This window comes from Faecalibacter sp. (assembly GCF_057177045.1).
In genome coordinates this window covers 2,652,885-2,883,570 of the sequence record NZ_CM169987.1, presented here as the reverse complement: position 1 = coordinate 2,883,570, position 230,686 = coordinate 2,652,885, and the positions used below count along the sequence as shown (strand labels likewise).

General features: G+C 33.4%; 206 protein-coding genes, 14 tRNA genes, 1 other RNA gene and 1 pseudogene. 100 read left to right on the top strand and 122 right to left on the bottom strand.

The features are described from left to right. Nucleotides 1-1,033: 1,033 nt before the first annotated feature. Nucleotides 1,034-1,663, bottom strand: a complete 630-nt coding sequence (locus AC1QSP_RS13430) for a Crp/Fnr family transcriptional regulator (RefSeq protein ID WP_484079120.1) — start codon at nucleotides 1,661-1,663, stop codon at nucleotides 1,034-1,036. A gap of 688 nt (nucleotides 1,664-2,351) precedes the next feature. Between AC1QSP_RS13430 and lysA the strand changes: the two genes are divergently transcribed. Continuing rightward, nucleotides 2,352-3,563, top strand: coding sequence for a diaminopimelate decarboxylase (gene lysA, locus AC1QSP_RS13425; protein WP_322970731.1), 1,212 nt, complete (start codon nucleotides 2,352-2,354; stop codon nucleotides 3,561-3,563). A 64-nt stretch (nucleotides 3,564-3,627) separates the two neighbouring features. On the opposite strand, the gene AC1QSP_RS13420 is transcribed toward lysA, so the two are convergent. The 5 genes from AC1QSP_RS13420 to AC1QSP_RS13400 form a co-directional block, all read right to left on the bottom strand. Further along, entirely contained in the window at nucleotides 3,628-3,870 is a 243-nt protein-coding gene (locus AC1QSP_RS13420; RefSeq protein ID WP_322970732.1) for a hypothetical protein, read from the bottom strand. A gap of 102 nt (nucleotides 3,871-3,972) precedes the next feature. Then, nucleotides 3,973-4,122, bottom strand: a complete 150-nt coding sequence (locus AC1QSP_RS13415) for a hypothetical protein (protein WP_484079119.1) — start codon at nucleotides 4,120-4,122, stop codon at nucleotides 3,973-3,975. A gap of 1 nt (nucleotide 4,123) precedes the next feature. After that, complete coding sequence (locus AC1QSP_RS13410) at nucleotides 4,124-4,267, bottom strand: hypothetical protein (protein ID WP_484079118.1); 144 nt, start codon at nucleotides 4,265-4,267, stop codon at nucleotides 4,124-4,126. Nucleotides 4,268-4,350: 83 nt separating this feature from the next. Further along, nucleotides 4,351-4,791 carry a hypothetical protein gene (locus AC1QSP_RS13405; RefSeq protein ID WP_484079117.1) on the bottom strand — a complete coding sequence of 147 codons (441 nt, stop codon included), beginning with the start codon at nucleotides 4,789-4,791 and terminating at the stop codon, nucleotides 4,351-4,353. A gap of 5 nt (nucleotides 4,792-4,796) precedes the next feature. Beyond that, entirely contained in the window at nucleotides 4,797-5,960 is a 1,164-nt protein-coding gene (locus AC1QSP_RS13400; protein ID WP_322970735.1) for an MFS transporter, read from the bottom strand. A 192-nt stretch (nucleotides 5,961-6,152) separates the two neighbouring features. Between AC1QSP_RS13400 and AC1QSP_RS13395 the strand changes: the two genes are divergently transcribed. From AC1QSP_RS13395 to AC1QSP_RS13385, 3 genes are all read left to right on the top strand, one after another. After that, nucleotides 6,153-6,237, top strand: a tRNA-Ser gene (locus AC1QSP_RS13395). Between the two features lie 146 nt (nucleotides 6,238-6,383). Next, entirely contained in the window at nucleotides 6,384-9,023 is a 2,640-nt protein-coding gene (locus tag AC1QSP_RS13390; RefSeq protein ID WP_484079116.1) for an RHS repeat domain-containing protein, read from the top strand. Continuing rightward, nucleotides 9,020-9,391: a hypothetical protein gene (locus tag AC1QSP_RS13385; RefSeq protein WP_484079115.1), complete on the top strand. Its 372-nt coding sequence runs from the start codon at nucleotides 9,020-9,022 to the stop codon at nucleotides 9,389-9,391. Before AC1QSP_RS13390 ends, AC1QSP_RS13385 begins: the two co-directional genes overlap by 4 nt. A 104-nt stretch (nucleotides 9,392-9,495) precedes the next feature. On the opposite strand, the gene AC1QSP_RS13380 is transcribed toward AC1QSP_RS13385, so the two are convergent. After that, nucleotides 9,496-9,732: a helix-turn-helix domain-containing protein gene (locus AC1QSP_RS13380; RefSeq protein WP_484079114.1), complete on the bottom strand. Its 237-nt coding sequence runs from the start codon at nucleotides 9,730-9,732 to the stop codon at nucleotides 9,496-9,498. 573 nt (nucleotides 9,733-10,305) lie between these two features. Here AC1QSP_RS13380 and AC1QSP_RS13375 point away from each other — a divergent pair. Further along, nucleotides 10,306-11,136, top strand: a complete 831-nt coding sequence (locus tag AC1QSP_RS13375; protein WP_484079113.1) for an RHS repeat-associated core domain-containing protein — start codon at nucleotides 10,306-10,308, stop codon at nucleotides 11,134-11,136. Then, entirely contained in the window at nucleotides 11,133-11,471 is a 339-nt protein-coding gene (locus AC1QSP_RS13370; protein WP_484079112.1) for a hypothetical protein, read from the top strand. Before AC1QSP_RS13375 ends, AC1QSP_RS13370 begins: the two co-directional genes overlap by 4 nt. Before the next feature lie 306 nt (nucleotides 11,472-11,777). Here the strand turns inward: AC1QSP_RS13370 and AC1QSP_RS13365 are convergent, their stop codons facing one another. Then, nucleotides 11,778-13,229, bottom strand: a complete 1,452-nt coding sequence (locus tag AC1QSP_RS13365; RefSeq protein ID WP_484079111.1) for a helix-turn-helix domain-containing protein — start codon at nucleotides 13,227-13,229, stop codon at nucleotides 11,778-11,780. A gap of 595 nt (nucleotides 13,230-13,824) precedes the next feature. Between AC1QSP_RS13365 and AC1QSP_RS13360 the strand changes: the two genes are divergently transcribed. Both AC1QSP_RS13360 and AC1QSP_RS13355 read left to right on the top strand, forming a co-directional pair. Beyond that, a complete protein-coding gene (locus AC1QSP_RS13360; RefSeq protein WP_484079110.1) occupies nucleotides 13,825-14,163 on the top strand; it encodes a cysteine-rich CWC family protein in 339 nt (112 codons plus the stop codon). A gap of 81 nt (nucleotides 14,164-14,244) precedes the next feature. Further along, complete coding sequence (locus tag AC1QSP_RS13355) at nucleotides 14,245-14,709, top strand: hypothetical protein (protein ID WP_484079109.1); 465 nt, start codon at nucleotides 14,245-14,247, stop codon at nucleotides 14,707-14,709. A gap of 104 nt (nucleotides 14,710-14,813) precedes the next feature. Here AC1QSP_RS13355 and AC1QSP_RS13350 read toward each other — a convergent pair whose 3' ends face one another. Further along, nucleotides 14,814-15,113: a DUF3817 domain-containing protein gene (locus tag AC1QSP_RS13350; RefSeq protein WP_322970762.1), complete on the bottom strand. Its 300-nt coding sequence runs from the start codon at nucleotides 15,111-15,113 to the stop codon at nucleotides 14,814-14,816. A 146-nt stretch (nucleotides 15,114-15,259) separates the two neighbouring features. Here AC1QSP_RS13350 and AC1QSP_RS13345 point away from each other — a divergent pair, with 146 nt between their 5' ends. Continuing rightward, nucleotides 15,260-16,372, top strand: a complete 1,113-nt coding sequence (locus AC1QSP_RS13345) for a calcium:cation antiporter (protein WP_484079108.1) — start codon at nucleotides 15,260-15,262, stop codon at nucleotides 16,370-16,372. A gap of 71 nt (nucleotides 16,373-16,443) precedes the next feature. Here the strand turns inward: AC1QSP_RS13345 and AC1QSP_RS13340 are convergent, their stop codons facing one another. From AC1QSP_RS13340 to truA, 4 genes are all read right to left on the bottom strand, one after another. Next, nucleotides 16,444-17,394, bottom strand: a complete 951-nt coding sequence (locus AC1QSP_RS13340; RefSeq protein ID WP_322970764.1) for a LysR substrate-binding domain-containing protein — start codon at nucleotides 17,392-17,394, stop codon at nucleotides 16,444-16,446. A gap of 136 nt (nucleotides 17,395-17,530) precedes the next feature. Beyond that, on the bottom strand, nucleotides 17,531-17,935 hold the full coding sequence (locus tag AC1QSP_RS13335; RefSeq protein ID WP_484079107.1) for a hypothetical protein: 405 nt from the start codon (nucleotides 17,933-17,935) through the stop codon (nucleotides 17,531-17,533). A gap of 67 nt (nucleotides 17,936-18,002) precedes the next feature. Further along, nucleotides 18,003-19,769 carry an ABC transporter ATP-binding protein gene (locus AC1QSP_RS13330; protein ID WP_484079106.1) on the bottom strand — a complete coding sequence of 589 codons (1,767 nt, stop codon included), beginning with the start codon at nucleotides 19,767-19,769 and terminating at the stop codon, nucleotides 18,003-18,005. Next, complete coding sequence (truA, locus tag AC1QSP_RS13325; RefSeq protein ID WP_484079105.1) at nucleotides 19,756-20,511, bottom strand: tRNA pseudouridine(38-40) synthase TruA; 756 nt, start codon at nucleotides 20,509-20,511, stop codon at nucleotides 19,756-19,758. Before truA ends, AC1QSP_RS13330 begins: the two co-directional genes overlap by 14 nt. A gap of 35 nt (nucleotides 20,512-20,546) precedes the next feature. Between truA and AC1QSP_RS13320 the strand changes: the two genes are divergently transcribed. Next, nucleotides 20,547-21,038 (top strand): metallophosphoesterase family protein, encoded by a 492-nt coding sequence (locus tag AC1QSP_RS13320; protein ID WP_322970768.1) that lies wholly within the window; start codon nucleotides 20,547-20,549, stop codon nucleotides 21,036-21,038. Nucleotides 21,039-21,064: 26 nt separating this feature from the next. Here AC1QSP_RS13320 and AC1QSP_RS13315 read toward each other — a convergent pair whose 3' ends face one another. The 4 genes from AC1QSP_RS13315 to AC1QSP_RS13300 form a co-directional block, all read right to left on the bottom strand. Then, complete coding sequence (locus AC1QSP_RS13315; protein ID WP_484079104.1) at nucleotides 21,065-22,108, bottom strand: alpha/beta hydrolase; 1,044 nt, start codon at nucleotides 22,106-22,108, stop codon at nucleotides 21,065-21,067. An 86-nt stretch (nucleotides 22,109-22,194) separates the two neighbouring features. Further along, nucleotides 22,195-23,388: a tRNA 2-thiouridine(34) synthase MnmA gene (gene mnmA / locus AC1QSP_RS13310; protein ID WP_484079103.1), complete on the bottom strand. Its 1,194-nt coding sequence runs from the start codon at nucleotides 23,386-23,388 to the stop codon at nucleotides 22,195-22,197. 54 nt (nucleotides 23,389-23,442) lie between these two features. Further along, entirely contained in the window at nucleotides 23,443-24,774 is a 1,332-nt protein-coding gene (locus tag AC1QSP_RS13305) for a Na+/H+ antiporter NhaC family protein (protein WP_484079102.1), read from the bottom strand. A gap of 141 nt (nucleotides 24,775-24,915) precedes the next feature. Beyond that, nucleotides 24,916-25,782: a cupin-like domain-containing protein gene (locus AC1QSP_RS13300; RefSeq protein ID WP_484079101.1), complete on the bottom strand. Its 867-nt coding sequence runs from the start codon at nucleotides 25,780-25,782 to the stop codon at nucleotides 24,916-24,918. 105 nt (nucleotides 25,783-25,887) lie between these two features. On the opposite strand from AC1QSP_RS13300, the gene AC1QSP_RS13295 reads away from it, so the two are divergent. Further along, the gene (locus AC1QSP_RS13295; protein WP_484079100.1) at nucleotides 25,888-28,125 is read left to right on the top strand and encodes an OmpA family protein; all 2,238 of its coding nucleotides are present in this window, start codon (nucleotides 25,888-25,890) and stop codon (nucleotides 28,123-28,125) included. Nucleotides 28,126-28,168: 43 nt separating this feature from the next. Here the strand turns inward: AC1QSP_RS13295 and AC1QSP_RS13290 are convergent, their stop codons facing one another. Continuing rightward, nucleotides 28,169-29,374 (bottom strand): RsmB/NOP family class I SAM-dependent RNA methyltransferase, encoded by a 1,206-nt coding sequence (locus tag AC1QSP_RS13290; protein ID WP_484079099.1) that lies wholly within the window; start codon nucleotides 29,372-29,374, stop codon nucleotides 28,169-28,171. Nucleotides 29,375-29,397: 23 nt separating this feature from the next. Next, entirely contained in the window at nucleotides 29,398-29,841 is a 444-nt protein-coding gene (locus tag AC1QSP_RS13285) for an acyl-CoA thioesterase (protein WP_484079098.1), read from the bottom strand. Between the two features lie 337 nt (nucleotides 29,842-30,178). Here AC1QSP_RS13285 and AC1QSP_RS13280 point away from each other — a divergent pair, with 337 nt between their 5' ends. Further along, nucleotides 30,179-32,311, top strand: a complete 2,133-nt coding sequence (locus tag AC1QSP_RS13280; RefSeq protein WP_484079097.1) for a Tex family protein — start codon at nucleotides 30,179-30,181, stop codon at nucleotides 32,309-32,311. A gap of 234 nt (nucleotides 32,312-32,545) precedes the next feature. Next, complete coding sequence (locus AC1QSP_RS13275) at nucleotides 32,546-32,713, top strand: DUF4844 domain-containing protein (protein ID WP_484079096.1); 168 nt, start codon at nucleotides 32,546-32,548, stop codon at nucleotides 32,711-32,713. A 36-nt stretch (nucleotides 32,714-32,749) separates the two neighbouring features. On the opposite strand, the gene AC1QSP_RS13270 is transcribed toward AC1QSP_RS13275, so the two are convergent. Genes AC1QSP_RS13270 through ileS form a run of 3 tightly spaced genes read right to left on the bottom strand, consistent with a single transcriptional unit; the run spans nucleotide 32,750 to nucleotide 37,202 of the window. Next, nucleotides 32,750-33,394: a lipoprotein signal peptidase gene (locus tag AC1QSP_RS13270; protein WP_484079095.1), complete on the bottom strand. Its 645-nt coding sequence runs from the start codon at nucleotides 33,392-33,394 to the stop codon at nucleotides 32,750-32,752. Nucleotides 33,395-33,405: 11 nt separating this feature from the next. Further along, nucleotides 33,406-33,789 (bottom strand): TraR/DksA family transcriptional regulator, encoded by a 384-nt coding sequence (locus AC1QSP_RS13265; RefSeq protein WP_121933593.1) that lies wholly within the window; start codon nucleotides 33,787-33,789, stop codon nucleotides 33,406-33,408. Between the two features lie 5 nt (nucleotides 33,790-33,794). Then, complete coding sequence (gene ileS / locus AC1QSP_RS13260) at nucleotides 33,795-37,202, bottom strand: isoleucine--tRNA ligase (RefSeq protein WP_484079094.1); 3,408 nt, start codon at nucleotides 37,200-37,202, stop codon at nucleotides 33,795-33,797. 213 nt (nucleotides 37,203-37,415) lie between these two features. Between ileS and AC1QSP_RS13255 the strand changes: the two genes are divergently transcribed. From AC1QSP_RS13255 to AC1QSP_RS13245, 3 genes are read left to right on the top strand one after another with little or no spacing between them, the layout of a single operon-like run. After that, a complete protein-coding gene (locus AC1QSP_RS13255; RefSeq protein ID WP_484079093.1) occupies nucleotides 37,416-39,035 on the top strand; it encodes a DUF4836 family protein in 1,620 nt (539 codons plus the stop codon). Further along, nucleotides 39,022-39,666 carry an ATP-binding cassette domain-containing protein gene (locus AC1QSP_RS13250; RefSeq protein WP_484079092.1) on the top strand — a complete coding sequence of 215 codons (645 nt, stop codon included), beginning with the start codon at nucleotides 39,022-39,024 and terminating at the stop codon, nucleotides 39,664-39,666. Before AC1QSP_RS13255 ends, AC1QSP_RS13250 begins: the two co-directional genes overlap by 14 nt. A 46-nt stretch (nucleotides 39,667-39,712) precedes the next feature. Further along, entirely contained in the window at nucleotides 39,713-40,855 is a 1,143-nt protein-coding gene (locus AC1QSP_RS13245) for an FtsX-like permease family protein (RefSeq protein ID WP_484079091.1), read from the top strand. Nucleotides 40,856-40,901: 46 nt separating this feature from the next. On the opposite strand, the gene AC1QSP_RS13240 is transcribed toward AC1QSP_RS13245, so the two are convergent. The 4 genes from AC1QSP_RS13240 to AC1QSP_RS13225 form a co-directional block, all read right to left on the bottom strand. Continuing rightward, nucleotides 40,902-41,549, bottom strand: coding sequence for a porin family protein (locus tag AC1QSP_RS13240; RefSeq protein ID WP_484079090.1), 648 nt, complete (start codon nucleotides 41,547-41,549; stop codon nucleotides 40,902-40,904). 125 nt (nucleotides 41,550-41,674) lie between these two features. Further along, nucleotides 41,675-42,172, bottom strand: a complete 498-nt coding sequence (locus AC1QSP_RS13235) for a hypothetical protein (protein ID WP_484079089.1) — start codon at nucleotides 42,170-42,172, stop codon at nucleotides 41,675-41,677. A gap of 235 nt (nucleotides 42,173-42,407) precedes the next feature. Then, a complete protein-coding gene (locus AC1QSP_RS13230) occupies nucleotides 42,408-42,938 on the bottom strand; it encodes a hypothetical protein (protein WP_484079088.1) in 531 nt (176 codons plus the stop codon). Between the two features lie 219 nt (nucleotides 42,939-43,157). Further along, entirely contained in the window at nucleotides 43,158-46,754 is a 3,597-nt protein-coding gene (locus tag AC1QSP_RS13225; protein WP_484079087.1) for a protein O-mannosyl-transferase family, read from the bottom strand. Between the two features lie 121 nt (nucleotides 46,755-46,875). On the opposite strand from AC1QSP_RS13225, the gene guaB reads away from it, so the two are divergent. Further along, nucleotides 46,876-48,336, top strand: a complete 1,461-nt coding sequence (gene guaB / locus AC1QSP_RS13220) for an IMP dehydrogenase (protein WP_484079086.1) — start codon at nucleotides 46,876-46,878, stop codon at nucleotides 48,334-48,336. A gap of 127 nt (nucleotides 48,337-48,463) precedes the next feature. Here the strand turns inward: guaB and AC1QSP_RS13215 are convergent, their stop codons facing one another. Further along, on the bottom strand, nucleotides 48,464-50,086 hold the full coding sequence (locus AC1QSP_RS13215) for a SusD/RagB family nutrient-binding outer membrane lipoprotein (RefSeq protein WP_484079085.1): 1,623 nt from the start codon (nucleotides 50,084-50,086) through the stop codon (nucleotides 48,464-48,466). An 11-nt stretch (nucleotides 50,087-50,097) separates the two neighbouring features. Further along, nucleotides 50,098-53,277 carry a SusC/RagA family TonB-linked outer membrane protein gene (locus AC1QSP_RS13210; protein WP_484079084.1) on the bottom strand — a complete coding sequence of 1,060 codons (3,180 nt, stop codon included), beginning with the start codon at nucleotides 53,275-53,277 and terminating at the stop codon, nucleotides 50,098-50,100. A 102-nt stretch (nucleotides 53,278-53,379) separates the two neighbouring features. Here AC1QSP_RS13210 and AC1QSP_RS13205 point away from each other — a divergent pair, with 102 nt between their 5' ends. After that, entirely contained in the window at nucleotides 53,380-53,976 is a 597-nt protein-coding gene (locus tag AC1QSP_RS13205; protein WP_484079083.1) for a ribonuclease HII, read from the top strand. A 55-nt stretch (nucleotides 53,977-54,031) separates the two neighbouring features. Here the strand turns inward: AC1QSP_RS13205 and coaD are convergent, their stop codons facing one another. Continuing rightward, nucleotides 54,032-54,499 carry a pantetheine-phosphate adenylyltransferase gene (coaD, locus tag AC1QSP_RS13200; RefSeq protein WP_484079082.1) on the bottom strand — a complete coding sequence of 156 codons (468 nt, stop codon included), beginning with the start codon at nucleotides 54,497-54,499 and terminating at the stop codon, nucleotides 54,032-54,034. Further along, nucleotides 54,487-55,476, bottom strand: coding sequence for a D-alanine--D-alanine ligase (locus AC1QSP_RS13195; protein ID WP_484079081.1), 990 nt, complete (start codon nucleotides 55,474-55,476; stop codon nucleotides 54,487-54,489). Before AC1QSP_RS13195 ends, coaD begins: the two co-directional genes overlap by 13 nt. A 91-nt stretch (nucleotides 55,477-55,567) precedes the next feature. Here AC1QSP_RS13195 and AC1QSP_RS13190 point away from each other — a divergent pair, with 91 nt between their 5' ends. The 3 genes from AC1QSP_RS13190 to AC1QSP_RS13180 all read left to right on the top strand — a co-directional run bounded on the left by AC1QSP_RS13190 (nucleotide 55,568) and on the right by AC1QSP_RS13180 (nucleotide 59,044). Next, on the top strand, nucleotides 55,568-56,515 hold the full coding sequence (locus AC1QSP_RS13190; protein WP_484079080.1) for a PASTA domain-containing protein: 948 nt from the start codon (nucleotides 55,568-55,570) through the stop codon (nucleotides 56,513-56,515). A gap of 10 nt (nucleotides 56,516-56,525) precedes the next feature. Continuing rightward, entirely contained in the window at nucleotides 56,526-57,617 is a 1,092-nt protein-coding gene (locus AC1QSP_RS13185) for an RluA family pseudouridine synthase (RefSeq protein ID WP_484079079.1), read from the top strand. A 197-nt stretch (nucleotides 57,618-57,814) separates the two neighbouring features. Then, nucleotides 57,815-59,044, top strand: a complete 1,230-nt coding sequence (locus AC1QSP_RS13180; protein ID WP_484079078.1) for a DEAD/DEAH box helicase — start codon at nucleotides 57,815-57,817, stop codon at nucleotides 59,042-59,044. Nucleotides 59,045-59,085: 41 nt separating this feature from the next. Here AC1QSP_RS13180 and AC1QSP_RS13175 read toward each other — a convergent pair whose 3' ends face one another. The 6 genes from AC1QSP_RS13175 to lipA form a co-directional block, all read right to left on the bottom strand. Beyond that, entirely contained in the window at nucleotides 59,086-59,709 is a 624-nt protein-coding gene (locus tag AC1QSP_RS13175; protein ID WP_484079077.1) for a porin family protein, read from the bottom strand. A 48-nt stretch (nucleotides 59,710-59,757) separates the two neighbouring features. Further along, a complete protein-coding gene (locus tag AC1QSP_RS13170; protein ID WP_484079076.1) occupies nucleotides 59,758-60,921 on the bottom strand; it encodes a dicarboxylate/amino acid:cation symporter in 1,164 nt (387 codons plus the stop codon). A 187-nt stretch (nucleotides 60,922-61,108) separates the two neighbouring features. Next, nucleotides 61,109-62,368, bottom strand: coding sequence for a CinA family nicotinamide mononucleotide deamidase-related protein (locus tag AC1QSP_RS13165; RefSeq protein ID WP_484079075.1), 1,260 nt, complete (start codon nucleotides 62,366-62,368; stop codon nucleotides 61,109-61,111). 418 nt (nucleotides 62,369-62,786) lie between these two features. Next, nucleotides 62,787-63,587, bottom strand: a complete 801-nt coding sequence (locus AC1QSP_RS13160) for a GLPGLI family protein (RefSeq protein ID WP_484079074.1) — start codon at nucleotides 63,585-63,587, stop codon at nucleotides 62,787-62,789. A 60-nt stretch (nucleotides 63,588-63,647) separates the two neighbouring features. Then, on the bottom strand, nucleotides 63,648-64,100 hold the full coding sequence (locus AC1QSP_RS13155; RefSeq protein WP_484079073.1) for a GNAT family N-acetyltransferase: 453 nt from the start codon (nucleotides 64,098-64,100) through the stop codon (nucleotides 63,648-63,650). 77 nt (nucleotides 64,101-64,177) lie between these two features. After that, a complete protein-coding gene (lipA, locus tag AC1QSP_RS13150; RefSeq protein ID WP_484079072.1) occupies nucleotides 64,178-65,047 on the bottom strand; it encodes a lipoyl synthase in 870 nt (289 codons plus the stop codon). Between the two features lie 147 nt (nucleotides 65,048-65,194). Between lipA and AC1QSP_RS13145 the strand changes: the two genes are divergently transcribed. After that, nucleotides 65,195-65,686: a copper resistance protein NlpE gene (locus AC1QSP_RS13145; protein ID WP_484079071.1), complete on the top strand. Its 492-nt coding sequence runs from the start codon at nucleotides 65,195-65,197 to the stop codon at nucleotides 65,684-65,686. A 41-nt stretch (nucleotides 65,687-65,727) separates the two neighbouring features. Here AC1QSP_RS13145 and AC1QSP_RS13140 read toward each other — a convergent pair whose 3' ends face one another. The 3 genes from AC1QSP_RS13140 to AC1QSP_RS13130 all read right to left on the bottom strand — a co-directional run bounded on the left by AC1QSP_RS13140 (nucleotide 65,728) and on the right by AC1QSP_RS13130 (nucleotide 68,339). After that, a complete protein-coding gene (locus tag AC1QSP_RS13140) occupies nucleotides 65,728-66,123 on the bottom strand; it encodes an NUDIX hydrolase (protein WP_484079070.1) in 396 nt (131 codons plus the stop codon). Beyond that, the gene (galE, locus tag AC1QSP_RS13135) at nucleotides 66,113-67,132 is read right to left on the bottom strand and encodes a UDP-glucose 4-epimerase GalE (RefSeq protein WP_484079069.1); all 1,020 of its coding nucleotides are present in this window, start codon (nucleotides 67,130-67,132) and stop codon (nucleotides 66,113-66,115) included. Before galE ends, AC1QSP_RS13140 begins: the two co-directional genes overlap by 11 nt. A 91-nt stretch (nucleotides 67,133-67,223) precedes the next feature. Next, complete coding sequence (locus tag AC1QSP_RS13130; RefSeq protein WP_484079068.1) at nucleotides 67,224-68,339, bottom strand: DegT/DnrJ/EryC1/StrS family aminotransferase; 1,116 nt, start codon at nucleotides 68,337-68,339, stop codon at nucleotides 67,224-67,226. Nucleotides 68,340-68,440: 101 nt separating this feature from the next. Between AC1QSP_RS13130 and AC1QSP_RS13125 the strand changes: the two are divergent. The 8 genes and pseudogenes from AC1QSP_RS13125 to AC1QSP_RS13090 all read left to right on the top strand — a co-directional run bounded on the left by AC1QSP_RS13125 (nucleotide 68,441) and on the right by AC1QSP_RS13090 (nucleotide 79,591). Further along, nucleotides 68,441-69,693 (top strand): annotated as a pseudogene (locus tag AC1QSP_RS13125) (3-deoxy-D-manno-octulosonic acid transferase). Nucleotides 69,694-70,151: 458 nt separating this feature from the next. Continuing rightward, the gene (locus tag AC1QSP_RS13120) at nucleotides 70,152-70,523 is read left to right on the top strand and encodes a BlaI/MecI/CopY family transcriptional regulator (protein ID WP_484079067.1); all 372 of its coding nucleotides are present in this window, start codon (nucleotides 70,152-70,154) and stop codon (nucleotides 70,521-70,523) included. 165 nt (nucleotides 70,524-70,688) lie between these two features. Further along, nucleotides 70,689-72,377: a M56 family metallopeptidase gene (locus AC1QSP_RS13115; RefSeq protein WP_484079066.1), complete on the top strand. Its 1,689-nt coding sequence runs from the start codon at nucleotides 70,689-70,691 to the stop codon at nucleotides 72,375-72,377. 134 nt (nucleotides 72,378-72,511) lie between these two features. Further along, nucleotides 72,512-73,099: a hypothetical protein gene (locus AC1QSP_RS13110; RefSeq protein WP_484079065.1), complete on the top strand. Its 588-nt coding sequence runs from the start codon at nucleotides 72,512-72,514 to the stop codon at nucleotides 73,097-73,099. A gap of 397 nt (nucleotides 73,100-73,496) precedes the next feature. Then, the gene (locus AC1QSP_RS13105) at nucleotides 73,497-74,120 is read left to right on the top strand and encodes a hypothetical protein (protein ID WP_484079064.1); all 624 of its coding nucleotides are present in this window, start codon (nucleotides 73,497-73,499) and stop codon (nucleotides 74,118-74,120) included. 134 nt (nucleotides 74,121-74,254) lie between these two features. Further along, nucleotides 74,255-77,362 (top strand): UvrD-helicase domain-containing protein, encoded by a 3,108-nt coding sequence (locus AC1QSP_RS13100; RefSeq protein WP_484079063.1) that lies wholly within the window; start codon nucleotides 74,255-74,257, stop codon nucleotides 77,360-77,362. Further along, on the top strand, nucleotides 77,362-79,173 hold the full coding sequence (gene uvrC / locus AC1QSP_RS13095; RefSeq protein WP_484079062.1) for an excinuclease ABC subunit UvrC: 1,812 nt from the start codon (nucleotides 77,362-77,364) through the stop codon (nucleotides 79,171-79,173). Before AC1QSP_RS13100 ends, uvrC begins: the two co-directional genes overlap by 1 nt. Beyond that, nucleotides 79,148-79,591 (top strand): hypothetical protein, encoded by a 444-nt coding sequence (locus AC1QSP_RS13090; protein WP_322970919.1) that lies wholly within the window; start codon nucleotides 79,148-79,150, stop codon nucleotides 79,589-79,591. The genes uvrC and AC1QSP_RS13090 overlap by 26 nt, the downstream gene beginning before the upstream one ends. Nucleotides 79,592-79,886: 295 nt before the next feature. Here the strand turns inward: AC1QSP_RS13090 and gcvT are convergent, their stop codons facing one another. Together gcvT and AC1QSP_RS13080 are read right to left on the bottom strand one after the other, a co-directional pair. Continuing rightward, nucleotides 79,887-80,963: a glycine cleavage system aminomethyltransferase GcvT gene (gcvT, locus tag AC1QSP_RS13085; RefSeq protein ID WP_484079061.1), complete on the bottom strand. Its 1,077-nt coding sequence runs from the start codon at nucleotides 80,961-80,963 to the stop codon at nucleotides 79,887-79,889. Nucleotides 80,964-81,039: 76 nt separating this feature from the next. Next, nucleotides 81,040-81,402 (bottom strand): hypothetical protein, encoded by a 363-nt coding sequence (locus tag AC1QSP_RS13080; RefSeq protein WP_484079060.1) that lies wholly within the window; start codon nucleotides 81,400-81,402, stop codon nucleotides 81,040-81,042. 45 nt (nucleotides 81,403-81,447) lie between these two features. Between AC1QSP_RS13080 and AC1QSP_RS13075 the strand changes: the two genes are divergently transcribed. Further along, on the top strand, nucleotides 81,448-82,137 hold the full coding sequence (locus AC1QSP_RS13075) for a YiiX/YebB-like N1pC/P60 family cysteine hydrolase (RefSeq protein ID WP_484079059.1): 690 nt from the start codon (nucleotides 81,448-81,450) through the stop codon (nucleotides 82,135-82,137). A gap of 195 nt (nucleotides 82,138-82,332) precedes the next feature. Here the strand turns inward: AC1QSP_RS13075 and AC1QSP_RS13070 are convergent, their stop codons facing one another. The 4 genes from AC1QSP_RS13070 to AC1QSP_RS13055 are packed head-to-tail and all read right to left on the bottom strand — an operon-like array spanning nucleotide 82,333 to nucleotide 84,468. Continuing rightward, entirely contained in the window at nucleotides 82,333-82,785 is a 453-nt protein-coding gene (locus tag AC1QSP_RS13070) for a peroxiredoxin (protein WP_484079058.1), read from the bottom strand. A gap of 2 nt (nucleotides 82,786-82,787) precedes the next feature. Beyond that, nucleotides 82,788-83,198 (bottom strand): 6-pyruvoyl trahydropterin synthase family protein, encoded by a 411-nt coding sequence (locus tag AC1QSP_RS13065; RefSeq protein WP_484079057.1) that lies wholly within the window; start codon nucleotides 83,196-83,198, stop codon nucleotides 82,788-82,790. Between the two features lie 13 nt (nucleotides 83,199-83,211). After that, the gene (gene idi, locus AC1QSP_RS13060) at nucleotides 83,212-83,727 is read right to left on the bottom strand and encodes an isopentenyl-diphosphate Delta-isomerase (RefSeq protein ID WP_322970913.1); all 516 of its coding nucleotides are present in this window, start codon (nucleotides 83,725-83,727) and stop codon (nucleotides 83,212-83,214) included. A gap of 27 nt (nucleotides 83,728-83,754) precedes the next feature. Further along, complete coding sequence (locus tag AC1QSP_RS13055; RefSeq protein WP_484079056.1) at nucleotides 83,755-84,468, bottom strand: biotin--[acetyl-CoA-carboxylase] ligase; 714 nt, start codon at nucleotides 84,466-84,468, stop codon at nucleotides 83,755-83,757. 96 nt (nucleotides 84,469-84,564) lie between these two features. On the opposite strand from AC1QSP_RS13055, the gene rsfS reads away from it, so the two are divergent. The 6 genes from rsfS (at nucleotide 84,565) to AC1QSP_RS13025 (ending at nucleotide 89,482) form a co-directional block, all read left to right on the top strand. Next, nucleotides 84,565-84,933, top strand: a complete 369-nt coding sequence (gene rsfS, locus AC1QSP_RS13050; RefSeq protein ID WP_484079055.1) for a ribosome silencing factor — start codon at nucleotides 84,565-84,567, stop codon at nucleotides 84,931-84,933. A 23-nt stretch (nucleotides 84,934-84,956) separates the two neighbouring features. Next, nucleotides 84,957-86,936 carry an ATP-dependent zinc metalloprotease FtsH gene (gene ftsH / locus AC1QSP_RS13045; RefSeq protein ID WP_484079054.1) on the top strand — a complete coding sequence of 660 codons (1,980 nt, stop codon included), beginning with the start codon at nucleotides 84,957-84,959 and terminating at the stop codon, nucleotides 86,934-86,936. Between the two features lie 116 nt (nucleotides 86,937-87,052). Then, nucleotides 87,053-87,661, top strand: a complete 609-nt coding sequence (locus AC1QSP_RS13040; protein ID WP_484079053.1) for a hypothetical protein — start codon at nucleotides 87,053-87,055, stop codon at nucleotides 87,659-87,661. Beyond that, entirely contained in the window at nucleotides 87,658-88,509 is an 852-nt protein-coding gene (locus tag AC1QSP_RS13035; protein WP_484079052.1) for a phosphatidate cytidylyltransferase, read from the top strand. The genes AC1QSP_RS13040 and AC1QSP_RS13035 overlap by 4 nt, the downstream gene beginning before the upstream one ends. Next, complete coding sequence (locus AC1QSP_RS13030; protein WP_484079051.1) at nucleotides 88,506-89,156, top strand: phosphatidylserine decarboxylase family protein; 651 nt, start codon at nucleotides 88,506-88,508, stop codon at nucleotides 89,154-89,156. Before AC1QSP_RS13035 ends, AC1QSP_RS13030 begins: the two co-directional genes overlap by 4 nt. A gap of 83 nt (nucleotides 89,157-89,239) precedes the next feature. Beyond that, the gene (locus AC1QSP_RS13025; RefSeq protein WP_484079050.1) at nucleotides 89,240-89,482 is read left to right on the top strand and encodes a hypothetical protein; all 243 of its coding nucleotides are present in this window, start codon (nucleotides 89,240-89,242) and stop codon (nucleotides 89,480-89,482) included. A 13-nt stretch (nucleotides 89,483-89,495) separates the two neighbouring features. Here the strand turns inward: AC1QSP_RS13025 and AC1QSP_RS13020 are convergent, their stop codons facing one another. Genes AC1QSP_RS13020 through recR form a run of 3 tightly spaced genes read right to left on the bottom strand, consistent with a single transcriptional unit; the run spans nucleotide 89,496 to nucleotide 91,316 of the window. Continuing rightward, a complete protein-coding gene (locus AC1QSP_RS13020) occupies nucleotides 89,496-90,113 on the bottom strand; it encodes a haloacid dehalogenase-like hydrolase (protein ID WP_484079049.1) in 618 nt (205 codons plus the stop codon). Further along, nucleotides 90,103-90,687, bottom strand: a complete 585-nt coding sequence (locus tag AC1QSP_RS13015; protein WP_484079048.1) for a phosphoribosyltransferase family protein — start codon at nucleotides 90,685-90,687, stop codon at nucleotides 90,103-90,105. Before AC1QSP_RS13015 ends, AC1QSP_RS13020 begins: the two co-directional genes overlap by 11 nt. 14 nt (nucleotides 90,688-90,701) lie before the next feature. Then, complete coding sequence (gene recR, locus AC1QSP_RS13010) at nucleotides 90,702-91,316, bottom strand: recombination mediator RecR (protein WP_322970903.1); 615 nt, start codon at nucleotides 91,314-91,316, stop codon at nucleotides 90,702-90,704. A gap of 111 nt (nucleotides 91,317-91,427) precedes the next feature. Between recR and AC1QSP_RS13005 the strand changes: the two genes are divergently transcribed. The 5 genes from AC1QSP_RS13005 to AC1QSP_RS12985 all read left to right on the top strand — a co-directional run bounded on the left by AC1QSP_RS13005 (nucleotide 91,428) and on the right by AC1QSP_RS12985 (nucleotide 96,679). Continuing rightward, nucleotides 91,428-92,966, top strand: a complete 1,539-nt coding sequence (locus tag AC1QSP_RS13005) for a sodium:solute symporter (RefSeq protein WP_484079047.1) — start codon at nucleotides 91,428-91,430, stop codon at nucleotides 92,964-92,966. 1 nt (nucleotide 92,967) lies between these two features. Then, nucleotides 92,968-93,207: a hypothetical protein gene (locus AC1QSP_RS13000; protein ID WP_484079046.1), complete on the top strand. Its 240-nt coding sequence runs from the start codon at nucleotides 92,968-92,970 to the stop codon at nucleotides 93,205-93,207. Between the two features lie 131 nt (nucleotides 93,208-93,338). Beyond that, a complete protein-coding gene (locus AC1QSP_RS12995) occupies nucleotides 93,339-94,184 on the top strand; it encodes a transketolase (protein WP_484079045.1) in 846 nt (281 codons plus the stop codon). A gap of 29 nt (nucleotides 94,185-94,213) precedes the next feature. After that, on the top strand, nucleotides 94,214-95,680 hold the full coding sequence (locus tag AC1QSP_RS12990) for a hypothetical protein (protein ID WP_484079044.1): 1,467 nt from the start codon (nucleotides 94,214-94,216) through the stop codon (nucleotides 95,678-95,680). A gap of 57 nt (nucleotides 95,681-95,737) precedes the next feature. Further along, nucleotides 95,738-96,679, top strand: coding sequence for a transketolase family protein (locus tag AC1QSP_RS12985; RefSeq protein ID WP_323674069.1), 942 nt, complete (start codon nucleotides 95,738-95,740; stop codon nucleotides 96,677-96,679). A 342-nt stretch (nucleotides 96,680-97,021) separates the two neighbouring features. Here AC1QSP_RS12985 and rnpB read toward each other — a convergent pair. From rnpB to AC1QSP_RS12970, 3 genes are all read right to left on the bottom strand, one after another. Next, an RNA gene (gene rnpB, locus AC1QSP_RS12980) (RNase P RNA component class A) lies at nucleotides 97,022-97,336 on the bottom strand. Nucleotides 97,337-97,424: 88 nt separating this feature from the next. Beyond that, nucleotides 97,425-99,953: an ATP-dependent Clp protease ATP-binding subunit gene (locus tag AC1QSP_RS12975; RefSeq protein ID WP_484080408.1), complete on the bottom strand. Its 2,529-nt coding sequence runs from the start codon at nucleotides 99,951-99,953 to the stop codon at nucleotides 97,425-97,427. Nucleotides 99,954-100,068: 115 nt separating this feature from the next. Then, nucleotides 100,069-100,719 carry an NRDE family protein gene (locus AC1QSP_RS12970; protein ID WP_484079043.1) on the bottom strand — a complete coding sequence of 217 codons (651 nt, stop codon included), beginning with the start codon at nucleotides 100,717-100,719 and terminating at the stop codon, nucleotides 100,069-100,071. A gap of 46 nt (nucleotides 100,720-100,765) precedes the next feature. Here AC1QSP_RS12970 and AC1QSP_RS12965 point away from each other — a divergent pair, with 46 nt between their 5' ends. From AC1QSP_RS12965 to AC1QSP_RS12955, 3 genes are all read left to right on the top strand, one after another. Further along, a complete protein-coding gene (locus tag AC1QSP_RS12965; protein WP_484079042.1) occupies nucleotides 100,766-101,254 on the top strand; it encodes a DinB family protein in 489 nt (162 codons plus the stop codon). Continuing rightward, the gene (locus tag AC1QSP_RS12960) at nucleotides 101,251-102,240 is read left to right on the top strand and encodes a D-alanine--D-alanine ligase (RefSeq protein ID WP_484079041.1); all 990 of its coding nucleotides are present in this window, start codon (nucleotides 101,251-101,253) and stop codon (nucleotides 102,238-102,240) included. Before AC1QSP_RS12965 ends, AC1QSP_RS12960 begins: the two co-directional genes overlap by 4 nt. A gap of 65 nt (nucleotides 102,241-102,305) precedes the next feature. After that, nucleotides 102,306-103,085 (top strand): rhomboid family intramembrane serine protease, encoded by a 780-nt coding sequence (locus AC1QSP_RS12955; protein ID WP_484079040.1) that lies wholly within the window; start codon nucleotides 102,306-102,308, stop codon nucleotides 103,083-103,085. A 12-nt stretch (nucleotides 103,086-103,097) separates the two neighbouring features. On the opposite strand, the gene AC1QSP_RS12950 is transcribed toward AC1QSP_RS12955, so the two are convergent. The 3 genes from AC1QSP_RS12950 to obgE all read right to left on the bottom strand — a co-directional run bounded on the left by AC1QSP_RS12950 (nucleotide 103,098) and on the right by obgE (nucleotide 104,974). Further along, the gene (locus tag AC1QSP_RS12950; protein ID WP_484079039.1) at nucleotides 103,098-103,517 is read right to left on the bottom strand and encodes a hypothetical protein; all 420 of its coding nucleotides are present in this window, start codon (nucleotides 103,515-103,517) and stop codon (nucleotides 103,098-103,100) included. Between the two features lie 125 nt (nucleotides 103,518-103,642). Beyond that, complete coding sequence (locus AC1QSP_RS12945) at nucleotides 103,643-103,963, bottom strand: YbaB/EbfC family nucleoid-associated protein (RefSeq protein ID WP_322970890.1); 321 nt, start codon at nucleotides 103,961-103,963, stop codon at nucleotides 103,643-103,645. Nucleotides 103,964-103,987: 24 nt separating this feature from the next. Then, entirely contained in the window at nucleotides 103,988-104,974 is a 987-nt protein-coding gene (obgE, locus tag AC1QSP_RS12940) for a GTPase ObgE (protein WP_484079038.1), read from the bottom strand. Nucleotides 104,975-105,390: 416 nt separating this feature from the next. Here obgE and AC1QSP_RS12935 point away from each other — a divergent pair, with 416 nt between their 5' ends. After that, on the top strand, nucleotides 105,391-106,416 hold the full coding sequence (locus AC1QSP_RS12935; protein WP_484079037.1) for a quinone-dependent dihydroorotate dehydrogenase: 1,026 nt from the start codon (nucleotides 105,391-105,393) through the stop codon (nucleotides 106,414-106,416). 79 nt (nucleotides 106,417-106,495) lie between these two features. On the opposite strand, the gene AC1QSP_RS12930 is transcribed toward AC1QSP_RS12935, so the two are convergent. The 4 genes from AC1QSP_RS12930 to kdsA form a co-directional block, all read right to left on the bottom strand. Next, entirely contained in the window at nucleotides 106,496-107,074 is a 579-nt protein-coding gene (locus tag AC1QSP_RS12930) for an adenylate kinase (RefSeq protein ID WP_484079036.1), read from the bottom strand. Nucleotides 107,075-107,079: 5 nt separating this feature from the next. Further along, the gene (hpt, locus tag AC1QSP_RS12925) at nucleotides 107,080-107,616 is read right to left on the bottom strand and encodes a hypoxanthine phosphoribosyltransferase (RefSeq protein WP_322970886.1); all 537 of its coding nucleotides are present in this window, start codon (nucleotides 107,614-107,616) and stop codon (nucleotides 107,080-107,082) included. Nucleotides 107,617-107,672: 56 nt separating this feature from the next. Next, a complete protein-coding gene (gene hemN, locus AC1QSP_RS12920) occupies nucleotides 107,673-109,034 on the bottom strand; it encodes an oxygen-independent coproporphyrinogen III oxidase (protein WP_484079035.1) in 1,362 nt (453 codons plus the stop codon). Nucleotides 109,035-109,133: 99 nt separating this feature from the next. Beyond that, nucleotides 109,134-109,943: a 3-deoxy-8-phosphooctulonate synthase gene (gene kdsA / locus AC1QSP_RS12915; protein WP_484079034.1), complete on the bottom strand. Its 810-nt coding sequence runs from the start codon at nucleotides 109,941-109,943 to the stop codon at nucleotides 109,134-109,136. 76 nt (nucleotides 109,944-110,019) lie between these two features. Here kdsA and AC1QSP_RS12910 point away from each other — a divergent pair, with 76 nt between their 5' ends. Genes AC1QSP_RS12910 through AC1QSP_RS12900 form a run of 3 tightly spaced genes read left to right on the top strand, consistent with a single transcriptional unit; the run spans nucleotide 110,020 to nucleotide 112,308 of the window. Beyond that, nucleotides 110,020-110,253, top strand: coding sequence for a hypothetical protein (locus AC1QSP_RS12910; protein ID WP_322970883.1), 234 nt, complete (start codon nucleotides 110,020-110,022; stop codon nucleotides 110,251-110,253). Nucleotides 110,254-110,278: 25 nt separating this feature from the next. Next, the gene (locus tag AC1QSP_RS12905) at nucleotides 110,279-111,406 is read left to right on the top strand and encodes a glycosyltransferase (RefSeq protein WP_484079033.1); all 1,128 of its coding nucleotides are present in this window, start codon (nucleotides 110,279-110,281) and stop codon (nucleotides 111,404-111,406) included. Next, entirely contained in the window at nucleotides 111,403-112,308 is a 906-nt protein-coding gene (locus AC1QSP_RS12900; protein WP_484079032.1) for a glycosyltransferase family 2 protein, read from the top strand. The genes AC1QSP_RS12905 and AC1QSP_RS12900 overlap by 4 nt, the downstream gene beginning before the upstream one ends. A gap of 37 nt (nucleotides 112,309-112,345) precedes the next feature. Here the strand turns inward: AC1QSP_RS12900 and AC1QSP_RS12895 are convergent, their stop codons facing one another. Both AC1QSP_RS12895 and rpmH read right to left on the bottom strand, forming a co-directional pair. Next, on the bottom strand, nucleotides 112,346-113,041 hold the full coding sequence (locus AC1QSP_RS12895; RefSeq protein WP_322970880.1) for a cell division ATP-binding protein FtsE: 696 nt from the start codon (nucleotides 113,039-113,041) through the stop codon (nucleotides 112,346-112,348). Nucleotides 113,042-113,123: 82 nt separating this feature from the next. Further along, the gene (rpmH, locus tag AC1QSP_RS12890) at nucleotides 113,124-113,282 is read right to left on the bottom strand and encodes a 50S ribosomal protein L34 (protein WP_322970879.1); all 159 of its coding nucleotides are present in this window, start codon (nucleotides 113,280-113,282) and stop codon (nucleotides 113,124-113,126) included. Between the two features lie 276 nt (nucleotides 113,283-113,558). Between rpmH and gyrA the strand changes: the two genes are divergently transcribed. Continuing rightward, complete coding sequence (gyrA, locus tag AC1QSP_RS12885) at nucleotides 113,559-116,138, top strand: DNA gyrase subunit A (protein WP_484079031.1); 2,580 nt, start codon at nucleotides 113,559-113,561, stop codon at nucleotides 116,136-116,138. Nucleotides 116,139-116,140: 2 nt separating this feature from the next. Next, nucleotides 116,141-117,343 (top strand): tetratricopeptide repeat protein, encoded by a 1,203-nt coding sequence (locus AC1QSP_RS12880; RefSeq protein WP_484079030.1) that lies wholly within the window; start codon nucleotides 116,141-116,143, stop codon nucleotides 117,341-117,343. Between the two features lie 65 nt (nucleotides 117,344-117,408). On the opposite strand, the gene surE is transcribed toward AC1QSP_RS12880, so the two are convergent. Further along, nucleotides 117,409-118,173, bottom strand: a complete 765-nt coding sequence (gene surE / locus AC1QSP_RS12875) for a 5'/3'-nucleotidase SurE (protein ID WP_484079029.1) — start codon at nucleotides 118,171-118,173, stop codon at nucleotides 117,409-117,411. A gap of 159 nt (nucleotides 118,174-118,332) precedes the next feature. Here surE and AC1QSP_RS12870 point away from each other — a divergent pair, with 159 nt between their 5' ends. The 3 genes from AC1QSP_RS12870 (at nucleotide 118,333) to AC1QSP_RS12860 (ending at nucleotide 126,030) form a co-directional block, all read left to right on the top strand. Then, on the top strand, nucleotides 118,333-120,417 hold the full coding sequence (locus tag AC1QSP_RS12870) for a carboxy terminal-processing peptidase (RefSeq protein ID WP_484079028.1): 2,085 nt from the start codon (nucleotides 118,333-118,335) through the stop codon (nucleotides 120,415-120,417). A gap of 1 nt (nucleotide 120,418) precedes the next feature. Then, entirely contained in the window at nucleotides 120,419-121,531 is a 1,113-nt protein-coding gene (locus AC1QSP_RS12865) for an ABC transporter permease (protein ID WP_484079027.1), read from the top strand. A gap of 92 nt (nucleotides 121,532-121,623) precedes the next feature. Next, complete coding sequence (locus tag AC1QSP_RS12860) at nucleotides 121,624-126,030, top strand: T9SS type B sorting domain-containing protein (protein WP_484079026.1); 4,407 nt, start codon at nucleotides 121,624-121,626, stop codon at nucleotides 126,028-126,030. 42 nt (nucleotides 126,031-126,072) lie between these two features. Here AC1QSP_RS12860 and AC1QSP_RS12855 read toward each other — a convergent pair whose 3' ends face one another. Together AC1QSP_RS12855 and AC1QSP_RS12850 are read right to left on the bottom strand one after the other, a co-directional pair. Then, complete coding sequence (locus AC1QSP_RS12855) at nucleotides 126,073-127,275, bottom strand: serine hydrolase domain-containing protein (RefSeq protein ID WP_484079025.1); 1,203 nt, start codon at nucleotides 127,273-127,275, stop codon at nucleotides 126,073-126,075. A 93-nt stretch (nucleotides 127,276-127,368) separates the two neighbouring features. Beyond that, the gene (locus AC1QSP_RS12850) at nucleotides 127,369-128,112 is read right to left on the bottom strand and encodes a TrmH family RNA methyltransferase (protein ID WP_484079024.1); all 744 of its coding nucleotides are present in this window, start codon (nucleotides 128,110-128,112) and stop codon (nucleotides 127,369-127,371) included. Between the two features lie 5 nt (nucleotides 128,113-128,117). On the opposite strand from AC1QSP_RS12850, the gene tamL reads away from it, so the two are divergent. The 11 genes from tamL to AC1QSP_RS12795 all read left to right on the top strand — a co-directional run bounded on the left by tamL (nucleotide 128,118) and on the right by AC1QSP_RS12795 (nucleotide 134,512). Then, on the top strand, nucleotides 128,118-130,796 hold the full coding sequence (gene tamL, locus AC1QSP_RS12845) for a translocation and assembly module lipoprotein TamL (RefSeq protein ID WP_484079023.1): 2,679 nt from the start codon (nucleotides 128,118-128,120) through the stop codon (nucleotides 130,794-130,796). 36 nt (nucleotides 130,797-130,832) lie between these two features. Then, nucleotides 130,833-131,900: a class II fructose-bisphosphate aldolase gene (gene fbaA, locus AC1QSP_RS12840; protein WP_484079022.1), complete on the top strand. Its 1,068-nt coding sequence runs from the start codon at nucleotides 130,833-130,835 to the stop codon at nucleotides 131,898-131,900. A gap of 51 nt (nucleotides 131,901-131,951) precedes the next feature. Beyond that, nucleotides 131,952-132,800, top strand: a complete 849-nt coding sequence (gene accD, locus AC1QSP_RS12835; protein WP_484079021.1) for an acetyl-CoA carboxylase, carboxyltransferase subunit beta — start codon at nucleotides 131,952-131,954, stop codon at nucleotides 132,798-132,800. Nucleotides 132,801-132,888: 88 nt separating this feature from the next. Next, a tRNA-Gly gene (locus tag AC1QSP_RS12830) sits at nucleotides 132,889-132,961 on the top strand. 32 nt (nucleotides 132,962-132,993) lie between these two features. Further along, nucleotides 132,994-133,077, top strand: a tRNA-Leu gene (locus AC1QSP_RS12825). Between the two features lie 27 nt (nucleotides 133,078-133,104). Further along, nucleotides 133,105-133,177: transfer RNA gene (locus tag AC1QSP_RS12820), tRNA-Gly, on the top strand. A 21-nt stretch (nucleotides 133,178-133,198) separates the two neighbouring features. Beyond that, nucleotides 133,199-133,282 (top strand) — tRNA-Leu (locus AC1QSP_RS12815). A gap of 92 nt (nucleotides 133,283-133,374) precedes the next feature. Further along, a complete protein-coding gene (locus tag AC1QSP_RS12810; RefSeq protein WP_484079020.1) occupies nucleotides 133,375-133,977 on the top strand; it encodes a hypothetical protein in 603 nt (200 codons plus the stop codon). A gap of 115 nt (nucleotides 133,978-134,092) precedes the next feature. Beyond that, nucleotides 134,093-134,165 (top strand) — tRNA-Gly (locus tag AC1QSP_RS12805). Nucleotides 134,166-134,191: 26 nt separating this feature from the next. After that, a tRNA-Leu gene (locus AC1QSP_RS12800) sits at nucleotides 134,192-134,275 on the top strand. Nucleotides 134,276-134,439: 164 nt separating this feature from the next. Beyond that, nucleotides 134,440-134,512 (top strand) — tRNA-Gly (locus tag AC1QSP_RS12795). A 44-nt stretch (nucleotides 134,513-134,556) separates the two neighbouring features. Here AC1QSP_RS12795 and AC1QSP_RS12790 read toward each other — a convergent pair. Beyond that, nucleotides 134,557-135,024 (bottom strand): hypothetical protein, encoded by a 468-nt coding sequence (locus AC1QSP_RS12790; RefSeq protein WP_484079019.1) that lies wholly within the window; start codon nucleotides 135,022-135,024, stop codon nucleotides 134,557-134,559. A gap of 74 nt (nucleotides 135,025-135,098) precedes the next feature. After that, on the bottom strand, nucleotides 135,099-135,389 hold the full coding sequence (locus AC1QSP_RS12785; RefSeq protein WP_322970865.1) for a DUF3817 domain-containing protein: 291 nt from the start codon (nucleotides 135,387-135,389) through the stop codon (nucleotides 135,099-135,101). A gap of 102 nt (nucleotides 135,390-135,491) precedes the next feature. Here AC1QSP_RS12785 and AC1QSP_RS12780 point away from each other — a divergent pair, with 102 nt between their 5' ends. Both AC1QSP_RS12780 and AC1QSP_RS12775 read left to right on the top strand, forming a co-directional pair. Beyond that, nucleotides 135,492-137,117, top strand: coding sequence for a BamA/TamA family outer membrane protein (locus AC1QSP_RS12780; protein ID WP_484079018.1), 1,626 nt, complete (start codon nucleotides 135,492-135,494; stop codon nucleotides 137,115-137,117). A gap of 133 nt (nucleotides 137,118-137,250) precedes the next feature. Next, the gene (locus AC1QSP_RS12775; protein WP_484079017.1) at nucleotides 137,251-138,444 is read left to right on the top strand and encodes a C1 family peptidase; all 1,194 of its coding nucleotides are present in this window, start codon (nucleotides 137,251-137,253) and stop codon (nucleotides 138,442-138,444) included. A gap of 39 nt (nucleotides 138,445-138,483) precedes the next feature. Here AC1QSP_RS12775 and AC1QSP_RS12770 read toward each other — a convergent pair whose 3' ends face one another. Next, complete coding sequence (locus AC1QSP_RS12770) at nucleotides 138,484-138,924, bottom strand: hypothetical protein (protein WP_484079016.1); 441 nt, start codon at nucleotides 138,922-138,924, stop codon at nucleotides 138,484-138,486. Then, nucleotides 138,925-139,314 carry a protease inhibitor I42 family protein gene (locus tag AC1QSP_RS12765; RefSeq protein WP_484079015.1) on the bottom strand — a complete coding sequence of 130 codons (390 nt, stop codon included), beginning with the start codon at nucleotides 139,312-139,314 and terminating at the stop codon, nucleotides 138,925-138,927. A 116-nt stretch (nucleotides 139,315-139,430) separates the two neighbouring features. Between AC1QSP_RS12765 and AC1QSP_RS12760 the strand changes: the two genes are divergently transcribed. The 3 genes from AC1QSP_RS12760 to AC1QSP_RS12750 all read left to right on the top strand — a co-directional run bounded on the left by AC1QSP_RS12760 (nucleotide 139,431) and on the right by AC1QSP_RS12750 (nucleotide 144,357). Further along, nucleotides 139,431-140,999 carry an NAD(P)/FAD-dependent oxidoreductase gene (locus AC1QSP_RS12760; RefSeq protein WP_484079014.1) on the top strand — a complete coding sequence of 523 codons (1,569 nt, stop codon included), beginning with the start codon at nucleotides 139,431-139,433 and terminating at the stop codon, nucleotides 140,997-140,999. A 6-nt stretch (nucleotides 141,000-141,005) separates the two neighbouring features. Beyond that, nucleotides 141,006-141,377: a fluoride efflux transporter CrcB gene (gene crcB, locus AC1QSP_RS12755; protein ID WP_484079013.1), complete on the top strand. Its 372-nt coding sequence runs from the start codon at nucleotides 141,006-141,008 to the stop codon at nucleotides 141,375-141,377. 67 nt (nucleotides 141,378-141,444) lie between these two features. Beyond that, nucleotides 141,445-144,357 carry a M16 family metallopeptidase gene (locus AC1QSP_RS12750; RefSeq protein WP_484079012.1) on the top strand — a complete coding sequence of 971 codons (2,913 nt, stop codon included), beginning with the start codon at nucleotides 141,445-141,447 and terminating at the stop codon, nucleotides 144,355-144,357. Between the two features lie 48 nt (nucleotides 144,358-144,405). Here the strand turns inward: AC1QSP_RS12750 and AC1QSP_RS12745 are convergent, their stop codons facing one another. The 3 genes from AC1QSP_RS12745 to AC1QSP_RS12735 all read right to left on the bottom strand — a co-directional run bounded on the left by AC1QSP_RS12745 (nucleotide 144,406) and on the right by AC1QSP_RS12735 (nucleotide 147,011). Beyond that, complete coding sequence (locus AC1QSP_RS12745; protein ID WP_484079011.1) at nucleotides 144,406-145,416, bottom strand: hypothetical protein; 1,011 nt, start codon at nucleotides 145,414-145,416, stop codon at nucleotides 144,406-144,408. A 105-nt stretch (nucleotides 145,417-145,521) separates the two neighbouring features. Then, on the bottom strand, nucleotides 145,522-145,743 hold the full coding sequence (locus AC1QSP_RS12740; RefSeq protein ID WP_322970855.1) for a hypothetical protein: 222 nt from the start codon (nucleotides 145,741-145,743) through the stop codon (nucleotides 145,522-145,524). Continuing rightward, on the bottom strand, nucleotides 145,740-147,011 hold the full coding sequence (locus AC1QSP_RS12735; RefSeq protein ID WP_484079010.1) for a DUF2851 family protein: 1,272 nt from the start codon (nucleotides 147,009-147,011) through the stop codon (nucleotides 145,740-145,742). The genes AC1QSP_RS12740 and AC1QSP_RS12735 overlap by 4 nt, the downstream gene beginning before the upstream one ends. 99 nt (nucleotides 147,012-147,110) lie before the next feature. On the opposite strand from AC1QSP_RS12735, the gene AC1QSP_RS12730 reads away from it, so the two are divergent. The 5 genes from AC1QSP_RS12730 (at nucleotide 147,111) to AC1QSP_RS12710 (ending at nucleotide 152,988) form a co-directional block, all read left to right on the top strand. Further along, nucleotides 147,111-147,746, top strand: coding sequence for a TetR/AcrR family transcriptional regulator (locus AC1QSP_RS12730; protein WP_484079009.1), 636 nt, complete (start codon nucleotides 147,111-147,113; stop codon nucleotides 147,744-147,746). Further along, entirely contained in the window at nucleotides 147,736-149,043 is a 1,308-nt protein-coding gene (locus tag AC1QSP_RS12725; RefSeq protein WP_484079008.1) for a TolC family protein, read from the top strand. The genes AC1QSP_RS12730 and AC1QSP_RS12725 overlap by 11 nt, the downstream gene beginning before the upstream one ends. A gap of 12 nt (nucleotides 149,044-149,055) precedes the next feature. Next, nucleotides 149,056-150,267 (top strand): HlyD family secretion protein, encoded by a 1,212-nt coding sequence (locus tag AC1QSP_RS12720; protein WP_484079007.1) that lies wholly within the window; start codon nucleotides 149,056-149,058, stop codon nucleotides 150,265-150,267. Between the two features lie 23 nt (nucleotides 150,268-150,290). Then, nucleotides 150,291-151,862 (top strand): DHA2 family efflux MFS transporter permease subunit, encoded by a 1,572-nt coding sequence (locus tag AC1QSP_RS12715; RefSeq protein WP_484079006.1) that lies wholly within the window; start codon nucleotides 150,291-150,293, stop codon nucleotides 151,860-151,862. 115 nt (nucleotides 151,863-151,977) lie between these two features. Next, nucleotides 151,978-152,988, top strand: coding sequence for an alpha/beta hydrolase family protein (locus AC1QSP_RS12710; protein ID WP_484079005.1), 1,011 nt, complete (start codon nucleotides 151,978-151,980; stop codon nucleotides 152,986-152,988). A gap of 62 nt (nucleotides 152,989-153,050) precedes the next feature. Here the strand turns inward: AC1QSP_RS12710 and prfA are convergent, their stop codons facing one another. From prfA to AC1QSP_RS12690, 4 genes are all read right to left on the bottom strand, one after another. Continuing rightward, the gene (gene prfA / locus AC1QSP_RS12705; RefSeq protein WP_484079004.1) at nucleotides 153,051-154,139 is read right to left on the bottom strand and encodes a peptide chain release factor 1; all 1,089 of its coding nucleotides are present in this window, start codon (nucleotides 154,137-154,139) and stop codon (nucleotides 153,051-153,053) included. 106 nt (nucleotides 154,140-154,245) lie between these two features. Then, nucleotides 154,246-155,010, bottom strand: a complete 765-nt coding sequence (locus AC1QSP_RS12700) for a GEVED domain-containing protein (protein WP_484079003.1) — start codon at nucleotides 155,008-155,010, stop codon at nucleotides 154,246-154,248. A 173-nt stretch (nucleotides 155,011-155,183) separates the two neighbouring features. Beyond that, nucleotides 155,184-157,367, bottom strand: a complete 2,184-nt coding sequence (locus AC1QSP_RS12695; RefSeq protein ID WP_484079002.1) for a glutamine synthetase III family protein — start codon at nucleotides 157,365-157,367, stop codon at nucleotides 155,184-155,186. A 211-nt stretch (nucleotides 157,368-157,578) separates the two neighbouring features. Next, nucleotides 157,579-157,992 carry a DUF4293 domain-containing protein gene (locus AC1QSP_RS12690; protein WP_484079001.1) on the bottom strand — a complete coding sequence of 138 codons (414 nt, stop codon included), beginning with the start codon at nucleotides 157,990-157,992 and terminating at the stop codon, nucleotides 157,579-157,581. A gap of 172 nt (nucleotides 157,993-158,164) precedes the next feature. On the opposite strand from AC1QSP_RS12690, the gene rho reads away from it, so the two are divergent. Next, on the top strand, nucleotides 158,165-159,841 hold the full coding sequence (rho, locus tag AC1QSP_RS12685) for a transcription termination factor Rho (protein WP_484079000.1): 1,677 nt from the start codon (nucleotides 158,165-158,167) through the stop codon (nucleotides 159,839-159,841). Nucleotides 159,842-159,891: 50 nt separating this feature from the next. Here rho and AC1QSP_RS12680 read toward each other — a convergent pair whose 3' ends face one another. The 11 genes from AC1QSP_RS12680 to AC1QSP_RS12630 form a co-directional block, all read right to left on the bottom strand. Beyond that, entirely contained in the window at nucleotides 159,892-160,416 is a 525-nt protein-coding gene (locus tag AC1QSP_RS12680; RefSeq protein ID WP_484078999.1) for a hypothetical protein, read from the bottom strand. Between the two features lie 88 nt (nucleotides 160,417-160,504). Then, nucleotides 160,505-160,588 (bottom strand) — tRNA-Leu (locus AC1QSP_RS12675). Nucleotides 160,589-160,609: 21 nt separating this feature from the next. Continuing rightward, nucleotides 160,610-160,682 (bottom strand) — tRNA-Gly (locus tag AC1QSP_RS12670). 27 nt (nucleotides 160,683-160,709) lie between these two features. Continuing rightward, a tRNA-Leu gene (locus tag AC1QSP_RS12665) sits at nucleotides 160,710-160,793 on the bottom strand. A gap of 32 nt (nucleotides 160,794-160,825) precedes the next feature. Next, a tRNA-Gly gene (locus tag AC1QSP_RS12660) sits at nucleotides 160,826-160,898 on the bottom strand. Between the two features lie 25 nt (nucleotides 160,899-160,923). After that, nucleotides 160,924-161,007, bottom strand: a tRNA-Leu gene (locus AC1QSP_RS12655). A 31-nt stretch (nucleotides 161,008-161,038) separates the two neighbouring features. Then, nucleotides 161,039-161,111: transfer RNA gene (locus AC1QSP_RS12650), tRNA-Gly, on the bottom strand. 290 nt (nucleotides 161,112-161,401) lie between these two features. Next, on the bottom strand, nucleotides 161,402-161,890 hold the full coding sequence (locus tag AC1QSP_RS12645) for a DNA-deoxyinosine glycosylase (protein ID WP_484078998.1): 489 nt from the start codon (nucleotides 161,888-161,890) through the stop codon (nucleotides 161,402-161,404). A gap of 73 nt (nucleotides 161,891-161,963) precedes the next feature. Then, nucleotides 161,964-163,880 carry an ABC-F family ATP-binding cassette domain-containing protein gene (locus AC1QSP_RS12640; RefSeq protein WP_484078997.1) on the bottom strand — a complete coding sequence of 639 codons (1,917 nt, stop codon included), beginning with the start codon at nucleotides 163,878-163,880 and terminating at the stop codon, nucleotides 161,964-161,966. A 38-nt stretch (nucleotides 163,881-163,918) separates the two neighbouring features. Further along, nucleotides 163,919-164,374 (bottom strand): hypothetical protein, encoded by a 456-nt coding sequence (locus AC1QSP_RS12635; protein WP_484078996.1) that lies wholly within the window; start codon nucleotides 164,372-164,374, stop codon nucleotides 163,919-163,921. After that, on the bottom strand, nucleotides 164,364-165,431 hold the full coding sequence (locus tag AC1QSP_RS12630) for an NAD(P)/FAD-dependent oxidoreductase (RefSeq protein WP_484078995.1): 1,068 nt from the start codon (nucleotides 165,429-165,431) through the stop codon (nucleotides 164,364-164,366). Before AC1QSP_RS12630 ends, AC1QSP_RS12635 begins: the two co-directional genes overlap by 11 nt. A 197-nt stretch (nucleotides 165,432-165,628) precedes the next feature. Between AC1QSP_RS12630 and AC1QSP_RS12625 the strand changes: the two genes are divergently transcribed. Continuing rightward, nucleotides 165,629-166,564 (top strand): endonuclease/exonuclease/phosphatase family protein, encoded by a 936-nt coding sequence (locus tag AC1QSP_RS12625; protein WP_484078994.1) that lies wholly within the window; start codon nucleotides 165,629-165,631, stop codon nucleotides 166,562-166,564. A gap of 56 nt (nucleotides 166,565-166,620) precedes the next feature. Here AC1QSP_RS12625 and AC1QSP_RS12620 read toward each other — a convergent pair whose 3' ends face one another. From AC1QSP_RS12620 to AC1QSP_RS12585, 8 genes are all read right to left on the bottom strand, one after another. Then, nucleotides 166,621-166,908: a hypothetical protein gene (locus AC1QSP_RS12620; RefSeq protein WP_484078993.1), complete on the bottom strand. Its 288-nt coding sequence runs from the start codon at nucleotides 166,906-166,908 to the stop codon at nucleotides 166,621-166,623. A gap of 176 nt (nucleotides 166,909-167,084) precedes the next feature. Beyond that, on the bottom strand, nucleotides 167,085-168,008 hold the full coding sequence (gene porN / locus AC1QSP_RS12615; RefSeq protein WP_322970837.1) for a type IX secretion system ring subunit PorN/GldN: 924 nt from the start codon (nucleotides 168,006-168,008) through the stop codon (nucleotides 167,085-167,087). Nucleotides 168,009-168,023: 15 nt separating this feature from the next. Continuing rightward, nucleotides 168,024-169,574, bottom strand: coding sequence for a type IX secretion system motor protein PorM/GldM (gene porM / locus AC1QSP_RS12610; RefSeq protein ID WP_484078992.1), 1,551 nt, complete (start codon nucleotides 169,572-169,574; stop codon nucleotides 168,024-168,026). A 42-nt stretch (nucleotides 169,575-169,616) separates the two neighbouring features. Further along, entirely contained in the window at nucleotides 169,617-170,291 is a 675-nt protein-coding gene (gene porL, locus AC1QSP_RS12605; RefSeq protein WP_322970835.1) for a type IX secretion system motor protein PorL/GldL, read from the bottom strand. Between the two features lie 34 nt (nucleotides 170,292-170,325). Then, the gene (gene porK, locus AC1QSP_RS12600) at nucleotides 170,326-171,768 is read right to left on the bottom strand and encodes a T9SS ring complex lipoprotein PorK/GldK (protein ID WP_322970834.1); all 1,443 of its coding nucleotides are present in this window, start codon (nucleotides 171,766-171,768) and stop codon (nucleotides 170,326-170,328) included. 119 nt (nucleotides 171,769-171,887) lie between these two features. Beyond that, entirely contained in the window at nucleotides 171,888-173,042 is a 1,155-nt protein-coding gene (locus AC1QSP_RS12595; RefSeq protein ID WP_484078991.1) for an arginase family protein, read from the bottom strand. Further along, nucleotides 173,042-175,564 carry a type I DNA topoisomerase gene (topA, locus tag AC1QSP_RS12590; protein WP_484078990.1) on the bottom strand — a complete coding sequence of 841 codons (2,523 nt, stop codon included), beginning with the start codon at nucleotides 175,562-175,564 and terminating at the stop codon, nucleotides 173,042-173,044. The genes AC1QSP_RS12595 and topA overlap by 1 nt, the downstream gene beginning before the upstream one ends. A gap of 93 nt (nucleotides 175,565-175,657) precedes the next feature. Next, the gene (locus AC1QSP_RS12585; protein ID WP_484078989.1) at nucleotides 175,658-176,503 is read right to left on the bottom strand and encodes a hypothetical protein; all 846 of its coding nucleotides are present in this window, start codon (nucleotides 176,501-176,503) and stop codon (nucleotides 175,658-175,660) included. A gap of 121 nt (nucleotides 176,504-176,624) precedes the next feature. On the opposite strand from AC1QSP_RS12585, the gene miaB reads away from it, so the two are divergent. From miaB to mqo, 10 genes are all read left to right on the top strand, one after another. Beyond that, a complete protein-coding gene (miaB, locus tag AC1QSP_RS12580; protein ID WP_484078988.1) occupies nucleotides 176,625-178,070 on the top strand; it encodes a tRNA (N6-isopentenyl adenosine(37)-C2)-methylthiotransferase MiaB in 1,446 nt (481 codons plus the stop codon). A gap of 74 nt (nucleotides 178,071-178,144) precedes the next feature. After that, the gene (locus AC1QSP_RS12575; RefSeq protein ID WP_484078987.1) at nucleotides 178,145-179,404 is read left to right on the top strand and encodes a sigma-54 interaction domain-containing protein; all 1,260 of its coding nucleotides are present in this window, start codon (nucleotides 178,145-178,147) and stop codon (nucleotides 179,402-179,404) included. A gap of 2 nt (nucleotides 179,405-179,406) precedes the next feature. Further along, nucleotides 179,407-179,928 (top strand): LptE family protein, encoded by a 522-nt coding sequence (locus AC1QSP_RS12570; RefSeq protein WP_322970828.1) that lies wholly within the window; start codon nucleotides 179,407-179,409, stop codon nucleotides 179,926-179,928. A 21-nt stretch (nucleotides 179,929-179,949) separates the two neighbouring features. Beyond that, entirely contained in the window at nucleotides 179,950-181,683 is a 1,734-nt protein-coding gene (locus tag AC1QSP_RS12565) for a tetratricopeptide repeat protein (protein WP_484078986.1), read from the top strand. Nucleotide 181,684: 1 nt separating this feature from the next. Next, complete coding sequence (secG, locus tag AC1QSP_RS12560) at nucleotides 181,685-182,035, top strand: preprotein translocase subunit SecG (protein ID WP_484078985.1); 351 nt, start codon at nucleotides 181,685-181,687, stop codon at nucleotides 182,033-182,035. Nucleotides 182,036-182,152: 117 nt separating this feature from the next. After that, nucleotides 182,153-182,542 carry a hypothetical protein gene (locus AC1QSP_RS12555; protein WP_322970825.1) on the top strand — a complete coding sequence of 130 codons (390 nt, stop codon included), beginning with the start codon at nucleotides 182,153-182,155 and terminating at the stop codon, nucleotides 182,540-182,542. Between the two features lie 5 nt (nucleotides 182,543-182,547). Then, nucleotides 182,548-184,800, top strand: coding sequence for a reprolysin-like metallopeptidase (locus tag AC1QSP_RS12550; RefSeq protein ID WP_484078984.1), 2,253 nt, complete (start codon nucleotides 182,548-182,550; stop codon nucleotides 184,798-184,800). A gap of 161 nt (nucleotides 184,801-184,961) precedes the next feature. Further along, entirely contained in the window at nucleotides 184,962-185,240 is a 279-nt protein-coding gene (locus tag AC1QSP_RS12545) for a co-chaperone GroES (RefSeq protein WP_177709388.1), read from the top strand. A gap of 115 nt (nucleotides 185,241-185,355) precedes the next feature. Beyond that, nucleotides 185,356-186,984 carry a chaperonin GroEL gene (gene groL / locus AC1QSP_RS12540; protein ID WP_322970821.1) on the top strand — a complete coding sequence of 543 codons (1,629 nt, stop codon included), beginning with the start codon at nucleotides 185,356-185,358 and terminating at the stop codon, nucleotides 186,982-186,984. Between the two features lie 505 nt (nucleotides 186,985-187,489). After that, entirely contained in the window at nucleotides 187,490-188,968 is a 1,479-nt protein-coding gene (gene mqo / locus AC1QSP_RS12535) for a malate dehydrogenase (quinone) (protein WP_484080407.1), read from the top strand. Nucleotides 188,969-189,089: 121 nt separating this feature from the next. On the opposite strand, the gene AC1QSP_RS12530 is transcribed toward mqo, so the two are convergent. The 15 genes from AC1QSP_RS12530 to mraZ form a co-directional block, all read right to left on the bottom strand. Further along, entirely contained in the window at nucleotides 189,090-189,593 is a 504-nt protein-coding gene (locus AC1QSP_RS12530; RefSeq protein WP_484078983.1) for a septal ring lytic transglycosylase RlpA family protein, read from the bottom strand. A gap of 350 nt (nucleotides 189,594-189,943) precedes the next feature. Continuing rightward, nucleotides 189,944-190,396, bottom strand: a complete 453-nt coding sequence (locus tag AC1QSP_RS12525) for a GatB/YqeY domain-containing protein (protein ID WP_322970818.1) — start codon at nucleotides 190,394-190,396, stop codon at nucleotides 189,944-189,946. 86 nt (nucleotides 190,397-190,482) lie between these two features. Continuing rightward, on the bottom strand, nucleotides 190,483-192,309 hold the full coding sequence (gene ftsZ, locus AC1QSP_RS12520; RefSeq protein WP_484078982.1) for a cell division protein FtsZ: 1,827 nt from the start codon (nucleotides 192,307-192,309) through the stop codon (nucleotides 190,483-190,485). Between the two features lie 32 nt (nucleotides 192,310-192,341). After that, complete coding sequence (gene ftsA / locus AC1QSP_RS12515; RefSeq protein WP_484078981.1) at nucleotides 192,342-193,826, bottom strand: cell division protein FtsA; 1,485 nt, start codon at nucleotides 193,824-193,826, stop codon at nucleotides 192,342-192,344. Next, nucleotides 193,813-194,532 (bottom strand): cell division protein FtsQ/DivIB, encoded by a 720-nt coding sequence (locus AC1QSP_RS12510; protein ID WP_484078980.1) that lies wholly within the window; start codon nucleotides 194,530-194,532, stop codon nucleotides 193,813-193,815. The genes ftsA and AC1QSP_RS12510 overlap by 14 nt, the downstream gene beginning before the upstream one ends. Nucleotides 194,533-194,545: 13 nt before the next feature. Next, nucleotides 194,546-195,889, bottom strand: a complete 1,344-nt coding sequence (gene murC, locus AC1QSP_RS12505; RefSeq protein WP_484078979.1) for a UDP-N-acetylmuramate--L-alanine ligase — start codon at nucleotides 195,887-195,889, stop codon at nucleotides 194,546-194,548. Next, nucleotides 195,889-196,989: an undecaprenyldiphospho-muramoylpentapeptide beta-N-acetylglucosaminyltransferase gene (murG, locus tag AC1QSP_RS12500; protein ID WP_484078978.1), complete on the bottom strand. Its 1,101-nt coding sequence runs from the start codon at nucleotides 196,987-196,989 to the stop codon at nucleotides 195,889-195,891. Before murG ends, murC begins: the two co-directional genes overlap by 1 nt. Then, a complete protein-coding gene (locus AC1QSP_RS12495) occupies nucleotides 196,967-198,178 on the bottom strand; it encodes an FtsW/RodA/SpoVE family cell cycle protein (protein WP_484078977.1) in 1,212 nt (403 codons plus the stop codon). The genes murG and AC1QSP_RS12495 overlap by 23 nt, the downstream gene beginning before the upstream one ends. 26 nt (nucleotides 198,179-198,204) lie before the next feature. After that, nucleotides 198,205-199,536: a UDP-N-acetylmuramoyl-L-alanine--D-glutamate ligase gene (gene murD, locus AC1QSP_RS12490; protein ID WP_484078976.1), complete on the bottom strand. Its 1,332-nt coding sequence runs from the start codon at nucleotides 199,534-199,536 to the stop codon at nucleotides 198,205-198,207. A 3-nt stretch (nucleotides 199,537-199,539) separates the two neighbouring features. Further along, entirely contained in the window at nucleotides 199,540-200,766 is a 1,227-nt protein-coding gene (gene mraY / locus AC1QSP_RS12485; protein ID WP_322970810.1) for a phospho-N-acetylmuramoyl-pentapeptide-transferase, read from the bottom strand. A 4-nt stretch (nucleotides 200,767-200,770) separates the two neighbouring features. After that, entirely contained in the window at nucleotides 200,771-202,234 is a 1,464-nt protein-coding gene (locus AC1QSP_RS12480) for a UDP-N-acetylmuramoyl-L-alanyl-D-glutamate--2,6-diaminopimelate ligase (RefSeq protein WP_484078975.1), read from the bottom strand. Further along, nucleotides 202,231-204,210: a penicillin-binding protein gene (locus AC1QSP_RS12475; protein WP_484078974.1), complete on the bottom strand. Its 1,980-nt coding sequence runs from the start codon at nucleotides 204,208-204,210 to the stop codon at nucleotides 202,231-202,233. Before AC1QSP_RS12475 ends, AC1QSP_RS12480 begins: the two co-directional genes overlap by 4 nt. Next, the gene (locus tag AC1QSP_RS12470) at nucleotides 204,203-204,577 is read right to left on the bottom strand and encodes an FtsL-like putative cell division protein (RefSeq protein WP_484078973.1); all 375 of its coding nucleotides are present in this window, start codon (nucleotides 204,575-204,577) and stop codon (nucleotides 204,203-204,205) included. Before AC1QSP_RS12470 ends, AC1QSP_RS12475 begins: the two co-directional genes overlap by 8 nt. Further along, complete coding sequence (gene rsmH, locus AC1QSP_RS12465) at nucleotides 204,570-205,478, bottom strand: 16S rRNA (cytosine(1402)-N(4))-methyltransferase RsmH (RefSeq protein ID WP_484078972.1); 909 nt, start codon at nucleotides 205,476-205,478, stop codon at nucleotides 204,570-204,572. The genes AC1QSP_RS12470 and rsmH overlap by 8 nt, the downstream gene beginning before the upstream one ends. Further along, the gene (gene mraZ, locus AC1QSP_RS12460) at nucleotides 205,471-205,935 is read right to left on the bottom strand and encodes a division/cell wall cluster transcriptional repressor MraZ (RefSeq protein WP_484078971.1); all 465 of its coding nucleotides are present in this window, start codon (nucleotides 205,933-205,935) and stop codon (nucleotides 205,471-205,473) included. The genes rsmH and mraZ overlap by 8 nt, the downstream gene beginning before the upstream one ends. Before the next feature lie 273 nt (nucleotides 205,936-206,208). Here mraZ and AC1QSP_RS12455 point away from each other — a divergent pair, with 273 nt between their 5' ends. Together AC1QSP_RS12455 and yihA are read left to right on the top strand one after the other, a co-directional pair. Beyond that, a complete protein-coding gene (locus AC1QSP_RS12455; protein WP_484078970.1) occupies nucleotides 206,209-206,988 on the top strand; it encodes an alpha/beta fold hydrolase in 780 nt (259 codons plus the stop codon). A 6-nt stretch (nucleotides 206,989-206,994) separates the two neighbouring features. Next, the gene (gene yihA, locus AC1QSP_RS12450; protein ID WP_322970803.1) at nucleotides 206,995-207,630 is read left to right on the top strand and encodes a ribosome biogenesis GTP-binding protein YihA/YsxC; all 636 of its coding nucleotides are present in this window, start codon (nucleotides 206,995-206,997) and stop codon (nucleotides 207,628-207,630) included. A gap of 30 nt (nucleotides 207,631-207,660) precedes the next feature. Here the strand turns inward: yihA and AC1QSP_RS12445 are convergent, their stop codons facing one another. Both AC1QSP_RS12445 and AC1QSP_RS12440 read right to left on the bottom strand, forming a co-directional pair. Further along, nucleotides 207,661-208,080, bottom strand: a complete 420-nt coding sequence (locus tag AC1QSP_RS12445; protein ID WP_484078969.1) for a type II 3-dehydroquinate dehydratase — start codon at nucleotides 208,078-208,080, stop codon at nucleotides 207,661-207,663. A 64-nt stretch (nucleotides 208,081-208,144) separates the two neighbouring features. After that, nucleotides 208,145-209,425 (bottom strand): replication-associated recombination protein A, encoded by a 1,281-nt coding sequence (locus tag AC1QSP_RS12440; RefSeq protein ID WP_484078968.1) that lies wholly within the window; start codon nucleotides 209,423-209,425, stop codon nucleotides 208,145-208,147. Between the two features lie 118 nt (nucleotides 209,426-209,543). Here AC1QSP_RS12440 and AC1QSP_RS12435 point away from each other — a divergent pair, with 118 nt between their 5' ends. From AC1QSP_RS12435 to mscL, 5 genes are all read left to right on the top strand, one after another. Then, a complete protein-coding gene (locus AC1QSP_RS12435; protein ID WP_322970799.1) occupies nucleotides 209,544-209,948 on the top strand; it encodes a hypothetical protein in 405 nt (134 codons plus the stop codon). Nucleotides 209,949-210,010: 62 nt separating this feature from the next. Beyond that, nucleotides 210,011-210,517 (top strand): thioredoxin family protein, encoded by a 507-nt coding sequence (locus tag AC1QSP_RS12430; RefSeq protein WP_484078967.1) that lies wholly within the window; start codon nucleotides 210,011-210,013, stop codon nucleotides 210,515-210,517. A gap of 83 nt (nucleotides 210,518-210,600) precedes the next feature. Beyond that, nucleotides 210,601-210,843: a membrane protein insertion efficiency factor YidD gene (yidD, locus tag AC1QSP_RS12425; protein ID WP_323674063.1), complete on the top strand. Its 243-nt coding sequence runs from the start codon at nucleotides 210,601-210,603 to the stop codon at nucleotides 210,841-210,843. Further along, the gene (gene lgt, locus AC1QSP_RS12420) at nucleotides 210,840-211,724 is read left to right on the top strand and encodes a prolipoprotein diacylglyceryl transferase (protein WP_484078966.1); all 885 of its coding nucleotides are present in this window, start codon (nucleotides 210,840-210,842) and stop codon (nucleotides 211,722-211,724) included. Before yidD ends, lgt begins: the two co-directional genes overlap by 4 nt. A gap of 16 nt (nucleotides 211,725-211,740) precedes the next feature. Next, entirely contained in the window at nucleotides 211,741-212,127 is a 387-nt protein-coding gene (gene mscL, locus AC1QSP_RS12415; protein ID WP_322970795.1) for a large-conductance mechanosensitive channel protein MscL, read from the top strand. 139 nt (nucleotides 212,128-212,266) lie between these two features. Here mscL and AC1QSP_RS12410 read toward each other — a convergent pair whose 3' ends face one another. Continuing rightward, complete coding sequence (locus AC1QSP_RS12410; protein WP_484078965.1) at nucleotides 212,267-214,783, bottom strand: TonB-dependent receptor domain-containing protein; 2,517 nt, start codon at nucleotides 214,781-214,783, stop codon at nucleotides 212,267-212,269. Nucleotides 214,784-214,997: 214 nt separating this feature from the next. Between AC1QSP_RS12410 and AC1QSP_RS12405 the strand changes: the two genes are divergently transcribed. Then, complete coding sequence (locus tag AC1QSP_RS12405; protein WP_322970940.1) at nucleotides 214,998-215,306, top strand: hypothetical protein; 309 nt, start codon at nucleotides 214,998-215,000, stop codon at nucleotides 215,304-215,306. Between the two features lie 65 nt (nucleotides 215,307-215,371). On the opposite strand, the gene proS is transcribed toward AC1QSP_RS12405, so the two are convergent. Further along, nucleotides 215,372-216,850, bottom strand: a complete 1,479-nt coding sequence (proS, locus tag AC1QSP_RS12400) for a proline--tRNA ligase (protein WP_484078964.1) — start codon at nucleotides 216,848-216,850, stop codon at nucleotides 215,372-215,374. 114 nt (nucleotides 216,851-216,964) lie between these two features. Here proS and AC1QSP_RS12395 point away from each other — a divergent pair, with 114 nt between their 5' ends. Both AC1QSP_RS12395 and AC1QSP_RS12390 read left to right on the top strand, forming a co-directional pair. Beyond that, nucleotides 216,965-218,179, top strand: a complete 1,215-nt coding sequence (locus AC1QSP_RS12395; protein ID WP_484078963.1) for a hypothetical protein — start codon at nucleotides 216,965-216,967, stop codon at nucleotides 218,177-218,179. Between the two features lie 35 nt (nucleotides 218,180-218,214). Next, a complete protein-coding gene (locus tag AC1QSP_RS12390; protein WP_484078962.1) occupies nucleotides 218,215-219,609 on the top strand; it encodes an OmpP1/FadL family transporter in 1,395 nt (464 codons plus the stop codon). 42 nt (nucleotides 219,610-219,651) lie between these two features. Here AC1QSP_RS12390 and AC1QSP_RS12385 read toward each other — a convergent pair whose 3' ends face one another. Then, nucleotides 219,652-220,404 (bottom strand): head GIN domain-containing protein, encoded by a 753-nt coding sequence (locus tag AC1QSP_RS12385; protein ID WP_484078961.1) that lies wholly within the window; start codon nucleotides 220,402-220,404, stop codon nucleotides 219,652-219,654. Between the two features lie 117 nt (nucleotides 220,405-220,521). Here AC1QSP_RS12385 and AC1QSP_RS12380 point away from each other — a divergent pair, with 117 nt between their 5' ends. The 3 genes from AC1QSP_RS12380 (at nucleotide 220,522) to AC1QSP_RS12370 (ending at nucleotide 222,332) form a co-directional block, all read left to right on the top strand. Then, nucleotides 220,522-221,286, top strand: coding sequence for an exodeoxyribonuclease III (locus AC1QSP_RS12380; protein ID WP_322970945.1), 765 nt, complete (start codon nucleotides 220,522-220,524; stop codon nucleotides 221,284-221,286). Nucleotides 221,287-221,299: 13 nt separating this feature from the next. Then, a complete protein-coding gene (locus AC1QSP_RS12375) occupies nucleotides 221,300-221,770 on the top strand; it encodes a hypothetical protein (protein WP_484078960.1) in 471 nt (156 codons plus the stop codon). 85 nt (nucleotides 221,771-221,855) lie between these two features. Next, complete coding sequence (locus AC1QSP_RS12370) at nucleotides 221,856-222,332, top strand: GNAT family N-acetyltransferase (protein ID WP_322970947.1); 477 nt, start codon at nucleotides 221,856-221,858, stop codon at nucleotides 222,330-222,332. 3 nt (nucleotides 222,333-222,335) lie between these two features. Here the strand turns inward: AC1QSP_RS12370 and AC1QSP_RS12365 are convergent, their stop codons facing one another. The 9 genes from AC1QSP_RS12365 to kdsB all read right to left on the bottom strand — a co-directional run bounded on the left by AC1QSP_RS12365 (nucleotide 222,336) and on the right by kdsB (nucleotide 230,577). Beyond that, a complete protein-coding gene (locus tag AC1QSP_RS12365) occupies nucleotides 222,336-222,860 on the bottom strand; it encodes a DUF4136 domain-containing protein (RefSeq protein WP_484078959.1) in 525 nt (174 codons plus the stop codon). A 3-nt stretch (nucleotides 222,861-222,863) separates the two neighbouring features. Continuing rightward, a complete protein-coding gene (locus AC1QSP_RS12360; RefSeq protein ID WP_484078958.1) occupies nucleotides 222,864-223,379 on the bottom strand; it encodes an NUDIX domain-containing protein in 516 nt (171 codons plus the stop codon). Between the two features lie 7 nt (nucleotides 223,380-223,386). Then, entirely contained in the window at nucleotides 223,387-224,277 is an 891-nt protein-coding gene (gene xerA, locus AC1QSP_RS12355; protein ID WP_484078957.1) for a site-specific tyrosine recombinase/integron integrase, read from the bottom strand. A gap of 1 nt (nucleotide 224,278) precedes the next feature. Then, on the bottom strand, nucleotides 224,279-225,865 hold the full coding sequence (locus AC1QSP_RS12350) for a S41 family peptidase (protein ID WP_322970951.1): 1,587 nt from the start codon (nucleotides 225,863-225,865) through the stop codon (nucleotides 224,279-224,281). Further along, nucleotides 225,865-226,311 carry a deoxycytidylate deaminase gene (locus AC1QSP_RS12345; protein WP_484078956.1) on the bottom strand — a complete coding sequence of 149 codons (447 nt, stop codon included), beginning with the start codon at nucleotides 226,309-226,311 and terminating at the stop codon, nucleotides 225,865-225,867. The genes AC1QSP_RS12350 and AC1QSP_RS12345 overlap by 1 nt, the downstream gene beginning before the upstream one ends. A gap of 2 nt (nucleotides 226,312-226,313) precedes the next feature. Continuing rightward, on the bottom strand, nucleotides 226,314-228,278 hold the full coding sequence (locus AC1QSP_RS12340) for a site-specific recombinase Gcr (protein ID WP_484078955.1): 1,965 nt from the start codon (nucleotides 228,276-228,278) through the stop codon (nucleotides 226,314-226,316). Between the two features lie 96 nt (nucleotides 228,279-228,374). Beyond that, nucleotides 228,375-229,055 carry a LolA family protein gene (locus AC1QSP_RS12335; RefSeq protein WP_484078954.1) on the bottom strand — a complete coding sequence of 227 codons (681 nt, stop codon included), beginning with the start codon at nucleotides 229,053-229,055 and terminating at the stop codon, nucleotides 228,375-228,377. Nucleotides 229,056-229,138: 83 nt separating this feature from the next. Further along, on the bottom strand, nucleotides 229,139-229,684 hold the full coding sequence (locus tag AC1QSP_RS12330; protein ID WP_484078953.1) for an HNH endonuclease signature motif containing protein: 546 nt from the start codon (nucleotides 229,682-229,684) through the stop codon (nucleotides 229,139-229,141). Between the two features lie 164 nt (nucleotides 229,685-229,848). Further along, entirely contained in the window at nucleotides 229,849-230,577 is a 729-nt protein-coding gene (kdsB, locus tag AC1QSP_RS12325) for a 3-deoxy-manno-octulosonate cytidylyltransferase (RefSeq protein WP_322970956.1), read from the bottom strand. Nucleotides 230,578-230,686: the final 109 nt, after the last annotated feature.

Genomic DNA, 230,686 nt, shown 5'->3' with positions numbered 1-230,686 from the left:
ATCCTGCCTTTATCTTGCCTTTATCTTGCCTTTATCCTGCCTTTATCCTGCCTTTATCCTGCCTTTACCCTGCCTTTACCCTGCCTATATCTAGGAAGTATCAATTATAAAGACTGCGAGCTTTTATATTAAATGATTTTATTATCGAAATATTGCAGCTTAGAATTTTTGACAAATTTTATGCGTCTTGCCACTTATCGTCTTACTTCTCGATAAAATTTTATTCATTTCATTTCGAAAATTACTCAAAGTGACGGATAGGTTAGAAGAAAAGTAAATTTTTCAATTTTAACTTTTAGTTATTCACTAATCATTTTCATTTTACAAAAACAAAACTTATAACGTAAAACGTACCACGTATAACGTAAGGCGTAAGACGAAGTTAGAACAAAAGTAAATTTTTCACTTTTAGTTATTCACTAATCTTTTACATTTTACATTTTACATTTTACTTTATACAAAATAACCTAGAACCCATAATAACTTAAATAAGATGTAAGGTTTAAGACTTAAGGCTAATTCGATATACTCCTGACTGCGAAATTGTAGCGAAACTAAATAAGCTTAGAATAACGGATAAACTTCATTTTATTTTCATTTTTGTCTTGACACAAAAACGAAACAAAAAAGTCAAGACGGCGATTCTTGACGGTCAATCGACATCTCGTTTCACTAAAATGATTAAATCACTCGCATTCGCTCGGTAATCATTTTTACGCTACACTTTATGGATTGACGCTCGTCTGCGAATCGTAAGGTCGTTTTCTTTTAAAATATTTCTGCTAATAAATTCCTCGAAAAGCTCAATTTAATTATAAGAATAGAAAGATTATCTCATTCTCTAATTAACTCATTAACAAATTAACTAATTTTCAAATTTTCACATTCACTAAATCACTACCTCATTACAATATTAATGCAAAGACCAAATGAAATTAAAGAATTACTATAGAAGCAGACTTTTACATATGGATTAAATTCGTATCAAATTCATTATACAATTGATTTCTATTATCACCTCATCTGGAGGTTACTATTGAATGGTTATTACATTTCGATTTAAATGTAAAAAATTTTCTTTTTCTAAAGCTTTCAATAAACGGGAGATGACAACTCGAGAAGTATTCAGTTCGTATGCAATTTCTTGATGTGTTTTATTAATCACTTTACCTTTATTAATACTAGCGACATCCAACAAATATTTTTTTAATCGTTGGTTCATATCATTAAATGCCAAATTATCAATTGCAGATAACATTTCTTCCATTCGATTGGTATAACTATCAAATATAAATCTTCGCCACGAAGGATATTTTGCCAACCATTCGTCCATTTTATGAATTGGAATCATAATCAGTTGCCCATCCGTTTCAGCAACAGCTCGAATCTTACTTTGCTTATCTCCTAAACAACAAGCCATCGTCATTGCACAAGTATCACCTTTTTCTAGAAAATACAAAAGCAATTCACCTTCATCATAATCTTCTCGCATAATTTTAAGGGCACCTGATAAAAGTATAGGCATACCTGTGATGGTCTGATTCAGATCAATCAATAAATCATTTGCTTTAAAATCGATTAACCGACCTAAATCTTCAATTTCATCTAATAATTCTTCATCGAATATAGAAGGATATGTACTTATAATTTTCTCTTTAATCATTTAGTATGGTAATTTATGTTTAACACCCCCATAAAGATAAGCTCCTAAAATAGCTCCAACAATAACATTTACGTAGGATTTATCGATATTGTTATCGAAACCAAAATTGGTCCTAAACATTCACCTACTACTGCTCTACTTAAACCGACGAAAATATTTCCGTTTAAATATCGAGCAATCAATTGAATTTTAGGCGTAATCGTAAAGGGTATTCATTTAAAGTTTTCAATTGATTTCTTTTCCTCCATTATATTACAATTAATCCGAAACTGTAATGTATCCATAATTCTCCGCTTGATTAAAAAATGAAAGTATATAGAAAATCAACTATAAAAAAACCGCCGATAAATTTTGACTTCTAGGACAAAGGTCAATTATTTTTAAACATCAAAAGTGACAAATGTTACATTGATCATTCTTTAAAAAATAGAGCTAAAAAATTATTGATTTTCTGATTTCGGATAAAAATCTTTACAAAATACTTCATGTTTCAAAATATAACCAAAGAACAGAAAAAGCTGAACAACCCAAAATTTTGAATAAAATTCAATTTACACCTTATTTACTCTAACAAAATTCAAAACATTGTAATTAATTGATATTTAAACTGAATTATCTTCAAAATTTCCTTTTTAATTCCTAATTTTACAACCGCAAAAATTTAAACTTTAAACAAAAAATTATCAAAATGGAACTGAATAGAGAACGTCTATTGGAATTGGTGCAAAAATATGATGCGCCATTATATGTATATGATGCGAACAAAATCCGTGCGCAATATGAAAAAATGACGAATGCATTTTCTACAGTCAAACGTTTAAAGTTAAATTATGCATGTAAGGCGAATACCAATCTTAATATTTTAAAGTACTTCAAATCCCTTGGTTCAGGATTAGATACGGTTTCTTTACAAGAAGTAGAATTAGGTTTAATGGCTGGTTTCAAACCAAAAGAAATCATCTACACTCCTAATGGTGTTTCATATGAGGAAATCAAACAAGTGATCGCATTAGGGGTTCGAATCAATATTGATAACTTATCGGTTTTAGAAACTTTTGGTCAAGATTTTCCAAATTATCCGGTATGTGTTCGTATTAATCCACACATTATGGCGGGAGGTAATGCAAATATCTCGGTAGGTCATATTGATTCAAAATTTGGAATTTCGATTCATCAATTACCTCATATTAAACGTGTTGTTGAAAATACAGGATTACATTTAGATGGGGTGCATATGCATACTGGTTCTGATATTTTAGATATCGATGTGTTTTTACAAGGTGCTGAGATTCTATTTGAAGTAGCAGCAGAATTTAAAAATTTATCTTATATCGACTTTGGATCTGGATTTAAAGTTCCATATTACCCTGGTGCAGATGAAACAGATATTGAATATTTAGGCGAACGTTTATCGGCACGATTCAATGCTTTTGAAAAAGCTTATGGAAAACCATTAACGTTAATGTTTGAACCTGGAAAATTTATGGTTTCTGAAGCAGGATTATTTTTAGCTTCTGTTAATGTGGTCAAACAGACGACATCTACTGTATTTGCAGGAATCGATACAGGATTTAACCACTTAATTCGTCCCATGTTTTATAATGCGCATCATGAAATTGAAAACATTTCAAATCCTGAAGGAAGAAGTCGTTATTATACTGTCGTAGGGTACATTTGTGAAACGGATACGTTTGGATCAAATCGAAAAATTAATGAAATCAGCGAAGGTGATATTTTATGTTTTCACAATGCTGGAGCCTATTGTTTTTCGATGGCATCGAATTACAATTCGCGTCTAAAACCTGCCGAAGTTTTATTAATCGATGACAAAGATTACTTAATCCGTCGCCGTGAGACATTACAAGATATAATCGCAACTACAGAAGAAATCAAATTCTAGTCATAGAGATTTAATAGTTCCAATTAACTAAAAAGCCCATTGCAAGTCAATGGGCTTTTTTAAATTATTTCGAAACGGTCTTACGCTTTTGTGGAGCTTTTTGTCTTTCTAACGCTTCTACTTCTGCTTTTTTCTGAGCTTTCTTTTGCTCTTCAACTCTTTTAGCTTCTTGGATTTTAGCCGCTTTCGCATCGTTGTTTTTAGCTGCTGACATTTCTGTTTTCAAATCCTTTGTCATTTCTGACTTTTTATCTTGTGCGAATGTTGCAACTGGCAACAAGATTAATAAAAATTTTATCAAATTCATATTCAGTGTTTTAATTGAAATATTAAATTAATCAAAAACTTTTGAATTTCACAATTAAGGGTTATATTTTTTTATAAAAAACATCCGTGATTATAAATTGACTTATAAATTAAGATTTGATTTTCCTTTTTGATTCCCATGTTTCAAAAGTTCATTTCTTAATTGATCTCTTCTAAAAGCTTCATCCGAATTTTGAAATTCTTTTTTACGACGCTCACGCAAAGCTTCAATTTTGTAATTCTCTACATCCATTTTAAAACTCCCCAACGAATCTTTTTGAAAAAATGTTTTTTTTTAACTCTACGTCTAAACTTCGATTAAAAATATCCGATTTCAAGGTGTCTTTTTGTTGAGCAAATGAAAAGACAGGGAGTAAGATTAATAATAACTTCTTCATTGTTTTGATTTTTATAGATCTAAACAATAATTGTGACAAAATGAATCAAATAAAAAAGTTCAAGTAAAAACTTGAACTTTTATCTATAACGTGTTTAAATTCTGATAGTATAATTTAGAAGCTTCCAATAATTCTTCTAATAATTTTGTATCGAAATTAAAGTGAAAAATCTTCCAATCATTTTCCGCTTTATAAAAAGTAAACGTAAAACGGACGGGGTGTAACTCATGCTTTACCAAATAAGAATTAGTAATCAAAGAATTTGCAACATGCTTTTCGGCAATCAATTCATATCCTTTAAATGTACCTACAGATTGATCATCCATTTTATTGATTTCATGGAGTAATTGTCTAAGATTTTCTTCCGGAACTTTACTTACAGCATGATTTGACATCAAATGCCTCACTGCTCCTTCTTTGTTTGATTGATATCGTTGAAAGAATTCATTAATTTGTTCATTAGGCGATTGTGCATATCCCATCATCGATAACAGTACAAAAAATGTAAAAATAAACTTATTCATCTCTTCTATCCTTTAAAAATTTTAGTTGTAGAAACAATTGCGGTTAATATAAATCCAAACATTGCAAATAAAGCATAAGAATACCTTAAATCAAATAATTCGGCAATATAACCGATCAAAGGCGGTCCTAACAAAAATCCCAAAAACGAAATACTTGAAACCAAAGCCAAAGCCACACCTGGATTAATGGTTTTATGTTGTCCTGCGACACTATAGACGGTAGGTACTGTACAAGCAACACCTAAACCGATAAGCATAAATGCTAACGTACAAATCATCATCGAAGGAAAAAATACTGAAATTAACAATCCTGTACCCATTAAAATACCACTCCCTTGTAAGATGCGTTGTTTACCATATTTTTCAATAAATCGGTCACCTACGAAGCGGCCCGAGGCCATGGTAATCATAAATGCGGCATAACCTAATGTTGTCCATTTTTCAGGAGCTTTGACAATTTCATGAAAATAGACCCCACTCCAATCAAACATGGTTCCTTCCGTTGCCATCCCCAGAAATCCTATAATCCCTAATTGAATTAATGTCTTATCCGGTTTCACCATCCCCTTCTTCTGTTCGTCTTCAGTCGGCATATAATCAAAAAGATATTTTCGCTGAAAAAAGAACAATCCTAAAATCATTACCGCAACCAATAGAAAGTGTGGCAAAATAGTAACTTTAAAATGCATTAAAACTAAACCAATTAAGGCACCTACAAACCCTGCTAGACTCCATGCACCATGAAAAGAAGACATAATGGAACGCTGGTATAAATTTTCAACATCAACACCTTGTGTATTAATTGCTATATTGCATGAATTACTGCAGATACCGAATAAGGTCAATACTAACGCTAAAGTCCAGAAATGATCTGCAAAAGGTATCATTAATAACATGAACACATAACCTAAAATTCCGAATTGGAAAACAGTTTTACTTCCATACGTAGCCACTAATTTGCCCACAAGTGCTAACGTAGCCACTTCACCAATAGGCATCACTAAAAGGAGAGAACCCAATTCACCTTCCGAAATGGACAATTTATTTTTGATGGTAGGAATTCGACTGGCCCAAGAAGAGAATACTAAACCTGTGCAGAAATAGAAAAGCGTAACAGCTATTCGAATACTTTTTGCCGAATAGAGTGGCGTAGAGATTGTATTTTTCATGTTTTTTATTGTAGAACAAAGGTAAAAATCTTGTGGAATAAAAAATTTAAAAAATATTTTTTAAAATATCACATTGATTATTAAACAACTAACAAAAAGAGTAGAAAAAAGTTGAGTAAAGGATTTGGTAATTCAAAATTACGCTCTATATTTGCACCAGCAATAACGCAATAGACCGCGTTAAACACAACTGGAGAGTTGGCAGAGTGGTCGAATGCGGCAGTCTTGAAAACTGTTGAGGGTCACACCTCCGGGGGTTCGAATCCCTCACTCTCCGCTGAAAGCCTTGAAGTTTATTCTTCAAGGCTTTTTTTATGCCTTAAAATTACTTCTTTTTATCATCCTCCATTATAAAATCAAAATAAACCATTACCGAAATTAATTTTTTAATAGCTATATTTAGCTCATTGTAAAATGTAAGGATTGAGAATTTTAGCTTTAAATAGTATACTTCCATTCGGTTTAAAACACACAGGGTATCAACCTATACAACAAGTAATTATTTCACCAACAGATCCGCGTGTAGTTTATACGGGTACTTATCCAAAATCAGAACGAAGTAGTTTACAAGGTATTTATAATAATGCAACTAAATTATATGAAGAGAGAGTAGCTTCAGCTGGTTCCAATTTAGGAAATGTAAAGGCTAAATTTTTATATACAAATAATGCGGGCGCACTATTAGAGTTGGATAAAATTTTAACAGTAAATTATTACGACACCTATAATAATTTAGATCCTGATTATAACACCTTAGATGGTCAGTTATTAGTACAAGGAGATAACATTAAATTAAAAGGTTTACCGGTAGCATCATTCGCTCGTGTATTAGGGACTAATAATTGGAATATCAATTACTCTTTTTATGATGCGATCAAAATTCGTCCTGTATATGCAATTAGTTATAATCATTTAGAAGGCTATACCAAGACTTCAACTGAATTAGACTTTGCGGGTAAAGTAACAAAAACCATAACGAAACATCGTCAAAAAACAAATACAGAAGAGGTTACAATTATAGAAGAATTTTCATACGACGAATTTGGACGTGTATTAACGCATACACATCAAATCAATGGAGGTAGAAAAGAATATCTGGCCGATAATACATACAATTCCATTGGGCAGCTAATGACTAAAAAAGTAGGGAATTTAAAAGACGATCCTTACCAAACCATTAGCTATAAATACAACGTACGCGGATGGCTAACGGATATTAATAATGTAGATCAAACCAATAATTTAAACAAAGGAGGACAATTATTTAGTTTTAAATTAAGTTATGATAAAATTAAATATCCTGGTCCAAGATCTCAAACTTCTAAACCTTTATACAATGGGAATATCAGTCAAACATTTTGGAAAACGCCAAACCAATCAGTTAGAAGCTATGATTATAAATACGATGGGCTAAATCGTTTAGAAGATGCTTTTTTCTATAAAGGAACTGGAGCAAATCAAATCAATTACTTTAATGAAGGGTTAACCTACGATAAAAATGGAAACATTCAATCATTAGTTCGTTATGGTAGCAATGAAACACAACCTATTTTAATTGATCAATTAAGCTATGAATACGCCAATAAAGAGAATCAATTAACGGAGTTCTCAAATCGTTTAAATCGAGTAACTGATTCATCCAACAATACCAATGGTTTTTCGGATGGCAATACTAATGGATTAGATTACGATTACGATGTAAATGGGAATTTAACCAAAGATTTAAACAAAGGAATTACCAATATTATTTATAATTACTTAAATTTACCTACAGAAGTTATTTGGAATAGCACAAAGAAGATTAAGTACGATTATGATGCAACAGGAGTTAAACTTCGTAAGATTGTAACGGATGGATCGAATGTAACAACAACAGATTACTTAGGAGGTTTCCAATACGTAAATAACAATTTACAATTCTTCCCAACAGCCGAAGGATATGTAAATGTAGTAACGTGTACAATGTGTATTAATAGCAGAACATACAGTTATGTATACAATTATACTGATCATCTGGGGAATGTAAGAGCATCTTATGCTTGGGACGATATAGAAAATAAATTAAAAATTATTGACGAATCTCACTATTACCCATTCGGTTTAAAACATACAGGATATTCACCACTAAGACAGGTAATTGTTACTCCTGAAATTCCTATAATAGGTGATCTTACAACTATTGTTGCAAAAGATATAAGTAATGAGGATTCTCGTATTATTCATAATGTTCGAGTAACAGGTTCTGCAACGTATAATTACAAATACAATGGGAAAGAGTTGCAAACAGACTTAGACATCAATCTTTACGACTATGGTGCAAGGAATTATGACCCTGCTATTGGTAGATGGATGAATGTTGATCCGTTGGCAGAACAGATGAGACGCTACTCTCCTTACAACTACGCTTTTAATAATCCAATTAGGTTCATCGACCCAGACGGAAGAAGTCCTTGGGATGTAATCATAACAGGAGATAAGGATAAGGAGGTATTTAAACAACTGAGTGCTTCGACTAATCTTAGACTTAAAATGGATGAAAGTGGAAAAGTTACAGCTAAAGGCAATGCAAAAACTGATGCTGACAAAGTTTTATTAGAAGCGATAAACTCCAAGACCGTAGAAGTAAATATAAATGCGACTGGTAGTAATTTTACGGATGAAGGCAATTGGTTTGTGGGTGGTGCTTTTGGAGGTAGCGAAGTAAATGGGGATGGGAAAGTAATCACCAGTCAAACGGTTAACCCTGAAATGACTGGAAAAATTGATGAGTTTTATGGTGTTCAAAATGGGGTGTCCGTTTTGCACGAAGTGATAGAATCCTATATAGGCGGAAAAGAATCGCCCGGTATTGGTTCTCCAACCTTTGATGATGTACAGAAAAAAACGCCAACAGGAGTTGGGTACTTAAACGCTCATAATAAGACTGAAGCTTTAGACCCAAGACACGTTGCTCCAAACATTATTGCTGACCCCAACGGAATCTTTATTAGCAAGTTCCCGTATGACCCAAATATTCCTAAAGCATTAAATCCAGAGATTTTGATAAACGACTTAAAAAAATGAGAATAGTTAAAATAATACTTTTAATGGCTTTTGCTACAAATACCTTGAATGCACAAAATGATACTGTTACTTTAAAAGTAATAAGTATTAAGGAATTAGACAGTAAAGTTTTTGAAATAAGAGGTGTAGATAGTTCAAAAGACACTCTAAGAATATTGTCATTAAAAGACGATATTAAAGATAGCTGTTTGTATGAGAAAATAAGACAAGGGGCAAGTTATCAATTTAATTTAAAGCCCAAACCTGCTTATATAGACAATTATGTGGTTAGAGTTGGAGAAAAGATTTATTGGGAAACAGGGAATCCTTATAGAGAGATGCCTTATTTTGCTGATAATATAAAAAGTAATTACATAAAAAAGGATTAGAAAGGGACATTTTCAAGAGTGTTTCACTTTTGGTGCTAATCGCAAAATCAATAAAATTAAAAAGCTAATATTGAAAAGCCCAAGTGTTCCGCTTGGGCTTTATTTTATAAAATAGATTGTATTTTTCTTTTAGCGATAAACGCATCAATAACAGAGAAGATATGGTTTTTGTCTGTTTCTTCAAACTTAGAAACCTCTAAAATACGACTACTGGTATCTTTATCAATTTGCACATCTTCTTTACCTGTAAGGTAGTCTAAAGACACTTCTAAAATATCAGCAATTTTACGAGCAATATCAATAGAAGGTAAAACCTCGTTACGCTCGTATCTACCCAACACATTTTTATGAATACCCCCGCTACCGCACGATTGAATCGTGTGGTAAGTAACAATAATCTACCCTACAAAGTAAAATCTGTAGGGTTTGTTATTTTATAAAACTAGTATTTTTTAATAGCTTAAACTAAAACCTAAGCTAATGAGCAGAAATCATAAATTTCATAATCTCAACGGATTATATTTTGTCAATTTTGCTGTGGTAGAATGGTTAGATGTCTTTATTTCGAAAGAATATTCTACATCATAATTTTTAACGATTACCTCACCAAATTTTGGCTAAGTAAATCACCATAAAAACTTTAGATTTCGTAACTTTGTATAAGAATTAATAAGTTCAAAACAAGACATTATTTGTTTAGCGACTAAATGACGACTTATTTTTGCTCACCCTTCGGGAAGCTACTAAAATAGAGGAACACGAGATGAGGTTCGAATCCCTCACTCTCCGCTAAAAGCCTTGAAGTTCTACTTCGAGGCTTTTTTATGGATTACTATTTACTTCAATTCATCATCATTTAAATCACCCCTCTCCAAAATTAATTTTTAAAGATCTATATTTATAACATCGTAAATGTGAGGATTGAGAAGCTTAGATTTAAGTTCAACATCAATCTTTTCGTCTACGGCGCGCGAAACTATGACCCTGCGATTGGACGTTGGTTTAATATTGCCCCGCTAGCGGAAAAATCAAGACGCTTTCCTCCTTATACATATGCTCTTAAATACCCTGTATTTTTCATAGACCCTGATGGAATGATGGCTGAACCGCCTAAAGATTTTAATGGAAATTTATGGATTGATACTTCTGGTATTTATACAAAGGCGGATAATCTTGATAATACATATAATAAATATTCTTGGACAGGTAATTCTGAAGGTATATATGATACGTATAATGAAGCTTATGGAGCTAATATAACTGCTAAAAGTGAAAGTGTATTATCATATTATGGAAGTGTCGAAGGAGAATTTACAATAGGTGCTAGAACGAGTTATGAAGTAAAAGGTGTTGGCGGATATGATATTAATTTAGGTTCTGTTACATTGTTATCAGGAAAAATAGAGAAAAATTTAAATAATGATTTCAAAAGTAATGACCTTTATAATGCTGATTTTAATTATCTTTTGAAAGATAATAAATATACTCAATCTTTTGGAGCTAGTGTTTCAGCAGCAGGTTTTGGAGCTGGTGTTTCAAGAAAAGAAGTTGTAGATCAAAAAACATTTAAAACAATTGAAACTGAAAATTCAGGAGGAGTAACTTTTATGGGTATTAATGTAAAAGGAGTTAGTGATAAGAAAGGAGATTATATAAATATAAATTTTTCAAAGTCAGCAACAATAGGACTTATTTTTAATTACAATGCAAGTGTAGAAGGGGGAATTAAAATAAAAGTAAAATGATTTTAAAAAATAAAATTAATCAATTAATCATAATCATAATTGGTATAATCGGAATGTATTTTTTACTTAAAAAGGCAGACAATTTTGCCACTTTGTTTTTTATTGCTATCTATATATCAATTTCATACTTTTGGTTAAGAATTTATGGTTTAACTATAAATAATAATGTTTTTTATTTAGAAAATGTATTTTTTAAAAAGAAATATGTAAAATCTGATATAAAAAAAATATATAGAAAATCTTTTTATTATTATAGATTTACTCTAAATAATGGAAAAATCTATAATGTGATGGCAAAAGAAAAAGATATTAATGACCTTAATAATATTGATTAAGAGATTGTTTTTCAGATGTATACTGTCTCATACGTGTTGTTATTACATAACGTATTAATTCACAATAACATAAAAGGCAAACAAACGTTTACCTTTGTTTATTTAATAAGCTTCATAAATAATGCCCTGACACCGCACGATTGTATCGTGTGGCAAGTAAAAAAATAACAAAGAAGAATGGATATACAACCCTACAAAATAAAATTTGTAATTTTTTATCCATATCTTAAATATGGCTTCTTAACCGATCACGTGAAGAAAATTGGTATAGAATAGCTAAAAACAATAACGCTATTTCAAAATGATTCAATCAACAACATCTTCCTTCAACTGACGAATAAAATCTGATGGAGAAATATGATGTTGCGCTTTAAACATTTGTGTAAATCGACTGTGGGACGAATACCCGGCGAGTGCTGCAATATGTTCAATTTTATATTTTAACAAATCAGGCTCATGATATAATCGTTGAGTAATATATTCTATTCTTTTGTTGTTGATGTAATCTGGAAAATTAGACGAGCGATAATGTTTTAACACATACGACAAATATTTGGTATTGGTTTGTAATTCATCTGCCATACTGCCCAACGTAATTTTCGCATAGGTATATTTGTGATGGAATTCAAATCGTTCCAATTGTTCCAAAATTCGGTTTACATTCTCTTGACTCAATTCAAATGGCAATTTAGAACCGCTTAATTTTGGCTCTTCCTCCTTCACATTCGCCTGATGATTCAAGTGATCTATCACCTGCTGATACTGTAATTTCAATTTTCTTTTTTGATTATAATAGTATCGATAAAGTATAATACCAACACCCACTAAACAAATAAAAGCTGATCCTAGATAGCCATATTTTGTTTGTTGCATATGCTCTAACAGCTTCTCCTCTTCTTTTTTCTTTATCACTTGCGAAAGAGCTAATTTCTCATCGAAATCTTTCACCAAATAATTTTTGTATTTCGTCGTCAATTCCTTTTGATCAATTAAACTGTCTTGATTTTCAATGGAAGACATAATCATTAAGTCGGTTTTAATATGACTCTCTAATCCCAATATTGAATCCTCTGGATATTTTTGGGTGATAATTTCAGCTGCTTTTTGCACTTCTCCCTTTTTTAAAGCCAACCATGAAGCAGTGGATTGAAAAGCGGAATGGTAAATCTTATGATTCAATTTTTGATTGACACGAAACCCTTCCTCCAATTTTTTATTCGCCTTTTCCCAACGTTCTAATTGAATATAAGCCAAAGTGGTTTTATAAATATTTTCAAGCAATACAAATTCAATATCTTTTACTTTATAATTTTTATCATTTTGAATCAAATCATAACATCGTTCAAATACATTCAACGCTTTATCAGCGACTCCTTGCGCAAGAAAGTAAGTTCCTCTTTGGTTTAATAAACTGGCTTTAATTTTATAAAATTCAGGATGACGATGTTCCTTCTTTACGATGATTTCCGCTTCATTCAAATACTTATCCATTAAAGAAAAATCCTTAATATTTCGACTAAAATCAGCCAAATAAATTTTGGATTTAACAGCTTCTACGTCCAAATCAGAATGTTTTGCAATCGAATCTGCTTTTATAATTGTACGATAAGCTTCTTGCATCTGATTATTCCGTTGATAGGCATTCGTCAAAGCAAACAAACTATAAAACCGCTGATAGTCATTCGTAGAAATTTGATACAACGAATCACTTTTCTGTATCATTTGAGGAACCGTAATGGGATCAATACTTTTAATCAAACGATAAGATTGTTGAAAAATTAAGGAGTCTTTAGGTAAGATCTTTTGTTGTGCAAAACCAAAGGAAGACAGGAAGAATAAGAATATGGATAAATTTCGATACACTTGTAAATAACGTATATTCTGTTATGCAACATTAACATTAATATCCCGAGTATAGGAATTAAATCGGTATTCTCTTCCTTATTTCAATTCATTCAATTTTATAAAATCATTTTTTTACAGGAATTCAATTTTATAAATTCGGAAAAATCACATTTTTATTCGCATAATAATTATTCACAAGTTGTCATCGTTAAAAAATTCATGATAAAACAACTTCCTAACCAAAAGCATTTTAAACTTTTTAATTCCGTAAATAAATGGGATACTCTTGTTATTTTTCAAGCATATTTATACTGCAACCATTTCACACTTTGGCAAAATGGATACTTTTGCATCACTAAACTATTGCATCGCTTCATGAACGATGTGGAAAATTGAATCAACCAAAAACTGCTAATTTATTAGCATACTCCCTCACAAGTCTTAGATCAACTAAGGCTTTTTTTCGTTTTAATTGGAAAGAAAATAGTAAATTCCACAAAAATTAACCATGGAAAAACGATGCAAACGATGCGAATTAACATTTGAATGTGTCTCTGAAAACATTTCTGAATGCCATTGTAATACAATACCGCTATCCGAAACAACGCTTCAATATTTAAAAAAGACAACATATGATTGTTTATGTCCAACGTGTTTAGTTGAAATTGAAAAATATTCCGAATTAAAAAAGACTTATCCTTTTCCAAGTAACCCTCATGAATTTGTAGAAGGGATACACTATTACATCGAAGGCAGATACTGGGTTTTTACGAACTATTACCATTATTTGAAAGGTTCCTGCTGCAAGAATAATTGCCGTCATTGTGCCTATGGTTATCGTAATTAACAATTTAGAATTGTTATAAAAAGAAAAACAATACTATTTTTGCATGATTATTGTAAAATTACATTAGCAAAATAGACTGAAATGAAAAAATTATTATTTACTGCAGCATTAGTACTAGGATTAAGCCAAGTCAATGCACAAGATTATAGAAATGCTTTAGGTGTTGTTGTTGATTTGGGAGATGGTCAAACTTTAGTAGGACCTCAATACAAACACTCATTCGATGGACGTAACGCAGGTAATGTACAAGTAATGTTTGGAAACAATATTACGGTATTAGGGGCTGATTATACATATAACCAATCATTTTCTGGAACGAACGGATTAGGATGGTATGTTGGGGTTGGACCACAATTATCATTTGTAGATTATGGAAATCATAATGATACATATTTTGCAATTCGTCCACAATTAGGATTAGAATACAAAATTCCGTCTGCGCCATTGGCTTTACACTTTGATTGGAAACCATGGTGGAACTTATCAAATGAATCGAATTTTGAAGCAGGTCGCTTCTCTTTAGGATTTAAATTTGTATTCAATTAATCAATTGAATTAATTATAACACAAAAAAAGCATCTCTATGAGATGCTTTTTTTGTTCTTATATTTTAAAGAGCAAATGCATTTAAATCAAATAGGTTAATCCCTTTATTTTTCTTTAATCTTCTGATGCAATGATAATGTAGCAAATGGCACAAAAGCAAACATAATGTAGAAGATAAAATCTTCATCATCCCACTTATAATACTTTCGAGTAACAAATAATAAAACCAAATAAGAGGTAAACCAAAATCCATGGAAACATCCTGCAAAAGGCATCGGCAAAATATAACCAAATTGATATTTTAATGGCATTGCAATCAAAAATAATATCGCACAGCTAAATGCTTCCCATGTGCAGGAAAGTCTAAACCATTTTTTTAATTTTTCTTCTGTGAAGTATTCCATATCACAAAAATACAATCTTATCGAGAGACATTTCCAAACATTTATCAGTTGTGTTAAAATTTTATAATTATATATTATAATGATAAAGTCAACAACATATATCAATAAAATTGATTATTTTTGTTCAAATCTAATCTTATAAATTAATGAACGGAAACTACTATTTATCGAAAAAATTAAATTTAGACTTACCCTTATGGACCATTCTTTGTCCGATTTTAGCAGCTATTTCATTAATCACCGTCACTAGTGAAAACATCTTGGTCTCAATTGGACTAGGCGTTGCTTTAATTTCTGCGGTATTGGCAGCCGTACACCATGCCGAAGTTGTTGCTCATAAAGTAGGCGAACCTTTTGGAACCATTATTTTAGCGTTAGCCATTACAGTTATTGAAGTATCACTGATTGTATCACTTATGATTTCAGAAACCGGAAATGCACCTTCTGCCTTAGCACGAGATACAGTGTTTGCAGCCATTATGATTATTTTAACCGGAATCATTGGAATCTGTTTCCTTGTGGGGAGTGTGAGATACCGAGAACAGAACTATATTAAACAAGGAGTATCTACAGCCCTAATCACTTTAATTGCCATTTCTATTTTAACTCTCGTCTTACCTAATTTTACAACATCAGATGTTGTAGGGGTATATTCTGAAAGTCAATTAATATTTGTCGCAATCATTTCGTTGATATTATACGGAGGATTTATTTCGGTTCAAACCATCCGACACCGTGATTATTTCTTACCAAAACAATGTGCCGATGGAATTGCCTCTGAATTGCACGTAGCTCCTCCTAATCTTTTCACTACCATAGGTTCATTGATCCTTTTATTGGTGGCATTAGTAGCCGTGGTATTATTATCAAAAAAACTATCTCCTGTTATTGAGGATATGGTTTTTAGTATAGGCGCTCCAAAATCATTGGTAGGAATTATCATTGCAACAGTCATTTTATTACCAGAAGGTTTAGCAGCTTTTAAAGCAGCGAAAGGAGATCGCTTGCAAACAAGTTTAAACTTAGCCTTAGGATCAGCTTTAGCATCTATTGGCTTAACGATTCCTGCTGTTGCTATCGTATGCTACTTTACAGGAATGCAAGTAACTTTAGGAATTGATGCAAAATCGATTCTTATATTGGTTTTATCACTTTTTACAGTATTCTTATCCTTACAATCAGGACGTACCAATATTCAGCAAGGAATTGTCTTATTAATTCTTTTTGCGACGTATCTTTTTACTACGATCGTTCCTTAAATAAGCAATTGATATCCATAAAAAAAGCCGTGAATCATTCACGGCTTTCGCTTTTAATATCTTTTTAATATTTATTTTTTGGGTAATGAAATTAATGTAGAATCTAATTTTACATCTTTTTCCAAGAAAATTTTCCCTCTTAAAATACTTTGAATGGTATTGACTAATTCTTTTTCAAACGAATCTCTTAATTGGGATTGATGATAAATTAACGATACCTCACGCGTTGGCACAGGAGCTTCAAAATGCTTGATATTTTTACGGTAATCTTCTGGTAAATCATCTGCTACTAATGAAGGCAATAAAGTCATACCATAGCCATCGTTCGCTAATTTGATTAAAGCATCAAAACTTCCACTTTCTAATTTAATCGGACGATGTTTTAATTTAGATGCATCACATAATGCCAGTACATTATTACGGAAACAATGACCTTCCTGTAGAATCAATAAATCAGCAGTATCCAAATCCGATTCTAAAATCTTATCGTTATGCGATAATCGATGCATTGGTGGCACATAAGCCACTAATGGCTCATAGTACAATGGTTTTTCCATGATTTGATCTTCATATAATGGAGAAACCACAATACCAAAATCCAATGAACCATCTTTGATTCCCTTAATAATTTTATCCGTTTGTAATTCTTTGATGATTAGATTTGACTTCGGATTATTTTTTTGGAATGTTTTGTAAAACAATGGCACCAATGAAGGTAAAATGGTTGGAATAACTCCAATCACAAAATCGCCCTCTAATAAACCTTTTTCTTCGTTCACCAAGTGCTTCATTCGATTCGCTTCCATTAAAATTGTTTTCGCTTGCGCTACAATTTTTTCTCCAATTTGAGTAATCTTAATGGGATGAGATGTTCGGTCAAAGATTTCGATGTTTAACTCTTTCTCCAACTTCTGTATTTGCATACTCAATGTAGGCTGAGTAACAAACGATTTGTCAGCTGCAATCGTAAAGTTCTTGAACTCGGCAACTGCTAACACATACTGTAATTGTACTAGTGTCATAGATGATGATGATCTAATATAAAATTTCGTGATAAATATACTACATATTATACTAATATCTTATAATATGTTGTTAAAAGCGAAAGAAATAAAAAAGCCCGGAATCCTCCGAGCTCAGTATCGATGTATTCAATAATTATTGAACAGATTTTTTAATTTCATTCACGAAATCCGTTAATTTTTTAGCATCTTCAGCAGATAGAGTCGATTGAATTTGTTGTAATTCTTTCTCGTATTCTACTGCTTTAGCTGTTAATTCATTTAATTTTGTTTGATCTCCTGAAGCAGCTACTGCTTTTAATTGTGCTGCATAATCGCTATACTTTTGTGCAAAAGCCGCAGCATCTGAACTTGTAAAAGTTGGTAATGCATTAACTAAATCTTGTGCAGATTGTTGAGAGGTTTCCACAGCTTGTTGAGCCGTTTCTTGAATAGAAGTTTGCGCTTCTGTTACATTATCAACAACTTTTTCTTTTTCAGATTTACAAGAACTTAATGATACTACTGTTAAAACTGTAGCGGCTAATAATAATTTTTTCATTGTCAAAGTGTTTTATATAATTCTAAATTTAAGGTTTTTATATTTAATAATGAACAGTTTATCAAAATTAATTATTGACTTTTGAGAATTGGACTTCATACAAATTCGCGTAGTAGCCTTTCTTTTCCAATAAACTTTCATGTGTACCTTGTTCAACAATCATTCCGTTATCCATAACAATGATTTTATCCGCCTTCTGAATAGTCGCTAAACGGTGCGCAATTACAATTGAAGTACGACCTTCTGTTAATTTTTCAGTAGCCATTTGGATTAATTCTTCTGAATGCGTATCAATAGAAGATGTAGCTTCGTCTAAAACCAAAATTTCAGGATTATATATATATGCTCTTAAAAATGAAATCAATTGACGTTGTCCGACAGACAATGTTGCTCCACGTTCGCTTACTTCTGAATCATACCCTTTGGGTAGGGATTCAATAAAATCATGAATACCAATAATTTTTGCAGCTTCTTTTACCTCATCTAGGGTGATATTGGTATTTCCTAACACAATGTTATCATAAATGGTCGTATTGAATAAGAAAACATCTTGTAAAACAACAGCGACATGATGACGTAAATTCACCAAATCCATATCGTAAATATTGATTCCATCAATTTTAATTGCACCCGAATCAATATCATAAAAACGACTTAATAAATTGATAATTGTCGATTTTCCTGCACCCGTTGATCCTACAATCGCTATGGTTTCCCCTGGATTAGTTGTAAAAGAAATTCCCTTCAATACTGGATTATTAGGGACATAAGAAAACACTACATTTTCAAAATCTATTTGACCTTTTACAGTTTCTAATTTTTGTTTTCCAGTATCAGGCAATGTTTCATCGGCATCTAAAATTGTGAATACACGGTCGGCTCCAACTAACCCACGCTGAATGGAATTGAAACGTTCTGCGATCGCACGCATGGGTGTCGTCAGCATTGTAATAAATTGTGTAAAAGCAATCAAGTTTCCTACAGTTACGTCTCCTGCAGTAGCAGTTCGTAATCCGCCAAACCAAATTAAACTTCCTGTTGCCAAAGCCGATACAATATCAACCACAGGAAATAAAAGTGAAAAATATAAAACTGTTTTTAAATAGTTTTTCTTTAAATCACTGTTAATGCTCACAAACTTATTGTATTCCGCTTGTTGTCGGTTAAACACTTGAATGATATTCATTCCCGTTAGTCGCTCTTGAACAAACGTATTTAATTTTGCTACCAATGTACGTTCATCCTGATATACATCTTTAAGTGCTTTCTGGAAATAACGCGTAATGATCATCATAAGAGGTAAAATCACAATGACAATTGTAGCCAATACCCAGTTCATATAATACATCATGGCCACGATAAAGATGATCTTTAAAGCATCACCTAATAGGACCAATATCCCATCATTAAAAACCTCAGCAATGGTTTCCACATCCGATACCGAACGGGTTACCAAAACGCCATTAGGCGTACGATCAAAGTAAGCTAATTTGAATCGGATCAAATGATTATACAAACGCACACGTAATGTTTTAATCACACGTTGAGCCACAACATTGGCAAGATAAACTGTAAAAAAGGCCAAGATACTTTCGAAAACCAAAATCACAATCAACTTGATGATTTCTATTTTTAATCCGGGAAGATCCTTGGACAAAATGTAATGATCGATTACATCTCCAGTTAAATAAGGACGGTAAACTGAAAAACAAGCACTAAATACAGCAATAGCAATTACCGTTAAGAAGAGTCCTTTACTTTGGCTCATTCCTAACGTAATGACACGCTTTAGGCCTGTAAAATCAAATTTATTTTGAGCGTTATTTGTGTTCATTGATAAATAATTCTGTTGGATATTGCACATCCACAAGATATAAACCTTGTGCGGGTGCAGAAGCTCCTGCGGAACCTCGGTTTTGATCTTCAATAATACGCGCTAAATCCTCTTTTGTGATTTTACCTATCCCGACCTCCACTAATGTTCCTACAATGGCACGAACCATATTGCGTAAAAAACGATCCGCTGTAATCTGAAAAACATATTGACCTTGCTCGTTCACAAACCAAAAGGCTTCACGAACATCACAAATATTTGTTTTTACATCTGTATGCAATTTAGCAAAACTTCCGAAATCTCCTTTCTTAATTAACAATTGAGCGGCATCATTCATACGATCCAAGTCCAATTCACGATTAAATACCCAAGAACTCTCAAAAGCAAATGGATTTTTATAAGGTGAAATAAAATAATGATAAGATCGTGAAGTCGCATCAAAGCGGGCATGAGCCTCGGGATGCATCTGATGAATTTTGTATATGGCTATATCTTTGGGTAAAAATGAATTCAAGTGTTTTACCAAATCTTTCTTTAATTCTCCTTCATAATCAAAATGGGCATACATTTTCTTGGCATGTACTCCCGAGTCGGTACGACCAGCCCCCACAATACTTATCGTTTGACCTAAAATTTTAGACAAACGTGTTTCTATGGCTTCTTGTACTGAAATTTGATGAGGCTGAATCTGCCATCCGAAGTAATCTTTTCCGTTATATGCTAATTCTAAAAAGTATCGCAATTGTTGTAAATTTGAGAAAACAAAAATACAACCTTTTGAAGAAAATCCTTTTACTTTCCGATACGCATTCGTATATGGATGATCGAATTTTAGATTATGCACAAAATGCAGACGAAATATGGCATGCGGGTGACATTGGCGATCTAAAAATTATGGATGAATTGGAAAAAATAAAACCTGTACGTGCGGTTTACGGAAATATTGACGATCAAACCATTCGTTCCGTCTATCCGTTAAATAATCGATTCACCATTGAAGGAGTTGATGTTTGGATTACCCACATTGGGGGATATCCAGGGAAGTACAATCCTAAAATCAAAAAGGAAATCATCGCCAATCCTCCAAAAGTTTTTATTTGCGGACATTCGCATATTTTAAAAGTGATGCCCGATAAAGCGTTAGGCTTGATTCATCTCAATCCTGGAGCTGTGGGGAAACATGGCTTTCATCAGGTGCGTACCATGCTTCGTTTTGAAGTCAATCAAGGCAAGTTAGAAAACTTAGAAGTCATCGAATTCAAAAAATAAAAAGAGCGTCTTTTGACGCTCTTCCATTATTTTGCTAATTTAAATTTACGGAGAATTTCTTTAAATTTAGGATTGTTGATGTAATCCTTAAAATCATGGGATTTCTGACCTGTAAAGTCCGTCGCATCACATAAATGATATTGCTCGGCAATCATTTGCTGTGTTTCTGGATTAAAACCAAAATCGGTAGAGGTAAGACGTTTCGATAATATCCCCGTTTTTCCTTTCCCTAATACAAAATCCGTTTGATTAATGGTCGAGTGAATGGTTTTTAATTGAGGTGTAAACGACTTAAATTCCCCATTTTCATCTTTAAAATCATCTGCACCAATAGCTGGCGCTAACATGATACTAAAAATTTTATTTTCATTTTCTTGTAAAGGATCTTCATCTTCTATATCCACATGATGAAATTTTTCAACGATTCGTTTCTCATTGTTTTTCAATACAGGATTTTTTAATGCACTCAGCACTACTGACGCTCCGCGGCTGTGCGAGATGATATACACTTCTTTATTTTTTATGGAATTTAAAATTCGTCTTAATCCAAATTCTCCCGCCAACTGACTATTGGTTGTTGCACTAATCCAAACTTTCGCAGCTCCGAAGATACTTGAGGTTTTAAGTCCATCCCAATAGAAATTGACAATTTCATCTTTTTTCAAATCCACATCCATAAGAGAACGTGCCTTGTTATAATTTACCAAACTTGTCATGTAATCATTGTTGATGCCATGAACAAAAATGATAATGCGTTTTTTATTCTTTATTCGATCAGAAAACCCCTTCAATTGAGTCGTTTCAAATTTTGTCAATTCTTCTTCAAATCCACTTTCCGTTGCAATTTTCATCAATGAATATTCTTTACGTGTAGCATTTTTAGATGGATTACCAAATTTATCCTTCCATTGGTTAGGAAAGAAATTTCCATTCTGATCTACATAAGCACTTGTGATATTCGGATTGATGAAATTATTTGGAACTTGGGAAGTAGGAACATTATGAGACACAGTACATGAAGTTATCATGACAATCATTAGTAGGCTATACAACCAATTATTCAAACTCATTCTTTTCTTTTTTTAGGTGGTTTAAAAATATAAAAAAAGCGCTTAGAAAAAATCCTAAGCGCTTGAATATTATCGTTAATGTTTTACTAATAATTAATTACACCTGAACCAATTAACTCGTCATCGATATACCATGCGCAGAATTGTCCTTCTGTAATCGCGGATTGCGGATTTAAGAATTCGACATAAAGCCCCTCTTTTGCTTTATGTAATGTAGCCATTTGTAACGGTTGACGGTAACGAATACGCGCCATAATTTCTTTAGTTTCTCCTTCTTCTAAAGCTAAATCTTCACGAACCCAGTGAATTTCTTCTTCTTTGATAAATAATGCTTTTTTCAATAATCCCGGATGATTTGCTCCCTGACCAGTGTAAATAACATTTTCTTTCACATCGGTATCAATCACAAATAATGGTTCTACTTTTCCTCCTACACCTAGACCTTTACGTTGTCCTCTTGTGAAGTAATGCGCACCTTGGTGTTGTCCTACCACTTCACCATCTTCTTTTGTATAAGAATATCCACGAGCTTCAAACTCTAAAGCTTCATATTTCGAGTGGAATGTAGGTACTGTTCGTTCAAAACCTTTCCAATCTTTAGCCACTTCAATGATTTCACCTGTTTTTGGTTTTAATTGTTGTTGTAAAAATTCAGGCAAACTAACTTTCCCAATAAAACATAATCCTTGTGAATCCTTTTTATCCGCAGTGACTAACCCTTGTTCTTTGGCTATGCGACGAACCTCTGGTTTTTCAATTCCTCCAATTGGAAATAATGCTTTCGACAATTGTTCTTGTGATAACTGACATAAGAAATACGATTGATCTTTATTGTTATCCAATCCTTTCAACAATTGAAAGACTTCTTTCCCATCTTCATCAATAAAAGATGTTTTACGTGCATAATGTCCCGTTGCGACATAATCTGCACCTAAATCTAATGCCGTTTTTAAGAATAAATCAAATTTAATTTCGCGGTTACATAAAACATCTGGATTCGGAGTACGCCCCTGCTCATATTCATTAAACATATAATCTACAATACGCTCCTTATACGAATCAGACATATCAATTACTTGAAATGGAATTCCCAATTTTTCAGCAATTAATAAAGCGTCAGCGCTATCTTCAATCCACGGACATTCGTCTTCTAACGTTACCGATGCATCGTTCCAATTACGCATAAATAATCCAATAACATCATACCCTTGTTCTTTTAACAAATAGGCTGTTACACTTGAATCAACTCCCCCAGAAAGTCCTACGACAACTCTTTTCATTCTCTTAATTTTCAGATGGCAAAATTACAAAATAATATTTGAAGGAATCTTATCCTACATCAATTCGTTCTTTTTCTTTGTATAAGGTGAAATAAAAACGATAAAAACAAGTAAACTGATACCAGTTAAAAATGGATAATACAAGTTTGATATGACCTCTAAAGAAGATACTGTAGGCAATCCTGTAGAAACGACTTTCGTAACAGCTACAGCCGATAGAACTTGTGCTCCATAGGGAATAACCCCTTGTACAAAACAAGAAACGGTATCGAGAATACTCGCTACTCGCTTAGGAATTAACCCGTGTTGATCCGAAATCTCTTTGGCCACAGGCCCCACAATTAAAATGGCAATGGTATTATTGGCAAGTGCGGCATCAGCTAATGCAATTAATCCCGCGATACTTAGTTCAGCTTGTTTCTTATTTCGAATATTTTTTGTGAGTAGATGAATAATAAACTCTAATCCCCCATTATAGCGAACGATTCCTACAACTCCCCCTATGATTAGACAAAGAATACTCAATTCAAACATACCCGAAAAACCGGTATTAATATTTTTAATCAACTCCAACATCGGAATTTGATTATTAAAGATTCCCAAGCCAATAAATCCTACAATTCCAATTATCAATGACCAAATCACGTTTAATCCTGAAATCGCAAGTCCAAAAACCAATACATATGGAATAATCGAAATTAAATCATACTCTAAATTTTGTTGCTGAATATGAGACACATCCAAATCTTGACTGATAAGATAATACAATACGATGGAAACTATTGCAGCGGGTAATACAATCCTAAAATTGGATTTGAATTTTGATTTCATATCCACATCTTGAGTACGCGTGGCAGCAATAGTTGTATCTGAAATGAAGGATAGGTTATCCCCAAACATAGCACCTCCTACAATAGAACCTAGTAAGATAGCAGTTGAACCCGGAATAATTTTTTCCAACTCAACAGCTATGGGGGACAATGTAACAATTGTTCCTACAGAAGTCCCAAGGGATACCGAAATAAAACAAGCGATCAGAAAGAATCCAGCAACGATAAAGTTTTCAGGCAATAAGGTGACAAATAAATTGACCGTTGACGTCACTGCACCAGTCGCTGAGCCTAAACTTCCAAACGCACCAGCTAATAAGAAGATGAGGATCATTAATACAATGGTCTCTTCCCCTGCTCCTTTACAAAACGCCTCTATTTTCGAATTAAAATTTACTTTAGGAAATTGTAAAAAGGCTAGTACAAGTGCAAACACAAAAATAACAATAGCCGGAACGGAATAAAAGTCGTTTAGTACAATGGATGCCGTAAAATAAATTAGAATAAAGACGATTAAAGGCAACAATGCCCAAAAACTTCCTTGTTTACTTTTCATATGGATATAATTTCGAATTATACCTCAGAATTACATTCGGATAGTATATCATTCGATGGGTTGTTAATTAAGTCAATTAAAACGAAAAAAGGAAGTTGTATTAAAAACTTCCTTTCTTCATATTTTGTTGATCGGTACGATTTATTTGAATATTAATTTGTTGGTCTCTGTAATTGCTCGTTCATTTTTTTCTTCGATCCAAGCTTGGCCTTTTATTTTTCGCATAATATTATCAATATTTCGCATAATGAATATATTATAAACCGCTTCTGTAAAGTTCTTCGGTTTATGAGCTAATGAACGTAAACTCATCGAAAAACCTGGTGTAATGTATTTCATATAATGCCACCAACCTTCAGGCATGTATAACATTTCACCGTGCTTTAAATCAGCCATCATCGGATTGATATGTTTTAATGCAGGCCATTTTTCAAAATCAGGGTTATCAAAATCAATATCTTCACGACAAATCACCGAATACGGAATTTTGTACATATACTTTGAATCCGTTGGTGGAACGATGATACATTTTTTCTCACCTGCAAAATGAAAATGTAAAATATTCGCTAAATCAATATCATAATGCATAAAAACATTAGATCCTGCACCTCCAATAAAAAGCATAGGCATCGATTTAAATAAATTTAAACCCAAATCGGGCATCCGATAATCTTTTTGAAGTTGCGGAACTTGGCTCATCAAATTATATAAGAAAATACGTAAATCGGTTGGTCCTGATTGCAATAAATCCACATATTCGCTCATCTTCATCTTTGCAACAGGCTCGTTTACTTTTTTGGTATAATCTACCGGATCGTTGTTATAAAGCGGCACCACTTTTTCCCCAGCGACTTGCTTTAGATACTCAAAGTTCCATTTTTCATAAGCAGGCCAATCTTCAGTTATACGTTCAACCACAACAGGTTTCTGAGGTTTTACGTAATATTTTTGAAAGTCTTTAGCCGAAATCGACTCAACTCTCTCAACTTCAGTAAATTTAAATCCCATTTAATATAAATTTTACGCAAATTTAATGAACAATTTTGTTAAATTATTAGATTATAATTATTCTTGCTAATGAAAGACTAAAGATTTATCTATTATACTTAAACCATGCGAATTTTTTACCTAACTATTCTATTCATTCTTACCCTATTTCAGCCCAGTTACGGTCAAAATACATTTCCTTACTTAGAAACAAAAAATTTAAAAGATTTTGAAAAAATTTCCGCAGACAGTCTTCGCGTTGATTTTTTATTGAATCATTTTTTAGGGGATGTACAATACCATTATACATACACCAATCGTGCAGACGTACCCATTGATCTTCGATTTGTGGTTCCTCAACATCATGCCCAAAATGTCTATGAATTAAAAGCTGAATTCAATCAAAAGATGGTGCAATTGGAATCAAAGCCCATTTATACCGTTCGTCAAGAAATCAAAAAATTACAATCAAAAAGTGGATATGATAATCAAATCAAAACTCAAAATCTGATCTTAAACTTACATCAAGTAAAACCAGGAGAAAAGATTATTATCGATTTAAAACTTTCTAAAATTATTGATCATCAAGAAATCGAGTATCAACTTACGGTTCCAGAACCTATTGCTCTACGCACAGAGCAATTTACTTCCATTGGTAAAGATGAAAAAACAAAAAAATCCTCCGCAAACGAATTCCATTTTCAAATCACTGGAAACATTCCATTGGATAATACTTTATTGAATAAAGTCGTTCCAACCATCAAAAAAATATCTCCCAAACATTGGTCATTTACGGCCAAAGGGAATCAAAAAATTAATTTGACGTATCAATATGAAGCAAAAAAAATCAATTCTGCGGTTCAACATTTTTCAGAAAACGGGTGTGATTATATTTTAGGAATTATACAACCGCCTAAAGAAATTAAAACTATTGCGCCACGTGAGTTTATATTTGTAATTGATGCTTCAGGTTCCATGAAAGGTAAACCTATTGAAGAATTAAAGAAAATGATGGCTTCAACCCTTCGTCAACTCAAAGCAGAAGAAAAGTTTAACATCGTATTGTACGCTACCAATCAAGAAAATTTTTCGAATCATTCGGTGGATGCCAGCAAAGAAAATATTGAGAAAGCCATTGAATTCATCCATAAAGAATACGGTAAAGGGGCAACGAAACTCAATGAAGCCATTGATAAAATTCAAGCCTTCAAAGTGAATCCCGAATACAACCGAATTATTACCATTATTTCGGATGGCGATTTGGACATCAATCAAAACTTACATTTATCCATTAAATCACACCTTAAATATGCTCAATTTTTTGTGTTAGGCATTGGTCATACGATTGATTATCGTGCCATGAACTTTTTATCCCTAACCACTGGAAATCGACCAATTGTGATTAATAATGAATATGAAATGGGGTATAAAATAAAACAGTTTCAAAAACAGCTTTTAAAACCTTTATTGAGAAATATTCAGGTTCAATCGAAAAGCATTAATTTAAATGAAACTTATCCGAAAAACTTTAACGGCTATTTGTCCAATGAACCTGTGCATTTTGTTTCGAAAGACTGTAAAAAAGTTTATCCAAAACAATTGAACTTAACAGCGAAAAATGGAAATGAAACCTATCAATCTCAATTTGAAATTACAAAAGCCAATCCCTCGCATTTATCCGAAGCTATTAAATTTTATTGGATCAAACAACGAATTGATTTCCTTTTAAAAGATGAAGATCGTTGTGGTGAAATTTGTAAAGCGGATGGTCGCTACCGTAAAGAAATCGAGAAATTAGGGATGGAATTTAATTTATCGACCCCTTATACAGTCTTAATCCAAAATAATGACAACAGTAATTTTAGTCAAGATTACGATACCGATGGCGATGGAATTGCAGATTGGTTTGATGAATGCATCAATGAAAAAGGTCCATTGTTAACAAAAGGTTGTCCTGTAGATCAACTTAAAGGGGATGCGAAAGCCATTTATGTTCAGGATTATTCGAATGAATTAATACGTGTAGTGGAATTTGAATTTGATCAAACGGTAATTCGTCCTGTTGATTATCCCATTTTGGATCGAATTGTAAAGCTAATGAAAACGAATTCAAATTTAAACTTTGTCGTCGAAGGACATACCGACGCCATGGGAAGTAGTGAATACAATAAAACCTTATCCCTTAATCGTGCGAAAGCAGTTGTCCAATATTTGAAAGAGAAAGGAGTGAATGAAAAACGTTTTACGATATCAGGTAAAGGAGATACCGAATTAAAATATACGATGTGTAGACCTGCAGAAAAATGTGAGCCTTGGAAAAACTTACAAAACCGTCGGGTAGAGTTTCAACTAAAAAAGGATTAAGCATGGCTTAATCCTTTATAATTATTTAAAATCTTATTTTTTTTTAAGATACACGCTCAATTAACGCCATGTAAAAACCATCATAACCCGATTCAGAAGGATAATATGTTTTATCGTTAATTAATTTGTAGTTGGGATTATTCGCTAAGAATTTCTCTACTTGTTCTTGATTTTCCGATGGTAAAATCGAACATGTTGCATAGACCATTAATCCACCCACTTTGATAATCTTCGAATAATCATTGATGATCATCGCTTGCGTTTCACGGATACGATCTAAGAATTCAGGATCCAATTTCCATTTGGCATCCGGATTACGACGTAAAACACCAAAACCAGAACAAGGCGCATCAATCAATAAACGATCTGCAGAGTTCGCCATTTTCTTGATTGTTTTAGACTCAATTAAACGAGTCTGAATGTTTTGAACATCATTACGAGAGGCACGACGTTTTAATTCTTTTAACTTCCACTCGTGAATATCCATGGCAATGATTTGTCCTTTGTTATTCATTAATGATGCTAAATGTAATGTTTTACCTCCTGCTCCTGCACATGCATCAACCACACGCATTCCAGGTTCAACACGCAAATATGGCGCAATCATTTGAGAACCGGCATCCTGAACTTCGAAAAATCCATTTTGGAATTCATCGGTTCTGAAGATATTTGTTTTCTCTTCAAGCTCTAATGCATCTTGATATTTTGATAAAACTTTCGTCTTAATCTGACGTTGTTTTAATAATTTCTGTAATGTTTTACGATCCGTTTTTAAAGTATTGACACGTAATACCGTTGGAGCTGGAATATTCATCGCTTGCGCTTCCTCAATCCAACGATCACCTAATTCGGCTTGACCAACTTCAAACATCCAATCAGGATAAGACTCCGCTACCGCTTGATTTTTAGCAGATTTGTGATGTCTTTTTAAAATTTCTTTATGATTGATACGTGAAAATTCTTCCCAAGATGGTAATTTTTCTTCAGGATCTAATGCAAACCACGTCCCTACAAACTCCCATAATGTATCTGGAGCCAAAGGACGAGCCATTGCCCCTTCCACTAATCTTTTCCAACGTACTAAATCATAAACCGTTTCTGCAATGAATGCTCGATCTCGAGCTCCCCATTGCTTATTTGACTTAAGGGTACGTTCAACTTCTTTATCAGCATATTTTCCTTCGAAGAAAATATTATTCAATGTATCGGTAATCCCGACAAACAAATTTTTATACGGTAAAATCTTCATAATTCGGTGCAAATTTACAAAGACTAAATTGTTTTGTGTGTATCAAAATCGTTTTTAAGGATATTTTTCACAATTTCGGGGACTTCAACCACCTTATTTGTAGCATAATCGAACGTGACCATTCCGGTTTTTACTTTTGCTATTAGCTTTTCACCACATGTAATTTGATAAAATAGATCAAAACTAACTCGTGTAAAATCGCCAACGGATATCGAAAATTCTAAAGCATCATGATAGAAGGCTTGATTTTTATATTCCACAGCCACATCCGCCATAATCATTCCCGCACCTCCTATGTTCATTTCGTTCCAACCAAAATGATTTAAAAATTGTACTCTTGCTTCATGAACTAAAGAAAGGACGCGATCATTCGCTAAATGATTGCCATAATTCAGATCAGTAATACGAACAGGAATTGTGGTTTTAAAAATAAAATCTTGAGGGATATTGATTTTGATTCGAGCCATTGTAGTATTTAATTTAAGACTCAAATATAACATAAAATAGAAAGGGTTTTAGTTTTTCAACTAAAACCCAATTGATTTTTAACTTACTTTCGCAAGCATAATTTAACATTAAAAAAAAATCAATCTTACTCTCTACTACCTATTGCTAATTTAGAAAGTAAAAATTAATTTTCCAAACATTCATATAAAGATTTTTACTTTTTATTGAAAAATTAATTGATTTTAAATCAAATTGATACGAATAAAATAATTAATAAATATTACTTACCCTTTATTGCGCCCTATTTCAGAGGGAATCACAAAAAAATTGTAATTTGCATCATTATTTTGACCCATTATGGAATTGACAACATTCATTCAAAAATCATTGCCAAATCTTTCGGAAAAATCGATTTTAAATACCATTAAATGTTTAAACGATGATTTCACTATACCATTTATTGCGAGATATCGTAAAGAAATGACAGGAAACTTAGATGAAGTTGAAATTTCTGCAATTAAAAAACTTAAAAGTGTTTACGATGAAATCGTTAGTCGAAAATCATTTATCATCCAAACATTAAAAGAAACTCATGTTTTAACACCCGATTTAGAAGCTAAAATTTTAAAATCATTTGATCTTAATCAACTCGAAGATATCTATTTGCCTTTTAAGAAAAAGAAAAAAACAAAGGCGACCATCGCCAAAGAAAAAGGCTTAGAACCATTGGCAAAAATCATCATGAAACAAAACATGATTAATGATTTAGACCAATTAATTGCCAATTATCTCAATGATGAAGTCACGACCAATGCAGAAGCGTTAGAAGGTGTTAATTCTATTATTGCAGAATGGATCAATGAAAATGAATACGTTCGTCAACGCTTACGCGAAATGTATCGTCGCCAAGCTACAATTCATTCGAAGGGTGTAAAAGCCAAAATGGATGATGAAAATGCTAAAGTGTATGCCAATTATTTCGATTTTGAGGAACCGTTAAAAAAATGTGCTGCCCATCGTCTTTTGGCTATGCTTCGAGGAGAGCGCGAAGGGTACTTAAAGCTTACCATTGCCATCGATAAAAAAGATGCCTATAAATTCTTGGAATATACGTTGGTAAAATCCTTACAACCTGAAATTTCCTGGATCATTGAAGAAGCAATTAAAGACAGCTACAAACGTTTGTTAGCACCATCTATCGTAACAGAAGTTTTAAAAGAAGCCAAACAAAAAGCCGATCTAAATTCGATAGAAGTCTTCTCAAAAAACTTAAATCAATTGTTACTTGCTCCACCTTTGGGGCAGAAAAGAATCTTAGCCATTGATCCGGGGTACAAATCTGGCTGTAAAATTGTTTGTTTAGATGAACAAGGCGATTTATTGCACAATGAAAACATCTATCCACACGCGCCACAAAACGACAAAGCAGGTGCGATAAAAAAATTAAAATCGTTAGTTAATGCTTATCAAATTGAAGCCATATCGATTGGAAATGGAACCGCCTCACGCGAGACCGAAAACTTGGTCCAAAACATTGCATTTGATCGTCCCCTAAAAGTTTTTATTGTGAATGAAGCCGGTGCCTCTGTTTATTCCGCTTCTAAAATTGCACGAGAAGAATTTCCAGACAAAGATGTTACTGTACGTGGAGCTGTTTCTATAGGTCGACGTTTACAAGATCCTTTAGCTGAATTGGTTAAAATTGATCCTAAATCCATTGGAGTTGGTCAATATCAACATGATGTCGATCAAACCTTATTAAAAAATGAATTGGATGAGGTGGTATCTATCTGTGTGAATAAAGTGGGTGTTCATTTGAATACAGCCAGCAAACATTTATTGAATTATGTTTCAGGAATTGGAGAAAAATTAGCCGAAAACATTGTTCAATATCGTTCTGAAAATGGTCCTTTTTCCAGTCGTGAAGAGCTTAAAAAAGTACCTCGATTGGGTGAAAAAGCATACCAACAAGCTTCAGCCTTTCTACGCATTCCAAATGGAAAAAATCCGTTGGATAATTCAGCGGTTCACCCCGAATCCTATGGAATTGTAAAGCAAATGGCGAAGGACCTTCAAGTAGATGTAAAGGACTTAATCCAAAATTCTGAATTAATTCAGCAAATTGACATAGAAAAATATATAACTCCAACCATCGGTTTACTGACATTACACGATATTATAAAAGAATTAGAAAAACCTGGTTTAGATCCACGAGCATCAGCTACAGTATTTAGTTTTGATTCGCGTTTAAAGAAATTTGAAGATTTAAAATTGGGTATGAAGGTCCCTGGAATTGTTAATAACATCACCAATTTTGGTTGTTTTGTAGATATTGGCTTAAAAGAAAATGGACTTGTTCATATTTCTAAAATTTGTCAAGAATTTATTTCTGATGTTTCGACGAAAGTTCATTTGCAACAACAAGTACAAGTGACAGTAATTGGAATTGATGAGGAAAAACGAAAAATACAACTTTCAATGATTGACTAAATATGAGGTATTGTAGACCATTATCCATGGTTCTTTTATCATATTCTTTTGTAAGTTAGGGACAACAGCCCACCTAAAAAAAATTTGAACCCTTTATTCAGAAAGAAAAATTCAAAACAACTAATACAGTATCTGCTGAGAGTTTAAACTGGTGTAGAAAAGAAAATAAATCACTTAGCGAATGTTTTAGAGCTGAGTAATACCAGTAATCATCCAGATAATCGTTATTATTAGTTGGCTATTAAAAAAACAACTGATGAATTCAAGCTTTATGAATTGGATTTAAGGGTACAAGATAAAACCATAATCGCTCATTATTTCGAAGAATTTATGGGTTTTATTCATTTAGAAAGTTCTGAAGGTATCCTGAATGATTTTGTGTTTGGAATTAAAATACCATAAAAAAACCACTTCATTTTTGAAGTGGTTTTTTTTATTTTAAAACTTAATTTTCTGACCTGAGTCTGTAATAAAAGCTTTGTTTCTAAAAATAAATAAGGCAAAACCTCCGATTGAAATTGCAGTATCAGCAATATTAAATACGGGTTGAAAGAATTTGTAGTGTTGACCTCCAACAAATGGAATCCATGTAGGCCAGTCAAACTCCACTAATGGAAAATATAACATATCCACAACACAACCAGTTAACCATCCGGAATAACCCGAGAAATCAGCTGATGCGACACCTGGATACCCTACCCAACCGCCAAACATTGTATCCCACGTTGTTCCTTTATCAAAAAGAACCCCATAAAAGATACAGTCGATAACATTTCCTATTGCTCCTGCAAGGACTAAACCTACGGGAATGATAAAGTAGTTATTCGAAATACGTTTCGACCATTCGTAGATATAATAAATAATACCTCCAATAAGTATAATTCGTAGTACAGTTAAAATAATTTTTCCTGTTACCCCACCAAACTCCATTCCGTATGCCATTCCAGGATTTTCTACAAAGGCGATTTTGAACCAGCTAAACACTTCGACATCCTCGCCTAAGAAGAAATTAGTTTTGACATATATTTTTGATACTTGGTCTATGAATAGAACCAATAAAGTAATCCAAAATATTTTTTTCAAAAAATTATATTTTAACGTTGTAAATTCTTCGCCTCGATACTTAAAGTAGCGTGAGGAACTAATTTTAATCGCTCGGGATTAATTAATTTTCCTGTCACACGACAAATACCATACGTTTTATTTTCGATGCGAATTAATGCATTTTTTAAATCTCTGATGAATTTTTCTTGGCGCGATGCTAATTGTGCATTTTGCTCTTTACTCATCGTTTCAGAACCTTCTTCGAAGGCTTTGAATGTTGGAGACGTGTCGTCAGTTCCATTGGAACTGTCATTCATGTAAGCCTCTTTCAAAAGTTCATAATCACGAATGGCTTGATCAAGCTTTTCTTGAATTAAAACTCTGAATTCTTCTAATTCCTTATCAGAATACCTTACTCTTTCGTCTGTAGTCATAAGCGTTACATTTTTTGTATCGCAATCACTGTTTCGATTCCATTGATTTCTACTTCTACTCCATTATCAATAGCATCTACTAATTCTAATGCTACAGTTAATGTTTCTGAAGTGATATACTCTTGGTTTCCTTCCACAGCTTTTACGATTGGTTCATCATTTTTTAGTAATAGTTTGATTTTGTCAGTTACTTCTAATCCAGTCTCTTTACGTAAATTTTGTACACGATTGACTAATTCACGCGCAATCCCTTCATTGATTAATTCATCCGTTAACTGTAAATCTAAAGCCACAGTCAAAGTAGCATTAGAAGCTACAGTCCAACCAGGAATATCTTTCGTTGAAATTTCGAAATCTTCTACTTCTAAAGTATAAGTTTTATTGTCGATTACCAAATCAATTTTCCCTTCAGCTTCTAATTTAACAATTTCATCATTCGATAATTGTGCTGTAGCAGCAGAGATTGCCTTCATTTCTTTACCAAATTTTGGTCCTAAAGTTTTGAAGTTAGGCTTAATTGATTTTACCAATAAATTCGAAGCTTCTTCGTTTGTTAAAAGCTGAATTTCTTTTACATTAACCTCCTGTTTTAATAACTCTGTAACAGATTCTAATTTTTGTTTCATCGAATCATTTAATACAGGTATAATAACTTTTTGTAAAGGTTGACGTACTTTATTATCACTTAACTTACGTAAGGATAAAATCATACTTGTAGCCGTTTGCGCTAAGTGTGTTTGTTCCTCTAAATCGGCTTTAATTAACGATTCATCCACTTTAGGGAATAAGGCTAAATGAACAGATTCTGCAGTATTTTTACCTGTTGCATTGTTTAAGTCTTTGTATAAGCGATCCATGAAGAATGGAGCGATTGGAGATCCTAAAATTGCTACAGTTTCTAATACACTATATAATGTTTGATAAGCAGAGATTTTATCTTTTGAGTACTCTCCTTTCCAGAAACGTCTTCTTGATAAACGGATGTGCCAATTCGATAAGTTATCGATTACGAATTCTTGAATTGCACGAGCGGCTTTTGTTGGTTCGTATTCTGCTAAATAGGTATCAACTTTCTTCGTTAATGTATTTAACTCCGATAAAATCCATTGGTCTAATTCCGCACGTTCTTCTACTGGGATTTCTTCTTCCGCATACGTAAATCCATCCACGTTGGCATATAGAGCAAAGAATGAATACGTGTTGTATAAAGTACCGAATAATTTACGACGTACCTCATCTACTCCTGCTAAATCGAATTTTAAGTTTTCCCATGGTTGAGCATTTGCAATCATGTACCAACGCGTTGCATCAGGACCATAAGTCGCTAAAGTTTCGAATGGATCAACGGCATTTCCTAAACGTTTTGACATTTTTTGTCCGTTTTTATCCAACACTAAACCGTTAGACACCACGTTTTTGTATGCTTTTGAATCAAATACTAATGTTCCGATCGCGTGTAAGGTATAGAACCAACCACGGGTTTGGTCTACCCCTTCCGCAATGAAATCGGCTGGGTACATTGTTCCGTTATCGATTAATTCTTTGTTCTCGAATGGATAGTGCACTTGTGCATAAGGCATTGCTCCTGAATCGAACCATACGTCAATTAAGTCCGACTCACGTTTCATTGGCTTACCTGAAGCAGAAACTAATGTGATTTCATCCACTACATTTTTGTGTAAGTCAATTAAATCATAATTTGCATCAGACATATCCCCCACTTTGAAACCATCAAATGGATTCGAAGTCATGAAACCTGCAGCAATTGCTTTTTCAATTTCAGCGACTAATTCTTCAACAGAACCAACAACCGTTACTTCGTCCCCTTCGTCCGTTCTCCAAATTGGTAATGGAATTCCCCAGTAACGAGAACGCGATAAGTTCCAATCGTTCGCATTTTCTAACCAGTTTCCGAAACGTCCTTCTCCAGTAGCTTTTGGTTTCCAGTTAATTTCTTTGTTCAATTCAACCATACGGTCTTTTACCGCAGTAACTTTAATGAACCAAGAATCTAATGGGTAATATAAAATTGGTTTATCCGTTCTCCAACAGTGTGGGTAACTGTGTTTGTATTTCTCTACTTTGAACGCTTGATTACGCTCTTTTAATAAAATCGCGATTTCTACGTCTACCGATTTCTCAGGTGCTTGTCCTTCGTCGTAGTATTCGTTTTTCACGTATTTCCCTCCGAAACCTTCACCTAAAGATTCTACAAAACGACCTTGTAAGTCCACCAATGGAACTGCATTTCCGTTCGCATCTAAAACTAACATGGCAGGAACACCAGCATCTTTTGCAACTTTCGCATCATCTGCACCAAAAGTTGGAGCCGTATGAACGATACCCGTACCATCTTCTGTCGTTACGAAATCACCCGGAATCACTTGGAATGCTTGATCTGCATCTTCAAATGGTAAAGCCCATGGTAATAATTGTTCGTAGCGTGCCCCCACTAAATCAGCTCCTTTGTATTCTGCTAATACACGGTAAGGAATTGTTTTATTTCCTGCCGCATAAATCGTGAAATCTTCTTCGGTTTCAGCTAAGAAATAAGGTTTACCGAATTGTTTTCCTACCAACGGTTTTGCTAAGATTACTTTAATCGGTTCAAATGTATATTGATTGAATGTTTCTACTAAAACATAGTCGATTTTTGGTCCAACCGTTAACGCTGTATTTGATGGTAAAGTCCAAGGTGTCGTTGTCCAGGCTAAGAAATAAACCTCACCTTCAACATCTTTTAATAAAGCTGAAGATTCTTTCTTTGCTTTGAATTGTGCGACAATTGTTGTATCTGTAACATCTTGATAAGTCCCAGGTTGGTTTAATTCGTGAGAAGATAAACCTGTCCCTGCTTTTGGAGAATACGGTTGGATCGTATATCCTTTGTATAATAAATCTTTGTTATAGATTTGTTTTAACAACCACCATACTGATTCCATGTATTTTGGCTTGTACGTGATATAGGGATCATTCATATCCACCCAATATCCCATTTTCTCCGTTAAGTCATTCCACAAATCTGTGTAACGCATAACCGTGTTTTTACAAGCTTCGTTATATTCTGTTACCGAAATTTTACTTCCAATATCTTCTTTTGTAATTCCTAATTCTTTCTCAGTACCTAATTCAACTGGTAAACCGTGTGTATCCCAACCTGCTTTACGGAAAACTTGTTTTCCTTTTAAGGTTTGGTAACGACAAAATATATCTTTGATCGAACGTGCTAATACGTGGTGAATTCCTGGCTTTCCGTTTGCTGAAGGTGGTCCTTCATAGAAAACGTACGAATCATTCCCTTCACGAGACGTAATACTTTTCTCAAAAACATTATTTTCTTTCCAATCTTGTAAAGTATCCTGTGCGACTTGTACTAAGTCTAAGTGTTTATATTCTTTGAATTTATTTGCCATGAATTCTGAGTTTATTTCTTTCTAAATCAAGGTTTGCGAATATAAGTAAAAATGCTAAAATATTGTAATATTTAGCCCACTTATAAAGATTTCCTTAACATATTTTGAATTTAAAGAATAAATCGTTGAAAATGGAGAAAATCTTTAATGAATTGTAAAATAATTTACCAATTTTGTAGAGACCAATTAGTAACGACTTTATAGTGAACACTCATGAAAAAAATAGTATATATCACTTGTTTATTCCTATGCACTTTACAATTTATTAGTTGCAGTAAAGGGAAAAATTATGTTGAGATTATTCCTTCTGATGCTGATTTTGTGATTCAATTAAACCCAAAAACCATTGCTGAAAAAGGGAACTTTAAGGAATTGGAAAAATATCAAATGGCTCAATTTCTGACAAGGGAAGTGAAAAACCAAGACCCTGCATTGGCAAAGTTGTTTGATGAAATCAGACAATCTCCAACCTCATTTGGATTAGACATCATATCTCCCCTCTATATTTTTGGAACCCAATTTCAAAACAAAGTCATTGTAACCTTATCAGTAAACATGGATAATAAAAGTGATTTTGAAGAACAATTGAAAATCATTTATCAAGGCGTCTACAAAAAAGAGATCTCCTTTAAATCTGAACATGGATATACCACTATTGATGGAATAAAGAAACCATTTATGATGTGGGATAAACATAAATTCTTATTTGTTGCTGGGGAATACGGCACTAATGATAAAACCTTAAATGAATATTTCACGAAGCTGAATGCAGCCCAAATCCCTTTGCAAGAAAACAACAGCTTTAAAGATTTTTTGAAGAATTCACAAGACATTAATCTTTGGTATACCGGTAATTTTGTGAAGTATTTTAACCGAGAAATTCAAACGGCGCAAACCAACTTGGATTTAAGTAAAAGTTCATGGGTGACCTATATTTCTTTCAATAACGGGAATATTAGTTTTACCCATAAATTTCATCCTGATGTGGATTCGAAAGTGAAATTAGAAAAACGTCCCATGTGGAAAAACCGAATCAATACGGAATTCTATAAATATTTCCCTGCTGAAAGTTTTATGAACGTTTCATTTGGACTATATCCCAACAATTTAAGAACCCTAACGTATCACAATGACTTTATCAATGATTTAATTGAAACATATCAAATTGATTTGGATCTTTTAAAACAATCATTCGATGGAGACTTATTATACAGTGTTTTTGATTTTGAAGCTGCTCAATCTTATTCCATCAATGATTATTTTAATCAAAAAGAAACTTTTCATCAGACTGTGATTATTCCTCAATTTATCATAGCAGGTAAGATGAAAAATCACTTATTCTATGATCATTTGATTGATAAATTAGGAAAGAATTTGATTCAGAGTGGAAATCATTATCAACTAAAAATAAGGGGGAATTATGGTGTGTATATGACTTTAAAAAATGATATTTTATTTATTACAAACAATTTGATTCAACTCAATAATTTTTCCTTGAATCGCGTCACTAAAAATAATTTTGTCACTTCACCTTACTCGAATAATGCCAACAATCCGATGTTTGGTTATATGAACCTCAACTTAGAAGATTATACGCCTGAAGTTCAACACTATTTTCTAAAAAAAATACCGGTCAGTCATTATCCATCAGTACAATTGGCTTTACAAAATTTAAAGGAAGTTAATGTTAAAACGACTGATGAGTACACTAAAATCGGATCGATTATTTTAAAGAAACAGAGTCCAAATGCTTTGGAGTTTGTCCTTCATTTCTTAGATGATTTTTATCAAGAATTTACCAATACTAATTCATACAGTCGTGAATCAAATTAAATTAAATCATATCATTCCGCATCCCATCAAAGAATTTGGCTTTGACCAATCCATGGTGTGGAATAATGATATTGTATTCGAAAAAGGAAACTATTATCAAATTGTAGCCCCTTCTGGGCTGGGAAAATCAACATTAATCAATATCATTTATGGAGATCGTACAGACTATGTTGGAGAATTAATGTTTGATGATACATCAGCCAAGGCATTAAAACAAAAAGATTGGAATGAAATTCGAAAAACTAAGCTTTCCTACGTCTTTCAAGGATTACATCTGTTTGAAGAATTAACGCTTTTAGAAAATATTCAATTGAAAAATGGATTAACCAAACATGCGACTGAACATCAAATTAAGGTATGGATAGAAGCAGTGGGATTAGAAAAGCATTTGCACCAAAAGGCAGTACATTTGTCTTATGGCCAACGGCAACGTATCGCTGTAATCCGTGCATTTTGTCAACCCTTTGATTTTATGCTCTTAGACGAACCTTTCAGTCACTTGGATGTCATCAATCAAAACCTTTTAATGGATTTAATTGAAATAGAAGCGAAAAAGAAAAAGGCAGGAATAATTTTCACCAGTTTACAACCGATAAAAGACCAAAGAATTCATCATGTCGTACAGCTCTAATCAACTTTTACGTAAAATTGTTCGAAAAGAAATTAGCCTCACTCGAATGATTACATTTTTTATTTTCTCGATTATCGGATTTTATATCCTGATATTAGCCAATATCTTATACTTTGATTATGCTAAGAATTTCACCAAAGACAGTGAAATTTGGAAATCCAACTATATCGTCTTGAATAAAAAAATATCCACCCTTCAAACCATTACTGGTGGCAAACCTACCTTTGACGCCCAAGAGATTGAGGAACTAAAAAATCAATCGTTTGTTACAAATATTGGGAGTTTCCAATCGAGCTTATTTCCCGTAAAACTTCAAATTGGTGGAATTGCTGGTATTCGAGGTTTTTCAACCGATCTATTTTTTGAATCAGTGCCACAAGAGTTTATCGATGTTGAAAATGATGATTGGAATTGGAAACCAGGCGATCGAATAATCCCAATTATTATCCCCAAAAGTTATATTAACCTGTATAATTTTGGATTTGCTTCAAGTCAAGGTTTACCACAAGTTTCTGAAAATTTATTTACACAAATTCCATTTCAATTGGTTTTAGGCAAAGGAGAACATCAACAAATTTACCAAGCTAGGATTGTCGATTTTACCACCAAAATCAACACGATTTTAGTCCCTGAAAATTTTATGCAATGGGCCAATCAGACTTTTGCACCTCAACAAAAATCAGAAGCATCTCGTATCATAATTGAAACAACAAGTGACGGTTCAGTAAATTACACGAATTATTTAGAACAACAGAATTACGATTTGAATAAAGATGAATTAAAAAACAATGAACTAACGGGTTATCTAAAATTAACTTTTAGTTTGGTTGTTTTTATTGGAGGAATTATTGTTTTATCTGCCGTTTGGTTAATGATTATCAACTTCCAGTTGTTGATTGAAAAAAATAAACAGAAAATCAAAGATTTGCATTTAATCGGTTTTTCATCTTCACAGTTGGTAAAGCCTTATTTCATTCTTATGGCGGTGTTTATCATTATTGGTTTTTTAATCAGCGTTCCACTGGTTTGGCAAACGAATCAATATATTCTCGAAAAAATAGGTGGATTTGTACCCATGGAAGAATCCAATGTAGGTTTAATTTTAATGGGGAGCGGATTTGTATTGCTTTTCATTATAGGGTGTAATATGATGATTCTGCAACGCACAATTCAACGAATTATAAAATAAAAAAGGGAGCCATAAAGCTCCCTTTCTACTATTGCATTATTCTGGATTAGAAAGAATATCCTACACCAAATGTAAATCCGTGGTTTTTAGCGTCAAAGTTTGTATCACTTTTGAACGTATCATTTAAACCTAAATAATATCTCGCTCCAACATTGATATGATCGGTAATATTATAACCGATACCCGCTACAGCTCCAAAATCCACTTTTTCTACATTATCTGAGATATCTGTCTTCACTTCTCTTTGAATATTTTGTCCGTTGATATTCGTGTCGTATTTTGCTTTGTTTGAAGCATACACATTAAAACCGACTTGTGGACCAATTTCGAAATTGAAACGAGATCCTCCTGGATAAATTTTTAATACGACAGGAACTTGGATATAATCTAATGTTGTTGTGTTTGAATATGTTGTTGTAATATTTTCCGTATTGACTAATTCATTTTTATATTTGGCACCAATTCGAGAAAAATTAACCTCTGGCTGAATTGCTAACGTTTGATTAATTGGAATGTGATAATATACACCAGCAGACCATCCTAATTTAAAATCATCATCGTTCACATCATCACCTAAAAAAGATGTAACGTTTAAATTTGTTTTAAGACCTAATTGCGGTGTTTCTGTTTTTTCTTGAGCATTCACTCCAGCTAAACCAATTAATCCAACTGCTACAAAAAATAACTTTTTCATTTTTATCATTTTAAAATTTAGATTACACACTAAATTTCAACTTGCGTGCCAAAAAAAGTTAAATATTTTTAATCATTTAATAACCAATGTATTATTTTATTTACACAACAACTCAAATGACAATTTTAGAAATTATAAGCCATACCAAATCCTAAAGATGCCACTTGATATCCAGAAAATCGTACACCTTTGTAATGGGCATACAGATTCACATGATCATTAAAGCGATAACCAATCTTAGGTGTGATGTAATGACTTCCTATTCCTTTTTTTGTCTCCGCAAAAGCATAACCTAAGTCTGCTCCAACATAAAAATTTTGATAAACATCTAGTTCTGCAGTACCTCCAATCATTAAGTATTGGTAACCTTTTTCTTTTGGAATTTTTGAATCTGAATTTAAAATGGAGAAATCATATCCGATTGTCCCCCCCACACGTAAGAAACTTTCAATTTTCCCAAGATATCCAACCGAAACACCTCCGTTAAAAGAAGATTCACTTGCAATAGCTCCTACTGGTATTCCAACATAGACATTGGCTTGAATTGCACCTTTTTTTGAATCCTGTGCAAAAGATAAATTTGCTAATGTGGTAAAACATAAGCATAAAACAAATAACCTCATAACCTAACTAAACTAACCTACGCAAAAATAGATTGATTATGAGGAGGTTATAAAGATTTCGTTATAAATAATTAATAGTCGAAATTTTCTTAAAACTATATAACACTCTATTTTAGAGGGTTATAAATAAATAAAAACTTTCATTTTTATTAAAATTTAACACATCAATAATGCATATAAAAAAAAGGAGACTCCTAAGAGTCTCCTATATTAATGGTTGTTAAATACTTATGTATTAAAATTTGTAAGCAAAACCTACAGATACTGCGTTGAATTTGTAATCAACATAGTCGTTATTTTCAGGACCTGCACTGATTCCTTTGTATCCTACATATAAATCCCAAGTTGGAGCAGCGTATCCTACTTTTGGTTGGTAGAATAATCCACCTTCCATTCCGTCATTTGTAGCGAATGCATACCCTAAATCACCAGCTACGAAAACATTACTTTGACCGAATTCATATTTAATTGTAGCGGCTACTGGAATAAATCCAAAATCTTCACCTTCTACTGTGTAAACATCGTTACCTAATCTATAATCGTAATCTTTTCCAATAAAGTGATCATATCCTGCTTTAATTCCTAATCCTAAATCATTAGCAACTGGCCATAAGTATCCGAAATCAACACCTAAGTTAAAAGAAGAAACATCTGAAGTATCTCCTACTGGAACACCTACGTGCACTGTACCTTCAAAACCAGTTTGTGCATTAACTCCTACTAAACCGATAGCTGCGAAAGCTGCTGCGAAAAATAATTTTTTCATGTCTTTATAATTTTAGTTTCTATTACTTTTTAAAATTTATAATCTAAGTTGCGATTACATTTGACCATATTCCAATTCCCGTGCCAAAATTGACAAAAATGTAAAAAATCATTCGCAATTCCCCTATTTACGAGGGTTTGAAACTTGCATCTTATTGACATAAAAGAAAATAAGACACTTAAAAAAGTGTCTTATCTCCTATTGTATTATTATTTTTGTTTACTGACCTACGATCGAATAAAGGACATCTTGTTGCTTTTTGGCATATATTGTGTCCACTTCTGCAGCTACTCCAATTAAATCATTTAAGAAATTCAATTGATTCATCAATCGGATTTCTTCATTCTTATCGACTTGACCATCGGCAATCACTTCATCATATAATGCTTGAAATTGCTTTTTAAACGGTGCAAAATCCTTTTCGAAAATGGCTAAAGCTTTTTGCTTATCTCCTCTTTCTGAAACGGCAGAAACTTCATTGAATAATGCCATCATTAAATCTTGTTTTGCTGAGGCGATATCACTTGATACAGTTACGCGATATCCTGTAGGTAAACTATCGAAAAATTTAATTTTATCGTTCGCATTTTTACGGACATAATTAAACAATTCTTTCGCTTTTTGATCTTCCCCTGCTTTTAAATATAAACCTGCAATACGGCTTACACCATATCCGATATCGTATTGTGTCCAAGCCGGAATATCTTCCATAATCTTATCTAACACTTGAACTGCTTCTTTTGTTCGTCCTGCTTTTAATAAATCATCTGCTAATCGAACAGCAACATTACGGAACGAAGACGAATAAGCACGTTCTGTCACACTGAAAGAGGCTTTTGGATTATTAAAGCCAGAAGATTTAAATGAGTTGAATACACGTGTTAGCTCATTTAAGTTAGAACCTCCAATAACTCCTCCTTTTCCAAATTCATTATAAATTGGAACGAATTTATATGTTAATCCTGTATTATATAAATAATCATTTAAAAAGAACGTATTTGAAGGGTCTGAAACACCTCCTCCACTAAAGTAAATAGGACGATCCCAATTGTAATTCGCTAACATGGATAACATCATTAAATCACTTTTAAATAAACTTGATTTGGTAATGTTGATCACAATTTCATCCACCATTTTATCTGCATCCTCTTTTGCTACAATTCCATATTTTAAAGCATTCGCTTTATTAACTGGAATTTTGATTTTGCTGACAGGTAAGAAATTTACTGGTCCTACTTGGTATCCAAAATAATCTCCTAAAGCTTTCTTTTCAACGGATTTATTATCTAAAATAAAATCAATGGCTTCTTTAGCAGTCATCGTATCATTCGTGATATAATGCTCTAAAGGAGCTAAACTCGAATAAACTTGAGCGATTTGGTTCATATCCAATTCAGGATCATTTAAAAATTGAGCCGCTTGCTCTGGTGCCATTTGTATTAATTGTGCTAATGGAATTTTTTCTCCATTTGGACCCGTTTTCGTAAATGAATTTAACTGATCAAAAATATTTTTGATCGATCCAGCTACCATAAAAATATTGTCATTCGTTCCGCTCTGGAAATCGGATGGTTTTAGATTCGTAGGAATTCCTTGTGCATTGTATGTACGACGTAACAATTGTTCTAAATTCCATGGTGATGCTGCTAACGTTAAGTTGGCAATTTTTACATCCTCACGGAAATTTTCAGTTTCTTGTAACCCCCATAATGGATAAGTATCATTATCTCCATAGACAAATAAAATAGCGTTTTTATCCAATGGATTGATATAGTTATAAGCTAATGAATAAGCTAATGAACGTTCCGAGCGGTCATGATCATCCCAGTTTTGGAATCCCATTAAAACAGGAATACCTAAGGTGATGACAATAATCCCTCCCGTTAATCCAGTTGTTAATTCTTTTTTCGTCACTTTTTGAATCAAGAAGTAAATTCCTTGAACTCCCAAACCACACCAAATGGCAAAAGCAAAGAACGAACTAACTAACGCATAATCTCGTTCACGAGGTTCGAAAGGTTTTACCGATGTATAGATGATAATACCAATACTTGTTAAGAAAAATAACGACAAAATTGCCCACCAATTCGAAAAATTACGATTCAATTGGAAAAATAATCCGATTAATCCTAAGATTAAAGGCAACATAAAATAAACATTTGTTCCATCATTTACATACTCTGATGGTAATAATGATTGATCACCTAAACGTGGATTATCAATAAAAGGAATTCCAGAAATCCAATTTCCTTTCGTGACTTCAAAGTTTCCTTCTAAATCATTTTGACGCCCTGAGAAGTTCCACATAAAATAGCGTAGGAACATATACCCCACTTGGTAATCCAAGAAATAATTGATTTGTTGAAGTAATGTTGGGGGTTGAATGTCTAAAATTTCATTGTATTTACGAAGATCTGCAACTTTTAATTGTTTTGACTCCTTACGTGCCATCAATTCTGAAAAAGCTTGCTGAGCCCCTTCATCACCAAAATATTCTGCTTTCAATGAGAATTCTGGGAATCCATAAACCGCCGCATAATTTTCCATCACGTTCGGATCTGGATTAAACATTTTAGGGAAAATCTTCGTATACTTTTCGTTATATACATATTCTGAACGATCCGATACTTTAATGTATTTCCCAGTACGGTTATCTTTTACATAATCTGCACCTGTAATCGTTCTTTCATAATTTCCGTTGGCATCACGCTTAATCCCATCATCTGAGATGTGTGCCGTATATACAGGTCCATACATCACAGGCCATGAACCATATTGTTCACGGTTGAAATAATCCAAAACGCCTAAAGCCGTATCAGGATCATTTAAGTTCATATGAGGATTAGCATTGGCACGAATAGGAATTACTAACCAACAAGAAAAACCAACCAACATAAAGGTTACACACCAAGCGATGGTATTCACTAATCCCGAACCATATTTTTTAGATGTTTTAAAAACAGCATATAATAAACCGATTAAAATGACAGAAGCGATAATCGATCCAGAATGGAAAGGCATTCCGAAATTATTCACCACATAAATTTCTGTTTTACCAAAGAAAGTCATCGTCAGAGGGAAGATCACTTTAAAAGTAAAGACTAAGATAAAAAACGTAATGATATTTGCTAGGACAAAACTTTTGACACCAAACTTATATTTGCGGGCATAGTATACATAGCAAACCATAGGCACAGCCAAAATGGCCATTAAATGCACCCCAATGGATAGACCTATAAATAAAGCAATGATGACCAACCATTTGTTTCCTCGCGCTGTATCGGCTACAGGATCCCATTTTGTAATAAGCCAAACAATAACAGCCGTGAAAAATGAGGCCATGGCATACACTTCGCCCTCAGAAGCTGAAAACCAAAAGGTATCACTGAACATAAAAATAGAAGCCCCTACTAATCCACTTCCTAAAGTGATTAATTTTTGATTGCCATTTAAAACAATGTCATCCACTCCTATGGTCATATCATTGGCCTTCGCGAACATTTTACGCGCAAAATAGGTGATGGTCCAAAATAATAACACGATGGTTCCTGCACTAAATAAAGCGGAAGTCGAGTTAATTAAAATTGAATACTTACTACCATCTCCAAATGATAGTCCTGCCCACACTGCTCCAAACAACTGAAACAAAGCTGCTCCCGGTGCATGTGTAATTCCTAACTTTGCTGATGACACAATATACTCACCACAATCCCATAAACTCAGGTGGCGTTCCATGGTCATTAAATATACAATGGCTGCGATGCCGAACATCAACCAACCAAGGATATTATTCCATTTTTTGAAATTTAAATCCATTTTTTCAATAAACTATCTTGCGAAATTAAGGTAAAAATATTGAAAATAATTTTAGATTAATTGTTTTTACTATATTTTGATTAATTAAAGTTTATGCTTTATATTTGCACTGCAAAAAGCAATGCCTTTAACAGACAAAATACTTCAAACGGGCTATACTTTTGACGATGTGTTATTAGTACCTGCCTTCTCAGAGATTTTACCGAACCAAGTATCTCTACAAACACGTTTCACAGACAACATTACTTTAAACATTCCGATTGTATCTGCAGCGATGGATACCGTATCTGAAGCTCGTTTAGCAATTGCCCTAGCGCGTGAGGGAGGATTATCTTTCATTCACAAAAACATGACAATTGAAGAACAAGCCAATGAAATCGATATGGTAAAACGTTCAGAAAATGGAATGATTTCAGATCCTATTACATTATCTAGAAAACATACTTTACGTGATGCAGTTGCATTAATGGAAAAATATAAAATTTCTGGATTACCTGTGATTGAAGAAGATCGTACTTTAGTGGGAATTATTACAAACCGTGATATTCGCTATCAAGTCAACTTCGATCAATTGGTGGAAGAAGTAATGACAAAAGAAAATATCATTACATCAGGTATTGATACGGACTTACATAAAGCAAAATCAATTCTATCACAATATCGTATCGAAAAATTACCAATTGTGGATGAGCACAATAAATTAATTGGATTAATTACGATTAAAGATATCGATAACTTAACAGAGTTCCCAAATGCATGTAAAGATGCTCAAGGTCGTTTACGTGTAGGTGCTGGAGTTGGTGTTGGAGCTGATACGTTAGAACGCGTACAAGCTTTAGTTGCGAAAGGAGTTGATATTGTAGCATTAGATTCTGCACACGGACATTCTGCAGGAGTAATTAATAAAGTTGCTGAAGTACGTCATGCTTTCCCTCATTTAGATATTGTTGGTGGAAATATTGTTACTGCTGAGGCTGCCAAAGCATTGATTGATGCTGGAGCAAATGCATTAAAAGTAGGTGTGGGACCAGGTTCTATTTGTACTACTCGTGTTGTAGCAGGTGTAGGAGTTCCTCAATTATCAGCTATCCATGATGTTTATACATACGCCAAAACAAGAAATGTTTCTGTTATTGGAGACGGTGGAATCAAATTATCCGGAGATATTGTTAAAGCTGTTGCTGCAGGTGCAAACTTAGTCATGTTGGGAAGTTTATTCGCTGGAACAGACGAAGCACCAGGTGAAGAAATTATTTTCCAAGGTCGTAAATTCAAAGCGTATCAAGGAATGGGTTCTTTAGCAGCCATGAAACGTGGATCTAAAGATCGTTACTTCCAATCGGATGCAAAAAAATTAGTTCCAGAAGGAATCGAAGGTCGTGTTCCTCACAAAGGATCTATTGCTGAAGTTGTATACCAATTATGTGGTGGTTTAAGAGCCGGAATGGGATACTGTGGTACGCCAACGATTCAAGACTTAATTGAAAACGGAAAATTCGTTAAAATTACAGGAGCTGGATTAAATGAATCACACCCACATGATGTGGTAATCACAAAAGAAGCACCGAATTATTCAAATTAATTAGAATCATCGATAATACCATTATAAAGCCTGAAGTAATTACTTCAGGCTTTTTTTTTACAAAAACATAAAAAAAACCTCTCCCGAAGGAGAGGTAAAAAATTATAAATTGAGGACTAAATTAAAATTAACGTGCGAAATATAATTTCGAGTTGATTTCATCACCATTCGATAAACGAGATGATGCTTCTAACCAATTCGTTCTATTTAACGTTTGCTGTTTAGTAGGGTATCTTACACGTCCTGGTAAATCTGTTGCAACAACATTACCCGAAATTAATGGCGTGAAAGTATACGTTGTTCCATTTGGACGCGTATTTGTTTCACCTGGCATTAATAAGATTGATGTGTTAGGATATCCCGTTCTTCTGTACTCATTCCAAGCTTCATCAGCATTGTTTAATAATGCAATGTATTTTTGATTCAATACATGCTCTTGAGTAGCTGCTGGTAAATTTGCAATGTAGGCATCAATATCACTTGCTGCTACACCCCAATATTCCATATTAGCACGTACACCTGCTTCATAATTTGCTTGTGACCATCCGTTTAACTCTGATAAAATAAATTCTACTTCAGAATATTCCATTAAAACTTCTGGTTTATTAATTTTCATATAATCATGAGAAAAGAAATTAATATTTGCAGAAGCACCATAGAAAGTATCAACAGAAGGTTGTCCATATGGCATACCTGTATAATCGTCTAAATTACCTTCAACAAGTCCATATCCATTATCATCTATTGGTTTATACCAATTAGTCACATCCTGAAATTGTGTGAAAGTTAAACCTTTAGGAGCTGCAATTTTAAATAGACGTGGGTCTAATCCATACGATCCTGTTTCACCCTTCAATAATTCAATAAAAGTTTGGTTAACGTAAAAATCCGTACGGTTATCCACGTAGAATAATTTCCAGAATGGGTTACCTTCTGCATCGGCTGAACCAAATCTATGAGCTGCCGTATCGGCATTCGAAGTAAATACACCTCCTGCAATTGCTTCGTTGATGTGCGATTGAGCTGCTGGCATTTTTTCTTTTAAACGGTTCGCAATTCTTAAACGTAATGAGTTTGCGAATTTTTTCCATTTAGCAGCATCTCCATTATAAATATTATCTCCGGCAGTAAATACTATTTCCCCTACCACAATTTGATCTGCTGCTTCTTTTAATTCTTTTAATAAATCAGCATAGATTTCTTCTTGTGTTGCATAAGCCGGTACAGTATACGTTTCAATTTGTAATGCCTGAAATCTTGGATTGTCTTTTTGCCCATATGACCAATAAGGAACATCTCCAAAGTGCGTTACTAAATTATCAAATGTATAGGCTAACATAATTCTACTGGCAGCAATTTGATTTTGTAAGTTACCATAAGCAGACATTTGTACAGCTGTTTCTGGATTTTCTACACGATCAATAATATCTTTAAAATTGTTTGCTGAACGATATAAATAGGTCCAACCATTATTGGTTTGTGTATCGCGATATTGATATTTATCTTCTTCTAAGTAATTATTTTGAGAAGAATACTGCATCCATGGAAGTGACATACGAGCTGACCACCATCCATCACGCGTATAATTCATTAAATATCTATTCGCCCCATTAAAGATTGTAGATGTAGGAACAATCTCTGGGTTGTTATTATTTACATTTATAGCTTCTAAATCGTTATCACATGATGTCAGTGTTCCTACTGAAGCACCTAATAACGTGAATAAAACTAATTTATTTAATAATCTCATAACTAATCGAATTAAAATTGTAATTTAAGGTTCATACCATACGTTCTTGTCGATGGTAAAGAACCACCTTCCATACCTTGAATATTTCCACTTCCTCCTGAAGCTTGTTCTGGATCGATGTGTTTATTATCTAATCCCCAAGTTCCTAAGTTTCTACCAAATGCCGAAACAATAACATTTGAGAAAGGCCCTCTTAATTTTTCTGGAAAAGCGTAAGAGATTGTGACTTCTCTTAATTTTACGTAATCTGCATCAAAAACGTTTTGTGCTGTTGGTCCTGCATAATAGTGACCAAAGTAGTTATACGCTGATACATTTGTTGTATTCTCAGCTGTATTCGTTACCGTGTAAGATCCATCTGAATTTCTTACAACTGTACCTGTAACACCTTGTGCAACTACCCCAGTTTCACGTACGTTATTTGCTGCTGTTTCTTCTAACATCCCAGAATAATGACCGAACATGTTTGTTACAGAGAAGTATTTACCACCTTGTTGAATATCTACTAACGCTGATAAAGTAAAGTTTTTATACGTAAACGAGTTACGGATACCCATATTCCAATCGGCAATAATAGACCCTAAGTTTTTCACATCTGATGATAAATATAAACCATTCGCTCCTACTACTTTATTCCCTTCTGAATCATAAATAAAGTCTGTACCACGAATTTGTCCGTATTTTTCACCTACTGCAGCAACTAAAGACGCTTTAAATGGAGCAGATCCAATTTGTAATGTTTCTAAGTCTCCGTATAATTCTACAATTTTATTGTCATTTTTCGAGAAGTTCACGTTAATTCCCCATTCGAAATCATTTGTACGAATTGGAACTACGTTTACCATTGCTTCGATCCCTTTGTTTACAGAACGTCCTGCATTCAAAATTTTAGAAGTTACTCCTGTTTCAGCTCCAAACTCAACACCCATGATTAAGTCTTCCGTTTCTTCGTTGTAGTATGTTACATCAAATCCAAAACGGTTTTTAAAGAATTGCATCTCTAAACCAACCTCCCAAGATGTTTTTGTTTCTGGTTTTAAGAACTGATTTTTCTTTGATAACGACGTTAAGAAATAAGGATATTGATTAAATGATGATCCACTGAATGCTGTATTTTCATACGTATCATAAATTTGATGAGCTGAAGTATCATTACCTGTTTGAGACCAACCTGCTCTTAATTTACCAAATTTCAACCATTGTGCATCAACCAATTGAGAGAACACGAATGATCCCGTAAATGATGGATAGAAATAAGAGTTATTTCCTTTTGGTAATGTTGAAGACCAGTCATTACGTGCAGTTGCTTCTAAGAAGAATGTATCCATAAATCCTAAAGAGGCACTTGCATAAACCGAATTCACACGTCTTTTACTTTTCGAAGTCGTAACAGAAGCTTGTTGATATGAGTTATTGATTGTGTATAACCCTGGAACAATTAATCCACCATTTGTATTGGCATTAAATGCTGAATATGTTTCATGTCTTCTATTTACCCCCGCAAAAGCATTTAAACTAAAGTCACCCCACTTTTTATCTAAGTGTAAACGACCCTCATAGTTCATTTCCGTTCTTTCACGAATATTTTCTGAGTATCCATCTTGCGCTTGAGATCCTACAGCTACACGAGAGTTTATATTTAAAGTGGTATTATCACCATAAACATTCGCTACAGCATAGAATCCAGGTAAGATATCGTATTTTAATTCGAAGTTTCCATAGAAACGATCACGTTGGTCATATGAAGTATTTTCGTATAATAACCAGTATGGGTTATCAGAAAATTTTGGTCTAGCATCATTCCATGCTGTACGGTTCCATGATCTTTGTTCTCCTGACGCTGTTTTATAATTTTTTAAACGATTATAATCCAACTGTACTTGTCCCCATTGATATAATTTTTGTGGAATTGAGTTATCTCCATATCCGAACTCAGGTCGGTTATAACCATTTGTTCTAACATAAGTAATTCCTCCTTTCGCCGTTAATTTATCATTGAATCGTGTTGATAAATTTAAGTTGGCAGTTGTACGCTTTAAACTTGTATTTGGTAAAATCCCTGATTGGTCCACATGAGACAACGACATACGAGCCGAAGTGTTCTCGTATGATTTAGAGAATGACACCGAGTTGGTATACGCTATACCCGTTTGGTATAATGTTTTATAGTTTGCTTGCGCTGGTGACCAAGCTCTTGTTTTTAAATAAGTCGCTGGATCATTGGCGTCAAATGCATCCCAATGTAAAACTTGTTGTCCATCTAAACGAGGTCCCCAAGATTCATCTGCTGCATAGTCAACAATATTATAGTTGATTCCATTAATATTTGCTTGTTGGAATGATTCTTCAAATCCCCCTCCATACAATTGCTGTAATTTTGGTTGAATATTTAAGGACTCGAAAGCAACACCTGTATTAATTATAATTTCATCTCTTCCTTTTTTAGCCGATTTTGTTGTAATCATGATTACCCCATTATTGGCACGAGAACCATATAATGCTGCTGCAGGACCACCTTTTAAAACATTGATCGATTCTACATCATCAGGATTGATGTCAAAAGACCCATCTCCATAATCACGACCTCCAGATCCACCTTGTGTTGAAGTTGAATTGTAGTTTGAGTTATCCATCGGAACTCCATCCACAACAATTAACGGTTTATTTTCACCTGTTACAGATCCAATCCCACGTAAAACAATACGCGCTGAAGTTCCTAAACCAGATGGAGATGTAATTTGCGCTCCGGCAACATTACCCGATAAAGATTGTAAAGCATTTTGTCCACGTCCTTGAGAAATGATATCTCCTTTTACTTCTTGAGAAGCGTATCCTAAAGATTTCTTTTCTCTAGTAATCCCTAATGCAGTAACTACCGCTTCACCTAATTGAATATCTTCTGAAGGAGCAATTGTAACTGAATATGTGTTTTGATCTCCAACCATAAACGTTTGTGTTGGTAATCCAAATGATTCAATTGTTACAACTTCACCTTTATTTGTTTCCACTGAAAACGATCCGTTTTCATCCGTATAAACTTCTTTTCCACCAGAAGTTTTAACTACTGCATCTGCAACTGGAAGACCATCTTGATCTTTTACTGTACCAGTTACAGTCTTTTCTTGTGCGAATAAAGAAGCTCCACAAAGTAAACTTCCTAAGACGAACAAGTTTTTTAAATTTCTCCTCATCTGTTAAAACATTTTTAAAACTTAAATAAACTTAGAAATAAGTTTTGGTTTTTCAAACATAAAATGTCAATTATTTGTTAATTTTGTTAAAAAATTTGATAAATGGATAAATCTTTAACAAATCTTCAATACGAAGTAGGGTGTGATGAAGCAGGAAGAGGATGTTTAGCAGGTCCAGTTGTTGCAGCTGCAGTAATATTAGATTCAGCTTTTAAAAACAGTATCATCAACGATTCTAAAAAGTTATCCGAAAAAAATCGAAAGGAATTAAGACAATATATTGAAGAAAATGCCTTGGCTTGGGCCGTTGGAATTGTTTCACCTCAAGAAATTGATGAGATCAATATTTTGAATGCAAGCTTTCTTGCCATGCATCGCGCCATCGATCAGTTACAAACCCCAATTGATTTAATTGTCGTAGATGGAAACCGATTTAACAAATACCAAGATATTCCTCATGAGTGTATTGTAAAAGGTGATGGAAAATACATGAACATTGCTGCCGCATCGATTTTAGCAAAGACGTATCGGGATGAAATCATGGAGCAATTGGATTTAGAATTTCCGGAATACCAATGGAAGAAAAATAAAGCCTATCCTACAAAAGCTCACCGAGAAGCTATTGCTCAATATGGAACGACGCCACATCATCGTTTAAGTTTTCGATTATTACCCGATCAATTGAGTTTAGATTTATAATAAAAAAAAGGTTGAATGTACATTCAACCTTTTTTATGATTATTCCCTTATTGTATTAAGGTTCGTATCGAACAACATCAGGAACTAAAATCGTATAGTTTCCTCCATTGCGCATTACATCACGTACAATACTTGAGGAAATATATGCTTTTCCTGAAGATGTTAACAAAAATATCGTTTCGATATCATGATTGGTAATGGCACGATTGGTATGTGCAATTGCTTTCTCAAATTCGAAGTCAGCAGGATTTCTTAAACCTCTTAAAATAAATCTAGCATTTTTTTCACGACAGTAATCTACCGTTAATCCTTCATAGACATCAACCTCAACGTTTTCATATTTGGCCACCGATTGTGCAATAAATTCCTTGCGTTGCTCTAGTGAGAACATATAGTTCTTTGAAGAATTGGTTCCAATGGCAACGATAATTTTATCGAATAGCGGAACTGCTCGTTCAATAATATCGATATGTCCAATGGTAATGGGATCAAAAGACCCTGGAAATACTGCTATTCTTGCCATGGTGATTTTCTGTTTAATGCCAATTCAATTTCACTATCCATCAAATCGGATAATTCAATTTTAGAATAAGCGGCTTGTTGGGGAAAGATACTCGCTGGAGAGAAACCTGGTAATGTATTCATTTCTATAAAATGCGGTTCTCCATCAACAATAATATATTCCGAACGAGAGAAACCAGTCATATTTAAAGATGAATAAGCTTTTTTAGCGACCTCTTCTACTCTTTTCGTAACTTCTTCTGGAATACGTGCAGGTGTTATTTCTTGAGATTTCCCTTCGTATTTGGCTTCATAATCAAAGAATTCATTTTCAGAAACAATTTCTGTAATTCCAACCACTTTAATCGCTCCTTGGTAATTCAACACCCCTACAGACACCTCAATTCCATCTAAGAACGATTCGATTAGCACTTCTTTATCCTCTGCAAAAGCTTTAACTAATGCTGCTTCAAAATCTTCAGCAACATTCACACGTGAAATGCCTAAAGACGATCCCGAACGATTTGGTTTCACAAAACATGGAAGACCAACTGTCTGAATAATCTCTTCTACAGAATAATCACCGTCTTTTTGAATATAAACGGATTTAGCATGAGGAATTCCATATTTACTTAAGGCAGCAATACAGTCCTTTTTGTTAAATGTTAAGGCCGATTGATAAAATGGACATCCTGTATAAGGTAAACCAATCAATTCGAAATAGGCTTGTAAATATCCATCTTCACCTGGAGTCCCATGAATGGTATTAAAGACAACGTCGAAAGTATATTTTTCACCATTTTTCATAAAGCTGAAATCTTCTTTCTGAATGGGATATTTTACCCCCTCAATCTCAGCATACCAACCTTCTTTTAAAATACGAACACGCGTTCTTTCGTACTTTTCAGCATTTAAACTTGCGTAGATTAATTCGCAACTTTTCAGTGAGATAACGCTCTCATCTGAATAACCTCCTGCGACTACTGCTACTTTTAACATGATTAGAAATTAAATTTATTCAAATATAGAACTTTGATAATAATCATTAATATTATTTTTAAACTATATTTGTACGTTATTAATAAGATCAATGAATTCAGCGAAATCAATTCTAAAAGTTGTGCTTAACGCAATTATTATCGTTGCACTCTCTTACGGACTGTATCATTTTGTATTTAATATTTGGTTATCAAGTTACACCAACCACAATGAATACGTGGAAGTACCTGATTTATCGAATATGAATATCCAACAAGCTACTCAAATTTTAGATGATTTGGGGCTTACGTATGAAGTCGATTCTGTTCGTTTCGATCCTACTGTAAAACCTTATGCCGTAATGGATTATTACCCTTCATTAAGCGCTAAAGTAAAAGAAGGACGACGAATTTTTATAAAAGCAAATCCTAAAACACATCGTCCGGTAGAATTACCTGATTTAATTGGAAAGTCTAAACGATTGGCTTTAACCCAATTGGATATTTCAGGATTGAAAGTGGGGAATATTATTTATGAACCAGATATTGCTAAAGATGCTGTCCTTAAAATTATCTACAATGGTAAAGTTTTAAAACCTGGAGATATTTTACCTCGCTTTGCAGTGGTTGATTTAGTTTTAGGTCGTGGAATGTTAACTGGAGTTCGTACCCCTCACTTAGTCGGATTAAACTTAACTGATGCAAAGAAAATGATTAAAGATAACTTCTTCGAAGTGGGACAAATCAAATTCTTAGGGGAAAGTAGAGATACTATTGGAGCACGAATTGTTTATCAATTCCCATTCAGTGGAGATGCTTATGATCAAGGACAACCAATTGACATTTGGTTATCCAACAAAACAATGGCTGAGTTAAAAGATCGTATCAAAGAATTAGATCTTCAATACAAGAAATTTGATGAAGATACTATCCAAGGATCGCGCTACTTAGATATGTTAAATAAAAATAATCCTCAACCTAAACAGGAAGAGCAAATTCAAACTACACCAGCTGCGCCTAGTGCACCGACTGTAGTTGAAGAAGAGATTATTATTGAATAAGAAAGAATAAATGACTGAAGATTTTGAAGACTTCTTAGAAGAAGACAACAATAAATTATACGAGCATTTCTCAATAACGGTTGACAAAGGTCAATCGTTATTGCGTATAGACAAGTTCTTAATGGTAAGAATTGAGAATGCGACACGAAATAAAATTCAGCAAGCTGCTGAGAACGGGAACATCTTAGTGAATAATGAACCCGTAAAATCAAACTATAAAGTAAAGCCTGGGGATTTTATTCAGATTATGTTAGAAACTCCTCCCCGTGAGAACGAAGTTTTAGCAGAAGATATTCCATTAAATATCGTTTACGAAGATGATCAAGTTGTAGTTATCGATAAAGCACCTGGGATGGTGGTTCACCCAGGACATGGAAATTACAGAGGAACTTTAGTGAATGCCTTAAAATTCCATTTTGACAATTTACCATCGATGTCGGATCAGATGGAACGTCCAGGATTAGTTCACCGTATCGATAAAGATACTTCTGGATTATTGGTAATTGCAAAGACTGAAGTAGCGATGACTTCTTTAGCTGAGCAATTCGCCAACCACACAACAGATCGTTTATACAACGCGATTGTTTGGGGTGTTTTAGCAGAAGATCATGGTACAATTACAGGACACATTGGTCGTCACTTAAAAGACCGTATGCAAATGGCTGTATTCCCTGATGGAGAGCAAGGGAAACATGCGGTGACACACTACAAAGTGATTGAGAATTTCTCTTATGTAACTTTAGTAGAATGTAAATTAGAAACCGGACGTACGCATCAAATTCGTGCCCACTTTAAACATTTAGGTCATCCGTTATTTAACGATGCCCGCTACGGAGGAGATCGTATTTTAAAAGGAACAACCTTCAACAAATACAAACAATTTGTGGATAACTGTTTTGCTGCTTGTCCACGTCAAGCTTTACACGCCCGTACCCTTGGATTTGATCATCCAACGACAGGGGAAAGAATGTCTTTTGAGTCGCCATTACCAGCAGATATGGTCGATATTATCGAAAGATGGAGAAATTATTCGATTAATTCAGTTCACGCTTCAGAGCCTGATGAACCAATTGATCGAAATGCAAAAGAATTGAAAGATTAATTCAATCTACATATTGAGATAAAGCACTTCATCGAGGAGTGCTTTCCCTCTTTTTTATAATCAATAGCAATTTAGTTTGTTGCGAAAATTCCCTTTGTTCATTGCCTTGGACACAATTATTTTACTTTTACTAAATTTTTTATTGATTAAATCTTTAAAAATTAATGTCCGTTGAGGCATTAGCACAAATCAATAAAATGAAATTTACAGAATTAAATATTATCGCACCTATCCTAAGTGCCATTGAAGATGCAGGTTATACAGAACCTACAGAAATTCAGGAGCAGTCTATTCCTTTGGTTTTAGAAGGCAATGACATTATAGGTTGCGCACAAACGGGAACTGGAAAAACAGCATCATTTGCGATTCCCATTCTACAAAACTTAACGAATACTCCAAGCAAAGGAAAAAAAGTAAGAACATTAATTTTGACGCCGACACGTGAGTTAGCGATTCAGATTAATGACAGCTTTAAATTATACGGAAAAAACTTACCTCTAAAACACCTTGCTATTTTTGGTGGGGTGAATCAAAATCCACAAATTGGAGCGATTAAAAACGGGGTAGATATCTTAATTGCTACACCAGGTCGTTTATTGGATTTGATTGGACAAGGACATTTAAAAATCAATCAAATTGAGATTTTTGTTTTAGATGAAGCCGATCGTATGTTGGATATGGGATTTGTACACGAAATCAAAAAGATTTTAGAAATCATCCCGAAAGAAAGACAATCGTTATTCTTCTCGGCAACGATGCCTAAATCCATTCGTAAATTCTCTCATTCTGTTTTACGTCGTCCAAAAGAAGTAAGCGTAACGCCAGTTTCTTCGACAGCTGAAACGGTGGAACAATTTGTTTACCATGTGGACAAGGATATGAAGGTTAAATTATTGGTGAGTATCTTAAACGATCATCCCGAAGAACGTACTTTAATCTTTACGCGTACAAAACATGGGGCTAATCGATTGGTTCGTCATTTGGAAAAAGCTGGAATTCCATCGGCTGCTATCCACGGGGATAAATCGCAAAATGCACGTCAACGCGCGTTAAATGATTTCAAAGAGGAAAAATTAAAAGTTTTAATTGCGACAGATATTGCTGCGCGTGGAATTGATATTGACCAATTGCCTTATGTGATCAATTATGAATTACCAAATGTACCCGAAACCTATGTACACCGTATTGGTCGTACAGGTCGTGCAGGTCGCGAAGGAAAAGCCATTTCGTTATGTGCAGCAGACGAAAAAGGAGACTTAATGAACATCGAGAAATTGATTGAGGCCTATGTTACGGTCATTAAAACGCCTAAAGAGTTTCATAAAAAACCAGATGCTGAAGTAAAACAAAGCAACTCGAAAACGAAATTCCGTCCAAAGAAAGAATTTTTCAAGACTAAAGGTGATCGTAGAGATCGCAGAAGATAATATCCACTAAAAAAGCACTTCGATTGAAGTGCTTTTTTAGTTTATTTTAAACGGTAATTAATTCCAATACCTACATTGAAATTTTTAATGTAAGTATATTCACTAAATTTTGTAAATCCTAAATCTGCTCTAAGCCCTACATCGAATTTTTTATTCAGATTATAACCTCCACCAAAAACAAATGAAAATTGTAAGTTATTGATATCTTCTAACTTGCCTTCTATTTTAGGAAATTCATTCAATCTATCTTCTGTCGTCCCTTCTATTGAAATTAAATAAGCTATTTGAGGTCCTAATTCAACATAAAATTTTGTAGGTTGATATTTTAGTAGAAGAGGTAACTTCACTAAATTTGTTTTATAATATTCATCAAATCTTGGTTGAGTATTTTCTGGATTTTCTATTCCTCCAAAATATTCTACTGTAGAAATATTTACATTATTAAATCGTTCATACGAATACATTAATTCTGGCTGAAAACTGAATCCATTCTTCATTTGAAGATTATAAAAGCCTCCTATATAAAATCCAAATCTATTTTGATTATCGCCAATTTTAGCATTTGCAATTCCTGTGGTTTGACCTCCACCTTTTACTCCAAATGAGCTCTGTGCAAAGCTCATCGTAGAAGATAAAAGTAAAGCATATAAATAAGTTTTCTTCATATATTTGATTAATATAAAGAAAGTAACGTTTATTCTATTTATATATTGTTAAGCTTTTTCTTCCGCATATTGATCCACAATCATACTCAATGCACCATCGGTTGTAATATTACACGCAGTACCAAAACTATCTTGTAACGCAAAAATCGTTAAGATTAAAGCTACACCGGCTTCATCAAATCCAAGCACATTTGAAATTAATCCTAATGAAGCCACGACTGTTCCCCCTGGAACACCTGGTGCACCCACTGCAAAAATACCTAATAATAATACAAAGGTTAGCATTGTTCCTACATCGGGAATTGTTCCGTATAATACTTGGGAAACCGTCATCACAAAGAATACTTCCGTTAACACCGATCCACACAAATGGGTGTTCGAGAAAAATGGAATTGTGAAGTTCGCAATCGTTGGTTTAATGACTTTACTATCGTCCACTGCTTTTACTGCTACCCCTAACGTTGCTGCTGAAGACATGGTTCCGACTGCCGTTAAATACACGGGCGGATAGTGTTTTAATAATTTGAAGGGATTGGTTTTATGGTACACCCCAGCAATTGTATACATTAGCGTCATCCAAATGAAATGCCCCACAATCACAATTAAAATGACTTTTAAGAAAACGGGCAATTGTTTTTCGATGGAACCTTCATAACTTAAAATCGCAAAGTTTGCGGCGATAAAAAAGGGTAGAATTGGAATCAACACTTTATTGACCAATAGAATCACAATGTCTTTGAATTGATCAAAAATCTTTTCTAATTCTTTGGCTTTGGTGATTAGAATTCCCATACCTAACATCAATGCAATGACCAATGCGGTCATCACCGAAAATAGAGGTGGAATATCCAATTGAAATAAAATTTTCGGGACTTCTTTTAAAGCTTCTACAGAAGTTGGGATGGAAAGATTCGGAATAATCTGGTATCCGGCAAATGTTGAAAATAAACCGGCACCCACCGATGATAAATAAGCGATTAATAACGAGAATCCTACAATTTTACCGGACCCTTGGTTTAATTTGGTGATTGATGAGACAATAAATCCAATGACAATTAAAGGTACTAAGAAGAAAATCAATTGTCCTGTAAAATATTTAAGGGACAATACCACTTGAATGGTACTTTCTGTTAAATAATTTCCTAAGACTAAACCGGCAATTACACCTAATACTAATCGAAATAAGGTGTTATTTACTATTTTTTTTAACATTCATACTAATTTGCCTCAAATATAAAGTCTATTAATTAAATAGACTTTATGTGATTTAAGATTTTTTTAAAGTGAAGAATTGATCAGTACTTTTAAAATATAAAGCGGTTTAATTCTCGTCTTAGTTCTCGATTCATTTCCTTTTATCTGATCCATACAATGAAACACTCAAGCTGAAGAGGTTCAATTAATAATTCTCTCGTACAAATTGAATGGCAAGGTTCAACGCATTATTGGACACGGTTTTGATCAAATCTTCGCGGTCCATGTACGGGTAAAAGTATTTTTTATTTAATGTCGCGGAACCGTTGGTCACCGATACCCAAACTGTCCCTACTTCTTTACCGTCTTCGCCTTTTGAAGGTCCTGCTACACCTGTTGTGGCAATGGCCAAATCGGTATTGAGTACTTTACAAGCCCCTTTCGCCATTTGTTCGGCTACTTGTGCTGAAACTACGGTATATTCTTGAATGATTTTTGGTTCAACTCCTAATACATTTGTTTTTACTGCAGTGGCATAGGACACCACTGTTCCGTAATAATACATGGAACTTCCGGGTACAGATGTGAGTAAAGTTGCTAAATTTCCTCCTGTACAGCTTTCGGCTGTGGATAAGGTTAGCCCTCTGTACTTTAATACTTCGGCTAATATTTTAGCAGGTTTACCCGAAACTTCAGAAAGGATGTATGATCCTGCAATTTGTTTGAATAGCTCAATTTGTTCCTGAATTGCTAATTTCAATTGTTCCTCATCCGTTCCAGTGGCTGTAAAACGTAGATCGATGGATGTTCGATTCGGTAAATACGCTAAACTGATAAAATCTGGAATTTTATTTTCCCACTCCTCTACTAAAATTGCCAAATCACTTTCCGGAATCCCACTGACTAAAATATCACGATGAACAATTACTTCGGCCTTGAATTGTTCTTTTAATCTTGGCATAATTTCTTCGCGCATCAACCCTTTCATTTCAAACGGAACGCCTGGAAGGTTGATGATGATTTTATCTTGAAAAGCGGTCCATAAACACGGTGCTGTTCCGTAACGGTTCTGTATAAAAGTTGATTGTTCAGGAATTAACGCTTGGTCTTGATTCAAGTGATTTAATTCTTTGGTATATCCTCTTGCCGCAAAAAGTTGCACAATATTTTCCAAGACTTTCTCTTCCCGAACGAACCCACAATCCAAAAATTGACACAATGCATTTTTTGTTTTATCGTCTTTTGTTGGTCCTAAACCACCTGTGACGATAATGATATCGGAATGGTCTATTCCGCGTTGAAATGCTTCGATAATATGGAATAATTCGTCTTTGACCGAAAGAATCTCTTCGACTTCAATTCCGATTTGGTTGAGTTGTTGTGCAATAAAAGCCGAATTGGTATCGACAATTTGCCCGATTAAGATTTCGTCTCCAATTGTTATTAAGGTTGCTTTGGTTTTCATAACTAAAAAAACTTGCTCCACTAAAGGTAACAAGTTTAAAGCGTTTCAAATTAATTTTTATTAACAACTTTCTTCATCGGAGGCTATTATAAATCCAAACATTTTCTAAACAATTCTAAAAGCTTAATAGAATGCTTTTTCAAATTATTATTATCGTTAGAAACATGTGAAAACTCATATATAACCTATTAAATTTTTGAATCATTTTAAATTCTTTCAATATTTCATATTTTTATAGAACGCTTTTTGAAATCCCTCATTCTTCTATGCCGCCTCTATGCTACCTTTATGTCGCGTTAATGCTGCCTTAAGACGCTTTAACCCTACTTTATATTGCCCTTTCAATCGGTTCACCAAGGAGGTTGTTCGGTGTTTGTATGATGCTTGTTTGGTTGTCTTCAGTTGTAAGGCATTCGATTTATTTTTTGTCGATTGAACTTTCTTGATTAAACATTTCGTTTCGCTTGCGATTGGCTTCGTCGTAAATATCACTTAATTCTTGTGGCGATATAATTTGTAGTCTAGATTTTTTATCCGCTTTTAAAGGATTTTTGAATTTGTAATTTTTGACATTGGGTTTAATGTTTTGCACACGAATAAAATTATCCATTCTTCCTACTTCTGGAATTTCCATAAATAAATTCATTTCTAAAACAAAACCATCCAAAGGTTGTACTGCAATTGGCATAAATTTAAAATCTATATCTTTTGTAAACCAAGCTTCAACATCATAAACCATTTGACCAGCTTTATACTTTGATTTCGCTTTCTGAACTTTATAACCTAAAATTTCTTTGGTTTCATTCGTCAATTCCCAAGTTAATTTTTCAATAAGATTTTTAACGATATACTTTTTACCATAAACATCTACCTCACGATAATTCTCATTTAACATAAAATCAGAATATGTTAATCCAAAAGGTAAACCTGCTACAGATTTTTTCACTCCTCCTTTTGTATCTTGAGCGTTATCTATTTTCTCTTGTTCGATTGAATTATATTCTTTTTCAGATGAATAAATTAAATAATCTAATGGTTTAGGATTTTCATTTTGTTCGATGTTCCATTTTCTTGCTTCTACATCTTTAATATTTCCAAAAAATTTTTCAATATATTCAGGTGTATATTTGGTATGATGCTGTAATTCGACTTTTACTTCATAAACCTGAGCTTGTACAAAAGAACTAAGTACGAATAGTAAATAAAAAAGTTTTTTCATTTTTAAATTAATTTTATTAAAAATAAAAAAGAGTTACAACAAATTGTAACTCTTTTACTATTAAAATTTTATTTGATAGATTCTTGACTCTTCTCCCCTCGGATGATAACCTTGTCCTACATATTTAAATCCAAATTTTTCATAATACCCGATGTGATCGGTACAAAGATTCAGTTGATGAAATCCAAATCGTTTGGTGTCTCTAATGGCTTGATCTATTAATAATTTGGCGTAATTATTTCCGCGATGTTTTTCTTCAATAAATAAGGCACATAACCACGGATACAAATCCATTCGACTGATAAAATCATTGGTAATTAGACCAGCACAACCGATAAACTCATCGTTCTCATTTGCTAACACATACCATTGTGGTAAATCATTTTCAGCCGTAATACAATGTGAGATGCAATCTTCATAAATAATTGGCGGAGCACCTGTCCAATGTTTCTGAAAATATTGAATGATTCTCTCTTTATATCCTGGTTCTTCTTTTACGGATATGATTCTCATTTTTTCGATTTTGTTTTAAAAATAAAAAAAGAGCTACAATAAATTGTAACTCTTTTAACTATAATAGATAAACTATTTTATAGAATATGTTTTTCTGCATGGTAAGAAGAACGAACCAACGGTCCTGATTCCACGTGACGGAATCCTAATCCACGAGCAAAATCTTCGTATTTCTTGAATTGTTCTGGCGTAATGAATTCTTTTAACGGTAAATGTTGTTTTGTTGGTTGTAAATATTGACCAATTGTAATCACATCTACATTGGCATTCGCTACATCTTGAATTGTTTCGAAAACCTCATCTTCTGTTTCACCTAAACCAAGCATAATTCCTGTCTTTGTACGACGTTGACCTGCCTCTTTTGCATAACGTAAAACTTCTAACGAACGATCGTATTTCGCTTGGATACGAACTTCACGTGTTAAACGACGAACCGTTTCCATATTATGTGATAAAACTTCCGGTCCTGCTTCGATGATACGGTCGATGTGTTTTTCGATGCCTTGGAAATCTGGAATTAATGTTTCCATGGTTGTACCTGGACTGATGCGACGTACTGCACGAATGGTTTCAGCCCAAATGATTGACCCCATATCTTTCAAATCGTCACGATCCACAGATGTTAAAACAGCATGTTTAATTTTCATTAATTTAATCGAACGCGCTACTTTTTCTGGTTCAGCCCAATCCACTTGCTCTGGACGACCTGTTTTTACCCCACAAAAACCACAAGAACGTGTACAAACATTTCCTAAGATCATAAAGGTCGCCGTTCCTTCTCCCCAACATTCTCCCATGTTAGGACAGCTCCCACTTTGACAAATTGTATTTAATTTATATTTATCAACTAAAGTTCTTAATTCTTTATGCTTTTTTCCTGTAGGTAATTTTACACGTAACCACTCAGGTTTTTTCACTCTTCCGTCTGGTCTTAACTCAACACTCATACGTTACTTTTTCTGAAAAGCTAATTTACAATTTATTTTTAGATGTTATTGAATTTATAGTTTATGTCCTATTTTAAATTTAACATTGATTTTTATGAAGTGGAATAGGGATTGATAATCTTCTATTTATTAACAATTTATACAACAATGAAAAAAACATTAATCGCCCTATTAGTAGGGACATTCGTAATGATTAGCTGCGAAAAAAAGACAGAAACGATTGTAACAACTGATGGAAATCAAGATACTATTAAAGTAGAAAATTCTGATACTATAGCTCCTAACGATGATACAGGTTTACGTGTCGACGAACATAATTCTAAAAACTCGTTGGATTGGAATGGTACATATCACGGAACTTTACCTTGTGCGGATTGCGAAGGTATACATACCATAGTAGAATTGCACCAAGATGAAACCTTTAAATTAACGCAAGAATATTTAAATAAAAATACGAAATCTGAAGAAAAAGGTCAATTTGCTTGGTCTGCTGATGGAAGTACAATTACATTAAATACAAAAGATAAAGGAACTGTATATTCATTTAAAGTGGGTGAAGGAAAATTATGGATGTTAGATCAAGAAGGAAAAGAAATCACGGGGTCTTTAGCAGATAAGTATATATTAATCAAGAAATAATTTAAATAAAAACCCGAACAACTAATGTTCGGGTTTTTATTTTATAAAGCAAGTAAATCAAAGGCAATCAAAACTCCTTCTACCTGTACCTTTTCTTTTTTATAATCTTCTCTAGAAAAATATTTTACTGCTTCAATTTCATTGGAAGGTTTAATTTCTTGATGAATTTCTGCTTTAAAACAATCTTGTTCCATTAATAAATTCTGTTCTCCATAGGCCATGGCAGTAATATGAAAGCAGTACTCTAATTGATGAGGTTCTAAAATTAAATTCAATTCTTCCTCTACTTCTCGGATTAATCCTTCTTTAGAACTTTCACCTGCATCAATTTTACCGCCTGGTAAATACCATGCTTTTTTGTTCTTACTATAGGTTAACAATAATTTATTGTTTTCTACTACGATTAATCCCGCGGTTGGTAATTTCTTAAAGTTCATTTCTCAAGCCTTGTTCCCATTTCCATGAATTTCGCAAAGATTCTTCTAAAGTAACTGTTGGTTCCCAGCCTAATTCTGTTTTTGCTAAGGTATTATTCGCATAAGCTTCGATAATATCTCCTTCACGACGTCCTTGAATTTGGTAATTGATTTTTAAATTATTCGCCTCTTGGAATGCATTAACCACTTCTAAAACAGTTGAACCTGTTCCTGTTCCTAAGTTAAAAAATTCTAATGCGGTTTTGTTTTTATTTTCAATTAAACGGGTCATGGCTTTGACATGAGCATCTGCTAAATCATTCACATCAATATAATCACGAATTGCCGTTCCGTCACGTGTTGGATAATCATTCCCCCAAACCGATAAACATTCGCGAATACCAGCTGCAGTTTGTGTGACATAAGGCACTAAATTGTTTGGAATACCTTTAGGCAACTCTCCAATTTTTGCTGTGGGATGCGCTCCCACTGGATTGAAATAACGTAAGCAAATGACATTTTTACCAGAAACAGCTGAAAAATCTTCTAAAATTTCTTCGCCCATTTGTTTCGTTTTTCCGTAAGGTGATTCGGGCTTCTTTAATGGTGTTTGCTCATCAATTGGCATATGGTCAGCCTGACCATAAACCGTACAAGATGAACTAAAAATGATATTATCGACATCAAAATCTTGCATCGATTCTAATACATTTATAAGTCCCACTAAATTATTACGGTAATACATTAAAGGCTTTTGAACCGATTCACCTACGGCTTTATAGGCTGCAAAATGAATAATTCCATCCACATGTTGCGTTTGAAAAAAATCACGAACAGAATTTTCATCCTTCAAATCAATTTTAAAATAAGCAGGTTTTTGATGTGTAATCGAAGTGATACGTTCCAAGAAATTTTCTTCTGCATTTGAACAATCATCAATAATGATGACTTCATATCCAGCATTTTGTAATGCGACAACAGTATGCGATCCGATATACCCCAAACCACCCGTTACCAAGATTTTTTTCATAATATATTTTAGTAGATGTTAGTTCATCAAATTTATAAATAAAAAAAGCCTTTGCAAGGGCAAAGGCTTTAAAAACTTATTTATTATCAGTTTATTTTCCGAAAAATTCTTTAACCGCAGTTGTAATGTATATCAATTGCTCTTCTGATAATTCAGTGTGCATTGGTAAAGACATTACCTCATCGACTAACGTATCTGTATTTGGGAAATCCGCATCATTGTAGTGACCGTTGTCGTACGCTTTTTGTTTGCGTAATGGCACTGGATAATAGATCATTGCTGGAATTTCTTTCTCTGTTAAGAAGGCTTGCAATTCGTTTCTTTTTCCATTTAATACACGTAATGTATATTGGTGGAAAACGTGTGTAGAATCTGGAGAAACAACAGGCGTAATTAATTCCTCGATATCTGCGAATGCATTGTTATAATACGTCGCCGCTGCTAAACGTGCTTCGTTATATGAATTTAAGTAAGGTAATTTGTGGCGTAAAACAGCTGCTTGAATTGAATCTAAACGAGAGTTTACCCCCACTTCGTCGTGGTAGTAACGTTTGTACATTCCGTGGTTTACAATTCCGCGTAAACGGTGAGCGATGTCGTCATTATTCGTGAAGATTGCTCCACCATCTCCGTAACATCCTAAATTTTTAGATGGGAAGAAAGATGTACATCCGATATCTCCGATAGTTCCTGCTTTTTTTCCTTTGTATTCTGCTCCAATGGCTTGAGCCGTATCTTCGATCACATATAAGTTGTGTTCTTTTGCGATGGCCATTACTTCGTCCATGTTTGCACATTGTCCGAATAAATGAACTGGAATAATCGCTTTTGTTTTAGGCGTAATCGCAGCCTTTAATTTTTCAGTATCAATAGTAAATGTATCTAAATTAACATCTACTAAAACTGATTTTAATTTTAATAAATCGATAACCTCCACAGTGGCAGCAAACGTAAAGTCAGCTGTGATGACCTCATCACCTGGTTCTAAACCTAATGCCATTAAAGCGATTTGTAAAGCATCTGTTCCGTTTCCACAAGGAATGACGTGTTTTACATTTAAATATTGCTCTAAATCTGCTTGGAATTGTTTTACCTCAGGCCCATTGATAAATGCAGCCGATTCGATTACGTTTAAGATCGAAGCATCAACTTCTGATTTTATTTTTTGATATTGACTTTGTAAGTCAACCATTTGAATTTTTTTCATAGCCTATGAATTCTATTGATCGATTCAATTGTTTTTCGAATCGAAAACTATAGACAAATGTACAAAAAAACCTTAATCAAAAGTTTTAACTTTGCATCATCGTGCAAGGAATATATAACACATCGATTAAGGCGTACGGATTAGCGCTGAAATTGGCTTCAGGATTTAATGGAAAAGCAAAACTTTGGGTAGAAGGGCGTAAAAATTGGGAGGAACAAATCACCTCTAAAATACAACCGAAGGATCGAGTTTTGTGGGTGCATTGTTCATCTCTGGGTGAGTTTGAACAAGGTCGTCCTGTCATTGAAGCCTTAAAAGTAAAATATCCGAATCATAAGATTGCGGTCTCTTTTTTTCGCCCTCTGGATACGAGATACGTAAAAATTATCCAGGCGCTGATGTGATCTTTTATTTACCACTCGATACAAAAGCTAATGCTAAAAAATTAATCCAAGTTTTACATCCCGAATTGTTGGTTTTGGTGAAATACGAATATTGGTTTAATCTGATTACTGCATTACATCAAAAAAATATTCCAACGATAGTGGTTTCTGCAATTTTTAGAGAAAGTCAAAACTTCTTTAAAAAGAATGGAAACAATTGGTTTGCCCAAAAATTGAATTTGATTTCACATTTCTTTATTCAAAATCAAAAGAGTAAAACCTTATTGGATTCGATTGGCATTCCACAATCGACTTTAGCGGGAGATACCCGATTTGATCGCGTGAAACAAATTGTGCATCAAAACAATCAATTGGATTTTATGGCTCAATTTAAAGGGGATTCTAAATTAATCGTAGTGGGGAGTTCTTGGCCTAAAGATGAGGAACTCTTTCTTCCTTTGATTCATCAACGCTTATCCGAAGGTTGGAAAATCCTTTTTGCTCCACATAATTTACACGACAAAGAAATTGAAGCCTTTACATCAAAATTAAATGTTCCCTTCGTTCAATTTTCGGATTTGGAAAAAACTTCTGTTGCACAACTTGCTCAAGCAAAAGTATTCATCTTAAATACGATTGGTATTCTGTCTAAGGTCTATGCGTATGCAGATATGACGTATATCGGCGGTGGATTTGGGGCAGGTATACATAATACGTTAGAAGCTGTGACTTATGGCAATCCTGTGGTTTTTGGACCGAAATACAAAAAATTCCAAGAAGCGGTAGATTTGATCGAAGTTGGAGGTGGCTTTAGCATCGCGAATCAACACGAATTTGATGCGATCATGGATCGATTAATTACCGATGATTCGTTTAGAACGTCAGCGGGTCAAAAAGCGGGGGATTTTGTACAGCAATCGCCCAATGCTACAGCGATGATTATGGAATATGTGGATGAGTTAATTCGTTAATGTGGGAATTTTTTAATGTGAGAATGTGAGAATTTGGTAATGAGAAAAAGTCAAGTTGAACACATTTTAGCTTTTTGTAAAATATGATGAGATCCTGAAATAAATTCAGGATGACTTGATTTCGCTTTATTTAGATTCTTCACTACTTATTCGTTTCGTTTAAGATAACATCATTTCGACAGTTTGTGTATTTCACTATACTATTTTCTAATTCTACGAGACTACAATCCATCGATTTGTCTTTTCTAGCTGTCAATCTGAGCACATTTCATCTTCTTATAAAATATAATGTGATCCTGAAATAAATTCAGAATGACATTTTTTTTTCCCTCTGAGCTTATCAAAGAAACTGTATTCATTATAAAATTCATCTTGACAATCCTTTATTAATTTTTTCTTAAAAAGTTGGTGATCTCAATTTTTATTCTACATTCGTAGTGTTCTACAACTATAGAAATATGAGTTTATCCAAAAAAGAAGAAGAAGTAATGGAAGTGATTTGGTCGAAAGGAAAAGCCTACGCCAAAGATATTATTGATGCTGCGCCAGAACCAAAGCCTGCTGCAACTACGATTGCGACGTTATTGAAACGTATGTATGATAAAGGATTTATCGATTACGAACAGCATGGAAATTCACGCTTGTATTTTCCTCTAGTGAAAAAGGATGATTATTTCTCGAAAGAAGTGAAAGGAATGATTTCTAATTTCTTTAATAATTCAGTTGCTCAATTTGCTTCATTTTTTGCAAAATCGAACACGATGAGTATCGAAGAATTAGAGAAATTAAGAGATGTTATCGACAACGAAATCGACCGCAAAAAGAAATAGCCTATGATAGCTTATATCATCAAATTTGTTTTATGCTCAGGATTTCTTTTTTCTTTTTATAAAGTTTTCCTAGAGCGAGAAAGTATGTACAAAACCAACCGATTTTACTTACTGTTTTCGCTAGTGTTTTCTTTAGTTGCTCCCATCTACGAAATGGAGTTGCCGATGACTATACAGGAAACTCAAATTTCTCCAGAAATTATAGCCTATATTTTGGCTAATCCTCAACTCTTAGAACAAGAGTCAGGATGGAATTATGGGGAACTTTTGAATTTGATTTATGGAATTATTGGACTAGGATTATTTTTCCGATTTGTATTCAATATTATTTCTATTATATACCGAATAAAACAAGATGAAAAATTTGAAACACAAGACATCACTTTTGTTTTAGACGATAAAACTGATCAACCATTTAGTTTCTTACATTATATCTTTCTGCCACAAGAAAAATATGATACAATTCATCCGAACTTAATTCAGCACGAAAAAGCACATTGCATCCAAAAACACAGTTGGGATATCGTATTCATAGAAATCTTTCAGATTGTATTTTGGTTCAATCCTTTTATCTATTTATATAAAAAATCCATCCAATTAAACCACGAATTTTTGGCTGATGAATATGTTTTACAAAATGACGTCGACGTAAAAATATACCAGCATCAAATATTAGATTGTATTGCAGCTCAATCTCAAAATTCAGTTGCGAGTCATTTCAATTTTATTCTAACCAAAAAAAGATTACTCATGATGACCAAACATACATCAAAAAGAAAAGCTCGTATATTATCTTTTGCTAGTTTTCCATTTATATTATCTGCATTTGTATTATTTAGTCAAAAAACATTTGCACAAGAAGTAAAACAAAATGCTAAAAAAGTAGAAAACGTTTTAGATCAGAAAGTAGAAAATCCGATTATCGAATTAAAAAAAATAGCTAAAGATACTGAAATCATTGCGGCCGATAATATTACGATAACGCTTGATTCTACGAATAAAAGAATGATTTTTCCAAAAGAAATAAAAGATATCTCTAAAGCAGATATTAAAAATTTTACCATCGATTATAGAACTGAAACTGGAAAAGTCGAATTACATTCTGGAGAAACGAAAGAGTTTAAACTTGAAAATTTAGCGGTACAAAAAAACAATATTAAAATCGAAAATGGTGATCAATTAAAAAACATCGATCCAAAAGAAATTAAATCCATTGTCGTTGGAAAAGACCGAAACTTTTTACAAGTTATTAAAAAGAATAATGACACCATCAAATTTAATGTTGAATCAAAATTTAAAGCAAGTAATTCTAAAATTTTAAAACTTGATGAACTATCAACAAATGAGATTTTAACGCCTACAATAAAAGCAAAATTAAAAGATTTGGATATTAAAAACTTTGCGGGTATTGAAATGTTAAATCGAAACGGAACCAAAGTAATCCAAGTTGAAGATAAAATTCTTGTATTCGATTCTAAAGATAAATTAATAAGTCAATCATCCGTTCCATCAAAAATTGAAACCATTGTTATTGATGATAACACTCTAAAAGAATTAAAAAACATTCCTCCTATTCATAATAGACTTTCTGTTGTTACCCCTTCAAAAACAGACTTTGAATCAAAAAATGGATGGAGAATCGATGTACAACCTCATAGTAGTCCTGAACTAACTAAAAATAGTTCGTATCCTATTATCCATGGAAATTCAATTTCAGTGAAAAGTTTATACATCGAAACTGAACCACAAACAAAAGAGCAAATCGCAAAAGAACTAGATCAATTAAAATCGAAAGAAAAAGAAACGAAAAAACGCATCAAAGCATTAGAAAAACAACAAAAGAAATTAAAGTAAATTTTTATAACATTTTAGGAAGTCGAATTGGCTTCCTTTTTTTATGCGAGATATTAAACTAAATAATCATTTAAAAATGTATTTTTGAAATAATTAACACCCCTTAAATAAAAAAAACACTTTTACTGATTGGTTTGTTATCCGTATGTGTTAACGCACAGGAGGAAAATAAAATCGCACTAGAAAATCAATGGTTCGTCGAAGGTGGATTTGGATTTGGAACCTCTAACGAAGGAAATTATAGATATTATTCACTTTCACCCTCGGTGGGAAAATTTGTACGCTCAGACCTTGCCATTGGTATAGGATTAGCTTATGGTGCATATCTGGATACCTATAAAGAATTTGACGACAAAAAATACTTTATTAGCGTAAATCCATTTGTTCAGAAATATTGGAGAATTTCCAATCAATTCTATCTCTTCTTGGATTTTTCGGCTGTCTATGGATATGGTAAAACGACGCATACCTATCATGAGTTAAATGATAAAGCAATCTCTGATTATAGTGGATATGGTCTTGGACTTTCACCTGGATTTGAATATTATTTTACACCCAATTGGTCCATCAATTCGCGTTTAGGAGGGTTTTCTTGGACGGCCTCAAGAGACCAACTAGGAGAAGTTCAACATTCTTTTGATTTAGGATTTTCATCGGAAAGAAATTACGCCCTTAGTGCCAATAATGGAATTATGATCTCATTAAAATATACTTTTGATTAATTTTTTAAACCAGGAAGTTCTAAGAACTTCCTGTTTTTTTTGAGTAGATCAAGAATTTTCTATCTAAGATTTCTCTTAAGATTCTTTTAAGATTCTAAATCCATTAATCATGGAAGTTTTTTGAGTGAAAAAGAATGCTAATCTTCTCGTCTTTATATGCTATTCGCCAAAAACAGGCTTCATAAATTGTTATAACAACGTATAAGAGAAATGAAAAACTACCTGTTTTTTTTATGATAAATTTTAGGATTTTTCACATTTAACATTTCACAATTGAATATCATTCAGCGAAATAACTATTTCACTGAAATATTTTAAACAAACCTTTAAAATTAACTGATATTAATCATTTCTTAAGATTCACACCACCCTCACCTTTACACAAAGTTTTAATGATATGAAAAAATTAATCTTAGTCGCTTCATTATTCGCTTTAGGAGCGAATGTTTTCGCACAAGAGAATGGAGAAGGAAATAAAGTTGAATCTACAAATGGTGTAGAATTAAACGGAAAATGGATGTTAATGGGTCAAGCTGGATATACTTCAACTAACGAAGGAGATACTCAAACTTACACAGCATTACCATCAATTGGAAAATTCATTACGAATGATGTAGCAGTTGGGGCAGCATTTGGATACACAGGATCTAGAGATGAAAAAAGCCCTGAATTTATCCACAAAACAAATACTTACTTAGTACAACCTTTCGTACGTAAATATTGGGATATTGCTGGAGGATTAAAAGTATTCGGACAAGCGTCTGTTCCAGTAGGTATCGGAAACTACAAAGATAAAATTGACGGTGTTGATTACAGACACAGCTACACTACTTACGGTGTTGAAGTAGCTCCAGGTTTAGATTACTTCTTCTCATCTAATTGGTCTGTAGAAGCAACTTTCGGATTATTTGCTTGGAATGCAGTTAACCCAAAACAAGGTGACACAAATAACACTTTCAAATTCGGATTAAACTCTGGTATGATGGACGGTGTTAAAGTAGGTATCAAATATTTATTTTAAATAGATCTTTTTTTTATAACAAAAAGGTGGAAGGAAGCTTTTCAAGAAAGGCTTCCTTTTTTATTACGTCATAGTTTGGCATTTCAATTTCTTAATCTTGTAGAGTTTTATTAACTTTCTAAAAATTTATTGAAGTGCTACAACCAGGCGATTTTAAAATTTACAATGCTTCAGCTGGAGCGGGTAAAACCTATACTCTTGTTAAAGAATTTATTTCGTTGTTACTTAAAGACGAAAGTGTTTATCGTTTTGAACATATCTTAGCGATTACCTTTACCAACAAAGCAGCTAATGAAATGAAGGAACGTATCATCGAAAAGTTAGAAGAATTAGCGGATACTTCTAAAACATTTGATGCATACATCTTAGATTTGTCTCGAGAAATCGCATTAGATCCTACAATAATTCAAGAACGAGCGCGTAAAATTTTAATCGCTATTCTTCACAACTATTCTAAATTTTCAATATCAACCATCGATAAATTTAACTTGAGATTAATGAAATCATTTGCTCAAGACTTAGGTTTATCCATGAATTTTGATGTGGAAATGAATACTCAAGAAATGGTGGAAGAATCCGTAGATTTATTATATTCTAAAATCGGAGAAGATCAAAAATTAACTGAAACCATGATTACCATCGCCTTAGATAATATGGATGATAATAAATCATGGGATATCCGAAAATCCTTATCGGCAGATACTGTTAATATTTCCAATGATCGAAACTTAGAGCAATTGGATGATTTACGCAAAATTCCTTTGGAAGATTTTGTAGCCTATCGTAAAACCATTTTTGATGATATTAAAACATTAAAAGAAGCTTTGACGATGGTAGGACAATCCTTCTTCGAACTTTTGCAACAATATGGACTGACACCGAATGAACTTCCAGGAAAGTCTCGTGGAGTATCTTCCTATTTCAACAAATTAAAGAATTATGATGGGGAAGGTATTATTTTACCTACGGATACGAATACCAAAGAAATTATTGACGGTGTTTACTTAGAAAAAGTAAAAGATGCTACTGCTGAACAAATTTTCCCTGACATCAAAGCTTTATTTCTACAAGCTCAGTTCATCACGGATAAATTGGTTTTGTTGTCATCGATTCAAAAAAATATATCCTCTATTTCTTTGATTAATGAAGTTGAAAAATCATTGGATTCGATCAAAAAAGAAACGAATGTATTATTGATTAACGAGTTTAATACGAGAATTAGTAAACATTTGCGCGATCAACCTGCTAACTTTATTTACGAACGTATAGGGAGCCGTTACCATCATTATTTTATTGATGAATTTCAAGATACGTCTACCCTACAATGGCAAAATTTTGATCCTTTGATTGAGAATGCCCGTGCTCAATCCGATACGATTATGTTGGTTGGTGATGCCAAGCAATCGATTTATCGTTGGCGTGGTGGAAATCCTGCCCAAATGACTGGTTTGATTGAACATCAGGATGAATTGAACATTAAAGTACAAGAATTAGATACCAATTGGCGCAGCCATGAAAATATTATCAAATTCAACAACGAGCTATATACTTTTATCGCCCCTCAATTGAATATGCCTGATTTCAGGGAAATCTATTTAAGCGGAAATCAGCAAAAAACCAATAGCCGAAAAGATGGTTTTGTACACCTTAAATTCATTGAGAACAAAGAACGTTCAAAAGATGAATTCAAAGAACAAAATCTTGAATCTATTTTACAGTATGTCAATCAATGCCGTGATAATGGCTATTCGTTAAGTGATATTGCCATCTTGGTACGTAGCAATGCGCAAGGAATTGCAATCGCTAAACATTTAACGGAAAATGAAATCGTCGTAATTTCGAATGAAGCCTTATTATTAAAGAATTCGTATGAGATTCAGTTGATTGAATATTTGTTTAAAATTGCTGCCAATCCGATGGATGAGCAAAGTAAGATACGCTTTTTAATGGTGGCTTATGAGATTCATTTATTTGAATCTGATGATTTAACCGTTACCATTCAAAAAGGGATAAAAAATAAAATCGATGGATTCTTAGATTTGATGAAAGATATTGGTCTTGATTTGGATTTTATTCGCGATGAGAATTTATCACTTTATGATTTTACCGAAAAAACGATTCGTGCTTTACAATTGGAAGAACGTTCTCCGGCTTATATCCTAAGCTTCTTAGATGTCGTATTAGATTATTCATCCAAAAATGAATCCGACTTAAATTCATTTTTAGAATACTGGCAAACGGCAAAAGACAAATCATCTGTCAAAACACCAAAAGGAGTAGAAGCCGTTCAAATTATGACGATTCACAAATCAAAAGGTTTAGAATTTCCCGTGGTGATTTTACCTTATTTGGATTGGACTCCTAAAAATTCAAACATTTGGATTCCGCTCGAAAAAACAGATGTGAATCCATTTCAGAATTTCTATGTTGGAATTAATAACGATTTAAAGACCATCAAAGATCAATCGATTAAACTGGCGATTGAACAAGAAGAGAATTTGGTCCAAATGGATGCGATTAATACATTGTATGTGGCTACAACGCGTGCCAAAGAGCAGTTGTATATGATTGCTTTAAAACCAAAGGAAAATTCGAAAACCAAAACCATTGCCCATTATCTTCATGAGTTTGCTTTTTCAAAAGGAATGACAGAAGATGAGTTTACGGTTTACGGAGATCCAAAACGTTTATCAGTTCCGAAGAAGCATCAAGACGATTCGATTGAAATCAAACTACATTCTTTGGATTGGAACAATAAATTAACGGTCAACACCAATTCGGAAAAAGCTCAACAAAAATTAGCTTTAACTGAATATGCGAACGCGATGCATAATGTATTGGCTCAGATCAAAACGATTCACGATGTGGATACCATCATCCATTTAGAACATCAACGTGGAACAATATCTAGCGAAAATCTTTTGCGTATAAAAAATGGAATTGAAATTATTCTAAATGATTCCGTTTTAGTTCCGTACTTTGCAGAAGGATTAATCGTGTTGAATGAACGCGATTTTATCGATCAAAGCGGGGAAATTTTCCGTGCAGATCGTGTGGTCATCGATTCTGAAAATAATTGTACAATTATTGATTATAAAACAGGACAACCGGAAACCACACATCATTTCCAAATCAGTCAATATGCACAATTTTTCAGTCAATTGGGATATACCATCAAAGAGAAATTATTAGTATATATTGATGATACACACGAAAAAATAAATATAGTTGCTGTTGATTAATGAACGAGAATGTTAAATTAAAATTAGCCTCATTACCTGAAACGCCTGGCGTTTATCAATATTATAATAAAAATGGGGATTTGTTATACGTCGGAAAAGCGAAGAACTTAAAACGACGGGTCAATTCCTATTTCAATAAAACACATGATTCAAAACGACTTCGTGTGTTGGTTTCTAACATTGATAACATCGAAACCATCAATGTGAACAGTGAATATGATGCCCTTTTATTGGAAAATAATCTGATCAAAGAACATCAACCCCGATACAATATTCTTTTAAAAGATGACAAAACTTATCCGTGGATTTGCATTAAAAATGAACGATTTCCACGCCTATTTTCTACCCGAAATGTCATCAAAGATGGATCCGAATACTATGGTCCCTATTCGAGCGTCAAAATGATGAAGATACTTTTGGGCTTAATTAAAGAATTGTATCAAATTCGTACATGTTCCTATGATTTAAGTGAAAAAAATATTGAAAATGACAAATATAAAGTTTGTCTAGAGTATCATATCGGAAATTGTCAAGGACCATGCGAAGGCTTTCAGTCAGAAGAAGATTATAATGCGCAAATCAATGGTATTCGAAGCATTATAAAAGGAGAATTTTCTGAAGCTAAAAATTATTTAAATGATAAGATGCTTCATTACGCCTCTCAATTGGAGTTTGAGAAAGCCCAAATGATTAAAGACAAACTAGAGACTTTACACAAGTATCAAGCACGAACAACGATTGTTTCACCAACAATTACTAATGTTGATGTCTTTTCTATCACTTCTGACGCGGAATATGCGTATATCAATTTCATGAAAATTCATCATGGAGCAATTGTTCAATCGCATACCGAAGAATGGAAGAAAAAATTAGAAGAAAGTGATGAAGACTTATTGCAAAGAGCCATTGTTGATTTTTCAGAACGTTTTAATTTAAACTCGAAAGAAATTTATGTGCCTTTTGAGATCAGTTTAGAGATCCCGAATCGCAAAATTACCGTTCCTAAAATTGGAGATAAAAAACATATCATTGATTTATCGATTAAAAACACGAAGATTTATCGATTAGAACAATTGAAGCAAACCAAAATTGTAGATCCTGATCGCCATACCAATCGGATTATGAATCAGATGAAAAATGATTTACGCTTACCAGTAGAACCACGTCATATTGAAGGATTCGACAATTCCAATATTCAAGGAACCAATCCTGTATCAGCTTGTGTAGTTTTTAAGGATGGTAAACCGAGTAAAAAAGATTATCGCATTTTTAACGTACAAACGGTAGAAGGGCCCAATGACTTCGCTACGATGGAAGAAGTTATCTATCGACGTTATTCTCGTGTTTTGGCTGAAGGAGAACCATTACCTCAACTGATTTTGATTGATGGTGGTAAAGGTCAGTTAAGCTCAGCATTAAAATCGATTGATCGTTTAGGATTACGTGGTAAAATTTCGATTATTGGTATTGCAAAACGACTGGAGGAAATTTATTATCCCGATGACCCCTATCCATTGTATTTGGACAAAACTTCAGAGACTTTGAAAGTTTTACAACATGTCCGTGATGAATCTCACCGTTTTGGGATCACACGACATCGCAATAGAAGAAGTAAAAATGCGTTTAAATCTGAATTGGATGATATACCTGGTATAGGACCTCAAACAATTAAAGAATTATTAACAATTTTTAAGTCGGTACAAAAAATAAAATCTGCATCTTTGGAAGAACTAACGGATGTTGTGGGGAAATCCAGAGCAGAAAAAATAAAAGTGTATTTTTCTAATGAAAACAATGCCAATATTGGATAGAGATTTAACCTCTCTATTGAATAATACTAAACTACAAGCCATATTAGCGACAGTACCTCTTGCTGTATTTACACTTGCAATGCTAAGCTATTTTATCATCTTTTTTTCGTTATTCGGAACCTTAGATGCACAAATAGGCCATGAAGGTGCTTCTAAATCGATGCTTACTTCCTTATTAGGAAATTTGGTCATCTTTATCTTTCTCGTTTTCATTGGATTTTTTGTCGGTGTGATTTCTTTTATATATTATGTAGTCCATGCTGTAAAAAATCCAAATTTGATCGAAAGTGATGATCGATTGCTTTGGATATTAGCCATTATTTTAGGAAATGGTATCGGTGTTTTTATCTACTGGTTATATCAAATCAAGAAAAAAGATCCTAAGCCAATAATTGATTTATACGACGAAGATTTATAATTCGATTTCGACATAAAAAAGAAAAGCCTTTCAATTCAGAAAGGCTTTTCATTTTCATATTAGTGTCATTAAAAAATAGACTATTTCAGAAATAGTACTACTCAAAAGTACATTTTAGAATTTAACAAAACAAGCTTTTTAGTTAATAAAATACTAAATAATTTTAAAATTTAACAATTTGATAATATTTCAAGTTTTTAAAACAAGATTATTTAATTTTTACCCACTAAAAATTACTATTAAATAAAATAGCCCACTGAAAAAGTGGGCTATTTTTAATTTTTTATCGATTTCATTAAACAAATGGTGTTTTCACCACCTCTGCTAATATGTTTTTATCACGAATTTGGATTCGAATTGTTGTTCCGACTTTTGCAAAATCAACGTGTACATACGCTAAACCAATTCCTTGTTTTAACATTGGTGATTGTGTTCCAGAAGTAACTATTCCAATCGTGTTCGCTGCATCGTCTACAACTTTATAATCATGACGAGGAATTCCACGCTCGATCATTTTAAACCCAACTAATTTCTTCTCTACGCCCGCTTCTTTTTGTGCTTTTAAGATTTCAGAAGAAATGAATCCTGTATCTAATTTGGTAACCCAACTTAATCCTGCTTCTAATGGTGTAGTTTCATCATTAATGTCATTTCCATATAAACAGTATCCTTTCTCTAAACGTAAGGTATCACGAGCAGCTAAACCACAAGGTTCGATTCCAAAATCTTTACCTGCTTCAATTACTTTGTCCCACATTTCGTTGGCTTGTTCATTGGTAAAGTAGATTTCAAATCCTCCTGAACCTGTATACCCTGTCGCTGAAATTATTACATTTTCAAATCCTGCAAATGTACCTACTGCGAAATGATAGAAAGGAATATCAGCTAGATTAACATCAGTCAAAGATTGCATAGCTTCAATTGCTTTAGGACCTTGGATGGCTAATAAAGACATATCATCTGATTTATTAGATAGTTCTACACCAAAAGTATTATGCTTGTTAAACCATTCCCAATCTTTATCAATATTAGAAGCATTCACTACGGCCATAAACTCATCTTCTGCCATTTTGTAGATGATCAAATCATCCACAATTCCACCTTTTTCATTTGGCATGGCATTGTATTGCGCTTGTCCAACTGCAACTTTCGTTACATCATTCGTTAAGATATATTGTAAAAAGTCTGTAGCTTTCTCACCTTTCACAAAAAATTGTCCCATATGAGACACGTCGAATACACCAACTTTTTCACGAACTACAAAATGCTCTTGATTAACACCTGCGTATTGTACTGGCATTTCGTATCCAGCAAAAGGAACCATCTTCGCACCTAAATCTTTGTGCTTTTGGTTTAATGCGGTAATTTTCATGTTTGTTTGCTTTGTAAATTATTTCTCCCAAAAATAAGGAATTTTATGATCAAACAGAACAAACTAAAAATTTCTATTATCTGATTTTATGGACAATTTTTAAATGTCCTGAAGTTGCTTTATAAGGATCAAATTGCATTTTCGAAGTCCCATCCTTGAAATCATGCCTAAATTTTTGGCTAATTTTTCCTTTTAAGACCACTGTTTCACATGTTTCACATGGTTTAATTTTAATGCTATCATTCGTCTCTCCTTTTATTCGAACGATTTGATAGGTATAATTTTTATTCTTTTTAGCAGGAATCGAGTTATTAACAATGGCATCAAAATCATTGATAAAAAATACATCACGACCTTGATTACTCCCCACGATAATCGCAACACCAAGTCCAATTAATAATAGTATTATTGTAATCGTTAATCCCTTTTTAAAATCCATAAACTATACCTTTATTATAGAGTTTAAAAATACAATAAAATATCTATGAAAAAAATATTTAATTCTTTACCGCTTATCGTTACTCATTTGTTGCTTTTTTTCCTTACAAGTTGTACAATACAAAAAACTTCTTCACCTCCCCATCTTATTCGTCCTTCAGTTCTAAAAAATGGTGATCTTATTTTTGTTGGGGCGTTAGATGAGGGGCTTTCGGGTGCGATCAAACGAGCAACGATTTTGGAGGGGAGTTATAATTATGATCATGTAGGAATCGTTGAACGCACCACCCATGGAATTTATGTATTACACGCTGCACCAACAGGTGGATCACAAAGAGAAGAATTAAACCGATTTTATACCCTTCGAAAAACCGAACAAAATTCGATTGTCGTTTATCGATTAAAGAAAAATTATACTTTCGCTATACCTCATGCCATTACTCAAGCGAACACGATGCTTGGTAAACCCTACAATTGGACATATATTTTAAATGAAAATGAATATTATTGTTCTGATTTTGTTGAGCGAGCATTTCGAAAAGATCAAATCTTTGAACACATTCCAATGAATTTTAAAAATAAATCCAGTGGTGAAATCGATACATATTGGATTGAGTTTTATACCAATTTCAATCAATCTGTTCCACAAGGTTATCCAGGAACCAATCCCAATCAGTTATCTCAATCCTCTAAATTAGAAATGGTCGGAAGTCTCGAACTATATCTTACAAAATAGTTACCTTTGACCAATGAAACAAAATTTATTCTTAACAGGAGTATTCTTCATTATTCTATTTACAATGAAGTTTTTATTTGACAAAAGTGATTTCACATCAATGTTAATCTACTCTGTCATTGGTTCGGCCATTTTTTTTATGTATCGTACCTATATCAGAACATGGTTTATAAAAAAAAATAAAAAAGACCAAGATTAGTTTTCTTGGTCTTTTTTTATAGCTTTAATCGCGCGTTCGATGTGTACATCAGCTTGATTCGATTGAATATGTTCAATTAATAGGCCTTTTTTATTAAACACAAAGGTTTCGCGAGGTGTTAGTAATCCAAAAGTTTTTTTGATGCCTAATCGTTTTGTGAGTTCTGCATTTCGATCAGATAACAGAGGATAATTCAATTGGTGTTTTCTTGCAAATTTTTCATGCGATAGAGATGATTGACCATTGATTCCAACTAATACAGCGTCCAATTGATCAAAATCTGCTTTAATGTCCCTAAAATGACAAACTTCTTTAGTACACATTGGTGTAAAATCCATCGGATAAAAGAACAGGACAAAATATTTTTTATACAGAAATTCATCCGAATTGAAATAATTTCCTTTATGATCTAATAAATTAAACGATGGGATATGTTCTCCTAATTTCATCACTAATGTCCTTCGTATTCAACATAATTTCTTGGTGTCTCAAACAAGGTTACTTTTAGTTCAAGACTTTCATTCAGTTTTGCACGTATACGATTCCAAATCACAACTACAATATTTTCAGCCGTTGGTATTAAATGTTTAAAATCTTCAACATCCAAATTTAGGTTTTTGTGATCCAAATAGTCTTCTACTTCAACAGCTATAATTTGACGTAAAACATCCAAGTTCATGACAAAACCAGACTCGGGATCTACTTCTCCTTTTACACTTACAATCAGTTCATAGTTATGACCATGATAATTTGGATTGGAGCATTTTCCATACACTTCACGGTTTTTCTCTTCACTCCATTGGTGATTATGTAAACGATGTGCGGCATTAAAATGAGCCTTACGGTTTATAGTTACTTTCATAGGGATTTTATTTTTATGCTTCGATATGCGAAAGGTACTGATCAAAAATAATTTTAAACCAAGCGGTATAATTTTGTGGATTTTTTTGCATATCTTTTTTTAGGTCATCCATTTCTACCCAGCGATACGCCATTACTTCCTCAGAATTAAGGTTAGGTTCTCCATCAAAAGTACCTATAAAAACATGATCCAATTCGTGCTCCGTTAATCCATTATCCAAAGGTGCTTTATAAATAAAATTGAATTTGTAGGATAAATCACAATCAAAACCCATTTCTTCTACCAATCTTCGTTTGGCTGCATCCCGATATGTTTCATTTTCACGTGGATGACTGCAACAAGTATTGGTCCATAACGTAGGCGAATGGTATTTAGTCGCTGCACGCTGTTGCAACATCAGTTCTCCTTTTGAATTAAAAATAAAAACTGAGAATGCGCGATGTAATAAACCTGCAACATGTGCTTGTTGCTTTTCCATCAATCCTAATTCGCGATCTTCGCGATCTACCAATACAACAAATTCTTCCATAACAACAAATTTACATTTTATCGGGAATTAATACATCAATTCAATTTGTTTATGCAAAAACTCTTGTTCTTCACCATTGATCTCTACGATTAATGTACCACGTTCTGTTGATGCTCGAATTACTCCTTCAATCACTTCTCCATTCCATCGGAATTGGGAACTAATATCCTTACGAAACAATAATTCATTATAGTGCTGATGAATGGTATCAAATTTTTTTTCTTCCAACCAGTGGTATTCGGACTGAAAATTCTGCATTAATTCTGTCAATACCGACACGATGTCATACGTTTTGGCAGTTTCTTTCGATAGAGATGTTGCTTTTGGTAAATGATTAAAATCAGTTTGATTCACATTTATACCAATTCCAATGATGGAATGCATTTGATGATTGGTTTTATGATTTTCAATCAAAACCCCACAAATCTTCTTGTTATTTAAAATGATATCGTTCGGCCATTTTACCTCAATTCCTTTGGTATAAGCGGATAATGACCGATGCAATACCAGTGCTATCCATTCGTTGAGATAAATTAAATCACGATATTCTAAATCACTTTTAATCAAAAAACTAAACGTTAGATTTTGATTTGCGATAACCTCCCATTGATTCCCTGCATAACCTTTTCCTTCAGTTTGCTCTAAAGCATGTATGACGGTCCAAGAGTTGGCACCTTTTTTGGATAAATCCATTAAATAATTATTGGTATTAGGAATGGTTGGGAACGTAATAATTTTCATCCTTTTTTGACTTAATCGAATATGTGGTTAAAGTTATTTTAAAATCGCAAGAATATTCCTAATATTACTTAAATTTGCCATTTATAAATAAAATTGATGATAGACACACAATATACAAAGGATTTATTAGATAGCATTGTTGACGGAATTACAAATGTTAAAGGAGAAGATATTACCATCTTAGATTTACGTGAAATTGAAAATGCATTTTGTCAATATTTTGTTCTTTGTAACGGAAAATCGAATACACAAGTAAGCGCAATCGCAGCATCTGTTGAAAGAACTGTAAAAACAGAAATGCATGAGAGACCTTATAGCGTAGAAGGGACTCAAAACAAACATTGGATTTTAATGGACTATACGAACGTTATTGTTCATATCTTTCAAGAAGAATACAGAGAATTCTATGACATCGAAGGTTTATGGGGAGATGCCAAAGAAACTCGTATCGAAATGAATTATTAATCTTGTAACGAAACCAAAAAAATTTGAAAAAAAATAATTTAAAACCAAAAGGTTTTAATCCTACATGGATATATGCTATCATAGGATTAGTGCTTATTGGCTTCTTTTTATTAACGCCAAATATTGGAAGTCAGTCTAAAAGTTTAGACCGCGGGACATTCAATAGCTATATTACACAAGGCTATGTGGATCAAGTGGATTTAGATTTAGAGAACAATAAAGTAAGTGTTTACTTGACTGATGAAGCCTTAAATAAAGAAGAATTTAAGCAATTCAAAAATCAAGAGCCAGGTATTATGGATTTTGGAGCAAAAGGTCCAAACTATTCATTTACGATTGCTGATGCCGGTAACTTTGAAAAAGAATTCAATGAAATTGTTGCTCAAAGTCCAAACAAAAATGTGAAGCTAAACACTATCACACCTGATGTTTTCAGCAAAATGTTTTTAAACATTTTCTTATGGTTATTGTTCTTCGGTGCAATTTATTTCTTTGTTTTCCGTCGTATGGGTGGACCAAGCAGCGGTGGACAAGGAGGAATTTTTAACGTTGGAAAATCCAAAGCGAAATTATTTGAAGGGGAAGATCATATCAAAACGACTTTCAAAGATGTAGCGGGATTAGAAGGTGCGAAAGAAGAAATCGAAGAAATTGTAGAATTTTTACGTAATCCTGAAAAATTCACAAAATTAGGAGGTAAAATTCCTAAAGGTGCATTATTAGTAGGACCTCCAGGTACAGGTAAAACGTTATTAGCAAAAGCTGTAGCCGGTGAAGCTAAAGTTCCTTTCTTTTCGTTATCAGGTTCTGATTTCGTTGAAATGTTCGTAGGAGTTGGTGCTTCTCGTGTACGTGACTTATTTAAAAATGCCAAAGAAAAATCGCCTTCAATTATCTTTATTGATGAGATTGATGCCATTGGTCGTGCGCGTGGAAAATCAAACTTCTCGGGATCAAATGATGAACGTGAAAATACCTTAAATCAGTTGTTAACTGAAATGGATGGTTTCGGAACTGAATCGAATGTTATTGTAATTGCTGCAACGAACCGTGCAGATATTTTGGATAAAGCCTTGATTCGTCCAGGTCGTTTTGACCGTATGATTCACGTGGATTTACCTGAAGTAAATGAGCGTAAAGATATTTTCAAAGTACACTTACGTCCTTTAAAATTAGGTGAAGATGTAGACGTAGAATTCTTAGCAAAACAGACCCCTGGTTTCTCAGGAGCTGATATTTTTAATGTATGTAACGAAGCCGCTTTAGTTGCAGCTCGTAAAAATAAAGAAGTGGTTGAAAAACAAGATTTCTTAGATGCTGTTGACCGTATTATTGGTGGACTTGAAAAGAAATCGAAAGTTATTAAGCCACAAGAGAAAGAACGTATTGCTTATCACGAAGCTGGGCATGCAACAATTGGATGGTTAACTGAACATGCTGCACCATTGGTTAAAGTAACGATTGTTCCTCGTGGAAAATCGTTAGGAGCAGCTTGGTATTTACCTGAAGAGCGTCAAATTACAACGACTGAACAATTGTTAGACGAAATGTGTATGACAATGGGTGGTCGTGCAGCGGAAGAAGTTGTGATGGGTAACATTTCAACTGGAGCATTAAGTGACTTAGAAAAAGTGACAAAACAAGCCAATGCTATGGTAAGTATCTACGGATTAAATAAAGAAGTAGGGAATGTTTCTTACTATGATTCATCTGGTCAAAATGAATATGGTTTCAGTAAACCTTATTCTGAGTTAACTGCTCAAAAAATCGATAAAGAAATTAGTATTTTAATCGAAGGTCAATACGAAAGAGCCAAAGAAATTCTTCGTGCGAATAGAGATAAATTAGATTTATTAGCCCAAAAATTAATTGATAAAGAGGTCATCTTTAAAGAAGATTTAGAAGAAATTTTTGGTCCGCGCCCTTTCAGTTCAGATGCGCTTTTAAAAGAAGAGCCGACGACTGAACCGGTAGAAAAAGAATCAGAAATTATCAAAGAATAACTTTTTAGTATAAAAAACACATCTTAGGATGTGTTTTTTTTTATGTTCCTTTTTTAATCCGTAAATTTTACTACCTTTAAACACTCTAATCGAATTTTTGTAAATCATGATTATTCATGTGGAAGGCCATTAAAAAATTATTCAACAAGTCAATTACTGATCTGGAGAAGGATGAGCAAGAAAACGTTGATTTATTTCTTAAATCAGCTACAGAAGCTGAATCTTCTTTAGATGAATTGTTTGCGACCAACTTTAATTCAGGTGGTGGGCATTTCTTGTATTGTGGAAATGAAAATGAAGCCATTCATAATCTTCAACAAATCATCAATTACGAAAAGATTAATCGTATAATTTGTTTGGATCAAGATTTAGAATCAAAGCTTGATTCGATTTCGGTTCCATATACCAATAATCCGACCGACTTACCTCAAGGGTTCTCATTTTTAAAATGTGAATTTTTATGTGCATTTGACGGAAGCATTATGATTTCTGCACATCAAACGGCTGGCCGAAAAGTCGAAGAATTTCCAATGAATTTTATAATTTGGGCTAAACCTCAGCAATTTGCTAACAATCTGAGTGATGCTTTACAAAAATTAAAAAATTTAAAGAAAGACAATTTACCTTCCAACATTACATGTATTAGAGGAAAAGACATGCATAGCTTTAGTTCAATTCCAAATGCTAAAAACATTTACCTCTTATTGGTAGACGATATCTCATGAAAAATTTTATCCCCAGAGCAATCTCCGGATTAATTTACGCTCTTATTATTTTCCTAGGCACAACATTTCATCCTTATGGGTTATTAGCTTTAATGGCTATTTTTGCTAGTTTCTGTTTGTTTGAATTTATCAAATTAACCCAATTAAGAGACAAATTATATTTAGGTGGAAGCCTTGTTGCTTCATTATTCTTATTCCTATTTTTTGGAAAAGAATTCTATACTGTCTTTTTTACAGGAGCATCCAATTATGACTTTTTTCTTAATACCAAAGCATTTATTGGTCCTGTATTATTTACGATAGCCATTATCACAATATTTTACTCCACAAGAGAATTAATTAATGATTTCTCTAAAGCGACAGTAGCTGTGGTCTATGTAGTATTGCCATTTATTCTTGCATTAACGCTTCCAACCTTTGGATATGACTTGGGAGAAAACAAAATGAACCCTGAATTATTATTTGTTTTCATTCTATTGTGGACCAGTGATTCGTTTGCCTATATTGCAGGGAATTTATTTGGAAAACATCAATTCGCCCCTAAAATATCAGGTGCTAAAACTTGGGAAGGATTCTTCGGAGGTTTCATTTTCACGATTTTAGCAGGTTTTTTAATCGAAACGTATTTCGATCAAAACCCTATCATCAATTGGACGATTATTGGTGTAATTGTAGCGATTTTAGGACCTATTGGAGACCTTACAGAATCTAAATTGAAACGTTTTTTTGGTGTAAAAGACAGTGGAAATTTAATTCCTGGGCATGGAGGTTTTTTAGATAGATTAGATAGTTTTATATTTGTCGTTCCGTTTATCTATTTATATTATTTATTAGTATACACTTTATGAGGCTTCACAGAGAAGGTACATCCATTTTAATTGGATGCTTGGTATTATTTACTTTAATTACTATTGCGTTAGGATATAGTATCCCACCGTATGGATTTTTAATTGCATTACCATTATGGATTCTATTTGGTTTTGTGATTTGGTTTTTTAGAAATCCTGAGCGCGCAACAGATTCAACATCCAATTGTATCATTGCACCCGTTGATGGTAAAGTCGTGGTATTAGAAGAGGTCTATGAACCTGAATTTTTAAAAGAGAAATGCATTCAGCTTTCCATCTTCATGACCCCATTAAACGTACACGTTACCCGTTATCCTGTAAATGGAAACGTAATTTTCTCGAAGTATCATCCTGGTAAGTTTTTGGTTGCATTTCATCCAAAATCTTCAGAATTAAATGAACGAACAACAGTCGTTGTTGAGACACCTAATCAAACAAAGGTATTATTTCGACAAATCGCTGGTGCTGTCGCACGACGAATCGTGAATTATGCCCATGAAAATGATCAAGCTGTAGCTGGTCAAGAATATGGATTTATTAAATTTGGTTCTCGAGTGGATATTTTCTTGCCATTAGGAACTCAAATTGACGTAAAAGTAGGTGATATTACAAAAGGAGGTATTCAAAAGATCGGAGAATTAAAATAAAATTTCATTAAACGAACATTTTAATTTAATTTTGTCCCTCAGATATTATATAAATTATCTTACACATAAAATAAGTTGTAGACATGAAAAAATTAGGATTATTAGCTGCTGTAGCTTTATTCGCAGTTTCTTGTAACAATAAACCCGGAGGAAACCACGGCGTTTTACCTGTTGAGCACGAAGCATACACAGCAGAAGATGTGCACCACAGAAGTGAACACTTAGGACACGAGGAGCACACTGAAGAAGCTAAACACGAAGAAGTTAAAACTGATTCTGTTCAAGTGGAGACAGTTAAAGAAGATACAATTAAAGCTGGGAATTAATTTCCAGCTTTTTTTATTTTAAAATTGTAATATGCTCTTTCAAAATCTCAAAAGCTTTTAAGGTTTTGAGATTTGGTTTTATAAGATATACATGAAGCGACTGCTTAGCCAAAGGTAAATCTTCATAAGAATCTGTATATACTTCTTTTAACTTTTCATTCTTATTCAGCCATTGGAAGTGATATAGATTACTTAATTTCATTTCGCTATGGTTATCATTTAAAGTTCCATCCGTTTTTAAATGCGCACCAACGATTTTAATCTTTTGATTTTTAAAGTATTCTCTCAAATAGATTTCAGGCGCAGCTGAAGATATGATGACCTCATCTTGCTGATGAATATGTTGAACAAACTTATCATGAATCCATTGATGTTCATATCTACGAAGAAATTGGCAAAATATACGAACACTAGTCGAATTGATTTTATGCTTTAGAATTTCTTCTTTGAATTCGACATGAGAAATTGTTTTCATGATTTTCCTTTGCAATAAACATTTCGTCAGGTATAGACCCGCACTCCACTTAAGCGTTAAAAAATCAAATACTATCAAATAAACTACCCAATAAGGGAATGAATTGATGGAAATAAACGTTTCATCAAAATCAAAAACAACTTTATTACTTTGCATCTAAAGACCAAGGAAAACGGATTAATACATCACGGTACAAACTATAATCTGGCATAATTACGGGATTTTTTTTAGTCACAACTGCCGATAGTGTTTTAATTATTGATTGATGATGTTGCCTTTTGACGTAGTTTATAATTTCAGCCATAGAATGCCCTGTATCCACAGCATCATCTACGATTAAAATTAGATCATAATGATTCGTCTCTCTCTCATATTCTGCATGAATTGTACGTCGAGTATTCCTTTTTTTTGAAGAAAGCAGATGATGTTCAGCCACACGAATTTGATTCAAAACAATTTCTGGGGTGTAACGAAAAATGGATTTTACTAATTTTTCCCGTTGAGGGTTTTTCTTTTTCACTTTCGTTGTTGGACGTTGACATAAAATTTCAGAATAATCAACCTTTACATGCTTAAAAGTCGTCAATTTTTGATAGACCATTGTGGCAATGGGAACTCCACCCTCTTTTACGCCTAAAACAAGTATGGATTGGAAATCAATAATTAATTCATCAACAATTGATTGAAGATAAACTTCAAATTCAGAGCAATTAAAGTTGATGACTTTCATATATATAATTTAAGTTAAAATTTTTGATCCGAATAAGGCACACGATATTGGATAGATCGAACTAAAGTTGCTTCATCCGCATACTCTAACTCATCTCCAACACCTAACCCACGTGCAATCGTAGAAAATTCAATTTGATAATCTTTTAATTGTCGGTACAAATAAAAAACTGTGGTATCCCCTTCCATCGTTGAACTTAAAGCAAATATAATTTCTTTAATTTCACCATTTTTTGCACGTTCGATTAATGAAGAAATATTCAATTGTCCTGGACCAACTCCTTCCATGGGTGAAATTTTTCCACCTAATACATGATATGTTCCTTTGAATTGTCCTGTATTTTCAATTGCCATCACATCGCGAACATCCTCTACTACACAAACTAAGCTCTGATCTCTTAATGGATTAATGCATATTTCACATACCTCATGATCTGAAATGGTATGACATTTTGTACAATATTTAACATCATCAACCAATTGGTCCAAGGCTTCAGCTAAAGCATTGGTTTGAGATTTAGGTCGATTTAACATATGAAGTACCAATCGCAAAGCAGTCCTCTTCCCTATTCCTGGCAAATTTGCCATTTCATCTACTGCACGTTCCAAAACTTTACTTGGATAATTCATTTTCTCAAGCTATTAATTGATTAGCCTACAAAATTACTAAAATTCAAGGCTTTTAAATCTTCATTATAACTTCAAAAATATTAAATTTGAATCATATTTGTTAAAAAATTTATGAATTCATCTGTTTTGCTACTTTTTGTAGTAATCTATTTTATAGGATTGCTTGTAATCTCTTATTTTACAAGTCGAAATTCTGATAATCAATCTTTTTTCAACGGAAATAAAAAGAGTAAATGGTGGCTAGTTGCATTCGGTATGATTGGTACTAGTCTTAGTGGTGTGACATTTATTTCAGTTCCGGGAACGGTCGGTAAATTAACAGGGACAGAGTACGTCTATGGTGGATTTGAATATTATATGATGGTCATCGGTTTCTTTATCGGTTATTTTATTGTAGCTGCTATCTTACTTCCTCTGTATTATCGAATGAACTTAACTTCGATTTATACCTATTTAGGAAAACGTTTTAATGTGGAGGCACATAAAATGGGATCGATTTTCTTTATTATTTCTCGTGGTATTGGTGCAACAGCACGACTATATTTGGTGGTTAATGTATTGCAATTGTTTTTATTGGATCCCTTAGGAATTCCATTTTGGGCGACAACCGCAGTATTATTAATTATGGTTCTTCTTTATACTTTTGAAGGGGGAGTGAAAACCATCGTAGTGACTGATACATTACAAACTTCTTTTATGATTATCAGTTTAATTGCATGTATTTGGTTTATATTAAATCAATTAAATTTATCTCCAACAGAGGCTTTCAATCAATTATCAGCTCAAAATTATACCCACTTCATCAATTTTGATCCAAATTCAAAAACATTTTTTCTTAAAACTATTCTTGGAGGAATGTTTATTACAATTGCGATGACCGGACTAGATCAAGAAATGATGCAAAAAAACATTTCTGTGGATAATGTTGCCAATGCCAAAAAGAACATGTTGACGTTTGCTGGTACATTATTATTCGTCAATTTAGCCTTTTTATTTTTAGGCGGAATACTATATTTATATGCAATTGAAAATGGAGGTTTTTATAATGTAATCGAATCTACATTTCATTTGAAAGAAGGTGGTGTAAATGTGATGGGTGACGACTTGTTCCCTGCTTTATCCTTACAAGGTTACTTTCCAATGTTTATTTCTGTAATTTTTATCATTGGATTAATTTCGGCCTTATTCCCTTCAGCAGATGGTGCCCTTACTGCCGTGACATCTTCGTATTGTGTGGATTTATTAAATATTAATGATCGCAATGATTTAACTGAAAAACAAAAGAAATCGTTACGTCTTAAAGTGCATTTAACCTTTACAATTGTATTTTTTATCCTGATTATGATTTTTAAAATGATCAATAATAAAGGAATAGTTTATCTAATCATGGAAGTTGCAGGTTATACATATGGCCCACTATTAGGTTTATTCGCTTTTGGGATTTTTACTTCGCGTAAAATTGTTATCAAATATGCAATCATTACCGTATCGTTACTTGCACCTATTTTAACCTATATTATTAACGAAATTGTTACTAATTTTACCGATTATAGAATCGGAGTAGAGTTAATTATTTTAAATGGATTATTAACTTTTATCGGATTATGGTTAGTAAGTAAACACATGCCTGAAGAGGCCAACACGATTTAGAATGGAGAAGAGATTAAAATTAATATGGGATTTTCATGGTCCAGATGCTTTACCAACAGCAAAACATCATGAAATTCATTTGAAGCAATTCATTGAACGCGATCAATTGGCAAATCATATCACTGGTTACGAAGAACTAGAGGAAATGCACGCCATTGCGTGGCTTGTTGTGAACGAATCGGAAATGATTGCCGTTCGCGATGCTTTAAAACCTCACCGAGGAGAATGGTACAACGACTAAAATATATAGCTCAATTGACTCGATTTCAATTGAGCTATTTTTTTAACCTAAATTTTATCGCATTCGTGCTTCGATTGATTTCTATACCCCCGAAAAATAACTTATTTTTGTAAAAATTATATCAAACAAACATGACACTTCAAGAACTTCAAACACAAGTACAACAAACAAGAAGAGACATTTTAAGAATGGTACATACTGTTAATAGTGGTCACCCAGGTGGATCATTAGGATGTACTGAATTTTTAGTCGCCCTATACGGAAAGGTAATGGACTACTCGACAGATTTCTCAATGGACGGAAAAAATGAAGATTTATTCTTTTTATCTAATGGTCATATCTCTCCTGTATTTTACAGTGTTTTAGCTCGCAATGGTTTCTTCCCAGTAGAAGAATTAAACACATTCCGTAAATTAAATACACGTTTACAAGGACATCCAACGACACATGAGGGATTACCAGGTATTCGTGTAGCTTCAGGATCTTTAGGACAAGGATTATCGGTTGCTATCGGAGCAGCATTAGCTAAAAAATTAAACAATGACGATAAATTAGTTTACACATTACACGGTGATGGTGAATTACAAGAAGGGCAGATTTGGGAAGCATTAATGTTTGCTGCAGGTAAAAATGTAGATAACTTAATCGCTACTGTAGATTACAATGGACGCCAAATTGATGGAGATACCGATCATGTATTACCATTAGGTGACTTAAAAGCGAAATTTGAAGCTTTTGGTTGGGACGTTATCGATGAACCAAAAGGAAATGATTTAGAAGCAATTTTAGCGACATTAGAAAAAGCAAAATCTTTAACCGGAAAAGGTAAACCAGTTGCTATTTTATTACACACAGAAATGGGTAATGGAGTAGATTACATGATGGGAACGCATGCTTGGCATGGAAAAGCTCCTTCTGATGATCAATTAGCTTCTGCATTAGAACAAAACCCTGTAACTGAATTAGGAGATTACTAGAATCCTACAATAAATTACTCCCAACTACTATGAAAAAATTATTTTGTTCCCTTTTCGCGTTTTGTTCTTTAACATTAATTGCTCAGGAAAAAACGTATAATTTTAATCATAAGATATCTTATCAATATTCGGTATCTGATGACATAAAAGCATTATACGGAGATGAATATTTTGCTGATAGTTTCTTAAATATTTATTTAGGAAAAGATGGCATTTTGGGGCATTCAACTTCTGATTTTTTGTTTGATCGTTTTCAATCGTCAGCATTTCTAATTACACCTACACGTTATTACGATGTGATATTTAAATCATTGGAAAATGAAATAGGTATAAAAACTCCAACATTATTGGATTATTCAGCAACAGATGAACATTTTCCGTATGATGAAGAATACTTTTCAAAGAAAAATCATCTTGTTGCATTAAATCGAACAGAAACGATTAATGGATACACCTGTAATTATTACCAATTGAATGAAGAAAATGTTGATGATACAACGACAGTTTGTATTGATGAAAAAAGTAAAATTGATAATGTCAGTTTTCTTATTCCACACACTGACATTAAAGGTTTAATCGTCAAACTTGGTTCTAATTCACATGGAAATTCAATAATTATTAATCAGGTAAAGCCTTCTCAATTGAAATTATATTTTGATGAGAATAAAGCCATTTCTGACTATCAAAAAAATCTGGAGATTGTAAAGAATCAATATAAGGAGATGTATGAGACGCCTAGTGAAATTGAAGATACAGTAACAACTTATCCTTATACAGCTGATAATCGATATGATGACCCTTTGTATAATTATTATTCTTACGCTCAGTCTGATGATTTAAAAATAAATAATTTATTTACTATTATGTCATCATCAGCAATTGCCATTGTTCTGATGGATAATGATTATGATAATACGTATGATTTTGATCGTCAATCGGCGTTAAAAAGTGTAGATGCATCAACAAAGAAGACGATACAGCTTTTCAAAAAGCATGGGTTGATTGATAAAAACGAAGCAAAAGAACTTAATAATTTATTTACTAAATATTATAATGATGCAAATGCATTTGTATTGGTAAAAGATACAGCATCATTGGACATCGTTTCTGAAGATGGACTATGGAATCTCAATGATAGTATTGAAGAAGCAGCAGCCCTTGCCAGCTATCAATCGTTATACAAACAATCTTCATTGGATGAAATTAATCTTGCAATCCATGAGTTGAATGCGCCTTATTATATGGAGTACACTCCGAACTATTGCAAGGATTTAAAAATTCAAATTCCATCATTTACTGACAAATCATTAAAACAAATTGTCTATAATTACAGTGGACAAATTTGTGATTTATACTTATACAATACAGGCTTAATTGATGTAAATTCAACAGTTGACGCCATCAGAAAAAGTATTTGGGAGCTAAGTAAAAATTACGATTCGTATAATAAAGAAGACAAAGAAAAATTAAAAAAATTCTTAGATTCTTTGGACTAATTAGAAAAAAAATAAAACATACGGAAGGCAACTTCCACATAAAAAACAATTACAATGATCGATTTAACATACACAGAAAAAAAAGATACACGTAGTGGATTCGGTGACGGATTAACAGAATTAGGAAGAACAAATCCTAATGTTGTGGCATTATGTGCTGATTTAATCGGTTCTTTAAAAATGGACCAATTCATTAAAGAAAATCCAGAGCGCTTTTACCAAGTAGGAATCGCTGAAGCGAATATGATGGGTATTGCTGCTGGTTTAACAATTGGTGGAAAAATTCCATTTACTGGAACTTTTGCTGAATTCTCTACAGCACGCGTTTATGATCAAATTCGTCAATCGATTGCTTATTCAAATAAAAATGTAAAAATTGCAGCATCTCACGCTGGTTTAACCTTAGGAGAAGATGGAGCAACGCACCAAACATTAGAAGATATTGGATTAATGAAAATGTTACCAGGAATGGTTGTTATTAATCCTTGTGATTATAATCAAACGAAAGCAGCTACAATTGCTGCAGCAGAATACGAAGGTCCTGTTTATTTACGTTTTGGGCGCCCAGCTGTCCCTGTATTTACTCCTGCTGATCAAAAATTTGAAATAGGAAAAGGAATCTTAATGAACGAAGGAACAGATGTAACGATTGTTGCAACTGGACATTTAGTTTGGGAATCTTTAGTGGCTGCAGCAGCATTAGAAAAAGAAGGAATTTCATGTGAAGTAATCAATATCCACACGATTAAACCTTTAGATGAAGACATTATCATCAATTCAGTAAAGAAAACAGGAAAAATTGTTACTGCAGAAGAGCATAATATTTTAGGAGGTTTAGGAGAGTCAGTTGCACGTGTTTTAGCACAGAAATGTCCAACTCCACAAGCATTTGTTGCAGTGAATGATACATTTGGTGAATCAGGAACTCCAGCAGAATTAATGGCAAAATATGAAATTGATTCAAATGCTGTTATAGCGAAAGTAAAATCTTTATTATAATCCTTCATTGGATCGCAATAAAAAACCCACCTAAATTAGGTGGGTTTTTTATGATTTAAAGTTTAGTTCGGTTTTAAGTTGTTAGTGATGCAAATATCATACAAGTAAATATTTTATACAATACCTATAAATAGGTATATTTACTTATAAACGCTTAAAACTTATTTAAACTTAAATTTTGATTTGTTTATATACACGTATTTTACCAGAAATAATGTTATAATTGAGTAAAGCTTCTTCGTATATAATAAATATTAGTGTTAATTAGTCCTAATTTATAAATTAAAACTGAGATTAACAACAAGGGACTGAAAAAAAGTAGATATTCTTTTAAGATGAAGAAAAATAAGCAAGCCGATAAGCCGGATTCTGTCAGTTATAACAAGTTATAACGCTTTGTCATTTATCTAGGACTTGAATTACTCCAAGTCTCGAGCTACCTACCCCCCAACAACGGACGGGAAGCCCTTAACTGTTGGTATACATGGTATTTCACCGCATAGAGTTTACCTGGTTTCACTACAGCCGAACTGTACTTGCTTTCTGTTGCACTTGTCCTCGCCTCACGACGGACGGGTGTTACCCGCTATGCTTTCCCTATGGTGTCCAGACTTTCCTCCCCGAAATAAAATTCGCAGCGACAAAGTGGCTTGCTTGGTACAAATGTAAGCTAAATTATAACAAACAAAAAAGCTCGTAAACGATTTATTTACGAGCTTTTTCTATTGTATTGAAATTAAATCTATTATTGATTTGATTCTTCTTTACGTCCTTTAACAGAGATTTTCACTCCATCTTTTGCTTCATTAAGATCGAGAATTAAGTGATCTCCTTCTGAAATTTCTGCATTGATAATTTCTTCTGCCATAGGATCTTCAATGTATTTTTGGATTGCACGTTTTAATGGGCGTGCTCCATAATCCTTATCAAATCCTTTATCTGCAATAAAGTCTCTTGCTTCTGGCGTTAATTCTAAATGATAATCTAATGCTTTTAAACGTTCATATAGATTAGCTAATTCGATATCGATGATATTCATAATATTTTCCTTCGTTAATGAATTAAAGAAAATAATATCATCAATACGATTTAGGAATTCTGGCGCAAATGCACGTTTTAAAGCCGTTTCTATCGTTGATTTCGCACGTTCATCGGCTGAATTTTGTTTGGCTGAAGTTCCAAATCCAACACCATCTCCAAACTCTTTCAATTGGCGTGTACCAATATTAGAGGTTAAAATAATAATTGTATTTCTAAAATCAACTTTACGTCCTAAACTGTCTGTGACATGACCATCATCTAAAATTTGTAATAAAATATTGAAAACATCTGGATGTGCTTTCTCTATCTCATCCAATAAGATTACAGCATATGGTTTACGACGTACCGCTTCTGTTAATTGACCACCTTCTTCATATCCAACGTAACCTGGAGGTGCTCCAACGAGACGTGAAACAGCAAATTTCTCCATATATTCCGACATGTCAATTCGAATTAATGCATCAGAAGAATCAAATAATTCTTTAGCTAAAATCTTAGCCAACTGCGTTTTACCAACACCTGTTGTTCCTAAGAAAATAAACGAACCGATTGGTTTATTAGGATCTTTAAGACCTGCACGATTACGTTGAATGGCTTTTACAACTTTCGTAACAGCTTCATCTTGACCGATTACTTTTCCTTTCATTAACTCATTCATTTGAGCTAATTTTTTCAATTCTTTTTCAGCTACGCGACTTACTGGAACACCACTCATCATCGAAACCACCTCAGCCACATTATCTTCTGTAACTGTTTCGCGATTTTCTTTGGACGATTGCATCCATTCAGCCTGAGCACGTTTTAAATCGGCTTCATATTGTTTTTCAGAATCACGTAAGCGAGCTGCTTCTTCGTATTTCTGAGATTTTACAACTTTAGTTTTTTCTTCACGAACCTCTTCTAATTTTTTCTCTAAGTCTAAAATTTCTTGAGGCACACGAATGTTCTTGATATGTACACGAGAACCTGCTTCATCTAAAGCATCAATTGCTTTATCTGGTAAGAAGCGATCAGTGATGTAACGAGTTGTTAAGCTCACACATGCTTTTAATGCTTCTTCAGTATAATTTACATTATGATGAGCTTCGTATTTATCTTTGATGTTGTGTAATATTTGTAAAGTTTCCTCTGGAGTTGTTGGATCAACCATCACATTTTGGAAACGACGAACCAAAGCCCCATCTTTTTCGATGTATTGACGATATTCATCTAATGTTGTTGCCCCAATACATTGTAACTCCCCACGAGCTAATGCTGGTTTGAACATATTAGAGGCATCCAAAGAACCTGTAGCACCACCTGCACCAACAATCGTATGCAACTCATCGATGAATAAAATGATATCATCATTTTTCTCCAATTCGTTCATAATGGCTTTCATACGCTCTTCAAATTGTCCACGGTACTTTGTACCAGCAACTAATGAAGCTAAATCAAGAGTGACTACACGTTTATTGAATAAAACACGAGAAACTTTGCGTTGAACAATACGTAATGCTAATCCCTCTGCAATAGCAGATTTACCAACACCAGGCTCTCCAATCAATAAAGGATTATTCTTTTTACGACGGGATAGAATTTGAGACACACGTTCAATTTCCTTTTCACGTCCAACGACTGGATCCAATTTACCTTCTAAAGCAATTGCAGTTAAGTCACGACCAAAATTATCTAATACTGGAGTTTTGCTTTTCGCAGTCGATTTACTCATTGATCCACGATCAAAATCAGAACCTAAATCAGAATCTCCTTCATACGATGGATTTTCAGCTTTTGGTGTTGATAAATCTTCATCTTGAAATTGAAATTTAAATTCTTCTTTGATTGTATTATAATCAATTTCGAATTTATTCATCAATTTCGTGATAGGATCATTTTCGTTACGTAAAATACATAACAATAAATGCACTGTGTTTACAGTACCACTTTTAAATAGTTTTGCTTCTAAAAAAGTAGTTTTTAAAGCACGCTCGGCTTGCTTTGTAAAACTTAAATTTTTTATATGATTTGCAGATGTATCGTCTTTTGGTGGATTAAGATTTTCAATTTTCTGACGCAGTTCTTTAAGGTCAACATTTAGCGCCTCTAAGACAGAAATTGCTTTTCCCTCACCATCACGAAGAATACCTAACATTAAGTGCTCTGTACCGATTTGATCGTGAGCTAAACGTAATGCTTCTTCTTTACTGTAAGTAATAACATCTTTTACTTGTTGTGAGAAATTATCATTCATTATTAAACTGTCTTTTAATAAATTTAAATTATTATTGATGAATATAGCATAAATTATGCCTTTTGTCATTTTATATTATCTAATTGATATTTAATGACATTTTATACCGATAAAATCAAAAAAACGGACAATATTTCATGCTGATTTCTGAAGAATTTGCAAAAATCTGAGTGATTGATGTTGTTGCTTTTCCTGATTCGACATCACCATCTTTCATTTTAATTGTTTGATGAATTTCGAACAATGCTTCTGGTGAAGTAATATTAAATGTACAGATTTTTTTTTCGATTTCCCGCATATTTGTTTCAGAATATAATGTTGAAGAAGCTCTAAAAACGAAGCTATCACTGCTTAAATCGTTCATTTCTAAGCTTATTCCATCCCAAAATAAAAGATAAATTTTATTCGATTTTCTTTCGAAAACGAAAATGGTAAAAGGAGCGATATCCTTTAGATTTTCATTTTCTGCATATTCTTTTACTGAATCATAATTCATTAATTCCAATAGAACAATACCACGACTTTTACGATAGGTGGATTTTAGATTCATCGGCTTTACTTTCCCCCCATTCAGTATACAAGCAATAAATTCCTCACTATAAAAAATCCAAGTTCCATTTTTCTTTTGATCAATTGGAGCTGAATATTTCTTCCCATTCCATTCGCGTGTTTCCACTTCCAAAGAAGCGACACGATCTATCGCTTCGTCACGGTTGTGCGTTAAAACGATTTCATCATTTTGCTTATAAAAACTAATGATACACATTATTCAATTGAATTTTTTCAAAAGTAAATTATCTTTGCAAATAAGTATGCAAATCAAACAAACAATTCGCCAAAACTTACATCAACTGGAAGACATTTTAGTTCAGTTAAATGATGAACAATATTCAGCACCTTTAAGGATTCTCAATGGTCAGAGCATTGGAAAACATGTGCGTCATATTGTCGAGTTTTATGGCTGCTTAATTCATGCGAAAACAAACGTTTGTTATGACGCAAGAGAACGCGATGAAAAAATAGAAAATTCAACTTCTTATTGTATCCAATATATTCATCAACTTCTTCAAGCGATAGAATTATTAAACCTCAATCAATCGATTTATTTAAAACAGTTGGTGAATGATGAACTAATTGAAATCGGAACAACGATAGGCCGTGAAATGATATATTGTATTGATCATAGTATCCATCATTTTGCCATCATAAAAATTGCGATTCAACATCATCTTCCTACTATTATTTTTGACAAAAATTTTGGTATCGCATATTCTACCATTCAATATAATCATCACACATGAATCCACGCTTCGTCAAATGGACCAAATATGAATTTTGGCCCTTCTGGTTGTTTTATGGGCCATTGACTCCTTGGTACATTTATAAAATTTTTACTGCAGGTGCACCCGCTTATTTCTGTTCTGCAAATCCAGGAATAAAATGGGGTGGATTTATGAACTATTCTAAAATAAATCTGCTCAACCAAATTGGCGATGCATATAAACCAAAAACAAAATTTTATCCAAAAGCAACGATAAATGATGTTCCATTTGGTTTTCCGTTTATCGTAAAGCCAGATATTGGAGAACGAGGAATCGGAGTCGAATTGATCCAAAATAAAGCGGAATGGAGAAATTATTTGAATCATTTATCAACCGATTTAATTATTCAAGAATATAATCAATTTCCTTTGGAATTTGGAGCGTTTTATGTACGCTTACCAAAAGAAGAGAAAGGGCAATTGATTTCAATGACGGGAAAGGATTTTCTACAGTTTACAGGAGATGGTCGCTCTACAGTAAAAGACTTAATAGATACCAATCTTCGGGCAACGTTTCGAAAAGATTATTTGTACCAAAAATTTCAATCTCAATTGGATTTTATTTTACCAGAAGGACAAACACTTTTAGTTGAACCCATTGGTAATCACAATAGAGGAACTACCTTCTTGGATGCAACTGATTTAATTTCAGAGAAATTAACCTATACCATTGATGAAATTGCCAAAGGGATTGAAGGGTTTTACTACGGGCGTTTTGATTTAAAAGCTAAAAGCATCGAAGATTTACAAAACGGAAATTTTGTCATCTTAGAAGTAAATGGTGCCAACTCAGAAGCCACTCATGTTTATGACCCGAAGCATCATCTTATTTTTGCCTACAAAGAGGTGATAAAGCACTTAGACTACCAACATCAAATTGCAAAACAAAATCATGAATTGGGTGTTAAATATACTGATTGGAGATTATTAGCACGGGAAATTATCCAACGGATTCTAAAAAAATAACCATTTTTGGCAGATAAAATCCTTAGGAATGATTTATGACAATTCATTGTTCTAAATCATGTATTATGGCCTACCCATTACCTAAGAAAACTCTTGTAATTCCTTTGTTTTTAATCTCTACCATTTGGATTATTTTCCTGATCGAAAATAGCGGTATGGGATTAAACGATTGTTATGGGGTTGTACCAAGAACGCTATATGGATTAAAAGGGATATTACTTTCTCCATTATTTCATTCTGGATGGACACATTTATTAAGCAATACTTTTCCTCTATTATTTTTAAGTTTTATAGCGTTATTGATGTATGGTCGATTAGCCTATTATGTATTGTTCTTTGGATGGATAATTTCTGGTTCATTATTATGGTTAATCGGAAATCCACCCTTTATGGATGATTCGATTGGATGTCATATCGGAGCCAGTGGAATTGTTTATATGTTAGCCTCATTTATTTTATTTTCAGGATTAATCCGTAAAGAGAGAGGACTGATGGCTATTTCTGCTATTGTCATTCTTTTGTATGGAGGAATGTTTTGGGGAGTGATACCTGAAGAATTTTTACCCAGTGCCAATTTAGGGAATAATCCTATTTCATGGGAAGGGCATCTTAGTGGATTTCTAGTGGGAGCATTCTTTGCTTATTTATTTCGAAATGTTGGACCTAAAAAACAAAAACCGAAATGGGAGGATGAAAATTATTTTGATCCTCGCGAAGAAGAGTTATGGCAACGTTATTTGGATCTTAATTTCCCTGATCGTATGCTAAATTCTAATGAAGAAACAGCTTCAGAGCCATTCAATCAACAAACGAAATCAGACGATTTACCACATCAATTAAAATAACGATACGATAAATTATTTTCGATTTTGATGCAATAAAAAATCTAGTTTTCTCAAAGCTTGAGGTGTTTGTTCTTTTGAAAAAAATCCTGTTTTTATGGTATCTGATCCTTTAATAAACATATACATATTGGCTACTGCAGGAATTGGCTTTTGGACAATAACAGAGTCAATTTCATTCTGAATGTGATGAAAATTTAATTGTGTAATTTCTTTCTCGATGGTATTTTTATCAGCAAATGGCAAATTATACACCATAATTTGATTGCGTTTGACTTGCTTTTTGATAACTCCATCGGAATATTCAACAACTAAGAACCCATTCGTTGTTTTAGTATAGCGAATAATTTTTATTTTTTCTTGAAGAAAGTCTGTGAAACTAAATAGGATCAGCAGCATAAACATAAAAATGGAAAACTTTAATGGACTTCTCATACACAACAATGTTTAAAATCACAAATTTATAAGGTGTTTCCCAACCTTGAAATACCCAATTATGAGTAATCTATAACAAAAAAGGTGCTAAAAAATAGCACCTTTTGTTAAATCTTTTGTAATTCTTAGAATGGCATTCCAGGAATACTTGGTAAATTATCTTGAGCCGTTTTTTTTGCTTTCGCAATGGCTTCTGTTTTTACTTGTTCTAGCGCTTTGTTTAATGTCATTACTAACATATCTTCAATTTGCTCCTTTTCCATTCCTTCAGCTAATTCAATATCTTTAATTGTTGCCAATTTAGACATTGTAATTTTAACTGTACCATCAGCAGATGTAGTTGTGAATGTTTCGTTTTCTAACTCATCTTTTAACCCTGTAAATTTGTCTTTAAATGAGTTGATTTTCCCCATCATTTCCATGATGTTTCCGAAGTTTCCAAACATAATCTTATATCTTATTAATTTAAATTAAGAATTTAACTTGGCCCAAATAATATCTTTTAATTCCGTCAATCCTTGATGCGCAACTGCAGAAATAAATACGGTTTCGATATCTTTTGGCAATTGAGCTGAAATTTCAGCTTTTAATTCATCATCCAACATATCTGACTTTGTAACTGCTAAAACACGTTCCTTGTCTAATAATTCTGGATTGAATTTACGTAACTCATTCAATAAAATTTCATACTCTTTTGCATAATCTTCTGCATCAGCAGGAATCATAAACAATAAAGTTGAATTTCGTTCAATATGACGTAAAAATCGATGACCTAAACCTTTACCTTCTGCAGCTCCTTCAATAATACCAGGAATATCTGCCATAATAAATGATTGGTGATCACGGTATTTTACAATTCCTAAGTTAGGCGTTAATGTTGTAAAGGCGTAATCTGCAATTTTAGGTTTTGCAGCTGATAAAACAGATAATAATGTAGATTTTCCTGCATTCGGAAACCCGACTAAACCTACATCAGCTAACACTTTTAATTCTAAGGTTACCCATCCTTCTTCACCATCTAAACCTGGTTGTGCATAACGAGGAGTTTGACGAGTAGCCGATCTAAAGTGCCAGTTCCCTAGACCACCTTTACCACCGCGTTTTAAGATAATTTCTTGTCCATCTTCTGTAATCTCCCCAACGATTTCTCCATCTTCATCACGAGCAATTACACCAATTGGAACATTTAAGATAATATCTTCTCCGTCGTAACCTGTAGAACGAGATTTACCTCCGCGACCTCCATGTTGTGCACGGAAGTGTTTAGAGAATTTAAATTCCAATAAAGTCCAAAGGTTGGCATTACCTCTTAAAATGATGTGTCCTCCACGACCTCCATCTCCACCATCTGGACCTCCTTTATCGATATATTTTTCGCGATGCAAACTTGCTGAACCCGCTCCACCGTGTCCACTTTTACAATGAATTTTTACGTAGTCAACAAAATTTGATTGCATAAATTTTTCTTTTTTGATAATTAGTCTGCAAAAATACGATTTATCAGCCTTATAATAAAATCTTGTTGAATCTATTTTAACTCATCGATTATGTATTGAAATAAAACAATTTGTACTTCTGTCATCAAAGCACTTTTTTTAAAATAACGAAAAATGAATTGAACGTTTCCGTAAAAGATTTACGAGATTCGTAAAATTTGAAATTCATCCCCTAATTTATATCAATCGAAATCCCGTTTTAATTCTATTTTCAATTTGTATTATCATAAAATCAAACGATTACACATTTATATTCCCGATTAAATCACTCCATTCTAATCTTAAAATTTTATATTGTTAGAGTTCATAGAAATAAAACCCAAGAATTAATTTTCCAACGAATATTAAGAGTGAATAGTATTGTTTATTTTTGCAATATGTACAAGCAAATCAAAAACATTCTTTTCCAGTTACAACCAGAAGATGCACACCACTTCGTAACGCGTCAATTAAGAAATTACGCGAATTTTCCTGGTATTGATAAACTATTAACCAAAAAATTTACTTTAAATCACCCTTCATTAGAACGTGAAGTTTTCGGTATCAAATTTAAAAATCCAGTGGGCTTAGCTGCAGGGTTTGATAAAAATGGAGAATACATCAAAGAATTGAGCCATTTTGGATTTGGATTCATCGAAATAGGAACTGTAACACCTAAACCTCAACCCGGAAATGAAGCGCCTCGCATGTTTCGATTAGTGGAAGATGAAGCGATTATTAACCGAATGGGTTTTAATAACAAAGGTGTCGATTATGCCGTAAAACAAATTCGTCGTTTGCAACATCGCGAACGTTATATTATTGGTGGAAACATTGGTAAAAATAAAGTTACACCAAACGAACAAGCGACAAATGATTATGTGATTTGTTTTAATGCATTATTTGATGAAGTGGATTATTTTGTTGTGAATGTCAGTTCCCCAAACACTCCTAATTTGCGTGCTTTACAAGAAAAAGAACCTTTGATGGATTTGTTATATACTTTACAAAGACATAACGGAATCAAGGAAAACCCAAAACCAATTTTATTAAAAATTGCTCCAGATTTAACCCATGACCAATTGGATGACATCATCGAAATTGTAACGGAGACTAAGATTGCTGGTGTTATTGCTACGAACACAACTATTGAAAGAGAAGGTTTGAAATCTGATCCACAAATTGTGCAGGAAGCTGGTGGAGTAAGCGGAAAACCTTTAAAAGAACGTTCGACAGAAGTGATTAAATATCTTTCTGACAAGTCGAATAAAGCCTTTCCTATTATTGGTGTTGGTGGAATTCATTCTGCTGAAGATGCCATTGAAAAATTAGAAGCAGGCGCAAGCTTAGTTCAGATTTATACCGGGTTTATTTATGAAGGACCTGGATTAGCCAAATCGATTTGTGAAAAATTAATCAAATAAATACATCATTAAATCCCATAAAAAAACCTCAACACAATCGTTGAGGTTTTTTATATATAAAAGTTTGATTAACTTCTTCTTATTTTGCAGCATCTACTGCAGCAAACAATTTGTTTGTAATGTCTTCAATTGAACCTACACCGTCAATTTCCACCCATTTCCCTTGCGCTTTAAAGTGCTCGGCAACGATAGCTGTTTTTTCGTAGTATTCTTTGATACGGTTACGGATAATCGTTTCATCTATATCATCAGCACGACCAGAAGTTTTTCCACGCTCTAATAAACGTTCAACTAAGATTTCATCTTCAACCACTAAAGCTAACGTTACCGTTACTTCTTGGTTATATTTATCAGCTAAAATTTTATCTAATTCTTGGGCTTGAGCTGTTGTTCTTGGATAACCGTCGAAAATGTAACCGTTTTCATTTGGATTATTATCTAAATGATCCACTAACATATTCGTTGTTACTTCATCAGGAACCAATTGCCCTTTATCCATATAAGATTGAGCTAATTTCCCTAATTCCGTTTCATTTTTTAAGTTGTAACGAAATAAATCTCCAGTTGAGATTTGAGAAGTTAAATATTTTTCTTCTAAGAATTTAGCTTGTGTTCCTTTCCCACTACCAGGAGGGCCGAACAATACGATGTTTAGCATTTTTTTTATGATTTTATTTGATAAATATCCGGTAAATTTCTTCCGTATCCGTCGTAATCTAAACCGTACCCCACTACAAATTTGTCTGGAATAGAAATACCTACTAAATCAACCTCTAAGTCTTTTTTGTAAGCATCTGGTTTGAATAATAAAGTCGCTACTTTTAAAGATTTTACATTTTTCTCTTTTAAAATACGGTGTAATTCTACTAACGTATTTCCAGTATCAACAATATCCTCTAAAATAATCACGTGACGTCCTTCTACATTCATTGGGATATCCATTTGGATTTGAATTTTCCCTGTAGATTCTGTTCCTTCGTAAGATTTTAATTTTAAGAAAGAGATCTCACATTCACCTGGATATTGTTTTAAGAAATCACTCATGAACATCACAACCCCGTTTAAAACTCCAATAAAGATTGGCGTTTCATCTTTGTACTCATCGTACACTTTGTTCGCCATGTCTTTGATTGCATGTTCAATTTCTTCAAAAGCAATGTACGGTATAAATTTTTTACCGTGAATTTCTATTTCATTCATTTTTTAAGATATTCAAATATACTATTTTGGATAAAGCTTGCAAAAATTTTCGAAAATTAAATTGTCATAGAAAATAAACGCGTCTCAGGTTCTTTCTCCAACATTCGCAAGTTAAAAGACATACAAACGTTACGAACAAAAGGACGACCTTGCTCTTTTACAACAATTCCATTTTCACCGATAATGATTAAATCATCGTCTTCCATTCCTTTCAGCATCGATTTGACTTGATCGATTCCGTTAAATTTCATTTTATCATCCTCCCAAGAAGTTTCCATGTTGCACATCAAATTTAAAATATGACGGCGTATCACTAAATCTTCTGCCGTTAGGATATGTCCTCTGTAAACAGATAATTCTCCTTTATTAATCGAAGCCTGATATTCTTCTACTGTTTTCTCATTTTGAGCAAAACTGTACCAAGAATCGCTAATCGACGAAACACCTAATCCAATCATTACTTGTGTTTTTGAGGACGAATACCCCATAAAATTACGATGCAAAGATTTGTTTTCCATCGATTGATACATCGAGTCATGTTCTAAAGCAAAATGATCCATTCCAATTTCGAAATAGTTCATTTCTTCGAACATTTTCTTTCCTGTTTCATACAACTCACGTTTCAATTCTGGAGATGGTAAATCTTCTTCTAAGAAACCTCTTTGCCCTACTCCTTTAATCCACGGTACATGTGCATAACTGTAGAAAGAAATTCGATCCGGATTTAGTTCTTTTGTTTTATTAATTGTCTCCATCATCCCCTGTAAAGTTTGATGAGGCAAGCCAAAAACTAAATCGTGCGAAATTGAAGTATATCCAATTTCTCGAGCTTCTTCTGTTGCTCTTTTAACTTGTTCAAATGGCTGAATACGATGAATAGCATTTTGTACCTTTAAATCGTAATCTTGTACACCATAAGAAACACGACGAAAGCCCAAATCGAACAATACTTGTAAATGCTCTCTTGTTGTATTGTTAGGATGTCCTTCTAAACTGAATTCATGTCCATCAGCAACAATTGATGTATTAATAATTCCTTCTAATAATATTCTCAAATTCTCAGGTGAGAAAAAGGTTGGCGTTCCACCACCTAAATGAATTTCCTTAATAACAGGTTTGGAAGGCATCATATTTAAATACAACTGCCATTCCTTAAGAACTGTTGCAATATAAGGTTCTTCTACCGAATGTTGTTTTGTAATACGCTTGTTACATGCACAAAATGTACACAATGACTCGCAATACGGTAAATGTATGTACAACGAAATACCCTCTGTTTCATTACTTTCAACAAACGATTGTTGAAAAGTTTTTACCCATTGCTCTTTCGTAAATTCGGTTTCATCCCAAAATGGCACCGTTGGATAACTGGTGTATCGTGGTCCTGGAATATTATATTTCTGAATTAAATTGTTCATTCGATATCAAGCACTCTTCAAAAAAGAGTTTAAATAAATTTCTCAATGCTCGAAAAAAAGTTTTCAAACATTGAGAAATAATAAATATTTTAAAACCAATTAGATAACAGCTTGTCTTACGCGAACAAGTTTTTCTAATAATCCTTCTAATAAATCCAATTGAAGCATGTTTGCTCCATCACTTTTGGCATTCTTTGGATCGGGATGTGTTTCAATAAATAAACCATCTGCTCCAACGGCAATACCTGCTTTCGCAATAGTTTCGATCAACTCAGGTTTTCCTCCTGTTACACCAGACGCTTGATTAGGCTGTTGTAAAGAGTGAGTTACATCCAAAATAACAGGAGCATAATTTTGCATCACCGGAATTCCACGGTAGTCTACAACTAAATCTCCATATCCTAACATTGTACCACGTTCGATAATAGCTACATTGTTATTTCCTGAATCTGTAACTTTCTGTACTGGAAATTGCATGGCTTCAGGTGATAAGAATTGGCCTTTCTTTAATGTAACATGTTTACCTGTTTTAGCAGCCGCCACTACTAAATCTGTTTGACGCACTAAAAAAGCAGGAATTTGTAATACATCAACATAAGCTGCAGCCATTTCTGCATGATATGGTTCATGAATATCTGTAGTTGTTGGTACATCAAAAGTTTCACCTACTTTACGTAAAATTTTCAATGCTTCCTCATCTCCAATTCCTGTGAAGCTATCAATACGAGAACGATTGGCTTTCTTAAATGATCCTTTAAAAATATAAGGAATATTTAATTTATCTGTTATCGTAATCACACGCTCAGCGATTTGCAAAGCCATATCTTCATTCTCAATCGCACATGGTCCAGCGATTAAAAAGAAATTTGAAGAATCTTTATGTTTAATGTTAGATATGTTTTGTATCATGATGCAAATTTACACAAAACTTCTAGACTATTTTTATTAATTTTGCCTATACTTTATCATTCTTATTTATCGTTTTATGGATTTCATATCAAACATTTCGGTAGCCGATGTATTTGGTTACCTGGCATCAGTATTTATTGTATTAGCGTTCTTTTTTTCGAACATTACGAAAATTAGAATTATCAATGCAATAGGATGCATTTGCTTTGTCATCTATGCTGCCATCTATGAAGCATGGCCTGTGTTGATTCCAAATGCAATTTTATTATTTGTTCAACTCTATTATATTATTTTTAAACCAAGTAAATAATCAGTCGAACACAAAACACAAAAAATTGAAAGTACTTTCTGCGGTAATAAATAATATTGAAACGGATCAAAGAGTTGATAAAGTGTGTAATTCTTTATTGAAGTTTGGTTATGAAGTTGAATTAATAGGAACTACGTTAAGAGGAAAACCCCGATTAAATAAATCGTTCAAAACGACGATTATTCCCCTAAAGAATCAAGAAAGTTTCAGATTATATGCAGAGTTTAATTTCAAATTATTCATTCATCTTATGCTAAGGGCAGATCAACAAACGATTTTATTAGCTAACGATTTAGACAGTCTTTTACCGTTCTATTTGGTGAGCAAAATAAAAAATCTGCCTTTAGTATTTGATAGCCACGAAATTTTCTCTGAGCTGCCGTCTCTGAGCCAACGGCCAAAAATTAAACGAGTTTGGAAAACATTAGAACGTTTTCTACTCCCAAAACAAAAACATTTTTATACGGTAAGTCAAGGCTATGCCGAATGGTTTGAAAAAGAATATCATGTAAAGCCAAGCATTATTCGTAATGTTCCGCATTTACAAAAAATGAATGATAAAGAAGAATTGATATTTTTTCCATTACCAACCGTGCCTTCAAATCATAAAATAATTCTATACCAAGGTGTTCTGAATATGAGCCGCGGTTTAGAATTTATGATTGAGGCGATGCAATATACCGAAAATTGCGTTTTTTGGATTGCAGGAAATGGACCACACCGTGAAACATTAGAACAACTAGTCGATTATTATAACGTACGGGATAAAGTGTTTTTCTTAGGAATTCTTCCCCCTAAGACACTTAAAACAATAACTCCATTAGCCGATCTTGGTATTAGTTTAGAACAAGATTTAGGCATCAGTTATCGCTATGCCTTACCTAATAAAATTTTTGATTATATGCAGGCTAAAGTTCCTATTTTAGCTACATATCTTCCAGAAATCAAATCGACCATTGAACATTACAATGTTGGACGTGTTATTGAAAAACACGATGCAAAGCACATCGCAGAAACTGCTATGCTGATGTTAAACGAAGGCAAATCTGCTTATCGTGAACAGCTAACAAAAGCTGCCTTAGCTTGTTGTTGGGAAAAGGAAGAACATCGCCTAAAAGAAATTTTTGAAAACGTTGTTAAAGAAAAGAGATGATTTCAATCTGTATTCCTATTTATAATTACGATGTACGTCCTTTGGTGAATGATTTAACCAAACAGATTCAATTCATTTTTGATACAGAAGTAGAAATCATCTTAATAGATGACGCATCAGCTGAAGAATTTCGACAAAAAAATAAATCTTTACAACAACTTCATGAGTACATTCAATTGAATAAGAATGTTGGGCGTTCGCGTATTCGGAATTTATTTTTACAATATGCTACACAGCCTTATCTGTTATTTATGGATTGTGATAGCTCCGTCGAAAACAATGATCAATTCATCGAAAATTATTTGAAAGCCTTAAAGCAATATCGACCTGTTATCTGTTACGGAGGACGTGTTTATCCATACGAATGCCCTTCTGCTCAGCAGAGCTTAAGTTGGAAATATGGAACATTCATCGAAAGTCAGCCCGCCATTATACGGCAACGTTATCCAAAATTAGGCTTTCAATCAAATAATTTCATTATACATCGTTCGTTATTTCAAGAAATCTTATTTGATGAGTCATTGAAACAATATGGACATGAAGATACGTTATTTGGAATCGAATTAGCCAAACGTAATATTTCTATTTTACACATTGAAAATCCTGTTTTAAATCATCACATTGAGGATAATTTATCCTATATCGATAAAAACCGATTAGCGACTGAAAATCTTGTACAATTGATTGATAATAATACAATAACTCCTAAAGATTATCATCGTATAAAATTATTATCCTTTTATCAAAAAATCAATCAATTGGGTTTAAGTGGAATTTTTTATCACGTATTTCGAAAAAATGAAACGCGAATCATCCATCATTTATGCTGTCAAAATCCGAACCTTAAGTTGTTTAATTTGTATAAATTATACCTTTTTATAAAAGCAAAAAAGAGAGTTTAATTTCTTAAACTCTCTTTTAAATATATTTTATTGAAAATTAAAATTCAATCGATTCTGCCGCTACTTCTATCACATTTCCATTCTCACAACGAATCATTCGTGCTGGATAACGACGAATAATATCATAATCATGGGTTGCCATTAATACGGCACAATTGTTTTGTTTAGATACCGATAATAAAAGATTCATAATCTCATTCGATGTTTCAGGATCTAGGTTTCCTGTTGGCTCATCGGCTAAAATTAATTCAGGATGATTTAATAATGCACGAGCAATCGAAACACGTTGTTGCTCTCCTCCTGATAAACGGAAAGGCATCATTTTCTTTTTAGATAACATCCCAACTGAGTCTAATACTTCATCAATACGAGATTCAATTGATTTTTTATCCTTCCATCCCGTTGCTTTTAACACGAAGATTAAATTTTGCTCAACGGTACGATCTGTTAACAATTGGAAATCTTGGAATACAATTCCTAAATGACGGCGTAAATCTGGAATTTTGCTTGTTTTTAAGGTTTTCAAGTCCATCCCTACGACTTTTCCATTTCCATTTTTTAATGGTAAGTCACCGTAAAGCACTTTTAATAAACTACTTTTTCCGCTTCCAGTTTTACCGATTAAGTAAACAAATTCCCCTTCTGCTAAAGTGAAATTGACATCCGATAAAACCAAATGATTACGTTGATAGATTGAAGACTGATTTACTTCAATTACATTTTTAACTTCCATACGAGTATCCGTCTTTTTTTCAAATGTAAAAAAAAAGCCTGAAAGAAAAACCTTCAAGCTTATTTTTTATGAATTGTAGCGATTATCTTTTAGCTCTAACGTCACTAACAGTTAATGCTTTTCTACCTTTCTTTCTACGAGCAGCTAATACTTTACGCCCGTTTTTAGTAGCCATACGCTCACGGAATCCGTGTTTGTTTCTTTTCTTTCTGTTACTTGGTTGAAATGTTCTCTTACTCATCTTTACTAAGTTTGTATGCCATTACACGAATGGGGTTGCAAATATACAGTTATTATTATTAATTCAAAAATCAAAATTTAGAAAATTACAAACGTAATAATGAATTAATTCAAACCGTCTCCGTTTCCAATATTTGTAATTTTCGAAGTGCAAATATAAAAATTATTTCTTTCTAAACAACACAAAATTAAATATAAAATCTTCAATTTGATAAGTTATATCACTCCGAATTGTAGTTAAAATTTGTATCTTAGCCGTCTTATATAACAAAAGGATATGACTGAAGGAGAAAAACTGATCCCAATCAACATTGAGGATGAAATGAAATCGGCATATATCGATTACTCGATGTCGGTAATCGTATCTCGTGCCCTTCCAGATGTACGTGATGGTTTGAAACCTGTTCACCGAAGAGTATTATTCGGGATGTATGAATTAGGCGTTTTTTCTAACCGCGCTTATAAAAAATCTGCGCGTATCGTTGGTGAGGTTTTAGGTAAATTTCACCCACACGGAGATAGTTCGGTTTATGATGCAATGGTACGTATGGCTCAACCTTGGTCATTACGTTATATGTTAGTTGATGGACAAGGGAACTACGGTTCTGTAGATGGTGATCCACCTGCAGCGATGCGTTATACAGAAGCAAGACTTCAAAAAATTTCAGACGAATTATTAGCTGACTTAGATAAAGAAACAGTCGACTTTCAGTTGAATTTCGACGATACAATTCAAGAACCAACTGTTTTACCAACGAAAATCCCTACTTTATTAGTAAATGGTGCATCGGGGATTGCTGTAGGTATGGCGACGAATATGGCGCCTCACAACTTAACAGAGGTTATTGATGGTACAATTGCATACATCGAAAATCGTGACATCATGATCGATGAATTAATGCAATATGTAAAAGCTCCTGATTTCCCAACTGGAGGAACAATCTATGGTTATGATGGGGTTAAACAAGCTTTAGAAACTGGCAGAGGACGTATCGTTTTACGTGCAAAAACTCATTTTGAAGAGGTAAACAACCGTGATTGTATTATCGCGACTGAAATCCCTTATCAAGTGAATAAAGCCGATATGATTGCGAAAACAGCAGAATTAATTAAAGACGGTAAATTAGATGGTATCGCAGAGATTCGTGATGAATCTGACCGTAAAGGGATGCGTATCGTCTACGTGCTTAAAATGGATGCTGTACCAAACGTTGTCTTAAATAAGTTATTTAAATATACACAATTACAATCTTCTTTCTCGGTAAATAATATTGCCTTAGTTAATGGAAGACCAGAGCAATTAAATTTAAAGGATTTAATTCACCACTTCGTAGAACACCGTCATGAAGTTGTTATTCGTCGTGCTGAATACGATTTAAGAAAAGCCCAAGAACGTGCGCATATCTTAGAAGGATACATGAAAGTCATTGGTACTAAAGATGATTTAGACCGTGCAATCCGTATCATTCGTGAATCTGAAACGCCAGAAATTGCGCGCCAAGGATTAATTGAAGCATTTGGATTATCAGAAATCCAAGCTCGTTCAATTTTAGAATTGCGTTTACGTACCTTAACAGGATTAGAAATTGATAAAATTCGTGCAGAGTACGAAGAAATCATGAAAACAATCCAACATTTACAAGACATCTTAGCGAATGAAGAGTTACGTATGCAAATCATCAAAGACGAATTGATTGAAATTCGCACAAAATATGGTGATGAGCGTCGTACAGACATCAATTTCGCTGGCGGTGACTTAAATATGGAAGATTTAATTCCTGATGAAAAAGTAGTTTTAACTATTTCTCGTTTAGGATACATCAAACGTACGCCGTTATCAGAATACCGTAAACAATCTCGTGGTGGTGTTGGTAACAGAGCGGCAACAACGCGTGACGAAGATTTCTTAGAGTACATGGTTGTGGCGACTAACCACCAATACATGTTATTCTTTACAGAAAAAGGAAAATGTTTCTGGATGCGTGTATTCGAAATTCCGGAAGGATCGAAAACATCGAAAGGACGTGCCATCCAAAACTTAATCAATATTGATCCAGACGATAAAGTTAAAGCATACATTCGTACGCATGACTTAATGGACGAAGAATACGTGAATAACCATTTTGTTATCATGGTAACGAAAAATGGTATCATTAAGAAAACTTCTTTAGAAGCATATTCTCGCCCACGTACAAACGGTATCAATGCCATTACAGTTCGTGAAGGAGATACTTTATTAGAAGCTTTATTAACAGATGGTAAATCTCAGATTATGATTGCTTCGAAATATGGTAAAGCCATTCGTTTCTACGACGAAAAAGTTCGTCCAATGGGTCGTACTGCTTCTGGAGTTCGTGGAATCAACTTAGGTGAAGAAGCGGATAACGAAGTTATTGGTATGATCGTTGTTTCGGACATTGAAAACGAAACGGTATTAGTAGTATCTGAAAAAGGTTACGGAAAACGTACTTCAATCGAAGATTACCGTGAAACAAACCGTGGTGGAAAAGGTGTTACCACATTAAATATTACAGAAAAAACAGGTAAATTAATTGCAATTGAATCTGTAACAAACGATAATGACTTAATGATTATCAACAAATCAGGAGTTGCTATTCGTACAGGTTTAGATGAAATCCGTGTAATGGGTCGTGCGACTCAAGGGGTTCGATTAATTAATCTAAAAAATAATGATGCAATTGCTGCAATTGCAAAAGTAGAAGTTGAGGAAGAGATTGAAGAAGAAATCGAAGCATCAACAGAAACAGCAGAAGGTACAATAGAATCAAATGTAGAATTAACTAACGATCAAGGAACAGAAGAAACAATTTCTGAAGATGATCAAACGAATGATTAATTATGAAAAAATTCTTATTTAGTTTAGGATTAGTATTATCATTATCAACAGCGTTTGCACAAACAAATGTTGAAGAGTTAAATACAAATCCTACAGAATTAGCTACAAAATACAACAACTTAGTTAAAGAAAGTTTAGCAAAAGGAGATGTAACAAAAGCAAGCGAAAGTTTAGCAAAATTAACAAAATACGAGAATGGTAAAGTTTGGCAAGTTCGTAACAAAGACACGAAAAAAGACGAATTTTACTATACTCAAGAAGAATTAAATGCAGCGACTGCTAATGGAAATTATGCGAAAGCTAAAGAAGTTGCATTAATGCCGAAATATGGTTTCTTATTACAATCTCAGGTATCTGAATTAGCAAATAAGGAATTAAATGAAGCGAGTACAGCATTAGATGCTAAAAATTATGATGTTGCAGGTCAAAAATTCTTAAATGTTTACAACTTAGTGGAAGCTTTAGGAACAAAAGAAGACATCTACAAATATCAAGCAGCTATTTCTTACTACAATGGTAATAAATTTGAAAAATCTTTAGAAATTATCAAAGATTTAGCGAGTAAAAACTTTACAGGAATTTCAGCAAATCAAACAAAGAATTATAACCGTGACTTATATGTTTTAGGTTTAAACACTTTATTTAATTTAAAGAAAGTTGATCCATTTTTAGATGAAGCGTTGGCAAAATATCCGAAAGATGTTGACATCAACACATTAGCGACTAGTATTTATCAAGCAACTGGAAATAGCGATAAATTAAAGGCAAAGATTGAAGAAAACATTAAAATCAATCCAACTGATCACTTAAATTACTACAATTTAGGAGTGTTATTAATGGAGGATGCATCTCAAGAAGCTCGTGTTAAAGAATTATTCAAGAAATCAATTGAATTAAATCCTAAACACACAGAATCTTACAAGAACTTAGTTGCTTCATACTTAGTAAAAGACAAAGAATATGTTGAAAAAATCAACAATAACTTAGGAAGCTCTAAGCAAGAAAAAGCAATTTATGCTGAAAACATTGCTAAACGTAAAGCTTTATTTACAGAAATCATCCCTATTTTAGAGAAGATTCATCAAATGGAGCCTAACGATATCAGTGTGATTAAAAATTTAGCAGTTGCATATAGAACAATCGAAGATAGTGCGAAAGAAGATTATTATCGTACACTAGAAAGAAAAACGGTTTCTGGAAAATAATTCAGAATCCATTCATATAAAAAAAGAGCATTCATACTGAATGCTCTTTTTTATTTCAAATATGTTTAAAAATTCCAATTTTTTAACTCACTTAAAAAATGATGAGCAGTTAAATCGAAACGAACTGGAACTACCGAAATAAATCCATTCTCTATAGCATATACATCCGTATCGTCCCCTTTGTCGTGATTTACAAATTCACCACACATCCAATAATATTGTCTACCACGAGGATCCTCTCGTTTATCAAATTTCTCTTCCCATTTGGCATCTGCTTGTCGACACACTTTAATTCCTTTGATTTGCTCTGCCGGCACATCTGGAATATTGACATTAAGCACAACCCCTTTAGGCATATTTTTCGAAAGCACTTCATCTAAAATCGTTTTGATTTGAGTTGTCGCTGCTGAAAAATCAGCATTATAATCAAACGAATCCAATGAAAATCCTACTGCAGGAATTCCTTCTATTCCTGCCTCTACAGCTGCAGACATTGTTCCGGAATAAATCACATTGATCGATGAATTTGAACCATGATTAATTCCAGAGATGCATAAATCTGGCTTACGAGGTAAAATATGTGCTACAGCTAATTTTACACAATCTACAGGAGTTCCTGAACATGAAAATTCTTTCACTCCACTTTTCGATTCAATTTCATTACAAAAAATCGATTTATTCAGCGTTACGGCGTGTCCCATTCCACTTTGAGGGCTATCTGGGGCTACGACGTATACTTCTCCTAATTCTTTCGCTATATTAATTAAATGACGTATTCCTGGAGCAGTAATTCCGTCATCATTTGTTACCAAAATTAATGGTCTTTCCATAATTATTCTTATTTTAGAATTCTTTAGACCATGCAAAAATCTTAAAAATAAATAAGTATTTTGGTTTATATTTGAAAGAACATTATAAAAATCAATTTTATCCAAGAATAACATATTATGCTAATTAAAAAAACGTATGTCTTATTATCGTTTTTATCAATGAGTTTACTAGCCTTTTGCTTTTGTAAACCGATGTTGGATAATGACGATGAGAAAGAGAAATTAGTAATTAAAAATACTCGAAATACTCTTTCATATCTTCATTACAAACCAGCAACAATCGATGATAAATTTTCAGAAAATGTATTTAATAAATATATCGAGAACTTAGACCCATCTAAACGTTTTCTTTTACAAACAGACTATGACGCTTTTGCAAAAGACAAGCACAATTTAGATGACTATTTTAAAACTGAGAATCTAACATTTTATCGCACAACTGTTGATACCATGATGATTCGTATTAACGAAGCGGAAAAATATGCTTTAGAAGTTTTAGAAAAACCGTTTGATTTTAATCAAAAAGAAGAATTAATTTTAGATCCTAAAGTTCAATCATACGCTAAAAATAAAGCGGAATTAAAAGAACTTTGGAGAAAATACTTAAAGTACAATGTGATGTTAGAAATCACTTCAATGCAGGATGATTTAGACGGTAAAAAGTCAAATGATTCGATTGAAGTTGCATCAGATGATAAAGAAGTAAAAATAACTAAAGACACTCCTTTTGCAGAAATTGAAAAAATTGCGCGTGAAGATGTCAAAGAATTAATTGCTGATTATTTCCGTCGTTTGAAGAAACGTAAGAGAAGTACATATTTCTCCATCTACGTTAATGCTCATACGGAATTATACGATCCACATACAACTTATTTTTCACCAACCGACAAAGAAGATTTTGATGTATCTATGTCTGGACAATTGGAAGGAATCGGAGCCAAATTACAAGATAAAAAAGGGTATGCTACAATTGCTGAATTAGTGGTTGGTGGACCAGCTTGGAAAGGCGGAAAATTAGAAGTTGGAGATCAAATCATCAAAGTTGCTCAAGGTAAAAAAGGAGAAGCTGTAAATATTGTTGGAATGTTACTTGACGAAGCAATTCGTTTGATTCGTGGTAAAAAAGGATCAGAAGTAATTCTTACAGTTAAGAAAAAAGATGGATCAACTCAAGATATTTCTATTATTCGTGATATTATTGAACACGATGAGGTTTTCGCTCGTTCATCAATTGTAACGGATGATAAAGGTGATAAATATGGGGTGATTTATTTACCAGAGTTCTATACTTCAATGGGAGAAAAAGAAGGTCGTGACCCTTCAATTGATATTGAAAAAGAAATCGAAATTCTTAAGAAAGAAAACATCAAAGGACTTGTTTTCGATGTACGTAACAACGGAGGTGGTTCTTTAGAAGAAGTCGTTCAAATTTCAGGTTTATTCATCAAAAATGGCCCTATTGTTCAAGTAAAACGTAGCGATGGAATGATGAAAATCCATGAAGATAAAGATGATCGAATTGTATATGATGGACCTTTAGTTATTATGGTGAATGAATTATCGGCTTCAGCATCAGAAATTTTAGCTGCAGCTATGCAAGATTATGGTAGAGCAGTTATTGTGGGTTCTCCACAGACTTTTGGTAAAGGAACTGTACAAACAATGTTACCTTTAGACCAACGTTCACGCAGTGATGAATATGGAGCAATTAAATTAACTATTCAGAAATTTTACCGTATTAATGGTGGTTCAACACAATTAAAAGGAGTAAATTCTGATATTACAATGGTTGATCAATTCACTTATAGTGATATCAATGAAGGTGCTCGTGCAGAAGCTTTAGCATGGGATCAAATTGGGGCATTAACGTTCAATAAATGGACAAACCCATTTGATATGAATGCCATCAAAGCAAAAAGTGCTGAGCGTTTAAAAAACAATCAACATCTAAAATTGATTGATGAGAGTATGAAGTTTGTGAAATCCATGGAAGACACGAAAAAAGTTCCATTAAACTTAAACGATTACAAAGCTTACCGTAAAGATCGTGAAGCTAAAATCAAAAAATACGAAGCTTTAGATAATTACAAAAACAACTTAAAAATTGCGATGAATGCTAAAGATTTAGCAACATCTAAAATTGATACTGTATTTAAAGCTAGAAGAGAAAACTGGATCAAAGGACTTCAAAAAGACATTTATTTAGAAGAATCAATCAATGTTTTAAAAGATTTAAGAAAATAAAATGGAGCAGCAAACAGGTTCATTTACTCAAATCATATTTAAAAAATTAAGAAAGAGCCCGATTGGGCTCATTTCTTTTAGTGTCATTGTTATTGCAGGTTTTATTACACTATTTGCTTACTTATTCGCAACTGATTCGACTAAGAATGCTAATCGTCAAGATTTAGCCATTGCATATGCTCCAATTGGCCATCGTCAATTGACAATTGAAGTTCCATTACCAAATTATACCCCCAATCGAAGTATTGAAGATTATTTCTTTGGAAAAGAAATCGATACGGAGCAAATTAGTATCTCAGATTACAAAGTCAAAAATAACCAAATCATTTATACACCTTATTTAGGGAATGGATTGAATGGTGAACCGCTCACTTTAGATGTAGAGGAATGGACCAAGTATAATATCTCCGTTCAAGACATAGAAAAGAAATATATTTTCGAAAAAACCTATCTTTTAGGTACGGATAGTTATGGACGTGATTTCTTCTCTCGTTTAGTGATTGGAACACGTATTTCTTTTCTTATTGGATTTATAGCTGTATTTATTTCTCTTTTGGTTGGAGTAACTCTAGGGGCAATTGCAGGTTATTATAAAGGGAACATAGATAACATGATCATGTGGTTAATAAATGTTATCTGGTCTATTCCAACATTATTACTTGTTATCGCAATTACACTAGCGATTGGTAAAGGATTTTGGCAAATTTTTATCGCTGTGGGATTAACCATGTGGGTAGAAGTTGCACGTGTTGTACGTGGTCAATTTTTATCTTATCGCGAAAAAGAATTTGTGGAAGCAGCAAGAGCTTTAGGTTTTAGCGATTTCAATATTATTTTTAAACAAATTATGCCCAATATTATTGCGCCAGTTATTGTAATTTCAGCAGCTAATTTTGCCTCTGCTATTTTGGTAGAAAGTGGACTTAGCTTTTTAGGTATTGGAGCCCAACCCCCTACGCCATCTTGGGGAAATATTATTAAAGAACACTATAGCCATATTATATTAGGTAAACAACATCTGGCGATTTTGCCTGGTTTAGCCATTATGATTTTAGTGCTCGGTTTTAATATTTTTGGAAATACACTCCGCGATTTAATGGACATTAAAAATTAAACATATCAAAAGCGATTCAGAAAACTGAATCGCTTTTTTGTTATTCATTATGAATTGATTAACTTTGAAAGAACTAACTAAACCTAAATTGTATGAAAAAATTATTTTACCTATTTTTTCTACTATTTTCTACACCTTTACTTCAAGCACAAACGTGTGAATATATTCGAGATCATCTGGATCAAGTGAATGAAACTGTTGTTGGATGCAATTTTTCATTCGATAATTCTTGCATACGTCTTACCTCCAATTTTCCCACCATTGCCAATTCGAACACCTATCAAATTGAACAGATTTCATATCGTCCAATTGGAAATTTTAATGATGGTACACCATTACAAGCTAATGCGGACGATCAATACATTCATCGGATTGATTTCAATTCTATTGGTAATGAACCTTTTCTTTTTACCTTTTTTGGTGAAGTAAAAGAAAGTGTAATTCTCAGCTCCAATGGATTTATATCTTTCAATTCTAATTTTAGTGTGGGTGATTATAGCAACCCTTTATTAGACAATCAATCCATTCCAAATCCATTTCTTCCTTCTAGTTCTATATTTGGTGTTTTTCAGGATTTTAATTTTAGTTTAAACAATGATTCCGAAATCTATACTGAAGTTATTGGAGAATATCCATGCCGAAAATTAATTTTCAATTTTTATAATGCGCGCTTTACAGGAAACAATCAAACCGCTACATTTCAAATTGTATTGCATGAATTAAATAGTAAAATCGAAGTGCATATTCAAAATAAACCTACTCCTGAACAAGGTGTTCGCTTTCGAAGTAGTTTAATAGGAATCGTCAATCAGACCGGGAGTGGATATGCAGCACCAAACCGTAATACTGGAATATGGAACGCCTCGAATGAGTCCTATGTATTTACACCTTCGGGACCATCCATAACTCCACAACGTATCACTTGGACAAATTCGGTTAACTCCACGCAAACCTCATCCAATTCATTAAATATTTGTAATATGTCTCCTGCAACATATACAGCTACTGCTACCTATGAAATGAATGGATACAGGTTTACGATCAAAGATCAACATCAGATTCGATTTGAACCGAATTATCCCTTAGTAAAAAATCATTCCGAAGTTATTTGTAATACAAACGAATCCTTGACACAAGCTCGTTTTTATTCTAATTTAAATTCTCAAACCAATCACAATTTATTTCGATATAAATTTTATACCAATCGTAATGATGCCATAAATAATACTCCAAATTTCTTAAGTCCAAATCAAAATTTACAAAGCAATCAAACGTATTTTGTTCGGATTGAAAACGCTTCTAATTTTAATTGTTACGATATCGCTACTTTAGAATTAAAAAGTACCGTTACATTTCCATCTCATGTAGAAATTTGTGACACGTACAATGATCGTCAAGAAGACTATATTTTAAATAATCTGAATTGTCAACTTTTTGAGAATATCCCAAATGTTTCGAACATTCGATACTACATAAATAACCAATCGACTCCAGTAACTCGTGCCAATCTAAATCAAAATACGACATTAAAAGTTCAATATAATTTACCCGGATGCCGAGATTTACTCTCATCTGAAATTCATGTACGATTCATCAACAGTCCACAGGTCATTACTCCTGAAATTTCTTTTGAATCGTATGAAGAAATATTTGATGTCATTACCAATAATAATCCTATTTATCGTGAACCTTTTGCATGGAATGAGCAATTACAAAATCTTGGAATTACTTTATCGAATGATGAAAACACTACTGTAAAAGCCTTTCTAAACCTTGATGATGCACTTAATAATCGAAATTCAATTCAATATATACAAGAAGGAAATGCCACATCAGACTATCGATACATTATGTATTTCCGAATCGAAAATGAAAGTAAAGATTGCAAAGGATTTTGTGGAAATATCGTAACCGTTAATGCCCGTGTTAAATTCAAGAGGATTATTTTAAACATTGATGATGCAGATACTGATAATCCGATCGATAATCCTTTAATTTATGATGAAGAGAGCGCTGATATCTATTTATGTGGTAGCGAAAATTATGAACGTAATTTATTAACTGATCTGTTCTCCATATTTCATGTTACAAATTTTGACCTTTCACAACTTAGAATCACGTTTCATACGTCCTACAACACAGCGAATAACCTTTCACATAATGGTATTGATCCCGATATCGTTATTAATGCGAATGCTACGTATTTGGTCCGATTAGAATTACCTTATACAGGATCTCAGGATCCCGCACCACAACAATTTATTGTAAAACCTTTGCTGTATACTCTAGTACCATCGACACCAATAGTAGACAAAATCAATATATGTGTAGATTATACAATCTCTGAAAAAAATATTATTCTAAGTGAGTATATTTCTCATATAATCAATGAACGTTATCTCAATCTTCAACCTCGTCCGATTGTAACATTTTATAGCGATGCTCTTGCAACAAATGAAATTACTCAACTGAATGTCACTTCTACGTCGCAACGAATTTGGGTTAAAATAAAATATACGCAAACTGAAAACACTTGTGAACAAATATCACCTTTAGACTTTAGATTAGTTGCATTAGAAAGTATTGTCAAATCTATACATCAGGTCGAATTGAATTGTGATCACAACAACGACAATCAAGAAATGGTGAATTTAAACGACTATATGCGTGAATTTGTCGATAATCCATCTGATTATACCTTTGAATTTTATCGAAACTACAATGCCACGACAAATACTTATTCTAACCGAATCAATAGCCCTTCTAATTTCATTATCGATGATGATATCACAATATACATTAAACTTATTCAAAATAATTTGGAAGGAGGTTGTAGTCAAAAATTAGAATTAAATATCCTTTATAATATTCAACCCGATCATACCATCAAATTAAAACCACAAGCCAATTTATTATTATGCAATGAAGCCAATTCGCCATACGTATATTTTGATCTAGAGCGTTCTGTTTCGCAGTCCTATTTGGATAGTAATCCACCTATCGAAGATTTTATTACCTCTATAAAATATTATGAATCCCGAGATGATGCAATGGCGGGAAATGACAATTTTATTCAAAACGTCAATCAATATGGTGTCGAATTGGATCGACCACGTGTCATAATTTATGTTCGTTATGAGAATCTATACGGCTGCTTCAGTGTAGCACAAATACAATTGGAAATCATTGGATTAATTAAACTTAAGAACGATTTAAAAATTGATATTTGTGACACTAATTTTGATGGCAGATATCATTTTGATTTAAGAGAATGGATTCATCAAGCGACAAGGGATGATGATACGAACAATGATTTATTAATTGATGAAAATGCCAACCGTGTAGCCGATTATAAATTTTATTTAAACTTAACCGATTATAACAGCGGAAGAGCATTAACACCAGAGGAAGAACAACAATTTTTATTGGATCCTTCAATTCATCAAACTTTAATTTTAGGAGCTACTATAGAAGGTGGCTGTATCGACCATGTTCCAGTAGAGATAAATTATTTGACGTTTGAAACTTTTCAATATCAATATCCCGAATTATGTGATGAGAATAATGACGGTATTGAAACCATTGATTTGACAATTTTTGAAACTCATCACCCCAATGCATATTTTACATATTATCAAAGTTTAGAGGATTTAAACACTCAGTCCAATCCAATAACAACCCCACATCAGTTAGAATATACATTTTCTATGGGATCGACCATTTACTTTACGATAGAACAAGTAGATGTCCACTGTAAGAATTTAGGAATAATTAGCATCAATTTAAAGTCCACTCCAATGGTTCATATTGAAGATTATAAAATATGTCCTCATGATGCTATAACAATTTTTCCTGATACAACCCCTTGGGAAATTCAGCAATTTGAATGGTATGACATGAATAACATGCTAATTTCTAATGAAAATAAAATTACACTTAACGAAGTTGGGAACTACCGTTTGGTTTTGACTGCAACGAATGGATGTACATTTACAGAAGAATTTGAAATTTCACATTTTGATCTCCCAATAATCGAAGAAATTATATTTCAACAAAATTCTGCCACAGTGATTGCTTCTGGTAATCGTTCGATTTTATATTCAATGAATGCTATTGATTGGCAATCGAGTTCCACTTTTACAGATTTAACCAATGGATTACATCAATTTTATATTAAATACACAGACGAAAATTGTATTGTAGGACCTTATGAAGGCATTATTCCAATCATTCATAACACCATTTCTCCGAATGGAGACGGGATGAATGATCTATGGATAATTCGAGATTTACATGTATTTACTGGGCAAATGGCAAAACTCGAAATTTTTGATCGTTTTGGCAAACGCCTATTTCAACAAGAAAGTAATACCCAATTGATATGGGATGGTAAAAAGGATGGCAAACCACTTCCATCTAGCAGCTATTGGTACACCATTGATTTACCGGACGGACGGAAATACACAGGTTATATTAATGTGCTCAACAAAAATGAATAAAAAAAAAGCGATTAGTTGAACTAATCGCTTTTTGTATTTAAATTATCGAATCGAATCCTTTGAAGGAACTTTGATGGGATATGTATCATGAATACCCGCTAATCGAAATGCACTATAAATCGCTTTGTTTTGACGATTTCCTAAGGCAACAACGGTAAAATTATTTTTAACATCATGAACAAAAACTGTGTTATTTCCATGCCACCATCCGTTATGATACAATAGTTTTTCCCCATTTTCATATTCCAATAAACGCATTCCTAACCCATAGTTTTTATAACCTTTCGACTCATAGCTATAACCTTTATATGCTTCATCTTTTAAGGCTTTTGAAATAAATTTATCGGAATACATGGCTTGATCCAATTTTAAAATATCTCTCGGAGTTGAATAAATATTTTTATCACCATACGTTTTATCTAAATGATCCCAAGCCCATTTCGTTCCTGCATAACCGTAGGAAGAAGAAACCTTATCTTTATGCTTATCGTATTCAAAAACAAATGTATTTTCTAACCCCACAGGATCAAAAATCATATATTTCATTGCCTGAGGGTAAGGCATCTTTTGGATTTTTTCAATAATCAATGCCAACATCAAATAATTGGTGTTCGAGTAAAAAAAGCCTGTATTCACATTACGTACTAATCCTACTTTATGTGTTGCAAAAACATCCAATACTTGCTCATTAGTAACCGGATTATTTCGATCTTCCAATTTCATTTCCCACAATACATTCGCATAATTCGGTAAACCACTGCGGTGATTTAATAAATGTCTGATCGTTGTTTCAGGATAAGGAAATGTAGGCAATATAGTATTTACCTTTTGATCCAATTGGATTTTATTGCTCTCTACTAATTTTAAAATGGCTAAACCAGTAAAAACTTTTGATATAGAAGCTATATGAATAGGCGTTTCAGAAGTAATTGGAGTTTTCTTCTCTACATCTGCTAAACCAGAATATTGTTCGAAGATAATCTTTCCATTTTTTGCAACCAATAACCCACCACTTACATTTGCACCTTGCCAAAAATCCTTATAAAATTTTGATACGACACCTCGATATTTTTCAATTTCTTGAGCAGTTAAAACTGGATGTTTAGTTTCACTTGACCAATCGATTGAATCAAACCTTGGAGGCGCATTAGGATCTACAGCTTTAGTTGTTTGTTTGTCTGCTTCTTTTCCGCAACTTGCAAAAGTTAACAAAAAAGAAGTAGCAAGAACACCTATAATTCTCATCTCTCTTTTCTAAAAATTAATTGCTATTATTTCTTCGCCCGCTAAATTTAGAAATTAATTTTTTGTTCAAAGGATATTTGGAATTATAATTTTTTATTTCATTCGAGTTAATTGCGACTTGAATTCACCTAAAATCACACTGGTTGCCACTGCAACATTAAGACTTTCAGTATTTTCTTTCACTCCAAAAAATGGAATACTGATTTTGTGTGTCGTTAAATTTTCAATCGCTTTCGAAATTCCATTGGCTTCATTGCCCATCACAAGAATACCTTCTTGGGGCAATTGGTTTTCATAAATCGACTCCCCTTCCATAAAGGTTCCGAAAATATTGCCTTGATATGCTGATAAATAATCCACTAAATCAATATAATGGACATTTACACGAGAAAAAGAACCCATTGTCGACATAATGACTTTAGGATTGTATAAATCAACCGATTCCTTTGTACATAAGATATGTTCAATTCCAAACCAATCTGCTAAACGAACAATCGTTCCTAAGTTTCCTGGATCACGAATATCATCTAACGCCAAAGCTAATCCCTCAATTTTTTCTAAACTTGGGTTATCAGGAAGCTCACAAAGGGCTAATCCGACATTAGGAGTTGTTAAAAAACTAATTTTTTTCAAATCCTTTTCATCAATAAATGTTTTTTTAATCGAAGTCGTCTCTGGCCAAAAGTCCTCAGTAATAAATAATTCCTTTACCTTAATGGAACTTTTTATAACTTCTCCTATATTTTTAACACCTTCTACAACAAACAAATTATATTTTTGTCTATATTTTTTAGAACCTAAAGAAGTTATTATCTTAATAACGTTATTTGATAACATATTTTATGCGTAAAAAAATCACTGCAAATATAGCACTTATCTATAGTTTAACTGTTATTTTATCGGGATGTAGTATGACCGAGAAAGTTCCAGATGGTGAATATTTGTTTGTAAAAAATAAGTTTGAATACGATCAAGACGATCCCGACATTAAAAAGAAACAAAAAATCGTTGGAGAAGATTTGTCAAGTTATGTCAAACAAAAACCAGCAGGAAAATTTTTAGGTTTTTTCCCCCTTTGGCAATGGGTCTATAATTGGGCACCTGCTAAATTTGATCAAACATTCGAAGAATATTACCGCGAGGATCAGTCCAAACGTAATCAAAAATTATTAGATAGTCTTTTGGTGAAAAATGGATTAGAAGAATTTGTAGGAAAAAGTCTTATTAAAGAACGATTCTTTTATCGCTCAGGAGAAGCTCCTGTATTATTAGATGAAGATTTATCCGAATTCTCCGCTGAAAACTTAAATCGCTTATTCCATGATAAAGGATATTTTGATTCTAAAGTATCAGTCCAATATGATAAGAATGACAAAGCAAAAAAAGCGAAAACAATTTATCAAATTAAATTAGGAGAACCATCATACATTGAAACCGTCTCTAATAAAATTTATGATAAAGATATCGAAGATTTACTAACCGTCGATCGTGATCAATTTGATGGAATTAATTTGTTTGGTAAACGTAAGACCATCAAGACAAATTACATGAAAGAGTCTAAAGTTGTCGCAGGTGATCAATACGATTTTAGTAAATTTGAGGCAGAAAGGGATCGAATTGTGGATTTATTGAAAAATCGTGGATACTATGATTTTAACGATTCTGGTGAAGATTTATACTTTGAAGCCGATACCTTAAAAAGCAATAAACGCCTGGATGTTACTTTATTTATTGATAAATTTATTCAAGATACAATTGTAAAAGATAGCACAAAACAATTCCTAAAATACAATTGGGGGAATATCAACATCTATACGGATGCTCGTAATACGAACGACATTAATTTTGATTCGATTCAAAAAATAGAACACAACGGTTATAACGTTTATTATAAGGGTGAACCGAAATATAAGCCTCGCTATTATACAGATGCCTTTGTATTACGTCCTAACCAATTGTTTAGACAACGCCAAGAAATTCAAACGAAGCGTAACATCTTTAAACGCGAAAATATCAATCTTCATAAATTTGATATTATTAAACGTGATTCTTTATTAGATGTTAACGTCTATTTTACGCCGAAGAAAAAGTATGATTTAAATGTATTCTTTGAGAGTTATGCTTCTCAATACATGAATTTTGCAATTTCACCCGGGGTAACTTTAACAACCCGAAATCTTTTTGGTGGAGGAGAAAATCTAGAAACCACTTTAAAAGGGAATTTAGGATCCGTAGATAAAGATTTTACAGATAGTGATCGTTTTTTAAATGCCTATGAATTGGCATTAGAAGCTCGTTTGAAGTTTCCTTATCTGTTAGCACCAAAATTCATGGAAGATTGGATTCCGCGTCGTTTCGTTTCAGAATCAGCGATTCGTTTAAATACAAGTACACAGAAAAATGTGGGCTTGGATCGCGTTTCATATGGGTTTGGATTAGATATGGACATGACCAGTGGGGAGTTTCAACACAAAATTTCATTATTTAATACAGAATTCGTTGATAACTCTAAAAAAGACCGTTACTATACTATTTTCAAGGCCGATAACGAACGTAAAGATTTAATTGTTGAAAACTATTTCAATTACGATAATACGTTACGTAATGAATATGAAGGAGGATTAATCACTGATGATGAAATCACCGATATCATTCAAAATGACCAAGGATATCGCCAGTCGTTAACAGGGCAAGATGCCAAAAATTATGTGGATTTTGAGGATATGCTGTATCGTAAAGCGAGTATTTCTCAAAATGTATTAATTAACTCTTTCATTTATCAATTTACCTATAATCAAGAAAATGGGTTTAGACCTGTTCCTAATCCATGGTTTGGATCAGCACGAATCGAGTTAGCAGGTAATTTATTACGTGCCTTAGATAAGGCTTTTGGATTTAATCGAGGACAAAATGAATTAAATCAAGATACTGGTTTAGTTTTCGGAATACCATATTCTCAATTTGTCAAATTTGATTTTGAAGTTCGTAAAAAATGGACCATTTCTCCACAAGCACAATTTGCTACTCGAGGATTTTTTGGAATTATTAAACCATACGGAAATACGGAAATTACGCCTTTTGTCCGTAGTTATTCGGCTGGTGGAGCTAATGATGTGCGAGGCTGGTGGCCTTTAACCTTAGGACCTGCTGATCGTATCCATATTGAAGGAGTGAATCGCGAAAGTTTAGCCTTCGAAAGTTTAAAATTATTGTTCAATGCGGAATACCGTTACCGTATGACGGATATGTTCGAAGTTGCCACATTCTTAGATGCAGGAAACATTTGGTCAGTTTCAAAAGATCGTGAACAATATCAATTCAAATTCAATAAATTCTATAAACAATTTGGGGTTGGTACAGGTGTCGGATTACGAATACATATCAGTAATTTCGCTATCGTACGTTTCGACCTTGGATATAAGCTATATGACCCTTCTTATGACGAAGGTGATCGTTGGCAATTGGATAACTTTAATATCTTAAAACCGAGATTACATTTCGGAATTAATTATCCATTCTAAAAAAAAACTATCTTTGTTTAATAAAACTAAAACACAATGAGTAGAAAATTTCCTGCCGGAGTAGCAACCGGAGCTTTAGTTCAAGAAATTATTAAAGATGCTAAAGCAAACCAATATGCATTACCTGCTTGTAACGTAACAGGTTCTTCATCAATCAACGCTGCGATGGAAGCTGCTGTAGAAGTGAACTCGCCTGTAATTATACAATTTTCGAATGGTGGTGCCATCTACAATGCTGGTAAAGGACTTAAAGCAGAAGGACAAACTGCTGCTATCAAAGGTGCAATTGCTGGAGCAAAACATATACACGAATTAGCAGAAGCTTATGGAGCAACTGTTATTTTACATACTGATCACTGTGCAAAAAAATTATTACCATGGATTGATGGAATAATGGATGCCAATGAAGATTTCTACAATAAAACAGGTAAAACACTTTACTCATCTCACATGTTAGATCTTTCAGAAGAACCATTGGAAGAAAACGTGGAAACATGTAAACGATACTTAGAACGTATGTCTAAAATCGGAATGACTTTAGAAATGGAGCTAGGAATCACAGGAGGTGAAGAAGATGGTGTCGACAACTCAAATGTGGATAATTCATTATTATACACACAACCTGAAGAAGTTGCTTACGTGTATGAAAACTTAAAATCAGTATCTGATAACTTCTGGATTGCCGCAGCGTTTGGAAACGTACATGGTGTTTATAAACCAGGAAACGTTGTTTTAACGCCAAAAATTTTAGACAACTCTCAAAAATATATTCAAGAAAAATTCGGTGTAGAAAAAGATGTTAATTTCGTATTCCACGGAGGATCAGGTTCTACATTAGAAGAAATTAGAGAAGCGATTAGCTACGGTGTCATCAAAATGAACATCGATACAGATTTACAATATGCTTTCATGGAAGGTGTGCGTAAATATTTTGATGCGAATGCTGCTTACTTACAAGGACAAATCGGAAATCCAGAAGGTCCTGAATCTCCAAACAAAAAATATTATGACCCACGCGTGTGGTTACGTGCAGGTGAAGTTTCATTCAAAGAACGAATGATCAAAGCCTTCCACGATTTAAATAATGTAAACACTTTAGGGTAATTCGTTGGTGCAGCAATGGATTATTCTGACCCACATAAAAATAAAGAAAGTATGCCTTGGTTTATAAGACGTAAGAAAAATATCACTACTCCTACTGAGTCTAAAAAAGATGTACAAAAAGGATTATGGTATAAAACTCCTTCTGGGAAAATTATCGAAACAGAAGAATTAAAAGCAAACTGTTACGTTAGTCCGGAAGATGATCATCACGTACAAATTGGTTCGGAAGAATATTTCGAAATCTTATTTGATGATGGTAAGTACACAGAACTTGATGCAAATGTGCAAAGTAAAGATCCATTAAATTGGACAGATACACAACCATATGTTGATCGTTTAAAATCAATCAAGAAAAAAACAGGTTTAACAGACTCTATCCGTACTGGAGCTGGTAAAGTAGAAGGACGAGAAATTGTAATTTCTTGTATGGATTTCAAATTCATTGGAGGTTCTTTAGGATCTGTAATGGGTGAAAAAATTGCTCGTGCAATTGATTATTGTATTAAAAATAAAGTTCCTTATGTAATTATCACTCAATCAGGTGGTGCACGTATGATGGAAGCTGCTATTTCGTTAATGCAATTGGCAAAAGTTGAAGCAAAATTGGTTCAATTATCAGAACATCAAATACCATACATTACAATTTTAACCAATCCATCATTTGGAGGAATTACCGCATCTTTTGGATCGATTGGTGACGTGATTATGGCAGAACCAGGAGCTTTAATCGGATTCGCTGGTCCTCGTGTAATTAAAGAAACAATTGGTCGCGATTTACCGGAAGGATTCCAAACTTCTGAATTCCTATTAGAAAAAGGATTCGTTGATATGATTGTTCATCGTAAAAAGATGAAAGGAAAATTAAAAGAAGTAGTTGATATGTTAATGCCTATCAACTAATTATAACAGAGTGCAAATATTTATTTAAAAATTTTAAACGTTTCATTTGGATTGTTAAAAATTGATTTTATATATTTGCACTCCAATCGCGAGAATAGCTCAGCTGGTAGAGCGCAACCTTGCCAAGGTTGAGGTCGCGGGTTCGAGCCCCGTTTCTCGCTCTTTGAAATAACTGAAAATATAAATTAATTTTGCCTTGGTGGTGGAATTGGTAGACACGCAGGACTTAAAATCCTGTGCTCATTAGAGCGTGCGGGTTCAAGTCCCGCCTGAGGTACTTTTTTAATTTATATCTTTCTACACTGCGGGAATAGCTCAATTGGTAGAGCGTCAGCCTTCCAAGCTGAATGTTGCGGGTTCGAGTCCCGTTTCCCGCTCTAACTTTACTAAAGTTGGAGGCCTTGGTGGTGGAATTGGTAGACACGCAGGACTTAAAATCCTGTGTCCATTAGGACGTGCGGGTTCAAGTCCCGCCTGAGGTACTAAAAGCTCAAGAATTTATTTTCTTGGGCTTTTTTTATTTCCAATCCAACCTTTCTTATGTAAAATTCATCTTATTCATAAAACATATTAGATGAAAAATTTTATTCCTAAACCATGCCATGAAAAATTAGATCGCAATAATTTTTGCCAGAGTTGTATGCATCATATCCACGATTTTTCCAATATACCTCCAATGCAATTATTGGATGAATTAGAGCATAATAAACCATATTGTGGGATTTTTTCTACTGAACAATTAAAGTTTTCTTCCCATCCTATTTATAATCTCCTCCTATTCTCATCCATAGGGTTCTTTTCTATGCCGTTAAATGCACAAATAGTTGACCATCCTGAATTACGTCCAGAACAAAATATAGAAGTAGTTAAAAAGAAATTTCGATTAAAATTGGAAAAATCTGAGCAATCGGATGAAACATATCGCTTAATTATAAACGGTAATATGGTTTATGATTCTATTAAGAATAATGAATGGATTGAAATGGAGTTGGAAATCGAAAAAGATCAGATGATTCATTTAAGTGTACATTCTAATCTAAAACAAGAATATTATTTTACTGAATATTTTGAAAAAAAATTACCCGATACGATGATCATCCAACGCCAATCCTTCCAGCGAAAAATAATGGTCATGGGCAAAATTGCTTACCCACAAGAATCATTATCGAACAAATAAAAAATGAATTAAAAATTATTTCCTACCGTATCAATCACTTACAAGTAAATCGTAAAAAAACTTCAGAAAACACTTGGAAAACCGCATCTTTTGATATTATATTTGCATCAGCAATGCGGGAATAGCTCAATTGGTAGAGCGTCAGCCTTCCAAGCTGAATGTTGCGGGTTCGAGTCCCGTTTCCCGCTCTAGCTTTTCTTTACGAAAGTTGGATGCCTTGGTGGTGGAATTGGTAGACACGCAGGACTTAAAATCCTGTGCTCATTAGAGCGTGCGGGTTCAAGTCCCGCCTGAGGTACTAAAGCTCAAGAATTTAATTCTTGAGCTTTTTTTTATGGCTTACATCAGTTGATTCAAAAAAAATATTTTTCTGAATTTCAATATTTTACAATATACGATTAAAAAAAATCAAAAAAATGCTTGCAAAATCAATTCACTTGATATTATATTTGCATCAGCAATGCGGGAATAGCTCAATTGGTAGAGCGTCAGCCTTCCAAGCTGAATGTTGCGGGTTCGAGTCCCGTTTCCCGCTCTCCAATAAAAAAAGCTGAAGTTTATAACTTCAGCTTTTTTATTTTATACAATTTCTTCCGGTTTATCACAACTCACATGAATGACTTCATTATTCTTTAAGGCAATTCGAATTGTATTGGATACATCCGAGACATTATACATTTCACCTGAACTATTCAGACTAATGATTCCCATAATTCCATTACTTCCCCATTTAAAATTAAACAGATTAAGTGGATGTTTTTTTATTTCGTTAATATCATGTTTATAAATGATTCGAGAAGCTACAATACTTCGAAATACATAGCGATCAGGATATACATCAATTCTTCGATATCGAATCAAGGCTAAAAAAGCAAATAAAGCAATGGCTAAAATAGAAATGATAATCCCTACAATTTCGTGCTGTGTATAGCCATGAGCCAATAAACCTTTTAAATTCTTTATGCCATACGTAATAAAGATTAAAAGATACATGCTAGAAAGAAGGATAAACAGCGGATGCAATGATATTTTTATTCTTTTGGGCATTTTATAGTAGTTTTTGGTAGAATTAAAGATACAAAAAAAGGTTGAAAATCATAAACTTCCAACCTTTATCTATATTAACTATTGTATTTCTTACCCTCGATAAGGCGCTTATCTGCCCAAATTGTTCCACCCGGAATAATAGAAGCTACAAAGAAAATCATAAAGATTTTCCAAGACCAATTGTACTTTTCTTTTAAGATATACACTAAAACCATATACAATACGAATAGTCCGCCATGGATTCGACCTGTAAGAGTAACCCATGATGGATCATCAAAAATATATTTCATTGGCATCGCAAAGAAAAATAATGCAATAGCAGACAAAGCTTCTAAGTATCCCGTAACTTTAAAAAATTTCAACATTAACCTTAAATTTGCTCAAAAATAATTTCATTTTTTAACTTTAAAAATGATTTATCATCATATATCTTTATAAATCAATTATTTTTCTCAACCTTAACATTTATGAAACATTGGATTGCTCTTTTTTACATCATTTGTCTTGGATGTTTGCAAACATTATATGCACAGCAATCAAATGAATTCTACCGTTGGAATGAAACAAAAAATAATTATGAATTTGATTTTACTTCTTCGAATCAGCAAAAAGCGTTGGATTCATTAACCAATAATGGATATTATACATTACAAATTGATTCTATTCGCAATCATAAGGTATACCTCAATAAAGGAAAAAATTATAAAACAATTTGGGTAAAAAATGAACAATTATTCGGAGATTCAAATTATCATCCAACCAATAATCTTGACTCGATTATCTCATATACGATAGATCAAAATGATAAACAGGGATATGCTTTTTCGAACGTACGTATTATACCGCAAGGATTACAAGATAACAATCAAAAAATAGAACTTCGTATTGAACACGGAGAATTACGAAAAATTGATCATGTGATTGCTGTAGGATATCCTAAATTATCAAAAGGGTATATAAAACACGGATTAGGGCTAAAAAATAGTAAATTATACACGAATGACATATTGGCTCAATCCAGTCGAGTCATGCAAAATACCAACTTTATTGAAGAGCTACAAAGTCCTCAAACTCTTTTCAGACCCGATTCAACTGTTGTATATATCTATCCAAAGAAAATAAAATCCAACACATTTGATGGAATTTTAGGATTCGGGAATGATGATAATGGTAACTTTAAATTAAATGGAAATGTACTTTTAGAATTAAACAATGTATTTAATGGTTTGGAGCAAATCCGATTAAATTGGGTGGCTACTGCAAATAAAAATACAACCTTAGATATTCGCGTCAAATTACCTTACTTATTTAAAAGTCCTATTGGTTCTGAAACGCAATTTAAAGTTTTTAAACAAGATTCTGTCTTTGTGAATTTGGATTTGAATGAACGATTATTTTATCAAATCAATCCCCAATCAAGCATAGGAGCAAATTTGAGTTACACTTCGTCCAATTATTTATTGGATGATGAGGTATATGCTGCTTCATATGATGATTATAACAAAACTGGAATAGGATTAAGTTACGAATATTTCTTACGACATCCCATTGCTTTGATGGAAGGCAAATCATTATTCCGTATACAGGCATCATCCATTAAACGTAAAGAAACTAACTTCTCATTAACCGAGGATTACACCAACGAAACATCCAAACAGTTTGAAATTGGTTTATCTACTTATCGAATCATCGAATTCGGAAAAAAACATTACTTAAAACCTATGATTATGTTTAGCGCCTTACTGGACGAAGAAAAATCATATTCTGAAAACGAATTGTATCGTATTGGTGGCTTTGGAAGTTTAAGAGGTTTTAATGAAGAAAGTATTTTGGCTAATATGTACGGAATTGGGAGTCTAGAATATCGTTTTCTTGCCAATGAAGGTTTTTACATCAGTTCATTTTTAGATTATGCCTTTATTGAAAATAAAAGAATAAATCTTAACACCAATTTTTTAAGTTTTGGAGCAGGATTATCTTTTTTAACCAAAATTGGGATATTTAATTTAAGCTATGCCGTTGGTAAAACAGAACAGACACCATTCGACTTTAAAAATTCTAAAATACATTTTGGAATTTTAAGTCAATTTTAATTTGAATTATTCAATCAAGACTGAATTTTTAATCACAATTGATAATTTTCAAAATTTTTTGAACGAAAACAGTTTTTTGTATTCACATTTTCGTGAAATTAGCGTCTTTATTGACAATCAAACATAATTTAAGATGAAAAAAATATTCTACCCTCTACTTGCATCTGTCTTATTTTTAAGTACAGCACAAGTAGTTTCTGCGCAAGATAACTTAGTGAACTCCTTGAGTAAAAATGCAAGTGAAAATGCCAAATCTTCATTTCAATTTACAGAGGTGATTAATTTAGCAAAAACTCCAGTACAAAATCAAGGATCTTCAGGAACATGTTGGTCATATTCAGGATCTTCTTTCATCGAATCGGAGATGTTACGAATGGGTAAACAACCTGTACAATTATCTCAGATTTTCGTTGCCCGTAATGCTTATCAAGATCGTGCGGTTCAGTATGTAAAAATGCATGGAAACCTTGCAATGGGTGAAGGTGGAGTATTTCACGATGTCATGAACGTATATAAAAAATACGGAATGGTTCCTCAAGAAGTATATTCTGGTTTAAACTATGGAACAAACAAAAACCAATTTGGTGAAATGTCAGCGGCTATGGAAGGATTCTTAAAAGGAATTGTTTCTAATCCGAATGGAAAATTAACACCAAACTGGAAACAAGCCTACTCTGGTATTATGGATGCTTATTTAGGCGCTTATCCAAAAGAATTTACCTACAACGGAAAGAAATATACACCACGCACATTTGCAGATGAAGTGGTAGGAATTAATCCTGATGATTACATTCCATTATCTTCATTTAAAAGCGAAGAATTATACAAACCATTTACATTAATGATTCCAGATAACTGGGCATTTGGTCAATATTATAACATTCCGATGAATGATATTACCAATACAATTGATTATGCTTTGAAAAATGGGTTTACTGTCGCATGGGCACAAGATGTTTCGGAAAAGTCATTTTCTTGGAAAAACGGAGTAGCATATGTTCCAACAAAAGATTACGCGGATATGACGGCTGAAGAAAGAGCAGACATGTTCAATGGACCTAAGCCAGAGCGTGTCATTACAGAAGAAATGCGTCAAGAAGCATTTGATAATTATGAAACTACAGATGATCATGGAATGCATATCGTTGGTTTAGCGAAAGATCAAAACGGAAAGGAATATTATATCATCAAAAATTCTTGGGGTGCTTCTAATGATTATGAAGGATATATGTATGTTACAAAAGCGTATGTACAATACAAAACTCTAAATATTTTAGTGCACAAAAATGGTGTTCCAAAACAATTATTAAAGAAAATTGGTAAATAACCCCCTATAATAAAAAAGCATCTCTTATGAGATGCTTTTTTATTTGATATGGATTTGTATGATCTTTTTTTCTTTGGAATCTTTTGATTGAAAAACAATTTTCGTTTTCCCTTTCTTCAAAGATTTAAACGTAAACAATTGGATCCCATTAGAAACTTCTTCTACATGATCAGGTTGTGGTTCATATGACTCAGAAACATAATGATACGAATCATCAATAGCATTTTCCATTCGCCAATTAAACTGCTGTCCGTTCGTTTCAAACATAAATCCGAAATATTCTCCTTCAGTGATTTCAATCACTTTTTGATTTCCATTATAGTAAGTAACAGAATCTTTGATAATGGACTCTGGTTTCTCCGAATTAATTAATTGGGATTCATTGCTTGTTACCGTATTTTGTTTTTTATTATTTCCACAAGAAATGAAAATCAATAAACTTAGGACAATCCATGTATTATAATTATTCTTTTTGATCATCTACTTGACAATAAATTTAACTTTTTTAGGCTGATTGCTTTTTCCTTCCCATCCACGAGAATAATCAAATTCTACTATACATTCACCAACAGATGAAGCTGAAAATTCATATATTCCAATAATAGGAGCTCCTACTCGCCCATCATTATAAATCGATTTCGAATCCTCTTTAATAAACGTAACACTACAATCACTTGGAACTTCTAGATGCCAATTATAACCTGTTGATGGATTCTTTTCTGCTTCGATTTGAACAGTTTGACCAATATTTAAAGATACGATCGTCTCTTCTTCTGTAGGGTTTAATTGCACTATCTTCTGTGCGGTTTTAGATGTTGCACAAGAAAAGAGTGCAGGTAATGCGATAAGTGCTAGAATGTATTTTTTCATGGTTTTCATTTTAGGTTGAATTCTTTAAACAAATTTAAAACAAAAATCAGTCAATATGTTCGTTTTCGATTGGATTGAATTAATTTTGTAACCTGAATATTTTTTAGACAATAAATATGCCTCAAAACGTAACCATACGAATTTCTCCAGCAGAAGCTGCGAATGAAACCATTTTAATACAACGTTTAGCTGCAGCCGCTAAAACTAGACCTCAAAATATCAATGCGTATCAAATTATTCGTCGTTCATTAGATGCACGTAGCCGTAATATTGTGGCACAATTGCAAGTGAATGTTTTTATCAATGAAGAATTTTATGATGCTTTCGAATTTCATCCAAATCTTCAGAATGTTGCGAATGCACCCGAAGTTTATATAGCCGGAGCTGGACCTGCGGGATTATTTGCTGCACTCGAATTAATCGAACAAGGGTTAAAACCTATTATCATTGAACGAGGAAAAGATGTACGTGCACGTCGTCGTGATTTAGCAGCCATGAACAAAGAAGGAAAAGTAAATCCTGAATCCAACTATTGTTATGGAGAAGGTGGAGCTGGAACTTACTCGGATGGTAAATTATATACACGATCAACCAAACGTGGAAATATTTTAAAATCATTGCAATGGTTTGTTCATTTTGGTGCCACTGAACGAATTTTACAAGAAGCACATCCACACATTGGTACCAATAAATTACCAGGAATTATTGCTAATATGCGTGAGGCAATTATTGAATGTGGTGGAGAAGTTTTATTTGATACAAAATTAACGGACATCCTTATCGAGAATAATCAAGTAAAAGGTATTGAACTTAACAATGATACGCGAATCAAAACCTCATCTTTAATTTTAGCAACTGGACATTCTGCACGTGATATATTCAGAATGTTAGCAGCCAAAAAAGTATTGATTGAGGCGAAACCATTTGCCTTAGGTGTACGTATTGAACATCAACAAAGTTTAATCGATGCTGCGCAATACCACTGCCCTATTGGTACGGAAAGAAATCAATATTTACCTCCTGCCTCTTACTCTTTAGTTTCACAAGAAGCGGGTCGCGGAGTATTCTCTTTCTGTATGTGTCCTGGTGGAATTATTGCTCCTGCTTCAACGGATGAAGGAGAGTTAGTTGTTAACGGTTGGTCACCATCTAAACGTGACGGACAATTTGCAAATTCTGGAATGGTCGTAACAGTTGATGAAAAAGATTTCGCCAAATATGGATTTACGGGTCCATTAGCTGGAATGAAATTCCAACAAATGGTCGAACAAAAAGCATGGCAAGTGGGTGGTGGAAGTTTAAAAGCTCCTGCCCAACGTATGACTGATTTTGTTTCCGGAAGATTATCAAATAGTTTAAATCCGGGATCGTATTTACCGGGATTCACTTCGGGATTATTAAGCGAAGTATTGCCTAAAGAAGTACATGACTCTTTACGCTTAGGATTCCAAACTTTCGGAAAGAAAATGAACGGTTATTTTACGGAAGAAGCAAATGTTGTAGCAACAGAATCCAGAACATCATCACCTGTACGCATACCTCGTAACGACGAAACATTACAACATGTACAAGTATCAGGTTTATTCCCTTGTGCTGAAGGTGCTGGTTATGCTGGAGGGATTATTTCTGCAGCGATGGATGGTGCAAAAGTTGCAGTAGCTATTAAAAAGTTTTTAAATCAATAAAATTCCATGCTTAAAACAATTTTATTTATCGGTTTAGGTGGTGCATTAGGAAGTATTTTTCGATATGGTGTTAGTGTGCTCATCAAACATTTTGTATCGACTACGTTCCCTTTTGCTACCTTTGCGATTAATATTATTGGTTGTTTAATTATTGGATTATTATACGGAATTTCTGAGAAAAATAATCTTGGAAATTCCGCTTTTAACGCTCTACTAATCGTAGGGTTTTGTGGAGGATTCACCACATTTTCCACTTTTGCGAATGAGAATTACAACTTATTTCAGCAACAAAACATCACAATTCCATTACTTTACATAACTTCAAGTGTAATTTTAGGAATTTTAGCCGTGAAATTGGGCTACAAAATTATTCATTAAAACTATTCGTATATTTTTTCATTTAGGGAGAATTAAGTAATTTTAGCGAATGCTTAAAAATTTCTACATGAAAAAATCACTATTGGTCTGTGGAATCATGTTTTCTTCAGTCCTATCTTATGCACAATTTAAGACCGTGAAAAAAACAGACAATAAAGGATATACTTACGAAATAGTGGAGAACGATCCATCAAAAACACGTATTTATACATTAGATAATGGATTAAAAATATATTTAGCTCAAATTAAAGATGAGCCTAGAATCCAAACACATATTGCCGTAAAAACAGGTTCAAATAATGACCCAGAAGATAATACAGGATTAGCTCACTATTTAGAGCATATGGTTTTCAAAGGGACTTCAAAAATTGGAACTCAAGATTGGAACAAAGAGAAAGTTTTATTACAGCAAATCTCTGATTTGTACGAACAACACAAAGCAGAAAAAGACCCTGAAAAGAAAATCGCACTTTATAAGAAGATCGATGAGGTATCTCAAGAAGCTTCTAAATATGCCGTTGCAAACGAATATGATAAGTTAATTTCATCTTTAGGCGCAACTGGAACAAATGCCCATACATCATTAGAAGAGACGATTTATCACAATAATATTCCGAACAATGAATTAGAAAAATTTTTAATGGTAGAGTCGGAACGTTTCAATGAATTGGTTTTACGTTTATTCCATACCGAATTAGAAGCAGTTTACGAAGAGTTTAATCGTTCTCAAGATAATGACGGTCGTATTGTGTTCTATAAAATGATGGAAAAACTATTTCCAACTTCTCATTACGGTACACAAACAACAATTGGAACATCAGAGCACTTAAAAAATCCTTCAATGGTTGCGATTCATAATTACTTCAACAAATATTATGTTGCAAGTAATATGGCCGTTTTATTAATTGGAGATTTCGAATTTGACACGGCTGTACCGTTAATTGATAAGTATTTTGGTGGAATGGCAAAAAAGCCAGCTCCTCAACAATACGTTGCAAAAGAGGATCCTATCAAAGGAATTATTTCAGCTGAGGTTGCAAGTCCTTCATCAGAACGTGTACAATTTGCATATCGTTTCAATGGGGTGAATTCAGAAGATGCAAAATATGTTACTTTAATCGATTACATCTTAAGTAACTCTACTGCTGGATTAATCGATTTAAATATTAATCAACAACAAAAAGCATTAGGTGCAGGTTCTGGAGCTTCATTCTTCCGCGATTTAGGAATGCATTCTTTCTCTGGAGCACCTAAACAAGGTCAATCATTAGAAGAAGTTCGTGATTTATTAATTGCTCAAATTGATAAAATCAAAAAGGGTGAATTCGACGAATGGATGATTGAAGCAGTTGTGAATGATATGAAAAAATCCCGTATGAAATCATGGGAGAATACACGTGCATTAGCTTCTAGTTTATATAAATCATTCATTAACGAAACTCCTTGGGAAAAAGTAGTTGCTGAACATGATGAAATGGCAAAAATCACGAAACAACAGTTAATGGATTTTGCCAATAAAAACTATAGAGACAACTATGTGATTGTGTACAAACGTCAAGGTGAAAACAAAGATTTAGTTCGTGTATCGAATCCAGGGATTACTCCTATTCAATTAAACCGTGACGCTGAATCGACATGGTACAAAGAGTTTATGAAAATCAACTCAGGTGATATCAAACCTGTTTTTGTAGATTTCAAAAAAGAAATGAAGGAAGGAAAAGTGAAAAACACAAAATTCACTTCAATTCAAAACAAAACAAATGATTTAAGTTCAATCTATTTCATTTCAGAAATGGGTTCTGATCACAACAAAAAGTTAGCTTTAGCGATCAACTACTTGGATTATTTAGGAACATCTAAATATTCTCCAGAAAATTTAAAGAAAGAATTCTATAAATATGGGGTAGAATATGGTGTAAATGCAGGAACAGAACGTACATATGTATCTGTATCAGGATTACAACAAAATTTGGAAAATGGACTTCAATTATTTGAACATTTAATTTCTGATGCTGTTGCAAACCAAGAATCATACAACGAATATGTGAATTCTATTTTAAAGTCTCGTGTCAATGCTAAGAAAAATAAAAATGCAATTGCAATGGCTTTAAATCAATATGCGCAATATGGTCCTGATAACCGTTTCAGAAACATTTTGTCTGAAGCAGAATTAAAAGCAATTGATCCAAAAGAATTAACGCAAATCATCAAAGATTTCTTTAACTATGAGCATCAAATCTTCTATTATGGAAATAATGAAGCTGCAACGAAAAAAATGTTAGAGAAATACCACAACTTTGGTAAAGGTTTACAAGCTCCAGCGAAAAAAGAATTTGTACAAGCACCTACTACTGGTAAAGTATATTTTGCTCCATACGACATGGTACAAGCGGAGATTAATTTTATTGCTCGTGATCAACAATTTGATTCGAATTTATTAACTCCTTCTGGAATTTTTAATGAATATTTTGGTGGAGGTTTATCTTCAATTGTTTTCCAAGAAATTCGTGAATCTAAATCATTAGCTTACTCTGCTCGTTCAAACTATTCGAACGCTGGTAAAAAAGGCAACTATAACTACGTGTCTGCTAGTATTGGTACACAAGCCAATAAATTACCTCAAGCAGTTGAAGCCATGTCAGAGTTAATGAATAACATGCCGAAAGCACAAAATCAATTCGAAAATTCAAAACAAGCAGCTTTAAAACAAATTGCAACGAAGCGTTATACAAAATCGAATATTTTCTTTTATTGGTTAGCTTTACAAGATCGTGGACTAAACTATGATATCAACAAAGATATCTACAACCAAACGTCAACGTTAACAATGGATACTTTAGACCAATTCTTTAACAAACACATTAAAGGTCAAAAATTCAATGTGGGATTAATTGGTAAAAAAGAAACCCTAGATTGGCAATCTGTAGAAAAATTAGGACCAGTAACAGAATTATCTTTAGAAGATTTATTCAATTACTAAAATCCAATTCAAATATAAAAATCCACTTCGGTCGAAGTGGATTTTTTTTTACTCAAACACCAAATAAGGTTCCATTTCTTTAAATTTCTCTTCCGAAATAACATAACTTCGACTCAATGTTTTTGCATCTTTAAATTTCCCCCCTAACGAACGTTTGAAATTTAATATCGTTTGCGCTTGTTTTTCTGAAAATCCCAGCTTTATCCAGCCTTCCAAATCCAAATCATTAGGATTAAATTTTTCCGTTATTTCGACTTTAGATGGATTTGATTTTAATTGATTGGATGATTGATTTGTTGGAATAGTTGATTCTACCAACTCTTGTTCTTTGGATTTAAAATTAGATTCATTTTTTTCAGGAAGATCTATATAAGGTTCCATTTCTGCATATTTATCATCAGAAATCACAAAGCATTTCTTTAATTGATCTTTGCTGCGGAACTCTCCACCTACCATCTTTTTATATTTTAAAATCACTTCAGCTTGTCTAGGGCTAAAACCAATTTTAATCCAATCCCTTTCGGTATATTCATTGGGGTTAAATCGAGTATAATTAATTTTTTTAGCAGATTGATACTTGTCTTGTTTGATATCTGATTTTGATTTTTCAGGAAGCAGAATATAAGGTTCTAAAATTTGATAGATTTCATCAGAGACCACAAAACATTTTCGAATCTGTTCTTTCGACTCAAATTTCCCTCCAAGCATTTGCTTATATTTCATGATAACCTCCGCCTGTTTTGGCGTAAATCCTAACTTTTCCCAACCTTGTTTTGGTAAATCATTGGGATGAAATGGTCGAAGTGAATCTTTAGAAATTTTATTTCTTTTTGTTCGATGGAATGTAAATCCATTGGTTTTTGCCGAATCAATTAACTGGGATAATTGGAACTCCAATGAATCGTATCGCGAGGTATTCGCACTAAAATAAGTTGATTTTTCGACATTCGATTTGAAATGAAGAGCCATTTCAAATCCAATAAGCATCAGTAAGAGTACAAAGATTCCAACTCTTTGTACAAAAGTGGTTCTCCAATAATCTTTTTTCAAATAATTCATAAGACGAAGGGTTTTACATACCAAGCCATCCCAACCGAACTACGCTAATATTATTTGATTATTAAATGTACAATAGAAGAAAATATTTATTCGGTCAATAAATATTTATAAATCGAAAACTGATTTACGTTTGATAACAAAAACATCTTTTATCCAAAAAAAGAATAGCATCATAAAATAGCCAATAAACGCTAAACCAAAAGTAGCAAATGCCAGATAGATATAAATAAAACGTAAACGTGTAACGCGCACTCCAAATTTATCTGCAATGCGTGAGATTACATTAAACCAACTCTTCTCTGTAAAATGTCTTATTTGCTCTTTCATGTTTTCAGAATTTCATTTCCGATGGCACAATTTAAGCATTTTTTTTCATCACAATAGTATTTTTTAAGATGTAATATGGTTTGTGAATCTTTTGCAGATTGAATCAAAACACCAGCATTTTGATAATTTTCAATCACTCGATTCTCTTCAGATTTCAATGATTCTAATAATTGTAAATACCATTCCATGTCCAAGTGATCGCTTATCAAATCATAGGTTAAGCGAAGCGGAATTATCCAATTGATAATTAATTGATGAATCTTGGATTTTGAGAGCCGTTTTACGATTGATTTACTTTGTTTACCAAAAACAAAATGGGTATTCCAATATATATGAGGTTCAAAATTTTCAAAATAAAGTTCAATTTCTTTTCGATCATCAAAGCTAACCAATTGAGAGAACAGATTTTTCTCTTGGCTATAAATGCTGGCCAATTGTGCTAATCGAATACTTGGAAAATTAGGTGGACGCAAGGATGAAAATCTAAAAATTGATTTTGATAAAGGTTTCAATTGATATTTATGTTGAATATACTCGTATTCTACTTTTAATGCATGCATATAATCATCCATCGATTCTGTTAAGAAACCAGCTTGACCAAAAAATAAGGCATAAATGCGTAAGGGATCAAATTGATTTTTTTGCAGAATATGAAAAGGAAACGAATTTGACCATTGTTCAAAAGCATCAGCATTTATTTTTAAACCCATATTATAAGCTAAAAGTTTAAATGTCACTTCCTCCCAATTATGATGAGTTGCTTCATACAATTTTAATACTCCCTTCGATTTTAATTCCAATCGATCAATTATTAGTCGATCGAACCAAATTTTAATTTTATCAAAATCAATGGTCTTTATCATTTTTTCACAAGGGAAATAATGTACTGAATTGTTTAAAATTAAATTGTAATTAAATACGATTTCTTTTGCAACAAACTCTTGAAGGATTAACGTTTCAACATTTCTTTGCCTTAAAAAATCAATTTCACAATCATGATTCCATACAACATGGAGAATGACATTGTGATATGCGGGATCATTAGAATGCCGATGTAACTCCCAGTCAGATGAATTAACATGCATTTCGACAGATCCTATCCATAGTTGTTTCCCAATAAGAATTTCAGCTTCCAAAAAGTCGGGTCCTGAATGAAAGTTTAATTGACCAAACCGAATTATTTCAATTGAACTTCCATGAAATGTACGAAGTGAATGTTGGTGTAATAATTTATGATTCCAAATGTGATGTAAAAAAGCTTCTTTCATTGCGCATTTGTTTCCAATAATTTAATCAAAATTTTTATTCAAAAAAAATTATAATTTTAATTAAACGTTTGTTTAACTTTGCATTTCTAAAACTGCATTATGGAATTGAATTTAACCGATAAACAGTTGGAAATATTACAATCTGCTGAAAAAATATTTTCTGATAAAGGAGTCGATGCAACAAGTGTTAGAGATATCGCTAAGCTTGCAGGAATCAATATTGCAATGATTAGCTATTATTTTGGATCTAAACAAAAATTAGTTGAATCCTTGTTTTTATGGCGCCTATACATGTTGAATCAAGAATTAGCGAAAACGGTGAAAAATGAAAATTTAGATCCGTATCAAAAATTAGTGTATTTCTTGGATACTTACATGCAACGCATCATGAGTAATCATGCCTTTCATCGCATTATGGTGAGAGAATATTCTAAAAACGATTCATTTATTTTCATTGATAAAGCCATCACAGATTTGAAAATGTCTAATCTCAATTTTATCAATCAAGCAATTGAAGAAGGTTATCAACAACAAATTTTCCTTCGAAAAGTTCCAGCTGAAGCTATTATCATGTCCGTTATTGGACCTATTTCTTATATCGTGTTAAATGATAAAACCTATATGCCTCTTTGGAATATCGATAATCATCATGAATATAAAGAAAATATCATCAACACATTTTTTCCTTATTTATTAGACTCTTTAAAAGCAATTTTACAATACAATGAAAAATAAAATTTTCGTACCGCTTTTATTGGTTGCTTCTTCTTTATTAATGGCACAAAATCATACAACACTTCGTTTAGAAGATGCCATAAATAGAAGTTTATCCAATAGTAAAGCTGTAAAAGTTTCTGAAGCTGCCACAACATCGGCGGAATGGAAAGCAAAAACAGCAAAAAATCATCAATTACCTGACTTAAATATTTCAGGTCAATACCAGCAAATTTTATCGAAAGGTGATACAAAATTAAAGATGCAGCTTCCTGCTGGTGCTGGAAGTGGAATGGTTAATGTAAATCCCGATCATGTATTATTTGGTACAGCTGGAGTCTCTTTACCGATCTATGCTGGAGGTCAAATTAAAGGAGCCATTAAACAAAGTAATCTTGCAGTTGACTTATCAAAATTACAATTAGAGTCAACAAAAGAAGATGTGGTTTGGCAAACCATTAATTTATATTTCGGTATTTATAAAACACAAAAAACCTTAGAAGTATTAAATGAAAATTTGGTTCGTGCCAATCAACGTGTAAAAGATTTTCAAAATTTCTTAGACAATGGAATTATTGCACGTAATGATTTTTTACGCGCAAAACTCCAAGCTTCTAATGTACAAATTGCCATAGAAGAAGCCACAAATAATTATGTAAATCTTAATTATCGTCTAAAAGTATTAATGGGAGATCCGAATGATTTGGATTACGATGTAATGGAAAGCGAAAACATTGTCATCGAGAATCAATCAGATGAATCATTACTTCAGCGAAAAGACATCTTATCAGTTGAAAAACAAAAAGAAATTGCAGAAGAAGCAATACGTATAGCGAAAGCAGCTTATTATCCACAAATTGGATTTACAGGAAATTATTATGCTATTGATATTGATCAAATCGCAAGTATGTTTAACAGTTTAACTGTTGGAGTTGGACTTAAATATGATTTGAGTTCAATTTATAAGAATAAACGAGAAGTAGAATATGCTCGTGCAAAGAAAGTAGAAACCGAGATGCAATTGGAAGCTTTAAAAGATAAAGCGAAAGTAGAGTTGAATGAAGCGCATCAAAAGTACACTTTAGCGGAGAAGAAAAATAAAGTGTATGAAGAAGCTTTTGAACAAGCCGTTGAAAACTATCGTATCATAAAGGATAAATACGACAACGGATTAGCGGATACTGATCAATTACTAGAAGCAGATATTCAACAATTACAAGCGGAAATCAATAAAGTTGTAGGTGAAGCGGATCAAGCATTAGCAGGTTACGAATTCTTATATACTCAAGGAAGTTTAATCGAAAGTACTAAAAAATAACTCAATCTTAGGATGGAAACAACAACAGAACAAGAACACATTACTCCAGAAGAGAAAAAAGGAATCAACATCAAATTCATCATTATTTTAGTTGCTTTAGTTGTAGCAGGTGGTGGATATGGAGCTTATAAATACATGCATTCATTAGAGCACGAAATTACAGATGATGCTCAAATCGAAAGTAAAATTACGCCTGTAATTCCTAAAGTGTCAGGATATATTTCAAAGATATTAGTTGAAGATAATCAATATGTCAAAAAAGGTGATACTTTAGTGATTCTAGACAATTCTGAATATGCATTAAAATTACAACAAGCAGAGGATGCATTAGCTCAAGCTCAAGGGCAATTGGCGGTTGCAAATGCAGGTGTTAGTACAGCAGGTGCGGGGATTGGCGTAACAGAAGCTGGCGCAGTGGCGGCAAATACAACAATCGAAACAGCGCAGGCCAATGTAAAAACAGCACAAGCAAATGTGGAAGCGGCTAAAGTACAAGTTTGGAGAACTTCAAACGATTACGAGCGTTACAACCGTTTATATCAAAATAAATCAATTACAAAACAACAATACGAGCAAGCCTTAGCAGCAAAAGAAACCGCTGAAAAACAATTGCGTGTTGTTCAAGAACAATTAAATGTAGCCAAAGCTCAATTAGCTGCTACAGCGAAACAAGCTGCTGCTACAGCTAAACAAATTGATACTTCTAAAGCACAAGCAGAAGCTTCTAAAGCACAAATTACAGTTGCTAATTCGACAATCAAACAACAGCAAACAAATATTGAAAACGCAAAATTATACTTATCATACACGTATATTATTGCGGCTGAAGATGGTCAAATTTCAAAAGTTAATTTACAACCAGGTCAATTGGTACAAGCTGGTCAATCCCTTTTCAATATTGTAAAAACAAATGGATTATGGGTGGTTGCGAACTATAAAGAAACACAGTTAAACGAAATTAGAGAAGGTCAAAAAGCAATCATCAAAGTTGATGCATTCCCTGGTCACGAATTTGAAGCTACAGTTACTTCAATTTCTCCAGCAACAGGAGCTAAATTTGCTTTATTACCTCCAGATAATGCTTCTGGAAACTTCGTAAAAACAGTTCAACGTGTACCTATTAAATTAGTGTTCTCTAATCCTAATGACGAAATGATGAAATTATTACGTCCAGGGATGAATGTAGAAACAGATATTTTATTAAAGTCAGGAAAATCTAAATAATCTTCCATTCAATTCGATCAGTTATGGAAGAAAATAGTTTAGTTGAATACGGTTCCCGCCGCGTCATCATCACCATCACAGCCATCATGTGTGCGCTACTTGAAATTGTGGACACCACTATTGTCAATGTAGCCATGAACGACATGAAAGGAAGTTTGGGGGTTACGCTAACGGATATTGCATGGGTTGTTACGGCCTATGCGATTGCCAATGTGATCATCGTTCCGATGACCAGTTGGCTTTCCCAACAATTTGGTCGTAAAAATTATTTTGCGGCTTCGATTGTAATTTTTACCATTTCCTCTTTTTTATGTGGGCAATCAACCACGTTATGGGAAATCATCTTATTCCGATTTATCCAAGGTCTAGGTGGTGGGGCACTTTTAGTAACCTCACAAACTATTATCACGGAAAGTTACCCCAAAGAAAAACGAGGAATTGCACAAGCCATTTATGGAATGGGAGTTATTGTAGGTCCTACATTAGGTCCACCCTTAGGAGGTTTTATCATCGACCATTGGTCATGGCCTTATATTTTTTACATCAACATTCCAATTGGTATTATTGCAACTTTATTAACCATAGGATTTGTAAGAAGTCCTAAATACGCAGAGAAATCGAAATTAAGTCAAGTCGATTTCTTAGGTATTATCCTTTTATCTGCTGCGGTTGGTGCTTTACAATATGTTTTAGAACACGGGCAACAAGATGATTGGTTTGATAATACTACAATTATTGTTTTATCAATTGTCAGTTTATTCTCCTTCATTCTATTTGTGTGGAGAGAATTAGTGTTCGATCACCCAATTGTAAATATTCGTGTATTAAAAGATTCGAATTTATTAATTGGTACCATCTTGTCCTTCGTCTTAGGATTTGGATTGTATGGATCTACGTTCATCATTCCAATTTATACCCAATCCTTATTGGGCTGGACAGCGACAGATGCCGGATTATTGTTAGTTCCATCCTCTTTAATGACTGCCTTTATGATGCCCTTTATTGCAATAATGCTTCAAAAAGGTGTTTCGCCTAAATATTTGGTATCTGCAGGATTCTTAGTGTTCTTCGCCTATAGTTTCTGGTTCTTTACGATTATGACGCCAGATACAGGGACTGAACACTTCTTCTGGCCATTGATTATTCGTGGGATGGGATTAGGATTATTATTCGTTCCGGTTACGACCTTGTCTTTATCAACATTGATGGGGAAATCGATTGGTGAAGGAGCAGCATTTACAGGGATGTTCCGTCAATTGGGGGGATCATTTGGGATTGCTATTATTACCACTTTAGTCTCACGTTGGACGGTACAACATCGTGCCAATTTGGTTCCGAATTTAGATCCTTCAAATGTGGATGTACAAACCCGAATTCATGCTTTACAACAAAGTTTCATGCAAAAAGGTTTTACTGCACAAGAGTCGCTGAATAAAGCGTATCAAATCTTGGATGTACAAATCTTGAAACAAAGTACAGTACTAACCTACATGGATATTTTCCTTTATTTGGGAGTATTGTTCTTATGTTGTATTCCTTTCGTATTAATTTTTATTAAAAAAGGAGCGGGTAAAGTGGTAGATGTCGGACATTAATCCATTTTATAATAGTTAAAAAACCACCTTTTATGTTTTAAAAGGTGGTTTTTTTATGCCTGAAACAAATTTGAAATAAATGTATATTGCAACAAATATTTTTAATTGATTTCGAATGAAAAATGCTATTTTCTTTTTCTTCTTCCTATTATCAACCTTTGCTTTCTCCCAAGAATTAATCAATAATGAAAGTTTAAAATTTACGATAAAATCTAAAAATAAGAATATAGACTTTATTATATATGACGATAATTTAGAACAAAAGAAACCTGTTTTATTATGGTGCCAAGGTTCGTTACCTTTTCCTTTATATGTCAAAAGAACAAATGACTATTGGATGATTGGTGGTGGAATTACAAATTTTGATACAGATTATATTAAAAAATATTATCATTTAGTAGTGATTTCAATGCCAGAAACACCCGTAATAGTGGAAGAAGATCAAATCAGTAAATCGTATTGGTTTAATGGTGATTCAGAAGATCAAACAATGCCTTCTCTAACTTTTCAGAAAGCAGATTTCTTAGAGAATTATGTCGAAAGAGGAATTGCTGTTCTTGAATTTTTAAGAAAACAAAAATGGGTAGATAACACTAAATTAATAATCGCTGGCCATTCGCAAGGAAGCAAAGTTGCTTCTAAAATTGCGACGAATTATAAACACGTTTCTAAAGTTGGATTATTTGCTGCAAATCCTTTTGGAAGAATGGATCAAAATATCAGATCTTATAGAAAAATGGCTGAAAGAAAAGAAATGTCTTGGGAAGATGCGGATAAATATATCGAACAAGAATACCAAATGTACCGCGATGCTTTGGACGAAAACAAAATAAAAGAGAAGCCTTATTTATTAGCTTGGAAATCTTTTTCAGAACCATTGATAGACGATTGGTTAGCTTTAAATAAACCAATATACTTAGCTTTTGGAACAAATGATATTGCAGCAGATTTATGCGACATGGTACCACTCTATTTTATGAAAGAGCATAAATTAAATCTTACTTTTAAACGATATTTAGATGCTGATCATAACTTCTTTAAGGTTAATTCAGAAGGAAGACCAAATTACGAAAATCCACAGTGGCCAGAAGTCATGAATGCATTTATAGATTGGACTTTAAAATAAATTCAAAAAAAAACACTTCAATTTCTTGAAGTGCTTTTTTTTATTTTGAAAGAATAAATGACCTATAAGTCGTCTTCTCCTTTTAATTTTTCTGCATTTTCTGCCATTTTCAATGCATCAATCATTTCTTGGATATCTCCATTCATAAAGTTATCTAAGTTATAAATTGATTTATTGATACGGTGATCTGTTACACGCCCTTGTGGGTAGTTGTACGTACGAATTTTAGCCGAACGGTCTCCAGTAGATACTAAAGATTTACGTTGAGCTGAACGTTCTGAGTGTTTTTTCTCGAACTCGATTTCGTATAATTTTGTACGTAATAATTGTAACGCTTTCTCACGGTTTTTGTGCTGAGAACGTGCCTCTTGACATACAATTACAATTCCTGATGGTTTGTGTGTTAATTGTACTTTCGTCTCTACTTTATTTACGTTCTGTCCTCCTGCTCCAGATGAACGCGCCGTTTGATACTCTAAATCAGCTGGATTAATAACCACATCCACCTCTTCTGCTTCGGGTAAAACCGCAACTGTAATGGCTGATGTATGCACACGTCCTTGAGATTCTGTTTCTGGAACACGTTGTACACGGTGAACACCTGATTCGTATTTCATGGTACCGTATACTGCATTACCTTCTACTTGCATCACCAACTCTTTGTACCCTTTTCCAGAGGCTTCAGAAGTATTTAATACTTCGTGTTTCCATCCTTTGTCTTTAAAGTACATCGAATACATACGGTAAATATCCTCTACGAAAATCGCTGCTTCATCCCCTCCTGTACCCGAACGTAACTCCACAATAACGTTTTTGTCGTCTTCTGGATCCTTAGGGATTAACATCATTTTGATTTCCTCCTCTAATGCTGGAATTGCATTAATTGCTTCGTCTTTTTCGATTTTCGCTAATTCAACCATTTCGGCATCCGAACCATCTGCGATAATCTCGTCTGCTTCTTCAATTGCATTAATGTACCCTTCGTATGTTTTTTGAATTTCTACGAAGTCTCTTAAATCTGAATATTCCTTATTTAATTTTGCGTAACGAGCCTGATCAGTCACGATATCAGGTTGGATGATTAAATCCGCAACCTCATCGAAACGTTGTTTAATTGCTCTTAATTTATCTAATAGACCTAAATCTGCCATAATCAATTATTGGTTGGCAAAGATACAATATATCAAGGGATTCAGAAAATTTGAAGAAAAAAAACCGAGGATTTCTCATCGGTTTTGTATTTAGAAATAGTTTTTATTATTTCTTGATTAATTTTTGTGTAAACTGATTAGCACCATCTGTTACAGTTAAAATGTAAACACCTTTCGCTAAATCAGAAACATTATAAGCTTCACCTGCTGCAAATGTTTTAACTTTTTTACCTGTTAAATCAGTAACGGTAACTTGAGTTTTAGCTGAATTGTAAATTGAACTTAAGTTTAATTTAAACTCGTCTTTAACTGGATTTGGATAAACTGAAACTTTAGCTGCGTCCACATCAGATACAGACATTGTGTTATTCGTAACATTAATCATATAATCTTCATACTCACCGTATTGTGTTGATTCATTAATACAAGGATCTTCTGAAGCTGGATTATCACTACCAACAGCCATGGCTAATAATCTCATTCTATAGCTACCTGTAGGAGTATCTGCTGGAATTGTAATGTCCTCTGTTAATTCTACTCCGCTACCACCTTCACCAACTTCTCCGATAAAATCTGCTGTATCAAAAGTTCCATCATTATTAAAATCGATCCATAATGAAACTCTTTCAAACCAACCTGATCCTACACTTACTAACAAAGGATATGTTTCTCCAGCTGTTACTTCAGCAGGTTCTACTGTTGTAGTATAATCACCATATCCATTTAAACTACAAGATGATGGGTTTACAAGATTAGAAAACTCAACTAGATTTATCAAGTCATCATCTGTACAATCGATATTAACTTGGCAATATTGTGCATTGGCTGATAATGCTGCAAATGCAAATAAAGAAAATAAAATTTTTTTCATAAAGTTTTATATTTGTAATTAATTGATATTAGGCTATTTAACAAATATATAAATAGAATTAATATTTCAAAAAAAATATTATAATATTAACATTTGATTCCACTATTTATAAAAACCAAAAAAAAATAGCCCTCAAATATTGAGGGCTATTTTACAATTTAGATATTTAATTTTTATCTCGTAAATAACATTTCACGGTATTTTGTTAATGGCCATAAATTGTTATCGATTAATTCTTCTAACTCATCCGAGTGGTAGCGAATTTCGTCGAATAATGGTTTAACTTTAGAACCATAGTATTCTGCTTGCGCTTGGTGATCTGCAACTTCTTTCGCTGCTTTGATTTCACCAATTAATTTATCATTCGCTGATTTAATTTCATTAATATGAGTAGAAATCACACGAATTAAATCCATTTGATCTTTCGCTAATACTTTAAATTCATCACCGAAAATATCTTTTAATCCTTTTACATTTTTCACTAAAACATTTTGATAGTTGACAGCTGCTGGTATCACTTGAGAAGAAACTAAATCTACTAATACATTCGCTTCTATCGAAATTTTAGTCGAATATTTTTCTAATTTGATTTCATTACGGGCTTCAACTTCACGTGGTGTTAATACACCCGTTTTTTCGTAAACTTCAATGTATTTAGGATCTAACTCTAATTTTAATGCTTCTGGTGTTGTTTTGTAGTTGTTCAATCCACGTTTTGCAGCTTCTTCCACCCAATTGTCAGAGTAACCATCTCCTTCAAATAAAATATTACGAGATGATTTGATGTACTCACGTAATACGTTGAAAATTGCTTCGTCTTTTGATAAACCACCATCAATTAAAGCATCAACTTCATTCTTAAAGTCTTTTAATTGTTGAGCTACAATCGTATTAATTACAGTCATTGGTTCTGCACAGTTTGCAGAAGATCCTACAGCACGAATCTCGAATTTGTTTCCTGTAAAGGCAAATGGAGAAGTTCGGTTACGGTCTGTATTATCCAATAAAATTTCTGGAATTTTACCAACAACATTTAATTTTAATTCCGTTTTCTCTTCTGGTGATAATTTACCTTCCGTTACTTTTTCTAATTCATCCAATACGTTTGTTAATTGAGAACCAATGAAAATAGAAATAATTGCAGGCGGTGCTTCATTTGCTCCTAAACGGTGATCGTTACCTGCTTCTGCAATGGCAGAACGTAACATATCTCCATATTCAGAAACAGCTTTTATCGTATTCACAAAGAATGTTAAGAATTGTAAGTTTTTCTTTGGATTTTTACCTGGAGATAATAAGTTTTCGCCTGTATCTGTAGATAAAGACCAGTTGTTGTGCTTACCTGATCCGTTAACCCCTGCGAAAGGTTTTTCGTGTAATAATACTTTAAAGTCGTGTTTCTTTGCAATACGTCCCATTAAATCCATTAATAATGAATTGTGGTCTACTGCTTGGTTGGCTTCTTCGAACATAGGAGCACATTCGAATTGATTTGGTGCTACCTCATTGTGACGTGTTGTAATTGGAATACCTAATTTCATTGATTCCACTTCCAATTCTTGCATAAATGCCATCACACGCATCGGAATTGCACCGAAATAGTGGTCGTCTAATTGTTGACCTTTAGCTGGAGAATGTCCTACTAAAGTACGACCTGTCATTTGTAAGTCTGGGCGCGAGTTATATAGGTTTAAGTCAACTAAGAAGTATTCTTGTTCCCATCCTAAAGTTGACTGAACTTTTGTTACATTTTTATCAAAATACTTTGCCACTTCTGTAGCTGCTTCGTCCACCGCTTGTAAAGCTCTTAATAATGGAACTTTATAATCTAAAGTTTCTCCTGTATAAGAAATGAAAACTGAAGGGATAAATAAAGTTGTACCAATAATGAAAGCAGTAGATGTTGGATCCCAAGCAGTGTATCCACGTGCTTCGAATGTATTACGAATTCCACCATTTGGGAATGATGAAGCATCTGGCTCTTGTTGTACTAATGCCGATCCTTCGAATGTATCGATTGCACGACCATCTTCAGTTGGACGAAAGAATGAGTCATGTTTTTCTGCTGTAGTTCCTGTTAATGGTTGAAACCAGTGTGTAAAGTGAGTAGCTCCTTTAGAAATTGCCCAATCTTTCATCGCAGATGCAACTTGATCAGCATATTCACGAGGAATTCTTGTCCCTTTTTCTTTAGCAGCGATAATGGCTTTAAAAGCTTGTTTTGGCAAATACTCACGCATTGTATCATGTGAGAATACGTTTTCACCAAATAAAGTTGATAATTTATCATTAATCACAACTTTCTCTGCTTGCTTATTTACAGATTTCTCTAAAGCCTTAAATCTTAGTGTTGACATTAGTTTAATTATTTTTTATTATTGTTTGATGACGCAAAAATAAAATAAATTTTAAAACTACCCCTAAAAAAATAGGGGTCAAAATAAAAAAAATAGATTTAAAATTTAAAAACCCTGTTTTTATAGGAGTTTTTAAAAGTTTAGAAATAAAAAAAGCAGTTTTAGTAAACTAAAACTGCTTTAAATTGCGCTCATATAAAAGTTGTTGGTCTTATCTAAATCGATCTACAGATTTCACAAGGTCATCATCCTTTTTGATCAAGCGGTTGGCAATTGACAGTAATACAACCGAGATTAAAGGAACGATAGCCCAAATACCTTTCTCAGGATTTTCTCCTCCAGGTAAGTTTAGCAGACTAAAAATGAAAGAACCAATTAATAAAATATTCAAAATAATATTTACCCATCCCAACGTCATTTGAAATTTTCTGTTCTTAAATAACAGGATTGATAAAAAAGATACGAATGCTGAAAAGAAAAATGCAAGACTAAAAATTAAATCACCCTTTGAAGGATCTGATAAAAAATTTAATGAAATATCAACTAATTTATCAAAGTTAACCGCAAAGATCATTGAGATTAATCCGGCTAAAAATAAGTAAATACTTTGCTTTCTCTGAATCATATCTTAAAATTCGTATACAAATGTATATATTTTTTTTACTTATTCCAAGAATTTCGTACTATTGCAGTATAAATACTTTATAACCACATCATTTACAGCATTTATTGTAATTATTCTTAGTTATAATCTCACCATTATTTTATTTTAAAAATACCTCATACATAATAAGTTTATGTCAGAAACCGATATTAAATCATTAAAATTAGCCGAATTACAAAAGCTAGCAGCACAATTCCAAATCGATAACTTTAAGAAATTAAAGAAAGGGGAATTACAAGCAGCTATTGAAAAATTTCTTGATTCTCAACCACAACCGATAAATGAAGAAAAAGAAGTTGAAACGGCTACATCTACTGAACGTGAGGAAACGAAACCAAAAAGAAAAAGAGTTTCCAAACAAACGGAAGCCGCAGTAGAAGCTGAAACCGAGATAGAAAATAAAGTTGATGAAAATCCTAAAGAATCAACTCAAAAATCTACTAAACAAAAAGTTTCGAAGAGGCAAGAAGCCACAGACACTGCGACAGAAACAAAAGAAGAATCTAAAGCAGAAGATCATTCTGGAACAGAGGCTAAACCTCAACACCAAAACAATCCGAAGCAAAACAATAAAAATCAGAACCAGCGTAAACAACAAAATCAACAACGCAATTCCAATTCTGATCAACCTCAACAGAACAATCAAAATCACCATCATCAACAAAAAAATAAATACCGTGCCGCGAATTATGAATTCGATAGCATTATCAAAGCAGAAGGTGTTTTAGAAATTTTACCAGATAACAATTATGGTTTTTTACGATCTTCGGATTACAACTACTTATCATCTCCCGATGATGTGTATGTTTCTCAATCCCAAATCCGTTTATTTGGTTTAAAAACTGGTGATACCATTACAGGAGAAGTAAGACCCCCTAAAGAAGGTGAAAAATATTTCCCTTTAATTAAAATCATCGAAATTAATGGTCGTACACCAGATTATGTACGTGATCGTATTTCTTTCGAACATTTAACTCCCCTTTTTCCAAACGAGAAATTCAACTTAAGTAACTCACATGCTTTATCAAATCGTGTCATCGATTTATTTACTCCGATTGGTAAAGGTCAACGTGGTATGATTGTAGCCCAACCTAAAACTGGTAAGACCTCTTTATTAAAAGATATTGCCAATGGAATTGCTCAAAATCACCCAGAAGTCTATTTGATTGTTCTTTTAATTGATGAGCGTCCAGAAGAGGTAACAGACATGAAACGTTCTGTACACGGTGAAGTAATTGCTTCTACATTCGACGAAGAAGCATCACGTCATGTAAAAGTTGCTAATATCGTTTTAGATAAAGCTAAACGAATGGTAGAATGTGGACATGATGTCGTTATTTTATTAGACTCTATTACACGTTTAGCACGAGCATATAATACCGTTTCGCCAGCCTCTGGTAAAGTATTATCTGGTGGGGTTGATGCCAATGCTTTACATAAACCAAAACGTTTCTTTGGAGCTGCTCGTAACATCGAAAATGGAGGTTCATTAACAATTATTGCTACTGCTTTAATTGATACAGGATCGAAAATGGATGAGGTAATCTTCGAAGAATTTAAAGGTACAGGTAATATGGAATTACAATTGGATCGTAAGATTGCGAACAAACGTATTTTCCCAGCTATTGACTTGGTTAACTCTTCTACTCGTAAAGACGATTTATTATTAGACGAAGTTACTCAACAACGCATGTGGGTATTACGTAACCATTTATCTGATATGAACCCTGTGGAAGCAATGGAATTTTTACATTCACGCATTAGAGATACTCGTAACAACGAAGAGTTCTTAATCTCAATGAATGGATAAAATAATTGATAATATAGATAAAAAAAACCGACATGTAAGTGTCGGTTTTTTTATTCTTGATATAAAATTTTTTCTAATTTTTCGTAATCGCCATCACCTCCAAACCAATCTGTTTCTCCAAATGCTCCACTAGTAGCATGTTGACCACATTGAAAACAAATTTTTGCTATTCCTATAATTTCATTTTCCTTTTTAAAAATTAAAATATCTCTATATGATGGCAAACACATTCCTTGAAATGATTCCTCATATTCTTTATAACTAAAAATTTTATCAATATCCTTATAATATTTTTCTGGAATTTCTAACTTACTAAATCCAATTTCCTTTAGTTTATTTTGAAGTTGATTATTATTTAAATCTAAAGGTATAGAAGTATTAATCACATTAAATTGAAACACTGCACTATTAGTTGTATCCAATGGATTAATTACTTTCGAATCTTTAATCAAATGAATGTAATTCTTATCTAATCTATAATATTCGATTTTATCAAATTCAAAATAGCTATTTGGATTATTATAACTACAATTAATAAAAATGATTAAGAAAAGTAAAAAAGGATATTTATACATAATATTAAATAGATAATATATAAACGATTAAGAAGTCAAATTCGTATAAATAAAAAAAGCCCAAGAAAATAAATTCTTGAGCTTTTAGTACCTCAGGCGGGACTTGAACCCGCACGCTCTAATGAGCACAGGATTTTAAGTCCTGCGTGTCTACCAATTCCACCACCAAGGCCTCCAACTTTAGTAAAGTTAGAGCGGGAAACGGGACTCGAACCCGCAACATTCAGCTTGGAAGGCTGACGCTCTACCAATTGAGCTATTCCCGCAGTGTAGAAAGATATAAATTAAAAAAGTACCTCAGGCGGGACTTGAACCCGCACGCTCTAATGAGCACAGGATTTTAAGTCCTGCGTGTCTACCAATTCCACCACCAAGGCAAAATTAATTTATATTTTCAGTTATTTCAAAGAGCGGGAAACGGGACTCGAACCCGCAACATTCAGCTTGGAAGGCTGACGCTCTACCAATTGAGCTATTCCCGCGTAAATTATTATTAATCAAAAAAAGTACCTCAGGCGGGACTTGAACCCGCACGTCCTAATGGACACAGGATTTTAAGTCCTGCGTGTCTACCAATTCCACCACCAAGGCAAAATTTGATTAATTTTTCAATATTTCAAAGAGCGGGAAACGGGACTCGAACCCGCAACATTCAGCTTGGAAGGCTGACGCTCTACCAATTGAGCTATTCCCGCGATTGTGAGTGCAAATATAGAACAGGATTTTGAATTACCAAACTTTGAAAAGAAAAAAAACGAGATATTTTTTACGTTATTTTGTAACTCATTAATTACAATGATTTTAAAATTTTATTTTTTTTTCATTTTTTTTATCCTTCTATTTCTCATTTCTTCGAAATGTGGATTAAATACACCATTTGATCTCTTTCTTCAATGGATTCACAATCGAATTTTTGATTCATTTTTTTTGCCTTTGAATGAAATTCTAATCAAAATGATCAATAATAATGTCAAATAATCATGAATTATAATTCTTGATGCAATGCATTTTTCCAATGCAGCATCAACTTTTCATTGGAATAACGAGCATTAGCAGGGCTTGTACTAGGCAAAGAGAAATAATGTAAGTGATTTTTACGTTCAAAATGTTTATCAAACAGCTTTTCCGCTTTCTTCCCATTAAAAATGATGCGATGAATGGTTGGATATTGTATCAACAAATCTTCTATTGCATTTGGTATTTCATCCCATATATCAACATCTAAACTTCCTTTGCGTTGAGCTGAATTAGCTACATCCCACAACACCAGATGATGTTTTTGAATAACATTTACCCGATCATGATATTCCTCGCTCCAATCTTCTTCAAAAATCTTGAATAACATTTTCCAAAATCGATTCCGTGGATGGGCATAATATTGTTGTTTTTCTATAGATAAATCAGCTGGAAGTGATCCTAAGATTAAAACTGTAGGTTCATGGGAGATAATCGGATCAAATGAATATTTAGTCATAACAAATGAAATTTTAACGCATAAAAAAAGTGCTATATAAAAATAGCACTTCTTCCATTAATAATAATATACTTTAGATGATTTGTTCAGAAATTTCTTCCCATTCTAACATCTTATTTTCTAAATCTTGTTGCGCTTGATGATAGTCATCCAAATCCTTCTGCGATTGGTTCCCATCGGCCATATGCGCTTCTAATTTTGCAACCTTCTCTTCTAAAGTTGTAATATCAGCTTCGATTTTCGATAATTTATTTTTTAAACGTTTTTGTTCCTTTTCTTCTTCAAAAGATAATACACGTTTTGCTTGTTCAATTTTAACCTCAACCGGCTTTTCTTCTTTTGGAGCAGCTAAGATATTTCCTTTTTCAATCTCACGGAAGTTCCCCGCTTTTACTTCAGCCAAGTAATCATCAATACCTGATAAATACTCTTTCACTTGACCATTACGGAAATCAAATACTTTATCCACTAATCCTTCTAAGAATTCACGGTCGTGAGAAACTAAAATTAATGTTCCCGTATACTTTTGTAATGCTTTTTTCAACAATTCTTTTGAAACGATATCCAAGTGGTTCGTCGGCTCATCCATAATTAACACGTTAAATGGACGTAATAATAATTTACATAAAGCTAGACGATTTCTTTCTCCCCCCGATAATACCGAAACTTTTTTATCCACCGCATCACCACCAAACATAAACGCTCCTAAATAATCACGAACATGTTTACGTGTTTCTTCAGTCGCCGAATTTTCAGCTTCTTCTTGTACGGTTAATTTATCGTTTAGAACATGGGCTTGATTTTGAGCAAAATATCCAATTTCAACATTATGTCCATGTTTAATCATACCTGTATACGGTTGTTCACCGATTATACAACGCGATAAAGTTGTTTTTCCTTGCCCATTTTGACCAACGAAAGCAATTTTCTCTCCACGATTAACATAAAATGAAACGCCATCGAATACTTGATGATCACCAAATGAAACACCCACATTATCTAATTCAAAGATAATTTTCCCCGGTTGAATAGCGTCTACAAAACGAATATTCATTTTCGTTACATCATCACTCTCAACTTCAATACGCTCAATTTTATCTAACTTTTTGATTAACGATTGAGCCATCGAAGCTTTATTGGCCTTTGCACGGAATTTAGAAATTAAATCCTCTGTGTGCTTAATCATTTGTTCCTGATTCTTTTGTGCCTGTTCTAACTTAATGCGACGATCTTCGCGTAACTCTAAGTATTTAGTATAATTGGCTTTAAAATCAGAAATGTGACGGTTCGCAATTTCAATGGTACGGTTAGTCACATTGTCTAAAAATTGACGGTCGTGTGATACCAATACAACTGCACCTGCATAATCTTTTAAGAATTCCTCTAACCAAATAATCGAATCGATATCTAAGTGGTTGGTCGGCTCATCTAAAAGCATCACATCATGCTTTTGTAAAAGTAATTTGGCTAATTCGATTCGCATACGCCATCCTCCTGAAAACTCATCCGTAGGACGGTGAAAATCAGAATTTTTAAATCCTAATCCACCTAAAATCTGTTCGATTTCAGCATCTTTTGTGTACCCTCCTAATAAGCCAAATCGATCAGTTAGCGTTGAAATATCTTCAATTAATTTTGCATATTCATCCGATTCATAATCGGTACGTTCTGCTAATTCTTTGTTCACAAAATCTATACGCTCTTGGATTTCGACCAATTGCTCGAAGGCAGAATCAGCTTCTTGCCAAACGGTACGACCTTGTACGAAGTCGATGTCCTGTGATAAATATCCTACCGTAACTTCTCCTTCATAGATCACCTCCCCTTCTGAAGGTTGATCTTGTTTTGATAATATTTTTAATAAAGTTGATTTTCCAGCTCCATTTTTACCAACTAAACCTACTCGGTTTCCTTTGTTGATACGAAATGAAACATCTTCAAATAAATATTTTCCTGAAAAATAAACTCCTAAATTCTGTACTAATAACATTTTGCAAAAGTAATTGGTTTTTTTGCTTTATAAAATTTTTACTTCGATGTTGTGCGAAAAGACAACCAATAAAATAGACCTGATAGCCCAAATGAAACGATAACAGGTAAGAGATAAGCGATCATCAATTGTTTTGAGAGCAATGAAATCGGGGATAATTGAATCCAATTCAAATAATGGATTATTCCTAATACAATGGAAATGATTAAAGGGATATTCCAATTCCATCGTTTTTTATACGCCATTACGAATAGAATAATATAATTAATCCCTATCGCAACAAACCCCAATACAATTTTAAAAATGATTAATTTTTGTAATGCGCTTGATATCCCAAAACGATCTGATTTATTTGCAAAGTAGGCGAAGCTTTCCTTTCCCATCGAACTAATTAATTCTAACAATTCGATATTTCCTAAAAAATACAATTGTTTACTTCCTAGCATCAGAAACAATCCAGCTAAGAATTGAAAGATGATATGATTAATTTTCATTTTTCATTAAGGTATAAAATCGAGCAATATCTGCCTCTGGTGTGATTGGTTTTCCATGCTCTAAATAATTGTATAATTCTTCGACCATAACCGGAGCGAGCATAGTCCCACGTGTACCCATCCCATTCAAGCAAATCAATTGGTGGTAATATGGATGTGAACCAATAAGGGGACGGCGATCGGACACTGTTGGACGAATGGATGCTTTTTGGTCAATTACTTCAATTTCATCTTTTAGAAATTGTTTTAAACCTTGTAGTAAATTTTCTTTTGCAGATTCGGTAATTTCATAATCTACATGGTCACGATCATACGTTGCTCCTACAAAATATTCTTGAGAGGCCAATGGCATTAAAAACTCTTTTGCTTTCACCACCGCATTGGGTAAATGTGCATTTGTTTTCACTCGAAGCACTTCACCTTTAACACCGATTACAGGCAATTGATTGAACCAAGGATTCTTTTTAATATGATAACCTTCTGCAAAAATGATTTTCTTCGCATGTATATTTTTATAGCTAATGCCATTATCGTTCAATTCCAATAAAGAATAATCAAACGATTCATCTAAACATAAGTCATGAGCCAGTAAATAGGATTTAAAATTGGATAATAAATTAGAAAGGTCGATTCGGCCTGTATGCATCACTTCTCCCGTTCCTAAAGGTTGATTAATATTTTCAAATGCATTCAACGCATTAAAATCTTGAGATAAGAAATCCTTTAAATCTTCACGATTAGATTTTTTCAACCAAGTTTTCTTTTCATTTTCATCGTTGAAAATTCGATAGACCGGAAACTCAAAATCATATTTTTGGTTTAATAATTGCTCAAAGGAATGAAAAACTTTTTTTAACTTTTTGATTTGTTGTTGAGCATTCCAAACAACAGCAAAACGTTTTAAAACAACGGGATTATAAATTCCGGCAGCTATTGCAGAAGCTTTATGTGCATTATCATCAATAACAAGAAACGATTTATTGTTTTCTAACAATTGCAAAGCCATACAACTACCTGCAACACCTTGTCCAACGATAATATAATCTACAGTTTTCAAATTATAAACTTTTAAAACACAAAGTTAAGAAAGTAGAACCGACTAAGAACAACTATTACTAAAGTAACACTTATATTATGATCTATGTATTTTACATTTTATCCATTTTTCTGATAATATCCGTCTTAATCCCTTTTATTCGAAGCGACCATTGGTCCGTAAGGGTTTTCGATTATCCAAGATTTCAGAAATTGGTTTTGTTTTTTGTATCCTTCATCATATGGACATTTATCGATGATAAAACTATATTTGATGATATTTTATTGGTTCTCCTTGGAATTTGTACCTTGTATTTGGCTTGGGTGATTATTCCATATACACCGATTGGTAAGACCATGATTGATCGTGTAGATCCACATCCAGGAGAGAAACCATTAAATTTACTAGTTTCGAATGTTTATCAAGACAATCAACAATATCACCGATTGGTGAAACTTATCAATACATCACAACCTGATATTTTGTTCTTATTAGAAACAAATAACGCTTGGATGGAAAATATTCGTGAGGCTACAGATCAATTTGAATATAAAATAGAAGTTCCTTTAGAAAATACCTATGGATTATTGTTTTATTCGAAACTTCCCATACTACATCATGAGGTAAATTACCTTATAAGTGAAGAGATTCCATCTATTGTTGTAGATATTCAATATAACAATGAAATTGTACGCTTATATGGATTACATCCAACTCCTCCTGTACCACAAGAAAATGAAGAGAGTACAGAACGTGATGCTGAAATATTAATAACTGGTAAAGCCGCTAAAGAATATGGAAAAGCCTGCATTGTATTTGGGGATATGAATGATGTGGCATGGAGTAGAACGACACGATTATTCCTTAAAACATCACAAATGTTAGATCCTCGAAGAGGACGTGGTATGTACAATACATTTCATGAAAAATACTGGTTCTTACGATGGCCATTGGATCATTATTTCTTAAGCTCACAATTTCGTGTAGTAGATATGAAAATTGAAGAATCCGTAGGATCGGATCATTTTCCAATTTCAATTTCTGTTGTGATTCGAAAAGATGATACTTCTGGCGAAATGAAATTAGATGCCGATGAAAAGCAAGAAGTCGAAGAAAAAATAGAAGATGGCATCGAAAAAGGGGATGCTAACTAATCAAAGATAAAAAGGATGGCCTATGGTCATCCTTTTCTATTCAATCTCAAGAAATACTAATCCTGTGGCTTCAATTCGCGTCCCAAAAAGAGCAGTTTCAGCAGCATTTTTGGAGTATTTAAAACTATTGTTTGTACATCTTTAAACTGAATCAATTCCTTCGATTGAATTAGCTTATAGGTCCCTGTTGAACGATTATAAATATACACAGGGAATTCTCCATCATTATACATCGATTTGCCATTTTCTAATAACGTAACCACATTGATATAGATCGAATCTACAAATGCTTGCAGTGAAGGTTTATCTTTTTGTTCATGTTCGGAAAATGGTACAACTACCATTGGTGATGAACTCGGTGCTAACCCTTTATTCTTACGGAGAAGTAATTAATGGGATAACAAGAAATAATGTTGGTATTCATTTTTTCATGTAGTAGGATATGAGTGGATTAAATGTGAATAAAAAAATCCTGTTCAGTTTACTGAACAGGATTTAATTTTATGAATAAAGTATCTAATTAGTAATTCCACATATCAGACTCTTGTTGAATAATAGAGTTTCTGATTCTGTTGTGTTCCTCTAATTGAGATTTTGCATCGTCTGGAATATACTCACTAATCGCTTTAACCCCTACTGTTGTTTGAGCTTTGTAAATGATTGAAGAGAATCTTCTTGCATTTAAAACCTCATCGTAAGTAATTTGTGAAGATGAGTTCTTAGGATTAAAAATCGTATAGTTAGAAAGTTCTTTACGAGCATCTGGATACCAAATCCAGAATAACGGGAACATTTCGTCACTTTCGATACCCGCCATACGCGCTTGAGTCGTCTGTGCTTGGATATCTTTTGATAATAATGCTAATCCTAATAAACGGTATTTCAATTCACCTAAACGACGGTCGATGTACCATAATCCTTTTACTTGAATCATACGCACGTCTTCGTTGTGTAATTGGTGTTTTAAAATTCCTTCCCCTTCAGCTGGAGTTTCTCCATTAGCCTCTAAATCGTCTAAGAATGCTTGATCAACTTCCACAAACTCTAATTTGCTTACAATTTGATCATAATCCAATCTTTGAGTGAATTCGTCAGTGGCATATACCTCTTTGATTCGACCTTCTTTCATTCCGTCCATCAATACCTCGTAAAGAGATTTTGAGTTTTGAATGATTTCGTCTCCTTTTTTAGAATATGGCTGATTTAAACGCTCTTTAAGATCAATCGTTTCCCAAACTACTTTAGACCAGATGATATCCTTGTCTTCAATAAAACCATAAGCTAATGGTTCAGCTTCTGTACTGATAGAATCACCTGCTTCATTAATCACTAATTTGTTAGCTCTTTGCTCTCTTAATTCTTCCGGAGATTTTGCATTTAACACGTTTTGTGCTAATGCAGCGGTAGACATTAAGACTGATAATCCAACTAAAAGATACTTCATATTTCTTTAATTATTTTATAATACTTCGATAGATACAATAGAAGCGTCTCCTGATTGTCCTAAAGAAGATTTGTATTTAATGTTGATGATTGAAATGTTATCACCGCGTTTCGCTTTAGAGATAGAAGAAGCTCCACCTAAGCTGTTACCGTTAACACGTTCAATCGGGCTTCCAGGAACTTTGATGCTGAAAGATTCAACTTCACCTTTAACAGGGAATAAGAAGTCTGGCCAGTCAACACGTACTCTTTGGCTTGCTAAAGAAGCTTGAGGTACTCCTGCGTGTGTTTTCCCCATAACAACACCACGTGCTGGTGGTAATGGTTTAACACGGAATGTTTCACGAACAGTTAAAGTTTTTCCAGAAGAAGCCTTAGCTGATGCTGTAAATACCACTTCGTTTCCAGATCCTGGCATATGGTTCCATCTGTTTGCTCCAGCACCTGATAAGTTACCAGAAGAAGCTGTCATAGAAACTGGTCCATTTGCACCGTTGATTGTCGCAGAAATTGGGTTTTCAACACCACGATAAACAACTCTTAAGTTATCTGCTACGATAGAACCACCTGTAGGGTCTTTCTCAATAATTTCAGCTGCTTTAACATCTAAAGTTTGCGCTACAACTTGGTAAGTTGAAGGTAAGATATCAACTGTTTTAGTTGCTCCTGATGCATCTTTGTACGTTAATTTACCTGTTAATTGGTGAATACCTACAGATCCTGTATTTAATTTAATTGATGCTTTACCATCGACTAAATTCGCTGCTCCAACTGAAGTTTGTACATTACCTGTGATAGAGTTATCGAAAGCTCCTAAAACAACATTTAATGTTGCATCGTCACCAACTTTAACAATACCTGGAGATAAGAACATCCCTTGGAAAGAGTTTAACTCGATCTTTTCTTTTAATTTGTTACCTAATAAATCACGAACGATGTTCCCCTCTTCTGTACGAGCATCTGCTTGTAATTTCGTTAAGTTTGACATAACAGCAACCATAGGTTGTTCATAGAATTTTTCTAATAACCATGATTTCTTTCCTTTTGCTGCTTCTGTTGATAAAACTTGATTAATACGCTTTTTATCACCTTCTTCAATGGCATAAGTTAATAAGAACTTACGGAAGTTTTCCACTTTAGAAACTAACTCTTGAGCTTTAGCGTTTCCTTTGTCTCCACCTTCTCCTTTGAAGAATAATTGCATTACAGGTTCAGAGTTTGCTAACAAATTGTAATCTGTTTCTTCTGCTCCTGGCGTATATTCAGTTCCTTTTAATTCAGTTTTTAAACCTTCAATATAAGTAAAGAATTCATTTGCTTCTTTACGTACTACATTTGCTTTTTCTTCTATTGCTTTATAATCTGGCTCTTCTTGAGCTTTTTTAGAAATATTCGAATAGAAAGTAGTGTTGTTGTCCTCTGCTAATTTTGTAGAAGACTCTAATGTTAAATAAATGCTCTCAAATGATCTTAAAACTTCACGATCTACGTTTAACGCCATCATGGCGATAAATACAAGATACATTAAGTTGATCATCTTCTGGCGAGCACCTCCTCCTCCTGCCATAGTTTATAGTAGAATAAATTAATAATTAATTATGTACAATGATTAGTTGTTGCTTTTCATTGCAGCTAACATTCCACCGTATACTTTGTTTAATGCATTGATGTTAGCAGATAAAGCTTGCATCTCTGTTAAGAATTTTTCTGAGTGACCAGAAGACTTCTGCATTTCTTCGATGAATTGTTTATTTAATTCTACTTGCTTGTTAGAGTTTTCAATTTGTTGTGCATATAATGTATTTAATGCATTTACATTAACTGCTGCTTTAGAAATCTCATCGTTGTATTGTTGAGTAGCTGCTGCTGCTGTCGTCGTTTTGTTGATTTCAGAAACGGCTGCTCCAAAGTTATCTAAAGATGCACGTAAACTTTCAAATACTTGCTTGTCTAATTTAGCTTCTGCTAAAACTTTGTCTAATTCTTGAGTTAAAGAGTTTCCTGCTGCTGCAACTGCTGCTGTTTTCTTAGCAACTGGTGCACCATCTAATAATTCTGGATACGCTTTTTCCCATTCGTATTGTCCTTGTGGTTGATCGAAGATTGCAGCATAGAAGAATACTAATGCCTCTGCAACTAAACCAACTGTTAATAATACGTTACCATTTAATGGTCCGATAGAGATGTGAGTAATTTTAAATAATGCTCCTAAAATTACGATACCTGCGAAAAAACTATAAATAAAATTAGTTATACGTTCTTTCTTACTTGCTTGTACTGCCATGTGTGTGTTAATATTAATTAATTGTGTATAAAATTTATTTTGATTTTCTGTATGTTACTTTCGATCCATCAGGGAAAGGCTGAACAGTTCTGAATCCTACGAAAGAGCGTGCTGAATCTTTGTGTTCAAAATCTCTTGTAGAAACCATTAACATATAACCGATATCTTTCCAAGATCCTCCTCTTACAACCATCTTCGTTTCGTTAGATGATGTAATCGATGGATTTAAAGAAGATGCCATTTGGTACGAAGAACGGTTGTGTGGAGATAAAGTCCACTCTGCAACGTTACCAGCCATATCATAAAGACCGTATCCATTTGGATGGAATGTTTTCACTGGTGCAGTGTACATATACCCTGTTTTCTTCCCTTTTGTAATTTCGATATAATCTCCACGTTTTGGTTTAAAGTTCGCTAAATAACAACCTCTATCGTCCGTTAAGTAAGGACCTCCCCATGGATAAGGTGCATTTTGAATACCACCTCTTGCTGCGTATTCCCACTCGATTTCAGTAGGTAAACGATAACTAATCACTTTAGTTGCAGAAGCGTTTTTCTTTTTCTTTCTATTTAATGCAATGTTATGATATCTTGTACGGAAATCTGCAAATGCATTTGCTTGATTCCAATTCACACCAACTACTGGATAGTTTGCATACGCTGTGTGCCAAAAATAATCTTGGTGCATTGGATCATTATAAGAATAGTTAAAATCTCTTACCCAAACTGTTGTATCAGGATAAACATTAACTTGGAATTCTTTTCTAAAATCAACTTGGAACGTTCCACGTTTTTTAGCAGCAGCCATTTGATCTACGACTACGTAAGAATAGTTTAATTTACGTGTATCAATACGACGCTCACCATTCATACGCTCCTCTGGTGGGAAGTATAAACTTTCCATCACTTCAGTATAATCTACATCTGGGTATTTGTATTTATCCCATTCTAATTTTACATCCCAATTTAACTTACGACCGTCCATTGTATTTCCATCACGACCTGTGTTGGCTTGTTGAATGTATTCGTCGTAAGGAGTTCCTTCTCCATCTTTAGATCCTGAAATGTAAGAGTAAGCACCAATACCAGAGTCAGATCCACCTGGGTTCATTGGATCAAATCCTAATTCTTCTGCTTTAGTTGCTAATGCTGTACGAGCAATAGAATCTTTTACATAATTTACAAAAATCTGATACTCAGAGTTTGTAATCTCCGTATCATCCATGAAGAAACCAGCTACTGATACAGTTTTTACAGGCGCATCATTATTCTGAGTGAAATCATAATCACTTTGTCCTAAAACAAATGATCCTCCAGGAATTGGAACCATTCCCTTTGGACGTGCTGGAGTCCACGCTGTCGATGATTTCGAGGTGATCTGTCCATCATGTTTATTACTGCTACCTCCACTTTTTAACATTTTACATGAAGTAAATGAAAGCGACAGTAATAAAGTACTTACCAAAATTCTATTCATTCTGTTATAGATTTATTTTATACAGGGTTGTAAAACTATTATTTTATTTAAAATTAAACAAATTTAAGTATATATTAACATTTGAAACTACCCTATTGACTTTCAAACAATTAATCAAATCAATAAAACTTTTTGAAATATTTCCACCATTTATAAGGAATTTCTCCCTCTAATGCCTTAGTGTAATCTTGTGATGAGCAAGGTATAATACGATTTCCCTCCCCTTCTTCAGATTCATTTATTTCAATCCACCATTGGTCTGTTTGAATGTTTCTATAAAAAACAAAAACTTGTACATCTGATGGAACAAAAATTTTATCAAAATATTGTGTATCATCAAAATTTTTTCTTTCTGGGCGATGATTTCTTCCATCAACCAAATACCAAATCAATTGACTAACCAATAAATGATCTACTTTTTTATACCGTTCGATATAATTTGATATATATATTGAGGATAAAACGGAACTTAAGCCAATATATTTTGCTACACCACAAATTTCTCTTGAATTAAATCCATTTGGGGTTAAATCTTTAGAAGATTCATAACAATTAGCCTCAATAGATGAGAGATTTATTAAACCGGCATGAGCCTCTCGCGTATAAGGCTCGATTTCTTTTAGGTCTTGATTAATTTGACCTAGACGTAACGCTTCGAAATTTAATTGTTCGATCAAATCCAATTCTTCTTGACCTACGAAATAGGTTTGATAACCAACATGAGTAAAATCCAATAAATTGAGTGGCTCTGAATCAATAATTTTACTTAAATAATTATTATCATTGGCTTGATGCAATGGATTACCAAATCGCATTTTCTCATCCACTGTAAAATAATGTAGATTTTTAATCACCGAGTCATAAGCTCGGTATTGATAAAAACCTAAACTTGGTGAACCTCCTAAAATAATCACAAAAAACTGATCTTTCAGTAAACTTGTAAGCACCTTTTGAAAGGCTTCCCCAGAATCAATTTTATGATCAGAAGCGATGATATCTCCGAAATCGTAAATCGGAATTGTCCAATTCCCTTTTTTTAATTCGTATAATGATGTTCTTAAGAAATTAAAATCCGTATCCTCTTGTTCCTCTGAATTCAACGAACGAAATTCTTGTACCCCTATTAAGGCGATTTTTTCTTTTTGTTTGAATTCATTGGGATCGACTAATACTTCTTTTTCAAAATTTACATTAGCCCCAATACAAAAAGAATTACAAGACTTAGCAAAGTCTTGTAATTCCTTGGTAACAGGTTTAAGAAAATCTGTATACATTATTTTTTCTTCGTTGTTTTTTTAGCTGTTGTCGTTTTTTTAGTGGCTGTTTTTTTGGCTGGCGCTTTTTTAACTGGCGTATGATCCGCAATAATTTTCTCTACATCGGCTAACGTTAAAGCTTCTGGATTTGTTTCTTTAGACATTTCCACTTTAATTTTTCCATGAATTAAATTATAACGTCCCCAACGAGCCTTTTCTAAACGAATTTCTTGCTCAGGCCATTCACGTACAACACGTTCTGACTCTTTGCGTTTTTTATCTTCAATTAATTCGATAATATCTGCTTGTGACAAATGATCGAAATCGTATTTTTTCGGTACATTGATAAACCATTCATTCCATTTAATAAATGGACCGAAACGCCCTTTTCCTTTCGTTACATCATGACCTTCATATTGGGCAATAGGTGCATCAGCTTCTAATTTCTCTTCAATTAGTTGAATTGCATTTTCAAAGGATAGATCTAAAGGATCAATATCTTTTGGGACAGAAATATATTTGTCATCAAATTTCACATATGGACCAAAACGACCATTGTTTACTTCTACAACAAAACCTTTATATTCTCCTAATATTTTTGGTAATTCAAATAATTTTAAAGCTTCTTCTAATGAAATGTTATGAATCGATTGATTTTTTTGCAAACTTGCAAATCGTTTATCCTCATCATCAGCATCACCAATCTGAATCATTGGTCCATAGCGTCCAATACGAGCATGAACTGCTTTTCCTGACGTTGGATCAACACCTAAATCACGTTCACCTGAAGCACGTTCGGCATTCTCTTGAACATCAACAACAATCGAATGAAATTTTTGATAAAACTCATCAATCATCGTTGTCCATTCCACTTTACCTTCTGCTATATTATCGAAACTTTGTTCAACACGTGCAGTAAAATCATAGTTCATTACATTTTTAAAGTAATCCACTAAGAAATCGTTTACTACAATTCCAATATCAGTTGGCATTAATTTACGACGGTCTGCTCCATATGTTTCTGTGGCTGTATTTACTTCTACAGTATCATTTACCAATTGTAAAGTATGATATTGTCTTTGTTTTCCTTCTAACTCTCCTACTTCAACATATCCACGATTTTGGATGGTAGAAATAGTAGGCGCATACGTCGAAGGACGTCCGATTCCTAATTCCTCTAATTTTTTTACTAATGATGCCTCAGTATAACGTGCTGGTGCTTTAGAATAACGCTCAATTCCTTGAATTGAATTGGTGTTTAACACTTCACCTACCGTTACTTTTGGTAATAAAACTTTATCATCATCTGCATCTTCATCATCGTGTGATTCTTGATATACTTTTAAGAATCCATCAAAAACAATCACCTCTCCTTTCGATTGGAAAATGTAGTCATTTTTTTGATTTTCGATATCGATAATTGTACGCTCTAATTCGGCATTTGCCATTTGAGAAGCTACTGTTCGCTTCCAAATTAGTTCATATAATTTTCGCATCGAATCATCGGTAACATTAATCGTATGATTTTCGAAATGTGTTGGACGAATGGCTTCGTGCGCTTCTTGAGCAGAAGTATTTTTGTTTGCGTATTTTCTAATTTCAACATATTTATTTCCATATGCTGATTCAATTTCTGTACGAACAGCTGTTAAAGCATCATCGGACAGATTCACACTATCTGTTCTCATATACGTGATATGCCCTTGCTCATATAATTGTTGAGCAACACGCATCGTACGAGATACTGAAAATCCCAATTTACGAGATGCTTCTTGTTGTAATGTAGAAGTTGTAAACGGAGCAGATGGTGTACGTTTTGCAGGTTTCTTTTGTAAATCTTTTACTTTAAACTCTGCTTGGATACATGTATTTAAAAACGCTTCAGCTTCCTCAAGCGTTTCGAATTCTTTGGTAAGGACAGCCTTTAATTGCTTACTTTCGGCTGTAGAAAATAAAGCTGTAAATCGATAAGATGATGTGGGATTAAAATTTTGGATTTCTTTTTCACGTTCTACAATTAATCGCACAGATACTGATTGTACACGACCTGCCGACAAACCTGGTTTTACTTTTTTCCAAAGTATTGGAGACATTTCAAAACCAACTAAACGATCCAATACACGACGGGCTTGTTGTGCATCAACTAAATTCACATCAATTTGACGTGGATTTTCAACAGCACGCTGAATTGCTTTTTTAGTAATCTCATTAAAGACAATACGTTTAGAGTCTTTTTTATCTAATCCTAACACATTATATAAATGCCAAGAAATCGCTTCTCCCTCGCGGTCCTCATCGGATGCCAACCAAATTGTCTCCGCTTTATCAGACAATTTTTTTAATTTATTCACGACATCCTTTTTATCAGGCGTCACCTCATAAACAGGCTTGTAATCGTTTTCAATCTCAATACCCATTCCCTTCTTAGGTAGATCTACTACGTGTCCGAAACTAGACTCCACAATGAAATCCTTACCTAAAAAACCTTGGATGGTTTTGGCTTTTGCTGGGGACTCAACTATTACGAGATTTTTTGACATATTATCAGCTTAAAATTTTTGCAAAATTAAATACAAAAAAATGAAGCAGCCAAAAAATCATTTTAGGACTGCTCTATTTTTATACTTAATTGATTAATTCATATATGGATTATCTTTATAAATATCTGTGATTGGTGCTGCTGGTTTTTGATCATTTTCATCAAAACCGACTACTTCTTTATAAAATGAATACATTAAAACCACTACAATCACATAGAACAAAGGCATTGTAAACAATAATCCAACACAACATAAGACTATACCGAAAATTGCACACACAATTCCAATTCCGATAAAGCTTAAAAATAGTAATAAAAATGATCCAAAATCTTTAAATGCTAATTTCATACTTTTATCTAAAGCTTCTTTGACATCAGCATCAGCAAAAATGATCAACGGAACAGATAATAACCACATTGAAGATAAAATAAAACCTGGTACTATACAAAGAACAAAACCGATGCTTGTTAAAATTTGAAGAATGATTGTGATTAAAAATAAGTTTAAGAATTTACCATTTTTATAGTGTATAAAAATATCATCGAAACTTACCTTCTGCATATGATCATATTTATATGCCATAACGTATATACTATATATAATAGGATAAAGAAAAGCAGATATCAAATTAGTTGCAAATGTTGAAATTCCAAAGTTTGGGTTTGAAAAAGTTTCAGAATAATATTCCATAATTTCTTCTCTATTCCCAGCTTCCATAATGGCTTCAATTTCATCCGAATCAATGGAAGGAACTGGAAATATCATTCCGACTAACAAACTAATGATATAGGATGCGATAGAATAAATGATGATTGCTAAAAAGGCATAACCAAATATTCCTTTCAATATATGCGACAAACCTCCGAACACATGGTTCAATTGCACTTTATATCCTGAATTTAAAAGATTTGCAATTTTATTTTCTGTGTTAACATTCATAACTTTAAGATTGATTATTTTGATAAATCTACAAATTTGTTAAGAAAATGCAAAAGAAAATTTTACTGCCAATATGTCACGATGATTTTGTACTTTTGCCGAATCAATGAATTAGTAAAGAATGCATACAGAAGAAAAACATATAGACGAAGCAAGACAAGGGGAAGCATTATTGACTTTACCAACGGGAAATGCAACGAAGAAATTATTCTTAGAATCATACGGTTGCCAGATGAATTTCTCGGACAGTGAAATCGTAGCTTCTATTTTAAGTCAAGAAGGTTATCAAACCACTCAAAAGGTAGATGAAGCCGATTTAATTTTATTAAACACTTGTTCGATTCGTGAAAAAGCTGAACAAACTGTACGTAAACGTTTAGGAACTCTAAATGCCATTAAAAAACAACGTCCATCAATGAAAATTGGTGTTTTAGGTTGTATGGCTGAACGTTTAAAACATAAATTCTTAGAAGAAGAACATTTAGTTGATATTGTTGTTGGTCCAGACGCTTACCGTGATTTACCGAATTTATTAAACGAAGTAGAAGACGGTCGTGATGCCATCAACGTCCAATTATCGAAAGAAGAAACATATGCTGAAATTTCTCCTGTTCGTTTAGGAGGTAATGGTGTAACAGCATTCGTAACGATTACGCGTGGATGTGATAACATGTGCACATTCTGTGTAGTTCCTTTTACACGTGGACGTGAACGTTCTCGTGACCCACATTCTATTTTAAACGAGTGTAGAGAATTAGCAGAAGCAGGATACAAAGAAATTACGTTATTAGGTCAAAACGTCGATTCGTACTTATGGTATGGTGGAGGACCAAAAAAAGAATTTAAAAATGCCTCTGAAATTCAAAAAGCAACTGCTGTCGATTTCGGTCAATTATTAGATATGGTAGCGACACAATTCCCAGGAATTCGTATTCGTTTCTCAACTTCTAATCCTCAAGACATGCATGATAATGTATTAGAGATGATGGCAAAACACAAAAATATCTGTAAATACATTCACTTACCTGTTCAATCAGGTTCTACAACTGTGTTAGAGCGTATGAACCGTCAGCACACACGTGAAGAATACTTTGAATTAATCGATAAAATTCGTCGTATTGTTCCAGATTGTGCCTTATCTCACGATATGATTGCTGGATTCTGTGGAGAAACTGAAGAAGAACACCGAGATACATTATCATTAATGGAATATGTGCAATACGATTTTGGATACATGTTCGCATACTCTGAGCGTCCAGGGACTCCTGCACACAAAAAAATGCCAGATGATGTAGCTCCAGAAGATAAAAAACGTCGTTTACAAGAAATTATCGAATTACAACAAAAACATTCTGCCATTCGTATGAATTCTTACGTGGGAAAAGTTCATGAAGTTTTAATTGAAGGTAATTCTAAACGTGATGAAAATTTCTGGTACGGACGTAACTCACAAAATGCTGTTTTAGTTTTCCCTAAAGTTGAAGGAACTAAAGTAGGAGATTTTGTAAATGTAAAAGCAAATTCTTGTACAACAGCTACGTTAATTGGTGAAATGATCGTTGAGTAAAATTTGAACACTCAATTGATTTTAATTTTAAATTAATTTCAATCTTATTCATCTTCTAACTCAAAACTTATACTATGGATTCTTTACAAACCATTAAACAACGATTTGGAATAATAGGAAATAACATCAACTTGAATCGCGCTTTAGAAAAAGCGATTCAGGTTGCTCCTACCGATATATCTGTGTTAGTTATTGGAGAAAGTGGTGTTGGAAAAGAATTTATTCCAAAAATCATTCACAACCAATCACACCGTAAACACAATGCTTACATTGCAGTCAACTGTGGTGCTATCCCAGAGGGGACGATCGATTCGGAATTATTCGGACACGAAAAAGGTGCTTTTACCGGAGCTACACAAACGCGTAAAGGCTATTTTGAAGTGGCAGATGGAGGAACCATTTTCTTAGACGAAGTCGGAGAACTCCCATTATCCACACAAGTCCGTTTATTACGTATTTTAGAATCAGGAGAATTCATGAAAGTTGGTTCTTCCGATGTTCAAAAAACAAATGTTCGTGTCGTTGCTGCAACCAATGTAAAATTAAAAGAAGCAGTAGAAAAAGGAAAATTCCGTGAGGATTTATACTACCGTTTAAATACGGTACAAGTTGATTTACCTCCTTTACGTGAACGAAAGGAAGATATCAATTTGTTATTTAGAAAATTCGCCTCGGATTTTGCTTCTAAATACAGAATGCCACACATCGAACTTTCGCCTGAGGCTGCAAATTACATTGCCAATTATCCTTGGCCAGGAAATATTCGTCAGTTAAGAAACTTTGCTGAACAAGTATCTGTGGTAGAGAAAGACCGTGTGATTTCAATTGAAAAAATCATGCAGTTACTTCCTTTGAATAATATGATGCCTACGGTAACCAAATCATCTGAAGGGGGCAAATCTGATTTTATGGAACGTGAATTATTGTTCAAAGTTCTTTTGGATATGAAAAAAGATTTGAATGATTTACGTGCCTTGACATTGGATTTGATCAAAAATAAAGATGTCAACGATTTTAACGGGAATACACAAGAACTAATTCAACGTGTTTACCGTGAAGATGCAACGGATGATGCCACAACATTACCAAGTGTAAATATCTTCCGACCAGAAACCGCACCTCAAAATTTTGCTCAGCCCGCTTATGATTATTCGGATGATATTTATGATGTAAGTCCAATTGAAGAACCAGAATCGCTTTCATTACAAGATAATGAGAAAGAAATGATTAAATTGGCATTAGAAAAGCATCGTGGAAAAAGAAAATTAGCTGCAGACGAACTAGGCATTTCTGAACGTACATTGTACCGAAAAATTAAACAATATCATTTATAAACATGCGTTATATTACCTATATCATCGTTTCGATTTTTACCATTTTCACCCTTTCAGGTTGTGGATCGATGTCCGGAAATTATAGTTTGTCGGGTTCATCGATTTTACCCGAATGGAAAACCATTTATATTTCACCATTCCCAAATAACGCACCTTTAATTAATCCATCGTTAAGTCAAGAATTAAATTTAACGTTACAAGATGCCTTTCGAAACCGTACAAAATTAAATTTAACAGGAACGGAAGATGCCGACTTGGTCATTGAAGGTGAAATTACAGGATATGATGTGGTACCTATGTCGATTCAAGGAAATGATATTGCTGCAGAAAACCGTTTAACGATAAATGTTCGTGTTCGTTACATTAACAATGTAGATGAAACAAAAAGTTTCGATCGTACATTTACGGCTTATGAAAACTTTGATGGAACATTAATGTTATCGGATGTAGAATCATCTATTGTTCCGAATATTATTGATATTATTCGTGATCAAGTTTTTGCAGCTGTTGCAATGGATTGGTAAAAATTTACAATATATTTGAGCATGGCAAGAATAGAATATCTTATTAATAATCCTCAAGAGGTTGAGCTAAGTGACCTTGATTTATTAAATACTGAAATTGAAAAATATCCCTATTTCTATTCATTACGTGCTTTAAAATTATTAGCACTTAAAAAGTCATCCCATACCGATTACGAAAACGAATTACAGTTAACATCAGTTTTCAATAACGATAGAAAACAATTGTATTCATTATTGCATCCCGAGTTTAACGTTAATTTTTCAAACTTTCTGAAAGATGCGAAAGTTGTTGATGTCATCGCATCAAATAATGAGAATGATTCTGAAGTCGAGAATGATTCTAATCTTTCGGATTCCAATGATGTTATCATCGATGAAATGGATTTGAATACGCCTTCTAATGAAACAGAAGATTTTGTTACGTCATCCCATGATTTAGAAATTGAAGATTCAGAATTAAAAGAAGAAATTTCTCAAGTCGAATTACTTTCTACAGAGACTGATGATGACAGCATCGAAACTATTGAATCTTCTGACGAGATAAATCTTACAAAAGATATTCTTTCAGAAACGAACATCAATCTAACATCGCTTGAGGATGTTAAGGAAGAGTCTTTAACGATTCAAGCTGAAACATCAGAAAACATAACTGAGGATTCGTCGAATTACAACCATGAGAATTTGAAATCTGTACATGATGACGATATTAACGCAATGAGTGCTAGTAATGAAACTGTTTTAACAAATAAAATTAAGGAGCACGAAAACATTCATCCTTCAGATGATTTTTCTGATCATATCATAATTGAGCCAACCATAGAATCTATTATTGAAGATTTTAAACTTCAAGAACAATCCATGATTACGGAGGAAATTGGATTGGTAGAATTCGATTTACCTGAAGTGAAAACTCATACTCCATCGATTGAAAATTCTTTAGAAATTGCTCAAGAAGTGTTAGAAAAAGATTCCATTATCGTTAAAGCGTTGGAAGAAACCAAGGAAATCGAGCCCATAATTGAAGAGCATCAACCGGTTATTGAGCAAGTGGATTTAATTAATCGTTCAAAAGAAAATGTGATAACTGATTTTAGCGATGGTGAAAAAGTGACATCTATTGCTCCTTTTCAAATTTTAAATCCAATGGATGAGGTAAAAGGAGGCTATCAAACCGTTGAGTATACGATTCCGGAAAATCATTCGTTATCTACATTAACTGATCAGATCGTGGATGAAGATACTGAAATGGATCACCCCATCCATGAGCTTGAAAAAGAAGAAATAGAGCAAACAATAGAAAAGGTTGTTGAAAAAGAAGATGAAGCCGTTAAAATAACATCGAATGATTGCATTTCGACAGAAAATATAACTCCTTCAGAGAATAAAAATGTTGATACAAATATGCATTCGTTTTCGTTTAATGATTGGTTAAAATTGCCTTCAACCAATTCAATGGAAGCACAAACAGAGAAAGAACATAAGTTTCAAATTATCGATGATTTTTTAGAGAAAAATCCAAAGATTAAACCTTTAAAAAAGCAAGAGGTTCCAGAAGGTAAAGTGGATGCTCGAGAAATAAAGAATACTGATTTCTCTGATTTAATGACAGAAACATTGGCTCAAATCTACATTGAACAGAAACAATACGAAAAAGCAATAAAAGCTTATAAGATATTAATTTTGAAATATCCGGAAAAAAATAGTTTATTTGCAAATCAAATTAAAGAAATAGAAAATTTAAAAAACTCTAAATAAAATGGGAACATTTCAATTTTTCATGGTTGTTATCATGATTTTATGTGTTTTATTAACGTTAGTTATTTTATCACAAAACCCTAAAGGTGGCGGATTATCATCAAGCTTTGGTGGTAGTGGTGGAAGCCAGATGTTTGGAGTTCAACGTACAAATAATTTCTTAGACCGTACAACTTGGGGATTATTTGCAGTAGTAATTTTATTAGTTATTGGAGCAAATGTTTTACAAGAGAACCCAAATGCGATCAAAATTAAACCTCAGCCAAAAACTGAAATTCCTACAGGAAATACTGCTGTACCTACAGGAAATACAACAGCACCTGCAGCACCAGCGCAAGAAGCTACAAAATAAAAATTTTGAATATAACTCAATCAATGCGAACCTTATAGGTTCGCATTTTTTATATGAATAAATTTTATTCCCTAAAAAAAATGATTAAATTTAAAAATATTTAAACCGCAAATTGGAATGAAAAAATTACTCACATTATTATGCCTTGGTAGTTTGGCAAGTTGTTATACACAAATGAATTTAGAAGTAATTGATCAATCCTATAATCATAATGGATGTACTGAAGAAGTAAAAGTCTATACCAATTTCGAAGATTTCGATGAATTTCAAAAAAGCCTGGTAATTCCTGGGCAACGAAATAAACCGCTACAAATTATCGATTTTTCAGACAAAAACATTGCGGTTATTTGCAAAGAGAATATAGACCAATACGATACTTCTAAAGTGGAATTGGTGAAAAAAAACAAATTAAAACTTTATCAATTGAAAGAAGATTACGATCCATCTATCAATTATATTTTAGTTGAATTACCCAAAGAAATTAAACTATTAACACTAGTATATTAGAATTTATGAAATCAAAATTTATTATCTTATCACTACTCCTTAGTAGTAGTACTATTTTTGCTCAAAAGAATTATTGGAAAGAAATCCGAAACAATAATTTCAAAGCTTCTAATTTAATTGAACGTACTTCAGTTCCAAAACAACATAAAACTTTTAATTTAGACTTTGAAGGATTAACAAACGAGTTAAACGCGATTTCTAATCGAGGAGGAAATGCTACGCAGTTGGTAAACATTCCAAATGGAGAAGGGAAAATGATTAAATATGAAGTTCAAGAATCTTCAGTGATGGCCCCAGGTTTACAAGAGCGATACAATACCATTAAATCCTATGCAGGTAAATCTTTAGATGGGAAATCAACGATTCGTTTTAGTATTTCTCCATACCATGGATTAAGTGCTATGATTCATCAAGAAGATCAAATTTCTTACATTGATGCCTATACACAAGATTTAAATACGTATATCTCTTATAATAGAAAAAGTGTTGACAATACACATGATTTTATCTGTGAAACAGATGATATTCATCAAGAACATTTAATCAATCAAGTACCTACAGAAGTTGAGAACAATCGAATAGTGATTGATGGTAAAATGAGAAAATATCGTTTAGCATTAGCTTCAACTATCGAATATTCTCGATACCATATCAATAGAGCAGGATTAAGTAATGGTACAGAAGAAGAGAAAAAAGCCGCAGTATTATCTGCTATGAATGTTGCAATGACTCGTGTAAATGGGATTTATGAAAAAGAGTTCGGAGTAACAATGGAAATGGTTGAAAACAACGACGAAGTGATTTTCATTACGACAGACGAATATACAAACAATAGTGGTTCGGCCATGTTAGGTGAAAACCAAGTCGTATTAGACCGTGTGATCGGATCAGCCAATTACGATATTGGACATGTTTTCTCTACAGGTGGTGGTGGAGTTGCCTATTTAAGAAGCCCTTGTGGAAGCAGTAAAGCTGGTGGGGTTACAGGATTAGGTGCACCAATTAACGATGTATTCTATATTGATTACGTCGCACACGAAATGGGACACCAATTTGGAGCTACACATACATTTAACAATTCATGTTCTGGTAATAGATCTTCTGCAACAGCTGTAGAACCAGGTAGTGGAAGTACTATTATGGCTTACGCCGGAATTTGTGCACCAAACGTACAAAACAACAGTGATCCTTATTTTTCAGTTGTAAGTGTTAATAATATTTATTCTTTCATTACTTCACAAGCGGGAAGATGCTCGGTTGATACTGAAAATGGAAATAATGAACCTGAAATTATATTAGACAAACTTTCTTATCACATTCCTCATTCAACAGCCTTCAAATTAGAAGCAACTGCAGTAGATCCAGATGGGGATGTAATTACATATAATTGGGAACAAACAGATAATCAAACTGCAACACAGCCGCCAGTTTCTACGAATACAGGTGGACCTACTTTCCGTTCTTTAACTCCAAAATCGGATGGTGTTCGTTATTTCCCTAATTTCCAAAATATCTTAGCGAATAAATTAACTGCTACAACTAACCCTTCACCATTCAATTGGGAAGTTTTACCAGCTGTTGCTCGTCGATTAAATTTCGCACTTTTAGTACGTGATAATAACCCAATCGGTGGTCAAACAGCACGTAAAAATGTTGTGGTTAACGTTAAAGAAGTTGGACCTTTCCAATTAACTTCACAAGAAACGACAGAAACTTGGACTGCTGGTGAAGAGAAAACAATTACATGGGATGTTGCTGGAACAGATGCCAATGGAATTGATACAGAGAATGTAAAAATTTCATTATCATTAGATGGTGGTCAAACATGGGAGTATACTTTAGTAGAATCTACACCTAATAATGGTACATATGAATTTACAGTACCTTATGGAATTGGAAATACGACAAATGCTCGTTTAATGATTCAACCAGTTGATAACATCTATTTAGCAGTAAATAAGGTTAACTTTACAATTGATAGCCCATTAGCTGTTGGTGATTTAGATAAATTAGAGGCTGTAACAATTTCTCCTAATCCAACAAGTGGAGAAGTAAATATCGAGTTAAACAAAAACTTTACAAATGTGATTGTTTACGTAAATGATATGACAGGAAAACAAGTTTCGAATTATAACTCAACGAAACAAAATGTAAAATCTCATCACTTAAACTTATCACATTTACCAAATGGGGTTTATATCGTTACAGTAAAAGCAGATGGTGAACAATTTTCTAAAAAATTAATTATTAAGAAATAATATTCTTCGTACAAATGTACATTAAATGTCAGGTTGTCAGAACCTGGCATTTTTTTTTACAATTAACAATTTCAAAATGTCAGAAAATAAGCAATGGCACACTTTTCGAATAGTTAAGAGCACAAACAAACATTACTAAATTTTATAAAAAAATAAAAGATATGTCAGAATTAAACATTAAACCATTAGCAGACCGAGTTGTGATTGAACCAGCTCCTGCAGAAACTAAAACAGCATCAGGAATTATTATCCCAGATTCAGCGAAAGAAAAGCCACAAGAAGGAATCGTTGTTGCAGTTGGTAATGGTAAAAAAGATGAGCCAATGACTGTTGCAATTGGTGACAAAGTGCTTTATGGTAAATATTCTGGTACAGAATTAAAATTAGAGGGTAAAGATTACTTAATCATGCGTGAAGCTGATATTTTAGCAATCATCTAATTAAATTGTAAAAAGTATAATTGTATTAAGTAAAAAGTATAATTAGATTTTTAAATTAATAATAACAAAACCAAGTACTTTGTACATTTTACATCGTACATAATACATTAAAAAAATGGCAAAAGATATTAAATTCGATATTGAATCAAGAGACGCTTTAAAAAGAGGTGTTGATGCATTAGCTAATGCAGTTAAAGTAACATTAGGACCAAAAGGACGTAACGTTGTTTTAGAAAAATCTTTCGGAGCACCACACGTAACTAAAGATGGTGTTTCTGTTGCAAAAGAAATCGAATTAGAAGATCCAATCGAAAACTTAGGAGCACAAATGGTAAAAGAAGTGGCTTCTAAAACGAATGATGTAGCTGGTGACGGTACTACTACTGCAACAGTTTTAGCGCAAGCTATCGTTCGCGAAGGATTAAAAAACGTAGCTGCTGGTGCAAATCCAATGGATTTAAAACGTGGTATTGACAAAGCAGTTGCTGGAATCGTTGCTAATTTAAGAGAGCAATCAGAAGAAGTTGGTGATTCATCAGAAAAAATCAAGCAAGTGGCTTCTATCTCTGCAAACAATGACGATACAATTGGTTCATTAATAGCAGAAGCTTTCTCTAAAGTAGGAAAAGAAGGGGTTATCACAGTTGAAGAAGCGAAAGGAACTGAAACTTACGTTGACGTAGTGGAAGGAATGCAATTCGACCGTGGATACCAATCGCCATATTTCGTAACAAACGCGGATAAAATGATTGCGGAGTTAGAAAATCCTTACATCTTATTATGTGAGAAAAAGATCTCTAACTTACAAGAAATCTTACCTTTATTAGAGCCAGTTGCACAATCAGGACGTCCATTCTTAATCATCTCTGAAGAAGTTGAAGGTCAAGCTTTAGCTACTTTAGTCGTTAACCGTTTAAGAGGATCTTTAAAAATCGCTGCGGTTAAAGCTCCAGGATTTGGAGATCGTCGTAAAGCCATGTTACAAGATATCGCAATCTTAACAGGTGGTACTGTAATTTCTGAAGAACAAGGAATCACTTTAGAAACTGCTACTTTAGAAATGTTAGGTACTGCAGAAAGAGTTGTAATCGACAAAGACAACACAACTGTTGTTAATGGAGCTGGTGATGCTGAGCAAATTAAAGCGCGTGTCAACCAAATTAAAGCACAAATCGAAACAACGACATCTGACTATGACCGTGAGAAATTACAAGAGCGTTTAGCTAAATTAGCTGGAGGTGTTGCTGTATTATACGTTGGTGCTGCTTCTGAAGTTGAAATGAAAGAAATCAAAGACCGTGTAGATGATGCATTACACGCAACTCGTGCAGCTGTAGAAGAAGGTATCGTTGCTGGTGGTGGTGTTGCTTTCGTAAGAGCTTTAGCGACATTAGCTGAAATCGAAACGAAAAATGCTGACGAAGCGACTGGTGTTAAAATCGTTAAACGTGCAGTTGAAGAGCCATTACGCCAAATCGTTCACAACGCAGGTGGTGAAGGTTCTGTAGTGGTTGCTAAAGTTAAAGAAGGAACAGGTGACTTCGGATACAATGCTAAAACTGACGAGTATGTAAACATGATTGAAGCTGGAGTTATCGATCCAACTAAAGTATCTCGTGTTGCATTAGAAAACGCTGCTTCTGTTGCGGGTATGTTAATTACTACGGAAGCTGTTGTAACTGAAATTAAAAAAGATGAGCCTGCAATGCCACCAATGGGTGGAGGAATGCCAGGTATGATGTAATCAAACCTCATCTCATACAAATATAAAAAGCCATCCGAAAGGATGGCTTTTTTTTATCTCCTTTTTAATTTCTACTCTTCTGCTTCTACTCTTCACTATTATGTAGCAAGTAAAATTGATTTTTCAGCCATTTACAGGCCTTTAAATTACCAAATAATCGCTTACAGTATGGGATTCATTTTTTGTCTTTTAAATGATTTATTATATTCCAAATTATAAATAAACATATTCAAATTCATAGATTTTATTCTTTAAGTGCTTTATTTTATGAGAAGATTTACCAAAAAAATTTTTATTCAATCATTCGTAAAAAAACATTTGAAACTAAATCTACAGTAGATGATTTAATTGAATCATTAAATACAATCTAATACCTTTTGTTGTTTTAAACAATAAATAACTAATAATCGAGTATCAAGATATTTATGTAAAATATCATTGATTTTTATTATTGAATTTCTAACACATAAAGCCATTTATTAATAACTTTGTAGTAAATTTAGAAATCAAGATGGAAAAACAACCACAAGAGGTAGTCTTAATTGGTGCTGGAATCATGAGTGCTACCTTAAGTATTATTCTAAAAAAATTAAATCCAGAAATTAAGATCTCAGTTTTTGAAAAATTAGATAAAATTGGTTTCGAAAGTTCTGAAGCATTTAATAATGCTGGTACTGGACACTCTGCTTTTTGTGAGTTAAATTATACACCACAAGGAAAAGACGGAAATGTTGATATTACTAAAGCAATTAATATTGCAAAGCAATTTGAGACATCAAAAGAATTCTGGTCTTATTTAATTGATAATAACTATATCTCTTCTCCTGAAAACTTCTTACGTAAAACTCCTCATATGAGTTTTGTTTGGGGTGAAGATGACGTAAAATTCTTAAGAAAACGATACGAGGCAATGTCTCAGCATCCTTTATTCAAGGACATGCAATATTCGGAGGATTTCGAACAAATTAAAGCTTGGGCGCCATTAATTGTTGAAGGACGTAATCCAAATGAGAAAGTTGCCGCTACCTTTATGGAAATCGGAACTGACGTTAACTTTGGTGAATTAACACGCGAAATTTTCAAAGGTTTACAAGCAAAAGGTGAAATTACTTTAGAAACTTCTCACGAAGTGACAGACGTTACACGTTTATCAAACGGAAAATGGGCAGTTAAAGTAAAAGATTTAAAATCTGGAAATTCTAAACCTGTAAATGCAGATTTCGTATTTATTGGTGCTGGTGGTGGAGCTATCTTAACGTTACAAAAATCGGGTATTCCAGAGTCGAAAAAATTCGGAGGATTCCCTGTAGGTGGACAATGGTTAATTTGTCAAAACGAAGAAGTGATTAAAAAACACTTTGCTAAAGTTTATGGTAAAGCTAAAATTGGTGCACCACCAATGTCTGTTCCTCACTTAGATACACGTGTAATTAATGGTAAGAAATCATTATTATTCGGACCATTTGCGGTTTTCTCAACAAAATTCTTAAAAGAAGGTTCTCATTTAGATTTATTTAAATCAGTGAATTTAGGAAATGTTGGTTTCTTAATGAGCTGTGGTTTAAATAATATGGATTTAACGAAATACTTAATTGAGCAAGTAATGTTATCTAAAGCTCAAAAAGTAGAATCGTTAAAAGAATATTTCCCTGAAGCGAAATTAGAAGATTGGTTTGAACAAACTGCTGGACAACGTGTACAAGTTATCGAAGAACAAAACGGTAAAGGAGTATTAAAATTTGGTACAGAAATCGTTTCTTCTGCTGATGGTTCAATTGCAGCTTTATTAGGAGCTTCTCCAGGAGCATCTACTTCTGTAAGTGCAATGATCAATGTTTTAAATAAATGTTTCCCAGAGTTAATGAAAACGCAATGGAACAAAGAAATTAAATCAATGATCCCTTCATTTGGTGAAGATTTCAATAATGCTCAATTAATTGAAGAAAGTAGAGCTAGAACAAATAAAGTATTAAAAATTAAATAATTTTTAATCTCAACATATAAAAAACGTAATCCTTATGGATTACGTTTTTTTTTGCTTTTCATTCAAGAAATAAAAAAAGGAAAACATTTTATGTTTTCCTTTAGAAGATTTCGAGACTAGACTAATTTTCGTTTGAATTTAATACTTCATACTCTACGTGCATTACTCCTGTATTGGTGTGACCAATTTCATTGAATGCAGCTTGACTTAAGTCTAATACTCTAGATTTAACAAATGGACCTCTGTCATTAATTTCTACAACTACAGATTTTCCATTTCTTGTATTTGTTACTTTCACTTTTGTCCCGAAAGGTAAAGTTTTGTGTGCAGCTGTAAGTTCGTTTTTGTCATATCGATCTCCACTCGCTGTTTTTCTTCCATGGAATTTACCCCCATACCAAGAAACCACACCTGATGAAACTTCAGCAGCTTCTTCAATTGCTGCTTTAATTTTCATTTCATCTTCAGCTGACATACTATCATTAACAGGTTTAATAGTATCATTATCAGCCAGAATGTTAAATCTTTCATTTGGATTTGGCACGATTCTAGCTTGACCCTCAAGTAGTTCGGCTTCCGATCCTCTTAAAATTTTACCATCAGCATTTGCTATTGGAAAAATCATTAACGATGTTACCAACGTCAATATAATTTTTTTCATCCGTTAGATTTTTCTGATTACGTTGCAAATTTAAGGAGGATACCCCCTACTTATTTAGAATAATTCTAATAAGGTATTTTCAAGTAAGAAAAGTGCTCGGAACCATTGTGTAGTAAAGGTTTTACACGAATTGTTAAAAAATTGTTAAAATAAAGACGATTTCCTAAAAATATTGTGATTTGAAGTATTTTTTTAGATATCTCGCTGATTATCAGCGTTTTTTAAATTTAATAAAAATACACATTTATTATCAAAAAAAGCTAAGACATTGATTGTCTTAGCTTTTTTATTTCATTAAAGTGGGATATAAAGAATTACATTTGGTTTAATAATTCTTTTACTTTTTCTGAAATTAATTTTCCTTCTGCTTTACCAGCTAATTTTGATGATGCTGCACCCATTACTTTCCCCATATCCTTAGGCGATGTCGCTCCTACCTCAGCAATAATCTCTTTAATGATGACTTCCAATTCTTCTGAAGATAATTGTTTTGGTAAAAATTGCATGATAACTTCAGCTTGAGCCAATTCTTTTTCTTCTAATTCCGTACGGTTATTGGCTTTAAATTGTTCTGCTGCTTCTTTTCTTTGCTTTACTAACTTTTGTAATAAAGCAATTTCTTGTGCTTCTGTAAACTCACCTCCAGCTCCAGAAGTTTTTGCTAATAATAATTCTGATTTTACAGCACGTAGTGCTTCCAAAGCGATTGTATTTTTAGCTTTCATTGCCTCTTTTAATTGAGACATGATATTTGCTTCTAAACTCATATGATATTATTTTACATCAAATTTACAACAAAAAAAGCTTCAACTGAAGAGTTGAAGCTTTATATAATAAGAATATTGTGATTGAATTAATCTACATTATCGTGTAAGAAGTTATTTGGACGAATCTGAGGTTCATTATTATTGTTTGTACCTAATGATAAGTCAGACGTCTTATTTTCAGTTCGATTAGATAACTGGACTCCTTGTCTTTGATAAGCAGGAATCTGTTCGTACTCATCAACTTGTTGATTCGTCAATTGCGAATTAAATTTAAAGTTGAATTGACGAAGTCTGTTTCTTCTATCTTCAACGGTTTGATCCAATGTTGTATCTGCAGTCTGTTCCATAATTGGTTGAACAGTTTCTTCCTCAACTGCTACAGATGAAGACTTTTGTTGAGACTGCATCGCTGGAACATTATCAATGTTGAAAACTTGAGATTGAGGTGCTTGATATCCTGTATAACTGTTTTGAGGCTCGTTAGACGGCGTTGATGAATGATTTACACCTTGATATGGGTTAGATGTCTGCTGTCCATATCCTGTGCTTTGAGGAGCATTTTGAGATGGAGTTGAAGGAGCAGACTTCAAACGAGGTTCAAAATCATCATAATTTGTTCTTTGCTGTACTGGGGCTACCTCATCATCTTCTAATGTATAACGTACTGTTCCATCAGGAGCTTGTGAATATTCTTGATAATTATTTTGAGGATTAGATGGCTGCTGAGGCGCTTGGTATGATGGAGCAGATTGTGCTGGCTGAGTAGGAGCCGCATTACGTCCAAAATTTAATGAAATTGGATTCACTTTCGAAACAACAGGAACCACACGAGGTTGCGCTTGATTTTCTGTCGATAACGGACGACTAATCGTTTGTTCTTCCACTAAGGTATGAACTACTCTTACCTCTTCTTTCCCTGTGTAAGATTGATCATCTGCTGGAAAACCCGTCGCAACAATTGTTACACTGATAGCATCACCTAATTCTGGATCTTCACCAATACCCATAATAATGTTCGCAGAATTACCTGCTTCATTTTGGATATGATCGTTGATAATACCAATTTCATCCATTGTAATCTCTGTGTTACCAGATAATAACAATAATAATACATTACGAGCTCCCGTAATTTTATTATTATTTAATAAAGGAGAGTCTAAGGCCGACGTAATTGCTTCTTTGGCTTTATTTTCTCCAGAAGCTTTTGCAGACCCCATGATCGCTGTCCCAGAATTTGCTAATACGGTACGCGCATCACGTAAATCGATATTCATCGCATAGTGTTGCGTAATTACTTCAGCTATTCCTTTTGCAGCAGTTGTTAAAACTTCATCAGCTTTAGAGAAACCAGATTTAAATCCTAAGTTTCCATATAATTCGCGTAATTTATCATTGTTGATAACAATTAATGAATCAACATTATTACGTAATTTTTCGATACCCTTTTCAGCTTGTTCTAACCTCATTCTACCTTCAAAATAGAATGGCGCTGTAACAATTCCTACAGTTAAGATACCTAATTCTTTAGCGATACCTGCAATTACTGGTGCAGCTCCGGTACCTGTTCCACCACCCATACCGGCAGTTACGAACACCATTTTTGTACCAGCATCTAAAACAGCTCTTACATCATCGACACTTTCTAAAGCAGCTTGTTCACCTACTTCAGGATTTGCTCCTGCTCCTAATCCTTCAGTAATGGCTTGACCTAACTGAATTTTAGTTGGAACTGGACTATTGGCTAATGCTTGCGCATCTGTGTTACTAATTACGAAGTCTACACCAGCAATTCCTTGCTCGTACATGTAGTTTACGGCATTACTACCTCCACCACCAACTCCAATTACTTTGATTGCTTTCGAATGACTTTTTGGTAGATCAAATAGTACATCACCTGTTAAGATATCACTCATATTCTTATTATTTGTCGTTCAATTTGTTTTTTTTATTCGGTTTCGTTGATCATTTGAATGAACTTGTCTGTCCATTTCGAAAAGAAATTTTTCTTTTCTCTTCCTGGTTTTTTCGTATTTTCTGTCGCCTCTCCAATAACTTCTCCAGTTAATTCATCCACTTTCGATTCAATTTCTTTTTCTACAACTCTAGTTTCTTCCTGTTGAATTGGTTCTGTTTTTACAGGTTCTGGCTGCGAAGTTGTAGCAAATTCTGTAATTGCTGTTTCTATTGTTGATTCTACAGTCTTCTTCTGTTCCTCTGCATTTAAAGTCTCTTGGATTGGAGCAAATAAATTCGCGTGTAATTTATCTTCCAAATCTTCAAGACCTTTCATCAATAAGCCTACAGAAGTAGCATATTCTGGACCACTAATTTCATCTGATTTACTTCCAACGATATGCTCATTAGAGTATCCGATACGTACATCCATTCCTGTTACATACTCTGTTAATTGACGAATATGTTTCAATTTAGAACCACCACCTGTTAATACGATACCAGCAATTAATTTCTTTTTATGCTCTTCGCATCCATAGTTTCTTAGTTCTAAATAAACTTGTTCTAAAATTTCTTGTACACGAGCATGAATAATTTGAGACAAACGTTTCAAAGAAATTTCTTTCGCTTCGCGACCTTTTAAACCTGGAATTGAAACAATTTCAGATTCTTTATTTTCTGCTGGCCATGCAGACCCAAAACGTTGTTTTAGAAGTTCTGCTTGTTTACCAATGATTGAACATCCTGTTTTGATATCATCTGAAATGACGTTTCCTCCGAAAGGTATTACAGATGTATGTTTGATGATATTATCTTTAAAAATTGCAATATCCGTTGTACCCCCACCAATATCAATTAATGCAACACCAGCTTCTTTCTCTTCCGTACTAAGAGCAGCTTCTGAAGATGCAATAGGTTCTAAAGAAATAGATGCTAATTTAAGTCCCGCTTTTTTGACACAGTGTGCAATATTTCGAATGGATGAGATTTGACCAACTACCACATGAAAATTTGCTTCTAAACGACTTCCGTACATTCCCATCGGAACTGTAATTCCATCTTCATTATCTACTTTATAATCTTGTGGTAAAACGTGAATGATCTCTTCACCAGGTAACATTACTAACTTGTGTACTTGGTTAATTAATTTTTTGATATCATTCTCATCAATGACTTCTTCCGAGTTTTCTCGTGTGATATAGTCGCTATGTTGTAAACTACGAATATGTTGTCCAGCAATTCCTACAGTCACCTCAGTAATTTTAATACCCGATGATTGTTCTGCTTTATCTACAGCTTCGCGAATAGAATTAATTGTTTGGGTAATATTATTTACCACACCTCTATGCACTCCTAAACTCTTCGCTTGTCCATAGCCAAGAATTTCTATCTTTCCATTTTCATTTTTTCTTCCTACTAAGGCAACAATTTTAGTAGTTCCGATGTCTAATCCTACTGCAATCTTATTGTTCATCATGTACGGGTCTTTTGGTTGCTACAACTTGGTTTACAAATTTTAGACTTAATTTTTCATATTGGTCAATACCAACATAGTTAATATATTGTTCGTAAAATAACTTTAAATTATTCAATTTTTTTTCAAAATTATTTAAAGTTCCGAATTCTATATAAAATTTTCCTCTATTTACGATTAAATTGTAGGATCTTTTCCCACTTTTTTCGATTCCGATAATGTGGTTCTTTAGCAAATCATCTTTTTGGATGGTTTGAACAAATAAACTCAACTCTTCGAATTCTGATTCTTTGACATCACCATTCACGAGTAAAACCAATGCCGAATTCTTTTTAGATAATGGCATTTTATGTCCTTTTTCCGAAATATAAAATTCACCTTTTGGAGACATAATACGAGCCACTGGAACGTTAGTTTTGATATCAAAATGAATGGCTCCTTTTACATCTTTACTTACCTCAACTGAATCGACATAAGGGCTTTTTGCGACTTTATCTTCAATTTTTTTGACATCCACCTCATGAAGTGTCAACGATTTAATATCAACACTTTCATTCTGATTGACAATTTCTTGAATGGCTTCTTCTGAAAGGAAAAAGTTTGGTTTATCCGATAAAAACTTAATTTCAAGTTTATCTACTGGACGTGTTGCGTTTTGGATTACCGAAAAACTTACCAAAAAGATAAGTACGATAAACCCTAAAATCATATATATGACTTCGTTACGCTTCACTTTCTAACCATTTTTTTATCGGTGTAACTAATGTATCAATATTCCCTGCACCTACCGTTAATAACACATCAAAATCTTTTGATTGTATCGCAGGTAATGCTTCTTCTAATGAATATACTGATTTTTCCTTTAAATTTACCATATCCAATAACCATTTTGAAGTAATTCCTTCAATAGGCAATTCTCGTGCTGGATAGATGTCTAATAAAATTAGTTCATCCAATTCAGACAAGCTTTCAGCAAATTCCGATGCAAAATCTCTTGTACGTGTAAATAAATGAGGTTGAAATACCCCTAATAATTTTTTACCAGGATATAACTCTTTTAAAGAACGAATCACCGCATTAAGTTCTGTGGGATGATGTGCATAATCATCTACATACACTTTATTATGAATCATAAAACGATTAAATCTACGCTTCACTCCAATAAAGGAAGCCAAAGCTTCATGTATCTTTTCACTTGATATTCCTAAGTAATCCGCAACAGCGATGGCAGCTACAGCATTTTCCATGTTATGACGTCCTGGCAATTGAAATTTGATGTCTTTTAATGTCCCATTTGGCGTATTAACATCAAACACATAAAAACCATCTTCAATGCGGACATTTACTCCATCATAATCTGCTCCTTCTTCTATTCCATACGTTTTTGCATTCGGGAAATTCAATCCTTTACGAACAAATAATTGCTCTTCAACGATTGAACCAAACTCCTGAAATGATTTTTTAACCTCTTCACGCTCACCATAAATATCCAAGTGATCAGCATCATCAGAAGTGATAATGGCTAACTTAGGAGATAAACGTAAAAAAGAGCGGTCAAATTCATCAGCTTCAGCCACAGTATATTTCGATCCATTCAGAATGATATTCGAGTGATAATTCTCTGCAATACCACCTAAGAATGCTGTAGATTCTAAATCTGCAACTTTTAATAAATGACCTAATATAGATGACGTTGTCGTTTTACCGTGTGTTCCTGCTACGCCAATGGCATAAGTATGTTTTGTTATTGCACCTAAAACCTCTGAACGCTTTAATACTTCATAATTTTGATCAAAGAAATAATTTAATTCTTTGTGATCTTTTGGGATCGCAGGTGTATAAATAACCAACGTATTTTCTTGATTAATTTCAGCAGGGATCAAATCCATGTTGTCTTCAAAATGAATTTCAATCCCTTCCTCGATTAAGGCAGAAGTTAATTCTGTAGGTGTCTTATCATACCCTATAACTGTTTTTCCAATCGATTTGAAATAACGTTCTAAGGCACTCATTCCGATTCCTCCGGCACCTATAAAATAATAATATGTTTTATCTAAAATTCCCATTATAATAAATTCAATAAGATATCAACAATTTCTTTTGTCGCATTTGGTTTACCCAATGTTTTGATATTGTTTGATAATTTATTTTTTAATGCTCCATCGTTTGCCAAAGCAATGACCGTTGGAACTAATTTTTCTTTTGCTTCGCTATCTTTAATTAAAATCGCAGCCTCTTGTTGCACCAAAGCCATTGCATTTTTTGTTTGATGATCTTCGGCAGCAGAAGGTAAAGGAAGTAATATTGTTGGTTTTCCAATAATACTTAATTCCGATATTGCCATCGCTCCTGCTCTTGAAACAATACAATCTGCAGCAGCATAGGCATCTTGCATATTATAGATAAATTCCGTTACATGGATTGTAGGGTATTGATCTCCTACTATCGATTTGATCTTTTGATAATCCAATTTACCTGTTTGCCAAATCAATTGAACTTTACTTGCAACTAATTCATCTAATTTTTCTAACCAAGCATTATTTACTGCTCGAGATCCTTGAGATCCCCCAACCGATAAAAGGGTTGGTAAATCAGGATGCAAATTAAATTGTTGAATCGCTTCTGCCTTTGAAGGTAAATTGGTAAAAATTTCACTTCGTATAGGATTCCCAGTATACTTCACTTTTTCTACTGGAAATTGAGCAATATTTTCATAAGCTGTACAAATAGCACTAGCTTTGTTTTTTAAAATTTTGTTGGTTACTCCTGGAAACGAATTTTGTTCTTGCAAAACATAAGGAACATTATTCTTTCCTGCGATCCATAGCATAGGACCACTTGCATAACCACCAGTACCAACAGCTAAATCAGGCTGAAAATCGTTGTAGATTTTCTTGGCTAATGATAAGCTTTTGATCACTTTAAAAGGGAACTTTAAATTCGCCTTCATATTGCTGCGATCAAAACCTGCAATTGGTAATCCTTTTATGTCATATCCAGCTTTTGGTACCTTCTCCATTTCCATCTTACTATCTGCTCCTACAAATAAAATTTGAGCGTTCGGTAAACGACGCTTGATTTCATCTGCTATGGCAATTGCTGGATAGATATGTCCACCAGTTCCTCCGCCAGAAATTAAAACCTTAGGCGATGTCTTCGATGTCATCTTGATTTGTATATCTTTTTCGTTCTTCAATTAACTCTTCTTTGGTTTTAATTTGAGTACTAACACTCAAAATAATTCCAAATGAAACACAGGTCATCCACATAGCAGTTCCCCCATAACTGATCATTGGTAAGGGTTGTCCCGTTACAGGAATTAAATTAACCGCTACGGCCATATTAATCATGGCTTGGAAAACAATAGGAATTCCTACCGCAAAAACCAATAATGTCCCAAATACTGTATGTATTTTAGAAGCAATAACGCATATTCTAAATAGAATGATTAAAAAAGTACAGACTAATAAAATTGCTCCTATAGCGCCATATTCTTCGACAATAATTGCAAAAATAAAATCCGACGAAGATTGGGGTAACGTTTGTTTAAAAACTGATTTTCCTGGTCCTGCCATCTCCGTAATTCCTCTTGCAATTGCAGCTTTAGCATGTAACACTTGGTACGATTCTAAAGTTGTTTGTGCATCATCCGACATGAATTTTTCAATACGCGAAATCCAAGTGTGTACACGCGTATTTGTAAATACATCTGAAAAGGTTAACGCTGCCCAAACAAAAAGCCCAGCAAATGCTGCTCCAATCGAACCAATCACCGCAAGGTACTTGAACGGAAAACCACCAATTACCAATAACGTGCCACACATTACGGCTAGCATTAATGCAGTCGAACCATTCGATGGAAAAATTGCACCAATAATGGCAATCATTGGAATTAATAACTGTACTGAAACAATACTCCAAGTATATTCTTTTCCACGATGCTTCGTTAAAAATCGTGCAATGTAGATTAACAATGCTTGAGAAGCAATGGTAGAAGGTTGAATTCCTACCCCAATTCCGGGAATCATTATCCAACGTGAGGCATTAGCTCCTCCAATGGTTTGTCCTTGAACAAGCGTAAAAATCAAGAGGAAAAATAACAGTACAACTGCTGATAATGCGAATATTCCGAAATATCTATAATCAAATTTTTGAATGACATAGATAATGAATAATCCCACCATCAAGAAAGAACCATGTTTAAATAAGTGAGAAAATACTGTACCCGTTCCTACAGTATATACCAAGTTTGAACTTGCTGAATATACTGGTAAGAATGAAAAGATGGATAATACCAAAATGAATGACCATAATGATTTATCCCCTTTAAATATTTTCTGAAATAAATTCCCCATTTAGAAACGTGACGTTTTTTCTTATTTTATATTTTTTTTACTTGCTCTTTAAATTGATTTCCTCGGTCTTCATACCCTGAAAATAAATCGAAACTAGCACATGCAGGTGATAATAAAACAACATCACCATTTTCTGCCAATTTACTTGATTGTTCTACACAATCTTTCATGGTATTGGTCTCTACAATTGTTGGAATAAATGGAGAGAAGAAGTCAACAATTTTTGTATTGTCAGCACCAAGACAAACAATAGCTTTCACTTTACTTTTTACAAATGGTAAAATTTCATTGTAATTGTTTCCTTTATCTTTTCCACCAACAATCCACACGACGGGTTTCTTCATACTTTCTAAAGCAAAATATGTCGCATTGACATTAGTAGCTTTAGAATCATTAATGTATTCTACACCTTTAATTTTTGAAACAGGTTCTAATCGGTGTTCTACTGATTTGAAATCCATTAGACTCTTTTTAATTGAGTCTTTTTTAATTTTTAAAATGTTAGCTGCTGTAGCTGCGGCTAGTGAATTCGAAATGTTATGTTTTCCTAACAAACTTAGTTCGTTAATCGACATCTTTAATCCGCCTTCTTGATCATTGATAAAAAACCAATCATCATTCGCATAAGAATTTTGATTAGCATCTTTCATAGTAAATGGGTTTTGATTGGCGCGAATAGTTATTTCATTCATCATCTCCATTGTTTTTTCGTCATCGAGATTGTAAATGAAATAATCATTCTCGTCTTGGTTTTCAGTAATCCTGAATTTAGCTTGAGCATACTTATCAAAACTATAATCATACTCATCTAAATGATCTGGTGTAATGTTTAATAAGATGGCAACATTCGGCTTAAAAGTGTCGATATCGTCCAATTGAAAACTACTAATTTCTAATACGAAATAATCATAATTTTCTTCAGCGACTAATAAAGCAAAACTTGTCCCAATATTTCCTCCTAATCCAACATTTAATCCAGCTTGCTTTAGGATATGGTACATTAAACTAGACGTTGTTGTTTTACCATTTGATCCTGTAATTGCAATAATTTTTGCATCCGTATAACGAGAAGCAAATTCAATCTCAGAAATTACAGAGATTCCATTCCCTTTTAATTTCTGAATTAGCGCGGCCTTTTTAGGAATCCCCGGACTTTTCATGACCAAATCAGCATTCAGAATTAATTCTTCTGTATGTTGACCTTCTTCATAAGCAATCCCGTGTTCTTCCAACATGGCTTTATATTTCGGTTTGATGCTTCCCATATCTGAAAGGAATACATCAAAATTTTCTTTTTTCCCTAAGATGGCTGTACCAACTCCACTTTCACCACCACCTAAAACAACTAATCTTTTCATTGGTTATCTAATTTTTAATGTAATAACCGATATTACGGCTAAAATGATTCCAATAATGATGGCTCTTACAACAATTTTTGATTCGTGATACCCAAGTTTCTGATAATGATGATGTAAAGGCGACATTAAAAAAATACGGCGACCTTCCCCATATTTCTTTTTGGTATATTTAAAGTAAGATACTTGCAATACAACAGATAGATTTTCTGCAAAGAAAATTCCGCATAAAATAGGCAATAACAACTCTTTACGAAGAATAATTGCTAAAACAGCAATTAAACCTCCAATTGTTAAACTTCCAGTATCTCCCATAAACACCTGAGCTGGATATGTATTGTACCAAATAAATCCTATTAAAGCACCTAAAAATGCACCACAGAAAATTAAAACCTCTTCTGAACGAGGGATGAACATAATGTTCAAATAATCGGCAAAAATGATGTTACCTGATACAAAAACAAATAATGCCAATGCACAAAGAATGACAGCTGAAGTCCCTGCTGCTAGCCCATCTATACCATCTGTAAGATTTGCTCCATTAGACACAGCTGTAATGATAAAAATAACAGCAATAACAAAGATTACACCTCCCCATACCGCTTTATTATCAGCATCCATCCAAAAAAGAAAATCAGAATAGTTAAATTCATTTCCTTTAACGAAAGGCATCGTCGTATCTAAACTTTTCTCTTCTGGTCCAAATTTTACTGGTTTATATTCTAACTGTGTCACATGATCCGCACGATCAATTTGTTTCTTAACCGTTACTGAATCACTAAAATAAAGCATTACTCCTACAACTAAACCTAGGCCGATTTGTCCAACGACTTTAAATTTTCCTTTAAGACCTTCTTTATTCTTTTTAAAGACTTTGATATAATCATCTAAAAATCCAATCACTCCTAACCATAAAGTAGAAACCAATAGGATAATGATATAAATATTGTGTAATTTAGAAAACAATAACACCGGTATAAGAGTCGCCACAATGATGATGATTCCTCCCATTGTTGGTGTTCCTGCTTTTTCAACTTGTCCTTTTAGACCTAAATCACGAACAATTTCTCCCATTTGTTCACGGCGTAAATAGCTTATGATACGTTTTCCATAAAATAAACTGATAAACATTCCTAATAAAATGGCCATCCCTGCACGGAAAGAAGTGTATTGGAACATTCTTGCCCCTGGGATGTTTAATTCGTTTAAATAATCAAATAAATAATATAACATTTGCCTATTTGTTCAATAATTGACTTAATTCTGTTGCTACCTCTAAATCAGAAAAATGAGTACGAACCCCGTTAATTTCCTGATATGTTTCGTGACCTTTTCCCGCGATTAAAATAATATCCTTAGGTTCAGCCATTTTTAATGCCGTTTTGATCGCTTCTTTACGATCAGTAATTTTTAACGTTCGGTTATAAAATTGTGGTTGTACACCTTCTTCCATTTCTTGTAAAATCAACTCAGGATCTTCAGTACGTGGATTATCTGATGTAAATATTGCAACTTGTGATTGTTGACTTGCGATATCAGCCATTTCTGGACGTTTAGTTCGATCGCGATCCCCACCACAACCAACAACAGTGATTAATTTTTCGTTTTTCGTGCGAATAGCTTCAATGGTATTTAAAACATTTTCTAAGGCATCGGGAGTATGTGCATAATCAACAATAACAACAATACCTGTAGCCGTTTTGAATGTTTGGAAACGACCATCCACATTTTTAAGTGTTGATAAAGCAGTTAATACCTGTAACTCTTCTTGACCTAATAAGGTTGCTATCGCATAAACTTCTAATAAGTTATAAGCATTAAATTTCCCGATTAAAGAAGTCCAAAACTCTTTCCCATTGAATTCTAGTAACATCCCATCAAACTGATTTTCTAAAATCTTTGCTTTAAAATCAGCATCAGTTTTTAAGGCATATGTTTTTTTTGTGGCTACAGTATTCTGTAACATCACTAAACCATTTTTATCATCGACATTTGTAATGGCAATTGCCGACTTTGGTAAATCATCAAAAAATTTCTTTTTCGCGGCGATATAATTGGCAAATGTTTTATGATAGTCTAAATGATCGTGCGTAATATTATTAAACCCGGCTACCGCAAAATGTAATCCTGCAATACGATTTTGGTGAATCCCATGCGAACTCACTTCCATAAAAGCATACTCACAACCACGATCAACAGCTTCTCTAAACATTTTGTTTAAAGTCAAAATATCTGGTGTTGTATGTGTTGATGGAATAACTTCACCATCAATAACGATTTTAATCGTCGAAATTAATGCACAAGCATAGCCTAACTTTGTGAATAACTCATACAATAAAGTTGTAGTTGTCGTTTTTCCATTTGTCCCTGTCACTCCTACTAATTGAAGATCTTTGGTTGGATTATCATAAAAATTAGATGCTAATACACCCAATGCTATTTGCGCATTATCCACTTGGATATACGTAATATCTTCTTGTATATGCTCGGGAATTTCCTCACAAACAATAACACGTGCTCCAAGTTCAATGGCTTTATTTATATAAGTATGTCCATCTACTGTTACACCACGTACAGCAACAAAGACATCTCCTTTTTTTACTTTTCTGGAATCAAACTGTATCTCCTCAACCTGAACATCAATACGTCCTACAGTTTGCGAGATTGAGACACTGTATAATAAATCTTTTAAATTTCTCATCTCTCCAACATTAAATAAATTGTTTCACCTTTTTTAAATCTTTTTCCGGCTGGTAAAGATTGATTTGTCACACGACCAATCCCAGAATAACGTACATCTAAGCCCATATTTTCCAATACAGGAATAGCTTTACTTCCGGAATATCCCATGACATTTGGAACAATGTTTTGAACTTTGCTCACATTAATCACCGATTCTTTTGCGAATTCGTTAATCACATTTTTACCAGACTTTTTAATATCAGACGGCAAAGGTATGGGAGTTTTTGAATATACCCAATCTGCAATCTTCTTAAATACAGGAGCTGTTACACCACCTCCATAATATCCTTTTTGAGGATTTGGTTTATGTACCACTACGATACAAGAATACTTTGGTTTGTCTGCTGGAAAGTACCCCGCAAAAGATGCACGGTATTGCATACCTTGATCTTTCTTCCAATATTCTACTCGTGCTGTACCTGTTTTTCCTGCAATTTCGTAGTTATCCGTATGAATTAATCGAGCTGTACCTTCCGTTACGGCTCCCTTCAACATATCTTGCATTGCTTTTATATTCTCTATAGAAGTCAAACGCTCTACCAAAACAACAGGTTCAAAAACAATATCTTCCTCCCCTTTTTTCGCAATTTTATCCATAAAAAGAGGTTTAACCATCTTTCCATTATTGGCAATTGCGTTATAAAATGTCACCAATTGTATTGGTGTAATACTTAATCCGTAACCATAGGACATTACAGGTAAAGTAACATTCGACCATGATTTAGAATCAGGTCGATGCATAATCGGCTTACCTTCCCCAAGGATATCAACTCCAAGAGGTTTTGTCATATGCCATTGTTCTAATTTTTTAAAGAACTTTTCTGGCTGAGAATTGTAATGCTCATTGATTAATTTGGCCGTACCGATATTAGAAGATTTTTTAATTACACCATCTACAGTTAATGTACCATTCGCATGCGAATCGGTAATTCTTCTATTGTATAATTTGTAAGCACCACCTCCTGTTTCTACCACAGTATTTTTATCAAAATACCCATCATCCATACCGATTAACATCGATACAGCTTTGAATGTAGATCCTGGTTCAGCTGCCTCACCTACGGCATAATTATAATCATCGACGTATGTTCCATTCTCTTTACGGGTCAAGTTAACAATGGCACGTATTTTACCTGTTGCTACTTCCATCACCACTACACTACCGTGCTGTGCCTCAAAAGCAGAAAGTTGCTGATACAAAGCATCATAAGATATCATTTGTAAATCAGCATCTATTGTGGTATAAACGGACGAACCAGGTTGTGGTTCTTGCTCCCATTGCTTAAATGGTTTCCATTTTCCACGTCCCATGAATTGCTCCCAACGACGACCTTCGATTCCGGTTAAAAGATCACTATAAGCTCCTTCTAACCCAACTTTACCTCTCGAATCATCATAACCGATTGTACGCGCTCCAATATCCGAAACAATCAATTCACGAATAGATTCAGTTTCATGAATAAATCCACCTTTATTTTGACCTTTATTGAAAATTGGAAATTTACGTATGCGTTGATACTGATCATAATCTAATCCTTTGACCAACATCATGTAACGGTTTTTCTTTTGTCTTTCTTTATTGAATTTATCCAAAAAATGAACTGACGATTTTTCAAACATTCGTCCTAAAGAATCTGAAAGCGCTCCAATTTGTTCATTATACAGCTCATCTTTAATTGCTACTAAATCCACATAAATATTATGTTTTGTAACGGTTGTAGCCATTAAAGCACCGTTAGAGGCATATAAATTTCCTCGTTCAGCTTCTACTGTATCAAGACGGAAATTATTTTTAGCCGCAAAAGCCTCCAATTCTTCCCCTTCAATCACATTGATTCTAAACATAAAAAAAATGATAGTAATAGCCCATATCGCCAGTCCCCCAGCGACAATCCAACCTTTAATTACTATCCATTTTTTATTATCGTTATTCATCAATTTTTTCTACTATATAGTATGGTTGCTTATCTGGTATTTTAAGCCCATACATTTCTGTTTTACTAATAATTTCAGTTTCCAATTGCATACGCATTAAATCGCGATGCTTATCGGTATATTGAGATCTTAAATCTTCAACACTTTCTTGTAATTCATTAATCCGAACTACTTTTCGATCCACCCAATGGGAACTGGTAATACTTAAAAAAGCTAAGAATACAACGTAAATTATAAAAGACCAGTTTTTTCTTGAACTACTATTGATTAAAAAATCTCCAGCTAAAATCTTGAAAATCGTATTTCGAGAAGGCAAATCCTCCTTCTTTATCTTTTCTACTCTACCTTGTTTAACCTTTTTATTCATTTTCGTTTCTTACTGCGATTCTCATTTTAGCACTACGTGCTCTTGGATTAACATTAATTTCTTCTTGCGTCGGAACAATAACCTTTGATTGTAAGGGTTTAAATGGCGCATACCAATTCCCATACATATCACGTTCAGGCTCTCCTTCAAACATTCCATTTTTTATGAATCGTTTCACTAAACGATCTTCTAATGAATGGTAAGAAATAATCACAAGACGCCCTCCCGGCTTCACTACTTCTGCACACTGCATCAACATTTCTTTTAACGCAGCCATTTCGTCATTCACCTCGATACGTAAAGCTTGAAACATTTGAGCAAAGAACTTATTCTCTTTCATCTTGGGAATAAATGAGAAAATTGCTTTTAATTCATCAATCGTTTCAATCGGTTTATCTGCTCTTGCTTTAATAATTTCTTTCGCTAAACGATATGATCCTTGTAACTCACCATAATCATAAAAAATACGAGCTAAATCTTCTTCCTCATATTCATTAACAATCGTTTTAGCTGATAATTTTGAATTTTGATTCATTCGCATATCCAATTCACCATCAAAACGTGTAGAAAACCCACGATCTGGTGTATCAAATTGATGAGAAGAAACCCCTAAGTCCGCAAGAACACCGTCTACTTCACGAACCATTCGAAAACGTAAATTATTTTTTAAGAATCTAAAATTCTGTTCAATTAATTCGAATTTTGGATCGTCAAACTTATTGCGAACAGCATCTTCATCTTGATCGAAAGAATACAACTTTCCACCTTCTGCTAAACGACTTACAATTTCGCGAGAGTGACCACCACCTCCGAAAGTACAATCCACATAAATCCCTGAATCATTAATAATTAATGCATCGACACTTTCTTTTAACAATACTGGATTATGATATTCACTCATCTTCGTTTAAATTTCCCATGATATCTTCTGCCATTTGAGCAAAATCGACATCATCAACATTATTAATAATACTTTCGTACAACTCTTTATCCCAAATCTCAATAAAATCGACTGATGAACTCAACACCACATCTTTATCAATTGAGGCATATTTCACCAAATCCTTTGAGATTTGCAAACGACAATTCGAATCTACTTCTACCACCTTCACTCCAGCAGTGTAAATTCGAATAAAATCACTATTTTTTTTAACAAAACGATTCAGTTTTCCTAAATCAATCATAATTTTCTCCCAGTTTTTCATGGGATGTATCTCTAAACATTGTTGGAATACAGAACGCTTTATCACAAAGCCATCCTCCATACAATCAGCAAGTTGCTTCTTCAAACCCGCTGGTATTGGGAGCCTGCCTTTTGTATCGACTTTGCACTCATATGTACCAAACAATGAATTCATGAGAGATTTTTTCCAAAAATAAAAAATATTTTACCACAATTTACCATTTTTTACCACATTTATTTTAAAAATTTATTAACAATTCAATTTTAACATTTTAAAACTTAAAATATTCATTTATAAACAAGTACAATCTTTTTTGAAATCAATTATTTATATAGCTCTTAATATATCAATATGCATCTAAAACCATGTGGTAAGAATTAAAGTTTTTCGAATAAATTATTCTATAATATAATTATTGACTAAATTTGTCGACTTAACAACAAGTAGATGTTTTTTAGCTTAAAAAAGAAAGACAAATTCTCTTATATAGAAGAAGGAGAGGGTAAACCTATCGTATTATTACATGGATTAATGGGGGAACTAAGTAACTTTAGCTCATTAACGAGTTATTTCTCGCAGAGAGGTTATAAAGTATACGCACCAGAATTACCTTTGTATTCTTTACCAGTTATTAGTACAAACGTGGCTAACATTGCAAAACACGTTGCAAAATTTATTGAAACAGTTATTCAAGAACCTGTTATTTTAGTTGGTAATTCATTAGGTGGACATATCGGTTTAGTCGTAAGCCATAAAAGACCAGAATTAGTAACTGCTTTATGTTTAACAGGGAGCTCTGGATTATATGAAAAATCTTTTGGTGAAACATATCCTAAAAGAGGAGATTATGAATATGTGGAGCGTAAAACACGTGAAGTATTTTATGACCCAACAGTTGCTACAAAAGAGATTGTAGATGACGTATTCAACACGGTAAACGATCGTAATAAAGCCATCAAAACATTATATATTGCACGTGATGCGATTAAATCAAACATGAAATCCGATTTAATAGACATTAAAATTCCTGTTTGTTTAATCTGGGGAAAACAAGATAATGTTACGCCTCCTGAAGTCGCAGTTGAATTTAATGAAGAATTGCCTGATGCTTCATTATATTGGATTGATAAATGTGGACACGCTCCTATGATGGAACATCCTGATTTATTCAATGAAATTTTGGATCAATGGTTAATTGAAAAGAATATTGCACCATCTGTAAAATAATAAATTATGATGATTAAGAAAGCTGAATTTCTTAAAAGTTCGCAAAAATATACAGAATGTCCTCCTCCATTCAAACCGGAGTATGCATTTATTGGAAGGTCTAATGTTGGAAAATCTTCGTTAATAAATATGTTAGCGAATAAAAAATCATTAGCAAAAACTTCGGCTACTCCAGGTAAAACGCAATTAATTAATACGTTTGAAATGGACGACACTTGGTATCTTACGGATTTACCGGGTTATGGTTTTGCCAAAGCCCCGAAAGGAGTTCGAGGTGGTTTTAATCGTATGATTTATGATTATATTGAGTTTCGTAAAAACTTAGTGAATGTATTCTTACTAATCGATTCGAGACATAAACCTCAACAAATCGATTTACAGTTTATGCAATGGTTAGGAAACAAAGGAATTCCTTTTTCAATTGTATTTACTAAACTGGATAAATTATCGAGTACTGAATTCCAAAAGAATTTAAATAACTACAAAAATGAATTATTAAAAACATGGGAAGAATTACCCGTTATTTTCTCTAGTTCATCAAGTAGTCAAATTGGAAAACTAGAAATCTTAGGATACATCGAAAGTCTGAATGAACATTTGGTGGACGAATTTAAAAAAGAACAATACAAAAAAGAATATTAAAAAAGGCTGATCAATGATCAGCCTTTTTGTTTATTTAATGAATTCTTTAATAGCTTCGATATAGCCAGGCAATCCTTTACCCGATATAATTTTGATACAATTAACTCCCGTTACACTTGTGGCACGAAAACCTTCTCTGGCATAAATATCAGAGATATGCACCTCAACCACTGGAGTCTTCACGGCTTTAATAGCATCTGCTAAAGCATAAGAATAATGAGTATATGCACCTGCATTCAATACAATTCCATCATAAGAGAATCCCACCTTGTGGATCAAATCAATCAAATCCCCTTCATGATTGGATTGGTAATAATGAATCGAACAATCTGGAAATTGTTTTCTGATTTCGATAAAATAATCCTCAAAAGTTTGAGTTCCGTAAATTTCAGGCTCTCTTACACCTAATAAATTTAGATTGGGACCGTTAATAATTTGTATTTGCTTCATTGCCTCGTATTGTCTACTAAATTTACAAATAAAGTCCGAACTACTTCGTTAAAACGAATTAAATTTAATACCCATATTTTCCTCGCCATTTTTGATTCAGCGAAAATTTATCTTGTTGTTCTCTTTTATTATTACCTGGTTCATAAAATGTAGCTCCTTTTAATTCGTCAGGTAAATATTCTTGATAAGCAAAATTATTATCATAATCATGAGCATACATATACTCTTTGCCGTAATCCATTTGCTTCATCAACTTTGTTGGAGCATTACGCAAATGTAAAGGAACTGGCAAATCTCCGGTTTGCTTCACTATCTGCTGCGCTTTATTAATGGCCATATAAGTAGAATTACTTTTGGGTGAATTGGCCAAATAAATTGCACATTGACTTAATAATATTCGAGATTCAGGATATCCAACAACCGAAACTGCTTGAAACGTATTGTTTGCTAAAATCATCGCTGTGGGATTAGCATTCCCAATATCTTCAGATGCCGCAATTAATAATCTTCGAGCAATAAATTTTAAATCTTCTCCTCCTTCAATCATTCGAGCCAACCAATAAACTGCACCATTCGGATCCGAACCGCGAATCGATTTAATAAATGCTGAAATAATATCATAATGTTGTTCTCCTGATTTGTCATATCGTGCAAGATTTTGTTGAATTCGGGTCGTCACAATTTCATCTGTAATAATAATTTCTTCATCATTCCCAAAACTATTGACAACCAACTCTAATCCATTTAAAAGTTTTCTCGCATCACCTCCCGAATAACGAATCAACGCGTTTGATTCATGAATCGTTATATTTTTTTTGGATAAATAATCATCCTTTATTAAAGCTCGTGCAATTAATTCCTCCAAATCTTCACGATCCAAGGATTTTATTGTGTACACTTGAGCTCTCGATAATAAGGCCGGAACCACTTCGAAACTTGGATTTTCAGTTGTCGCTCCAATTAGTGTAATCCAACCTTTTTCTACTGCACCTAATAGACTATCTTGTTGAGTTTTATTGAATCGATGAATCTCATCTATAAATAAGATTGGATTTTTACCACCTGAAAATAAATTCTGCCCTTTCGCTTTTTCAATGACTTCTCGTACTTCTTTAACGCCAGCATTAATGGCGCTTAATGTGTAAAATGGGCGACCTGATAGTTCAGAAACCAATTGCGCTAATGTAGTTTTTCCTGTACCTGGAGGTCCCCAGAAAATCATTGAAGCAATCAAATCATTTTTCAACATCATCGCAATTGGACCATTAGGTCCGACTAAATGTTTTTGATTGATATAATCTTCTAATGTACGTGGACGCATTCGTTCAGCAAGTGGCATATTCATAACTCGAAATTTTACTTTTTCAAATTTAGTTAAAGTTTTACATTAAATTTTCAATCCCATTTTCAACGACATATTTTGTCATGATACAATTGTTTATTTGTACCAACAAAATATGAGAATGATGAAAAAAGCTTTAGAATGTGCATTAATCTTAACAGATAGACATCGTGCAATTAATCAACAATTGTTGACTTCTGACCTTTACTCTAAGCAAAAAGAATTACGTGCGAAACAAATGAAAATTTCGCATCAGATCATTCAATTCTTGGAAGAAATACAAGAATTCAAATCGTTTATTTTGATGAACAGCGAATTAGCTGAACAATATGATCAATTAATCAATTACTATTCAAACCAAATACATACCCGAATCAACCAATACCAATTAGAATTAGATCTTTTAGCATTTGAATCTAAATTCTATTTTTCGACGACTGAACCGAATCATTTTCCTTCACCCAAACAAGATGTAGAATTATTACAAGCAAAGCAAAATTCATACTATAATTTAATCAAAAAATAGGTCTCGCCATAACTTTGGCTTGATTTTTTATAACTTTAGAGCTTCAATAAATACTTATTCAAATGAAAAGATTTTCTTTCGTATTCGGAGCTTTCTTAATGACATTAAGCCTTGCTTTTGCACAAACTGCTGAGAAGAAAAAAATATATGACGAATCTGCAAATGCGCAACAACAAATCAATGAAGCTGTAGCAAAAGCATCAACCCAAAAGAAACATGTCTTATTACAAATTGGTGGAAACTGGTGTGCATGGTGTATAATGTTTAACGAGCTAACTCAAAAAAATGAAGAAATCCATTCATATTTAAACGAAAACTATGAAGTAGTACACGTCAATTATTCACCAAAAAATAAAAATGAAGAGGTTTTAGCATCTTTAAAACATCCTGAACGATTCGGATTTCCAGTATTTGTTATTTTAGATCAAAATGGAAATTTACTTCATACTCAAAATTCTGCTTATTTAGAAAGCAAAGAAGTGAAAGGTCATGATCCGAAAGAAGTACTGAGTTTTTTACAAAGCTGGTCATACAAAGCATTAGATCCTGCTTCTTACATTAAAAAATAATCCTTAAGATACAAACTCAACAACTCTTACTTCGGTAAGAGTTTTTTGTATATTTATATATCTGATATCATTACCTTTGCCCGATGAATAATTTTTTAATTAAACCATTCATACTATTGGTACGGTTTTATCAATATGCCATCTCACCTTGGATGGGTAGTAATTGCCGCTATCAACCCACTTGTTCTTCTTATATGATTGAAGCACTGAAAGAGCATGGTTTGTTAAAAGGATTATGGCTCGGAACAAAGAGAATTGGTCGTTGTCATCCTTGGGGAGGACATGGATATGACCCAGTACCTAAAAAAAATAACAATACAGAATGAATTTACTCGCTTACATTGATTGGCAACCATCGCCATATTTATTTGAAATTGGATCATTTAAAATTCACATTTATAGCTTATGTTGGATTTTAGCCTTTGTGATAGGTTGGTATTTAATGGCCAATATCTTTAAAAAAGAAAAAGAGAAAAAAGAATGGTTAGACCCTTTATTTCTTTACATCTTTATTGGAGCCATTGGGGGTGCTCGTCTAGGAGAGTATCTTTTCTACGATCCATCCGCTTTTATAGAACGACCAATCGAAGTTTTTCTACCTGTAGCATATTCTCCTGGAGAAACTGCTTTATTTGGCCTTTTAAAAGATTATGAATTTGTTGGCTTTAGTGGATTAGCTAGTCATGGAGCCGCAATTGGAGTGATCCTTTCAGCAATTTTATTTTCAAGAAAATACACCAAACGTAATGTCCTATGGTTGTTGGATCGTATTGCAACGGTAGTACCCTTTGGAGGTGCAGCAGTACGTGTCGGAAACTTTTATAATTCTGAAATTGTTGGTAAAGCATCCGATTTACCTTGGGCAGTGAAATTCCATAATCAAAGTTCAGGATATGGTGCAATTGTTGCTAGACACCCTGCGCAATTATATGAAGCTATAGGATACGTAATCTTAGGTTTTGTCATGTTATACGTATACAATCAAACGGATAAGAAAAAAGATATGGGAGCATTATTTGGAATCTTCTTATTTTTCTTATTCTTAATACGCTTTGTTGTTGAGTTCTTTAAAGAAGATCAAGGCACAGAAGCAGTTGCAGAAGCACTTAATATTGGATTAAACAATGGTCAAATTTTAAGTATACCATTTATGATTTTAGGATTCTATTTCTTTAAATCATCAAAAAATAGAACATTTATCAACTAAAATATTTATTAAACTTATGGGATTTTTTCAAGAATTTAAAGAGTTTGCTGTTAAAGGAAACGTAGTAGACTTAGCTGTCGGTGTAGTGATCGGTGGTGCATTTGGTAAGATTGTCACTTCTTTAGTAGAAGATATTATTACTCCTGCAATATTAACTCCAACATTAGAAACATTACAGTTGGATAATTTAGCAGATTTAGTAATTCCTGGTACAGCCATTAAATATGGTTTATTTATTTCAGCTGCGATCTCATTTATCGTTGTAGCTTTTGCATTATTTGTAATGATCAAAGGAATTAACAAGTTAAAAAGAGAAGCTCCAGCAGAACCAGAAGCTCCAGCGGGACCAACGCAAGAAGAATTATTAGCTGAAATTCGCGATTTATTAAAGAATCAAAAATAATTCAGTTTTATATAAATGTTCATCCGAATACCAAATGGTATTCGGATTTTTTTTATTAATGTATAGAAACAAAAAAAGGTTCTGAATAATCTCAGAACCTTTTTTAATATTGTAATTGATGTATTATAAATAGAGTGCGTTAGAAACCTCCCATTTCACCTCCTTCACCCATCATTTCTTCTCCATCAGGATGTTGTTGCTTATCTCTACCTTTTCCTTCATTTGTATTTTTGAAACGGTATGTAAATGATAAGTTCCAAGATCTAACCATCCAACGCATACTTTCGTAATTTGTATAATCGTTTGCAAATTGAGTCATTTCTCGTTTTCTTGAATCAAAAACGTCACGGATATTAAATGCTAAAGTTGCTTTCTTATTGAATAAATCTTTTGATAAAGAGAAATCCATTGATAAGTTATCTTCTACTTTTTGTTGAGCAGTTTCGATAGCTCCCATATAGTTGGCAGCAACTTGGATTTTGAAATCTGCTGGTAATGTAAAGTTAGATGATAAACGTCCTCTTGAACTAAATCCATCTCCGGAAAAATCCTGAGAATCCACTTTCGTTAACATTGCTCCTGTTTCTGGATCTCTATATTCATTTGTTTCTTGGTAGAAACCTGTACGATCATATCCAAATAAATTCACATTTAACATTAAATTCCACCATCTAAATGGACGATAAGTTGTAGTTAAATCTAATCCGTAGCGTTGCTCTTCTCCAACATTAATTGGTCGAGTAATAAATATTCTCTCACCATTATCGTTAAAGCTTTGACGTTGGAATTGATTAATCATATCCGTTGTTTTTTGATAGAAAACACTTGGAGTAATCATTAATTTACCAATAGTCGTAATGTAAGATAATTCAAATGAGTTAGTATATGTTGGATCTAAATCTGGATTACCTCTTCGAATATTACGGTCATCTGTTGCAGAGAAAAATGGATTTAACATGAATCCCATTGGACGACGAATACGTTTAGAATAACTTAATTGTAATTCATTCTTTTCATTAAACGTATAGTTTAATGTTGCTGTTGGGAATAAATCCGTATAGTTCTTTTTAATACGATCATTTGTCGTTAAGAACTTAATATCCATATTAGAACTTTCTAAACGTAATCCTGCAAAATATTGGAATTTACCAATAGCGTTTCCGTATTGTGCGTAAGCTGCTAAAACATTTTGTTGATTATCGATATTCGCATAGAAATCATTGTTGATCACTAATGACCCATCCTCTTGAATATTGTATGTTTGGTTATCCGATTTATTGTTGTTAAAATCAGCACGAGCACCTAATTCAAATTTCCCTTTTTCTCCAATTGGACGGATATAATCAGCTGTGAATACAACAGTATTTTGTTTTTCTAAGTTATCCGTTAAACGATTTGTTTTTACAGGTTCATATGTTCCTGTTAATGGATTAAATTGTGTAGAAATCCCATTAATCAATCCGTCTTCTTCTTCTTTTTGAGTTGAAAAACGTCCGGTAAATGATAACTCATGACCTTTCTTATCAAATTCGTGTTTATAATTTAAATCAACATCAAAGTTATTTTCTAACTCTTTCTCCGATTGTTTATTATAATCATTGTATAAGAAAGCCATTGTAGGATCATAGTAGTTATAATCAATTAAAGAATAGTTATTTCCATTGTTATAACGGTATCCTGCTGATAAACCAATTGTATTATTATCATTAATATAATATTCCGTACCCACACGTACATTGTAGTTTCTACGGATACGATCATTTGTACGATCTGTCGAACGGTATTCTGATACTAAACCATTATCAAAACTTGTCATAAAAGCAGAACCTTCTCCCGCACGATCGGCATAACGAGTACCTACATTGGCAAACCAGTTCCATTTTCTCGTTTTGTAATTAATATTCGCATTTACACCTACCATTTCAGGAATTCCTCCATTCAATGTAACAGATCCATTGAAACCAGTATTTGTTCCTTTTTTCAATACAATATTAACAATCCCGGCAGATCCCGAAGCTTCATAACGAGCCGATGGATTTGTTACAACCTCAATACGCTCAACGTTCTCCGCTGGAATATTTTTTAATGCTTCTGCAACACTAGATACCCCTAACATACCTGAAGGTTTACCATCCACTAAGAATTTTACATTATCATTTCCTCGTAACGAAACATTTCCTTCCGCATCGACTTGGATAGATGGTACATTTTGCAAAGCATCTGATAATGATTGACCTTGTGACATTGGATCACTTGCCATATCATATACTTTTTTATCTAATTCAACCTTATATACCGGTTTTTCTGCAGTAATTACCGCTGCACCTAAGCTTACAATTTCATCAACTTTCACAGAAAAAGTACCTAAATCAATATTCGATGTTAGGTTAATATCCCTTTGAATAATATCATATCCTAAAGGCTCGATAATTAAGATATATTCTCCTGCTGGCGCTTCGATTACAAATTCTCCTTTTGCATCTGCCATTCCTTCCATCACAACTCCTTCGCTATCGGTCTCTAAAGAAACAGAGGTAAACTCTATTGGAGCATTCGTGGTTGATAATACTTTCCCTTTAATTTGGTATTTGTCTTGCGCATTTAAGGCAATTACAAATAGTGTAAAGATCAAAGTAAATAAACTTTTTAGTCTCATTATTAATTTCTAATTGTAGTTAACTTGTTATAGCATTAGACAATATAAAGCGCGAAAGGTTTAATCAGATGAGCGTTTTTTTAAAAAATAAAATACCGAATACGAATAATGTTAAAAATGAATCTTTTTTTTAATTTATTTTCAATGAAGATTAAACCTTTTTTTTAAATCGTTGTCTAAAAGGTATAGAGTTTTGATTAAAAATATTTTGATAATGAGATATGTATTAAAAAATTTGATGTTTGTAGGTTTATTTACCCTATCGTTGAGTGCGATGGCACAAACCAATAAAAGCAATTCGGAGAAATTCGAAACCTTTAAACGCGAAATGGATTTAACGGATGCACAGGTGCTTAAAATAAAAGCGATTAAAGATAAATATGCGGCCGAAAAACAAGAATTAAAAAATCGTTTAAATGAAATTCGAACAAAAGAGTTAGAAGAAATTGATCGATTATATACGCCAGAGCAAAAAGCAAAATTAAAAGCCATTTTAGAACGTCATAAATCTCAAAAGAAATAATAACATAATAAAAAAAGCCTTGAATAATAATTCAAGGCTTTTCTATTTTATATCATTAATTTAGATTAATAAGCTTTCGCATACAAAACACGATACTTCGCTGGTTTTCCTGAATACATATCAACGCCTTCCGTAGGAATTTCAAAATGTTGAGGAATACAACGAATCGTTGCTTTTGTCGCATCTTTCACTGCTTCTTCTGTTTCTGCCGTTCCATCCCATAAAGCAGAAATAAATCCTCCTTTATTTTCTAAAACATCTTTAAATTCTTCAAAATTTGAAACTTCAGTCGTATGCTCTGTACGGTAATCAAAAGCTTTTTGGAATAAATTTGCTTGAATATCTTCTAATAACACTTCTGTTTTTTCAACCACCTCATCTAAAACAATAAATTGCTTTTCTAAAGTATCACGACGAGCGACTTCAACATGACCTTTTTCTAAATCTTTAGGTCCAATAGCCATACGAACAGGTACACCTTTTAATTCGTATTCAGCAAATTTCCAACCTGGTTTTGTTTTATCGTCATCGTCAAACTTCACAGTTATTCCTTTTGCTTTTAATTCCGATTGAATTTTATCCACAACTTGACGAATTTCTTCTAATTGTTCAGCAGTTTTATAAATTGGAACAATTGCCACTTGAATTGGAGCTAATTTAGGAGGTAATACTAATCCTAAATCATCTGAATGCGTCATAATTAATGCACCCATTAATCGCGTAGATACTCCCCAAGATGTTGCCCAAACATACTCTTGCTTCCCTTCGTTTGTCGCAAATTTCACATCAAATGCTTTCGCAAAGTTTTGACCTAAGAAGTGAGAAGTACCTGCTTGTAATGCTTTTCCATCTTGCATTAACGCTTCAATCGTGTACGTTTCATCAGCTCCTGCAAATCGCTCAGATGGCGTCTTATACCCTTTAACGACTGGAATCGCCATAAAGTTTTCTACCACATCACGATAAACCTCTTGCATCTTTACGGCTTCTTCTTCCGCTTCAATACGTGTCGCGTGAGCTGTATGACCTTCTTGCCATAAGAATTCTGCTGTACGTAAGAATAAACGAGTTCTCATTTCCCAACGAACAACATTAGCCCATTGATTAATTAAGATTGGTAAATCACGATACGATTGAATCCAATTTTTGTATGTATTCCATATAATGGCTTCCGAAGTTGGACGTACAATCAATTCTTCTTCTAATTTAGCTTCTGGATCAACCATTAACTTCCCAGCATTGTCTGGGTCATTTTTTAATCGGTAATGTGTAACAACGGCACATTCTTTCGCAAATCCTTCAGCATTTTTTTCCTCTGCTTCGAATAAACTTTTAGGAACAAATAAGGGGAAATAAGCGTTTTGATGACCAGTTTCTTTAAATCTTTTGTCTAATTCTGCCTGTAATTTTTCCCAGATAGCATACCCGTACGGTTTGATAACCATGCAGCCTCTAACACCTGAATTTTCAGCCAGGTTCGCTTTGACTACAAGTTCGTTATACCATTTAGAATAATCTTCAGCACGAGTTGTTAATTTTGCCATATTTATCTATATTTGTTTATAAAGTACTTAATTTTGCTTGGCATATTTATTGCCTTTTAAGTATAAAAGTAAAGTACAAATTTATTAATTAGAAACTTAGTAAATACATATCTTATGAACAAAGTTTATAAATTTTCAAAAAACTTACTGAAATTAACTGTTCCCTTATCAGTTATTTTGGGTGTTTCATCATGTAGTACATACCAATCTGCTGCCCAAGTAGAAACCGATGGTGTATATTATAACCCAAATACTGATAAAACATATGCCGACTTAGAAAATGAGCAGGCTGCACAAAACGGGGAAATTCGAGTAGGTTCACCTTACTTCGATGCCAATGGCAACGGAGCTGAGGATTACTTCTATGGAGAAGAAGAGCAAACTAAAGATAATGTAAACTTAAATGTTTATGGTTATGGATATACTTCATTATATGGTAACGACTACGGAAATCTATTTTCAAACAACTCCAATTGGGGACGTAATGATGGCGTAAATATTTCGGTTTACAACAATTGGGGATGGTATCGTCCTTGGGGATGGAGCGGAATGGGATTCTATGGTTATAACTGGGGATTATCTTGGGGTGGATTTTATGATCCATACTGGGGATGGTCTAGCCCATGGTATGGCGGTTACGGTGGTTGGTATGGTATGAATCATGGATTCTACAACCCTTGGGGTTGGGGAGGCATGGGATACTATGGTTACTATGGCTATAACTGGGGGTGGAGATCACGTTATTACGACCCCTATTACTATGGTTATCGATCAAATGCAATATATGATGGTTCTACAAGACCAAGACGTGATTTAATTGATCCAAATGCAGGTCGAAATAATAATTTAACACGTCCAGGTACTGGTAATTCGACAAGACCTACACGCGAATTAAATCCTTCTCGTGACGTTAGACCATCAAATGGATTAAATAATTCAAATACCGTTCGTCCAACTCGTGAAGTTAGACCAATGACAAATACAGGAAATACGAATAATCCGACCGTTCGTCCTACAAGAGAAATTAGAGAAACTCCTACAACTGGTGGCGTTCGTCCAACGCGTGAAGTTCGTCCAGTTCGTGAAATTAATCCTAATTCAAATATTCGTACAGGAAATTACGGACAAGAAGGTACAAGAACAAGACAAAATCAGCCATCTCGTACAAGAGAACAATCCAATACTCCAACACGTACTCAATCGTACGATAGAGGATCATATCAACCAAGTTATTCTCCTTCGAGCTCAGGAACTCGTATGGGTGGAGGCTCAATGGGTGGTTCTACAGGTGGTGGAATGAGATCTGGAGGTGGATCTGGTAGAAGATAAACCATGATAATAAGTGATTATTTTTAACAATTAAAATGAAAAAAATATTTATCAATATCCTTGTCTTAGGATGTGGAATGACATATGCTCAACAAAGTATTAGTTCTCAGTATTCGACGAATGCAATTGAATTTTACGGACAAGGGATTAATAGTGGTAGTGCAAAATATACAGGAATTGGTGGTGCAGTAGGTGCTTTAGGAGGTGACATATCTTCTACAGAACAAAACCCTGCTGGATTAGGAGTTGCTATTGGATCAGAAGTTCAAATTACTGCTGGAGTAGGTTCATATAAAAATACGAATACTTTTGCTTCATCACGTGAGAATAAAGATTCACAATTTGACTTTCAGCAATTTGGAGGGACTTTTGTTTTCAATATTGATGACTCTAAATGGAATCGTTTTACAATCGGTGTAAATTATCAAAATGAGCGATTTGATCGAATCAATCAAGTAAATGCTAATCCTAATATTAACTTTACAAATGAGGACGGATCAAATATTTATCGTTTTGCAGGTTATGCAGATCAAATTGATGGGTACAAATCCAAATTCGGATTAAATTTTGCCACATCATACGATAATAAGCTTTACTTAGGTTTAGGTTTAAACTTTCATGAGACCAATTATCAAAAGTTTAGTCAGTATGCGGAATCGGATAATGAAAATAAAACCTATGTCTATAATTTAGATGGTACACCATTTAATGAAATCGGTAATGGATTCTCATTCTCATTAGGGGCATTATATAAATTTAATCACAACTTCCGTGCTGGTGTAGCTTATCATTCTCCCGTTTGGTATGATGTATCTGAAGAATTCTATGCTGCACGTTTTAACGATGAAGGTGATCAAGTAGCAAATTATAATTTATATGGAAATGATTATCAATTAACCAGAGGTGGTCGTTTTGTCGGATCATTAGGTTTTGTATTGGATAAAAATTTCTCTTTTGGAGTAGATTATACTTTACATAATAATTCAAATACTGAAATAAAACCTGGTAATCGTTACACGTCAGATAATAATTTCATTGATCAATATGTTAAGAACTCAAGTGAAATTCGTGTAGGGGGGGAATACCGTTACAACAAATTCAAAGCTCGTTTAGGATATAATTTTGTACAATCGCCATATGCAGATATTACATTAAATATCGCTAATACGAATAATGCATTAAACAACACAACACTGAATAAACCATTTATTGGGGATATTAATCGATTTAGTGCTGGTTTAGGGTATGACTTCGGAGGATTTTATATTGATGCTGCTTATCAATATCAAACGCAAAAAGCACAATATTTAATTGGAAATGCAACTTATGTTGATAACGATTTATATCATGTGGATTTAAATAATTATTACGCCCCAGAAGCGAAGTTAAATAACAGTTTATTCTTACTGACTTTAGGTTGGCAATTTTAATAAAAGATAAATAAAAACCGGTTGAAATTCAACCGGTTTTTTTTATGATTTAACGGAAACTTTAGAAACTCCAGATTTTTTAATTTTAGGATTTAAGCCACGTTGATTTACATATTCTACTTTACTTGCCCCAGAAGCTTCAATATCTAAAGCATTCACAGCCCAAACTTTAATTTTACTTGCTCCTGATGCTTCAACTTCTGCTATATTAGCCTTCAATTGCTCTCCTTCGAATTTTGAAGCTCCAGTAGCTTCTACATCTAAATTTCCAACATTTCCTAATAATTGTACGGTAGATGACCCTGAAATTTCAATGGATACATCATGACTTAAAATATTCGCTTTCAACTTCGATGCACCGGAAACATTGGCATTAAACTTATCGACTTTCATTTGATGATCTATCGTTACGTTACAAGCGCCAGAAATTGAAAGATTTCGTAGCTTTTGATGTGGAAATTCAATTAAAATTTTATTGCTATTCAATTGCAATTTTCCTTCAACATATAGCTTCAATTCTCCATTGATCACTTTTGATTTAATCTTTTGTAAAGCATGATCAGGAGCGGTGATTTTTATTTGCCCATTTTGATGTCCATCTGAAATTTTAACAATAAAAGCAGAACTTACTGAAAGTTTTTCAAAATTCGAAACGTGACGAACTTCTGTAGTTGAACTGAAATCATTTGTAATATTTCCAATCCCTAGTGGATGTCTCATTTCTTGAACATCTGCCGTATAACTGGATAAAATTGTTGACACGGCCATTACAATTGGTAAAATAAAGTTTTTCATACTGATGTTTTAAGAATAAGACGCTTTAATAATCAAAAGGTTACATCAAAAATCTAGTTTTTATAAATCTATTTTAAAATTATTTTAAAACCTGAATATTTGTTAATTTCGCTTCTTATGAAAATCATCAGTTATAACGTTAACGGAATTAGAGCTGCCATGACGAAAGGATTAGTCGAATGGCTTTCTGCAGCTAATCCAGATGTTTTTTGTGTTCAAGAAACAAAAGCATTAGAAGAGCAAGTAGAAACTTCTGCTTTTGAAGCTTTGGGCTATGAACACCATTGGCATTCTGCAGAAAAAAAAGGCTACAGCGGAGTTGCTATCTTTTCAAAAATAAAACCAAACCATGTACAAATAGGTACTGGAATTGATTATATTGATCGTGAAGGTCGAGTTATCCGTTTGGATTTCGATCAAGTTTCTGTCATCAGTTTATACTTACCTAGCGGTACTAATATTGATCGATTGGATTTCAAAATGCAATTTTGTGAGGATTTTAAATCTTATATTCGCGAACTGAAGATTAGTCATCCCAATTTAGTCATTTGTGGAGATTACAATATCTGTCACGAAGCAATTGATATCCATGATCCTATTCGAAATGCTAAAGTTTCAGGATTTTTACCCATCGAAAGAGAATGGATTGATGGTTTCATGAAAGATTGCGAAATGATTGATTCTTTTCGCTATTTCGTAAAAGAACCTCATCACTATTCATGGTGGACCTATCGCGCAAATGCAAGAGCAAATAACAAAGGATGGCGAATTGATTACAATATGGTGAGCCGTACTTTAGAAGATAAAATGGTACGTGCTGCGATATTACCTGAAGCAAAACATTCAGACCATTGCCCAATTTTAATTGAATTAGACCTTTAATCATTTTAACACAATGAAAAAAATAATTTTAAGTTGCATCGTTTTAGCAGGAATTACAAGCTGTGTTCCTCAGAAAAAATTCGATGAATTAGAAAATAACTATTACGCTTCTTTAGATGAGCAAGCAAGAGTTACACGTGATTTAACGGTAGCGAACCATAAAATCGAATCGTTAGAAGCTGAATTGGCGAAAACACAAAAAGAGTTATACATTAAAGATACTGCATTAACGAATGCACAACGTTTAATGAATGTTTCTCAAGCTGAATTTGAAGGGTTATTACAAGAAATGCATTCTGCATTAAACAGTACAAGTCAAAAATCTCAAACATTTTTCCAACAATTAACAGATAAAGAAAAACAAGTGGAGGAATTGATGAAACAAACAAAAGATTTAGAAGCAAAAATAGAAACTCAAAACAATGAGATTATTGCGCTTAAAAAACAAATCTTTATTCAAGACATCCAAGAAAAAGTGAAATAAAATAATATAAAGTCTTACATTAGAGTAAGGCTTTTTTTATTGTCATAATACTCCTTACCTTTGTAAGAAATACATAATACCTTTCATGAAGACGATTTGTGAATCAAAATCTCTAGTATTTAGAGAATTTCTTGATTTCGATGCTTTTGAAGTTTTTCAAATGAACTCCGATAAAGACATTGCAAAAGCGGTAAACGAGAAACCTTATTTATCAGAAGACGAAGCATTATATTTTATAGAACGAATGATTGAGCACTACCATGAATTTGGATTTGGTCTTTGGGCAGCATTCGAAAAAAAGAGTGGCCGATTTGTCGGATGGGCAGGAATGCGCCAGACAAAATATGGACCCGTTGTTAATGTGCGTCTAAAAAAGAAATTTTGGAATAAAGGATATGGAAAAGAGGCCTTAAATGCTGTAGTGAATTATGGAATAAACGAATTACGTTTAGACAAAATTGCAGGTAAAGCTCATCCGTCTCAACCTGCAACTGTACGTTTATTGGAACAATCTGTTCTTAAAAATTCAGAGGAAAATCCACTTCTTTTTAAGTATCAATAATTTTTATTGTTGAGGAGGATAATTTTTTAATAATTTCTCCATCCCTTTATCAATGCTTTGTTGCTTCACATCAGCTGAAGCATTCATTGGCATTTTTAGATCAAGAATACCTTCCCAAATCAGCGAATTGTTTTGTAACATCGACACAACATATTGCTGATTTAAACTTTTTGATCGTACTGGAACGCCAACTGAGATACCTCCACCTACTCTTCGCATAATTCCTGTCCCCACTCCAATGCCAACCGTAGATGCCGTATTGGTACTCACATATTCCCTTGGCTGAATTTTTATGATAACATCAGGCTGATCTGAATTTAATACGCCTCGGAATTTTAAATTTCTTTCCAACGCCGTAAAAACACGGGATTGGTCTAAATCATTTAATCCAGTCGTTGCAGAAGGATCGATTTGAAAAGTTCGAACATCACTGAAATTCACTTGTCGGTCATAATCAACACTGACTTTTTGAGAATTACATCCGATAAAACTCATACAAATCAGAAGAATAAAGATTATATTTTTCATAGGCTAATGATTTTTGATATAATATTCTACAGCTTTCCTTAAAGATACAAAACCAATCTGATTTAAATCTATTTCATTTAATTTCATCCATTTTACAGCTTGAATTTCCTCCTCCTCTATCACAAGATCTTTATCTGTTGGAAAAATAGCTTCATAAATCAAATCACAAGTCTTATACGGAATAGTTTTATATTCATAATTATTAGGCTGAGAAAGCAAATATGTAAAGTTTTCTAATGGAATTTCAATTCCTAATTCCTCTTTTAACTCTCTCTGACAGGTTTGCTCTGCGGTTTCATCAGGATCCGTAAAACCTCCGGGTAAATCAAGTTTACCAAACTCAGGCTCTTTATTTCGAACGGTGAATAAAATCTCATCATTACGTCTCAAAATTACAGCTGTTGCGGTGGCTACATTTTGATAATAGACCATTTCACAAGAATGACATACAAATTTTCTAAAATCAAATGTGATATCTTCTGAACCACAATTTGGACAATAATGAAACGATTTTTTCATAGTTAATTTAGTTTTTATTTCGGGGATGGAAATTTAATATGGCATCTCGTATAAATTCTTGATCGACATGTGTATAAATTTCAGTTGTTGATATACTTTCGTGACCCAACATCAATTGTATGGCGCGCAAATCAGCTCCATTTTTTAATAAATGTGTTGCAAAAGAATGGCGAAAAGTGTGAGGAGATATGGTTTTGGATACTCCACCAATAATCGATAATTCTTTTACAATCGTAAAAATCATTACGCGAGTTAATCCTTTACCTCTTCGGTTTAAGAAAAGGACATCTTCATAACCAGGTTGAATTTTGGTATGAACACGAATTAAATCTTTATACAAGTTAACATATTTTATGGTGTATTCACTAATTGGAACCAAACGTTGTTTATTTCCTTTACCAATCACACGCAAAAAACCTTCATCAAAAAATAAATCTGAAATTTTTAGATTTATCAGTTCTGAAACTCGCAATCCACACCCATATAACACTTCTAAAATGGCACGATTACGTTGCCCCTCAGGTTTCGAAAGATCAATAACTTCAATCATTTGATCAATTTCTACCTCCGAAAGAACATCTGGTAATTTCATCCCAATTTTTGGGGTTTCCAACATCGAGGCAGGATTGTCTTCACGAAATTCTTCCAATTGCAAATACCCAAAAAAACTCTTTAAACTTGAAATTAATCGAGCTTGTGAACGAACGCTATATTCGCACGATGCATAATGATGAATAAATCCTGTGATATCATCTTGCATATATTCTAATGGGAGTTTATCGGAGAATTCGATTAATTTTTTTAAATCGCGTAAATAATTTTCGATGGTATTATCTGAAACTCTTTTTTCTAATTTCAGATACATTTTGTAATCATACAATGCGTCTTTCCAAAGCATGTTAAGATCCTCTGTTTTCTAATTCTAATACTTTTTTGATCATTTCGTCTTCTTTGCTCCATACTTCATGAAATGCTCTAGGACCAAAAATTTCTTGTGCAATTGTGGCTTTGATATAAGTGTCTAAAGTTGCCCCTAGACTATCGTTAAATTGTTCTTTTGGAACACCTAACATTTTTAAAAATTCGGGTCTGAAAATCCCAGCACCGAAATATTTAATGTATGTATTTTCGTTTTGAAGTAAAAACAATTGATTCAAACGGTCTGCCTTTTTAAATAAAAATTCTTCATAAAATTTTGAATCATTATTATACACCAACCAATTGGAGATTGAAGCAACATCAAAAGGAACAAATTCATCGGGAATGATTCCTCCACCTCCATATACAATTTTACCTGATGGCGCAACATAACGTAGTTTTTCATCGACTTTAATCGAATCTTTATTGTATAATTCGCCATTCTTTAAGCGTTGATACAATTCATCGGCATATGCCTGATTGCCTTTATCATAAGGACGTTGGATTGATCGACCCGATGGTGTAAAATAATTGGCAACCGTTAAACGAACTCTCGTTTCATCCCCTAAATTGATTTCCTTCTGCACTAATCCTTTTCCAAAAGAACGGCGACCCACAATGGTTCCTCGACCATAGTCTTGAATGGCACCAGCAACAATTTCACTCGATGAAGCAGAACTTTCATCAATTAAAATATAAACCTTTCCCTTTTCGAATAAGCCATAATTAGTAGCATAAACATATTTTTTAGTTTTTGACTTATCTTGAGTGTAAACAATAAGTTCATTTTTCGTTAGAAATTCATCGGCAATTTTTTCCGCAGAACGCATTAATCCACCTGGATTACCACGCAAATCAAACACCAAAGTTTTCATCCCTCGATCCAATAAACTTTGTAAAGCCTCATGAAATTCTGATGCTGATTTTTCTGTAAATCGTGTTAATTTTAAGTAACCAATATCCGAAGTAATCATATGGTTACCTTCTATCGTAGAAACTGGGATACGGTCTCGGGTTAAATTCAATTTCACAAGCTGATTTGCGCGAAGAACTTCAACCTCAACCTGTGTCGATACTTTTCCTTTTAACAACGAATTAAATTGCTTTAATCCATCTCCTACAACTGAAGTTTGGGCAACTCGAACAATACGATCACCAAATTTTAAAATTTGGTTGGATTTGGGCGCTCCTGGCATAATGTAACTCACAATAGCAGTATCATTCACTACGCGAAATTTCAACCCTACACCTACAAATTCACCACTCAGTTCTTCATTCGAACGTTTAAGCATTTCTTTGCTTAAATAGGTACTGTGAGGATCAAGTTTACCCACCATAAAATTGATGGCTTCATCCACTAAACTATCCGAATTAACCTCGTTAACGTACTGATTATCAATTAAAGAAACTAGTCTTCTTATTTTCTGCTCATTATTACTGTATTGAAGCCCAACAATTTCATCATTTTCATCGTAAGTAAAATCGTATTTTTTCCCCACAAGAAAACCAACCAGAAATAAAATTAAGGCTATAAGAATGGCATTTAATATTTTGAAGAATATATTCATTAATTGTTGAGTTCTTCCAAGGGAAGATGTAAAATTTCAATTCCAGCTTTATCCAAAAATTCTAAACCTGAAAAATCTTTATATTTTTCCATGTAAACGATTCGTTTGATTCCTGCTTGTAAAATCAATTTACTGCAATCTTTACAAGGAGACATGGTAATGTAAAGGGTTGCTCCTTCAGTCGATTGGGTAGAGGCAGCACATTTTAAAATGGCATTTGCTTCAGCATGCAAAACGTACCATTGGGTATTTCCATCATGGTCTTCGCAACAATTCTCAAAACCACTTGGGGTTCCATTATATCCATCCGAAATAATCATTCGGTTTTTTACAATAATCGCACCGACTTGCTTTCGATTACAATAAGATAATTTGGCCCATTCTAAAGCCATTCTTAAATAGGCTTTGTCGTATTTTGTTTGTTTAGCTGTTTTAATTTCCGTCATCACTAAGCTTCTTCTTTCGATTTAGTCCACAAAGGTGGAATGAAAAATGGTAATGGATTTCTAAAAAATGCCTTAATAATATGCATCGTCATTGGAAATATTTTATAAAAAGGCAAGTTATTGGATTTGAATGCTAAGATTAATGAAAGTAAAAAACTGACAATAAAGTTGCACAATCCTATCCCAAAAATAGAGATAAAACCAATAACAATCGCGCCTTTATCTGTAAAATGATAATCCATTCCACCAATTCCAATGGCAAAATTTCCGGCTGCAAAAGTAATGTGTCGAATATCAAATGGAATTCCTAAAATTTCTCCAACAATAAAAGCAAATCCCATTAAAAATCCGAAAATAATATTACCTACTACACCTCCATTATTTCGTTCTACCCATCCAGCAATTTTCTTGCGTTTCTCTGTTCCAAAAAAACGTTTTAAAACCGGATGATGGTAAACACGATCAGGTATGTTATAAAAACGTTGATTATTAATCGTCATCCCAGAAACTAATCCTGAAATAAATAAAAATATTCCGGCAATTCCTCCATAATAGAAGATTTGTGGATCCATAATTACCACTTCTTCCCAATAATGATACGCTTTGGAATATTTAATCACTTCCATCCCTAGAACTTTATCTAAGAAAACGAAAATCAGCATCGCTACCGAAAAACCTGCTATTACATTTCCAAAAAAGGCAATCAACTGGCTACGACATAATTGTGCAAATAAGGTTGTAAAGTTTTTTACATTCACTTCGGATCCTGATTTCGTGACCAATGAACTTGCAATACGGGCTGCAGTCATCGAAGGCTGTTTAGTGGCTAAAGTCCAATGCAGTAAATAAATCGTCGTGAAACCTATGGCATAGTTAATACTAAATGTAAATCCTTTAAAAAACATAGAGGCATTAGGAATATTCCCTAGCCATGTTTTAAAGAAACACAAAAAGGCCACGATTAATCCACCACCACAAGCAGTCCAAAACATACGAACATATTCTTTTGCCGTGGTTGTAATGTATTTTTCACCTGTTTTACCATTATGATACGTAACAAGGAAAGTGATTAAATATAACGTTGAACTTAATTGATTGCTTAACCAATTTTTAGGGGAATAAAATTCAACCCAGGTTTTTGTCGCATTGGTATAAAAACCAATAAGCCCATTATGTTTTAAATCATTGAAGCTATTTATCACCAATTGCAATCGCACCAAACGTTGTTGGAGCACATTAATTTTTGAAGCCACACCAAAAGATATTCCTTTGTAATCTTTTTGTGTAAGGATATCGTTCAAAAGTTTACGGCAATTGGCAATACTTTCTTTAATTTCTAAATGATCAAAAGGTAAGTCAGGTTTATCAACAATACGATTGATTTGCATCGCTAATTTCGAGAAGGGATTATCCAAATAATTCACTTCTGAACTGTAGCGCATCATATCTTTTTCAGAAAATCCTCCCACAATACGATCGGTTAAAATGATCATGGATTGCATTAAAGAATAACGGATATTCTGAGCTTTCTTTTTTTCTTGTTCTTCGCTAAAATCGTTTAAAATAATTTTAAAAAAACGATCCCAACGATCTCTTGGGATTAGGCGTAGCGCTTCATATCGTTTGTTTTCATAGAAAACCTCGTTCACTAAAGAAGTTAACTCATTGTTATCTTCAATTTCTGGGAGAATAAAATCTGTAATTCGTTTGCGGAAGATAGAAAACAAACCTTCTTCCACATGAATACCAGAATCTACCAAATATCCAATAAAATTGATATTGATAAAGATTTTCCCTAATCGTTTAATTAAGAAACGTCTTTTAATTTCATCATTTTCTATAGTATCTATAAATTCATCAAAAAGTGTAATCGAGTCTTTTGAACTCTTACGCGCTTTATCAAGAATTTCTACTATAAAATTTTTATCGAAGTCTTTATTTGGATCAAATAGTGAGTTTAAAGACATAGATTATCTTTTTATAGATTGGTACAAAAATAAACATTCTATCGTCAATACAGATGTTTATTTCGATTTATAATTGGTTGGTTTTGGGTGGATAAATTAGAATTTAAATTCTTTTTTATCGATAAAAGGATTGATCGTTATATTTGAAAATCGAATGATATATTCTCCTCCTTCTTTCGGCTTCCCTATGATTTTGGTCGCAAAAGATAATCCTTGGAAATTTTTATAATCCTTATAGAATAATGTTTCATCTTGATTCGTTTCCATCACCAAATGATAAGATTTATCATCAAAACAATAATGTGAAACATTTTTATTTTTAGTTAATTCGATGTTATAACATTGCTTCCCTGCTTCGTAAGTTTCTTTTCCTACTAATCGCACTTTAAACCCTTTTTGCTTGTATTTCAACAAATCAGAATCAAAGGCGTCGGGAGTATAATGAGGAACAACTACATTTTTCTTTTGAATTTCACTGTAAGTCCATCCTTTAGAACCATCGTATCCTTCGTTTAAAATCTCTTTTCCATCAATCGTAAATGTTACCTTTTTATAGTAAGGACGTTGATGTTTGATGGTAATGGGATAAGAATAATCCACATTCAGCATGGCCTCACCTTTCAAAATGATACTGTTTAGATTATTCCAACTCTTCTCTCCGCCCGTCACTTCCATATTTTTGTCTAAAATTTTATCCACATCTTGGGCAGATAATGCGGTAGCCATTAAACAGAAAGTAAATAGAGTTGATTTAATTTTTAACATTATATTTTTCATGGTTTATTCGATTTTAAGGTTGAATATACAAACAAAAAAAGGAGATTTAAAAATCTCCTTTTATGCTAAACTATAATTTTAGTTTATTTAACTTCAATATGAGACCAGTTTTCACCTCTCAAAATACGGTAAACTTGACCTTGAGAAATATTAAACTGCTTAGCCAAAGTCGCGATTTTAGTTTTACGATTTGGGTCCATTAATTTCTTTTTCAGACGAACAACTTCTTTCTCAGATAATTTGCTGTTAGGAATACTATCTAATCGAGAACGCCCCTTCATCATTCGGAATAAATCTTTGTTATGTTCTTTCCACTCCTCTAAAGTAGCCCATTTTAAATTCTCAATATTATTGTTCAATTTATTATGGTCTAAGTGAATCACATACTCTTTATTCTCTTCATTTGGTAAAAAAGTTTCTGCAACCATTTTATGAACATACTTCGCAGTTCTTTTACCATCTTCTTTAGTTACCCATATTGCACGGTAACCATTATTAATTGCACCTTCTAAAATTTTGTACTTGTCTTGGCCTGTGTAAAGTTTTTTGACTAAACCACTTCCTGAAACAAGAAACGATCTTTTATCAATTAAACCCTCAGACTCATACTCTTTCCATGAATCACTCATAATCACTAATTTAACTTACTTATATATATAAACAACAATATTCGTACCGAAAAGCACAACATTACATCATAGGATTAAGTATTAGGATTTTTTTAGTAGAATTCTAGATTGGAACGACAAATATAAACAAACTTTTTAGATTTGTTGTTAAAGTTTTAACAAGGTTAATTTAATAAGGCTTTTGCTTTTTCGAGATCTTCAGGTGTATCAATACCTACTCCTACAAAATTTGTCTCGATTACTTTAATACGCATACCATATTCTAAATAACGCAGTTGCTCTAATTTTTCAGCTCGTTCAATTGGTCGCATTTCTAAAGTTGAAAACTTAATTAAAGCCTCTTTTCGAAAAGCATAAATACCAATATGACGATAAAAATCAGGTTTAAAATTTGTTTCTCGTGGAAATGGAATAGTACTTCTTGAGAAATACAGTGCAAAATTATTAACATCTGTAATAACTTTCACTACGTTTGGGTTATTAATTTCGTCTTCTGATGTAATTTTTTGCTTTAAAGTTGCTACATCTACATTTTTCCCTTCTGCTCCATCAAATGAAGATAAAATATCCGCTAATGCTTTTTCATTTACAAATGGCTCATCTCCTTGTACATTTAAGACAATATCACAGTCCAATTGAGCTACTGCTTCTGCAATACGATCACTTCCTGTTTCATGTTCTTTAGTACTATAAATCGCCTTTCCTCCATGACTCGTAATCTCATTATAGATGAATTCATGATCTGTAACCACAAAAACATCATCAAAAAGTTGCGTAGCCACAACATTATCGTAAGTCATTCGAATTACAGTTTTATTTCCCAAAACTTGCATTAATTTTCCAGGAAAACGAGAAGCTGCATAACGTGCAGGGATGACTGCAATTTTTCTCATTAGATTTTATTTACAAAGTAACTAAAAATATCATTTCAATTCTGAATTTCTAACATTTGATATTAATAAGTATATTTACATCCTAAGTGAAAGTCCAATGAAGTTAGCA

Excerpts from the sequence above, each read along its gene's own strand:
- AC1QSP_RS12525 (WP_322970818.1), bottom strand. The coding sequence starts at position 190,396 with ATGAGTTTAGAAGCAAATATCATGTCTCAATTAAAAGAGGCAATGAAA.
- AC1QSP_RS12530 (WP_484078983.1), bottom strand. The coding sequence starts at position 189,593 with ATGATTTTTCCAATAGCAAATGCTGATGGTAAAATTTTAAGAGGATCG.
- AC1QSP_RS13295 (WP_484079100.1), top strand. The coding sequence starts at position 25,888 with ATGCGAATTTTTTACCTAACTATTCTATTCATTCTTACCCTATTTCAG.
- AC1QSP_RS13300 (WP_484079101.1), bottom strand. The coding sequence starts at position 25,782 with ATGGGATTTAAATTTACTGAAGTTGAGAGAGTTGAGTCGATTTCGGCT.
- AC1QSP_RS12640 (WP_484078997.1), bottom strand. The coding sequence starts at position 163,880 with ATGTTATTAGTACAGAATTTAGGAGTTTATTTTTCAGGAAAATATTTA.
- AC1QSP_RS12635 (WP_484078996.1), bottom strand. The coding sequence starts at position 164,374 with ATGAAAATTAATCATATCATCTTTCAATTCTTAGCTGGATTGTTTCTG.
- AC1QSP_RS13415 (WP_484079119.1), bottom strand. The coding sequence starts at position 4,122 with ATGGATGTAGAGAATTACAAAATTGAAGCTTTGCGTGAGCGTCGTAAA.
- ftsA (WP_484078981.1), bottom strand. The coding sequence starts at position 193,826 with ATGATGAACAATAAGATTGCAGTAGGATTAGACATCGGAACTACTAAA.
- AC1QSP_RS12350 (WP_322970951.1), bottom strand. The coding sequence starts at position 225,865 with ATGAATATATTCTTCAAAATATTAAATGCCATTCTTATAGCCTTAATT.
- prfA (WP_484079004.1), bottom strand. The coding sequence starts at position 154,139 with ATGGCAGATTTAGGTCTATTAGATAAATTAAGAGCAATTAAACAACGT.
- secG (WP_484078985.1), top strand. The coding sequence starts at position 181,685 with ATGGGAACATTTCAATTTTTCATGGTTGTTATCATGATTTTATGTGTT.
- AC1QSP_RS12780 (WP_484079018.1), top strand. The coding sequence starts at position 135,492 with ATGAAACATTGGATTGCTCTTTTTTACATCATTTGTCTTGGATGTTTG.
- AC1QSP_RS12455 (WP_484078970.1), top strand. The coding sequence starts at position 206,209 with ATGTTTTTTAGCTTAAAAAAGAAAGACAAATTCTCTTATATAGAAGAA.
- mscL (WP_322970795.1), top strand. The coding sequence starts at position 211,741 with ATGGGATTTTTTCAAGAATTTAAAGAGTTTGCTGTTAAAGGAAACGTA.
- AC1QSP_RS13040 (WP_484079053.1), top strand. The coding sequence starts at position 87,053 with ATGTGGAAGGCCATTAAAAAATTATTCAACAAGTCAATTACTGATCTG.
- AC1QSP_RS12900 (WP_484079032.1), top strand. The coding sequence starts at position 111,403 with ATGATTTCAATCTGTATTCCTATTTATAATTACGATGTACGTCCTTTG.
- AC1QSP_RS12865 (WP_484079027.1), top strand. The coding sequence starts at position 120,419 with ATGGAGCAGCAAACAGGTTCATTTACTCAAATCATATTTAAAAAATTA.
- groL (WP_322970821.1), top strand. The coding sequence starts at position 185,356 with ATGGCAAAAGATATTAAATTCGATATTGAATCAAGAGACGCTTTAAAA.
- AC1QSP_RS13230 (WP_484079088.1), bottom strand. The coding sequence starts at position 42,938 with ATGAAAAAATTATTTTTCGCAGCAGCTTTCGCAGCTATCGGTTTAGTA.
- AC1QSP_RS12365 (WP_484078959.1), bottom strand. The coding sequence starts at position 222,860 with ATGAAAAATATAATCTTTATTCTTCTGATTTGTATGAGTTTTATCGGA.
- AC1QSP_RS12585 (WP_484078989.1), bottom strand. The coding sequence starts at position 176,503 with ATGAATGTTAACACAGAAAATAAAATTGCAAATCTTTTAAATTCAGGA.
- AC1QSP_RS13240 (WP_484079090.1), bottom strand. The coding sequence starts at position 41,549 with ATGAAAAAGTTATTTTTTGTAGCAGTTGGATTAATTGGTTTAGCTGGA.
- AC1QSP_RS12440 (WP_484078968.1), bottom strand. The coding sequence starts at position 209,425 with ATGAATATGCCACTTGCTGAACGAATGCGTCCACGTACATTAGAAGAT.
- gyrA (WP_484079031.1), top strand. The coding sequence starts at position 113,559 with ATGACTGAAGGAGAAAAACTGATCCCAATCAACATTGAGGATGAAATG.
- AC1QSP_RS13285 (WP_484079098.1), bottom strand. The coding sequence starts at position 29,841 with ATGGCTCGAATCAAAATCAATATCCCTCAAGATTTTATTTTTAAAACC.
- AC1QSP_RS12750 (WP_484079012.1), top strand. The coding sequence starts at position 141,445 with ATGAAAAAATCACTATTGGTCTGTGGAATCATGTTTTCTTCAGTCCTA.
- AC1QSP_RS13280 (WP_484079097.1), top strand. The coding sequence starts at position 30,179 with ATGGAATTGACAACATTCATTCAAAAATCATTGCCAAATCTTTCGGAA.
- mnmA (WP_484079103.1), bottom strand. The coding sequence starts at position 23,388 with ATGAAAAGAGTTGTCGTAGGACTTTCTGGGGGAGTTGATTCAAGTGTA.
- AC1QSP_RS12995 (WP_484079045.1), top strand. The coding sequence starts at position 93,339 with ATGACACTTCAAGAACTTCAAACACAAGTACAACAAACAAGAAGAGAC.
- accD (WP_484079021.1), top strand. The coding sequence starts at position 131,952 with ATGCCTTGGTTTATAAGACGTAAGAAAAATATCACTACTCCTACTGAG.
- AC1QSP_RS13155 (WP_484079073.1), bottom strand. The coding sequence starts at position 64,100 with ATGAGAATCATATCCGTAAAAGAAGAACCAGGATATAAAGAGAGAATC.
- coaD (WP_484079082.1), bottom strand. The coding sequence starts at position 54,499 with ATGGCAAGAATAGCAGTATTTCCAGGGTCTTTTGATCCCATTACCATT.
- AC1QSP_RS12965 (WP_484079042.1), top strand. The coding sequence starts at position 100,766 with ATGCAAATCAAACAAACAATTCGCCAAAACTTACATCAACTGGAAGAC.
- AC1QSP_RS13130 (WP_484079068.1), bottom strand. The coding sequence starts at position 68,339 with ATGAAAAAAATTCAAATGGTTGACTTACAAAGTCAATATCAAAAAATA.
- AC1QSP_RS12335 (WP_484078954.1), bottom strand. The coding sequence starts at position 229,055 with ATGAAAAATATAATGTTAAAAATTAAATCAACTCTATTTACTTTCTGT.
- AC1QSP_RS13335 (WP_484079107.1), bottom strand. The coding sequence starts at position 17,935 with ATGAAAAAATTATTATTAGCCGCTACAGTTTTAACAGTAGTATCATTA.
- porK (WP_322970834.1), bottom strand. The coding sequence starts at position 171,768 with ATGAATAGAATTTTGGTAAGTACTTTATTACTGTCGCTTTCATTTACT.
- AC1QSP_RS13070 (WP_484079058.1), bottom strand. The coding sequence starts at position 82,785 with ATGAAATTAGGAGAACATATCCCATCGTTTAATTTATTAGATCATAAA.
- AC1QSP_RS13165 (WP_484079075.1), bottom strand. The coding sequence starts at position 62,368 with ATGAAAACCAAAGCAACCTTAATAACAATTGGAGACGAAATCTTAATC.
- AC1QSP_RS13000 (WP_484079046.1), top strand. The coding sequence starts at position 92,968 with ATGGAGAAGAGATTAAAATTAATATGGGATTTTCATGGTCCAGATGCT.
- AC1QSP_RS13025 (WP_484079050.1), top strand. The coding sequence starts at position 89,240 with ATGAAAAAATTAGGATTATTAGCTGCTGTAGCTTTATTCGCAGTTTCT.
- recR (WP_322970903.1), bottom strand. The coding sequence starts at position 91,316 with ATGAATTATCCAAGTAAAGTTTTGGAACGTGCAGTAGATGAAATGGCA.
- AC1QSP_RS12410 (WP_484078965.1), bottom strand. The coding sequence starts at position 214,783 with ATGAGACTAAAAAGTTTATTTACTTTGATCTTTACACTATTTGTAATT.
- galE (WP_484079069.1), bottom strand. The coding sequence starts at position 67,132 with ATGAAAAAAATCTTGGTAACGGGTGGTTTGGGGTATATCGGATCGCAT.
- AC1QSP_RS12860 (WP_484079026.1), top strand. The coding sequence starts at position 121,624 with ATGAAAAAATTATTTTACCTATTTTTTCTACTATTTTCTACACCTTTA.
- AC1QSP_RS13035 (WP_484079052.1), top strand. The coding sequence starts at position 87,658 with ATGAAAAATTTTATCCCCAGAGCAATCTCCGGATTAATTTACGCTCTT.
- AC1QSP_RS12435 (WP_322970799.1), top strand. The coding sequence starts at position 209,544 with ATGATGAAAAAAGCTTTAGAATGTGCATTAATCTTAACAGATAGACAT.
- AC1QSP_RS12470 (WP_484078973.1), bottom strand. The coding sequence starts at position 204,577 with ATGAATAAAAAGGTTAAACAAGGTAGAGTAGAAAAGATAAAGAAGGAG.
- AC1QSP_RS13115 (WP_484079066.1), top strand. The coding sequence starts at position 70,689 with ATGACTATACAGGAAACTCAAATTTCTCCAGAAATTATAGCCTATATT.
- porL (WP_322970835.1), bottom strand. The coding sequence starts at position 170,291 with ATGGCAGTACAAGCAAGTAAGAAAGAACGTATAACTAATTTTATTTAT.
- AC1QSP_RS13190 (WP_484079080.1), top strand. The coding sequence starts at position 55,568 with ATGAATTCAGCGAAATCAATTCTAAAAGTTGTGCTTAACGCAATTATT.
- AC1QSP_RS13345 (WP_484079108.1), top strand. The coding sequence starts at position 15,260 with ATGAACGGAAACTACTATTTATCGAAAAAATTAAATTTAGACTTACCC.
- AC1QSP_RS12710 (WP_484079005.1), top strand. The coding sequence starts at position 151,978 with ATGAAAAATGCTATTTTCTTTTTCTTCTTCCTATTATCAACCTTTGCT.
- AC1QSP_RS12950 (WP_484079039.1), bottom strand. The coding sequence starts at position 103,517 with ATGAGAAGTCCATTAAAGTTTTCCATTTTTATGTTTATGCTGCTGATC.
- AC1QSP_RS12790 (WP_484079019.1), bottom strand. The coding sequence starts at position 135,024 with ATGCCCAAAAGAATAAAAATATCATTGCATCCGCTGTTTATCCTTCTT.
- AC1QSP_RS12720 (WP_484079007.1), top strand. The coding sequence starts at position 149,056 with ATGGAAACAACAACAGAACAAGAACACATTACTCCAGAAGAGAAAAAA.
- AC1QSP_RS12760 (WP_484079014.1), top strand. The coding sequence starts at position 139,431 with ATGCCTCAAAACGTAACCATACGAATTTCTCCAGCAGAAGCTGCGAAT.
- mraY (WP_322970810.1), bottom strand. The coding sequence starts at position 200,766 with ATGTTATATTATTTATTTGATTATTTAAACGAATTAAACATCCCAGGG.
- AC1QSP_RS12970 (WP_484079043.1), bottom strand. The coding sequence starts at position 100,719 with ATGTGTATCATTAGTTTTTATAAGCAAAATGATGAAATCGTTTTAACG.
- ftsZ (WP_484078982.1), bottom strand. The coding sequence starts at position 192,309 with ATGAGTGATATCTTAACAGGTGATGTACTATTTGATCTACCAAAAAGT.
- AC1QSP_RS12430 (WP_484078967.1), top strand. The coding sequence starts at position 210,011 with ATGAAAAGATTTTCTTTCGTATTCGGAGCTTTCTTAATGACATTAAGC.
- AC1QSP_RS12725 (WP_484079008.1), top strand. The coding sequence starts at position 147,736 with ATGAAAAATAAAATTTTCGTACCGCTTTTATTGGTTGCTTCTTCTTTA.
- AC1QSP_RS12360 (WP_484078958.1), bottom strand. The coding sequence starts at position 223,379 with ATGAAAAAATCGTTTCATTATTGTCCAAATTGTGGTTCAGAAGATATC.
- AC1QSP_RS13185 (WP_484079079.1), top strand. The coding sequence starts at position 56,526 with ATGACTGAAGATTTTGAAGACTTCTTAGAAGAAGACAACAATAAATTA.
- AC1QSP_RS13430 (WP_484079120.1), bottom strand. The coding sequence starts at position 1,663 with ATGATTAAAGAGAAAATTATAAGTACATATCCTTCTATATTCGATGAA.
- rpmH (WP_322970879.1), bottom strand. The coding sequence starts at position 113,282 with ATGAGTAAGAGAACATTTCAACCAAGTAACAGAAAGAAAAGAAACAAA.
- AC1QSP_RS13290 (WP_484079099.1), bottom strand. The coding sequence starts at position 29,374 with ATGAAGATTTTACCGTATAAAAATTTGTTTGTCGGGATTACCGATACA.
- AC1QSP_RS12570 (WP_322970828.1), top strand. The coding sequence starts at position 179,407 with ATGCGTTATATTACCTATATCATCGTTTCGATTTTTACCATTTTCACC.
- AC1QSP_RS13350 (WP_322970762.1), bottom strand. The coding sequence starts at position 15,113 with ATGGAATACTTCACAGAAGAAAAATTAAAAAAATGGTTTAGACTTTCC.
- AC1QSP_RS12695 (WP_484079002.1), bottom strand. The coding sequence starts at position 157,367 with ATGTCAACACTAAGATTTAAGGCTTTAGAGAAATCTGTAAATAAGCAA.
- AC1QSP_RS13140 (WP_484079070.1), bottom strand. The coding sequence starts at position 66,123 with ATGAACTTTAAGAAATTACCAACCGCGGGATTAATCGTAGTAGAAAAC.
- AC1QSP_RS13120 (WP_484079067.1), top strand. The coding sequence starts at position 70,152 with ATGAGTTTATCCAAAAAAGAAGAAGAAGTAATGGAAGTGATTTGGTCG.
- AC1QSP_RS12575 (WP_484078987.1), top strand. The coding sequence starts at position 178,145 with ATGGATTCTTTACAAACCATTAAACAACGATTTGGAATAATAGGAAAT.
- AC1QSP_RS12550 (WP_484078984.1), top strand. The coding sequence starts at position 182,548 with ATGAAATCAAAATTTATTATCTTATCACTACTCCTTAGTAGTAGTACT.
- AC1QSP_RS13330 (WP_484079106.1), bottom strand. The coding sequence starts at position 19,769 with ATGAACACAAATAACGCTCAAAATAAATTTGATTTTACAGGCCTAAAG.
- AC1QSP_RS13105 (WP_484079064.1), top strand. The coding sequence starts at position 73,497 with ATGAAAAAATTAATCTTAGTCGCTTCATTATTCGCTTTAGGAGCGAAT.
- AC1QSP_RS13090 (WP_322970919.1), top strand. The coding sequence starts at position 79,148 with ATGAAAACAATGCCAATATTGGATAGAGATTTAACCTCTCTATTGAAT.
- AC1QSP_RS13205 (WP_484079083.1), top strand. The coding sequence starts at position 53,380 with ATGGATAAATCTTTAACAAATCTTCAATACGAAGTAGGGTGTGATGAA.
- AC1QSP_RS13080 (WP_484079060.1), bottom strand. The coding sequence starts at position 81,402 with ATGGATTTTAAAAAGGGATTAACGATTACAATAATACTATTATTAATT.
- AC1QSP_RS12545 (WP_177709388.1), top strand. The coding sequence starts at position 184,962 with ATGTCAGAATTAAACATTAAACCATTAGCAGACCGAGTTGTGATTGAA.
- AC1QSP_RS12345 (WP_484078956.1), bottom strand. The coding sequence starts at position 226,311 with ATGACGGAAATTAAAACAGCTAAACAAACAAAATACGACAAAGCCTAT.
- AC1QSP_RS13160 (WP_484079074.1), bottom strand. The coding sequence starts at position 63,587 with ATGAAAAAACTTTTTTATTTACTATTCGTACTTAGTTCTTTTGTACAA.
- AC1QSP_RS13405 (WP_484079117.1), bottom strand. The coding sequence starts at position 4,791 with ATGAATAAGTTTATTTTTACATTTTTTGTACTGTTATCGATGATGGGA.
- fbaA (WP_484079022.1), top strand. The coding sequence starts at position 130,833 with ATGAGTAGAAAATTTCCTGCCGGAGTAGCAACCGGAGCTTTAGTTCAA.
- AC1QSP_RS13145 (WP_484079071.1), top strand. The coding sequence starts at position 65,195 with ATGAAAAAAACATTAATCGCCCTATTAGTAGGGACATTCGTAATGATT.
- porM (WP_484078992.1), bottom strand. The coding sequence starts at position 169,574 with ATGGCAGGAGGAGGAGGTGCTCGCCAGAAGATGATCAACTTAATGTAT.
- AC1QSP_RS12680 (WP_484078999.1), bottom strand. The coding sequence starts at position 160,416 with ATGTATAAATATCCTTTTTTACTTTTCTTAATCATTTTTATTAATTGT.
- AC1QSP_RS12765 (WP_484079015.1), bottom strand. The coding sequence starts at position 139,314 with ATGAAAAAATACATTCTAGCACTTATCGCATTACCTGCACTCTTTTCT.
- AC1QSP_RS13235 (WP_484079089.1), bottom strand. The coding sequence starts at position 42,172 with ATGAGGTTATTTGTTTTATGCTTATGTTTTACCACATTAGCAAATTTA.
- surE (WP_484079029.1), bottom strand. The coding sequence starts at position 118,173 with ATGGAAAGACCATTAATTTTGGTAACAAATGATGACGGAATTACTGCT.
- AC1QSP_RS12370 (WP_322970947.1), top strand. The coding sequence starts at position 221,856 with ATGAAGACGATTTGTGAATCAAAATCTCTAGTATTTAGAGAATTTCTT.
- AC1QSP_RS13370 (WP_484079112.1), top strand. The coding sequence starts at position 11,133 with ATGATTTTAAAAAATAAAATTAATCAATTAATCATAATCATAATTGGT.
- obgE (WP_484079038.1), bottom strand. The coding sequence starts at position 104,974 with ATGCAATCAAATTTTGTTGACTACGTAAAAATTCATTGTAAAAGTGGA.
- lgt (WP_484078966.1), top strand. The coding sequence starts at position 210,840 with ATGAATTTACTCGCTTACATTGATTGGCAACCATCGCCATATTTATTT.
- AC1QSP_RS13210 (WP_484079084.1), bottom strand. The coding sequence starts at position 53,277 with ATGAGGAGAAATTTAAAAAACTTGTTCGTCTTAGGAAGTTTACTTTGT.
- uvrC (WP_484079062.1), top strand. The coding sequence starts at position 77,362 with ATGAACGAGAATGTTAAATTAAAATTAGCCTCATTACCTGAAACGCCT.
- hpt (WP_322970886.1), bottom strand. The coding sequence starts at position 107,616 with ATGAATGAAATAGAAATTCACGGTAAAAAATTTATACCGTACATTGCT.
- hemN (WP_484079035.1), bottom strand. The coding sequence starts at position 109,034 with ATGAACAATTTAATTCAGAAATATAATATTCCAGGACCACGATACACC.
- AC1QSP_RS13355 (WP_484079109.1), top strand. The coding sequence starts at position 14,245 with ATGAAAAAATTATTATTTACTGCAGCATTAGTACTAGGATTAAGCCAA.
- murC (WP_484078979.1), bottom strand. The coding sequence starts at position 195,889 with ATGGGAATTTTAGATAAAACATATTATTATTTTATAGGTGCCGGAGGA.
- proS (WP_484078964.1), bottom strand. The coding sequence starts at position 216,850 with ATGGCAAAATTAACAACTCGTGCTGAAGATTATTCTAAATGGTATAAC.
- AC1QSP_RS12475 (WP_484078974.1), bottom strand. The coding sequence starts at position 204,210 with ATGAATAACGATAATAAAAAATGGATAGTAATTAAAGGTTGGATTGTC.
- AC1QSP_RS13175 (WP_484079077.1), bottom strand. The coding sequence starts at position 59,709 with ATGAAGAAAACTTATTTATATGCTTTACTTTTATCTTCTACGATGAGC.
- topA (WP_484078990.1), bottom strand. The coding sequence starts at position 175,564 with ATGTCAAAAAATCTCGTAATAGTTGAGTCCCCAGCAAAAGCCAAAACC.
- AC1QSP_RS12480 (WP_484078975.1), bottom strand. The coding sequence starts at position 202,234 with ATGAGAAATTTAAAAGATTTATTATACAGTGTCTCAATCTCGCAAACT.
- AC1QSP_RS13245 (WP_484079091.1), top strand. The coding sequence starts at position 39,713 with ATGATTACATTTTTTATTTTCTCGATTATCGGATTTTATATCCTGATA.
- AC1QSP_RS13065 (WP_484079057.1), bottom strand. The coding sequence starts at position 83,198 with ATGAAAGTAACTATAAACCGTAAGGCTCATTTTAATGCCGCACATCGT.
- AC1QSP_RS12715 (WP_484079006.1), top strand. The coding sequence starts at position 150,291 with ATGGAAGAAAATAGTTTAGTTGAATACGGTTCCCGCCGCGTCATCATC.
- AC1QSP_RS13170 (WP_484079076.1), bottom strand. The coding sequence starts at position 60,921 with ATGTTAAAAAAAATAGTAAATAACACCTTATTTCGATTAGTATTAGGT.
- lipA (WP_484079072.1), bottom strand. The coding sequence starts at position 65,047 with ATGAGTGTTGAGTTAAGACCAGACGGAAGAGTGAAAAAACCTGAGTGG.
- AC1QSP_RS12340 (WP_484078955.1), bottom strand. The coding sequence starts at position 228,278 with ATGTCTTTAAACTCACTATTTGATCCAAATAAAGACTTCGATAAAAAT.
- AC1QSP_RS12330 (WP_484078953.1), bottom strand. The coding sequence starts at position 229,684 with ATGAGTGATTCATGGAAAGAGTATGAGTCTGAGGGTTTAATTGATAAA.
- AC1QSP_RS12740 (WP_322970855.1), bottom strand. The coding sequence starts at position 145,743 with ATGAAAGAGCAAATAAGACATTTTACAGAGAAGAGTTGGTTTAATGTA.
- AC1QSP_RS12645 (WP_484078998.1), bottom strand. The coding sequence starts at position 161,890 with ATGACTAAATATTCATTTGATCCGATTATCTCCCATGAACCTACAGTT.
- AC1QSP_RS13340 (WP_322970764.1), bottom strand. The coding sequence starts at position 17,394 with ATGACACTAGTACAATTACAGTATGTGTTAGCAGTTGCCGAGTTCAAG.
- yihA (WP_322970803.1), top strand. The coding sequence starts at position 206,995 with ATGATGATTAAGAAAGCTGAATTTCTTAAAAGTTCGCAAAAATATACA.
- AC1QSP_RS12395 (WP_484078963.1), top strand. The coding sequence starts at position 216,965 with ATGAACAAAGTTTATAAATTTTCAAAAAACTTACTGAAATTAACTGTT.
- AC1QSP_RS13385 (WP_484079115.1), top strand. The coding sequence starts at position 9,020 with ATGAGAATAGTTAAAATAATACTTTTAATGGCTTTTGCTACAAATACC.
- AC1QSP_RS12445 (WP_484078969.1), bottom strand. The coding sequence starts at position 208,080 with ATGAAGCAAATACAAATTATTAACGGTCCCAATCTAAATTTATTAGGT.
- rho (WP_484079000.1), top strand. The coding sequence starts at position 158,165 with ATGTCAGAAACCGATATTAAATCATTAAAATTAGCCGAATTACAAAAG.
- AC1QSP_RS12385 (WP_484078961.1), bottom strand. The coding sequence starts at position 220,404 with ATGAAAAACTTTATTTTACCAATTGTAATGGCCGTGTCAACAATTTTA.
- AC1QSP_RS12595 (WP_484078991.1), bottom strand. The coding sequence starts at position 173,042 with ATGTATACAGATTTTCTTAAACCTGTTACCAAGGAATTACAAGACTTT.
- AC1QSP_RS12745 (WP_484079011.1), bottom strand. The coding sequence starts at position 145,416 with ATGAATTATTTGAAAAAAGATTATTGGAGAACCACTTTTGTACAAAGA.
- AC1QSP_RS13180 (WP_484079078.1), top strand. The coding sequence starts at position 57,815 with ATGAAATTTACAGAATTAAATATTATCGCACCTATCCTAAGTGCCATT.
- AC1QSP_RS12555 (WP_322970825.1), top strand. The coding sequence starts at position 182,153 with ATGAAAAAATTACTCACATTATTATGCCTTGGTAGTTTGGCAAGTTGT.
- AC1QSP_RS12850 (WP_484079024.1), bottom strand. The coding sequence starts at position 128,112 with ATGTTATCAAATAACGTTATTAAGATAATAACTTCTTTAGGTTCTAAA.
- AC1QSP_RS12510 (WP_484078980.1), bottom strand. The coding sequence starts at position 194,532 with ATGATTTTAGGGTTTATCGTACTTATCTTTTTGGTAAGTTTTTCGGTA.
- idi (WP_322970913.1), bottom strand. The coding sequence starts at position 83,727 with ATGGAAGAATTTGTTGTATTGGTAGATCGCGAAGATCGCGAATTAGGA.
- miaB (WP_484078988.1), top strand. The coding sequence starts at position 176,625 with ATGCATACAGAAGAAAAACATATAGACGAAGCAAGACAAGGGGAAGCA.
- gcvT (WP_484079061.1), bottom strand. The coding sequence starts at position 80,963 with ATGAAAATTACCGCATTAAACCAAAAGCACAAAGATTTAGGTGCGAAG.
- tamL (WP_484079023.1), top strand. The coding sequence starts at position 128,118 with ATGCGTAAAAAAATCACTGCAAATATAGCACTTATCTATAGTTTAACT.
- AC1QSP_RS12690 (WP_484079001.1), bottom strand. The coding sequence starts at position 157,992 with ATGATTCAGAGAAAGCAAAGTATTTACTTATTTTTAGCCGGATTAATC.
- AC1QSP_RS12735 (WP_484079010.1), bottom strand. The coding sequence starts at position 147,011 with ATGAAAGAAGCTTTTTTACATCACATTTGGAATCATAAATTATTACAC.
- AC1QSP_RS12620 (WP_484078993.1), bottom strand. The coding sequence starts at position 166,908 with ATGGTAGTTGTACCATTTTCCGAACATGAACAAAAAGATAAACCTTCA.
- AC1QSP_RS12870 (WP_484079028.1), top strand. The coding sequence starts at position 118,333 with ATGAGTTTACTAGCCTTTTGCTTTTGTAAACCGATGTTGGATAATGAC.
- AC1QSP_RS12935 (WP_484079037.1), top strand. The coding sequence starts at position 105,391 with ATGTACAAGCAAATCAAAAACATTCTTTTCCAGTTACAACCAGAAGAT.
- AC1QSP_RS13195 (WP_484079081.1), bottom strand. The coding sequence starts at position 55,476 with ATGTTAAAAGTAGCAGTAGTCGCAGGAGGTTATTCAGATGAGAGCGTT.
- rsfS (WP_484079055.1), top strand. The coding sequence starts at position 84,565 with ATGATAGACACACAATATACAAAGGATTTATTAGATAGCATTGTTGAC.
- murD (WP_484078976.1), bottom strand. The coding sequence starts at position 199,536 with ATGAAAAGATTAGTTGTTTTAGGTGGTGGTGAAAGTGGAGTTGGTACA.
- AC1QSP_RS13020 (WP_484079049.1), bottom strand. The coding sequence starts at position 90,113 with ATGCAAAGTAATAAAGTTGTTTTTGATTTTGATGAAACGTTTATTTCC.
- AC1QSP_RS12855 (WP_484079025.1), bottom strand. The coding sequence starts at position 127,275 with ATGAGAATTATAGGTGTTCTTGCTACTTCTTTTTTGTTAACTTTTGCA.
- AC1QSP_RS12785 (WP_322970865.1), bottom strand. The coding sequence starts at position 135,389 with ATGTTGAAATTTTTTAAAGTTACGGGATACTTAGAAGCTTTGTCTGCT.
- AC1QSP_RS12380 (WP_322970945.1), top strand. The coding sequence starts at position 220,522 with ATGAAAATCATCAGTTATAACGTTAACGGAATTAGAGCTGCCATGACG.
- AC1QSP_RS13265 (WP_121933593.1), bottom strand. The coding sequence starts at position 33,789 with ATGACTACAGACGAAAGAGTAAGGTATTCTGATAAGGAATTAGAAGAA.
- AC1QSP_RS12770 (WP_484079016.1), bottom strand. The coding sequence starts at position 138,924 with ATGATCAAAAAGAATAATTATAATACATGGATTGTCCTAAGTTTATTG.
- AC1QSP_RS12955 (WP_484079040.1), top strand. The coding sequence starts at position 102,306 with ATGGCCTACCCATTACCTAAGAAAACTCTTGTAATTCCTTTGTTTTTA.
- AC1QSP_RS13410 (WP_484079118.1), bottom strand. The coding sequence starts at position 4,267 with ATGAAGAAGTTATTATTAATCTTACTCCCTGTCTTTTCATTTGCTCAA.
- rsmH (WP_484078972.1), bottom strand. The coding sequence starts at position 205,478 with ATGAGTGAATATCATAATCCAGTATTGTTAAAAGAAAGTGTCGATGCA.
- AC1QSP_RS13360 (WP_484079110.1), top strand. The coding sequence starts at position 13,825 with ATGGAAAAACGATGCAAACGATGCGAATTAACATTTGAATGTGTCTCT.
- AC1QSP_RS12910 (WP_322970883.1), top strand. The coding sequence starts at position 110,020 with ATGGATTTCATATCAAACATTTCGGTAGCCGATGTATTTGGTTACCTG.
- AC1QSP_RS12565 (WP_484078986.1), top strand. The coding sequence starts at position 179,950 with ATGGCAAGAATAGAATATCTTATTAATAATCCTCAAGAGGTTGAGCTA.
- AC1QSP_RS12810 (WP_484079020.1), top strand. The coding sequence starts at position 133,375 with ATGAAAAATTTTATTCCTAAACCATGCCATGAAAAATTAGATCGCAAT.
- ileS (WP_484079094.1), bottom strand. The coding sequence starts at position 37,202 with ATGGCAAATAAATTCAAAGAATATAAACACTTAGACTTAGTACAAGTC.
- crcB (WP_484079013.1), top strand. The coding sequence starts at position 141,006 with ATGCTTAAAACAATTTTATTTATCGGTTTAGGTGGTGCATTAGGAAGT.
- lysA (WP_322970731.1), top strand. The coding sequence starts at position 2,352 with ATGGAACTGAATAGAGAACGTCTATTGGAATTGGTGCAAAAATATGAT.
- AC1QSP_RS13315 (WP_484079104.1), bottom strand. The coding sequence starts at position 22,108 with ATGAGTTTGAATAATTGGTTGTATAGCCTACTAATGATTGTCATGATA.
- AC1QSP_RS12775 (WP_484079017.1), top strand. The coding sequence starts at position 137,251 with ATGAAAAAAATATTCTACCCTCTACTTGCATCTGTCTTATTTTTAAGT.
- AC1QSP_RS12390 (WP_484078962.1), top strand. The coding sequence starts at position 218,215 with ATGAAAAAAATATTTATCAATATCCTTGTCTTAGGATGTGGAATGACA.
- murG (WP_484078978.1), bottom strand. The coding sequence starts at position 196,989 with ATGACATCGAAGACATCGCCTAAGGTTTTAATTTCTGGCGGAGGAACT.
- AC1QSP_RS13215 (WP_484079085.1), bottom strand. The coding sequence starts at position 50,086 with ATGAGATTATTAAATAAATTAGTTTTATTCACGTTATTAGGTGCTTCA.
- AC1QSP_RS12990 (WP_484079044.1), top strand. The coding sequence starts at position 94,214 with ATGAAAAAATTATTTTGTTCCCTTTTCGCGTTTTGTTCTTTAACATTA.
- porN (WP_322970837.1), bottom strand. The coding sequence starts at position 168,008 with ATGAAGTATCTTTTAGTTGGATTATCAGTCTTAATGTCTACCGCTGCA.
- AC1QSP_RS13400 (WP_322970735.1), bottom strand. The coding sequence starts at position 5,960 with ATGAAAAATACAATCTCTACGCCACTCTATTCGGCAAAAAGTATTCGA.
- guaB (WP_484079086.1), top strand. The coding sequence starts at position 46,876 with ATGCCTTTAACAGACAAAATACTTCAAACGGGCTATACTTTTGACGAT.
- kdsB (WP_322970956.1), bottom strand. The coding sequence starts at position 230,577 with ATGAGAAAAATTGCAGTCATCCCTGCACGTTATGCAGCTTCTCGTTTT.
- AC1QSP_RS13005 (WP_484079047.1), top strand. The coding sequence starts at position 91,428 with ATGAATTCATCTGTTTTGCTACTTTTTGTAGTAATCTATTTTATAGGA.
- yidD (WP_323674063.1), top strand. The coding sequence starts at position 210,601 with ATGAATAATTTTTTAATTAAACCATTCATACTATTGGTACGGTTTTAT.
- AC1QSP_RS13030 (WP_484079051.1), top strand. The coding sequence starts at position 88,506 with ATGAGGCTTCACAGAGAAGGTACATCCATTTTAATTGGATGCTTGGTA.
- AC1QSP_RS13255 (WP_484079093.1), top strand. The coding sequence starts at position 37,416 with ATGAAAAAAATAGTATATATCACTTGTTTATTCCTATGCACTTTACAA.
- AC1QSP_RS12880 (WP_484079030.1), top strand. The coding sequence starts at position 116,141 with ATGAAAAAATTCTTATTTAGTTTAGGATTAGTATTATCATTATCAACA.
- AC1QSP_RS12375 (WP_484078960.1), top strand. The coding sequence starts at position 221,300 with ATGAAAAAAATAATTTTAAGTTGCATCGTTTTAGCAGGAATTACAAGC.
- AC1QSP_RS12730 (WP_484079009.1), top strand. The coding sequence starts at position 147,111 with ATGGAATTGAATTTAACCGATAAACAGTTGGAAATATTACAATCTGCT.
- AC1QSP_RS13055 (WP_484079056.1), bottom strand. The coding sequence starts at position 84,468 with ATGAAAATTATTACGTTCCCAACCATTCCTAATACCAATAATTATTTA.
- AC1QSP_RS12895 (WP_322970880.1), bottom strand. The coding sequence starts at position 113,041 with ATGGAAGTTAAAAATGTAATTGAAGTAAATCAGTCTTCAATCTATCAA.
- AC1QSP_RS12945 (WP_322970890.1), bottom strand. The coding sequence starts at position 103,963 with ATGTTTGGAAACTTCGGAAACATCATGGAAATGATGGGGAAAATCAAC.
- AC1QSP_RS13075 (WP_484079059.1), top strand. The coding sequence starts at position 81,448 with ATGAAAAAAATATTTAATTCTTTACCGCTTATCGTTACTCATTTGTTG.
- AC1QSP_RS12495 (WP_484078977.1), bottom strand. The coding sequence starts at position 198,178 with ATGGGGAATTTATTTCAGAAAATATTTAAAGGGGATAAATCATTATGG.
- AC1QSP_RS12960 (WP_484079041.1), top strand. The coding sequence starts at position 101,251 with ATGAATCCACGCTTCGTCAAATGGACCAAATATGAATTTTGGCCCTTC.
- mraZ (WP_484078971.1), bottom strand. The coding sequence starts at position 205,935 with ATGAATTCATTGTTTGGTACATATGAGTGCAAAGTCGATACAAAAGGC.
- xerA (WP_484078957.1), bottom strand. The coding sequence starts at position 224,277 with ATGCTTTGGAAAGACGCATTGTATGATTACAAAATGTATCTGAAATTA.
- AC1QSP_RS13420 (WP_322970732.1), bottom strand. The coding sequence starts at position 3,870 with ATGAATTTGATAAAATTTTTATTAATCTTGTTGCCAGTTGCAACATTC.
- AC1QSP_RS13015 (WP_484079048.1), bottom strand. The coding sequence starts at position 90,687 with ATGAAAGTCATCAACTTTAATTGCTCTGAATTTGAAGTTTATCTTCAA.
- AC1QSP_RS12975 (WP_484080408.1), bottom strand. The coding sequence starts at position 99,953 with ATGAATGATAATTTCTCACAACAAGTAAAAGATGTTATTACTTACAGT.
- AC1QSP_RS12405 (WP_322970940.1), top strand. The coding sequence starts at position 214,998 with ATGAGATATGTATTAAAAAATTTGATGTTTGTAGGTTTATTTACCCTA.
- AC1QSP_RS12700 (WP_484079003.1), bottom strand. The coding sequence starts at position 155,010 with ATGAAAAAAATTTTATTTTCTTTATTTGCATTTGCAGCATTATCAGCC.
- AC1QSP_RS13225 (WP_484079087.1), bottom strand. The coding sequence starts at position 46,754 with ATGGATTTAAATTTCAAAAAATGGAATAATATCCTTGGTTGGTTGATG.
- kdsA (WP_484079034.1), bottom strand. The coding sequence starts at position 109,943 with ATGATACAAAACATATCTAACATTAAACATAAAGATTCTTCAAATTTC.
- AC1QSP_RS12930 (WP_484079036.1), bottom strand. The coding sequence starts at position 107,074 with ATGCTAAACATCGTATTGTTCGGCCCTCCTGGTAGTGGGAAAGGAACA.
- AC1QSP_RS13305 (WP_484079102.1), bottom strand. The coding sequence starts at position 24,774 with ATGAAAAGTAAACAAGGAAGTTTTTGGGCATTGTTGCCTTTAATCGTC.